Annotated in this window: 203 protein-coding genes, 1 pseudogene and 1 riboswitch (1 of these 205 cut by a window edge); of the genes and pseudogenes, 127 read left to right on the top strand and 77 right to left on the bottom strand. The window is 39.5% G+C overall.

Annotated features, from left to right (window positions below; all coding sequences use genetic code 11):
* The 3 genes in view from H9X96_RS12055 to H9X96_RS12045 are tightly spaced (at most 15 nt apart) and all read left to right on the top strand, a layout consistent with a single transcriptional unit that may run on beyond the window.
* Positions 1-1,900: the 3' portion of a SusC/RagA family TonB-linked outer membrane protein gene (locus tag H9X96_RS12055; RefSeq protein WP_187666519.1), read on the top strand. The gene continues 1,538 nt to the left of window position 1, outside the view; only the last 1,900 of its 3,438 coding nucleotides appear in the window; the start codon falls outside the window, past its left edge; it ends in the stop codon at positions 1,898-1,900.
* Positions 1,901-1,906: 6 nt separating this feature from the next.
* A complete protein-coding gene (locus tag H9X96_RS12050) occupies positions 1,907-3,307 on the top strand; it encodes a RagB/SusD family nutrient uptake outer membrane protein (protein WP_187666518.1) in 1,401 nt (466 codons plus the stop codon).
* 15 nt (positions 3,308-3,322) lie between these two features.
* Entirely contained in the window at positions 3,323-4,840 is a 1,518-nt protein-coding gene (locus H9X96_RS12045; RefSeq protein WP_187666517.1) for a TlpA disulfide reductase family protein, read from the top strand.
* Between the two features lie 48 nt (positions 4,841-4,888).
* Here the strand turns inward: H9X96_RS12045 and H9X96_RS12040 are convergent, their stop codons facing one another.
* The 6 genes from H9X96_RS12040 to H9X96_RS12015 form a co-directional block, all read right to left on the bottom strand.
* Entirely contained in the window at positions 4,889-5,203 is a 315-nt protein-coding gene (locus H9X96_RS12040; RefSeq protein ID WP_187666516.1) for a DUF6520 family protein, read from the bottom strand.
* Between the two features lie 514 nt (positions 5,204-5,717).
* On the bottom strand, positions 5,718-6,170 hold the full coding sequence (locus H9X96_RS12035) for a MauE/DoxX family redox-associated membrane protein (RefSeq protein WP_187666515.1): 453 nt from the start codon (positions 6,168-6,170) through the stop codon (positions 5,718-5,720).
* Between the two features lie 236 nt (positions 6,171-6,406).
* Positions 6,407-7,000 (bottom strand): Crp/Fnr family transcriptional regulator, encoded by a 594-nt coding sequence (locus H9X96_RS12030; RefSeq protein WP_187666514.1) that lies wholly within the window; start codon positions 6,998-7,000, stop codon positions 6,407-6,409.
* Between the two features lie 245 nt (positions 7,001-7,245).
* The gene (locus H9X96_RS12025; protein ID WP_222943895.1) at positions 7,246-8,133 is read right to left on the bottom strand and encodes a helix-turn-helix transcriptional regulator; all 888 of its coding nucleotides are present in this window, start codon (positions 8,131-8,133) and stop codon (positions 7,246-7,248) included.
* A 206-nt stretch (positions 8,134-8,339) separates the two neighbouring features.
* Positions 8,340-9,281: an AraC family transcriptional regulator gene (locus H9X96_RS12020; RefSeq protein ID WP_187666512.1), complete on the bottom strand. Its 942-nt coding sequence runs from the start codon at positions 9,279-9,281 to the stop codon at positions 8,340-8,342.
* 365 nt (positions 9,282-9,646) lie between these two features.
* Positions 9,647-10,051, bottom strand: coding sequence for a helix-turn-helix transcriptional regulator (locus H9X96_RS12015; protein ID WP_187666511.1), 405 nt, complete (start codon positions 10,049-10,051; stop codon positions 9,647-9,649).
* 704 nt (positions 10,052-10,755) lie between these two features.
* On the opposite strand from H9X96_RS12015, the gene H9X96_RS12010 reads away from it, so the two are divergent.
* The 20 genes from H9X96_RS12010 to H9X96_RS11915 all read left to right on the top strand — a co-directional run bounded on the left by H9X96_RS12010 (position 10,756) and on the right by H9X96_RS11915 (position 33,590).
* Entirely contained in the window at positions 10,756-12,048 is a 1,293-nt protein-coding gene (locus H9X96_RS12010) for a nucleotide sugar dehydrogenase (RefSeq protein WP_187666510.1), read from the top strand.
* A 5-nt stretch (positions 12,049-12,053) separates the two neighbouring features.
* Positions 12,054-13,502: a lipopolysaccharide biosynthesis protein gene (locus H9X96_RS12005; protein WP_187666706.1), complete on the top strand. Its 1,449-nt coding sequence runs from the start codon at positions 12,054-12,056 to the stop codon at positions 13,500-13,502.
* A 63-nt stretch (positions 13,503-13,565) separates the two neighbouring features.
* Positions 13,566-14,435 (top strand): glycosyltransferase, encoded by an 870-nt coding sequence (locus H9X96_RS12000; protein WP_187666509.1) that lies wholly within the window; start codon positions 13,566-13,568, stop codon positions 14,433-14,435.
* Positions 14,436-14,496: 61 nt separating this feature from the next.
* On the top strand, positions 14,497-15,594 hold the full coding sequence (locus H9X96_RS11995; RefSeq protein ID WP_187666508.1) for a glycosyltransferase: 1,098 nt from the start codon (positions 14,497-14,499) through the stop codon (positions 15,592-15,594).
* A gap of 24 nt (positions 15,595-15,618) precedes the next feature.
* Complete coding sequence (locus H9X96_RS11990) at positions 15,619-16,215, top strand: sugar transferase (protein ID WP_187666507.1); 597 nt, start codon at positions 15,619-15,621, stop codon at positions 16,213-16,215.
* 16 nt (positions 16,216-16,231) lie between these two features.
* Positions 16,232-17,476: a hypothetical protein gene (locus H9X96_RS11985; RefSeq protein WP_187666506.1), complete on the top strand. Its 1,245-nt coding sequence runs from the start codon at positions 16,232-16,234 to the stop codon at positions 17,474-17,476.
* 10 nt (positions 17,477-17,486) lie between these two features.
* Positions 17,487-18,164, top strand: coding sequence for a class I SAM-dependent methyltransferase (locus tag H9X96_RS11980; protein WP_187666505.1), 678 nt, complete (start codon positions 17,487-17,489; stop codon positions 18,162-18,164).
* Positions 18,165-18,180: 16 nt separating this feature from the next.
* A complete protein-coding gene (locus H9X96_RS11975; protein ID WP_187666504.1) occupies positions 18,181-19,278 on the top strand; it encodes a glycosyltransferase family 4 protein in 1,098 nt (365 codons plus the stop codon).
* An 88-nt stretch (positions 19,279-19,366) separates the two neighbouring features.
* Positions 19,367-20,260, top strand: coding sequence for a hypothetical protein (locus tag H9X96_RS11970; RefSeq protein WP_187666503.1), 894 nt, complete (start codon positions 19,367-19,369; stop codon positions 20,258-20,260).
* Positions 20,261-20,307: 47 nt separating this feature from the next.
* Complete coding sequence (locus H9X96_RS11965; protein ID WP_187666502.1) at positions 20,308-21,402, top strand: glycosyltransferase; 1,095 nt, start codon at positions 20,308-20,310, stop codon at positions 21,400-21,402.
* A gap of 39 nt (positions 21,403-21,441) precedes the next feature.
* A complete protein-coding gene (asnB, locus tag H9X96_RS11960) occupies positions 21,442-23,286 on the top strand; it encodes an asparagine synthase (glutamine-hydrolyzing) (RefSeq protein ID WP_187666501.1) in 1,845 nt (614 codons plus the stop codon).
* Positions 23,287-23,363: 77 nt separating this feature from the next.
* Positions 23,364-24,485, top strand: a complete 1,122-nt coding sequence (locus tag H9X96_RS11955; RefSeq protein ID WP_187666500.1) for an NAD-dependent epimerase — start codon at positions 23,364-23,366, stop codon at positions 24,483-24,485.
* A 230-nt stretch (positions 24,486-24,715) separates the two neighbouring features.
* On the top strand, positions 24,716-26,116 hold the full coding sequence (locus tag H9X96_RS11950; RefSeq protein ID WP_222943894.1) for a polysaccharide lyase family 1 protein: 1,401 nt from the start codon (positions 24,716-24,718) through the stop codon (positions 26,114-26,116).
* Between the two features lie 285 nt (positions 26,117-26,401).
* Positions 26,402-27,550, top strand: a complete 1,149-nt coding sequence (locus tag H9X96_RS11945; protein WP_187666499.1) for a glycosyltransferase family 4 protein — start codon at positions 26,402-26,404, stop codon at positions 27,548-27,550.
* A 38-nt stretch (positions 27,551-27,588) separates the two neighbouring features.
* Positions 27,589-28,626 carry a GNAT family N-acetyltransferase gene (locus H9X96_RS11940; protein ID WP_187666498.1) on the top strand — a complete coding sequence of 346 codons (1,038 nt, stop codon included), beginning with the start codon at positions 27,589-27,591 and terminating at the stop codon, positions 28,624-28,626.
* A gap of 53 nt (positions 28,627-28,679) precedes the next feature.
* Positions 28,680-29,483 carry a phytanoyl-CoA dioxygenase family protein gene (locus H9X96_RS11935; RefSeq protein ID WP_187666497.1) on the top strand — a complete coding sequence of 268 codons (804 nt, stop codon included), beginning with the start codon at positions 28,680-28,682 and terminating at the stop codon, positions 29,481-29,483.
* 47 nt (positions 29,484-29,530) lie between these two features.
* Positions 29,531-30,028, top strand: coding sequence for a GNAT family N-acetyltransferase (locus H9X96_RS11930; protein ID WP_187666496.1), 498 nt, complete (start codon positions 29,531-29,533; stop codon positions 30,026-30,028).
* A 40-nt stretch (positions 30,029-30,068) separates the two neighbouring features.
* Positions 30,069-31,133: a GNAT family N-acetyltransferase gene (locus H9X96_RS11925; RefSeq protein WP_187666495.1), complete on the top strand. Its 1,065-nt coding sequence runs from the start codon at positions 30,069-30,071 to the stop codon at positions 31,131-31,133.
* 11 nt (positions 31,134-31,144) lie between these two features.
* Positions 31,145-33,091 (top strand): nucleoside-diphosphate sugar epimerase/dehydratase, encoded by a 1,947-nt coding sequence (locus H9X96_RS11920; RefSeq protein WP_187666494.1) that lies wholly within the window; start codon positions 31,145-31,147, stop codon positions 33,089-33,091.
* Positions 33,092-33,200: 109 nt separating this feature from the next.
* Complete coding sequence (locus tag H9X96_RS11915) at positions 33,201-33,590, top strand: helix-turn-helix domain-containing protein (RefSeq protein ID WP_187666493.1); 390 nt, start codon at positions 33,201-33,203, stop codon at positions 33,588-33,590.
* A gap of 205 nt (positions 33,591-33,795) precedes the next feature.
* Here the strand turns inward: H9X96_RS11915 and H9X96_RS11910 are convergent, their stop codons facing one another.
* From H9X96_RS11910 to H9X96_RS11890, 5 genes are all read right to left on the bottom strand, one after another.
* Entirely contained in the window at positions 33,796-35,055 is a 1,260-nt protein-coding gene (locus tag H9X96_RS11910; RefSeq protein WP_187666492.1) for a DegT/DnrJ/EryC1/StrS aminotransferase family protein, read from the bottom strand.
* Between the two features lie 76 nt (positions 35,056-35,131).
* Complete coding sequence (locus H9X96_RS11905; RefSeq protein WP_187666491.1) at positions 35,132-36,301, bottom strand: DegT/DnrJ/EryC1/StrS aminotransferase family protein; 1,170 nt, start codon at positions 36,299-36,301, stop codon at positions 35,132-35,134.
* A gap of 112 nt (positions 36,302-36,413) precedes the next feature.
* Positions 36,414-36,947, bottom strand: coding sequence for a UpxY family transcription antiterminator (locus H9X96_RS11900; protein WP_187666490.1), 534 nt, complete (start codon positions 36,945-36,947; stop codon positions 36,414-36,416).
* Positions 36,948-37,064: 117 nt separating this feature from the next.
* A complete protein-coding gene (locus H9X96_RS11895; protein ID WP_187666489.1) occupies positions 37,065-39,383 on the bottom strand; it encodes a polysaccharide biosynthesis tyrosine autokinase in 2,319 nt (772 codons plus the stop codon).
* A gap of 25 nt (positions 39,384-39,408) precedes the next feature.
* The gene (locus tag H9X96_RS11890; RefSeq protein WP_187666488.1) at positions 39,409-40,161 is read right to left on the bottom strand and encodes a polysaccharide biosynthesis/export family protein; all 753 of its coding nucleotides are present in this window, start codon (positions 40,159-40,161) and stop codon (positions 39,409-39,411) included.
* A gap of 360 nt (positions 40,162-40,521) precedes the next feature.
* Here H9X96_RS11890 and H9X96_RS11885 point away from each other — a divergent pair, with 360 nt between their 5' ends.
* From H9X96_RS11885 to H9X96_RS11850, 8 genes are all read left to right on the top strand, one after another.
* A complete protein-coding gene (locus H9X96_RS11885; protein WP_255431093.1) occupies positions 40,522-41,439 on the top strand; it encodes a polyphosphate kinase 2 family protein in 918 nt (305 codons plus the stop codon).
* Between the two features lie 119 nt (positions 41,440-41,558).
* Positions 41,559-41,762, top strand: a riboswitch (cobalamin riboswitch).
* A 96-nt stretch (positions 41,763-41,858) separates the two neighbouring features.
* Positions 41,859-43,940 carry a TonB-dependent siderophore receptor gene (locus tag H9X96_RS11880; RefSeq protein WP_187666487.1) on the top strand — a complete coding sequence of 694 codons (2,082 nt, stop codon included), beginning with the start codon at positions 41,859-41,861 and terminating at the stop codon, positions 43,938-43,940.
* Positions 43,941-43,953: 13 nt separating this feature from the next.
* The gene (locus H9X96_RS11875) at positions 43,954-45,096 is read left to right on the top strand and encodes a YncE family protein (protein WP_187666486.1); all 1,143 of its coding nucleotides are present in this window, start codon (positions 43,954-43,956) and stop codon (positions 45,094-45,096) included.
* Positions 45,097-45,145: 49 nt separating this feature from the next.
* On the top strand, positions 45,146-46,258 hold the full coding sequence (locus H9X96_RS11870; RefSeq protein WP_187666485.1) for a YncE family protein: 1,113 nt from the start codon (positions 45,146-45,148) through the stop codon (positions 46,256-46,258).
* A 39-nt stretch (positions 46,259-46,297) separates the two neighbouring features.
* The gene (locus H9X96_RS11865) at positions 46,298-47,161 is read left to right on the top strand and encodes a cell surface protein (protein WP_187666484.1); all 864 of its coding nucleotides are present in this window, start codon (positions 46,298-46,300) and stop codon (positions 47,159-47,161) included.
* A gap of 45 nt (positions 47,162-47,206) precedes the next feature.
* The gene (locus H9X96_RS11860) at positions 47,207-48,280 is read left to right on the top strand and encodes a DUF5074 domain-containing protein (RefSeq protein WP_187666483.1); all 1,074 of its coding nucleotides are present in this window, start codon (positions 47,207-47,209) and stop codon (positions 48,278-48,280) included.
* A 69-nt stretch (positions 48,281-48,349) separates the two neighbouring features.
* Positions 48,350-48,922: a DUF6580 family putative transport protein gene (locus tag H9X96_RS11855; RefSeq protein ID WP_255431092.1), complete on the top strand. Its 573-nt coding sequence runs from the start codon at positions 48,350-48,352 to the stop codon at positions 48,920-48,922.
* 135 nt (positions 48,923-49,057) lie between these two features.
* The gene (locus H9X96_RS11850; RefSeq protein WP_187666481.1) at positions 49,058-49,741 is read left to right on the top strand and encodes a Sir2 family NAD-dependent protein deacetylase; all 684 of its coding nucleotides are present in this window, start codon (positions 49,058-49,060) and stop codon (positions 49,739-49,741) included.
* A 56-nt stretch (positions 49,742-49,797) separates the two neighbouring features.
* On the opposite strand, the gene H9X96_RS11845 is transcribed toward H9X96_RS11850, so the two are convergent.
* Together H9X96_RS11845 and H9X96_RS11840 are read right to left on the bottom strand one after the other, a co-directional pair.
* On the bottom strand, positions 49,798-50,670 hold the full coding sequence (locus H9X96_RS11845; RefSeq protein ID WP_187666480.1) for a hypothetical protein: 873 nt from the start codon (positions 50,668-50,670) through the stop codon (positions 49,798-49,800).
* A 202-nt stretch (positions 50,671-50,872) separates the two neighbouring features.
* The gene (locus H9X96_RS11840; protein ID WP_187666479.1) at positions 50,873-52,099 is read right to left on the bottom strand and encodes a multidrug effflux MFS transporter; all 1,227 of its coding nucleotides are present in this window, start codon (positions 52,097-52,099) and stop codon (positions 50,873-50,875) included.
* A 180-nt stretch (positions 52,100-52,279) separates the two neighbouring features.
* Between H9X96_RS11840 and H9X96_RS11835 the strand changes: the two genes are divergently transcribed.
* The 9 genes from H9X96_RS11835 to H9X96_RS11795 all read left to right on the top strand — a co-directional run bounded on the left by H9X96_RS11835 (position 52,280) and on the right by H9X96_RS11795 (position 59,732).
* Complete coding sequence (locus H9X96_RS11835) at positions 52,280-52,846, top strand: AraC family transcriptional regulator (RefSeq protein ID WP_187666478.1); 567 nt, start codon at positions 52,280-52,282, stop codon at positions 52,844-52,846.
* 64 nt (positions 52,847-52,910) lie between these two features.
* Positions 52,911-53,606: an HAD family hydrolase gene (locus tag H9X96_RS11830; protein ID WP_187666477.1), complete on the top strand. Its 696-nt coding sequence runs from the start codon at positions 52,911-52,913 to the stop codon at positions 53,604-53,606.
* Entirely contained in the window at positions 53,603-54,439 is an 837-nt protein-coding gene (locus tag H9X96_RS11825; protein WP_187666476.1) for a phosphoribosyltransferase family protein, read from the top strand. Before H9X96_RS11830 ends, H9X96_RS11825 begins: the two co-directional genes overlap by 4 nt.
* 496 nt (positions 54,440-54,935) lie before the next feature.
* Positions 54,936-55,490, top strand: coding sequence for a TerD family protein (locus H9X96_RS11820; protein ID WP_187666475.1), 555 nt, complete (start codon positions 54,936-54,938; stop codon positions 55,488-55,490).
* A 6-nt stretch (positions 55,491-55,496) separates the two neighbouring features.
* Positions 55,497-56,111: a TerD family protein gene (locus H9X96_RS11815; RefSeq protein ID WP_187666474.1), complete on the top strand. Its 615-nt coding sequence runs from the start codon at positions 55,497-55,499 to the stop codon at positions 56,109-56,111.
* Positions 56,112-56,143: 32 nt separating this feature from the next.
* Entirely contained in the window at positions 56,144-57,247 is a 1,104-nt protein-coding gene (locus H9X96_RS11810; protein WP_187666473.1) for a toxic anion resistance protein, read from the top strand.
* Between the two features lie 8 nt (positions 57,248-57,255).
* Positions 57,256-58,218 carry a hypothetical protein gene (locus tag H9X96_RS11805; protein ID WP_187666472.1) on the top strand — a complete coding sequence of 321 codons (963 nt, stop codon included), beginning with the start codon at positions 57,256-57,258 and terminating at the stop codon, positions 58,216-58,218.
* Positions 58,219-58,256: 38 nt separating this feature from the next.
* Positions 58,257-59,246 carry a TerC/Alx family metal homeostasis membrane protein gene (locus H9X96_RS11800; protein WP_187666471.1) on the top strand — a complete coding sequence of 330 codons (990 nt, stop codon included), beginning with the start codon at positions 58,257-58,259 and terminating at the stop codon, positions 59,244-59,246.
* Between the two features lie 123 nt (positions 59,247-59,369).
* The gene (locus H9X96_RS11795) at positions 59,370-59,732 is read left to right on the top strand and encodes a hypothetical protein (protein WP_187666470.1); all 363 of its coding nucleotides are present in this window, start codon (positions 59,370-59,372) and stop codon (positions 59,730-59,732) included.
* A 60-nt stretch (positions 59,733-59,792) separates the two neighbouring features.
* Here H9X96_RS11795 and H9X96_RS11790 read toward each other — a convergent pair whose 3' ends face one another.
* From H9X96_RS11790 to H9X96_RS11775, 4 genes are all read right to left on the bottom strand, one after another.
* Positions 59,793-61,121: an OmpA family protein gene (locus H9X96_RS11790; RefSeq protein ID WP_187666469.1), complete on the bottom strand. Its 1,329-nt coding sequence runs from the start codon at positions 61,119-61,121 to the stop codon at positions 59,793-59,795.
* A 201-nt stretch (positions 61,122-61,322) separates the two neighbouring features.
* On the bottom strand, positions 61,323-62,711 hold the full coding sequence (locus H9X96_RS11785; protein ID WP_187666468.1) for an MBL fold metallo-hydrolase: 1,389 nt from the start codon (positions 62,709-62,711) through the stop codon (positions 61,323-61,325).
* A gap of 36 nt (positions 62,712-62,747) precedes the next feature.
* A complete protein-coding gene (locus H9X96_RS11780) occupies positions 62,748-63,596 on the bottom strand; it encodes an SDR family oxidoreductase (RefSeq protein WP_187666467.1) in 849 nt (282 codons plus the stop codon).
* 74 nt (positions 63,597-63,670) lie between these two features.
* Positions 63,671-63,877 (bottom strand): cold-shock protein, encoded by a 207-nt coding sequence (locus H9X96_RS11775; protein WP_062548063.1) that lies wholly within the window; start codon positions 63,875-63,877, stop codon positions 63,671-63,673.
* A gap of 324 nt (positions 63,878-64,201) precedes the next feature.
* Between H9X96_RS11775 and H9X96_RS11770 the strand changes: the two genes are divergently transcribed.
* From H9X96_RS11770 to H9X96_RS11680, 19 genes are all read left to right on the top strand, one after another.
* Positions 64,202-64,411, top strand: coding sequence for a hypothetical protein (locus tag H9X96_RS11770; RefSeq protein WP_187666466.1), 210 nt, complete (start codon positions 64,202-64,204; stop codon positions 64,409-64,411).
* A gap of 301 nt (positions 64,412-64,712) precedes the next feature.
* The gene (locus H9X96_RS11765; protein WP_187666465.1) at positions 64,713-65,087 is read left to right on the top strand and encodes a hypothetical protein; all 375 of its coding nucleotides are present in this window, start codon (positions 64,713-64,715) and stop codon (positions 65,085-65,087) included.
* 90 nt (positions 65,088-65,177) lie between these two features.
* Complete coding sequence (locus H9X96_RS11760; RefSeq protein ID WP_255431091.1) at positions 65,178-65,681, top strand: two-component system response regulator; 504 nt, start codon at positions 65,178-65,180, stop codon at positions 65,679-65,681.
* Complete coding sequence (locus tag H9X96_RS11755; RefSeq protein WP_222943893.1) at positions 65,681-66,757, top strand: sugar transferase; 1,077 nt, start codon at positions 65,681-65,683, stop codon at positions 66,755-66,757. Before H9X96_RS11760 ends, H9X96_RS11755 begins: the two co-directional genes overlap by 1 nt.
* Before the next feature lie 72 nt (positions 66,758-66,829).
* Positions 66,830-67,510 carry a TolC family protein gene (locus tag H9X96_RS11750; RefSeq protein WP_187666464.1) on the top strand — a complete coding sequence of 227 codons (681 nt, stop codon included), beginning with the start codon at positions 66,830-66,832 and terminating at the stop codon, positions 67,508-67,510.
* Between the two features lie 20 nt (positions 67,511-67,530).
* Entirely contained in the window at positions 67,531-69,687 is a 2,157-nt protein-coding gene (locus H9X96_RS11745; protein ID WP_187666463.1) for a Wzz/FepE/Etk N-terminal domain-containing protein, read from the top strand.
* Positions 69,688-69,758: 71 nt separating this feature from the next.
* On the top strand, positions 69,759-71,186 hold the full coding sequence (locus H9X96_RS11740) for an O-antigen ligase (protein WP_187666462.1): 1,428 nt from the start codon (positions 69,759-69,761) through the stop codon (positions 71,184-71,186).
* A 116-nt stretch (positions 71,187-71,302) separates the two neighbouring features.
* The gene (locus H9X96_RS11735) at positions 71,303-71,917 is read left to right on the top strand and encodes a DapH/DapD/GlmU-related protein (protein ID WP_187666461.1); all 615 of its coding nucleotides are present in this window, start codon (positions 71,303-71,305) and stop codon (positions 71,915-71,917) included.
* A gap of 13 nt (positions 71,918-71,930) precedes the next feature.
* Complete coding sequence (locus H9X96_RS11730) at positions 71,931-73,127, top strand: glycosyltransferase (protein WP_187666460.1); 1,197 nt, start codon at positions 71,931-71,933, stop codon at positions 73,125-73,127.
* Positions 73,128-73,138: 11 nt separating this feature from the next.
* Positions 73,139-74,308 carry a glycosyltransferase family 2 protein gene (locus H9X96_RS11725; protein WP_187666459.1) on the top strand — a complete coding sequence of 390 codons (1,170 nt, stop codon included), beginning with the start codon at positions 73,139-73,141 and terminating at the stop codon, positions 74,306-74,308.
* A gap of 24 nt (positions 74,309-74,332) precedes the next feature.
* The gene (locus H9X96_RS11720; RefSeq protein WP_187666458.1) at positions 74,333-75,484 is read left to right on the top strand and encodes a glycosyltransferase family 1 protein; all 1,152 of its coding nucleotides are present in this window, start codon (positions 74,333-74,335) and stop codon (positions 75,482-75,484) included.
* A gap of 7 nt (positions 75,485-75,491) precedes the next feature.
* Complete coding sequence (locus tag H9X96_RS11715) at positions 75,492-76,295, top strand: glycosyltransferase family 2 protein (protein ID WP_187666457.1); 804 nt, start codon at positions 75,492-75,494, stop codon at positions 76,293-76,295.
* 293 nt (positions 76,296-76,588) lie between these two features.
* Complete coding sequence (locus H9X96_RS11710) at positions 76,589-76,735, top strand: hypothetical protein (protein ID WP_187666456.1); 147 nt, start codon at positions 76,589-76,591, stop codon at positions 76,733-76,735.
* A 21-nt stretch (positions 76,736-76,756) separates the two neighbouring features.
* Positions 76,757-78,169 carry a hypothetical protein gene (locus tag H9X96_RS11705; protein WP_187666455.1) on the top strand — a complete coding sequence of 471 codons (1,413 nt, stop codon included), beginning with the start codon at positions 76,757-76,759 and terminating at the stop codon, positions 78,167-78,169.
* A gap of 255 nt (positions 78,170-78,424) precedes the next feature.
* On the top strand, positions 78,425-79,777 hold the full coding sequence (locus tag H9X96_RS11700; protein WP_187666454.1) for a lipopolysaccharide biosynthesis protein: 1,353 nt from the start codon (positions 78,425-78,427) through the stop codon (positions 79,775-79,777).
* Between the two features lie 43 nt (positions 79,778-79,820).
* Complete coding sequence (locus H9X96_RS11695) at positions 79,821-80,693, top strand: glycosyltransferase family 8 protein (RefSeq protein WP_187666453.1); 873 nt, start codon at positions 79,821-79,823, stop codon at positions 80,691-80,693.
* 89 nt (positions 80,694-80,782) lie between these two features.
* Positions 80,783-81,358, top strand: a complete 576-nt coding sequence (locus H9X96_RS11690) for a gluconate 2-dehydrogenase subunit 3 family protein (RefSeq protein WP_187666452.1) — start codon at positions 80,783-80,785, stop codon at positions 81,356-81,358.
* 2 nt (positions 81,359-81,360) lie between these two features.
* Complete coding sequence (locus H9X96_RS11685) at positions 81,361-83,058, top strand: GMC oxidoreductase (RefSeq protein ID WP_187666451.1); 1,698 nt, start codon at positions 81,361-81,363, stop codon at positions 83,056-83,058.
* 185 nt (positions 83,059-83,243) lie between these two features.
* Entirely contained in the window at positions 83,244-84,095 is an 852-nt protein-coding gene (locus H9X96_RS11680) for a beta-1,6-N-acetylglucosaminyltransferase (protein ID WP_187666450.1), read from the top strand.
* A gap of 1 nt (position 84,096) precedes the next feature.
* Here H9X96_RS11680 and H9X96_RS11675 read toward each other — a convergent pair whose 3' ends face one another.
* Positions 84,097-85,701 carry a glycosyltransferase family 39 protein gene (locus H9X96_RS11675; RefSeq protein ID WP_187666449.1) on the bottom strand — a complete coding sequence of 535 codons (1,605 nt, stop codon included), beginning with the start codon at positions 85,699-85,701 and terminating at the stop codon, positions 84,097-84,099.
* A 66-nt stretch (positions 85,702-85,767) separates the two neighbouring features.
* On the opposite strand from H9X96_RS11675, the gene H9X96_RS11670 reads away from it, so the two are divergent.
* Genes H9X96_RS11670 through H9X96_RS11655 form a run of 4 tightly spaced genes read left to right on the top strand, consistent with a single transcriptional unit; the run spans position 85,768 to position 89,374 of the window.
* Positions 85,768-86,451: an HAD family hydrolase gene (locus tag H9X96_RS11670; protein ID WP_187666448.1), complete on the top strand. Its 684-nt coding sequence runs from the start codon at positions 85,768-85,770 to the stop codon at positions 86,449-86,451.
* A gap of 11 nt (positions 86,452-86,462) precedes the next feature.
* Entirely contained in the window at positions 86,463-87,461 is a 999-nt protein-coding gene (locus H9X96_RS11665) for a UbiA prenyltransferase family protein (RefSeq protein WP_187666447.1), read from the top strand.
* 38 nt (positions 87,462-87,499) lie between these two features.
* The gene (locus tag H9X96_RS11660) at positions 87,500-88,939 is read left to right on the top strand and encodes a GMC oxidoreductase (protein ID WP_187666446.1); all 1,440 of its coding nucleotides are present in this window, start codon (positions 87,500-87,502) and stop codon (positions 88,937-88,939) included.
* 3 nt (positions 88,940-88,942) lie between these two features.
* Positions 88,943-89,374, top strand: coding sequence for a hypothetical protein (locus H9X96_RS11655; protein ID WP_187666445.1), 432 nt, complete (start codon positions 88,943-88,945; stop codon positions 89,372-89,374).
* A gap of 11 nt (positions 89,375-89,385) precedes the next feature.
* Here H9X96_RS11655 and H9X96_RS11650 read toward each other — a convergent pair whose 3' ends face one another.
* From H9X96_RS11650 to H9X96_RS11640, 3 genes are read right to left on the bottom strand one after another with little or no spacing between them, the layout of a single operon-like run.
* Positions 89,386-90,372: a UbiA family prenyltransferase gene (locus tag H9X96_RS11650; protein ID WP_187666444.1), complete on the bottom strand. Its 987-nt coding sequence runs from the start codon at positions 90,370-90,372 to the stop codon at positions 89,386-89,388.
* A gap of 11 nt (positions 90,373-90,383) precedes the next feature.
* Positions 90,384-91,376, bottom strand: a complete 993-nt coding sequence (locus tag H9X96_RS11645; protein WP_187666443.1) for a glycosyltransferase family 2 protein — start codon at positions 91,374-91,376, stop codon at positions 90,384-90,386.
* Positions 91,366-92,490, bottom strand: a complete 1,125-nt coding sequence (locus H9X96_RS11640; protein ID WP_187666442.1) for a glycosyltransferase — start codon at positions 92,488-92,490, stop codon at positions 91,366-91,368. Before H9X96_RS11640 ends, H9X96_RS11645 begins: the two co-directional genes overlap by 11 nt.
* A 444-nt stretch (positions 92,491-92,934) precedes the next feature.
* On the opposite strand from H9X96_RS11640, the gene H9X96_RS11635 reads away from it, so the two are divergent.
* Positions 92,935-94,509, top strand: coding sequence for a hypothetical protein (locus tag H9X96_RS11635; protein ID WP_187666441.1), 1,575 nt, complete (start codon positions 92,935-92,937; stop codon positions 94,507-94,509).
* Positions 94,510-94,573: 64 nt separating this feature from the next.
* Here H9X96_RS11635 and H9X96_RS11630 read toward each other — a convergent pair whose 3' ends face one another.
* From H9X96_RS11630 to H9X96_RS11600, 7 genes are all read right to left on the bottom strand, one after another.
* Positions 94,574-95,599 carry a hypothetical protein gene (locus H9X96_RS11630; RefSeq protein WP_187666440.1) on the bottom strand — a complete coding sequence of 342 codons (1,026 nt, stop codon included), beginning with the start codon at positions 95,597-95,599 and terminating at the stop codon, positions 94,574-94,576.
* Positions 95,600-95,625: 26 nt separating this feature from the next.
* Positions 95,626-97,287: an ABC transporter ATP-binding protein gene (locus H9X96_RS11625; protein ID WP_255431090.1), complete on the bottom strand. Its 1,662-nt coding sequence runs from the start codon at positions 97,285-97,287 to the stop codon at positions 95,626-95,628.
* A 195-nt stretch (positions 97,288-97,482) separates the two neighbouring features.
* On the bottom strand, positions 97,483-98,295 hold the full coding sequence (locus H9X96_RS11620; RefSeq protein WP_187666438.1) for a methyltransferase, TIGR04325 family: 813 nt from the start codon (positions 98,293-98,295) through the stop codon (positions 97,483-97,485).
* Between the two features lie 11 nt (positions 98,296-98,306).
* On the bottom strand, positions 98,307-99,407 hold the full coding sequence (locus H9X96_RS11615; protein WP_222943892.1) for a DegT/DnrJ/EryC1/StrS aminotransferase family protein: 1,101 nt from the start codon (positions 99,405-99,407) through the stop codon (positions 98,307-98,309).
* The gene (locus tag H9X96_RS11610; protein WP_187666437.1) at positions 99,385-99,756 is read right to left on the bottom strand and encodes an FdtA/QdtA family cupin domain-containing protein; all 372 of its coding nucleotides are present in this window, start codon (positions 99,754-99,756) and stop codon (positions 99,385-99,387) included. Before H9X96_RS11610 ends, H9X96_RS11615 begins: the two co-directional genes overlap by 23 nt.
* On the bottom strand, positions 99,740-100,600 hold the full coding sequence (locus tag H9X96_RS11605) for a beta-1,6-N-acetylglucosaminyltransferase (protein ID WP_187666436.1): 861 nt from the start codon (positions 100,598-100,600) through the stop codon (positions 99,740-99,742). The genes H9X96_RS11610 and H9X96_RS11605 overlap by 17 nt, the downstream gene beginning before the upstream one ends.
* Positions 100,601-100,749: 149 nt before the next feature.
* Positions 100,750-101,274: a hypothetical protein gene (locus tag H9X96_RS11600; RefSeq protein WP_187666435.1), complete on the bottom strand. Its 525-nt coding sequence runs from the start codon at positions 101,272-101,274 to the stop codon at positions 100,750-100,752.
* A gap of 140 nt (positions 101,275-101,414) precedes the next feature.
* On the opposite strand from H9X96_RS11600, the gene H9X96_RS11595 reads away from it, so the two are divergent.
* Entirely contained in the window at positions 101,415-102,326 is a 912-nt protein-coding gene (locus H9X96_RS11595; RefSeq protein WP_187666434.1) for a glycosyltransferase family 2 protein, read from the top strand.
* A gap of 5 nt (positions 102,327-102,331) precedes the next feature.
* The gene (locus tag H9X96_RS11590) at positions 102,332-103,498 is read left to right on the top strand and encodes a glycosyltransferase family 2 protein (RefSeq protein WP_187666433.1); all 1,167 of its coding nucleotides are present in this window, start codon (positions 102,332-102,334) and stop codon (positions 103,496-103,498) included.
* 10 nt (positions 103,499-103,508) lie between these two features.
* Here H9X96_RS11590 and H9X96_RS11585 read toward each other — a convergent pair whose 3' ends face one another.
* The 4 genes from H9X96_RS11585 to H9X96_RS11570 all read right to left on the bottom strand — a co-directional run bounded on the left by H9X96_RS11585 (position 103,509) and on the right by H9X96_RS11570 (position 116,698).
* On the bottom strand, positions 103,509-104,234 hold the full coding sequence (locus H9X96_RS11585) for a 4'-phosphopantetheinyl transferase superfamily protein (RefSeq protein ID WP_187666432.1): 726 nt from the start codon (positions 104,232-104,234) through the stop codon (positions 103,509-103,511).
* Positions 104,231-109,459: a non-ribosomal peptide synthetase gene (locus H9X96_RS11580; RefSeq protein WP_187666431.1), complete on the bottom strand. Its 5,229-nt coding sequence runs from the start codon at positions 109,457-109,459 to the stop codon at positions 104,231-104,233. The genes H9X96_RS11585 and H9X96_RS11580 overlap by 4 nt, the downstream gene beginning before the upstream one ends.
* 12 nt (positions 109,460-109,471) lie before the next feature.
* Positions 109,472-116,116: a polyketide synthase gene (locus H9X96_RS11575; RefSeq protein ID WP_187666430.1), complete on the bottom strand. Its 6,645-nt coding sequence runs from the start codon at positions 116,114-116,116 to the stop codon at positions 109,472-109,474.
* A 396-nt stretch (positions 116,117-116,512) separates the two neighbouring features.
* Positions 116,513-116,698 carry a hypothetical protein gene (locus H9X96_RS11570; RefSeq protein WP_231635066.1) on the bottom strand — a complete coding sequence of 62 codons (186 nt, stop codon included), beginning with the start codon at positions 116,696-116,698 and terminating at the stop codon, positions 116,513-116,515.
* A gap of 413 nt (positions 116,699-117,111) precedes the next feature.
* Between H9X96_RS11570 and H9X96_RS11565 the strand changes: the two genes are divergently transcribed.
* Positions 117,112-117,336 (top strand): CDGSH iron-sulfur domain-containing protein, encoded by a 225-nt coding sequence (locus H9X96_RS11565; protein WP_187666429.1) that lies wholly within the window; start codon positions 117,112-117,114, stop codon positions 117,334-117,336.
* A gap of 136 nt (positions 117,337-117,472) precedes the next feature.
* On the opposite strand, the gene H9X96_RS11560 is transcribed toward H9X96_RS11565, so the two are convergent.
* The 3 genes from H9X96_RS11560 to H9X96_RS11550 form a co-directional block, all read right to left on the bottom strand.
* Positions 117,473-118,045, bottom strand: a complete 573-nt coding sequence (locus H9X96_RS11560) for a hypothetical protein (RefSeq protein WP_187666428.1) — start codon at positions 118,043-118,045, stop codon at positions 117,473-117,475.
* A gap of 457 nt (positions 118,046-118,502) precedes the next feature.
* Positions 118,503-118,754, bottom strand: a complete 252-nt coding sequence (locus tag H9X96_RS11555) for a hypothetical protein (RefSeq protein WP_187666427.1) — start codon at positions 118,752-118,754, stop codon at positions 118,503-118,505.
* A gap of 66 nt (positions 118,755-118,820) precedes the next feature.
* Entirely contained in the window at positions 118,821-120,989 is a 2,169-nt protein-coding gene (locus tag H9X96_RS11550; RefSeq protein ID WP_187666426.1) for a S46 family peptidase, read from the bottom strand.
* A 99-nt stretch (positions 120,990-121,088) separates the two neighbouring features.
* On the opposite strand from H9X96_RS11550, the gene H9X96_RS11545 reads away from it, so the two are divergent.
* The 13 genes from H9X96_RS11545 (at position 121,089) to H9X96_RS11485 (ending at position 133,077) form a co-directional block, all read left to right on the top strand.
* The gene (locus tag H9X96_RS11545) at positions 121,089-121,565 is read left to right on the top strand and encodes a GAF domain-containing protein (protein ID WP_187666425.1); all 477 of its coding nucleotides are present in this window, start codon (positions 121,089-121,091) and stop codon (positions 121,563-121,565) included.
* Positions 121,558-122,163: a DNA-3-methyladenine glycosylase gene (locus H9X96_RS11540; protein ID WP_187666424.1), complete on the top strand. Its 606-nt coding sequence runs from the start codon at positions 121,558-121,560 to the stop codon at positions 122,161-122,163. The genes H9X96_RS11545 and H9X96_RS11540 overlap by 8 nt, the downstream gene beginning before the upstream one ends.
* A gap of 37 nt (positions 122,164-122,200) precedes the next feature.
* Positions 122,201-123,490 (top strand): kynureninase, encoded by a 1,290-nt coding sequence (gene kynU / locus H9X96_RS11535; RefSeq protein ID WP_187666423.1) that lies wholly within the window; start codon positions 122,201-122,203, stop codon positions 123,488-123,490.
* Complete coding sequence (locus H9X96_RS11530; protein WP_187666422.1) at positions 123,487-124,347, top strand: bestrophin family protein; 861 nt, start codon at positions 123,487-123,489, stop codon at positions 124,345-124,347. Before kynU ends, H9X96_RS11530 begins: the two co-directional genes overlap by 4 nt.
* On the top strand, positions 124,348-125,247 hold the full coding sequence (locus tag H9X96_RS11525; protein ID WP_187666421.1) for a histone deacetylase: 900 nt from the start codon (positions 124,348-124,350) through the stop codon (positions 125,245-125,247).
* A gap of 2 nt (positions 125,248-125,249) precedes the next feature.
* Positions 125,250-127,109 carry a DNA topoisomerase III gene (topB, locus tag H9X96_RS11520; RefSeq protein WP_187666420.1) on the top strand — a complete coding sequence of 620 codons (1,860 nt, stop codon included), beginning with the start codon at positions 125,250-125,252 and terminating at the stop codon, positions 127,107-127,109.
* 12 nt (positions 127,110-127,121) lie between these two features.
* Positions 127,122-128,201, top strand: a complete 1,080-nt coding sequence (locus H9X96_RS11515) for an MBL fold metallo-hydrolase (RefSeq protein ID WP_255431089.1) — start codon at positions 127,122-127,124, stop codon at positions 128,199-128,201.
* Between the two features lie 73 nt (positions 128,202-128,274).
* On the top strand, positions 128,275-128,655 hold the full coding sequence (locus H9X96_RS11510; RefSeq protein ID WP_187666418.1) for a DUF1801 domain-containing protein: 381 nt from the start codon (positions 128,275-128,277) through the stop codon (positions 128,653-128,655).
* Entirely contained in the window at positions 128,643-129,485 is an 843-nt protein-coding gene (locus H9X96_RS11505) for a hypothetical protein (protein WP_187666417.1), read from the top strand. Before H9X96_RS11510 ends, H9X96_RS11505 begins: the two co-directional genes overlap by 13 nt.
* Positions 129,486-130,418, top strand: a complete 933-nt coding sequence (gene miaA / locus H9X96_RS11500; RefSeq protein WP_187666416.1) for a tRNA (adenosine(37)-N6)-dimethylallyltransferase MiaA — start codon at positions 129,486-129,488, stop codon at positions 130,416-130,418. It abuts the gene before it with no gap.
* 64 nt (positions 130,419-130,482) lie between these two features.
* Positions 130,483-130,986, top strand: coding sequence for a hypothetical protein (locus H9X96_RS11495; RefSeq protein ID WP_187666415.1), 504 nt, complete (start codon positions 130,483-130,485; stop codon positions 130,984-130,986).
* A gap of 133 nt (positions 130,987-131,119) precedes the next feature.
* Positions 131,120-131,665 carry a DUF3347 domain-containing protein gene (locus H9X96_RS11490; RefSeq protein ID WP_187666414.1) on the top strand — a complete coding sequence of 182 codons (546 nt, stop codon included), beginning with the start codon at positions 131,120-131,122 and terminating at the stop codon, positions 131,663-131,665.
* 125 nt (positions 131,666-131,790) lie between these two features.
* Complete coding sequence (locus H9X96_RS11485) at positions 131,791-133,077, top strand: citrate synthase (RefSeq protein WP_062548119.1); 1,287 nt, start codon at positions 131,791-131,793, stop codon at positions 133,075-133,077.
* A 66-nt stretch (positions 133,078-133,143) separates the two neighbouring features.
* On the opposite strand, the gene H9X96_RS11480 is transcribed toward H9X96_RS11485, so the two are convergent.
* From H9X96_RS11480 to H9X96_RS11460, 5 genes are all read right to left on the bottom strand, one after another.
* Entirely contained in the window at positions 133,144-134,172 is a 1,029-nt protein-coding gene (locus tag H9X96_RS11480; RefSeq protein ID WP_187666413.1) for a DUF3667 domain-containing protein, read from the bottom strand.
* A gap of 20 nt (positions 134,173-134,192) precedes the next feature.
* Positions 134,193-135,458, bottom strand: coding sequence for a nucleoside permease (locus H9X96_RS11475; RefSeq protein ID WP_187666412.1), 1,266 nt, complete (start codon positions 135,456-135,458; stop codon positions 134,193-134,195).
* A gap of 104 nt (positions 135,459-135,562) precedes the next feature.
* A complete protein-coding gene (locus H9X96_RS11470; RefSeq protein WP_062548122.1) occupies positions 135,563-136,177 on the bottom strand; it encodes a bifunctional nuclease family protein in 615 nt (204 codons plus the stop codon).
* A gap of 45 nt (positions 136,178-136,222) precedes the next feature.
* Positions 136,223-137,194, bottom strand: a complete 972-nt coding sequence (locus tag H9X96_RS11465) for an electron transfer flavoprotein subunit alpha/FixB family protein (protein WP_187666411.1) — start codon at positions 137,192-137,194, stop codon at positions 136,223-136,225.
* A gap of 42 nt (positions 137,195-137,236) precedes the next feature.
* Positions 137,237-137,974 carry an electron transfer flavoprotein subunit beta/FixA family protein gene (locus tag H9X96_RS11460; RefSeq protein ID WP_062548124.1) on the bottom strand — a complete coding sequence of 246 codons (738 nt, stop codon included), beginning with the start codon at positions 137,972-137,974 and terminating at the stop codon, positions 137,237-137,239.
* 45 nt (positions 137,975-138,019) lie between these two features.
* Between H9X96_RS11460 and H9X96_RS11455 the strand changes: the two genes are divergently transcribed.
* Both H9X96_RS11455 and chrA read left to right on the top strand, forming a co-directional pair.
* Positions 138,020-138,355 carry a lipopolysaccharide assembly protein LapB gene (locus tag H9X96_RS11455; RefSeq protein ID WP_187666410.1) on the top strand — a complete coding sequence of 112 codons (336 nt, stop codon included), beginning with the start codon at positions 138,020-138,022 and terminating at the stop codon, positions 138,353-138,355.
* An 11-nt stretch (positions 138,356-138,366) separates the two neighbouring features.
* Positions 138,367-139,566, top strand: coding sequence for a chromate efflux transporter (gene chrA, locus H9X96_RS11450; RefSeq protein WP_370576736.1), 1,200 nt, complete (start codon positions 138,367-138,369; stop codon positions 139,564-139,566).
* A 10-nt stretch (positions 139,567-139,576) separates the two neighbouring features.
* On the opposite strand, the gene dnaB is transcribed toward chrA, so the two are convergent.
* Positions 139,577-141,145 (bottom strand): replicative DNA helicase, encoded by a 1,569-nt coding sequence (gene dnaB, locus H9X96_RS11445; protein WP_187666408.1) that lies wholly within the window; start codon positions 141,143-141,145, stop codon positions 139,577-139,579.
* A 210-nt stretch (positions 141,146-141,355) separates the two neighbouring features.
* Between dnaB and rlmB the strand changes: the two genes are divergently transcribed.
* A complete protein-coding gene (gene rlmB / locus H9X96_RS11440; protein ID WP_187666407.1) occupies positions 141,356-142,126 on the top strand; it encodes a 23S rRNA (guanosine(2251)-2'-O)-methyltransferase RlmB in 771 nt (256 codons plus the stop codon).
* Positions 142,127-142,179: 53 nt separating this feature from the next.
* Here rlmB and H9X96_RS11435 read toward each other — a convergent pair whose 3' ends face one another.
* From H9X96_RS11435 to H9X96_RS11425, 3 genes are all read right to left on the bottom strand, one after another.
* A complete protein-coding gene (locus tag H9X96_RS11435) occupies positions 142,180-143,451 on the bottom strand; it encodes an Hsp70 family protein (protein WP_187666406.1) in 1,272 nt (423 codons plus the stop codon).
* A gap of 103 nt (positions 143,452-143,554) precedes the next feature.
* Entirely contained in the window at positions 143,555-144,646 is a 1,092-nt protein-coding gene (locus H9X96_RS11430) for a mannose-1-phosphate guanylyltransferase (RefSeq protein ID WP_187666405.1), read from the bottom strand.
* Between the two features lie 15 nt (positions 144,647-144,661).
* Positions 144,662-145,627, bottom strand: coding sequence for an SIS domain-containing protein (locus H9X96_RS11425; protein ID WP_187666404.1), 966 nt, complete (start codon positions 145,625-145,627; stop codon positions 144,662-144,664).
* 89 nt (positions 145,628-145,716) lie between these two features.
* Here H9X96_RS11425 and recQ point away from each other — a divergent pair, with 89 nt between their 5' ends.
* Both recQ and kdsA read left to right on the top strand, forming a co-directional pair.
* Complete coding sequence (gene recQ, locus H9X96_RS11420) at positions 145,717-147,906, top strand: DNA helicase RecQ (protein ID WP_062548132.1); 2,190 nt, start codon at positions 145,717-145,719, stop codon at positions 147,904-147,906.
* A gap of 33 nt (positions 147,907-147,939) precedes the next feature.
* A complete protein-coding gene (kdsA, locus tag H9X96_RS11415) occupies positions 147,940-148,755 on the top strand; it encodes a 3-deoxy-8-phosphooctulonate synthase (RefSeq protein ID WP_187666403.1) in 816 nt (271 codons plus the stop codon).
* 16 nt (positions 148,756-148,771) lie between these two features.
* Here kdsA and H9X96_RS11410 read toward each other — a convergent pair whose 3' ends face one another.
* Together H9X96_RS11410 and H9X96_RS11405 are read right to left on the bottom strand one after the other, a co-directional pair.
* Positions 148,772-150,670 carry an OmpA family protein gene (locus tag H9X96_RS11410; protein WP_255431088.1) on the bottom strand — a complete coding sequence of 633 codons (1,899 nt, stop codon included), beginning with the start codon at positions 150,668-150,670 and terminating at the stop codon, positions 148,772-148,774.
* Positions 150,671-150,724: 54 nt separating this feature from the next.
* Positions 150,725-151,348, bottom strand: a complete 624-nt coding sequence (locus tag H9X96_RS11405) for a 7-carboxy-7-deazaguanine synthase QueE (RefSeq protein ID WP_187666402.1) — start codon at positions 151,346-151,348, stop codon at positions 150,725-150,727.
* Positions 151,349-151,475: 127 nt separating this feature from the next.
* Between H9X96_RS11405 and H9X96_RS11400 the strand changes: the two genes are divergently transcribed.
* Positions 151,476-151,808 (top strand): Rieske (2Fe-2S) protein, encoded by a 333-nt coding sequence (locus H9X96_RS11400; protein WP_187666401.1) that lies wholly within the window; start codon positions 151,476-151,478, stop codon positions 151,806-151,808.
* A 27-nt stretch (positions 151,809-151,835) separates the two neighbouring features.
* Here H9X96_RS11400 and H9X96_RS11395 read toward each other — a convergent pair whose 3' ends face one another.
* From H9X96_RS11395 to H9X96_RS11370, 6 genes are all read right to left on the bottom strand, one after another.
* Positions 151,836-152,717 carry a bifunctional 5,10-methylenetetrahydrofolate dehydrogenase/5,10-methenyltetrahydrofolate cyclohydrolase gene (locus H9X96_RS11395; protein WP_187666400.1) on the bottom strand — a complete coding sequence of 294 codons (882 nt, stop codon included), beginning with the start codon at positions 152,715-152,717 and terminating at the stop codon, positions 151,836-151,838.
* Positions 152,718-152,741: 24 nt separating this feature from the next.
* On the bottom strand, positions 152,742-154,529 hold the full coding sequence (gene lepA / locus H9X96_RS11390) for a translation elongation factor 4 (protein ID WP_187666399.1): 1,788 nt from the start codon (positions 154,527-154,529) through the stop codon (positions 152,742-152,744).
* Positions 154,530-154,607: 78 nt separating this feature from the next.
* Positions 154,608-155,342, bottom strand: a complete 735-nt coding sequence (locus H9X96_RS11385; RefSeq protein WP_187666398.1) for a copper homeostasis protein CutC — start codon at positions 155,340-155,342, stop codon at positions 154,608-154,610.
* Positions 155,343-155,360: 18 nt separating this feature from the next.
* Positions 155,361-156,392 (bottom strand): N(4)-(beta-N-acetylglucosaminyl)-L-asparaginase, encoded by a 1,032-nt coding sequence (locus tag H9X96_RS11380; protein ID WP_187666397.1) that lies wholly within the window; start codon positions 156,390-156,392, stop codon positions 155,361-155,363.
* A 14-nt stretch (positions 156,393-156,406) separates the two neighbouring features.
* Positions 156,407-157,210, bottom strand: coding sequence for a nitrilase family protein (locus H9X96_RS11375; protein WP_187666396.1), 804 nt, complete (start codon positions 157,208-157,210; stop codon positions 156,407-156,409).
* A 24-nt stretch (positions 157,211-157,234) separates the two neighbouring features.
* A complete protein-coding gene (locus tag H9X96_RS11370; RefSeq protein ID WP_187666395.1) occupies positions 157,235-158,380 on the bottom strand; it encodes a methionine aminotransferase in 1,146 nt (381 codons plus the stop codon).
* A gap of 67 nt (positions 158,381-158,447) precedes the next feature.
* On the opposite strand from H9X96_RS11370, the gene H9X96_RS11365 reads away from it, so the two are divergent.
* Positions 158,448-159,215: a queuosine precursor transporter gene (locus H9X96_RS11365; RefSeq protein ID WP_187666394.1), complete on the top strand. Its 768-nt coding sequence runs from the start codon at positions 158,448-158,450 to the stop codon at positions 159,213-159,215.
* A gap of 21 nt (positions 159,216-159,236) precedes the next feature.
* Here the strand turns inward: H9X96_RS11365 and H9X96_RS11360 are convergent, their stop codons facing one another.
* From H9X96_RS11360 to H9X96_RS11345, 4 genes are all read right to left on the bottom strand, one after another.
* Complete coding sequence (locus H9X96_RS11360; RefSeq protein WP_187666393.1) at positions 159,237-159,686, bottom strand: RES family NAD+ phosphorylase; 450 nt, start codon at positions 159,684-159,686, stop codon at positions 159,237-159,239.
* Between the two features lie 3 nt (positions 159,687-159,689).
* Positions 159,690-160,154: an antitoxin Xre/MbcA/ParS toxin-binding domain-containing protein gene (locus H9X96_RS11355; protein WP_187666392.1), complete on the bottom strand. Its 465-nt coding sequence runs from the start codon at positions 160,152-160,154 to the stop codon at positions 159,690-159,692.
* A 141-nt stretch (positions 160,155-160,295) separates the two neighbouring features.
* Positions 160,296-160,676 carry a GreA/GreB family elongation factor gene (locus H9X96_RS11350; protein WP_187666391.1) on the bottom strand — a complete coding sequence of 127 codons (381 nt, stop codon included), beginning with the start codon at positions 160,674-160,676 and terminating at the stop codon, positions 160,296-160,298.
* Positions 160,677-160,895: 219 nt separating this feature from the next.
* The gene (locus H9X96_RS11345; protein ID WP_157262295.1) at positions 160,896-161,045 is read right to left on the bottom strand and encodes a hypothetical protein; all 150 of its coding nucleotides are present in this window, start codon (positions 161,043-161,045) and stop codon (positions 160,896-160,898) included.
* 376 nt (positions 161,046-161,421) lie between these two features.
* On the opposite strand from H9X96_RS11345, the gene H9X96_RS11340 reads away from it, so the two are divergent.
* On the top strand, positions 161,422-161,601 hold the full coding sequence (locus H9X96_RS11340) for a histone H1 (RefSeq protein WP_187666390.1): 180 nt from the start codon (positions 161,422-161,424) through the stop codon (positions 161,599-161,601).
* 65 nt (positions 161,602-161,666) lie between these two features.
* Entirely contained in the window at positions 161,667-162,659 is a 993-nt protein-coding gene (mgrA, locus tag H9X96_RS11335) for an L-glyceraldehyde 3-phosphate reductase (protein WP_187666389.1), read from the top strand.
* Between the two features lie 73 nt (positions 162,660-162,732).
* Here the strand turns inward: mgrA and H9X96_RS22900 are convergent, their stop codons facing one another.
* Together H9X96_RS22900 and H9X96_RS11330 are read right to left on the bottom strand one after the other, a co-directional pair.
* Positions 162,733-162,897: a hypothetical protein gene (locus tag H9X96_RS22900; protein ID WP_255431087.1), complete on the bottom strand. Its 165-nt coding sequence runs from the start codon at positions 162,895-162,897 to the stop codon at positions 162,733-162,735.
* 75 nt (positions 162,898-162,972) lie between these two features.
* Entirely contained in the window at positions 162,973-163,875 is a 903-nt protein-coding gene (locus H9X96_RS11330) for a histidine decarboxylase (protein ID WP_255431086.1), read from the bottom strand.
* Positions 163,876-164,037: 162 nt separating this feature from the next.
* On the opposite strand from H9X96_RS11330, the gene H9X96_RS11325 reads away from it, so the two are divergent.
* From H9X96_RS11325 to pncB, 4 genes are all read left to right on the top strand, one after another.
* Entirely contained in the window at positions 164,038-164,508 is a 471-nt protein-coding gene (locus tag H9X96_RS11325; protein WP_255431085.1) for an Lrp/AsnC family transcriptional regulator, read from the top strand.
* An 8-nt stretch (positions 164,509-164,516) separates the two neighbouring features.
* Complete coding sequence (locus H9X96_RS11320) at positions 164,517-165,170, top strand: YceH family protein (RefSeq protein WP_187666388.1); 654 nt, start codon at positions 164,517-164,519, stop codon at positions 165,168-165,170.
* Positions 165,171-165,270: 100 nt separating this feature from the next.
* Entirely contained in the window at positions 165,271-167,010 is a 1,740-nt protein-coding gene (locus H9X96_RS11315; protein WP_187666387.1) for a thiamine pyrophosphate-dependent enzyme, read from the top strand.
* 22 nt (positions 167,011-167,032) lie between these two features.
* Entirely contained in the window at positions 167,033-168,226 is a 1,194-nt protein-coding gene (gene pncB, locus H9X96_RS11310) for a nicotinate phosphoribosyltransferase (protein ID WP_187666386.1), read from the top strand.
* A gap of 105 nt (positions 168,227-168,331) precedes the next feature.
* On the opposite strand, the gene H9X96_RS11305 is transcribed toward pncB, so the two are convergent.
* Both H9X96_RS11305 and H9X96_RS11300 read right to left on the bottom strand, forming a co-directional pair.
* The gene (locus tag H9X96_RS11305) at positions 168,332-168,913 is read right to left on the bottom strand and encodes an alkylphosphonate utilization protein (protein ID WP_187666385.1); all 582 of its coding nucleotides are present in this window, start codon (positions 168,911-168,913) and stop codon (positions 168,332-168,334) included.
* Between the two features lie 89 nt (positions 168,914-169,002).
* Positions 169,003-169,710: an aspartate/glutamate racemase family protein gene (locus H9X96_RS11300; RefSeq protein WP_255431084.1), complete on the bottom strand. Its 708-nt coding sequence runs from the start codon at positions 169,708-169,710 to the stop codon at positions 169,003-169,005.
* Positions 169,711-169,807: 97 nt separating this feature from the next.
* Between H9X96_RS11300 and H9X96_RS11295 the strand changes: the two genes are divergently transcribed.
* The 5 genes from H9X96_RS11295 to H9X96_RS11275 all read left to right on the top strand — a co-directional run bounded on the left by H9X96_RS11295 (position 169,808) and on the right by H9X96_RS11275 (position 174,446).
* Positions 169,808-171,244, top strand: coding sequence for a PLP-dependent aminotransferase family protein (locus H9X96_RS11295; RefSeq protein ID WP_187666384.1), 1,437 nt, complete (start codon positions 169,808-169,810; stop codon positions 171,242-171,244).
* A 203-nt stretch (positions 171,245-171,447) separates the two neighbouring features.
* A complete protein-coding gene (locus tag H9X96_RS11290) occupies positions 171,448-172,332 on the top strand; it encodes a DMT family transporter (RefSeq protein WP_187666383.1) in 885 nt (294 codons plus the stop codon).
* A 77-nt stretch (positions 172,333-172,409) separates the two neighbouring features.
* A complete protein-coding gene (locus H9X96_RS11285) occupies positions 172,410-173,237 on the top strand; it encodes a glycoside hydrolase family 16 protein (protein WP_222943891.1) in 828 nt (275 codons plus the stop codon).
* A gap of 24 nt (positions 173,238-173,261) precedes the next feature.
* Positions 173,262-173,951: a DUF2461 domain-containing protein gene (locus tag H9X96_RS11280; RefSeq protein ID WP_187666382.1), complete on the top strand. Its 690-nt coding sequence runs from the start codon at positions 173,262-173,264 to the stop codon at positions 173,949-173,951.
* 144 nt (positions 173,952-174,095) lie between these two features.
* Positions 174,096-174,446 carry an MmcQ/YjbR family DNA-binding protein gene (locus H9X96_RS11275; protein ID WP_187666381.1) on the top strand — a complete coding sequence of 117 codons (351 nt, stop codon included), beginning with the start codon at positions 174,096-174,098 and terminating at the stop codon, positions 174,444-174,446.
* A 39-nt stretch (positions 174,447-174,485) separates the two neighbouring features.
* Here H9X96_RS11275 and H9X96_RS11270 read toward each other — a convergent pair whose 3' ends face one another.
* Positions 174,486-174,680, bottom strand: a complete 195-nt coding sequence (locus tag H9X96_RS11270) for a hypothetical protein (RefSeq protein ID WP_187666380.1) — start codon at positions 174,678-174,680, stop codon at positions 174,486-174,488.
* A gap of 323 nt (positions 174,681-175,003) precedes the next feature.
* Between H9X96_RS11270 and H9X96_RS11265 the strand changes: the two genes are divergently transcribed.
* Entirely contained in the window at positions 175,004-175,618 is a 615-nt protein-coding gene (locus tag H9X96_RS11265) for a hypothetical protein (protein ID WP_187666379.1), read from the top strand.
* On the opposite strand, the gene H9X96_RS11260 is transcribed toward H9X96_RS11265, so the two are convergent.
* Both H9X96_RS11260 and H9X96_RS11255 read right to left on the bottom strand, forming a co-directional pair.
* Positions 175,609-181,728 (bottom strand): MG2 domain-containing protein, encoded by a 6,120-nt coding sequence (locus tag H9X96_RS11260; protein WP_187666378.1) that lies wholly within the window; start codon positions 181,726-181,728, stop codon positions 175,609-175,611. The two genes, H9X96_RS11265 and H9X96_RS11260, sit on opposite strands and share 10 nt — an antisense overlap.
* A 50-nt stretch (positions 181,729-181,778) precedes the next feature.
* The gene (locus tag H9X96_RS11255; protein WP_187666377.1) at positions 181,779-182,543 is read right to left on the bottom strand and encodes a response regulator transcription factor; all 765 of its coding nucleotides are present in this window, start codon (positions 182,541-182,543) and stop codon (positions 181,779-181,781) included.
* Positions 182,544-182,638: 95 nt separating this feature from the next.
* Here H9X96_RS11255 and H9X96_RS11250 point away from each other — a divergent pair, with 95 nt between their 5' ends.
* The gene (locus H9X96_RS11250; protein WP_187666376.1) at positions 182,639-183,292 is read left to right on the top strand and encodes a DUF1349 domain-containing protein; all 654 of its coding nucleotides are present in this window, start codon (positions 182,639-182,641) and stop codon (positions 183,290-183,292) included.
* Between the two features lie 269 nt (positions 183,293-183,561).
* On the opposite strand, the gene H9X96_RS11245 is transcribed toward H9X96_RS11250, so the two are convergent.
* Positions 183,562-184,221: a serine hydrolase gene (locus tag H9X96_RS11245; RefSeq protein ID WP_187666375.1), complete on the bottom strand. Its 660-nt coding sequence runs from the start codon at positions 184,219-184,221 to the stop codon at positions 183,562-183,564.
* Between the two features lie 113 nt (positions 184,222-184,334).
* Between H9X96_RS11245 and H9X96_RS11240 the strand changes: the two genes are divergently transcribed.
* From H9X96_RS11240 to H9X96_RS11215, 6 genes are all read left to right on the top strand, one after another.
* Positions 184,335-184,811: a hypothetical protein gene (locus H9X96_RS11240; protein ID WP_187666374.1), complete on the top strand. Its 477-nt coding sequence runs from the start codon at positions 184,335-184,337 to the stop codon at positions 184,809-184,811.
* Positions 184,812-184,823: 12 nt separating this feature from the next.
* Positions 184,824-185,186 (top strand): GLPGLI family protein, encoded by a 363-nt coding sequence (locus tag H9X96_RS11235; protein ID WP_187666697.1) that lies wholly within the window; start codon positions 184,824-184,826, stop codon positions 185,184-185,186.
* Complete coding sequence (locus H9X96_RS11230) at positions 185,183-187,825, top strand: TonB-dependent receptor (RefSeq protein WP_187666373.1); 2,643 nt, start codon at positions 185,183-185,185, stop codon at positions 187,823-187,825. Before H9X96_RS11235 ends, H9X96_RS11230 begins: the two co-directional genes overlap by 4 nt.
* A 39-nt stretch (positions 187,826-187,864) precedes the next feature.
* A complete protein-coding gene (locus H9X96_RS11225; protein WP_222943890.1) occupies positions 187,865-188,251 on the top strand; it encodes a BlaI/MecI/CopY family transcriptional regulator in 387 nt (128 codons plus the stop codon).
* Positions 188,252-188,254: 3 nt separating this feature from the next.
* On the top strand, positions 188,255-189,499 hold the full coding sequence (locus H9X96_RS11220) for a M56 family metallopeptidase (protein WP_187666372.1): 1,245 nt from the start codon (positions 188,255-188,257) through the stop codon (positions 189,497-189,499).
* Between the two features lie 407 nt (positions 189,500-189,906).
* Positions 189,907-192,096, top strand: coding sequence for a catalase (locus H9X96_RS11215; protein ID WP_187666371.1), 2,190 nt, complete (start codon positions 189,907-189,909; stop codon positions 192,094-192,096).
* Positions 192,097-192,171: 75 nt separating this feature from the next.
* Here H9X96_RS11215 and H9X96_RS11210 read toward each other — a convergent pair whose 3' ends face one another.
* Complete coding sequence (locus H9X96_RS11210) at positions 192,172-192,660, bottom strand: ankyrin repeat domain-containing protein (protein WP_255431083.1); 489 nt, start codon at positions 192,658-192,660, stop codon at positions 192,172-192,174.
* Positions 192,661-192,762: 102 nt separating this feature from the next.
* Positions 192,763-193,227, bottom strand: coding sequence for a PA2169 family four-helix-bundle protein (locus tag H9X96_RS11205; protein WP_187666370.1), 465 nt, complete (start codon positions 193,225-193,227; stop codon positions 192,763-192,765).
* Positions 193,228-193,442: 215 nt separating this feature from the next.
* Here H9X96_RS11205 and H9X96_RS11200 point away from each other — a divergent pair, with 215 nt between their 5' ends.
* On the top strand, positions 193,443-194,402 hold the full coding sequence (locus H9X96_RS11200; RefSeq protein ID WP_187666369.1) for a YihY/virulence factor BrkB family protein: 960 nt from the start codon (positions 193,443-193,445) through the stop codon (positions 194,400-194,402).
* A 168-nt stretch (positions 194,403-194,570) separates the two neighbouring features.
* Entirely contained in the window at positions 194,571-195,230 is a 660-nt protein-coding gene (locus H9X96_RS11195; RefSeq protein ID WP_187666368.1) for a response regulator transcription factor, read from the top strand.
* Positions 195,231-195,238: 8 nt separating this feature from the next.
* On the opposite strand, the gene H9X96_RS11190 is transcribed toward H9X96_RS11195, so the two are convergent.
* Complete coding sequence (locus tag H9X96_RS11190) at positions 195,239-195,466, bottom strand: hypothetical protein (RefSeq protein WP_187666367.1); 228 nt, start codon at positions 195,464-195,466, stop codon at positions 195,239-195,241.
* Positions 195,467-195,589: 123 nt separating this feature from the next.
* A complete protein-coding gene (locus H9X96_RS11185; protein WP_187666366.1) occupies positions 195,590-196,018 on the bottom strand; it encodes a DUF1810 domain-containing protein in 429 nt (142 codons plus the stop codon).
* Positions 196,019-196,338: 320 nt separating this feature from the next.
* On the opposite strand from H9X96_RS11185, the gene H9X96_RS11180 reads away from it, so the two are divergent.
* From H9X96_RS11180 to H9X96_RS11170, 3 genes are all read left to right on the top strand, one after another.
* A complete protein-coding gene (locus tag H9X96_RS11180) occupies positions 196,339-196,989 on the top strand; it encodes a competence protein (protein ID WP_187666365.1) in 651 nt (216 codons plus the stop codon).
* A 74-nt stretch (positions 196,990-197,063) separates the two neighbouring features.
* Positions 197,064-197,519, top strand: a complete 456-nt coding sequence (locus H9X96_RS11175; protein WP_187666364.1) for a PA2169 family four-helix-bundle protein — start codon at positions 197,064-197,066, stop codon at positions 197,517-197,519.
* A gap of 45 nt (positions 197,520-197,564) precedes the next feature.
* On the top strand, positions 197,565-198,260 hold the full coding sequence (locus H9X96_RS11170) for a type 1 glutamine amidotransferase domain-containing protein (RefSeq protein WP_222943889.1): 696 nt from the start codon (positions 197,565-197,567) through the stop codon (positions 198,258-198,260).
* A gap of 88 nt (positions 198,261-198,348) precedes the next feature.
* Here H9X96_RS11170 and H9X96_RS11165 read toward each other — a convergent pair whose 3' ends face one another.
* Positions 198,349-199,650 carry a paraquat-inducible protein A gene (locus H9X96_RS11165; protein WP_187666363.1) on the bottom strand — a complete coding sequence of 434 codons (1,302 nt, stop codon included), beginning with the start codon at positions 199,648-199,650 and terminating at the stop codon, positions 198,349-198,351.
* On the bottom strand, positions 199,637-200,956 hold the full coding sequence (locus H9X96_RS11160; protein ID WP_255431082.1) for a paraquat-inducible protein A: 1,320 nt from the start codon (positions 200,954-200,956) through the stop codon (positions 199,637-199,639). The genes H9X96_RS11165 and H9X96_RS11160 overlap by 14 nt, the downstream gene beginning before the upstream one ends.
* A gap of 216 nt (positions 200,957-201,172) precedes the next feature.
* Here H9X96_RS11160 and H9X96_RS11155 point away from each other — a divergent pair, with 216 nt between their 5' ends.
* A complete protein-coding gene (locus H9X96_RS11155; protein ID WP_187666362.1) occupies positions 201,173-202,165 on the top strand; it encodes a 2-hydroxyacid dehydrogenase in 993 nt (330 codons plus the stop codon).
* Positions 202,166-202,289: 124 nt separating this feature from the next.
* On the opposite strand, the gene H9X96_RS11150 is transcribed toward H9X96_RS11155, so the two are convergent.
* Complete coding sequence (locus H9X96_RS11150) at positions 202,290-203,075, bottom strand: siderophore-interacting protein (RefSeq protein WP_187666361.1); 786 nt, start codon at positions 203,073-203,075, stop codon at positions 202,290-202,292.
* Positions 203,076-203,188: 113 nt separating this feature from the next.
* Between H9X96_RS11150 and H9X96_RS11145 the strand changes: the two genes are divergently transcribed.
* Together H9X96_RS11145 and H9X96_RS11140 are read left to right on the top strand one after the other, a co-directional pair.
* A complete protein-coding gene (locus tag H9X96_RS11145; RefSeq protein WP_187666360.1) occupies positions 203,189-204,028 on the top strand; it encodes an AraC family transcriptional regulator in 840 nt (279 codons plus the stop codon).
* A 102-nt stretch (positions 204,029-204,130) separates the two neighbouring features.
* A complete protein-coding gene (locus H9X96_RS11140; protein WP_187666359.1) occupies positions 204,131-204,823 on the top strand; it encodes a YafY family protein in 693 nt (230 codons plus the stop codon).
* Positions 204,824-204,826: 3 nt separating this feature from the next.
* Here H9X96_RS11140 and H9X96_RS11135 read toward each other — a convergent pair whose 3' ends face one another.
* The 3 genes from H9X96_RS11135 to H9X96_RS11125 all read right to left on the bottom strand — a co-directional run bounded on the left by H9X96_RS11135 (position 204,827) and on the right by H9X96_RS11125 (position 208,066).
* On the bottom strand, positions 204,827-206,110 hold the full coding sequence (locus tag H9X96_RS11135) for a M20 family metallopeptidase (protein ID WP_255431081.1): 1,284 nt from the start codon (positions 206,108-206,110) through the stop codon (positions 204,827-204,829).
* A 74-nt stretch (positions 206,111-206,184) separates the two neighbouring features.
* On the bottom strand, positions 206,185-206,850 hold the full coding sequence (locus H9X96_RS11130; protein WP_187666358.1) for a DJ-1/PfpI family protein: 666 nt from the start codon (positions 206,848-206,850) through the stop codon (positions 206,185-206,187).
* Positions 206,851-207,034: 184 nt separating this feature from the next.
* Positions 207,035-208,066, bottom strand: coding sequence for an AraC family transcriptional regulator (locus H9X96_RS11125; RefSeq protein WP_187666357.1), 1,032 nt, complete (start codon positions 208,064-208,066; stop codon positions 207,035-207,037).
* Between the two features lie 330 nt (positions 208,067-208,396).
* On the opposite strand from H9X96_RS11125, the gene H9X96_RS11120 reads away from it, so the two are divergent.
* The 3 genes and pseudogenes from H9X96_RS11120 to H9X96_RS11105 all read left to right on the top strand — a co-directional run bounded on the left by H9X96_RS11120 (position 208,397) and on the right by H9X96_RS11105 (position 215,543).
* Positions 208,397-209,377 (top strand): AraC family transcriptional regulator, encoded by a 981-nt coding sequence (locus tag H9X96_RS11120; protein WP_222943887.1) that lies wholly within the window; start codon positions 208,397-208,399, stop codon positions 209,375-209,377.
* Between the two features lie 129 nt (positions 209,378-209,506).
* Positions 209,507-211,903, top strand: a pseudogene (locus H9X96_RS22895) (TonB-dependent receptor domain-containing protein).
* A gap of 379 nt (positions 211,904-212,282) precedes the next feature.
* A complete protein-coding gene (locus tag H9X96_RS11105) occupies positions 212,283-215,543 on the top strand; it encodes a CheR family methyltransferase (RefSeq protein ID WP_187666354.1) in 3,261 nt (1,086 codons plus the stop codon).
* 218 nt (positions 215,544-215,761) lie between these two features.
* Here the strand turns inward: H9X96_RS11105 and H9X96_RS11100 are convergent, their stop codons facing one another.
* The 3 genes from H9X96_RS11100 to H9X96_RS11090 form a co-directional block, all read right to left on the bottom strand.
* Positions 215,762-216,151 (bottom strand): RidA family protein, encoded by a 390-nt coding sequence (locus H9X96_RS11100; RefSeq protein ID WP_187666353.1) that lies wholly within the window; start codon positions 216,149-216,151, stop codon positions 215,762-215,764.
* A 140-nt stretch (positions 216,152-216,291) separates the two neighbouring features.
* Positions 216,292-216,855, bottom strand: coding sequence for a Crp/Fnr family transcriptional regulator (locus H9X96_RS11095; protein ID WP_187666352.1), 564 nt, complete (start codon positions 216,853-216,855; stop codon positions 216,292-216,294).
* 1,180 nt (positions 216,856-218,035) lie between these two features.
* On the bottom strand, positions 218,036-218,173 hold the full coding sequence (locus H9X96_RS11090; protein WP_187666351.1) for a hypothetical protein: 138 nt from the start codon (positions 218,171-218,173) through the stop codon (positions 218,036-218,038).
* A gap of 587 nt (positions 218,174-218,760) precedes the next feature.
* Between H9X96_RS11090 and H9X96_RS11085 the strand changes: the two genes are divergently transcribed.
* The 10 genes from H9X96_RS11085 (at position 218,761) to H9X96_RS11040 (ending at position 230,233) form a co-directional block, all read left to right on the top strand.
* Positions 218,761-219,366 (top strand): DUF3575 domain-containing protein, encoded by a 606-nt coding sequence (locus H9X96_RS11085; RefSeq protein ID WP_187666350.1) that lies wholly within the window; start codon positions 218,761-218,763, stop codon positions 219,364-219,366.
* A 96-nt stretch (positions 219,367-219,462) separates the two neighbouring features.
* Complete coding sequence (locus tag H9X96_RS11080) at positions 219,463-220,791, top strand: Mfa1 family fimbria major subunit (protein WP_187666349.1); 1,329 nt, start codon at positions 219,463-219,465, stop codon at positions 220,789-220,791.
* Positions 220,792-220,915: 124 nt separating this feature from the next.
* Positions 220,916-221,812, top strand: a complete 897-nt coding sequence (locus H9X96_RS11075) for a FimB/Mfa2 family fimbrial subunit (protein WP_187666348.1) — start codon at positions 220,916-220,918, stop codon at positions 221,810-221,812.
* 24 nt (positions 221,813-221,836) lie between these two features.
* Positions 221,837-223,651: a BACON domain-containing protein gene (locus tag H9X96_RS11070; protein ID WP_370576733.1), complete on the top strand. Its 1,815-nt coding sequence runs from the start codon at positions 221,837-221,839 to the stop codon at positions 223,649-223,651.
* Positions 223,652-223,672: 21 nt separating this feature from the next.
* Complete coding sequence (locus H9X96_RS11065; RefSeq protein WP_187666346.1) at positions 223,673-225,142, top strand: FimB/Mfa2 family fimbrial subunit; 1,470 nt, start codon at positions 223,673-223,675, stop codon at positions 225,140-225,142.
* Positions 225,143-225,240: 98 nt separating this feature from the next.
* Positions 225,241-226,299, top strand: coding sequence for a clostripain-related cysteine peptidase (locus H9X96_RS11060; RefSeq protein WP_187666345.1), 1,059 nt, complete (start codon positions 225,241-225,243; stop codon positions 226,297-226,299).
* A gap of 11 nt (positions 226,300-226,310) precedes the next feature.
* Positions 226,311-227,237 (top strand): DUF5106 domain-containing protein, encoded by a 927-nt coding sequence (locus H9X96_RS11055; RefSeq protein ID WP_187666344.1) that lies wholly within the window; start codon positions 226,311-226,313, stop codon positions 227,235-227,237.
* Between the two features lie 57 nt (positions 227,238-227,294).
* Positions 227,295-228,221, top strand: a complete 927-nt coding sequence (bla, locus tag H9X96_RS11050; RefSeq protein ID WP_187666343.1) for a class A beta-lactamase, subclass A2 — start codon at positions 227,295-227,297, stop codon at positions 228,219-228,221.
* Between the two features lie 98 nt (positions 228,222-228,319).
* Complete coding sequence (locus H9X96_RS11045; RefSeq protein WP_255431080.1) at positions 228,320-229,267, top strand: AraC family transcriptional regulator; 948 nt, start codon at positions 228,320-228,322, stop codon at positions 229,265-229,267.
* 3 nt (positions 229,268-229,270) lie between these two features.
* Positions 229,271-230,233, top strand: a complete 963-nt coding sequence (locus H9X96_RS11040) for a helix-turn-helix transcriptional regulator (RefSeq protein ID WP_187666341.1) — start codon at positions 229,271-229,273, stop codon at positions 230,231-230,233.
* Positions 230,234-230,686 lie beyond the last annotated feature (453 nt).

Here is a 230,686-nt window from a genome sequence, read left to right as displayed (position 1 = left end):
GGTATTACGTGCATCCTATACGGATGTAGCTGGTAAGGGGCGATTATTAGATTGGAAATACAGGCCACTAGACGAACTTAGACTAAAGGCAAGTACGTATAACTCTGAATCAACAGAGATTCGTTTTAATACAGGTGCTCGTTATAAAATTTTAACACCTTTATCAATTTCAGCAAATTATCAATACTTTAAGTCTACTGGAGTAAATAAAATGATGGGCGATTTGAATTCATTTCGAGTAAGAAACGAAATCAATAAGTACACCCAAATTAATGAGGCTACAGGAGAAATAAAGTATCCATTTCCAATGGGGAATATTTATACGGAGAGCCATAACTTTATGAATACAAATTATGGCCGTATTCAACTGGATTTTCAAAAGCAATTTTTAACTAAACATTCAATAAGTGCAATCATTGGATATGAGATCCGCTCAGAAAATAGAGAAAGTAGTAGTATAGGATTGTATGGGTATGACCCTGAAACGAAAACAAGTATAGTTCGAGATAATCAAACCACCTTTCCCTATTTTTATAACTCGAGTAGTAACCGTTTTAATTCAAATCCAATTTCGCAGGACGGAACAATTAATAACTATATTTCATATTATTCCAATTTGACTTATTCTTATAATGACCGTTATATTCTTTCGGGGAGTTTTCGTAAAGATAGATCCAATTTGTTTGGCGTTAACGGGAATCAAAAAGGTGTGCCACTTTGGTCTACAGGTGTTGCATGGAATATAGATAATGAACCATTTTATCGTTTAGATTTTTTGCAACAATTGCAAGTTAAAGGGAGCTTTGGGTATAACGGCAATGTTAATAATTCTATTACCGCCTTTACAACAGCACTTACTTATTCGCCAAATCTTTACAATGCACCATATTTAGAGATCATAAATCCCCCAAATCCCTCATTACGCTGGGAACGTGTCCAAAATATAAATCTGGGCCTTTTCTTTGATCTAAAAAGAAGTGTTCTCAGTGGAAGTATAGAGTTTTATATTAAAAAAGGGAAGGACTTAATTGGGACTTCGCCAATAGCCCCACAAAGTGGTGTCCAAACTTATACTGGCAATGCTGCTAATACAAAAACAAGGGGAATGGATCTTCAACTAAATTCTAGAAATCTTGATAAGCTATTTAAATGGCATAGCAATTTTATACTGAATTTCTCAAAGGATAAAATAACCACTTATATGTTAAATAAAGGAACAAATACTGATGTGGTAAACAATACCGTGTTTATGAATCCGATTTTAGGTTATCCAATTAACTCAATCTTCAGTTATAAATCAGCAGGACTCGATCAGTTAGGAAATCCACAGGGCTATTTGAATTCAGAAATTAGTACTGATTACATAAAAATTGGGGAAGTTAATAATATTTCTGAGTTGGTATTTCATGGTTCTAGAGTCCCTACCTTTTTTGGGGGATTTAGAAATACTTTCACTTATAAAAGTATAGAACTTTCAATTAATGTTATATATAAAATGGGGTATTCTTTTAGAAGGAATTCAATATACTATAGTGCTTTGTTTGCAGGAAGCTATAAACAGCCTGAGTATGGGCAAAGATGGCAGAATCCAGGAGATGAGGGGTTTACGGATGTTCCTTCTTTAGTTTATCCAGCCAATAGTCGCCGTGATGAATTTTATAATAATTCTGAAGCTACAGTTGAAAAAGGTGATCATATTAGATTAAATGATATCAAAATGAGTTACTCCATGCCGAATAGAGTAATAAAAAAGATAGGGTTTAGGTCACTTGAGTTATATGCTTATGCAAGCAATTTAGGTATAATCTGGGTAGCTAATAAAAAAGACTTGGATCCTGATGTGATGGCAGGTTTTCCGATGCCAAAAAATATTTCCTTAGGTGTTAATGCTAATTTTTAATTTGTTATGAAAAATAAAAGAACGTGTAATGCTGTTTTTTTTGCATTTCTAGTAGTATTTATGGTGGGATGCAAGAAGAATTTTCTTGATGAGAAGCCTTCTTCAAAAATAGTCCTGCCTTCTACATTAGGTGATATTACGGGGCTTTTGGATAATCCGGCTTTTTATTCCTTTAGTTCACCTGCATTGGCGATTATTTCGTCTGATGAATTTGAATATAGGGACTATAATACTTGGAAGTCGCTCCCTACTGTAGCTGAAAGAAATACCTATATATGGGCGTCAGATTTATATGAAGACTTACCTAATTTAGATGATTGGTTTACTCCTTATAAATGTATATTTTATGCTAATAATGCCATTGCCGGATTAGAGAGAATTCCTTTGACTAGAGATAATACAGAAAAGCACAATTATTTGAAGGGATGGGCACATTTTAATAGAGCATATTTTTTTTATGTCCTTGCTTCAAATTTTTGTAAGAGTTATGACTCGCAAACAGCTGCAAATGATTTGGGAATACCATTAAAAGTTTCGCCTGCTATTGATGAAATAATGCAGCGCTCAAGTCTTCAGGAAACTTATGAACAAATTTTCCGGGATTTAAATGTTGCAAAGCAAATGTTAGAAAAACAGCGTATACCATCGGAGCAAAAGAATAGACCCTCCCTTGCAGCAGTTTATGCTCTAGAAGCTAGAATTTATTTAAATATGAGAGAGTACAGGAAAGCAGAATTTGCTTCGGATAATTGTCTGGCTCTGTATTCTAAGTTAATTGATTATAACAGTGTTAAACTTCCTAATACAACTCCATTCTCGAGAACTAATGTAGAAAACATATTTGTAACATGTACAACCTCAACTTTTTTAGGGATGGCAACAGGAAAAAATAATGGTAATATCAAAATTAAGGAATCACTGTTGAACTTATATGACTCTGAGGATTTAAGGGCTAAAATTTATTTTGTAGTTGCGAATGGTGGAGGATTAGTAATGAATAGAGGTTATTTCGGGGCAGGATCTTATCCTTTTACCGGACTTGCCACAGATGAGATTTATTTGATCAAGGCAGAATGTGTTGCGAGAAGAGGAGATTTTAATGGTAGTATGTCAGTCTTAAATAAACTTCTAATAAATAGATTCCCAACTTCAAAATTTATACCTAAGCAAGTGACTAGTCAGCAAGAAGCAATGGAAGTATTGCTCACTGAGCGTCGAAAAGAACTAATTTGGAGGGGGATCAGATGGGAAGATCTAAAGAGGTTAAACAAGGAAGGAGCTAATATAACACTAACTCGATTACTTAATGGGGTAACTTATTCGCTTTTGCCTAATGATCCGAAATATGTATTTCCAATACCTTCGGCTGAAATTGCATTTAGCGGCATCACTCAGAATTTACGATAACAAAATTTTATTAGGATGAACAAAATTATAATTATTTTTTTTGTGTTTTTTTTTTATAATCATTCAGCTTTTGCTGGAGATATTGAAGTATATAAGAATACTATTTTACATGTAAAATTAAATGATATAGATTTAAATTTGGGGGAGAATCCTGTGATTAAGATTCAAATTTCTGCTTATCCTTTCGCAGGCGTTGAATACAATAAAAGTAAGGAATTTGCTTATGAACAAATTGCTGTAAAACAGGGGAATATTTTTAACGTACCTTCTCTTTCTGATATCTTATACATGTATATCTATTATGAAGGTAGCAAAGCTCCTATTGGATTACACTATTGGATCGATAATATCTATATTATAAAAGCCGGAAGTAATTTAAATATTGATCTAAATAAAAATGATGTCAAGTTCTCGGGAGAAGGAGCTCTAATTCCAAATGTACAGAGTGAAATCATTCAACATAGTTATAAAGTAGTAACTTCAGATTTGAAATTGCTAAACGATAAAGCGTACCTCCGTTATCTTCAGAAACTAGATAAGAGTGGGGATTCGGCGCTAAAATTACAGCTTCGAGTAATTGAAAGCCATAGGCTCGCTTTAGGTGAGGATTTTGCTAAGGTACTTACCGCTAATTGCTATGGTTATCGCTATTATTCTCAGTTGAGAAGTTACGATTTGCAGTTGAGGCAGAATGAAGATTTTTTTAAAGTATTTAAGAAATACTATAATGAAAAAATTAAAATTCGTGTTCTGCCTAAATTTGCTAATAAAATCTTAGAAGCTTCTCCAATTTTTACAAATTATCTTATTGAAGAGTTTAATGTTATAGAGAGAATGGGGCATTATGAATACAGTCCAACGCTTTCTGATTCGTGTGTAAGAAAAATTTTGCAAAATATTAACACTAATTTTGATGGTGATTTAAGAGATAAATTATTAACAATATTTGCTTTACGTACCAACAAAAATGAAGCTGCTTTATGCTATTTTGATGAAATATTAAAAATAGTTAAATCAGAGAAATATAATACTCTTTTGGTAAGCAAAATAAAGGTTAAGGAGATTGGCGTTCCATTTAAAAACTTCAGCTTAGAAGACGAAACTGGTAAGCGTTTTACGTTGGATAGTTTTAAGAACCAAGTTGTCGTATTAGATTTTTGGTTTACAGGCTGTGAAAATTGTGCAATTTTAAATAAAGCAATGAAACCAATTATTAATTATTTTCATGGTAATACACAAATTCAATTTGTGAGCGTTTCCATTGATAGAAATAAGCAACAGTGGCTAAAGTCTGTTGAAATGGGTAATTATACACACGATACAGGAATAAATTTATATACGAATGGAGAAGGTGCTAATCATGACCTTATAAGGTATTATAATATTACTGGCTTTCCAACAGTATTTGTGATTAAAGATGGAATAATGTTTTCGGCCTTACCCCCAAGGCCCTCTCTGTTGGTTCAGAATGGTCAAGAATTTTCGGTAAATGGTGCTAGATTAATAGAGTTATTAGAAAAAGCAATAAATTAAAAATTATGTAGGAGCGAAAGTGCCCTACATAATTTGTACTAAATTTAGTTATGGATTGTATAAGCCTTTGCTTGAACCAGGAGCTACTTCTACTTTACCATCTAATAGAAACCTGGCCATCTGTGCATCAGTATAGCTTAGTTCGGTAACAATACTTTCTCCAGCCTCAGTAACTTGGAATGCACATGTTTTATCAGAGGTGTTTTCACAATCAACATTAGTATATGGAATCGTGATTTGATCGTATTGAGTTAATGAAGATCCTCCATAAACTGGGCGGTCCACCAACTCTTTAGCATTTGTAAATGCGCTTCCACCAACTGCAATTACCACTGCAAATAGTGCGAAAAATACTTTTTTCATAATTGTAAGAATTTAGTTATGTTTAAGTTTTGTTATATTTCTTTATACAGGCTACAACCTTACCTGTATCGCGCGCACGAGTGTTTTTATATTGTATAATGCTCTAAGCATGGTTTTTTGAAACTATTTTCAATCTGGCATATAGATGTCTTTTCCGGATGAATGTGGAATTGAATATCCTAACTGGTACCAAAGGTTAACGTCATAATTATATAAAGTGTCCGGAAGAAAACTTGGAGAATGACTTGGACTACCTGGATAACTATCTCGATAAATAATAGGTACTATATAATATGCACAGAGATCACTTCGACCATTAAAATTTGTGCAGTCTAGTCCTGTATAGAAACCATACATTTTAACATAGGTGTCATCAAATGTGTGAGCATAAAAATGGTTTAAAGTACTAAGTTTACTTGCACTAACATATGTTGCGCTTAGGAATGCAACTATCGCAACACATAAGCTGAAAATTATCTTTTTCATGATCCAAAAGATTTTGAAAAATTAGCTTTTATTTTCTCCTACTAAACATTAGGGCTATGCCTGCTAGCAAGATAAAGGCGATGTTAAACCAAATGTGCTGAACCCAGGTAAATGATTCAATTACCCCACCACATCCGCAGGTCCTAGGTCCTCCGTAGCTGATCATGTAGATTAAGTAACTTGTAAAAGCGATCATGATCAGTAGCGAGGAAACCAATCCATATCTTCTCGTTTTCGGGACAATTAGCAGCATACTAATCAGTATTTCAACTGCAGGAATTAGCCAAGCTAATATTGCAGAATAAGGCTTCAGTAATACCGAATGGCTCAATCCCCTTTGAAAAACAGCATAATCCTGCAGCTTACTACTCGCCGTATAAACAAACAGAATTATAAACGCATAGCAAATGCAATCCACAATAATCTGCTTAGTATTTTCAGATAAATACAATCTTGGTTGCTTTCTCAATGTTGTTTCCATATTTACAGTTTTTGAGCGTAGTTCATTAATTCTATTAATTTTCATTGTTGCAATTGGTATAGAGCTGATGTGCATGCGATAAATCATCTGTGCCATGGAACCTGCTTAAGTTTAGTGTGATCAGGACTTGGTAAGGTAGTGTTCGACTATTAGTGTTTTGTGATACCAAATGTAGGAGCTGCAGGATTGTGTTTTTGTTCCATTTGCAACAAACAGGTGTTACATAAGTAACAAAATCAGCTGTTTCTGTTTTGCTTGTATAAGGCGTATGCTGTACTCAGCCTGGATCTAGACATGTTTAAGTGCTGTGCAATACAATCCCTATTTATTCTGTTAATGATCGTTGGATTATGTTTTAGGAACAGCATAAGTCTCGCTTCTACGGATGATTTGAGTAGGTGCTGATAAAACTTGTTATAGGTTTCTCTTTCTATTTGCAAGCGTGTAAAGAGTGTGAATAGCTGTGGTGAATTATTTAATAAGTTTTTTAGGGGAAAATGATCTATAGAAATGACTTCACCATCTTCGAGCATTTGGATGTTTTCCATTCTGTCTTCACAGTTTACGAAACTTTTCACATCAAATATGATGTCTTCTTTTTTCCATAGACGTGTGATAAATGTTTTGTCGGTTTCATCATCATAATAAAAACTATGAGCTATTCCGCTATAAATATAATGCAGATGACCAGCGTCATAAGTTCCGCTTTCTTCCAGGTACTGATCTTTATTTACCTGCTTAATCCGACTATTTAAGATCATGTATTCCATACATTCCTGAGTTAAGGGGCCGACTAACAATTCCATTTTTGGAATTATTTCTTTGCTCATGATCTGTCTTAATCTTGTTTTGTTTAATTCGCTTCCAAGTACTTTCATCGCTGCAGATTAAAAAAATGACAACAAATACGGATAAGGAATAAGGTTTTGAGTGCATGGTTATTTGGAGAGATGTTCTGTAATTCCTTAATGAACATAAAGTTAGGGTTTGATTTTTTTTATTCAAACGGACTTTTCTGGCAAAACACATTGTTTTAGACCTATAGGTTGTGAAGGGAAAATCCACCTGCCCTCTGCTAAATATTGCACATTCTGATCTCATTAGGAGGGATTCCAAACTTCTTTTTAAATGCACGGCTAAAGTATTTAGAGTCTTCATAGCCAACATTTGCAGCAATTTCCTGGATGGTTTTTTGAGTAGTTAAAAGTAATTTTAAACTGTGGTGCATCCTTAACTCTATTACGTGTTGGTGTAAAGGCCTATTAAAAGCAAGCTTTGCCAGCCTGATCAGCATCGTGGTAGAAATCATAAAATGTTCAGCTAATTCCGCTTCATCACCAACAATTTTGCTTGCATAATTTTTTTTCACAAACTCAGCAATTTCTTTTGCTTTATTCTGCTGATATTTTATAGTGACCATTCCTTGTCCTAACTTCAGCAAATACCTGCTAATGCATTCATTCAGGAAAATATGCAGGTCTATTTCAATGTCCCTGTGATCTGATAAACTGCCTAATTTTTTAAGACTGTTGAATATCTGCTGGGTGATATTAACACTGGGCAACCTGAAATTCAGTAGATCATTGTTTTTGAAACTGTCAATGAATTCCTTTAACTCTTCTATCGTGTCATATTTTGAAATAAACCATTCTGGTTTTATACTGAGTGACAGCATCTGATGCTTCCCAGCCGTCATGCTTTGCTTATATTTCCCTGCCTTGAGGTAAAATAATATACAGGTATTACCCGGTATTTCAAAGATGCCCTTATTGTCGTCTTCATGAATTACAGAAGAATCATCCTGCATGGCTATCAAAAAAAATAAATCTCTGGTCACTTCAAAATCTACGACGAAATTGGTCTTCACATTATAGTCATACAATTGAATGTCAGCAAGGTGGTGATTGATGGATTGTACTAAGACCTCAGCATCATCCAGAATCATATAGCTGGCGTCTGCCAAATTTAAAGGGATCGAGCTCAAACCAAATCGTTGATCGAAGGGAGGATGAATTAATTTTTTTGGTTTGAAAAGTAATTTAACGTGAGAGCGCATAAATTTGTTTCTTTAATCAAATTTAAACCCTTTATCTCTACATAAAAATAGATAAAATTGACAATTTTCACCGGAGATGGTCAATTATAATGTATAAAAAGTATAAATAACCACTATTGGGAATGTTTTCGTTTTTTGTTTTGCTTTGGAGGATAACCGTAGTAGCTTTTAAAAACTTTGCTAAAATGAAATATGTTTTTGTACCCAACAGCCAATGCTACTTTTCCTACCGTAAGTGGTTCACTTTTTAGTAGCTTTTCTGCATTTGTCATTCTTTGTTTGGTAATAAACTTATATACGGTAAAGCCAAAAATCTTAGTGAATAGCCTGTTTAATGTTACACTGGTCATATTAAACATAGCTGCAATTTTTTTTGTATTCCCAATTTCTGGCTGAGCATAATTGGCGATCAAGTAGGCCATTATCTTATAGGCAATAGTGTTCGTATTCTCCAAGTCTTCAGATTCTTTTGTCTTTATCTGGTTTGAAGAGGCCAGTTGCTGTGCTTGAGTTAAATATTTATCCAATGACAGGTTGAGGAAGGATGCTCCATAATGTGGTGGTAAATCAGTAACTGGATAGTTTTCTAGAAAAAATTTCACCCGTTCTTCTTCAGGCAGACGAAGCATTTGGAGAATTTCTTCTGTGCCTTTCTTTTCTATGAATGTAACATGTTGGATCAGTTTACAGGTCTCTGGATACTGTTCCAGCTTCGTTATACCTGGCCTTTTAATTTCAAGAACAGTCACCTCTCCAACGGCCAGGAATTTAAAACGAACAGGAATGAGCTCGAAAAAGCTTTCCAGATCTGTAACAATATCTTTGGGGTAATAAATCTTTTCTACAATTTCTTCCCTATCCGAACCTGCCCTGATAGTTAAAATAAAACCGGCAATCAAGTACCATGCTTTACTGGCTATTTGTCCTGGTTTTAAAAATAAATAACCTAGTTTTCTATGTTTCTCGATCACTAATGGCTGTATTTCATTCCAAAATCCAGCCGACAGCGGAGTCATATTATTTAAGTCATTCAATAAACGAGCAATATTTTTCATATCGGAAAGATATTCGTTGCATTAAGAGCAAACAATTCGAAATTATTTATGTAAACTTAAAAAAATTAGATATGATTGGCAAATTTTTCAGAATATTATCTTTTTTTGTTTTTTTTACAAAGTTTATTTGCTTTTCTGTAATGGACAGCACTTTTTTAATTTGTTTTTAGGAAGGAGTAAAATGGATGATTTAGTTATAAATTAGAGATATTAGAGGTGATATCGCGCGTTTTTCGACTAGACAATAGCAGTGGAATACCTCAGTTCAAACCTGAATTTGAAATTCTGGAGATAGCAATAGCATGCTTAAAAAGTAAATTTATAGGAATAGAAAAATAATAATAACGTGGTTTGTTTTCTCTTAACTAATGACTGCTCAAATTTTCAGAGATTCCAGTCTTCAGATCGACTGAATTTGTTTTTGAATTCGGATAGCTGAGATCCAGTAGCAAATCATTGTATTGCTCCAGCAGATTAATGTATTTGTTAATCCAATAATCTACACTCTTCGCTCCATCTTTATTTTCTGTTGGAGTAATGCCGAAATCCGGAGATAAGTTCTGAGCATTAGCAAATTCCTCTGGAAATTCGTTGGTGAAATCATGATCTATGGCCTGGCCAATTTTGCAGATCGTCTCTAGATTTATCTGGCCATTTTCAAACCAGTTATAGATTGCTGTTCTGCTCACTTGAAGCTTTCTCGAAAGCTCACTGATTCCGATCTTTTTGCGTACTACACGTTCGATCACATCTCCTTTATTAGGTGTCATAATTTATTAAACATTTAAATTAAACAAAACCCTATATGAAAATATACAAGACCAGTGGGATTGCTGATCGTACAAATACCTATGAAAAAATTATACCAATTCAGTAAAATTTAAGTTGTTAGTCCAATTATTATTCACTGTTTTGAAAATAATTAATGAATTATTCATGTTGGGCCATTTTTATGAAGATAATTAGTGGTTGATTATTTTAGTGATTAGCTTTATCTTAGAGAAGATTTCAAGTATCCAATCATTGAGATTGTGTAAGTATGGGGAATTGTTTGTGCAGTGATTGTGTTCAGTTTTTATCAGAGTGTAAAGTAGATTGTATAATTTATACAATACATTGACAACTTTTACAATTGTAATGATTTCTCAAATAATATTGTCTAGCTTTAATCTGTGTAATCGCCTGTTTAAAAGGTGTTTTATATCCCACAGCTATTTTTCAAGATGAACATGCCTGAACAATAGCTGAAAAGTTTCTAAATAAGAGGGGGTGAGATTTCTTGGATATTTTAATTCAAAATCAGCTGCTGTAACTGATGTAGCGAAGCTATAAGTGATCCTGATGATTTGATTCCCGCATTTAACTTTATGACCATCACTTTTATCCTCCTCAATTTCCTAGGTCCGTTGTCGCTTTCTTAAAAGCATCAATTCCAAAATCATTTTCTGATTCATTCATTATTAAAACCATAAACATGCTAGATTCGCGTACTAAAATTGGTATCATCGGCCTCGGATATGTGGGGCTCCCCTTGGCAGTGGAATTTGCTAAGAAATATAAAGTATTAGGTTTTGATATAAATGAGGAGCGTATTTCCGAACTCAGGTCAGGATATGATCATACCCTTGAAATAGATACTGATTTACTGAATCAGGTACTTACCAAAACCTGTACTTCTGAAAAGGGCTTATTCTGTACTAATGACGCTGAACTTCTAAAAAACTGCAGTATTTTTATTGTTACTGTGCCTACGCCGGTAGATAAGAATAACCGACCCAATCTGATGCCTTTAATTAATGCAAGCATCACTGTTGGTGGCGTTCTTAAGGCAGGGGATATTGTCATTTATGAATCAACAGTTTATCCGGGCGTTACAGAAGATGAATGTGTACCCGTTTTGGCTAAAATCTCTGGGCTTAAGTTTAACATTGATTTTTATGCAGGCTACTCTCCAGAACGGATTAATCCTGGTGACAAAAAGCATACGGTAGCAAATATTCTTAAAATAACTTCGGGTTCCACCCCTGAGATTGCAGAGATCGTGGACCAATTGTATAAATCGATCATTACAGCAGGCACTCATAAAGCTTCCTGTATTAAAGTTGCCGAAGCAGCTAAAATTATTGAAAATGCACAGCGGGATATTAATATTGCTTTTGTTAATGAATTGGCGATGATTTTTAATCGTTTAGGCATCAACACCAATGAAGTATTAGATGCTGCCAGCACCAAATGGAACTTTTTAAATTTCAGACCAGGTCTTGTTGGGGGCCATTGCATTGGCGTAGATCCTTATTATCTGGCGCAGAAAGCCCAGGAAGCAGGATATCATCCAGAAATTATTTTGGCTGGAAGAAGGGTAAATGATGGGATGGGTGCCTACGTAGCCGATCAGTTGGTGAAACAAATGATTCAAAAAGATACCCATATTGTTGGCGCAAAAGTGCTGGTATTGGGCTTCACATTTAAAGAGAATTGTCCGGATGTAAGAAATACTAAAGTTATTGACATCATCAATAGGTTAAAAGAATACAATGTAGAGGTCACTGTTCATGATCCATGGGCAAATGTGGTGCATGCAAAACATGAATATGGTATTATATGTGAAAACGGGGAGTCTAAAACCAGAAAATACGATGGGATCCTAGTTGCGGTTGCCCATCAGGAGTTTAAAAGTATTGAGTTGGGCAGATTATGTAAAAAGAATACAGTAGTGTATGATATTAAATCTTTGCTCCCTAATGCATCAGTTGATTTCCGATTATAAAGGTGATGGATCTACAGGGGAAAACAGTTTATGGTGTTCTTTGGTCTGTGGGGCAGGAGCTAAGCTCAAAATTTATAGGCTTCATTATTACTGTAATCCTGGCCAGAATCCTTTCTCCTGCAGAATTTGGTTTGATCGCAATGCTGTCTATTTTTATCGTAATTGGTAACTCCTTATTGGATGGTGGACTAACTTCCTCCTTAATTAGAACAACAGAAGTCACGCAAAAGGATTGCTCTACAGTCTTTTATTTCAACCTGATTGGCAGTGTATTGGTATATGCGATCTTGTTTTTTTCCGCTCCCTTTATTGCCAGATTTTATGAACAGCCAGTGCTCAGTAATGTCGTTCGGGTATATGGGATCTCCTTAATCATAAATGCATTTTTTGGAATTCAGCAAACACTGCTGGTGAAAGAGATGAAGTTCAAGACAATGACAATGATTCAGATCCCATCAGTAATAGGTGGTGGGATAGTAGGCGTTTTTTTAGCGAAAATGGGATATGGAGCTTGGAGTCTGGTCTGGATGAGTCTCGTTACTTCATTGATATCTACTATACTCCATTGGTATTGTTCTTCCTGGCGACCAGTGCTGATATTTGATGCGGTCAGTTTTAAAAGCCATTTTAACTATGGGTATAAACTTACTTTATCTAGCATGATTGATAAGTTGTATCAGAATATCTATACCATTATTATAGGGAAATTCTATATTCCGGCCCAATTGGGGTTTTATTCCAGAGCCGATTCCATTAGTCAATTGCCAATAGGTATCATCTCATCGGCCGTTAATAAAGTCACTTTTCCAATGTTTGTAAACCTGTCACACGACAATGAGCAGTTGGTATATGTGTACCGGAAAGTAATGCTGCAAGTATTATTTTGGATGGCACCAACTTTAATTGCACTGTGTGTGGTGGCTGAACCCCTATTTCGATTAATGCTGACTGATAAATGGCTTTCGGCCGTCCCATATTTTCAGATTTTATGCGTTGCAGGTATCACTTATCCAATACATGCCTACAACTTGAATATTTTAAAGGTAAAAGGTCAGACTCATTTATTTTTGAGACTGGAGATGATAAAAAAAGTACTTTGTGTAATCGGCATTCTCTGCGTATTCCCTTTTGGAATTTATGGCTTGCTTTATTTTCAATTGTTTTTTAGTTTTTTCGGCTTGTACATCAATTCAATCTATACCGTCAGGTTTATCAACTATCCCTTTGTAAAGCAAATAGGAGATATTCTACCCACTTTATTCATTTCCGGGCTTGTCGGGATCACTTGCTTTTTTTTCGATAAGCTCCTTGTCGCTTCAAATTTTAATGATCTATTCAGAATTATAGTTTTAGGCCTCACTTATTTTGTGGCTTACTTTGCTGCGAGCTACCTCTTTAAATTATCTGCAATTATTGATTTTAAACAACTCGTCTTAAAAAGATTATATCAGTAAAAATATCCTTAACCGAAGTCTTCGAAAGGAAAATTAATGAACTGTTGGAATTAATCACAAAACATGGAAACAAATGATCAAGAAGTTATGGTTAGCGTGAGCTGCTTAACCTACAATCATGAGCAGTACATTGCTCAGGCAATTGAAGGGTTTCTAATGCAAAAAACAAAATTCAAATTTGAAGTTCTGGTCGGTGAGGATTGCTCAACTGACGGAACCAGGGAAATCGTAGAGTTCTATCAAAAAAACTATCCTGAAATCATTAAAATGGTCACTTCTGAAAAGAATGTAGGATTAAAAGATAATTTCAACAGAATCGTTAAACAGGCCAAAGGAAAATACATGGCGATGTGTGAAGGTGACGACTTCTGGACGGATCCTTATAAACTTCAAAAACAAATTGACTTTCTAGAGCATAATCCAGACTATATTATCTGCTGTCATTACTCGAAAATTATTGACCAGGATGGTGAAACACTTTATGTACATCCAAGCCCTGTAAGTCTGGAATTTGGTTATGAGGACATTTTACAAGGAAACAAAGATGAAACCTTTACCGCAACGCTGATCTATAGAACGAGCCTGGATGTCACTCACATGGGGAATCAGGACTGGTATCTTAAATGCCATGCACCGGATAAGTTCTTGAAATTATACGCTACAGCAGTTACCGGGAAGAAAATATATGTGATGCCGGAAGTGATGAGCTGCTATAGAAAACATGTTGGCGGAGTTTGGAGCATGGTAGATCCCCAGGTGATTAGAGGCAGGATGCTCAGCGACTTTAATGTCATCATCAAAAACTTTAAATATCCGACTTCACTTAAATGGAAACTGCTAAAAGTATATTCCAAGAATTATTTACGTCATGATATCAGGCATTTACAGCTGAATAATGCGATTAGCACCATAAAATATCTTTTACTTTATTAAATGAAAAATCAGACCAATACTGGATCCAGACCACAGTCTTACCGTAAATAATTGTTTTTAGATGAAAAAGCTCAAACTTTTTTTTGTAATTAATTCCTTGACTGCCGGTGGTGCAGAACGTGTGGTGACCAACCTGGCCAACTATTTTAATCAGGAAGGTTTTCCCGTTACCATGGTTTGTCTTAACTATAAAATACCTTTTTATACCGTAGATGAAGGGGTGAAGCTTGTATACCTGGCCAACAGGGCTAACAAAGACAACTTGTTTTATCGCTTTTGGTTTGCAGTGACGACTTTCTTTAAGCTGATCCGCCTATTGCTCAAAGAGAAACCTGGGTGTGTCATCTCCTTTATGACCTCAGCTAACCTTTGGGCGGGTTTAACCTGTAGTCTAACAGGTACTCCCTTTATCGTTTCTGAGCGTACCACACCAGACAATACCATTAACAAGTTTAATTTTTTATTGAAATGGATTTACTACCTGGTTTATAGTCAATCTAAAGCCATTGTAGTACCTGCAAAAGCCATGGAAGGCTGTTTGAAAAAAAATAAGTCTTTTCAAAAATTAAATAACTTTTATCTGATTAAAAATTATGTCAATGTTTTTCAGCAGCCAGGTTTGGAGCAGGTGCATTATAAAAAGTTTATTCTAGGCGTTGGTCGTCTTTCTTATGAAAAAGGCTTTGACCAGTTAATAGAGGCATATAGTCAAATCTATACTCCAGAAATTGATCTGGTTATTGCCGGCGACGGAGAGGAGCGTGATCTTCTGGTGGAGAAAATCAAAGGTCTTGGTCTATCGAATCAAGTGCGGTTGATCGGTTCTAAAGAGAATTTACAGGACTATTATCAGCAAGCAGAATTGTTTGTGCTTCCTTCAAGAAATGAAGGATATCCAAATGCCTTAATTGAGGCGATGAGCATGGGTTGCCCATGCATCGCCATGGATTGTGAATTTGGACCTGCTGAGATTATTGAAAATAGAAAAAATGGCATCCTGGTAGAAGATAAAAATATAAATATGCTGGCAGCCTCAATGTCGGAGGTTTTAAATGATTCGGTATTTAAAAACAGGCTATCCAAAGGCGGAAAACTAATCGGTAAAACAAACTCTCAAGCAGCCATTACCTCAAAATGGCAGGACTTAATATTGGGCTAAATATCTTTTCTAATCCATCTGGTTATGTACGTTAAAAGGTTATTTGATATCGTAGTTGCCTTTTTTGGGGTTTTATTTCTCCTGGTACCTTTTGTGATCGTTGCCATTTTAATTATCGCTGACTCAAAAGGAGGCGTTTTTTATAGGCAAACAAGAGTGGGAAGAGATAAGGTCAATTTTGAGTTGCTGAAGTTTAGAACCATGTATACCAATTCTGATCAGCTTGGTTTACTAACTGTTGGCGATCACGACAAGCGAATCACAAAAATTGGATATTGGTTACGGAAATATAAAATTGATGAATTACCCCAGTTACTGAACGTTTTAAAGGGAGATATGAGCTTCGTAGGGCCAAGGCCGGAGGTGAGTAAATATGTTGAGCTGTATGATTTACAGCAAGTAAGAGTGCTTTCTGTTAAGCCTGGCATTACCGATTGGGCATCCATCGAATTCTCTGAAGAAAATGAGCTGTTGGCTAAATCTGCCGATCCGGAAAGTTTCTATATCAATGAGGTCATCCCTTCTAAGATCATACAGAATTTAAGATATATCAATAAACATGACCTATGGGTCGACTTGACCATCATATTTCTGACGCTAAAAAAAATAATGATCAGGTAATCAAAACCAAAAGTATATGTTACTTAAAAAATTAATGATCACGTTTTTTATGACCTCGTATCTCTATACTTTGTCGTTCGGAATTTTCATGACTCAAATTTTCAGAATTCCTGCACCGCTTGTGTTTTGCCTGCCGCTGATCTTGTTTTTTAAAGAAGGAAAGCTTCCCTTCTTATATGGAAAGGAAGCGATGCTGTTCTTCTCTGCACTTTTTTTATATGATTTTATTGGAATGGCTGATCGTCTTGCCTTTTTTGCCAGTCTCATTGTCATTTCTTGCTGCATGCTTTATTTTAATTTTTTCGTGGGCGATAACAGACGCAGGTTTAACCTTTCCATGGCTATATTTTACATACTTCTTTTTTTCTCCGCAGTGATTATGGTCTTAAATCATTTTTTTCCAGCCAGGATAGATCAATTGAGAGGGACTTTACTGAATGATACGGTCATGCAAAGTCCTGCAGGTTTGGCACTAACACAGTTTAATTATGGTTATCAGCTGGCAGCCTTGGTCTCATTTTTATTTGTTTTTACGCATGTGTTTCGATTAAATATCTTGGTTAAGCTCCTCGCATTTATAACCTGCGTTACTTTCATCTATCTAGGAATGAACAGATCCGTGTTTGTCACCTTTTTAAGCTCTTCCTTCTTGTTTGTGGTTTGCTACTACCGGTATAAATCTATTTTCATCATCAGCGCTGCGGTATTAATTGGTTTCGTTTCTTATGCATTTATGATCAAAGAAAACTTCGGTGCTAAGAATAATATCATGGCTAAAAACGAGGGAAAGAATGCGAATTATTACAATCGGGTTGGGCTTTCAGAAGAGAATTTGAAGGTTTATGCCGATTATCCATATGGACTGATCTTTTATGGGAAAAATTGGGGAGAGGTGACTTATAGAAGTACAATTTTCACAAATGGACTGACCTCTCATAATGCTTACCTCATGTTTTTTACCTACTTAGGGCCTTTTTTAGGATTGGGATTACTGCTATTCCTTTACTACCCTATTGGGAAAATATTCTTTGGCGTACTGTCCAAGATAAAACTCAAGGAGAATGCCTTGTTAATAGGATTATGCTTTTCTTTTTTGGGCGTATCTATCAATGCATTTTCTCATAATGGTTGGTTGGTAAGTGCGGATGGACCTACTTTGTTTTTGTATTTCAGCATCCTGCATCTTGCTAAGATTCAAGCATCCGGGAATGCACCGGAACCCGCTGAAATTGTAATTGATCATCAATATGTTAACCTATAAAACTGTAATCGTGGAAGATAAAAAACTCAAGGACATTATAGACTGGGATATTGTAAACTGGGCTAAGGCGCTGGATTATTGGGAAAAAAATGCAGACTTAAAAAATAAAGGATATGATTGTCTGGAGTTGGGGACGGCAAATGGGGGGTTATCATTGTGGTTGTCACTCCATCAGAACAAGGTGCTTTGTACAGATCTGATGCCACCAAAAGAAAAGGCACGAAGTATTCATAAAAAATACAATTGTGATTCCAATATTGAATACGCGGCGATGGATGCCTTAAATATCCCTTTTAAAGATCATTTCGATGTGGTTGTTTTTAAATCAATTCTTGGTGGGATCAGCCAAAATGGTAAAGATGAAAACAAATTAAAGACCTTAAATGAAATACATAAAGCACTCAAACCAGGAGGGAAGCTATTGTTTGCGGAAAATTTGGAAGCTTCTCTATTTCACAAGATGTTAAGGAAGAAATATGGTACACCCGATTGGAACTATCTGCGATGGAATGAAATTGAAGAGATCTTTCAGTCTTATAAAAATGTTTCCTTCACTACAGTAGGTTTTCTGGGCTGTCTGGGTAGGAATGAACACCAAAGAAATATTCTTGGCCGGATAGACCACCAAATTGAAATGATGATTCCCCAGAAAATGCACTACATCATGATTGGTATCGCTGATAAATAGTAAATAAAGTTTACTCATGAATAAAATAGCACATCTTGTAGGAGATTTGGGAAGAGGAGGCGCGGAACGTTTTGTGGTTGATTTATGTAATGAACTCGCAGAAAAACGAGGAAATGAAGTGTATTTAATCTCTCTTTGTGACAATGATCCAGAAACCACATTTGTGAATGAAATCTCTGATAAAGTAAACTACGCTTCCTTCTATAAATCACCAGGATTTAGTATGGAAGTTCTTTTAGAATTGACCAACTGGCTGGTCGCAGAGAAAATGGATGTCGTTCATTCTCATTTAAACTCCTTAGAATATTTACTGCTTTATAGGCTTAAAAGAACAAAAACCAAGTTTTTTCACACCATACATTCTACTGCAGAGGCGGAATGTCCAGGACGCTTCCTGAAATTCTTGAGGAAGAACCTCTATAAAAGAAATTTAATCAGACCAATTGTCGTCTCCAAAGATGGAAGTGAATCTTTTCGTAAATACTATAAACTGGAGAATGAAATCATTATTGAAAATGGCCGGCCATTTCTAACCAGAACAGCTGAGTATCCAAGCTTGCTGAATAAATACAAAGGAGCGCCTAATACATTCCTTCTTGTTCATGTTGGCCGGATTATTAAGGTAAAAAACCAACGATTACTAATTGAAGCAGTGCAGCAGTTTAATGCAGCAGAGGAACAGAAATGCAGGCTGTTAATTGTCGGCGATGTTCGCGATGAGCCATTGTATCAAAAACTGCTGGAGCTCACAGCAGGGGATCATCACATAGAATTCCTTGGAGGAAAAGATAACATCGTGGATTACCTGAGTATCGCTGATTTCTTTTGCTTGTCAAGTTTTTACGAAGGGATGCCAATTTCTTTGATTGAAGCGCTGTCTGTGGGCTGTATCTCGATTTGTACCCCGGTAGGCGGTATTAAGAATATGATTGACCATCAGGTTACAGGCTTCTTAAGTAAGGACGAGGGGCTGGATAATTATTATCAGGCCATTCGGGAAGCCGTATTTTATGCTGATAAACCCAAAATAAGAGATAATAGTAAAAATATATTCAGGTCAACCTATCATATTGGCGCTTCTGAAAGAAAACATAGTCAGACCTATAACCCGTAGCGCTGAATTCAATATAAATCATACCCATCAAATCATTTAATTTTTTATAGCTGGCGATTCCTTTGATTCCGGCTTTATCCTGATAATTATGAATAACGTGATTGATAGATATTTTGGCGCCGATAAATGGAACATAGGAATGATCAGGCAGTCTCAGCGAGATTTAGTGCTTAGGAAAGGTTTTAGCAGAAAAGTGTTATGGCTTAAAGAAGATAAGGCAGATTATTCTGCAGATCCTTTTGTAGTCCATATCAAATCAAATCTTTATATCTATTATGAAGAGCTCAATTTTTGGAAAATAAAAGGTAAGATTTCCCAGATTAAGAATTTTGATTTTAGCTCTAAACAAAAGGTAACCGGATTTTTGCCCAAAGATATCCATTTTTCGTACCCTTATATTTTTGAAGATAAATCAGCATTTTACTGTATTCCGGAAACCGCTGATATTGGAGAAGTTAGCCTTTATCAAGTAAATCTTGAAAACCCTACGGAGATCTTAAAGAAAAAGGTTTTGTTGAGGGACGCGCGTTATGTAGACAGTTCTATTGTCAAATATGATGGTAAATACTGGTTGTTTACAAATATTGACGGCAAGTTAAATGAATTGTATATCTATTATTCGGAACATTTAGAGGGGGAGTTTCATCCTCATGCACAGAACCCAATTCCGGTAAACTTTAAAAGCTGCAGGGGAGCAGGGAGCTTGTTCATCGTTGATGATTTGCTGTATAGGCCAACGCAAAATCTGGAGATCCGTTATGGAGGCTCAATTGTCATCAACAAGATTACCGCGCTTACAACCAGTATTTTTGAGTCTGAAGAAGACTTTGAATTGTTTCCAGAAGCGCCTTACTTATCGGGAATGCATAACATCAGCTTCGCCAAAGATTTTATCGTGGTAGATGGGAAAAGAAGGAGGCATTCGCCAATCACTCCTGTACACCGGTTATTGAAAAAAATCTTCTATCAAAGATCATATTGATCCAGTTATCAAATACTAGAAAACGAGGAATTTAGCCATCAGGTCTTATGGAACAGCATGTTTTATTTATTACAACTGGCCTACGCAAAGGTGGTGCAGAAACGCAGCTGATTAAAATTGCGCGGTTTCTAAAAAATCAGCAGTACAAGGTGAGGGTCGTTTCCTTAAAACCTATAAATGATTTCAATATTGATTTTCAAAAAGAAGGCTTGGATGTGGTGTTCCTCAAAAGTTGGAATCGTCATCCTTTTTCGAATCTTTTAGGGCTATATAAATCAGTCAGGGAATTTAAGGCAGATGTGGTCATCGCGTTTATGTTTATCTCCATCATTTTTGCCCGTTTTCTAAAAATGTGGTTTGGTTTTTACCTGATCTCTTCTATAAGAACCCCTGTGATTGCCAATAAGTGGTACGCGCTCTTTAAGTTAACAGCAGATTGGGACGATGTAGTGGTGTATAACTCCTACAAATCGAAATCTAATTTTGAGCAAAATAAGCTGGTTAGAAAGACAGGCCTGGTGATCAATAATGCCATTTCGATTCCTGCACTTTCTCAGACAAGCGCTAGCCAGCGAACGAAGAAGCCTTTTGTCTGGATTTCAATGGCACATTTTGTTCCTGAAAAAGACTATATCACGCTATTTAAAGCGATATCCTTAATGAAAAATGAAAACTTTAGACTAGATGTTTTGGGTAATTTATTTGATCAGGATTGGCCTTTTGAAATGATTAAAGAACTGGATATAGCACACCATGTGAATCTGTTGGGATTAAAAACAGAGACCAGTACTTTTCTGGAGAAAGCAGATGGTTTTGTGCTTTCCTCCTTTTTAGAGGGCATGCCAAATGCGTTATTGGAAGCCATGGCTTATCAAAAACCTGTAATTGCTTCCGCCGTTGCTGGCATTGAAGAGTTACTTGTAAATGTGGATGGTGGTTTTCTTTTTAAACAAGGCGATGCTGTAGAACTTGCAGCAAAAATGAAGCGCATCATGCATATGCCAGTTCAGGAACGGGAGGCAATGGGGAAAAATGGAAGGCGACATATTGAGCAGTACTTTTCAGAAGAAAGAGTTTTGCAGGACTGGTTGTCATTAATCGGACAGGTTGCTGAAAACAAGACGGTTTCTTTATCACAATAACCAGCTACAAATTCAATTTAACGCTTAAAATCAGAAACCATGTGCGGAATATTTGGAACCTTAAATTTTAATTCCAGTAAAGACCAACAATATATTTACCGTGATTTGTTTCATCGCGGACCAGATGAGCAACGTCATGTTGAACAGGATAATTTGGAGTTATACCATACCCGACTGGCCATACAGGATCTGACTGACCAAGGTCAGCAGCCCATGAAATATGAAGGGCTCACCATTGTTTTTAATGGGGAGATTTATAATCACCTGGACATCAGAAAAAAATATGGCTTGCAAAGTTCTTCCAGCTCTGATACAAAAACCATTTTGATGTTATACAAACTCATTGGAATGAAAATGTTAGAGGAGTTCGATGGCATGTTTGCATTTGCTTTATATGATTCCATCAAAAAAAAGCTTTACCTGGCTAGAGATCGTGCAGGAAAGAAACCGCTGTATGTTTATGTTAAAGGACTGCAATGTGTTTTTTCTTCTGAACTGAATATCCTATCCAAAGTGGTGTGTCCTGAAATAGATTATGCTTCCATAGCGGATTACCTATATCTGGGTTATCATTATAGAAAAGCCACCCCTTATCAAGGGGTATCAGAGCTGGAGAATGGCTGTTATCTGGAGATAGATACCCATACCAATCTCAGTAAAAAAGTGAAATGGTTTGATATGGCCACGTACTACCAGAAAGAGAATAGATTGAGTTATCCTGATGCGATGGAAAGGTTAGACCATCACCTTCATTTGGCGATAAAAAGAAGGATTGATAGTTCAGACCTGGATGTCGGGGCATTTTTAAGCGGTGGGATTGATAGTGGATTGGTGACCTCAATAGCAGCCGAACATACCACAAATTTAAAGACGTTTACCGTTAAGGTAGAAGGCAGCTATGATGAATCTCATTTGGCGCAAAAAGTAGCTCAAAAATATTCGACCAACCATACGGTTGTGGACATCACATTTTCAGATTTACAAAAAGACATAGAAAAAATACTCATCAACCATGGTGAACCTAATTGTGATAATTCAGCGATTCCTAGTTACTACGTAGCAAAAGAAGCAAAAAAACACATCACAGTAGTATTAAATGGCGATGGAGCCGATGAATTGTTCGGTGGTTACCGCCGGTATGTGCCTTTCAAACATTATGATTTTTTTAACTCTGGTAAGGTAAGTACTACCGCGGCAAAAATGCTGACCAGCATTCTGCCAATTGCCAATGAAAAACAAAGTAGCTATAACTATCTGTATCGCTTATTAAAGTTAGCGGGTTATGATGATTTGCTTAAGGTGTATAATTCGGCATCCTGCGACCTGTTTGTTGGCTTTGAAGAGCAGTTTATTCATAAACCATTGATGAAAGAGCTCAGTGCAGACCTGATGAGCATCAATCAGATGCCGATCAGCTCCTTAAAAAAGATCATCCTTACGGATTTTCAATCCATGCTGTTCAGCCGATTACTTCCGAAAATGGATATTGCTACAATGGCCCATTCCCTCGAAGGAAGAAGTCCATTTCTGTCCAAAGAAATATTGGAATTTGCACCAGGCTTACAAGACCATTTTAAAATAAATAAGTTCAAGACTAAGCCGATTTTGAGAGACTTAGCGATCAGGTACCTGCCTGCAGATCTGATAAACCAACCTAAGCGTGGGTTTGAAATTCCACTTAAATCCTGGGTAAATGGCGAACTGAAGGCCATTATAAACGATTACCTGCTTGCTCCAGATGCGCTTTATGCAAAAATCATTAAGAAAAGTTTTATAGAAGATTTATTGAACTCGAAAGTTAAAATCTCCGATGAAAGAAGGGCGAAAATTCTCTTTTGCATTTTCGGACTGGAAGTTTGGTTCAAGGGCTGCTATCGCCAGTAGAATTCTCCAATTTCTCTTTTCATCCAGGAAAATACCTTTTGATTTAAAATCATATTTAAACACTTAACATAAACACTATGAAAATTTTAGTAACTGGTACAGCCGGATTTATAGGCTTTCATTTAGCAAAACGTTTATTGGAAAGAGGAGACGAAGTTGTTGGGGTAGACGTCATCAATGATTATTACGATATCAATTTAAAACATGCCCGTTTGAAGGAAAGTGGAATTTCTCCGGACCTTATTGTTTACGATCAGCCCATAGCAAGTACAAAATACGACAACTATGTATTTGTGAAATTGGACCTGAACGATAAGGATGGGCTAATGGAGCTCTTTAATACCCATCATTTTGATGCCGTATGCAATTTGGCAGCTCAAGCAGGGGTAAGATATAGTCTCACAAATCCATCAGCCTATGTGGATTCTAATATTAGTGGATTCTTGAATGTGCTGGAATGCTGCAGATTTGCCAATGTGGAACATCTCCTGTATGCGAGCTCCTCCAGTGTTTATGGTTTAAATGCAAATATGCCCTTTTCGGTTCATCATAATGTAGATCATCCCGTATCCTTATATGCTGCCTCTAAAAAATGTAATGAACTAATGGCGCATGCTTATAGCCACCTTTTTAATCTGCCAACTACTGCTTTACGATTTTTTACAGTTTATGGCCCTTGGGGCAGACCAGATATGGCTTTGTATATATTTACAAAAGCAATCATGGAAGGTAAGCCAATTGAGATTTTTAACAATGGGAATATGAGTAGGGATTTTACCTATATTGATGATATTGTAGAAGGAATTCTACGGTTAATTGATCAGCCAGCAAAAGCTAATGTAAACTGGGATGCAGCTCAGCCAGATCCTGCGAGTTCAAATGTGCCATTCCGTTTATTCAATATAGGTAGAGGAGCACCGGTAACGCTTTTAGATTTTGTGAAAGAAATAGAAGAAAATATCGGCATCTCCGCCATTAAACAGTTCTTACCTATGCAATCTGGAGATGTAGCCGCTACTTGGGCAGATATTACCCCGCTAGTGAATGAACTGGACTACAGACCAGCAACCTCAGTGAAAGAAGGCGTGCACAAATTTGTGGACTGGTACAAAATGTTCTATGGATACCATAAAGAGGCGAGGAGAAGGTCAAGAATCAGGCCATCAAATCAAATTCTTGTCTATGGAAATAAAGTATAGTATATTTTAAGGAAATAAAAGTCAGTAAAAAGTCATGAAATAAAAATGTGCAATAAGTGTAAAATGGCTTTACACCCTGTTTTACAGTTGTATAATCCTTCTCTGAATGCTGGAAACCGAACTTTTAAGCTACTGTTAAACCGCTATGTTGGATCTCATTGTAACTTTTGAGATACAATTTTTTTACAACCTCCCCGTTTAGGAGTTGTATTTAAAAATTAGAGCGTTTAATGGAAAGATTGAAAGAAAAATTAAAAAAAGTGTGTGTGTTAAGTTTATTGTTATCGACAATTTTAACGTTTAGTCAGTGTAAAAAGGAAGGGACGAGACCTGGGAATGCCGATACCCCCCTCACTAATGAAACCCCCGGTGTGTTAGATTCACAATTGGTGAGCGGATCAGCTTCAGGGCTGATGCAAGTAAATGTCTCCACCGGGACTTCAGACGGTGGTTTTGCTTTAAGGATTCCAATGGACGCTAAATTAACCAGCGATTCGAATGAGAAACCTACAGCTTCTACAGTAAGAGTTTTTGAAAATGGGGTAGAAATTGGCCCAGCTCACTCTTCACATGATGACATCAGAACTAAAGGAAAAGGGCGTTTCAGCCACAAATTAAATTTCCTGTATTTATCAGCTTCTGATAACTCAGATCCAAAAACAAACGGTAAAAAGTATACTTATACTGTAAATGGGCAGGGTGGAGCTATTTTAGAACCAACTCCGCCAACTACTGAGCAACCTACCGCTCCAGTTGCTGGAAATGAACCGATTGGTTATGCTTCAGTAAATGGTAAAACTACAGGTGGTGCCGGCGGACAAACCGTTACGGTAACTACTTTGGATGCACTTAAAAGCGCTTTAAGCTCAAAGTCTCCTTTGATTATCCAGGTATCAGGAACGATTACAGGTACAGGCTTACTTCAGGTAGAATCTAACAAAACGATTTTGGGCCTTAGCGGATCTAAGCTAATTGGTGCGGGTCTTTTGATCTACGGAAAGAACAATGTAATTGTTAGAAACATGACGATTAGTAAAGTGCGTACGTATTCTAATATTATCATTAAGGAAGGTGCTCATCATGTATGGGTAGACCATTGTGATCTGGGATCAGAGCTGGTAAGCGACTGGGATTATTATGATGGATTACTGGACGTTGGAACAGGTGCTGATTATGTGACTTTATCATGGAATAAATTACATGACAATCACAAAGCAATGCTGATCGGTTTTAGCTATACCCGTCCGGATGATGCCAACCACCTAAAAGTAACCGTACACCATAACTTGTTCTCTAACATTTCAGAACGTACTCCTGATGTGAGATACGGTAATGTTCACGTATTCAATAATTATATGTTGAATGCAGGTTATGTAGGATCACTAATGGGGGCAACGGTTAGAGTAGAAAATAACTATTTCAAAGGTTCTTCTCTTCCAATCAGAACAGAAATTAGCCCGGTTGCAGGTGTAATCAGTGGTTTAAGTACCAACATTTTTGAAAGCTCTGGAAGCAACAAAATTACTTCGGCTCCTTCAACATGGGTACCAACTTATGAGTATAAGTCAGCGCTGAATGCAGCAGCAGACGTACCAGCTGTTTTAACTAAAAGTGCCGGTGCAACTTTATAAGTTTTTTAAAAACTAAACAATACCATGCTCACCATTCAAGCTGCCTGCAATATAGGTAGCTTGAATGGTTTTTAATCCACATCTTCTTTTTTAAAGCGTATTCCAAATGGCTCCCGCCATTGATTTGAGCATTACTTTTTCGCCTCTTCGACTGTAATTGAGCTTCATTTCCTGACGCTCCCAAATGTATTTTATTTAGAATTTATGTTGCTCCAGATGAATAAATCTGGCCGCCATAATTCCTTCTATATAATAGATGCTGATGGCATTAAATCGCTATGTATTATGGACAATAACAGAAAAAATGTATTGATCGCCTGCGATTCTTCCCATACCTTATTGGAATTTCGTGGCAAACTTATCGAAGAGCTGGTAAAGGGGAATAATGTAGCTGTTTTTACACCTACGATCTCCAGACAGCAGGTTAGAGATAAGTTAGAAAGTCTGAATGTAAAGGTGTATGAGAACAACTTGAATGGGAGCAATGTCTCCGTCTTTGCTGATCTTAAATATATCATTCAGTTGTATAAATTGATCAAAGAAACGAAACCTGATGTGTTTTTTCCGTATACCTTTAAACCAGTGATATATGGAACAATGATAGCTAAAATATGTAAGATCGCCTGTATTACACCAATGCTAACAGGTTTAGGTTATAATTTTAGTCACGATGGAACAAAAAACCGGTTGGTTAGCGCCATCACTAAAATCTTACTTAAAATCAGCTTAAAAGGGAAGAAGGGAATTCGGATCATCTTTCAGAATAAAGATGATTATCATAAACTATTGGAGACCGGAATCATTAGTCAGCAACAAGAAGCATTTGTCGTAAATGGCTCTGGCGTCGACCTAAGTCATTATGAGTATACAGAACCCGATACTTCAAATATTAGCTTTCTGATGATCTCCAGATTGATCAATGCTAAAGGAGTTAACGAATATTATGAAGCTGCCAAAGCAATTCGCCACAAGTATCCTGAGGCCAAATTTAAACTGATTGGGTCTTTTGATAATAATATAGACTCCATCACCTTAGAGTTGTTCTCCAAAATTCTATTCGATGATACGATAGAATACATAGGAAGAGTGGACGATGTGAGGCCTTACATTAAAAATGCTTCTATTGTAGTATTGCCTTCCTACTACGGAGAGGGGGTGCCAAGATGCATCCTGGAAGGAATGGCAATGGGTAGAGCCATCATTACCTGTGATTCTGTCGGCTGTAGGGAAACCATACACAATTCCTCAATCGGTCGTAATGGCTTTTTAGTTCCTGTGAGGAATGTGTCGGCGCTGGCTTTAAAGATGGAATACTACATCAACAATACCACAGATATCATTTTGTACGGTCTGAATGGCAGGAGCTTTGCAAAAGAAAAGTTTGATGTGAATCTGGTAAATGCCGATATGCTTAGGATCATGAACGTTGGTTAAGGAGTAAATAATTTAGAATGTTATAATTAATCTTTATTATGTCATATCATTTGATCAGTATTCGACAATCAGCACAATGGATTGCTTGTGTGCAAGCTGCTGTGAACTATGATTTTTATCATACCTGGCATTATCATGCGCTAGAGAAAAATGGAGAGCCACTACTTTTTGTCTATGAGGAAGCTGATATTTTTATCGCACTTCCGCTGTTAAAAAGGGAAATTAATAATTCCGGCTTATTTGATTTAACCTCTGTGTATGGATATTCCGGTCCAATCTCCAACTTGAAATTTAAAGACATCAATGATCAATTTCTGGAGAACTTTAAACAGTCATTTTTAAACTTTATGAAAACGGAGCGATATATCTGTCTATTCTCCAGGTTAAATCCATTCATAGATCAAAAAGTTTTAATAGAAAAAATAGGCGGGCTATCGGACAATGGAAAAACAGTTTATATGGACCTGTCTATTCCTATTGAGGAACAGCGGGCAAATTATGAAAAAAGACTAGGTAGGCAAATCAGGCAGCTCAGAAAAATGCCCTACCATATCAAAGAAGCAAGTACGGATGAGGAAATCCGTTTATTTACAGCAATGTACACTGAAAATATGCTGAGGCTGGGCGCCGGAAAACGTTATTTCTATGGGGAAACTTATTTTAAGGAACTCCTCAGTGGTAATAAAGAGGAATGCAAGTTGATTGTAGTTTATCACGCTGAAGAAATGATTTGTGGCGCTGTAATTATGTGTGCTGGAAATGTTATTCGAAATCATCTTTCTGCAACCGCTAACGACTATGTTCATTATTCGCCCAGTAAATTGCTGACGGATGAAATTAGCGTCATCGGCCGACAACTTGGAAAGCAGTATTTTCACCTTGGTGGAGGTTTGGAAGGCAAGGAAGATTCCTTGTTTAAATTTAAATACTCTTTTTCCAGACTTTTACTGGAAGACAATACCTGGCGGTTTGTATCCGATCATCTGGTTTACAATGACCTGGTAAAGGAACGAAACGACAGTAGAAATATCAACTATTTCCCACTGTACCGAGTTCCTGCGCTATCCATCAAATGAGAGTTCTTTAAAATCGATAATTAACTAAAGTTTAACCTTTAAATCCATTTGCTTTGAAAAATAAATTTATTTATTCTGAAGCCACTTTGAGTGACTTTGAGAATGCAATTGACGAGTATGGCTGGGTCATCTATGAAGATGCTGCTAATGAGCGCATGATCAACACAATAATTAATGATCTAGAGCCAGCCTACTTGATGAGGAGAGAAATTCAGGTTCAGAATGGCATTGAGACAAATATGGAAGGCACATTGCATCATTTGTTGGAGAAAGACAATTTTAGTATACCATTCTTGTCTCAAAAGTATTGTGATAGAGAAATGAGGCATTTCCTGGATGGCAATTATATCGTAAATGGAATAAGTGGAGTGCTCAATTTTAAAAATTTTAAAGCCTATGTTCATAATATTCATCGTGACATCAGGAGCTTTACCGGAGAATTTAAAATTGCCATTCAAATGATTGTTTTACTGGACGATTATACGCTTGATAATGGGGCAACCTATTTCCTTTCTGGATCTCATCAGAAAGAGGACAAACCTGATGACACATTTTTCTATGAACAAGCAGACCGGGCAGTGGCAAAAAGAGGAAGCATTATTTTATTTGATTCGAACATATGGCATGCAGTGGGCATCAATAATACAGATGGCCCTAGACGAGCATTGACCCTAACTTTTACCAGACCATTCTTTAAGCCACAGTTTGACTTTCCAAGGTTTTTGGGATATGAATATGGGAAAGGTTTAAATGATCATTTAAAGCAAGTCATTGGATATAATGCCCGTATTTCTGCCAATTTACAGGAGTTCTATCAACCCCCACATTTGAGAATGTACCAACCTGGTCAAGGCTGATGATGTTCGTTTTAGTATTAATATATCATTTTTTAAAATAAAACAATATGAATAATCCTGTCTATTTAAGGCCCTTAGAGGTAGCGGATGCTAAAATTTCGTATCAATGGCGTAATGACCCAGAAATTTGGGTATATACAGAGTTTAAACCTGCTCAGCCAGGGATTACGATGGAAAAAGAAACGGAATGGCTCCGTCTTAAATTAGAGAAATCAAATGATAAACGCTTTGCCATCTGTATGAAAGAGACAGATCAATATATTGGTAATGTACAACTGATTGATTTAAATAATGGCCAAGCTGAATTTCATCTATTTATTGGGGAGCGTCAGTTCTGGGGAAAAGGAATTGGAAAAGCAGCTACCCAACTTATTCTCGAAGCTGCATTTTCTGAGATGAACCTGGAAAGCGTGTTTCTATTTGCACATGAAGACAATGCTGCCGGTCTTTCAATTTATAACAAACTCGGATTTGTTCCGGTAGGCAAACATCACAATCAGTTGAAAATGCTGTTGACGAAACAGACATTTACTCCCTTTAGCTAATCAGCTGGCCTATATTTTATTTTTTTAAATCTATACGACTATGAGGAAATTAATAACCCTTCTTGAGAGGGAGGAATGGACTGCTTATGTCAATGCCGCTGTAGAATATGATTTTTATCATACCTGGCGCTATCATTCTTTGGATCATAATGGCCATCCTTTTCTTTTTGTATATGAAGAAGATGAAAATTACATCGCTTTCCCATTGTTAAAAAGACATATATCGGATTCTCTATTTTCTGATCTAAGCTCTGTTTATGGATACACGGGCCCAATATCCAATCGGAAATTTGAAGATATGGAGGACAGCATGATGGATAACTTTAGAGTGTCATTCTTAGAATTCCTCCATGCTGAGCAAAATGTCTGTGTTTTTTCAAGACTTCATCCGTTTTTTAACCAACACCTGTTGTTTGATAAATTTGGAGGCATTCATGAAAATGGAAAGACAGTAGCAATTGATTTAACCATTTCTATTGAGGAACAGCGAAAGAAATATAGGAAAACCACGCTGAAAAACATCAAAAGATCATGGAAAGCGGGTTATTCAGTTAGAGAGAGTAGGGCCCAGGAAGACATCACGTTATTTTATGATTTGTATACCCGAAATATGGAAAGGGTGGAAGCCTCAGATTGCTATTTTTTTAGTAGAGAGTATTTCAATTGCCTGATTGATAGTGATGAATTTGATTGTCGCCTGTTATTGGTTTATGCTAAAGAAGAGGTGGTTTGTGGGATGATTGTGACCTTTACTCATGGTATTATTCAGGGACACCTGGTGGGAACAAAACTAGAATATTTAAAGGATTCTCCTGCAAAATTTTTAGTAGATGAAATTACCCTGATTGGTAGAAATGAAGGAATGAAATACCTGCACCTTGGAGGAGGAGTGGGCTTTAAGATGGACACTTTATTTAATTGGAAGGCGGGCTTTTCAGATCTGTTTCTGGAATATAAAAGTTGGCGTTATGTGTCTAATAGTCCTGTTTATCATGCGCTGGTAAGTAAGCGAGATATTGATGAGCATAAAAATATTGATTTTTTTCCGCTGTATCGGGCGGTGCTAAATAGTTTAACATTTGGTTGTCTTCAACTGGTTATCTAACACTTCATATTATGAAAATGCTCCTATTTCGTGACAAAATATATTCGCGCTGGTTGATCTTACTTATTGATCAAATTATCGTCGTATGGACATTGTTGATGTCCTTCCTATTGCTTCACAGATTTGAATATGTCGAGTTAGGTTATTCAAATTTTGTCATTTATACCGCTTTGTATAGCTTGATTTCAATTGCCGTATTTATGGTGATGCGCATCCATACTGGAATTATACGGTATTCTAATACGGAAGACATCATACGGATATTTATGGCAGTGCTGTTCACTAGTATTATTTTTACCATTACCAGTAATTTCTTTTTTGTGCCAGATTTTAAACGCTCTTCAAAATGGTTTCCGGAAATACTGATTATAAATTTCTTCGTGTCTTCATCTTTGCTGATTATGCTTAGGGTGGCAGTGAAAAATTTGTTCTTTTATATGAAAACAATAGCACCCAATGATAAAAAAGAGAACATACTCATATATGGCTCTGGAAGAGATTCTATTTTGGTGAAAAAAGCCTTGGAAGGAGGAAATACGAATGACTTAAATGTCTTCGCTTTTGTGGATGACAATGCCGATAAAATCAATAAACATATTGAGCAAAAAAATGTTTACCATTCTAAATCAATTGATGCTTTACAGCGTAAATTTAATATACAGAAGGTCCTTTTCGTTGGTGATGATTTGAATGTAAACGGGAAGAAAATGACAATTGATAAATGTATTGAACTAGGCATAAAAGTAGTTACGGTTCCGCAATCTGATAAATGGTTATATGGTAAACTGACACCGAATCAAATTAAAGATTTAAAAATCGAGGACTTATTGCACAGGGAGCCAATCGTACTGACGAAAAATAATATTTTAAGGGAAATGCAGGGGAAACGTATCCTGATCACAGGTGCTGCAGGCTCTATAGGTTCCGAAATTGTGCGTCAGATTGTAGGATTTAATCCAGAATTTGTGGTGTTATGTGATCAGGCTGAAACACCTCTTCATGATCTGCAATTAGAGATTGAGGATGATTTTAAAGGAGCAAAAACTCATATTGTCATGGCGAATATTCAAAATAGGTGTCGGATGAAATCAATTTTTGAAGCGTATCAACCTCAAATTGTTTTTCACGCGGCAGCTTATAAACATGTTCCTATGATGGAGAGTAATCCTTCTGAAGCTATTTTAACCAATGTAATGGGAACTAAAAATATTGCGGATTTGGCCATAGAATATGGCGTCGAAAAATTTGTAATGATCTCCACAGATAAAGCCGTGAGGCCAACTAATATTATGGGGGCCTCTAAACGCCTGGCCGAAATGTACATTCAATCCCTTAACAATGAAAAAAACTTAACCATATCAAATGAGAAATTAATTGCCCATCCAACAGAAACACGGACAAAATTTATTACTACTAGATTTGGCAATGTTCTGGGCTCTAATGGCTCTGTGATCCCAAGATTTAAAGCACAGATCGCGCGTGGAGGACCAGTAGCAGTCACGCATCCGGAAATCACCAGGTATTTCATGACTATTCCAGAATCCGTGCAACTGGTGCTGGAAGCTGCGGCTATGGGCAATGGGGGGGAGATCTATATCTTTGATATGGGAGAACCTGTTAAAATTGTAGACCTGGCTACAAACATGATTAAATTAGCCGGATTAATCCCCGACAAAGACATTAAAATAATATTTACCGGGTTAAGACCTGGAGAAAAATTATATGAAGAACTGTTGCTGGTGGAAGAACAAACCATTTCTACTTATCATCCAAAAATTAAAATATCAAAAATTATCAGCTATAGCATGTGCTATGTACAAAATGTAATTGAAGAACTATTACTGCTTAATAATTCTAATAACGATTTAGCAATGGTTAAAAAAATGAAGGAAATTATCCCAGATTTTAAGAGTAAAAATTCAAAATATGAAGATATAGACCATTATATGGTTGGCTGATAATTTGTTTTTATTTTTTAAAATTTCACTTGTTTTGTTGTCACAATTTTGTTATTTTTAATATAGATCTCATCCCTCTAATTCTAGTTAACATATTAAACTTATTTCTATGAATTTAAATGTAGGTCAAGTAATTGAACATGTTGTAAGAAAGGATCATATGGGGATCACTGAACTTTCTAGGAAATTACACGTGAGTAGACGAACCATATATAATTGGTTTGATCAAGAGTCTTTAAGTTTTGATGTGATTTGTAAAATTGGGAACGTCATTAATCATGACTTTTCTAAAGAATTTCCGGATGATTTTGCTCGTTTACAAGATGAGGCTAGAGAAAAGAAACTAGACCTGATGAGCAATGAAGAAAGTGCTACGGCGAACTACTCAACCGCCGTAAATTATTGGATGAACAAATACATCAAACTACTCGAAAAATACAACGAGCTGTTAAGTCAGAGCTTTCCGAAACAGTATAAAGAAATGAGATCAGATGAGTAATTACTACACCCCCAAAAAGATTTATCTTTAACAATTAGCCTTCGCTAGAACCCGAAAAAGGTGTCCAAATGTTTTGGATACCTTTTTTTATGTCTGGGCGATTAGCTAGTCTAAGCCTGGATAGGAACGCTGATCTTTGGGCAAAAAAAAAAGGATGTCTGACAGACATCCTTTTTAATAACGAACAAGGTCAATTACCAAAAAATCAACTGCGGTATGATTTGATCAGTGACCATTCCTGGTGTTTGTTATGCAGCATTTGTGATTGAACAGATTTAATCACGGCATCAATAATGTAGTCTGTATCTTCATCGGTTAATGTAGGGTAGATAGGTAAGGAGATTTCACAGGCATATTGTTTATAGCTATTTGGATAATTCACCATATTATATCCCGTTTTCTTAAAATAAGTTAGCATCGGCATTGGGATAAAATGAACGTTGACGATGACCCCGAAAGCAACGATATCTTCCATAATACGGTCTCTTTGAGCCTCTGTGATATGTTTAATGCGCATCGGAAAGATATGATAGGAAGATTCCCTGGAATAATCTTTTAATGTTGGTGGAATGAACCACTCATAATTACTTAAAATGCTGCAATACTTTTCTGCGATTTTTTTACGTTCAGGTAGGAGCAAGCGCTTGTACTGTTTAATTTGTGCTAAGCCTATAGCCGCACAGATATCAGGCATATTAATTTTTAATCCTTTATAGAGGATGTCATACTTCCAGTTGGCCCCTTTTGATTTCGCATAAGCATCTTTATTCTGGCCATTTAATGAAAAGATTTTGAGAAATTTATACTCTTCATTGTGGTCGAAATTACCGGGTAAGTTTAAGCAGGCGCAGCCTCCTTCAGCAGTGGTAATATTTTTTACAGCGTGAAAAGAAAAAATAGTAATGTCGCTGCTTACCGCTGCGGAGTGGCCCATATAAGTAGAACCAATAGAGTGTGCAGCGTCTGCAATCAAGAGGATTCTGCCAAGTTTTCGCTGCTCTTCTGAACTCGCTGTAAATAAGCTTCTGATCCTGGCGCTCCTGATTAATGATTTAATGCTATTGTAATCACAGGGTAAACCAGCAATGTCGACCGCAATAATAGCCTTTGTTCTAGAGGTAATCGCCATTTTTATGCGTTGTGGGTCTATGGTAAGGTCGTCAGCAATATCTACCATCACCGGCGTAGCCCCACAATGTAAAATACATAAAGCGGTTGCGCAATAAGAATATGCAGGTATAATGACTTCATCGCCTTCTTTTACACCAAACCATTTTAACATCATAACTGCACCAGAAGTCCAGGAGTTTACGCAGACAGCAGCTTTCGATCTGGTTAAGCGCATCACCTCCATTTCCAGTGCCATCACTTTTGGTCCGGAGGTAATCCAGCCGGACTTGAGCGTATCCATTACTTCATTAATTACATTTTGGTCAATAAACGGTGGTGAGAATGAAATGTTCATGATTTTAGGTTTAAGTTGATGAAAGCTTAGGATTGGTTTGTTAGTTAAATAGAGGAGCAAAGCTGCCCGATAGAAATCATTTGATCGCCCTTAAATCATTAATTTCTGTGGCGATTTTGTTGGTAACCAGCACGCCAAAATTATCTGTAGCAACTGGTACTGCATCGGCATAATTCTGAGTTCTCAAAATTACCCTGCAAATCATGTCCAGGTCAGGGAGTGTTAAAGTATGATACAGCGGTAGACAAACAATCCTGCGGGAAATATCCTCGCAAACAGGCATGCATACCGGATCCACATAGGGTAGGGTAGAGAGTGATGGGGAGAAATACCTTCTGCAGTATACTTTGGAAAGTTCGAGTTTTTCCATACACCGCTGCCTTAATTGTTCCGTGTCAAACAATACCGGGAAATAGGCGTAATTGTAATCTTTATCTTTATTTAGCTTTGGAAAACGACCTTTAATCTTCCCTAATTGCTGGTAATAATGAAGGGACAGGAGTTTTCTTCTTTCGAGGATCTCATCCACATACTTCAAATTACACAAGCCCATGGCCGCATGAAATTCGCAATTTTTACCATTTACGCCCAATCCTGCAAAAGTATCAGGACTGCTATGGCCAAAATTTCGGATGTACTGCATTTTATTCAGGAGTTCAGGATCACGTGTGAAAACGGCTCCCCCCTCGGTTGTATGGAATAGCTTCGTGGCATGAAAACTGGTCGCCGTGATGTCTCCATAGTCAAATACAGACCTATTTTTGTACTGTGTCCCAAAACAATGTGCTGCATCATAAATCACCTTTAATCCATGTTTGTCTGCTATCGCCTGAATGGCATCAATGTCGCATGGATTTCCATAAACATGTGTGGCCAGAATGGCGGAGGTCTGAGGGGTAATCGCAGCCTCAATTTTACTCGGATCTATGTTAAAGGTCTCACTGTCGATGTCCACATAAACCGGCTTGCAGCCCTCCCAAACTATACTGCTGGTGGTGGCAACATAAGAGAAAGGTGTGGTGATGATCTCACCTTTTAGCTCCAATGCTCTAATGGCTAGTTGTAGCGCAAAAGTGCCGTTACAGACGAAAAGCATGTGGTTTACGTTCAGATATTGTTTAAGCTTTAATTCAAGGTCATTTAGTAATGGCCCATTATTGGTGAGCCATTGACGTTCCCAGATGCTGTCAAGATATTCTTTGAATTCTTCTGTCTTTGGGAGAAATGGTTTAGTTACAGGAATCATAAGATTAATTTTAAAGGTGGAAATTTATTGCATAGCGCAGCGGCCATTTAGGAGGATCATAAATGGACATGAGGTTTCTTTGAAAAGAAAGTTCTTGGCGTATTTGTCTAACTTATATGGCTGTATTTAGCATGATATCGGCAATGGGAACACTACTCACCACAGCACAGTTCAGATGGTCCAGAACCATCAGGACGTGCTTACCCTGTACCTTAATCACGGTTCCTTCCTGATTGTAAAATATACCGTGTTTAATACGGATACGGTCACCAAGATTTATATCTTGTGAATTGATGATTTCACAAGCTACATCTCTATTCATCAGTTCCTCGATTTTTTCCATCACAATATCCCTGATTACCGCAGGTTTTCCCATATAATAAATGAAGTTTAAGACGCCTAAGGTTTGTCTTACTTTGTATTCTTCGCGTTCATTTACCCAAACAAATACATAGCCGCTAAACAAGGGTAAATCAACAATTTTCTTTCGGTCTGCCCATTGATTGGTCACGCTGCGAATTGGACAGTAGGATTTGATATCCTGCTGTTTTAGCAATCGATCCACTTTTTTCTCCCATCTCGGGCGGGTATAAACTACAAGCCAGTGCCTGCTCCAGTTGCTCCTGGATCCGAATTGATTTTCCATATCGAGAATATTTAATTGTGAAGGCAATAATTAGTACTGATATAAAAAGGGCAGAGCTTCGCTACATCACTTACATGATCGTGGTATTGAAACACTTAAATTAGGGGTGATTATGTATTAGTTTTTTGAGACCTGATCACCTAAACCGTAACCGTATCCAAAACCTCCATACCCATAGGTATTGCTGTTCTCAACTTTTGCATCATTAAACACCACCATAGGGTTAGTCAGTTTTTTATAATACAGAATATCCTTTAATATATTCAATTGCAGTTTGTCAGTATAATTGTAACGGATCAGGTAAATACTGAGATCGGTGTAGGCAGATAAACTAAAAGCGTCAGCAACTTGTCCAACAGGGGCGGTGTCTATGATCACATAGTCGAACCTGCTTTTCAGTTCTTCTATCAGTTTTCCAATCTTAGGATGCATCATCAGCTCCGCAGGGTTAGTGGTAATAGGACCACAATCCACCACAATTAAGTCATGGTATTTTCTTGAATTCATGAGCAGATCATCAATGCTCACATCGGGATTCAACAGGTAATCCGTGATGCCGATTTTTGAATTTAAATGGAGTTTCTGCAGCAGCTGAGGTTCACGCATATCGAATTCCAGTAACACCACCCGTTTATTTACAGAAGCTAAAGTCAGGCCCAGGTTGATAGAGAAGAAGGTTTTGCCTTCGGATTTCATACAGGAAGTAATCAGCATCACCTGATCAGGCATCCCATTGTTCATGAAGTTTAGGTTACTTCTGATGTACCTGAATAATTCAGTAATGGTTGACCTGCTATTGTGGTCTATCCTACTCGCCTCATTTTTGCTGACATGGTTTAATACGCCTAAAACAGGTACGCCAGTTAGCAGCTGTATGTCTTTTACATCTCTTACTTTATTATTGAGTAATGACCTGCCGTAGATAAATGCACCAGGGATAAGGAGCCCAGCAAAGCTGGCACATAGATATATCAGTTCCTTTTTTGGCGTTACAGGTACACTATTGTACGCTGGTTTATCAATGATTTGAGAAGTAGGAACCGTGGCGGATAAGGAGAGCGTTGTTTCCTCTCTTTTCTGTAATAGATACCTATACAATCCTGATTTTACACTTTGTTCTCTGGTTCTTTCCAATAGTCCACGCTCCACTGCAGGTACCGAACGGACCTTAGAATTAAATCTTGAGCTCATGGCCTGCTGACTGTTTCGTTCAATTTGTAAACCCCTTTTGATATTTTGCAGGTTTTCCTGGATGTTCGATTTTAGACTCAGCAATTGCGCGGTCAGGTTTTGTACCAAAGGATTACTTTCCTCAGAACTCCTCAGCATTTTCGCCCTTTCCTGCTGGGTCGCATTATATTTAGCCGTTAAGTCATTTAAAGTCGCATTGTTGATGTTTAATGCGCTAGGTACCACATTTAAGTTGTTGTTTTGAAGGTATTTTTCCAAGGAAGAAAGCACGTTGAGCTGGGTGTTTGTAGAAGATAGCATTTGTCCGTATTCTCCGGATTTAGTGACATTCAGGACCGCATCAGCATTCACATCAGTCACCATATTCTGCTGTTTGTAGTTTTCTACATCATGCTCCACACCAGTTAAATCCTGGCTCAGTGCATTCAGCCTTTTGTCAATAAATTTGATGGTATTCATGGCAATCAGGTTTTTCCTGATCACATCCTCCTCATTGTATTTTCTGATTAGTATCGTTAAAATATCAAGCCCTCTTTGGGGGATATTGTCCGTTAAACTGATGACTATCGTATTGGCATCTTTTACAATAGGCAGCACCACCAGGCCGGATAAACTATAGGATTCTGCCATTCGATGTAGGTTTTTGAATCTCAGAAGCACTGCTGCGGTAAAGTTTTTAAAAGCAGGACCTTTGCTGACGATAATTTTATAGCCAGATTGCTGTATTACACTGTCGTAAGGCAATGTATACTTGTTGTTATTGTCAGTTAAAATATACGCTTGATCACTATAAGGAGTTACTGTCGGTTTTTTAAGGTATCCATTAGCATTTACGGCAATAACGCTCACTTTTATCGGTACATTTTTTCCGTATAGCTCTTTGTCTTTTAAGGTGCCTTTAATAAAATAAGCAGTTTCTAAAGATAATGCTTTCAGCGTTTTATAAATTAGATCTCTGGAACGCAAAACTTCCATCTCATTGTCTGCTTTGCGATCGCTTCGGAACATATTTAGATCACTGAATGCACTTTCCTTAACTTGTCCTTCGCCTTTTTGATCGTCCTGAACCATTAAAGTACTGCTTACTTTGTATCTTGGACTAAGTGTTTGCAAGTATAGAAAACTAGCCCCAAGGCATATTAAGAATGCCAGAACAAAAGCATACCAATATTTTAAATACTGCTGTATTTTTTCCCTTAAATTCTCCAGCGCAGAGGGAGTTTGCTGATAAACGTTTGAGTTCATAATTTTATAATTAAAATAGAACAGATTATCTTAGTATAACAGTTAGTAATACAGCTGCTGCTGAAACGCAGGTAGATATGATAGGAAGTAAGGTGTTGTTTGAATTGACCTGTCTTTCTTTTGATTTGTCGGGCTCGACATAAACGATATCATTTTGTTTTAAATGGAAATACGGGGAGTTGTAGGTGTCCTTATCGTTCAAATTTAACCTGGTCATGTTGCGTACCCCATCTTCTTCCCGAATAACCAATACGTTTTCTCGTTTGCCAAAAACAGTCATGTCACCGGCCATCCCCAAGGCCTCTAATAAATTAATTTGTTCCCCAGGAACATTTAATGAAGCGGGATGATTTACCTCTCCAATTACCGTGATTTTGAAATTGACAAGCTGGAGATCCACATAGGGATCCTTGATCTGTTTCTTTAATACCTGGGTAATTAACGCCTGCGCTTCTTCCAGACTTAAACCTTCCACTTTTACTTCGCCAATCAGTGGCAGATTAATGTTTCCCGCATTGTTGATCCTGAAACCACCTTTGCTATTTATAGGCGTATTACTATTGTTGGCATTTGCACTCGCAAATAATACATTGTACTCTGTATTTAAGCTGGTTAGAGAAATACTCAGCTGGTCATTCTTTTGCAGCTTTAATTGTGCTGCACTTTGAATAAGATCATTGGAACCTTTGGGAAGGTTGCTGAAATAGACTAGATTTCTTTGTGGAGCACAACTGAAAAAAATCAGTGAAATGAACAAACTAAACGTTAAATTTTTCATTTTGATGGAGGTTAAATGATTTAACTACTTGATATCCCCGGAATTCTTAGAATAAAGTTAGATAAATAAAAAACCATAAAAAGAGTAGATGTTTAAGTTGTGTTTTAAATTGTGAACTTGCACACATTAGGTTTACGAAACTGCGCAAATTGAAGGATGAATTACACAAATTAGTGATAAAGCATAGATATGTTTTCACATATTTTTTTGTAGTTGCTGGGCAGCTGTAAATATGTATTTGTCTGGCCTTCTAAAAAAAGAAGGAGCACAGGGCTTAAAATGAAAATTATTGACCTTTAATTCGAATGTATATCTCGGTTTTAAATTTAAACACCATTTAATTTAAACATTCAGGATCGGATGAACGTTCTATCAAGTAAAGACAAATACTTGCCAATGAAAAAGGAGATCGAAAAATTCCGGGTCATGCCCGGTAAGAAATTTTCACTAAAAGATTATGATACAGCTTATACAGGTGATCTGGAAAAGGAAGCCGGAAAGGCAGAACTGGACCTGACGAAAGAAGAACTGAGTAAATTGCAGGAAACCCTGTATGCGGCAGATGCTCATTCGATTCTTATTTTATTCCAGGCGATGGATGCTGCAGGAAAAGATAGCGCGATCGCTCATGTGATGTCTGGATTAAATCCCCAAGGCTGTCAGGTGTATAGCTTTAAGACGCCAACCTCCGAAGAATATGACCATGACTTTCTATGGCGACACTATAAAGCCCTGCCAGAACGAGGTCGCATTGGTATTCACAACAGGTCACATTATGAAAATGTACTGGTTTGTAAAGTCCATCCTGAATATGTACTCCAGGAGAAGATTCCTGGATATGATACCGTAAAGAAAATAGATGATAAGTTTTGGAAAAGGAGATATGAAAGTATTAGAAATTTCGAAAAACACATCACCGATAATGGAACGGTAGTCATCAAGTTTTTTCTTTATGTCTCTAAAGATGAACAAAAAGAAAGATTTTTAGAGCGGATAGACAACCCTGCTAAAAATTGGAAGTTCTCCTCAGCTGACATTACTGAGCGGGAAAAATGGGGCGATTATATGGCGGCATACGAACAGGCAATTGAAGAAACAGCCACTGAAACAGCCCCTTGGTATGTCATCCCGGCGGATAAAAAGTGGTATGCAAGGCTATTGATTAGTCAGGTTTTGGAGCAGCATCTGAAAGACATGAACCTTAAGTTTCCGGTACTTGGTGAAGAAGAAATGGCAAAATTGGAAGAAATACAAAGGAGCTTACTACTCGGTGGCTAAAATCTCTTGCCTCGAAGAGGGCGAAATGCGCTAGGCCAGCTTCTAGTAAGCTCATTTTCCAGGTTTCCCATCAGTTATGATAACAATAACTAAAGTTTGTTCTTAGGTGGATAATTAAGTACATTTGCCACACTTTTGGTTCCCGGTAATTTTTATCGGGATTAAAAGGGAATACGGTGTGAATCCGTAACTGTCCCGCAGCTGTAAGCTCTATAACGGTATTCAAATCAAAGCCACTTTTCTAAACTCTATTTTAGAGTAGATTGGGAAGGCAGGATCACCGGGAGTAAGTCAGAAGACCTGCCATAAGTATAATATTTCATAGCTTTCGGGGATTGAAGCTTGGAGTGAGTGCTTGTTTACTGTATTTCATTTCCTTGATCTAACTGTTTGCTGTGGGTAAATAACTCACAACAAAAATGAGAAGAAACAAATTTGCCGGTCCAGGCATCAAAGCTTGTTTTTTTACTTTTCTAGCCTTTACAGGGCTCGGAGGAGTTGTGCCTTTAAATTTGCAGGCACAAACTCAGCCCGTTAAATCAGAAAATCGTCGGGATCAGTCAGGAAAACAAGATTCCCTGGAAAAAGTCAATGCTTTGAAAGAGGTACAGATTAAGACCATAAAACTCAGCAGGCGACAAACTTCTTCTACCCCTTTACAAATTCTTTCTGGTGCAGAGCTGGAAAAGCTCAACAGTCTTTCTGTTGCCGATGCGGTACGTTATTTCTCTGGCGTACAGCTGAAAGATTATGGCGGAATTGGCGGATTAAAAACCATAAATGTAAGAAGTATGGGAAGCAACCATACGGCCGTGTTTTATGATGGCGTACAATTGGGAAATGCACAAAACGGACAGGTCGATCTAGGTAAGTTTTCATTAGATAATATTGAAGAGATTGAACTGTACAATGGTCAGAAAAGCAGTATTCTTCAGTCGGCCAAAGGTTTTGCTTCGGCAAGTTCTTTATACCTGAAAGCCAGGCAGCCATATTTTGAACCGGGCAGAACTAACCGACTGAAAGCGGCCTTCAGAACAGGTTCATTTGGATTGGTAAATCCTTCTATATTGTGGCAAAGTAAACTGAGCGAGCATACGTACAGCACGGTGAGTGCAGAGTTAAAAAAAGCAAACGGGCGTTATAAATACCGCATTACAAACGGGGTGTATGATACTACAGCAGTTCGTACGGATGGGGATGTAGAAGCGATGCGACTGGAGCTTGGCTTAAACGGCATCTTGTCCGACAGTAGTAAATGGAACGTAAAGCTATATGGGTACAAAGAGAATCAGGGTTTACCTGGCGCCATCGTAGCCAACGTTTTTCACTTTGCACAACGCATGTGGAATCGTAATTTCTTTGCACAATCTGCTTATGAAAAGAACATCGGGAAATACAGTCTGGCCGCTTTAGTAAAATATTCAAATGATGATATGCGTTTCCTGAATCCGGATATTGTAAAAACTACAGGTTTTCTGGACAATACTTACCATCAGCAGGAATTCTACTTCTCTTTGGCGAATAAATTGAAAATCAATAAATTCTGGGATGTGCTCTGGTCTGCTGATTATCAGCTAAACGATATGAATGCCAATCTGGACCTCTTTGCTTATCCTACGAGATATACTTTGCTGAATGCTGTAGCTACTCAATTTCATTTCGAGCGGCTGGATATTCAAGCCAATCTATTGAGTACCCTGCTGAAGGATAAAGTGGAATCCGGTCCTGCAGCAGGAAGTAAAAATGAGCTGACACCCACGGTAATGGTATCCTGGCAGCCATTTAATCAAAAAGAATTCAGAATCCGATCCTTTTACAAGCGCATTTTCCGGATGCCTACCTTTAACGATCTTTATTACACTTTTTACCAATTTACGGTGCTTCGCCCGGAATATACCAAACAATATGACCTCGGTTTTACTTACATCAAAGGCTATGAAAACGCTGCGCTTACGCAGTTCTCTATTCAGGCGGATGCTTACTTTAACCAGGTAAAAGATAAGATTGTGGCCGTTCCGGGAACCTCACAGGCGATGTGGAGTATGAGAAATTTAGGAAAAGTTGAAATAAAAGGAATGGATGTCAATATTCAGTCTGCCTGGGAAATGGCTGATGTGCTCAACTTAAGTCTTGGGCTTACCTATACCTATCAGCAGGCAAAAGATGCTGATCCAAAATCAACCACTTACAAAAATCAGATTCCTTACGTCCCATTGCATAGCGGTACATTTTTAGCTGCTGCTGCCTACAAGAAATTTGCGCTGAATTATAGCTACCTCTATACAGGTGAACGTTATGACCAGAGCGCCAATATTCCTAAAAATTACGTACAGCCCTTTTATACCCATGATCTGGCCTTGCATTACCAAACGCAAATCCAGAAAAGGAAATTAAGGCTGACAGGGGAGGTAAACAACTTGCTGAATCAGGCTTATGCAGTCATCACAAATTATCCGATGCCGGGAAGATCTTACCGATTCAGTTTAACCTATGATTATTAAAAACATGAAGATAATGAAAACCAATAGAAGCGCTGCTTTGATCGTGTTCAGCTTACTGGGACTTTTTCTAAGTGCCTGCCGCAAGGATGTGCAGGTGATTCCAGAAGAGCAGGATCGTGTATTGCCAGCTGATCCTTCGCGCCAGCTCCAAGGTTTTTATCTGGTAAATGAAGGAAATATGGGCATGAATAAAGCCTCCTTAGACTATATGGATTTTTCTACCGGAATCTACAGAAGAAACATTTATAACCAGCAGAATCCCGCACAAATAAATGGGCTTGGAGATGTCGCTAATGACATTGCAATCTATGGATCTAAGCTGTATGTAGTGGTCAATGCTTCTAATAAAGTTGAAGTGATGGAGGCTAAAACTGGAAAGCGTATTAGACAGATTAACATCACGAATGCACGCTACATCACTTTTAGTGCTGGAAAAGCCTATGTAAGTGCTTACCTCGGAAAAATCGGCGTTCCTAACGCGCCAAATGGAGTGGTCATACAAATCGATACGACCTCACTTGCCGAAGAAAAACGTGTAGAGGTAGGCAGACAACCTGAAGAAATGGCCGTTGTTGGGCAAAAATTATACGTGGCCAATTCAGGTGGATATACTCCTTTAAACTATGATACCAGGGTTTCTGTCATTGATCTGAACTCCTTTACATTAGTCAAAAATATAGAAGTTGCCATCAATCTCCATCGCGTAAAAGCAGATCGATACGGAGATATTTATGTCACTTCCAGAGGGAATTACTTAGATATTCATTCCAAAATATTCGTCATCGATACCAAAACCGATGAAATAAAAACACGTTTTGATATTGGCGCAAGTAATCTGGCTATAGACGACGATATCGCCTATTTCTATGGCTCAGAATGGAGTAACCATACTGGGAAATTTAGCCTGAGCTATGGAATGCTGGATGTAAAAGAAGAGAAAATTTTGAGTAAAAAGTTCATCACAGATGGAACAGAAGCAAATATTATGATTCCTTACGGGATCGCAATAGATAAATACACGAAAGAAGTATTTGTAACGGATGCCCGGGATTATGTTTCGCCGGGAGTGCTGTATTGCTTTGATCCCTCAGGGAAAAAGAAATGGTCGGTGGTTACAGGCGATATCCCTGCCCATTTTGCCATGGTTTACAAATAAGAATCACCATTACCAATAAATTATAATTTATAACAAATAAAATCTAAACATGAATACATCAATTACCAAATCAGGAAGCGCATTTCTCTTCCTTGCCACAGCAGGCATACTATCATTAACTGCTTGTAAAAAAGATAAGTTACCTGAAATTCAACCTGTATCTCTGTCTACGGTTGGCGTATATGTGCTCAACGAGGGTAAATACAGTGCAGCAACAGGAGGTTCAGCGAGTTCTATAAGCTACTATGATGTGGTATCACAAAAGGTGGAGATCGATTATTTCAAGAAGCAAAACAATAAAGCACTTGGTGATAATGCGAACGACCTGAAGCAATATGGTAGTAAAATCTATTGTGTGATCACGGGGACAACGACTAGTGCCAAAGATTCTTACCTGGAAGTAATCAGCGAGTCGACCGGTAAATCATTGAAACGCATCGCTTTTTCAGATGAAAACGGAGGCTTTATGCCAAGAAATATCGTATTTGATAAAAACAAAGCCTACATCTCAGGCTATGATGGTAAAATTACGAGATTGGATACTGCGAGTTTAACAATCGATAGCAGATTACTTGTTGGTGGTGCATTAGAGCAATTGACCATCGCTAAAAACAAAATTTATGTGACCAATTCAGTACATCCATCATTCCCATCACCTACTAATTCTTCTGTGTCTGTAGTGGACATCGCCACCTTTGCTAAGTTGAAAGAAATCCCTACGGCCCTGAATCCAAGAGCAATTTCTGCAGCTGCTTCTGGTGATTTATTCGTGCTCACTTCGGGTAATTATCCCACTATCCCAGGTACAATCGACAGGTTGAGCAGTGCTTCAGATACGAGATTGAGCACTGGCAGTGATTTGGGAATTTCATTTTTAAACATCACCGGAACAACAGGTTTTGCAATGGGTTATGCTCCTTTTGTTAAATCTTTTGACACCAATACTGGTACATTGGGTGCTAACCTGATCAAGGATGCTACAGTGATCACAGGACCTAATGGAGCTACTTTAGATCCATTCGAAAAGACATTTTACATCGCCGATGCAAAAACGTTTACCGGTAATGGTGCAATGTTCTGTTTCGGAGCAGATGGAAAAGCTAAATTCAGTTTTGAAACGGGTATAGGGCCTAAATTGGCCGTATTCAAATATGGCTATTAACCATTTTTTCTAATAAATATCATCTAAAATCATCATATAATGAAAATTAAATACTACCTGGCTTTTATGGGAATGGCCGCTTTGGCATCTTGCTCAAAAGATTCAGCACCAACACCAGAAATTCCAGTTGTTCAGACGAGTTTTGTCTCTAAATTAATCGAATATCAGCCGGCTCCAGGCCAGTTCATCAATACCGACCTTGGAAATTTGAAAGGTGCCAATACGATCATCGGTAAAAAAGGAATGGTAAGTCTTGGTGCTTGGGGTGGATATATTGTGCTTGGCTTTGACCATGCCGTTATCAATCAGGTGGATAAAGACGATATCATTATTTATGGAAACCCATTTGAAAATTTCTCAGAACCAGGCATTGTTTGGGTCATGGAAGATACCAACGGCAACGGATTGGCGGATGATACCTGGTTTGAAGTTGCAGGCAGTGAGTTCAATAAAACCGGCTATCAGCGTAATTATTCAGTAACCTACACCAAGCCTGCAGCTGATACTGATCCAGTACCATGGCTGGATAGCGATGGCTTATCTGGGGTAGTAAAGACAAATACCTACCATAGGCAGGCTTATTTCCCTGATATGAAAGACAAAGATGGGAAAACGATGACTAGCTATACGATAAAAGGCTCCAAGTTGCCTTCAACGAATATAAATACGACCGTTCCTTCAATGATCACCAGTAAGCCTTTTGCCTGGGGTTACGCAGATAATTTGGTAGATGGAGATAAAATTGATATTGCAAATGCAATTGATCAAAATGGAAAAAAAGTGGTTTTGAAAGGAATCAATTTCATTAAAATCCAAACGGGCATTCAAGCAGACATGGGATGGTTGGGAGAACTATCCACTGAAGTTACCGGTGTAGAAGACATCAGCCTGATTAAAAAGTAATCATACCTTAAATATTAATAATACAATTCGACAAACTAAATGAAGATGACCAATTTTAAAAGATTAGCATTAGCAGCTGTTTTTTCCGTTGCGCTATTCTCGTGTAAGAAAGATGCAGCAACAGTGCCAGAGGTTTCTGGAAAGTATGAAAATGGCTTTTTTATCATCCATGAAGGATGGTTCGGTCATGGTACCGGTTCAGTATCATTTTATGATGCAGGGACAGGAACATTGAGAGATAGTATTTTCCAAAAAGAAAATCCAGGAAAAGGATTTGAGCCAGCGAGCTCTACAGTGCAATTTGGCACCGTTTTCAATAAAAACCTATATGTTGTGAGTAAAGCAAGAGGACCTGTAGTAGTGGCTGATGCAATCACGATGAAAGAAGTAGGCAGAATCCCTGGATCTACGGAATATGATTGGCGCGCATTTGTCGGTATTGATGAAAACAATGGTCTTTTAAGCAGCAGTGATGGTGTTTATTTAGTAAATCTAAAGACATTTAAGATTTCGGCTAAATTATTAGGTGCTACAGGGCAAATGGGCGATATGCTGAAAACAGATAAATATATCTATATCATTTCCCGAACAGAAGGTGCAGTCATTTACAATGCTTCCGATCTTAGCCTTCAAAAGAAAATTGCAGGTGTAACTATGGGTTTTGTGCAAACACCAGATGGAAAAGTATGGTTCACAGGTGGTAATAACCTTTATAAATCGGATCCTGTAACTTTGGAAACGGAAACTATAGCGTTGCCATTTACTACTTACAATACTTTTAATGCCTGGTTTTCTTCGCCGCTGGTTGCTTCTACCAAAGAAAATGCAGTGTTTATGATCAACATTTCCAGCGGATGGGGTGGTGGTAAAAACATTTACAAGTATATTTCTGGTGACAAAACTTCTTTAGATAAACCTTTTATTACAACTCCTGATCTGCAAAGTTTCTATAAAAAGAATCTGGGATATTATGCTAAAACCGATCAGATTGTAACGACTACCCTGTTGAGTGGATACGTGAGTAATTTCCTGAACATTTATGATGCAAAAACGGGAACGTTGACTAAAACAGTTCCTTTTAGCGGTTATTATTTTCCGGCGATGTTTGCCTTCCATTAAAGCTTGTGGTCATTGGCTTTTTTATGCCGTGGAAAAAATATAACTTTGTTTTATAATATACACATGAATATGTCTGAATCTAAATTCAACCCGCGTTCGATCATCCTGTTGGTGATGATCATCTTTGTAAGCATTATCCGTATTGCAGCACCTTTGTCTGGCGACTTTAAAGAGATCGCTAACTTTTCAGCTGTAGGAGCAATTGCCTTATTTGGCGGTGCATATTTCAATAGTAATGTTAAAGCATTTGCTTTTCCTATGCTGGTATTGGTACTGAGTGATATTTTTATTGCTAAGATGTCAGGATACGGATTTTTCTATGCAGGATGGTATTGGACTTACATTGCGATCATCGCGATGGTAGCAGTTGGTAAACTGATGATGAAAAAAATAAATGTAGGTACGTTTATGGCCTCTACTTTCATCGGCGTATTCCTTCATTGGATCCTGGCTGACATTGGTCCAATGTATGCACCGAGCATCTATCCAGCAACTTTAGCTGGTTACGGACAATGTTTAATCGCTGCTATTCCATTCGAATTGAATTTCCTTTACGGTACAGTAGTGTATGGAGCGGTTATGTTTGGTGCTTTTGAAGTGCTGAAAGCGAAATTCCCATCCTTAAGTTTAGCGAAAGCATAATCAACAAGGGTTAATTACAGTTGTAAAAGATAAGCAATCCCGGGATTGCTGCGGAGTATACTCCTCAGCATCCCGGGATTTTTTTTACCTGAATTTACCAGGGCTTGTCCCTAATTTATCACTAAATTCAACCTTATGAAGAAGAAATTAGTCGTATTAACGGGAGCGGGAATCAGTGCGGAAAGTGGATTGAAAACCTTTAGGGATACGGATGGCTTATGGGAAGGCTTTAATGTGTATGACGTCGCTACACCTGAAGCCTGGAGAAAAAATCCGGAAATGGTGCAGGACTTTTATAACCAACGCAGAAAACAGGTGTTGCTGGCGCAGCCTAATGATGCCCACAGGGCATTAGCCGAGCTGGAAGCAGCGTACGATGTCCACATCATCACTCAAAATATAGACGATTTACATGAAAGGGCTGGTTCTACAAAAGTGACCCATTTACATGGCGTCATTACGCGCTCACAATCCGATGGTAATCCTGATTTAACCTATCCAATTCATGGCTGGGAGTTAAAAATGGGGGAGTTTTGCGAGTTGGGAACACAGCTGCGGCCACATGTAGTTTGGTTTGGAGAATCGGTGCCTATGATTGAAGAGGCGGCTAGAATTTGTGCGGCGGCTGAAGTATTCGTATTAATAGGTACTTCATTGGCGGTATACCCGGCTGCCGGTCTGATTGATTTTGTTCCTGCACAAAGTCCAACCTACATTATCGACCCAAAAATACCACAGGTGAAAAACAGCCATCAAGTGATTAAAATCGAAAAGGGGGCTGTTGCAGGAATGAGGGACCTTGTGGAACTGTTAACTTAAGGAATTAGAAAAAGGTAATTCCCGCATTCCATCCATACCAACCTTTGTTGTTGCCACTAAAATTGTGGTGTTTGTTGGGCACTACCTGCTGCTTGTAATTTATTATAAAGGTTGGCATTTCCGGGTTTTAAAGCCACATTGGTTTGCACCAATTCATTACTAGAAACAGAGATCTTATAGTAACCATCCCCTACAAAATTGAGCAGACCCAAGCTGGTGCCTGTGGAGGAACCTGAAAAGTTTAAAAGTGCCAATTGAAAACCTGTGTTTTTCTTTGCAATATTGAACAATCCGGCGATCTGTATTCCTGATGATGTTCTGGAAGAAATATTCGCTAAACCAGCAATTCCCACACCTCTGGAGGTTCTGGAATTGATATTTATCATACCGGCCACTTGTAATGCCCTGACTTCACCTTTACTTAGGTTAAAAAGTCCGGCGATTTCAAAGTCATCTACTCCGGCGGTGTAACCTCCGATTACATTTAAGGAAACTTTATTGATCACTCTGGAGCTCATCCTTCCATGAGAGCTCAAGCCAGGAGTAAGGGAAGCCTGGAAAGGCGTATTCCCAAAAAAACTTGGGATATTCAGATTTTGAATTCTTTGTGTAGAAGAAATGAAAAGCCGACTGATGCCTAGCTCTTCAATTACCTTTTTAGCAATATTGATGAATCCGGCAAATTGAACGCCGTTCACATATCCTCTGGAAACATTGGCAAAGCCAGCAAAGGCTGCGCCCTTATTTTCACCGGAAGTATTCAGAAGTCCGGCAATTTGAGTTCCCTTAGCTTCATTGCGGACAATATTTGAAAGGCCCGCAAAACTGAATCCTTTCTCTACGGAGGAAATACCTGCCAATAAATGAAAAGAGTAATTGTTGGTGTCTAAAGGCGCATGTGTGCCATTGCTGCTTAAAGGATAGAGCAATGCGATGTGGATTTTTTCTGATGAATTGCTTTGCGCAAAACCGGCTGGGCTGGAAGAAAGGAGTAAGCCGCTAAGGGCGATGGGCAGATATCCTGGTCATAATAGTTTTAAAGTTTTGCTGTAGTTGGTAATCCTCATTTTTGTCTGATTTTGAAATGAGACAACACAAGGAGGACTTACCCCTACGACCTTTTAAAATAAATTAATGTACAAAAGCACCCGGCTCTTTACTTTCTGGAATCTGAACCTTAATATTTCTTCTGCCAATGATGAGAATCGTCAAGGCAATCAACGTAGTCCCGGTCATGATAGCTACCATAGGAACCGCTGATCGGATTTCAAACATGCTGACTCCGAATGAAGCCAAAGCGCCTAATCCCATCTGTACGGCACCCATTAAGGCCGATGCGCTTCCCGCATTTTTGCTGAATGGAGCAAGCGATAAAGCGGAGGTGTTGGGATTGGTAAAGCCCAGACAGGACAGGAATAAGAACAGTAAGATGACGGTTTCCATAAGGCCGAACCAATTGTAAATGCTGCCGATCAGAAAAAATATGACCACAAAAACCTGTATGCTCAATGCGGCGAAAATCACTTGTTCACTTTTGTGTTTTCTCAATAACTGCGTGTTTATCTGACTTGAACCAATTAATCCGGTAGCCAGCAAGGCGAAAATCCAGCCATAAGCTTCTTCCGACACTTTAAAAATATCGATGAAAACGAGTGGTGAGCCGGAGATATAGGCAAATAGCCCAGCAAAAGCCAATGCGCCGCTGAAGGCGTAAGTGTAAAACTGTGGATCTTTGATCACAGAAAGAAAGTTTTTGATAATCGGCACCGGCTTCAAGGAAAGACTAGTATCTGGTTTATAGCTATCTGGTAACCAAAGCCAGCTGGCCACTAGATTCAATACCCCTAAGGCCATCAAGATGATGAATACGGAATGCCATCCCCAGGCTACTGTGACATAGCCGCCCAAGGTAGGGGCAACCATTGGCGAAACACCCACTACGAGCATCAGTAAGGCGAAAACTTTGGCATTTTCTTTGACTGGAAAAAGGTCTCTCACCATCGCAATTGAAGCAACAGCTGCTGCGCAGCTGCCGATTGCCTGCATAAAGCGCAATGCGATTAAGGTGTCCAGACTGCTGGCGAATACGCAGCCAGCAGAAGCCAGGATATAGACGATCAGTCCGATGTACAAGGGTTTTTTTCTTCCAAAACGGTCTAATAATGGACCATATAGGAGCTGTCCGGCGGAGATTCCAATAAAATAGCTGGATAATGAAAGAGATATTTTAAGTACGGTAGTGTTTAGATCTTTTGCAATTGCTGGAAATCCAGGAAGGTACATGTCGATTGAAAAGGGGCCTAACGCGGTTAGGGAGCCTAATAATACAATCAGGAGGAAGTATTTTTGTTTTGTCATTAGCTGCTGCAAATATAGGAATTGTACTTTTGGGAACCGCCGAAATCTGCTATTTTATCCAAACCTCATCGAGGGCGTTTCGTTTTTTAATTATATAAGTTTTAAGCAGGATTTTGTAAGTTACAGGAAAGAAAATAGCTTATTTTTGTAAATGTTTTTTTAACTTCGGAGAGATAGATTATGGTGTTATATGTAAAAAATATGGTTTGCGACCGTTGCGTGATGATTGTTCGTCAGCAGTTGGAGCAGCTTCACTTCGAGGTTAAGGACATTACCTTGGGTAAGGTGCTGGTCGCTCCGGATCCAACTTCCGCTCAATTGCAGGACATTTCAGCGACTATGGAGCTGCTCGGTTTTGAATTGATGGACAAAGAAAAGGATCAGCTGGTGGAACAGGTTAAAAATAAGGTGATTGAGCTGGTTCATCATTCAGATTTAAACGAGGTTCATCAAAGCCTGATTTCCATCATTGCAGATCGTTTGGATAAGGATTATGCCTATCTGAGCCGATTGTTTTCTGACGTAGAAGGCCTCACGATTGAGAGATATATTATTCAGCAAAAAATAGAAAAAGTAAAGGAACTGCTGGAATATGGAGAGCTGAACCTGAATGAAATCTCTTATAAGATGGGCTATAGCAGCAGTGCGCATCTTTCTGCGCAATTTAAATCGGTAACCGGTTTAAGTCCTAGTAAATATAAATCCTCTAGTTTAAACAAAAGGAAACCCCTGGATAAAATCAAATAAGTCTGCCGATTTTTGTAACATTACCTTTCGAATCACATTCTAAACTGGAAATTTAAACACACAGATGCCTTTTTATAAACACTATTCATTTGATTTATGGCTAACATTGATCAAATCCAACCCGGCATTTAAAACGGAGCGGACAAAATATTTTCATGCCCATTATAATTCCAGAAAGAAAACGATGGAGGAGGTGGCCTTGGTTTTCAGACAGGTGGATTTAATGGTGAATGCCATCAATGAAAAGACCGGCAAAAATATTGATGCCGATGAAATGTACCTGATGGTGATCAGTATTATCAATGATTTCTCCACGGAATTTCAAGACGTAGACACAGTAGCATTATACATGGAAATGGAAAACTTGCTGTTGAATAATATGCCTTTACTTTATAACGAAACGTCTCTGACAGTACTAAGCGAATTGAAATCAACTGGGTTGAGTACGATAAATATTTTAAGTAATACCGGTTTTATCAAAGGAATAACACTTAGGAAAGTGCTAGGCCACTTGAAACTGGATGAATTCCTGGATTTTCAATTGTACTCAGATGAACTGCGTTTATCTAAACCTAATCCCGAGTTTTTTCAATTGATGCTGAATACCATTGATCGGGTAAAGCATCCTCAAATTGAGTTACATGAAATTATTCATGTCGGTGATAATCCTGTTGCCGATGTAAAAGGCGCACAGGCGATGGGTATTCACACCTTGCTGATCAATTCAAATGATTTATTAATTTCACACTTACGCTCATGATCCCATATACCTATTCGCTTCATAAAATAAACAATACCGTCGATTTCGGCTTTTCTGCGGATGATTACAGCAGGTTTAAGTTTGGTGATGATTTGGTTTCCAAAGCTTTTGGAAAAGATTTAGCCGAGGGCTTTATCAAATATTACCTGCAAGAAAATCTGATTACAGAGCAAATCGTAGTCATTTCCAGTCCTTATTGTTTCATTCCGACGGCAACTTTTGCCATGAAGAATGCATTTGTATCGCATTTGAACCGTTGGCTGGTAGCGCATGGCGGATTAGTGGTGCAGGAAGCAAAAGTACATCGAACCATCACTTATAAGGAAGATTACGGCGGACTAAGTGCGGAAGAAAGAATGAATCTGATTGGCAATGATTCTTTTCATATTGACAAAGATTTCTTAGCAGGCAAGACCCTGCTTTTTTTGGATGACATCAAAATTACCGGTAGTCATGAGCGTATGATTCTTAAAATGGTAAAGGAATATGGTCTGAAAAACGATATTCACATGCTTTACTTTGCGGAGTTAATCAATAAAGAAATCCATCCGAATGTAGAGAATTACCTGAACTATCATTTGGTGAAATCAATATTTGACCTGGATGAAATCATTAAAAGTGGGAATTTCGCCGTCAATACCAGGATTGTGAAATATCTCCTGAATAGCGATTTTGAAAGTTTCTCCATTTTTATAGAAAAACAAAGTCTGGAGTTTATGGAGCGTTTGTATGACTTGTCTTTAGGGAATAGTTACCATACGATTCCATCATACGAGGAGAATCTGAATCATTTGAAAAATTACCTGCATCAGCAGACTTTCAAAGTAATTTAGGTTTCTAAAATTAAAGTAGGAACTCTTGTGTGAAAATGCAGGAGTTTTTTGCGATTAATCAGGTGACCATGAATACGGAACGATGTGTTTGGAGGTGTAATTGTGATGCAGTTTAGTTTAGCTCTGGAAAGGTTCTAGCAGGGGGGTATCAGGGCCCAGGTAGGGCCTTGGTATAGGGCACTTGCCCTCCAGTCCCGATTTAAGGGGCAGCCAAAGCTGAAGTATTTCAGGCTGCAAGCTCCAGTCAACCTATACACTGTAGTAATGGATAAAACAATTGTCATAGGATCTTCAAATAGGCTGATCCGATAGGAGAAAAAACCTATTTTTTACATTAAAAAGCTAGTTTTTTCCCTTAAAAAATGATATTTTGCAGGTACTGATCATAGCCGTTGATTTTTAGAAATGGAATCTGTGAAACAGCAGGTTTATAAGGAAAAACAGGCGCTTGAAGCAGTATTGTTAGTTATTGATTATAATTTAAAATTGATGAAATATGGCAATTAATTTGCAAAAAGGACAAAGGGAGAGCATTGATGCTCCTAAATTTACGATCGGTCTGGGATGGGATACCAATAGTTCTACTACAGGTACTGCATTCGATTTAGACGCTTCGATTTTTATGTTAGATGATCAAAAGAAATTAGTTTCTGATCAAAACCTGATTTTTTATAACAATCTGGTTTCTCCTGACGGTTCAGTAGCGCATACTGGTGATAACTTAACCGGAGATGGCGATGGTGATGATGAGCAAATCAAAATAGATTTGACGAAAATAGACCCTAAAGTTAACGAGATCTGCGTAGTGGTCACTATCCATGATGCAGAAGCTAGAAAACAGAATTTTGGTCAGGTAAGAAATTCTTTTGTTCGTATTTTTGATGCTTCCAGCAACGAAGTGATCTTGAAATATGAATTGGAAGAAGATTTCTCCATTGAAACTGCAGTAGAATTCGGTAGAATTTACAAACGTGAAGGAAAATGGAAATTCGAAGCGGTAGGAATGGGTATGAAAGGTGGTTTACAGGATTATTTAAATAAATATCAATAAGAAATTATGGCAATTAATCTTCAAAAAGGACAGCGTATCAGTCTTGAAAAGAGCAACGGAAGCAAGCTTCAAAATATTTGTGTAGGAATTAACTGGGGTGCCATTGAGAAAAAAGGCATGTTTGGCTTCGGTAAAACAAAAGAAGCAGTAGATTTAGATGCAAGCTGTGCTTTGTATAATGATAAAAAGCAACTGGTAGATGTTGTTTACTTCGGGAGTTTAAAATCTAAAGATGGTGCAGTAAAACATAGCGGTGACGATTTGACCGGTGATATGGGAGGTGATGATGGCCTGGATAATGAGGTGATTACTTTAGATTTCTCCCAGCTGAATCCATCAGTAGAATATGTAGCATTCGTGTTGAACAGTTTTAGAGGTCATGATTTTGGAACCATTCCTTTCGCTTCTATTCGTATTTACGAAGGAAATCCGAAACAGGTAAGAGAAGTGTTTGCCACCTATGACATTGCAAATGGCGCAGGTTTTGCTGGTCATGTTTCTATGGTTTTAGGCGTATTCTATAAGCGAAACGGAGAATGGAAATTCAATGCGATCGGAGAGCCTACTAAAGATAAGAAATTAGAGGAAACAGTGAATACAGTAACACAAAGCTATCTATAGACGCTAAAGGTAAAGGAACATTTTATTGAATTATGGAAATAAACCCGAATAATACCCAAAGCCTGACTCCAGTTCCAGTAAAGCTGGATAAGGATGGAAATGTTGATCTGGCAACGATCAGCCCGGAAGAGGTGAAAAAATATAGTGAAATTAATAAATCACTGGTGCCTTCTGACGTGAATTCTATCTTGAATTATGGAGTAGAAGCGCAGAACTCTATGGAGAAATACAGTAATGATTTTTTATCATCTGTAAGAACCTATAATAGCGGTGATGTAGGCGGTTTGATTAATGAATTGCTGACTGAGCTGAATTATATTGATGTCACTGAATTGGAACAGAGTGGTTTTAAATCCTTCATTTCAAAGATTCCTTTTCTGAAGAATCTGGTAGTTGACGTTAAAAAACTCTTTCAAAAATATGATGTGGTGGTCAATAATATTGACAAAATCACTAATAAAATTAAGGCTGGCCGTTTAAATTCTATCAAGGACAACAGTTCATTGCAAACGATGTTTGATAACAATGTAGCTTATATCCACCAGATGGAAGAACTGATTATTTCAGGACAACTGAAGTATGAGGAGTTGAAATTGAAACTGGCGGAAATGGAAGGCAGATCTGCTGATTTTGAGGATTATGAGATCGCTGATTTAAGGGATTTCGTGACTAGGCTGGACAGGCGTTTGGCAGACATGAAAATTGTTCGCTTTATTATGTTGCAATCATTGGCTCAGATTCGTGTGGTGCAGAATAACAATACTTCTATCGCTGAAAAAGCACAGTCTATTGTATCTACGACCATTCCAGTATGGAAAAACCAGCTGACAATTGCTGTGGCTTTACAAAGGCAAAAAGCCAATGTAGAGATGCAGAAAAAGATTTCTGATACCACCAATACCATTCTGCAGAAGAACGCAGAAATGCTGAAACAGAATAGTATAGATGTGGCGAAGGAAAATGAAAAAACGGTAGTATCATTAGATACGCTGAAAATGACTACGCAATCGTTGATCGAAACCTTGAATGAGGTGAAGAAAATTCATGAAGAAGGAGAGAAGAGCAGAAGAGTGTTGGATGGGGAATTAAAAACTCTGGAATCTGAATTGAAGAAAAACGTGACGCGCGTTAATTAAAAAAATCGATGGATGACCGCCGTAATTATATTTTAAAGGAATCCCGCACAGAGATTAGCCGTTTACAGCTGCTCTCTGTGTTTTTTGAAGAGGAAGCGGTTTATAAAATATACCTGCGCAGCCAGGTGATACATCAGTTGTTTGAGCAGAATGAAGAATTGGATATTGATAAACTGGAGCTTTTTCATGTCCAGTTTACCTCTAGTGTCATTGAGCTGCTCAGAAAAATAAAGAAAAATAATGAGAAGAATGTCAGCCTGATCTATGATGAAATAGAGCTGAATAAGGAGCTGATCGAGCGAATGAGTAATGCTGTCTTTACGGATAAGAATTTTAAGCTAGACCAGCAGAAACAAGCCTTAAAGATCAATTTGTCTTTAAGGAAGCTCTTTGAAGTGCTGTCTGAATTGAGCACCGATTTTCCTTTTTCAAAAAACATCAATTCATTTAGCTCCAGGTATGCCAAAGACTTTTATTATAACATTACTACTGAACAGTTGAGTGAACTGATTCAATACGATCCTAAAAACGTGTATTTAAATATACAGGCAACGATCGAAAAGAAACTAATGGGTACCCTTTGTAAGTATGACTTTAAAACAGCATTTTTCTGCGGATTAAAGTCAGGCCAAATGATCATTGAGGTGTATAAGTTCCTGGAAGTAGATCGGTATTTTCTCTTTTTCCCAAACAGGAATCTTTTTCTGTTTTGTGATATGGAGGTGTTAAAGGATATCGACTGGACCAATAACTTATCAGAAAAGGAAAAGATGATTCAGGAGCTTTCTTTTAAGAATGACAAACTGGAAAGTAGTGCTGCGGCGCTAAAAACCTATATTCCCAAAGAAATTATTGACCTCCTGGAAGAGAATTATCTGAAAATTTCAGACATAGATTTCCTGGAACATTTAAATAATTTTGATGTACAGGCTAATATTTTAAAGGCAATGCTTAAAACAGATCTTTTTTAGCATTTTTAACACAGTAAATTTTAAAACAATAATTTAACATGGATAATAATTTGATTAATCATCCCGGTGTGATCATCGGGTTTGCGGTACTGGTCGTCGTGATGCTGCTGCTGGATTTAGGCGTTTTTAATAAAAAGGTACATGCCGTAACCAGCAAAGAAGCTGCAATATGGTCTGTAGTATGGATTACTTTATCTATGGCATTTAGCGGAGTGATTTATTTGACCTCTGGATTTGAGAAGTTTACCCAATTTCAATCGGCATACTGGATTGAGAAGGCATTGTCGGTCGATAACCTTTTTGTATTTATCCTGGTATTCGGGTTTTTTAAAGTGCCTAAAGAATTACACCATAAGGTGCTATTCTGGGGTATCATTGGGGCATTGCTGTTCCGTGCGATCTTCATCTTTGCAGGTGTAGGACTAATTAACTTAACCTATTTACCTGAAATGAGGGTGTTTGGTGAGCTGATCCGCATCAATGTAGTCTTATTAATCTTTGGTCTGTTCTTGGTTTACGCAGGTATTAAATCATGGGTTTCAGAGGACGATGATGACGAAGAAAAAGACTTTAGTAAAAGTGCTGGTGCACGTTTAATCTACAAATTCTTTAAAGTATCTAAAGAATTTGACGGTGCCAAGTTTTTCACTGTTGAAAACGGAATTAAAATGGCGACTCCATTATTGGTAGTGGTTGCGGTAATTGAATTTACAGATTTACTTTTCGCAGTAGATTCGATCCCTGCGATTTTTGCAATTGCCCCTGATGATCCATTAATTCTATATACCTCTAACATTTTTGCCATCCTGGGTTTAAGGGCCCTATATTTCCTATTGGCTAATTTCATCCACATGTTCAGCCTGCTGAAATATGGATTGGCCATCATCTTAGCCTTTATCGGGGTGAAGATGGTAATTGCACCGTTCTATCATATTTCTTCACCACTATCATTGTCTATTGTAGGTGGTGTATTGATACTGTCGGTGATTGCTTCCATTATTTTTGTGCCAAAAGAGAAAGCGGCATAAGCTCATCAGCTGATGAAGAGAAAAAGGCCTGGGTTTTAAAAACTCAGGCCTTTTCTTGTTTATGGATTTCTATATTTGGAAGTGGAATAAGCGTTAAATACAGGCACATTAAACCTAGCAATTATGCAATATAATTTAAACATTAAGCTGAACACAGACTTCTTCGATTGGTATGCTGCTGATTGGAAAAAGGCAGTGCTTTCACAGCTGGAAGCAAATAAGGAAGCCCTGGAATTGATGCTTCAGGGGTATCATACGAAAGAAAAGCTACGTCAGGTTAGTTTCATAACTGATAGCCTTAAACTGGAAGAAGCGGGGAAGGGGAATCTGATCGCGGAATATCAGCTGGAAGAATACAATATTTGCAGTGCTATTGATCGCAGCGATATGGATAGAATGACACTGACCTTTATCATTGATAAAATTACGTTAACGATGAAAGTATCTGGTATATATATTCCAGAACGTGAACCCGATTCCTTTTAAATTGAGCATAAAAAAAACCGGCAATTGCTTGCCGGTCTTCATTCTTATGAATTGATTAAACTAGTACAATGTAAATTCAACTCTACGGTTTTCCTGACGACCTGCAGCAGTTTTATTGCTTGCAATTGGTTGGTTTGGACCGTAACCTACTGCTTCGATACGTGAAGCATTAGCACCTTGTGATACTAAATAAGCTTTTACTGCTTCAGCTCTATCTTTCGATAAACGTAAGTTTAAAGCCATAGAACCAGTATTATCTGTGTGACCAGCTAATTTAAGGCTAAAGTTTTTCTCTACTAATAATGCTGCAACACGGTTTAAAGTAGTGTAAGATTTAGAGCGGATAGTTGCTTTTCCTAAATCAAATTCTAAGTTTTTAATCGCCTCAGATACTACCTTACGGTCAGCTTCTGTAATGATTACTTTCTCTCTGATGATTGCTGGTTTTGCAACTAATGGACATCCTGAGCCATCAACAACTGTTCCTGCTGGAGTACCAGGGCATTTGTCAAATTTGTTTGCTACACCATCTCCATCATCATCTCCCATTTCTTTAGCATAAGTCTCTCTATCTCTTTCTGCTTTTTGTTCAGCTGTAGACAATGCATTTCTTAATGCTGCACTCTCTTCTGCGCTTTCGTTACGTAAGTTAGCTAATGAGCTGTAGTTTTGTAATTGTGGTTTTGATTTGCTGCCTAAAGCAAATTCGATACCCGCATGTCCGTAAGAGAATTTATCAAATTTACCAGTGTTTAAACCGTCAAATTCGGCAGTTTTGGTAAAGTTTACATCATAACCGAAGTCTAAGTTAATACCTTTAGCTACCCCTAATTTGAAACCTGCACCAACAGGAATAAAATATCCGTCTTTGTAATGGTTTTGTACTGTGGTTGTACCGTTAGAGTTTTCGGCACCTGAAGACATATAACCCACACCACCTTTAACGTAAGGGATCAATACTGCATTTTCATTGTTAATGCTGATATTAGCCAGGTTGTAAACTGCGGTTAAAGCTGCAGACCATTCCAGGTGAGTCTCGAAAGTAGTGTTGCTGCCAAAATATTGAGGTGTTCCTAGTGGATTAAACTGTCCTGAGCCCTTTACTTTACCTGCAAGGAAATCTGCTTGTAAGCCTAAAGCCGGAAGGATTTGTTTTTTAATGTATCCACCATAACCCAAAGCTTCTCTAGCAGTATTGTAATCTCTAGTGCTGCCATTAAAAATAGTGTTTGAGCTAAGTACACCAGCATGACCACCAATTGACCAGGTGCGGAATTCTTTTTTTCCAAAACGGCCAGTAGCATCAGGAGTGGTATCTTGTGCGAATAATTGCGATGAAGCGCCCAATAGGGTCACTACCATTGCGGCTTTTGTAATGTTGGATTTCATATTCTTTTTCAATTAGATATTTGCGTTCTTCAATTGTTGAACTACAATCCCCCTTGAAATAATCTTGCCAAACACCTTTTAGTGCTCAAATAAGTAAGAATATGTTAATAATGAGCTAGTTATTGTTTTTTTTAAAGATGGCTGAATTTCCATGAATAGGCATCATCGCTTTAAAATTGTGTATAGTATTTTAGACAGTTATTATAAATCGAAGACTTCTCCTAGCGCCGGAATACTGACTTTATAGTTGATTTCCTGCAAGGCTTCTGCTAGATTTTGGGTGCTTTTATCCTCCCCATGAACCAGAAACACCTGTTTTAATAACGCAGGATCTTGCTGTTTTACCGTATTCACCAAATCCTGGTGATCCCCATGTCCGCTCAAAAGATCTGTTTTTTGAATCCCGGCATATACCATTAAGTCCCGGTTCCTCAGTCTTACGATAGAATCTCCACGAAGTAAACGGTGGCCTAATGTACCTTTTGAACAATAGCCAATGAATAAGATGGTGCAATAATAGTTTTGTATATTGTAATATAGGTGGTCTTGTATCCTTCCACCTTCCAACATCCCTGCCGAAGAAATGATAATACAAGGCTCATGGTAATTGGAAATAGAAATACTTTCACGTTTATCATGTACATAGGATAGTCCTTCGAATTCAAACTCGTCTCCTTTTTCTCTGTAAAATTCCTGAGCCTCTTGATTCAGTAAATCATGATGCTTGCGATAAATAGCGGTTGCAGACTCTGCCAAAGGACTATCTACAAATATTTTTACATAAGGAAGTAAACCTTTACTGAAGATTTGATTTAAGGCAAATACAAGCGCCTGTGTTCTGCCGATACTAAAGGCTGGAATGATCAGGCGTCCCGGTGATTTGATGCAGGATTCCTGAATGGTATTGATCAGCTTCTGCTCCAGGCTCATGTCTTTGCTGTGGAGCCTGCCGCCATAAGTAGATTCGGAAACCAGGTAGTCTACCTGTGGGATGGGTTCAGGATCGGCCAATATAGGATAGTTACTGCGGCCAATATCACCTGTAAACGCGATTTTTTTAGTAATCCCCTGATCTTCTATAGTCAAAACAACTGCTGCTGCGCCAAGCAGGTGACCTACAGGTATAAATTCCAGACTGACCTCCGGATTGATGCGGAATGTTTTATGGAAATTTAGAGTCACAAATCGGTCAACCGTATCCATGACGTGTTTATGCAGGTAAAGTGGCTGCGGGCCTGGTCCTCTTTTTCTGCGACCTTTACTCGGCTTGCTCTGTTTACTTAGAAAAATGTTTACAGAATCAAGTAAAAGCAGCTCCGTGAGGTCGGCAGTAGGTGGAGTACATAAAATCTGGCCTTCAAAGCCCATCCTGATTAGGGTAGGGAGATTTCCGGAATGGTCAATATGAGCATGGGTAAGGATGACCACGTCTATAGTGGCAGGATCGAATGGAAAGTATTGGTTTTCTTCCTGATAAGTCTCTTTCTCATAGTCCAGACCACAATCTACCAATATTTTGTAATCTTCTAATTCCAGCAGATGCATGCTCCCTGTTACCTGTCTTGCTGCTCCCCAAATGGTCAATTTCATATTTCCGGTATTCCTTAAATGCAGCAATATATCAATTTAAAATTTATTGCGATCCATCCATTCCGAAAAATCAGCGATGCGGTATTCGTACTGGAAGGCTGCATTGGAAGTCTCGCCGGAGACAATTTTCCAATTTAGCAGTTCATCAATGAAGGCCGGTAAAGGTAACTGAGCCTGTTCGGCAGCTTTAACATAAAACACTTGTTTGCTGGGATGGTCAGGACTGCATACATTGTAGATCTGACCAAAGGCCGCTTGTTCAATCAGGGCCAGCGTGAATTCTACACAGTCTTCCTGATGCACCAGATTTACCGGTGATCTTCCGTTGGGAATGTCTTGCTTTCCGGCAAAGAACCTTCCTGGATTTCTTCCCGGACCGATTAATCCTGCAAAACGGAGGATGGTGGTGGTAAAGGAAGGATGGGCACTTAACCATTGTTCTGTCTCCAGCATGGCTTTCCCGGAAGCAGTATCTGGCATTGTCGGACTTGAGCTGGTCATTTCCTGATTAGATTCCCCATAAACAGCTGTGGAGCTGATGAAAATCACCTGTGGTACTTTTTGAGCCTCTGCGAATGCCGCTATCTTTTTTATTTTCCCTAAAAAGAAGGCTTGTTCGGAGCTGCTTCTTTTAGGAGGAATGGCGATTAGCAGGAGTTCTGTTTGAAAGAACTCAGGATTGCTTTCTATCTCATCTTCCTGGAAATTAAGTAAAAAAGGCTGGATAGACAGGGAGGAGAGGAGTGCTAGTTTCTCCACACTGGTGCTGGAACCTTTTACCAGGTAGCCGGTAGACACGAGACGTTTAGCGAGCGCTAATCCATACCAGCCACAGCCAAGAATGCTGACTGTCGGTTTTTTTATAGTTGTTGAGTTGGTTTGCATAGGAATGCCTTTGGATTAAAATAAAAAAGGGGTAATGCCTGAGCATCCCCCTCTTTATACAATGAATGTAAAGACTAAAGAACGGTTACGTTTGAAGCCTCAGGACCTTTTTTGCCTTCATTCAATTCGAATTCTACGCTGTCTCCTTCATTCAGTTCTCTGAATGAATCTCCTGCAATCGCAGAAAAATGTACGAAAATATCTTTTCCTCCATCTTCTGGAGTTATAAATCCAAACCCTTTTGCAGAATTAAACCATTTAACTTTTCCTGTTGTACGCATATTATTATATATATATTTCGAGGTGAAAATAATGAATTGAATATTAATATCAAAATCTTAAAGTAAGGGTGGAGTATATTTTAAACATAGGAAATTTTATTTTGTTAAAACCTATCTTAGAGTGACTTGTTAATTTATCCGGGCTATGATCAACGAATAATAGGCTCTCATTTTGGTTCATCAGCCAGGCTTTGGTATGGTTACGATGTGATTTAGCCTCTTAATGTAAGCTTAGTATTCTTTGATATAGTCTGGAAAGCAGTTCCGGATAGTTAAATTCCGGGGGTAATTAATGGTGTAAACTCAACAATCATACCTATAATAATGATGAATCACAGGAAAAATCAGCTTCGCAGCAGACTTTATCAGGAAAAAAATAACCTAGGATTGGACGCAGATGGCTCTTCTGAGGATTTTTCATTCAATGGTTATTTGAATAGCGACCATGAAAGAGTAACCGGGAATCCGGATGGGGAAAATGACCTGAAATACCCCAACCTCCCTGTGGAACGGAGTTCTTTAATGGACAAATAAAACGGCTTAGGCGACGAGGTATTTATTGCTCCAAAAAGGTTCTCTAATAGCTAAATTAGCGGTGTAACACCTATTTTTATGGTTAAAATAGTTGTAGAAAAATGCCCACAATGGGGCGTTTATTGGGAAAATAAAACTCCTTTAATCTAAGGTTTCTCAAATCATAAATAATGTTTTTAATATAGAAAATGGGCCTCTATAAGCTTGGGCTTGAGTTTATGAGTTTATTTTGGCCTTCATTTTTCGAAAATACAGGCTTGGCCTGGTTTTTTCCTTTAATATTTTGTTAAATTATAGGAAAATGCGCGTTTTATCTCCCTTATTGTTATTAGTCGCCATTGCTTTTTTAGGCAGCTGTAAGAAAGACAATTCTTTAGATAGTCTTGATCATGTGATTCTAAAGCGCGAAGGGCTTTTGAGAGTCGAATGCAGTAAATGTGAGGTGACGTATCAGGTCAATAACAAGGATTTTAAAGTGGGGATTGATGAGGGGAGTAATGATATGCCCTTTTTTTACTCCGGTGATTTTGCTTTGGTCACAGAAGTCCTTTCCAAAGAAGAACAAAAAATAAGGGTTCTAGTGGTCGATTCCTTTGGTCGGGTAGTTTCCAATGAATTGAATAAATGGTCTGCTGGTGAACGCAGGAGGAAGACATTTGAGATAAATATAAAATAAATGAGCTGGTAGGAAATATGGAATGAAATAATTTCTGCTTTTTTTTAAATCAAAGAAAGTTTAATTAAAGGTTTAACTAGAAAAAGCATTATGTTTACAGATATAATCAGTAACAACAATAGTAAAACCAGGTCACCTGAAACAGATCATTCTCCATACTTGGATAAGTTTTTGTTGTGGAGTTCTGGCAAGACGCACACTAAAGAATACATGGAAAGTAAAACCGGTCACAGAAAAAGCATATTAATTGTAGATGACGAACTTAGTATTCTCAAGCTGTTGAGTTTCATTTTGGCTGCAGATTATGATTTAATCATTAAAAAGAGTGGGATTGAAGCCATTGCCTGGTTAGAAGAAGGTAATGATCCGGATCTGATTATCTCTGATTTGATGATGCCTTATTTTGATGGAAGTTCTTTAATTAGAAACCTTAAGATCAGTGGCTTCTATAGAAATACACCGGTAATCTTATTGTCTGGCGCCGAGGATCTTGCTGAAAAAGTAAAGAATATGCCGTTTAAAATAGACAGTTATTTAGAAAAACCTTTTAATCCGGCAACATTAAAAACGCAAATTGCTCAACTTATCGCATAATGAACACGTCTACAATTAATCGTCCTCAAATTAATGCTAAAATTGTGCATTTCGGAAAACTCCTTAAGAGTGTGATTTCCGAGGAATTTGATGCCAATGTAGAGCAAATGGATGATCCTGAAGACTTTAAAAGGTATCTGGATCAACAGTCTTTGTTAACCTTACCTGATATCATTCTAATTGAAGTGGATGACAATAAAAACTGCTTTGATCAAATTAGAGAAATTAAGAAAAATCCTTTACTTCAGGGATTGATCATTGTGCTGCTCGGCATCAAAGAAGATAAGAAATGGAGGCAACAAGCTTTGGAGCTGAAGGTGAATGATTATTATACCTATCCGTTTCCCTTAGAAGATTTTTGTGAAAGACTTAATTTTTTAGTTAAATTTAAGTTAATCAAACCTAAGTTAATGGAACTTGCTCAAACGGTAGAGGTGGAATACCAAACTCCCTTCGCAAAACGTGCCTTTGATGTGATGGCATCAGGTATGGCATTATTATTCTTATTTCCATTGTTCATCGTTGTTGCCATCTTAATCAAATTAGAATCCAAAGGTCCTGTGATTTACAAGAGTAAAAGGGTAGGCGCTGGATATCGCATTTTTGATTTTTATAAATTCCGCTCGATGAGAAGCGATGCAGATAAGATGCTGGATTCTATTGCTAACCTGAACCAATATGCCAATGAATCGGATAGCAAAAACGGTAAAGCGGCTTTTGTAAAGTTTAAAGACGATCCAAGAATCACGAAACTCGGTGCATTTTTAAGGAAAACGAGCATCGATGAGCTGCCACAGCTGATTAACGTTTTTATCGGTGATATGTCGCTGGTAGGCAATCGTCCACTGCCTTTATATGAAGCAGAACAACTGACCACCAATGAATGGTCTACGAGGTTCCTGGGCCCTGCAGGATTGACCGGTTTATGGCAAATCAGTAAAAGAGGGAAGAAAGATATGTCAGAAACAGAACGAAAAGAGTTAGATAATTTTTACGCAGACAATTATTCGATCTTACTGGACCTTAAAATTATATTAAAAACGATTCCTGCATTGATTCAAAAAGAAGAGGTATAGTCTCCACGCATAATCTTAATTACAAACAAAAATATAAACGCTTAAATCAAATTCTCTTAACCACACTAAATCATGAAAAATCTATTTAAAATGGCATTAATTTTATTAATGTTTATAAGCTTAGATACTTACGCTCAGGAATCAATTATCGGCGATATTAAATATGCTGATTTGGAGAAATACATTGCATTAGCAAAACAGAATTATCCAAGAAGAAAAGCACTGAATGAGACAGTAACCAAAGCAAAAGCTGAATTGCCAATCACTGCATTGTCTTACCTGGATATATTCAATGCATCCTATTTTTACAGACCAGAAAAGAAATCTGTTATTGACCCGATAAATCCGTACAATGTGAATGGATTCCAATTCGGAATTAATGTGAACCTTGGTGCTTTCTTACAAAAACCATTCACTGCTAAAAAAGCAAAATCTGATCTGAAGATTGCTCAATATCAGGCAGATGAATATGAACTTTCACTAGCTGTTGAAGTAAAAAGAAGATATTATGCGTATATTCAACAAATAAGCCAGCTAAAAATTTATAGTCAAAGTGTTCAGGATAACAAGAATGTTGCTGATAATCAATTGTATAAGTTTGAAAAAGGTGAAATTACGTTAGATACCTATAATCAATCAAGAATTAACTTGACGAATGCAAATACGGCAAAAATTCAAGCAGAAGTAAACTTGCTTAACGCTAAAGATTCATTGGAAGAAATTATTGGTGTCAAACTTTCCGAAGTTAAATAGATAAATATTACCCTCTGATAATGGATATAAAAGCATTTTTAAAAGTTCTTAATAAATACAAATGGTTGTTGATTCTGGTGCCTATCATGGCAGCAGTCATTACTTTCTTTCTGGTAAAAAATCTACCTAAAGAATACAGCTCTGAGGCCCAGATTGCTACAGGACTAGTGGATCAATCTAAACAAGTGGTTGCAGGTGGTCCTCAGAATTCGGATTATTTTAAAATAAGTCAGCAGTTCTCTAATATTATTGAAAGAATGAAAATGAGGAGGATTATGAGTATTCTTTCTTATCGTCTCATTCTTCATGACCTTGAAAATCCGAAAGATTCGTTTAAGCCTTATAGCCCAAAATTGGATTCTCTTGATAATAGCCAGCGCCAGGAGCTGATACAGATCTTTAATGAAAAGCTGCAGCAAAAAAGCGTGGTGACCATTGTTGACAATAAGGGGAAATTTAAGCTGTATGATATCCTTTCTTCAATGGGCTACAACAAAGAAGACCTTGAAAAGAAACTGAGCATTTACAGACCTGACAACAGTGATTTTATCAACGTTAGTTATACTTCTGAAAATCCTAAGCTTTCTGCTTTTGTCGTGAATACCCTAGCCATAGAATTTATTAATAATTATGGAAGGGATGTAAATGTAAATCAGAATAATTCCATTCAGCTATTGGACTCTTTGTTGAAAAAGAAAGAAGGTACAATGAATGACAAGAATGCTGCGTTAAAGGAATTTAAGATGAAGAATGGGGTGTTAAACCTCGACAAGCAATCTGAAATTGTCTATACGCAGATTTCTGCAAATGAGGAGCGTAAGGCCCAGGCAATTAGAGAGATTCAAGCCAATCTAATGGCTATTGCCGATATTGATGCCAAACTGAACGGGCGATCAGGTGATAGTTTTTCCCAAGGAAACTCTACAGTTGACAATAGGGCTATTGTGAATCTTAAAAATCAGTTGAAAGAGGCAAATGACGCGTATATAGACGGTAATTTTAAGGTAAGCGACAAAAAAAGGATAGATTCTCTTTCCAGACTAATTGATCGTTTGAGCTCGAGAATTTCTGACGGTGATGTGACCAACCCTATAGCCTCCAGGCAAGGTCTGATTCAACAAAAACTGGCTTTGCAAACTGCTGTAAGTCAGGCAAAAGGTAGCATCAAATCTATTGACAATGAATTGGCGATGCTGAAAGCCAAGTACAACAGCATGGTTCCATTTGATGCTGGTATTCAGAATTATGAACGTGATGCTGAATTGGCAACAAAAGATTATATGGCTTCTTTAGACTCGTATAATCAAACCCGTACAGAACAAAATATCGCATTAAAACTGCAGTTAGCTCAAGTTGGACTGGAAGGACCTCCATTGCCTTCAAAAGGGATTATTTATATTGGTCTGGCAGGAATTGCGAGTTTTTTCATCTGTTTCGTTGCCGTTTTGATCATTTTTCTATTAGATAATACCATACGTGATTCCAGACAACTGGAAGCTGCAACAAATTCAAGAGTGCTGGGTAGTTTAAATTATATGCATGATGCAGACCTTAGTATGAGGAATGTGTGGAATGATAATAGGAACAATCCAGAATATACGGCCTATCGCGATCTATTGAGATCGCTGCGATTTGAGATTTCTAATGCATTTGAAAGTGATGATACTAAGATTTTAGGGGTAACCAGTTTAAATGATAAAGAAGGTAAATCCTTTATTGCGAGTAGCCTGGCTTATTCTTTTGCCATGATTGGAAAAAAGGTATTGCTGATCGGTGGAGAAACGGAGGTCGTAAAATCAAACTCTAAAGAACTTTCTTTAAGTCAGGATTTTGAAACATTCCTGGTAAAAAGACAAATTCAGACAGAAGATCTGATCACTGTGTTGAATAAAAATGACAACAATTCGTCCTTACTTGAAATGCAGAATGCTAAAAATCTGCGTGCAGGTTTTGAAGTACTCAGAAATGAGTTTGATGTGATTATTATTGATGTAAATAGCCTTCGTGATATTAATATCGCTAAAGAATGGTTGTTGTTTACAGAAAAAAACATTGCAGTATTTGAATCTGGAAAACCATTAGAAGACAGAGATAGAGAGCTGATTGATTATATTAAAGGCCAGCCGGGTTTTCTAGGTTGGGTTTTAAATAAGATTCAATTAAAGAAAATTAAATAGCGTTTAAACATCAGCGGTCTAATTTATAAAAAACAGACCGCTGATCTTAACTGAAAATACCCCCGATCACAATGATCCGATTTATATCATCCTTATCACCAGCGTGGCGGACAGTGATTATTTCTTTACTAGGTTTGTTGCTCTCCGTTGTGGTGAGTGTGCTGACCTTTGCATCCCCTTTAGCCCCAGTGATATTAATCGTAGGGGCATTGGTCGTTATGTTCATTATTTTTCTATTTCAAGATCCTGCTGTTGGCCTTACTGCTTTAACTGTTTATTGCTTCTTATTTGGAATTCTCGCGAGAGAGATTGGTGGCTTACCGTATGGTATTGGAATCGAGATATTTTTGCTGCTGACTTGGTTGGCAGTGATAATTTTGAATAATAGGTACGATTGGAAAATTCTGAATAATAACTTAACCAAATTGATTTTAGCCTGGTTTCTGATCAGCTTCATGGAGATTATTAACCCAGCAGGTGCAAGTGTAAGGGGCTGGCTTCAGGAAATAAGAAGCTCTGGACTTTTTCCAATTTTGATTACCCCATTGGTTTTTTTAATTTATAATTCTAAACAGAAGCTGAGCCTATTCCTGATCTTAATCTTGTCCTTGTCTTTATTAGCGACTATAAATGGGCTGAAGCAGCAATACATCGGTCTTTCTCCAGGAGAACAGCAGTTTTTAACTGACGGAGGGGAGGTGACTCACGTGCTATGGGGCAGGCTAAGGATATTTTCATTCTATAGTGATGCCGGACAGTTCGGTGCTTCTCAGGCTTCCTTCGCATTGATGGCGATGGTATTGGCTTTAGGTCCTTATAAGTGGTGGAAGCGTCTGATTCTTCTTATTGCCGCTGGCTTGTCTTTCTATGGTATGCTGATCTCTGGAACAAGGGGAGCGCTTTTTGCGCTGTTAGTTGGTGCTTTTTTCGCTATATTTTTAACAAAAAACATCAAAGTCCTGGTTATAGGTGGCGCATTGGCACTGTCGTTCTTTTTCGTCCTAAAATACACTTATATTGGCAATGGTAATTACCAGATTTATCGCTTAAGAACCGCGTTAGACCCTCAGGAAGCATCTTTGAATGTCCGTTTTAACAATCAAAAGATTATTGGAGAATACCTGAAAACTCATCCATTTGGAGGAGGATTAGGCGTAATTGGAACCTGGGGTAAGGAGTATAATAAAGATAAATTCCTCTCCACAGTCGAACCTGATAGTTATTGGGTGAAAGTTTGGGCGATGTATGGCATCGTCGGTTTCACAGCCTGGTTTTGTATCATGATGTATATTTTTGGACAGGGTTGTGGTATGATATGGAATATAAGAAATGAAGGGTTAAGATATAAAGCAATAGCTATGATGGCTACCTGTACAGGAATCTTTTTTTGTAGTTATGGAAATGAAGTAATCAATTCAATGCCTTCGTCGTTGGTGGTTGCTGTTTTTCTTGCTTTTATTTACCTATGTCCAAATTTTGACGATAAACCAGAAAGCTAATGCCATTTGAAATTTTTCTAATTCCTGGTCTGCTCTGCTTTGCAATTGCCTTTTTTCTGGAAATTAGAAAGAAGAAGTAGACATAGACAATATCAAACCTAGAACTATTAATTAAAATGTCTTTAATCAATAAAATCAAAGAAAATCCGAAGCTGAAGAAGATCGCACATCGGTTATTGATCCCTGCAAATGACCATAGGCCTAGATTATGGGTGAGGTTGTTTCTTAATCCTTTTAAACATAAAAGGGGCAAAGGTAGTGTTGTGCGCTTTAACAGTAGGATGGATGTTTTTCCTTTCAATAATTTTGAGTTAGGGACAAGATCCGTAATTGAAGACTTTGTAACCATCAACAATGGAGTTGGAGATGTGATTATAGGAGCGCATACGATGATCGGAATTGGAAGCGTAGTGATCGGGCCAGTAAAAATAGGTGATCATGTGATGCTTGCTCAGAATATTGTGGTTTCCGGTCTGAATCATGGCTATGAGGATGTAAATATTCCTCCAAGTCTGCAAAAAGAAATACGTAAACAAATTACAATAGGTGATGAGGTATGGATTGGTGCAAATAGTGTGATCACTGCTGGTGTAACTATTGGTAAACATTCCGTTATTGGTGCAGGTAGCGTCGTTACGAAAGATATACCTGAGTTTTGTGTAGCTGTTGGAAATCCTGCAAAAGTGGTCAAAAAATATAGTGCCACTGATAAAGCTTGGAATAAATTATAACTTTAATTATCAAATGATCAGTAGAGATATCATCATTATAGGCCAGCAGGCATGGGATACCGATATAGGTAGTAATTGTAAGAATATTGCACTTGAGCTTTCCAAAAATAACAGGGTCTTGTATGTGAACTCTCCTCTGGATAGAATTACACTGTATAAGAATCGTGCAGATCCAAAAGTTCAGCAGCGTATTGATGTGATTAAAGGCAAGCAGTCTGGTTTAGTAAAGATTCAGGAAAATTTATGGAACCTATATCCAGATTGTCTGGTAGAGTCTATCAATTGGATTAAAAATGAAAAAGTTTTTAATTTTCTGAATAAACGGAACAATGTCAAATTTGCGGATGCGATTGTTAAAGGGATTAAAGGGCTCGATTTTAAGGATTATCTGTTGTTTAATGACAATGAGATTTTTAAAGGGTTTTATTTGAACACACTGTTGAGTCCTTTTTTAAGTATTTATTATTCCAGAGATTACATGCTGGCAGTAGACTATTGGAAACGACATGGGGAACGTTTAGAGCCACTTCTAATTGCCAGTAACGATATTTGCATGGCAAACTCTGTTTATCTTGCAGACTATTGTAAGCAGTATAATTTGAATTCTTACGATATTGGTCAGGGTTGCGATTTGGAGATTTTCAAAGATGACCTTAGTGCAGAAAAGCCATTGGAACTGAGCAATATACATACCCCAATCATTGGTTATGTAGGTGCCTTGCAAAGTATCAGGCTCGATATGGAGTTGATTGCACACCTTGCCAATCAGCGAAAAGACTGGACGATTGTACTGGTTGGTCCAGAGGATGATGAATTTAAAAATAGTGTGCTGCATCAGCTGCCCAATGTGGTATTTACAGGGATCAAACCAATGGAATCTTTACCTTTATATATGCAGTATTTTGATGTATGCATCAATCCGCAATTGGTTAATCAGGTCACTATTGGAAATTATCCCCGTAAGGTAGATGAATACCTGGCCATGGGTAAACCAACAGTGGCCACGGAAACGCGTGCGATGGATATCTTCAAAGAGCATGTTTATCTTGCACAATCTAAAGAAGATTATGTGAGCTGTATAGAAAAAGCATTGACAGAGGATTCTTTAGCGCTGCAGGAAGATCGGAAGTCTTTTGCTGCCAGCCATAGCTGGGAAAACTGTATTCTTAAAATGTATGCGGCAATTGAAATGACTATTAATAAAAAATAAAACCGACATACATGAACCTATTGTATTTTCTTCTCGTATTGTTACAGGTCTTATTTGGACTGCACTTTTTTATGCCTTTGATTTTATCAATAGCAGGTAAATTCAGAAAGCAGCCTCAGCCTTCAGTTCATGCTTTACCTGCTGATTATGCGGTAATCGTGACTGCTTATCAGCAGGTCAATTTAATCCCACTGGTGGTTGATTCTATCCTTAAATCTGATTATTCGAACTATATCATTTATGTGGTGGCCGATAATTGTGACATTAGCGAATTGAGTTTTGAAGACCCAAGAGTAGTGTTATTACGACCACCAGAGGTAATGGCCTCCAATACGAAATCGCATTTTTATGCGATTTATAATTTTAGACGTGATCATGAACGACTGACGATTATAGATAGTGACAACCTGGTTCATCCAAATTATTTCAATGCCTTAAATGCAGTCTTTGATCAGGGCTATCAAGCGGTCCAAGGTGTGCGCGCAGCTAAGAACCTAGATTCAACCTACGCCTGCTTAGATGAAGCTGGTGATATTTATTACCGTTTGGTAGATCGTAAATTAATGTTTGAAGCGGGATCTTCCGCTGCATTGTCAGGGTCTGGAATGGCATTTACCTTGTCGCTCTACCGTTCCTGCCTGGAACATATTGAAATTTCAGGGGCAGGTTTTGATAAAATCCTGCAGTATGAGATCTTAAATAGAGGAGATAGAATCGCCTTTGCAGCGCAGGCAATTGTATACGATGAGAAAACGGCAAAAACGGATCAGCTGGTGAACCAACGCTCCAGGTGGATAAATACTTGGTTTAAATACCTTTATTTAGGCGCTAAATTGCTGTTGAAATCAATTTGCAACTTAAATTGGAATCAATTTTTATTTAGCATCCTATTGTTGAGACCACCGTTATTTATGCTGCTGATTGTTTCCTTCCTTTTCTTTCTAACGGATTTGTTCCTGATGCCTTTATTTGCAATTTATTGGATCTTTGCTGCACTGACCTTTTTCACCTTTGTATTTAAGGCTTTATCGCACTTCAAAGCCGACGATAAGATTTATCATTCTCTAAAGAATGCTCCGAAGTTTATCTATTTTCAAATACTTGCGTTATTGAAAGTGCGAAAAGCGAATGAAATATCTGTTGCTACAGAACATTATTACGAAGAAAAAATAAATAAGTAAACTGCTGCTATTAATCGAAAACTAATGAAAGACAAACTCCGTATAGGTATAGAAGTACAACGTATTTTCAGAGAAAAGAAGCATGGTATGGAAGTGGTTGCATTGGAGCTCATTCGTGAAATTCAAAAAATCGATCAGCATAACGAATATATTCTTTATGCAAGGAAGGATGTGGACGAGAAATGTTTGTCAGAAACGGCTAATTTTAAGATAAAATCACTTCCAGCGAGTTCTTATTTTACCTGGGAACAGTTTACCCTTCCTGCGGAGGTAAAAAAGGATAAATTGGATTTTTTACATTCTACATGTAATACCTCTGCATTGCGCTTGCCGGTTCCAATGATGCTCACCTTACATGATATCATCTACTTGGAAAAAACTGATTTTAAGGGAACTGCTTATCAGAATTTTGGTAACTTATATCGAAGATTTGTTGTTCCAAAAATTGTAGATAAGAGTAAATTGATCATTACGGTTTCGAACTTTGAGAGAAACGTGATTTTAAACAAACTCAATTTGCCTGAACAAAAGGTGAAGGTCATTTATAATGCTGTGAGTCCGAAATTCAATACTAATTATGCAGCTGAACGATTAGCAGAATTTAGAGATGCCCATCAACTGCCTTTGGATTTTATACTTTTTTTAGGGAATACAGCCCCTAAGAAGAATACGCTGAATGTAATTAAAGCTTATGCAGCTTATAAGGCCGAAGTACCTGATGGCTTACCAATGGTGATTCTTGATTATGACAAAAGCCTGGTTTTTGAATTGCTGGCAAAACTAGGTGAGCAGCATTTGGAAAAAGATTTCTTATTTCCAGGATACATCGCCTCAGAAGAAATGCCTTTATTGTATAATATCAGCAGACTTTTCCTTTACCCTTCATTAAGGGAGAGTTTTGGCCTTCCACTATTAGAGGCCATGGCCTGTGGTGTGCCTGTAATTACTTCTAATACTTCTTCTATGCCTGAAGTTGCTGCTGGTGCGGCATTATTTGTTGATCCCTTGGATTATCGTCAAATAAAAGATCAAATGATCATCATCTTAAACGATTCAGAATTAGCGGCGAAGTTGAAAGAAAAAGGACTGAGAAGGGCCGCCGAGTTCACATGGAAAGCTGCAGCAACACAACTGCTGGCACTTTATAATACATTTAATCAATTACCAAAAGGATAAAAAGTATATGCCAATCAGACCCTTGAGAATTCCTGCTTACCTGGAAGCACAGCAATATGATGGGCAATGGTTCCTGGATCATGTTGCCGAAATCCGAGAAGGAATTAAACGTCTTCATTCCGATCAGGCGGTTGTAACTGTAAGCATTCCCGCATATAATGAGGAGGCTTCTATTCTAAAAACATTGTGGTCGCTGTCTAGGACAATTACCAATCAAAAGGTAGAAATACTGGTGGTGAATAATAATTCTACAGATCGTACACAGGAGTTGATTGAACTTAGTGGTGCAAACTGGTTAATAGAAAAGCAGCAAGGAGTAACCCATGCAAGGAATTCTGGGCTGCAGGCAGCAAAAGGAAAAATCATCCTGAATGCTGATGCAGACTCATTTTATAGTCCGTATTGGGTAGATTTACTTTCTTTGCCGCTAAAAGATCCGTCTGTAGCCTGTACTTATGGCCGTTTTGCTTTTGTATCAGATCGTCCTGCTCATCGATTTCCCTATTTTCTATACGAAACTGCCGGGGACTTTTTCAAAGCCATAAAACGAAGAAGTAATGACGAAGCGATGTATGTATATGGCTGCAGTTCAGGGTATAGAAAGGAGCAAGGCTTACAGGTTGATGGTTATCATCATCCACCTGAGACCAACGAAGATGGGTATCTGGCACTGAAATTAAGAAGTAAATTTGGAAAACTGCATAAGATCACAGCTAACCGTGCACTGGTTTGGACTTCAGATAGAAGGTTAATGGAACAAGGCGGACTGTTTAAAGCTTTTTTAGCCAGGACAAAATTTTTATTAGGATGATATTAAATTCATTTTTGTAGTCGCTTATGTTGCGCGTATTTGCTATTTTATTGATCCAAACTTGAGGTGACTTTTGCGCAATAGATTCTTTGGCATTATTTTATTTCCACAATTTCATGTAACCAGCAATGATTTTATATAACCAATTAATGTTGTGGAGTATATTCCTCAATATTATCTTTTTGTAAATAATTTAACCTATGGGTTACTGTTTTCAGAGAGATCCCAATATTTTAAAGACTTGTTTGTCATATATAAGTCATAAAATATTTTAATTTCATACCCCTAAAGTGATGAAAAACGAGGAAAATATTCCCCAATTAGTTGCTTTGGCGGTTTTTTCAGAAAAGCCTAATTTGGCAGCGGTACAAGCCCGTGCTTTTATATGTAGATTATTTGTTACAATTGCTCCTATTAGACAAAGTAAAAGTAATTTTTAATTTATGGTAAACGCCTTAAAAATGAATTTAGCCTTATGTGCATTGGTTGTTTTGTGCGCATGTAAAAAGAACCCGGAAATAGGTACAGACGTCACAAAGCCAGAAACTGAAATTCCAACTATTCCAACGCCTCCAAAAGACTCCGTAGTTGTCCCTGGTAATTCAAGGATAATTGAAGTTGGAACAGGTTCTGGAAACCTATCGATCGATGGAAAAACATTGGACATCACAGGCAACACGGTTATTAAAATTAAAGGAGGCTCTTATAATGATATTCAAATTTCAAATATTAGTGTCCTAAATGCAACGGTGTTCATTTTAAATAGTGGTTTGGTAGAATTAGCAGGGAACAAACAAATGACCTTGTCAAATCTTAAAAACGTAACGATTTCTGGTGATGGGACTCCTGGAATAGATAAAGGCTTTGTTTTTAGAGATAAAACAGATGGCGGAACTTTTATTCAGCTTAAAAATGACATCAACGATTTTACATTAAGATATGCTTCTTTCAATAATGTCAATTCATATAATGCGATTCAGTACGATTCTCAAAAAAATTATGATGGCTCGGAAGCTTCTTATGCCCAGAATTTGAAATTCCTTCATATTGATGGCGAGAATATGGGAACACTGATTAGATTCAGAGGTGTGGTGGAGAATGGCAGGATCGTCGGATTAGTTAAAAATGTAGAAATTGCTTACTTGAACTATAAGAATTCAAAAGATGTAGGTAGTGTAGTATCTCTTGAGAACGCGGAAGACTATGATATTCATCACAATAGTATTCAGGATATCAACCAGAATAACAATAACCACAATGGAATATTTTATGTTCAGGGTAATGGTAAATTCTATAATAATCAAATTAGAAACCACCAGGGAAATGCAATCAGGGCCTGGGCTTACAGCATTGGTACTACACCTAAGGAGATCTTAATCTTTAATAATATTGTAATTAATTCTAGAATGTACAGCGCTTTTGAATTGCAGGCTTTTCCTTATAATATGTTACCGGGGAAAACTACTTATTCAAATGCTAAAGTATTCAATAACACTTGTGGAAACCTAATACCCAAAGAAGGGTTCCCAGCTGAGATTCTGGATCTTTATGGTTTGCAAGGCGGTAAGACCGATATCTTTAATAATTTAGGGTATAAGTTTACTCTAGTTGGGCAAAATAACACCAACTTTATTTTTAATGATATGGGGCCTATTCCACCGAATTCCTTTAATAATAAATATTTTAATAGTTATTCGGCAGCAGGAATAGTAGATGATAGCAAATTGATGCTGAATGGGAATTCAGCAGCAAAAAATGCTGGAGCACCTTTAACTGGACAGAACCTGCAGATTTCTTCCACTCCAGCAATTAATTTCGATATTTATAACAACCCTAGGTCTTTATCAAGGCCATCAATAGGTGCAGTTGAATAAATAACAGTTACTGTTAGCTTCTTTATGAACTGAAAGAAATCTCTTTAATCAGAATATTGGTTAAGGAGATTTTTTTTACTCATTTCTTCTGTCTGTTTGGTCTGTTTATTGTAAAGTGGGGGAGGATGATCTTTTGAAAGAGTATTATCGTTATATAGGTTTAATATGCATTTAAGTATTTGTTCTCCTTAAGAATGATAATTTTTATATCTTTCGTTATCATTTGCTGATTTCATAGTTGATAACCTGTTGTACATGCTCGAATTCTTAAAAAAACTGCTCTCTATATTCAAAAATATGCATTTTCAATCTTTGCTCGGAAATGCAGTGATGGCAGGTTTTGGGATGATTACCCTGGCAATTCTCTATCGGGGACTTTCAGTGAATGATCTTGGTGTTTATATTTTTTTTCTGGCGGCAATAGGCCTGATTGATACCTTAAGAGCCGGATTCTTAACCATCACCTTTGTTAAGTTTTATAGTGGAACCGAAAAGAAAAGAGCAGAAGTAGTTGCTGGATCCTCATGGGTAATCGGACTCCTAATTACTTTGCTGCTGGTTTTGCTGAACATTCCGGCATATTTTATTGCGGATCATGTGAGTAATGAGGGTTTAGCGGTATTTCTTAGATATTTCTCCCTGATTTCGGTTATTACATTGCCTTCATTTATGGCCAATTGTGTGGTCCAGGCAGATAAACGTTTTGATCGTTTACTCTGGCTTAGGATCATGACCCAGGGCAGTTTTACTTTGATCGTCTTTATACTTGCCTTACTTGGGAAATTAAGTTTGAATTCGGTCCTTGCAGGTTATTGCTTTTCCTTCTTGTTTTCAGGTGTGTTTGTGCTTTTCTTAAAGTGGACAATGATCAGATCGGTAGTCCATGCAGATCGTCCAACTGTTCTTGAATTGTTTCATTTTGGAAAGTATAGTATGGGTACCAATATTGGATCCAACCTTTTTGGTGTAACCAACACTTTCATCATCAATTTTTTTATCGGTCCAGCCGCACTGGCGATGTACAACCTTGGGGGAAAGCTGATTCAGCTCATTGAAATCCCTCTTTCTAGTTTTGCTGCAAGCGGGATGCCGATTCTTTCCCTGCATTACAATAGAAATGAGAAGGAAGAGATGATGTATACCCTTAAAAAATTAATTGGGATGATCACGATCGCTTTAATTCCGATAGTGGTATTTGCCCTCATTTTTGCAGAACCAATTATTAGTTTAATTGCAGGAAAAGAATACGTCAATAATCAGGCGCCAAATCTCTTCCGGATGTTTATGGTAATTGCATTGCTCTATCCAGCAGATCGTTTCTTTGCATTGGCATTGGACGTGATCCACCAGCCTAAAGTGAACTTTTATAAAATTATTGTCATGCTGATTGTGAATGTTATCACTGTTTTTATTGGGATGTCGATCTATCATTCCATCTATACTATAGCTATAGCTTCAGTATTTCCAACCCTAATTGCGATCATCATGACCTATTATCCGCTCTATAGATATGCTAAATTTAGTTTTTGGGGTATTTTTGTGATTGGCTATAAAGAAATAGTTGTATTTTTAAAACAAGTTAATCGTACATTTTTAACCCGAGGTTAATGGTATTTTGTTTCAAATATCATAATATATATAAATCATAATAATGAGTAAGAAAATCTCTATAATATTAGCTTGTGATAACCATTATGTGGTGCTATTAGCCGCACTTTTGAAATCCATCGAAATGAACCATCATACTGAGGAGTTGGTTGATGTTTATTTAGTGGATGACCAGATATCTAAGTTGAGTAAGCAAAAGCTAATGGCTTCATTGACCTTGGACAAGATGAATATCATCTGGTTAAAAATGGAGGAAATTATCCCTGAAGATGTGACTTTGCCACTGGTCAATAATACCTATCCATTAAATACTTATATCAGACTGCTGATTCCGTATTTTATTCCTAAAGAGCTGAACCGAATTATCTTCCTTGATGTAGATATGATTATGCTGGACGACATCAGTAATTTATGGAAAATGGATATCGGTGACAAAGTTATTGGAGCAGTCAATGATGGGCCTGATGTAAAAACCATTGCTGAAGGGATCGAAAACTATAGTGAACTGGGCTTAGATCCAAATCAGAAATATTTTAATGCGGGTATGCAGGTGATCAATATTGACAAATGGAGAGCATTGGATGTTACTCAGAAGACATTTGACGCCATCAATAACAATAAAAAATATGCAGGCTTAGGAGATCAATATGGTTTGAACATTGCATTAATTGGAAACTGGTTTGAGATAGATGGAAAGTGGAATTGTTTTTCTGTTTGTACGGATCCACGCCCAAGTTTAATTCATTATTTTCACCGTAAGCCGATTTATAAAACCTACGCTTATAATTATAAAGACGAGTTTTTCTACTACCTGAATAAAACAAAGTTTAGTGACTTCCAACCTATCGGAGAAACGACTAGGTATTTGAAGAAAATTAATAATATGTTGGAGAAAATTAAATTGTTTTTTAAATAGAAGGGCTTTTTTCAATAGGATCCATTGATAGTTTTTAAATCTTTAATGCCGTATGCTGGATATGAATGATTAATTTTAGATAGAACTTAGTGAACAGAAGGAGTTATTTTAAGCGCATTTTGGTGCTTGGAGCCCTGGGGGGGGCATCGTTTTCTATCTTTAAATGGAAGGAACTGACACGTCAGGTCGATCCGGTTTTATTGTGGAGCAAGAAGGATCTGGTCGCGGAATTGTCCGAGATCATTATTCCTGAAACAGATACCCCAGGAGCAAAGTCGGCTAATGTTGCAGACTATATTATTAAGGTTTTGATCCATTGTATGGACATTAAAAAACAAAATAAGTTTTGTTCAGGTCTGGAGCTTGTGGAGTCGCATTCCATGCGTAAATATGGGAGATCATTTTTGAATTGCTCTGATCAGGAAAAGCAAACTGTTTTTGAATATATTGCCAACCATTCCGGATTTTCCTACCGGATCTTAAATAGGATAAATAAGAAAATTTTTGGAGAATCATTTTACATCACACTGAAAGATTTAACGATTGAAGGATATTGTATGTCGAAACCAGGCGCAACGCAGGGCTTGGTGTATGACTATATTCCGGGTAATTTCGAAGCCTGTATTAAACTAAAACCAAATCAAAAATCCTGGGCGACAAAATAGCTATGTATAACAGCAACAAAACAAAGGAATTGAATACTTATGATGCGATCGTCATTGGTTCTGGAATAAGTGGCGGATGGGCAGCAATGGAGCTTTGTAAAAAAGGGTTTAAAACCTTACTGCTGGAAAGAGGAAGGAATGTGGAGCATATTGTAGATTACCCCACCGCAAATCTTAATCCCTGGGATTTTAAATACGGACTTAACAATACTTTAAAGGACCGGGAAACTGATCCGGTTCAAAGCAATACTTATAATCCTTCGACAAAACATTTTTTTGTGAGTGATGCTGAGCATCCTTATCTACAGGAACAGCCTTTTGACTGGGTGAGAGGGTATCAGGTAGGAGGTCGGTCATTGGTGTGGGGTAGGCAATGTTATCGCATGAGTGACCTTGATTTTGAGGCCAACCTGAAGGATGGTATTACAGTTGACTGGCCAATTAGATACAAGGATTTGGCACCGTGGTATAGTTATGTGGAATCTTTTATTGGCGTAAGCGGACAGCAGGAAAATTTAGCCCATTTGCCGGATGGTGAGTTTTTACCAGCAATGGAATTGAATTATATTGAAAAACACCTCGGAGATTCCATAAAAAAAAATGAACATAATCGTTTATTAACCATCGCAAGGGTTGCTAATTTAACCCGGGGATGGGATCATCGAGGTCCTTGTCAGAATCGGAATTTGTGTGAACGCGGATGTCCTTTTGGCGGCTATTTTAGTAGCAATAGTTCTACTATTCCCGCTGCAGTGGCTACTGGTAATTTAACCCTGAGGCCTTTCTCCATCGTAACGGAAATCCTTTATGATGAACAGCGTCAAATGGCAAAAGGAGTAAGAGTAATCGATACACTCAGTAATGAAGTTTATGAGTTTTATGCTAAAATACTTTTTATAAATGCCTCCACTATCGCTACAGCAAGCCTATTGTTGAACTCGGTATCTTCCCGTTTTCCTAATGGTTTTGGGAACGACAGTGAGCAGATAGGTCATAATTTAATGGATCACCACTCTTCCGCAGGTGCTTATGGGATTCATGACCAGTTTAAAGATTATTATTATAAAGGACGAAGACCTTGTGGATTCTTAATTCCGCGTTATAGAAATCTTAAAGATGGTGAAAATCTTAACTTTAAGAGAGGATATAATATTCAGGGCCATGGAGAAAGGATGGAGTGGCAGGACCTTTCCTATAATCTGAATGGATTTGGAAAGGATTTTAAAAAGCAACTCTCTACACCTGGCGACTGGACAGTCTGGATGGCGGGTTGGGGAGAGTGTTTGCCTTATTTTGAGAATCAAATTACACTAGACAAAATTCAAAAGGATAAATGGGGACTGCCTTTGGTTAAAATCGATTTTTCATTTGCTGAGAATGAAAATAAAATGATGATGGACATACAGCAAACCTCTGCAGAAATGTTGGAAGGTGCTGGATTTAAAGATGTCGAGGTTTTCAATTATAAAAAGTCTGGCGGGAGCACTGTCCACGAGATGGGAACCGCACGTATGGGACATGATCCCAAGACTTCTGTGTTAAATAAATTCAATCAGATGCACAATGCAAAGAATGTTTTTATAACGGATGGGAGCGCAATGACTTCCTCAGGTTGTCAAAATCCTTCTTTAACTTATATGGCACTTACAGCAAGGGCCTGTGAATTTGCTTATCAGCAGCTGAAAAATGGTAAATTGTAATTATGGCTTGTAATTTGACTATAAATCAGTTGTTTAATGGAAGTAAGTTTGTGATGGCCAAAGTACCTAAAATGCTATTTAACCTATTGAGGGCCGGGGAAACTAAAAATTCCCTTCAAATTTTAATTAATGATAAAGTGATGGAGCCTTTATTTAATGGTCATATGTATTTAATTTAACTGGTGATGCGCGTAGCTAATATTATAATTGCACATAAAAATCCACTGCAGCTTGAGCGTTTAATTAGGAAAATGCAGCATGAAAATTTCGATTTTTACATCCATATTGACAAAAAAATCGAGATAGAAAGCTTTCTGTTTTTAAAAGAGATCAAAGGGGTATACTTTATAAGAAACAGAGTGGTTTGTAACTGGGGAGGTCATAGCACGCTAAAAGCAATGTTAAACTCCTTAAAAGAAACACAGGCGAACGAAACCAGTTATGGTTTTTATAACTTAATGAGTGCTCAGGATTACCCAATAAGGAAAAATCAGGAATTCTATGACTTTCTTTTAGTGCATCAGAAAAATTCTTTTATTTTTTATGAATCAGAAGAATCTGGCTGGTGGAAAATGGCTATCCAGCGATATCAGCACTATCACCTCACCGACTTTAACTTTTTTGGGAGTTACTTTTTGGAGCGAATGATGAATAAAGTGCTGCCAATCAGGAAGTTTCCTATGTCGTTAAAGCTATATGGAGGTCGGAAGGCTAGCTGGTGGACATTAAATTATGAATCTGCCAGTTACTTATCTAATTTTTTCAACCAGGAAAGCAAGCTTGATAAGTTCTTGAAGTTTTGCTGGGGAACCGATGAATTTGTGATTCCAACCATTTTACTCAACTCTCCTTTCAAAGAGCAGATGATCAATGACAATTTGCGTTATATCGATTTTCCGGAAGGAAAAGCAAATCCCAGGATTTTAGAGATGGAAGATTTGCCATTGATGAAAGATTCAAATATGTTTTTTGCCAGGAAATTCGATATGCCAATGAGTGAAGAAGTTTTGCGCAGAATAGATGAGCAGACGGAATAATTTATTGATGAACTTCGAATAAATAGACACTGACATCTTTCGTCACATATTTCTTTAAGGGTTTACCAAATTTATTAAACATATCTAGCAGATGATCCATGGGTTTTATGGGGTCTTTGTAGTACCAATAAGGTTCATCAATGCCGTCTCCGATGTCGGTTTGGAATTGAGTGTTAAAAATTAACCACACTCTCTTGCTTCCGTTGAACTGTTTAAAATCATCACTTAATAATTGTTCGTAATTGCTGTAGCTATTCGCCTGTTTTCGGTGATCGATTCCTTCTATGGCATTAAATTTAAAGAGCTGCATTATTTTGTACACCTTGTACCCTGGTAAGTTGTTCCAATAGATATACACGGCATCACCATCCTGGTACCGCTGATTTATGAATTGTAATGCCTCACGTTGATAGGATTTCTTATGGACATAAAATTGCGCTGGTTGAAAAATAAAGATTGCCGATTGTACTATTGCTGGTAAGATGACCACAAATGATAAAATGATAACTGCGTTTTTCGATTTAATCCGAGCAGTTCCGCATTCAAATCCTTTGGCAATAAACAGTATGAAAACTGGTGAAATAAACACCCAAAACCTTTCCGTGAGTGGGTAGAGTTCCAGTCCTGAGGCGATTAAGGTAAGTAAGCAGGGTGTCAGCAGCACCCAGGCTACTGTTTTATTTTCTTTTAAAAAGGAGTATATCCCATAAATCAACAATAGGATGGGTATGATGAATATTTTCATTAATGGATTAAAATTCCATATTAAGCCTAATGGATAGTCCATTAGCCGGTAAAGATTTAGCCAAAACCAATTTAATTCCGATATAGAAGTAGGGGGAAAGGGCATGAAATTTTCATAAGATCTGAACCAATAAGCAATCCATTCCGACTGTGCATGTTTATAGGTGAAAAGTAGGTAGTTGAGAGAAAAACTAACTAGCCATAGGCCAAATGGAAGAATGCTGATCGTAAAGAGCTTCCATTTTTTAAGCAGCAGATAGGAGAAGCTCATACTGATGGCTATTCCTCCCAGCAGGAAAATGGCAGAATAAGAAAACCATAAGATCAGCGCGCCGCTTAGCCCCCAAATGAGTAAGTCTTTATATTTTCTCGCTGCCTGGTACTGGATAAAAAGGTATAGTACGGCAACCGTTGCCAACAGTTCTGTAGCATATTGTTTAATTTCAACACTATGGTAAACCAACGCCGGTGAAAAGCAAAGTATGCCGATTGCCATTATTGCTGCTGGCTTTTTCAGAAAATAATTAGCGACCGGAACAAATAAGAATAAAGCTGCCATTCCCGAAATTAATGGAATCAACCGTAAGGCCTTCTCGTTAGGTCCAAAGATATTTACGGTAAATTTTACCAATAAGAGAAAGCCAACCGGTGCTTTTTGCTGATAATCGAGAGGATTAGTCAGGAGTTGTATGGCATCCATCCTTAAAAAACTACTGGATAAATACACTTCATCCATCCATAAAGAACGATTGTAGAAAAAATGAAATAGTCTAATGAGGATTCCAATGATTAAAAAAATAACCAATAGCAGGTTCCATTGTTTCCTTTTATCTAAGAAAGAGCTGTAGATTATTGAGTTCATTTATAGTTAATAACGTTCGAAATATCGATTTTTTTAATAATTTTACCACTAAATAGAGATAAATAATTGAAAGACATACCATGGGACACAATCGAATTAGTGATCTTCGACGTGGACGGCACACTTTATGATCAGGCTAAGTTAAGAAAGAAAATGCTTTTGGCGTTAATTGGGCATTATATCATTAGGCCATGGAAATATTATGACTTATTAATTTTATATCATTTTAGGAAAGAAAGAGAAAAGCATGCCGGATACAAGTCTGGGAATTTAGAGGAGGCACAATATGAGTGGTGCCTAAACAAGGTAAATTCATCAGTAGGGGAGGTTAAAAGGGTCGTCGCGGATTGGATTTTTAATCTCCCGAATCTATACCTTTCCAACTGTAAATATCCAGGTGTAACAGCTTTTTTCGAGGAGCTGGAAAAGAAGAAGATTGCAACTGCAGTTTATTCTGATTATGATGCAGAGCAAAAGTTGCAGCATTTGAATTTACAGGTAGATTTAGTGGCAAGCTCTACCCAGACAAAAATTAATGCATTGAAACCTTTGCCTGATGGCTTGAACTTTATCTTATCGGAATTGAAAATTCAGGATAAGCAAAAATGTCTTTTTATAGGTGATCGATTGGAGCTTGATGGTGCTTGTGCTAATGCTGCAGGGATTCCATTTCTATTGGTCAACAAACAAAAATACGGCGATTCTTTTTATGAAGCATTATACGCCAGCCTTACAAAATCAAGATTATAACTGTTGCATATATGATAAACGAACAAACGAGGAAAGCGGCAACTTTACAGGATTATATCGCGATTGCGAGGCCAGATAATTGGGTGAAGAATTTGTTTATGGTTCCCGGGATGCTTTTTGCATTGTCTGTTTTTCATACTCCTTTTGAAGCAGCATTGCTGTTTAAAATCGTGATTGGAATTATCAGCATCTGCTTAGTGGCATCGGCTAATTATGTAATTAATGAATACCTGGATGCGGGTTTCGATCAGTTTCATCCTTTAAAGAAGAAAAGATCCTCCGTAGTCACTACCATCAACCCAATTATTGTATACCTCGAGTATGGAGTGCTGGCCCTTATCGGATTGATGCTGGCCTATGCGGTCTCCTTAAAATTCTTATCTACAGCAGCGGTTTTGTTATTTATGGGGGTGATTTATAATGTAAAGCCATTTAGGAGCAAAGACCGTGTATTCTTGGATGTATTGAGCGAATCTGTCAATAATCCAATTAGGTTTGCGGCAGGTTGGTTTATTTTTAGTCCGGCTTTAGGAGTACCCGACAGTAAGTGGGATTTAGATTGGATCAATACCTTTCCACCGATTAGTATTATTATTGCCTACTGGATGGGTGGTGCATTTCTAATGGCCACAAAACGTTTCGCAGAATACAGACTCATCGGCAATGCGGAAATTGCTGGCCAGTATAGAAGGTCGTTTCGCCACTATACGGAGAACAGCCTATTGGTATCCATGTTTTTTTACGGCATTACCTGTGCTTTTTTTATGGGGATATTCCTGATTAAAGATCGTATTGAACTGCTATTCAGCTTCCCATTTTTTGCACTGCTGTTTTCATGGTATCTCCGTATTGGTTTGCTCAATGATTCTCCGGTTCAGGGTTCAGAAAAGTTATATACCAGAAAATGGTTTATGCTGTACCTTGTTTTATTTACTACATTGTTATGTATTTTGATGTTTGTTGACATTCCATGGTTACACTGGTTCTTGAAAAATGCTAATAATTACTAATTTGAATCCTCAATTATTTAGCTTTTATTTTATTCTAAATGAAAAATAGCCATTATGATTTAATCGTAGTTGGAACTGGTTTTGCATCCAGTTTCTTCTTAAAGAAATACTTATCTAAGGTTAAATCCGATCAGAAAGTGTTGGTTTTAGAGCGCGGACATTTTTACCCTCATGCAGAAAGACTAAAAGTAAAGAAAGGGGAGCATTCAGATTTTCAAAAGTATGAAGCGCCTTGGGAAGAAGCGATTGTCAATATGAATACCAAGAAAAGATGGCCTTTCACAACGGGTTATGGCGGCTGTTCTAACTGTTGGTGGGGCTGTACCCCCAGGTTCATGCCTTCAGATTTCAAGATGAAGAGTCTTTTTGGGATTGGAGAAGACTGGCCGGTAGATTACGATGACCTCGATCCCTATTATTATGAAGCCGAGGAGCTGATGTCTATTTCGGGTCCGGAGGGAACTCCTTTTCCCCGTAAAGGTAAATATCCTTTACCCCCGCATGAGTTTAGTATCGTCGACAAGATTTTACATAAAACCTATGGCAATCAATACATCAGTCAGCCTACAGCAAGGGCGAGCAGGGCTGCAAATGGCAGAAACCGCTGCATGACCTCCAGTACCTGCGACATTTGTCCTGTAAATGCCAAATTTACGTTGGAAAATGCAAATTTGGGTGTTTATGAAGATAAACGGGTAGAGTTAGTGTATGGCGCGCAGGTTTATAGTTTGGAAGTTCAGAATGATGTGGTTAACAAGGTCCTATATCAATTAGATGGGAAAGAATACCAGGCCTCTGGAGAGGTCGTTGCATTAGGCGCCAATCCTTTTTTTAATACGAACATTCTGTTAAATGCCGGAGACAAAAATCCCTTAACTGGAAGAGGATTTGGTGAGCAACTTGGTATGCAAGTCTTGATTTACCTGGATGGAATGAAAAATGTTGGGGGAAGTACCTGGGTGAATGCCAATGGCTATATGCTTTATGATGGAGCACATAGGAAAGACTTTGCCGCCTGCTTAATGGAAGTGAATAATGCACCCTATTATATCCGTATGGAGCGTGGGAAATGGCTGAATATTGCCAGCTTCCGCTTGTTATTTGAAGACTTGCCACTCTATAATAACTACATCACCACTTCTGCTAATAAACTGATTCCTGAAGTCCATTTTACGGAGCGTTCTTCGTATACCATGAAAGCAATTGATAATATGAAGAAAACTCTTCCTGGAATTTTATCCTGCTTACCGGTAGAAAAATTAAAATACCTGGAGCCCTTTCCAAATGAGGGACATATTATCGGTGGAACAAGAATGAGCAAAGATCCTAAGCTGGGTGTGGTGGATCAGCATTTAATCCATCATCAATATAGAAACCTATTTGTACTCGGCGCAGGAGGCTTTACTACATTTAGTGCTTCAAATCCAACATTAACCTTATCTGCATTATCTTTGTATGCAGCAGACCAAGCCTTTTAAGTTATGAAGCGCAGGAAATTTTTATTGTTAACAGGCCTGGCCTCAGGAAGCATACTTATTCCTCCTACTTTGTATTTTGTGTCTCCAGGAGTAAAACAGTTTGCGGCCTTACTCATCGAACGTGAATTTAAATATTTGAAGCTGGAACCTGGAAGTGTAGCTCATTATGTGGATGATTATTTTGCCGCTGGAGGAAATCATATCATGACCAATTTAAGATGGAAAACAATGTACTACCTCAACATGAATTGGGAAGATTCAAATCTGATTTTTGAATTGATCAGGACATTTTTGCTGTCGAGTGATTTTTTTATCCATAAGACTGATGAAACCAGGATAGTTCGATATATAGGGCTCTATAATCCCTACAAAAGCCCAGTTCCAAATCCATTTTCTTATTTACTTTATCCACCTGATGAAATTGGAGAGCCATGATCTGGACTTTGCTATTTTGATAGTAAAGACTTAAAATCTTTAATTGCGGTGAGGGTTTTTTGAGGGAAAAGTACCAGATGAGCGAGTAATATCATCCAGGCATAGGGTTGTACAAAGGCTGCGGTAATCAATAGTGCAAGGGGGAAAAATACCTGATAAAAATCGGCCATTAAGATGTGGAAAGGCTGGTTTTCTGGAGAAATAATGAGGACAGGGATATACTGCAGGCGTGTTGAACGGATCACTGCAAGCAAAACATAAAGGATCAAAAATAACACAGGTAGGAGTAGCTGCAGCGAAAACAGCATGGTTGCGATTGCTGCAAGTTCTATACAGAAAATGGTGATTTCTTTATTTCTGAAACGATCAGGTAAGATGTTTACTGCATAAGTATTTAAATCTGCCTGAATGTCGTTTTTCCGATCATAGAACTGGTGCCAGAGGATTCCCCTGGAGCCATAACACAAAGCCCAGACACCGGTACTCCAAAACCAAAGCCAGTCTATAGATTGCCCGGTCGCATAACTAATGCTACTCACCATTAAGAGACTCGTAAAAATATGGGAGCCAGAAGCATCAGCCAGGACACCCCAAATCTTCCTGTTTTTTAACCTGACCGGACGGAAAGAATAAAGGCTGAAACTGATCCATGGGATCAGGTATAAAAAGATAGATAAACGATCGGGATACAAAAAATAACCGCATACCAGACCTGCCAATAAGCATATGGTGGGAAAAATCCATCGGATTTCAGGACGTATGCCCACCATTCTATTGGCTTTTCCACTGGCTAGGTCGGCTTCAATATCCGTCAAATCATTGATGATACTTACATAAACAGCACCAATCACCAGAGCAAATAGTAAGAATAGCAATTGGGGGATAGCCATCAAAAAAACACCTTCGGTTTTTAATGCGGTAGCATAACCAATAGCTAGTAATGGCGGTAATTTATATTCCCACCATTCTACAGACCTGATTATTTTAAAAAACCTCAATAGCTGCGCTTTTAGGGGGTTAGATTATTTTGTTTATTAAACTTCTCCGTTAAATTTTTCACTTTACTGGCAAATCCCTTCATCATCACAGTGGGGATGGTTCTCAGGGTAAAAGGAATATCAATTGCAAATGAGCGTTTCAATAAGCGGAAAGAATGGGGGATGTTGAATTCCCGAATTAGGTTATGTTTGGACAATTCCACCAGACTCGCCATATACCTTCTTTGTAGGATTTTGAGTTCATCTTTGTGAAGCATGTCCTTAAACTTATCTATTTTAATTTTTAAATCAGCAATATATAGGAATTCCAGAATCTCGCTCCATTTTCTACCGTCAAAAATGTTGATCTCGTCCACACGTTTTCTCCATAAGCGATCCAGCGTATATGCGGCTTTACATTTCTTTGTCAGGATCATTTCCAGGTACATACACCAATCATCTCCAATGTTAATTTGCTCATCCCAGCCTGAAACAATCGAAGATTTACGGATAACCACAGCGGAGGAAGGGGAAGGGCAGGCCTTAAGGAATAGATTTCTTAATTCTTTGTTACCGAGATCTGACCAATGGTTTTTGATGTGCTGATGATATGGCTTTAAAAACGGGTCACCGGATAAAAAATCCCAGCTGTCTCCAACTTTTACATCCTGATCCCAGTTTGCGAAAACGAAATCAAGATGGTCTGATTCCAGTTTTTCCACACATCTTTCCAGGAAATTTGGATACCAGAGGTCATCTGAATCCAAAGAAGCCAGAATTGGGCCTTTTGCATTTTTTAAGCCTTTATTTCTTGCTGCGGCTTGTCCGCCGTTTTTCTGCCAATGATATTCTACCTCTGGGTATTTTTTGACAAGCTCAGCGGTGTCATCTGTCGATCCGTCGTCAATAACAATTACCTGAACATTTTTATAAGTTTGATTGAGGGCACTTTCAATAGCATCAGAGAGCTTATCTGCTCTATTAAATGTGGGGATAACAATCGAAACTAATGGGTTATAACTCATCTAGCAGGAAGTTTAGTTGATTCGCGAAATCCGTTTCCGGAGAAATTGGGAGGTGATTTGTTATATGTAATGAAGCTGCTTTTCCTATTTCTGGCCATTGATCGCGCAGTTCCCATGCGCGTTCCATAGCAGATTCAAAATCTTTTTCTGTGGCTTCTGCTATGAAACCATTTATACTGTCGTTAATGATATCGGCATTGCCACCGGCATTACTGACAATAACAGTACGTCCAACGGACATGGCCTCAATCATTGACAATGGAAGTCCTTCACTTCTCGAAGGCAATAACAGGGCGTGATAATTTCTCCATAAGTTATCTATATCCTCATGAAAACCATTGAACTCAACATTGTCGAGTGCTAAAAGCTGCGCCATTTCTTTAATGCCTTGTTCATCTAGTCCAGATCCGATAAAAGAAAGCATAATGGGTCTTTCCCTCCACTTCTTTTTATTCATGATCCTTATTAAAATATCCTGGGCCTTATCAATGACAAATAGACGGGCTACACAAGCCAGCTTATATCCATTAACGGTATCCGGATGTGGTAAGATATGAACCTTGGTTTTTATGGGATTAAAAACAACAGTGCTGTTGTTTAAGCGCAATCCAAATTGTTCTTCAGTTAAAGTCTTATTATGATTGGAAACAAAAAAGCATTGTTTTGCATGAAGCAGCGTTTGCTTCATATAGTCGCGGTCAGTAGGATAGGGCCAATAAAAATCAACTGCCTTCTGCGCAATAATTACATATGGTATGTTCAGCAGGTGACATTCATAAGCGTAAATCAGACCATCAAAATTGATTCCCTGCGCAACGATCACCAGTTCTGGAGGCTGTTTCTTCAACTGATCCCTGAACCGATCTAAACCTGCATTTTGTCTATAATTTTTGATGGTCGCTCTTTTAATCAGCTGTCCGATTTTTCTTTTGAATTGTTGGGCTAAAGAAAGGTCAGGCTCCAGCTCTATCAAATTGACTTGCTGCTCGATCAGTTTAACAAACTCGGGATGCGATCTGTTGATACGATTTTTATATAACCTCAGACGGGTACCTTTTTTTAACATAGGGATACTTTTTGCCCAAAGTTCTTCACTTCCGCCCCAGTCGTCCATACAGCAGGTGATTATAGCTATTTCTTGATGATTTTTATTCTTCAATTTTTTCAAATTGCCTGTGATTTGGCGGGTTCAATATCAAACGAAGATTTCCTTTACATTTTCGACATGATATCCGCCGCGTCTTCAGGCTAAAGATAGCGTTCCTTTCTTAATAACAGACTCTTTTTACGTTTTTTAAGCACCGTATATTTGCTGGAAAAGGACTCCGTGTATGAAATTGGGTAGTTCGAGAGATGAGCAAATCTAAAAAAAGCAGCAGTTATTTAAAGGTTTCGTTATAAATTCTACAACTATTTGTTTTCTTAATCAATACTTTTTATGATGTTGTTCCTGATATTTTTTAGAATAAATAATTTACCTACAGCTTAGGATTTAACTTATTTAACTATGTAGGCATAATTTTAGCTACTTGTAGTATATTAGAGTAAACAAATTTGTATGAGAAAAACTTACCTATTAATCAGTAGCGTATTATTAATCTTCCTAAGCTCCCTGGCAGGTTGTACGCAAGATATAAAATCGCCTGGAGAAATAAAACCGCTCAGAAATAAGCAGGTTAAGATCAAGGATATGTTTGGCATAAATGGTTTCGAATGGGACTTTTATGAGAGTCACAATAATTTTGATTCCGCGAAATATAACCTGATTCGCAACTTCAGTGGTTTTAGGCATTTCCTGGATTGGGAACGTATAGAGCCGCAGAAAGGCGTTTATAGATTTAACCATAAACCAGAAGGTGGCTGGAGTTACGATGAGATTTATGAGAACTGTTATCGTGACAGTATAACTGTACTGGTTGATTTGCAGGTGACCCCAAGCTGGCTGATCAGCACTTATCCTGAGCATCAAAGACAAAGAGACCTAAGTCCAGTTCCATACGGTGCAAAAAGAGATTCCCCTAAATCTTATATCGACATTGCCAGAGCAGGTTTTCAGCTTGCCGCAAGATATGGACGCAATAAAAATGTTGATCACAAACTCATTCTCGTTCCGAAAGAAGGAGCTGCCCCAGTGGTTGGTCTTGGCTATGTGAAATATATGGAAAGCAGTAATGAACCTGATAAGTGGTGGAGAGGAAAAGATGCGCAGCAGAGTCCTGAAGAATTTGCAGCACAATTATCTGCATTTTATGATGGTCACAAAGGAACGCTTGGTCCAGGTATTGGTGTAAAAGCAGCTGACCCTACGATGATGGTCGTGATGGGAGGCATTGCAAAACCAAATGTGGAATTTGTGAAAGGAATGGTAGAATGGTGCAGGAAACATAGAGGACTTAAAAAAGATGGTCAGGTAGATTTATGCTTCGATATAGTCAACTACCATATGTACTCCAATGATTATACCGGATGGTTTGCCAAGTTCAGAAGCAAGGGCAGAGGTGTTGCACCAGAAACCAACGACATGACAGAGATCGCCAATTCCTTTACCAATTATACAGCAGCAGAGCTGGGTGATATACCGGTATGGTCTACAGAAACTGGTTACGACTTAAGTTCAAGAAGTGCGCAGCGTGCGGTTGCAGTAGGCAGTAAGTCTAAAGAAATTACTCAGGCCGACTGGATTTTGAGATTGGCCTTATTATACGCGAGGGTAGGCTTGGAAAAGGTTTTCTTTTATCAGCTTTATGATAACAATGAACCTGGAAATGACGACGGTGGTCCTTTTGGTTTTTCTGGCTTAGTGGATAAAAATAAACGCAGACCTGCTGCGGATTACATTCATCAGGTGACTAAATTGATGGGTGATTACTATTACCTGAATACGATCAATAAAGACCCAATAGTGGACGTGTACCAATACGGAAAGAAGAGAATGTATGTTTTGGTTGTTCCAGACGAGTCTGATCGTAAAGAGAAGTATACATTGGATTTGGGTGCTGCTAAAAAAGCACTCATTTATACACTTCAACCTGGGAAGGATGCCATGTCTGTAAAAGAAGTGACCGTTCCTGGCGGTGTTTTAGAGATAGCAGTTTCGGAAACGCCAACTTTTGTGGAAGCTAAACCTCAATAGTTCTTTTTTGATCACATTAAAGCCTAATAATTTAATTAGCTCTGAACAGAGGATAGTTAAATTATTAGGCTTTTTGCTGTAATTGATGTTGGTAAGTAGCCAGCGCCTCCAGGCAAAATCCTGTGGTCATCTCTTCAGACCCATAGCACAGCCTTTTTTTAGGGCCACCATAATAAACTGCCCATCTTGGCCAGCAGCCAGATGGTTTTTGCTGCTGAATTAAATATTGTACAGCGGCTTCCATCTCGGATGTATTTATTCCGCATTGAAGTAGCGCGGTGATGCTTAATGCGGTATCTAATATACTTTCGCCGAAAGATCCATTTGATTTTGAGGTTTTTAAGATGCGCTGAACGATTTTATCTACCGCAGGTTTCATTTGATCTATGCCGGCTTTGTAGGTTCTAGAGAAAAAGTAATAAATAGTGAAAGGATTGCGGTACCAAAGATCGCAGTCTCCTTCTTTTTCCTGATCGATGATATCCAGCATATAATTGATAATCGGAGCAGTTTCCGGGCGATAACCAAAATAAAATAATGCGTTTGCGTTTACGGCAGCGTCAATATCATATCTTCCAGCCTCAGTGTTTCTCCAAAATAGGAAAGTTGAGATCGGATGTTTAAAAGCCCTTAAATTGAGCATCCAAAAGTCCTTAATGGGCACCAGACTTGGGCGAAGGGTAAACCAAGTGTAAAATAGTCCTGAAGCATGCCTGTTAGCCAGAATAATTGCCTCATTCTGAGGATCAACTTTCCCTAAAGCTTGCAGTACCTTTGAAGCGCATGCCGTGCTGTCTACATCTGGCGGACAAATGGGAAACAGTGGGTTTAGGATGGTGAAATTGTTCCATACTCCGCCCCGCATTTTTTGATACTGTAAAAATGCAGCGCCCATATCCAGCATCTCTTTCACTTTAGGATCTTGCTTCAACTGGAGGAGTGAGTACATAATCAGGGATGTAGGAAAAACATTGCTGTGAGGGATACATTGCTTCATTTCATCCTCATCAGAGATGTAACAGCAAAATTCCCCGTGGGGATATTGATGATCGTAAAGATAGTTGATCCCTTTTAAAATAGCTTGATCCATAATCGCTGATGAGTTTAATCTGTTATTTACACCTGATTTTGCGCTGAATTTTTATTAAACAGTTTAAAATAATGACCTTGCAATGCCATCAATTCTTCATTAGTTCCAGATTCTACTATTTTTCCATTGGAAAGCATATAGATATAATCAGCGTGTTTCACTGCAGATTGTCTGTGGCTGATGACAATAGCAGAGCGGTTTCCAATTCTTTCCCGAAAGGAGTCGAACAATGTTTTTTCTGCGTTTGCGTCCAGCGCGCTGGTGGCCTCATCCAGAATGATAAAGCGAGCCTTACTATAAAATGCTCTTGCAATGGCTAATTTCTGCCATTGACCAATGCTCACCTCATGTCCATCCTCAAAAATTCTACCCATAATGGTTTGATAACGGTCAGGGAAAGTATCAATAAACAAGTCCGCTCCAGAATTCTTTGCGGCCTCCTCAATTTCCTCTTCCCGGCGTTGACCGTCAATATCGCCAAATCGGATATTATCCGCGGCAGAAACATTATATTTTCCAAAGTCTTGAAATACGGCACAAATTTGCTTTCTAAATTCTCTGCTTTGAAAATTACGGATGTCGATTCCATTTAAAGTGATCTCACCAGAGCTCGGGTCATACAACCTGCACATCAGCTTAATTAAAGTCGATTTTCCAGCACCATTCATACCTACCACAGCCACAATTTTACCTGCGGGCATTTTGATATTGATGTCACTTAGGGTAGGGCGTTTCGCATGAGGATAAGTAAAACTCATGTTCTTGATTTCCAGGTTGATTAACGAGTCTTCGGGTATGGGTAATGGGTTTGGTACTTCAGGTAAGCTGCTCTTCAAGTCGAACAATTCAAAAATACTTTTTACAAAAATGTTATTCTGGTAGAGTGTCGATATGCTCGTAGACAGGCCCTGCAGGACGTTAAAAGCCTGAGGAAAGGCCACAAGAAATAAGGTAATATCACCCACACTGGTGCGGCCATGAATACTGCCTATAGCGATATAAGCGATACAGGAAAAAAAACCAATTGCGGCAATGGTAGAGGTAATTAATTCTTTATAAGTTCGCCTTTTACTGATTTTTAGTCTTCCCGATAAGAGGTCTAAGCGAATGCTGGTATGTATTTTTCTAAGGTAATCTCCTAGTCCAAAACTTCTGATTTCTTTAGCATGGGTATCTGCAGTTAATAAAGTGCTCATATAACCAGATTTTCGTTCCAAAGCAGTCTGGGCAATTCGGAGCGCATTCTGACTATCTGCAAAATTAATCCTCACCCATAATGTAGGAATGATAAAAAGGGCCAAAATGGGGAATAACCTCCAGTCGATGGCCACTAACATAGAAGCGATAACAACCAGGCTCATGGCATTTTTCGCAATGTCAACAATGCTGAAAACGATCATGTTGGGGCGGTCGCTTCCCATATCTCTGGCCCGTTTTAAAATGTCAAAATACTCGGGACTCTCATAAAAGGAAAGGTCCAGGCCGATTGCACTTTCATGAATTTTACTATCGATATATTCGGCCACTTCCCCCGATTGTTTTTCGGTAATATAGACTGAAATTGCTTTAATTGCAGCATAAGAAATTGCAGATAATGCAGCAAGCGACAGGTATTTAATGACTTCCGATTCATTCTGGACATTGCTGATTCCATATTTAGAAACCGTGTCAATTAATTTCTTCAACATATATAAGGAAGAAAAAAACAAGGCACTTTCTATAACAATGAAAGCAATAGATACCGCTGTCCATGTTTTTGATGCCGACCAAATCAATTTTAATATCCTTAAAAGATTCAGGTTCGTGCTTAAGTTATGGAGTTTAGTTAAAAATGATTTCATCATTGGATGAGGACTGGCAAAGTATAATAGTGATTAGCTTCTTTATTTTTTGATCTCCCAAAAGGACCCTTCGTATCGGAAAGGTTTCAACTGAAGGTAATATTTTTCTGCTGCAGAAATGAATTCATACTTTTTTTCATAGTTTTTCTCAAGCAAGGATTCCACGCGATTTCGATCTGGAAAATGGCATGGATAAGAGGCTTCAATACCATAAAATACAGGTGGAACATGCTGAATCGTCACTCGATCAGCTGGTTTGTCATTATAAGCGATAAAATCCAGCAGCACGTGAGGAATGCCGGTGCTCCTCACTTCTTCCAGCAATTGATAAGGATCTTCAAGGTATTGAAGGACATTGCAGATTAAGAACAGCTGGACCGTGTTTTCTGCTAAACATTCTTTTATGGTACTATAGAACGTGATGTGATCATTTTCAAATTCTTTCTTTCCCGCTTCCACAAATTTCGGCTGTTCTATGATACACCATTTCAACTTTTTCAAATGCTTTAAAAAAGGATAGTTTTGATAAAATGTGGTGCCTAATGAACCACCAAAGTCAATTAACGTAAGTTTATTATCATTTTTAGAGGCAATGTATAATAAACTGCTGAGCAATGAATAGTTCATCTGAACCTTATCATAAGCAATGCCATCCCGCTCATAAGGGATTTCACCATTCTTTACCTTTAAAGTACTCTCTTTAATTTTGTTTAAAATATCCGCCTCATCATAGCCCTGGCATTTATTTTTTGCCTCTTCATAGCTTTTATAATTACCCTTCCAGCCGTGTTTAAAGCTATACCATTTCAGGCTATGGGCAATAGGAGGGATTAATTCTTTGACGAGGTAAAACATGGTTGATACCCTTAAGAGTTGAATTTATTTATCATCTTTACCACCTGATGAATGTCTTCTTTGGTATGCGCAAAGGAACAGGGTAAACTCAGTGTGGTTTGGTGTATGTTACTGGAAATGGGATAGTCTAATTTTGCCAGATGACCTTTTAATGCAGCCTGATCTTGTGGTGCTACAGGGTAATGTATCTCTGTTGCAATGCCATGATCTAGTAAATACTGTTTTAACCGATCTCTTTCCGGATGTAAAATATTGAAAATATGGTAGACATGGTGAAAATCAGGATCAATTCTCGGTTTAATAAAATCATCCTTTAAATCATTGAAATAGACCTCTGCCAAAGCACGTTTATGATTGTTGATCTGATCAAGATAGGGAAGTTTAACCCTTAAGAAGGAAGCTTGCAACTCGTCTAATCTGGAATTATAGCCTACAACGCTGTTATGATATTTTTTTTCAGAACCATAATTCCGAAGTTGTTTGAGCTGCTGATGATCTGCTGCCGATTTACAAATTACTGCACCAGCATCGCCTAAAGTACCTAAATTCTTGGTGGGATAAAAACTAAATGCTCCAAAATCCCCAAATGTACCTGCCAGTTTGTTCTTGTATTTCGCACCATGGGCCTGGGCACAGTCTTCAATAATTTTAAGCCCATGCTGAGCAGCAATTTCCATAATTGGATCCATCTCACAGCACTGTCCATAAAGATGGACTACCATGATGGCCGCCGTTTTTGAGGTAATCGCGGGACCAATTAAAGCAGGATCAATATTATACGTCCTTGGATCTGGCTCTACCAATATTGGCGTTAAGCCACAATGTAAGATAGATAAAATAGTTGCTATATAGGTGTTGGAGGGCACAATGACCTCATCTCCAGGATTAAATTTGCAGCATTTTAAGGAGAGGATCAATGCATCCAATCCATTTGCTACCCCAGCAACATGTTTTTCCTGGTGGTATCTGGCAAATTCTTCTTCAAACAGGGACACTTCATCACCTAATATATACCAGCCTTTATCTAAAAATAGGTCGAATTTCTCGCGCAGTTTTCCTTCAAATGGTTTATTTAAAGTTTTTAAATTCTCATACGGTATCATACGGCTCATAAATATAGTCTTTAGGATCAAATGCTGTGGAAGCCAATACCAATAAAATGGCATCCGAAGAAAAGTCATGCATTACATGCCAATCTTCTGGTAATAAAAATAAGCACTTTTCAGGACTATCAAGATCGAAAATTTCAGTTTTTGTACCGTTATTATTTGTGATTTTACAAGAACCTTTGATGCAAATAGCTGCCTGGTGGGTCGCGTGATGTCTGTGGCCTCCTCTGTCGGTATTGTCAACAGAATAAATGTAAAAAAGCCGTTTAATTTCAAATGGAACTACTTGATCTAAAACCGTAAGTACTCCTCTGGAATCTTTGAATGTTTGAATGTTAACTATGTGTGCCATCTGTTAATAGGTTGTTATCAATTAAATTTAGAATCTCAGGTTTGTTGATCATATCAAATTTTCTTGCAAAAAGCATTTTTGTGATTTTTAAATGCTCAAAATCTGTTTCATCCAATATTTTTGGATTAGCTCCTCCGGCAGACCAATCAATGTATCTGTAATTATTATTGACAACTTTATCTTTATGTTTTGAATTGAGAATAATGGTTTGAAAAACAAATTCATCACTTGCCCAGCAAAATGAAAAAAATTGTCTCAGTTTTTTGTCTTGTTCTACTTTATTTACCACATACATCGCTATTTCTGGACTTAACATCCAAAACATTGATTTTCCATAAGGATGTAATTTATGCGGTAACTTTCTGCGTGGCATTATTTTATTGATCAGCTGCTCTAACCTATGTTTGCCCAGGAAATTATAACTGGACAGGAAGTAATTTTCCATACGAATTAAACCCTCTTTCCAATCATTCTTGATATCTCGGTAACTCAAAAACTCCTTGCCAATATTCTTCTTGAAAAAATCATGAATATATGCCGGCGATTTAAGCGGGTAATCCTGACCACTTAAAAAATTAATAAATTCATATCGGGTTCCTGTACCCACAATTTCTTTGATACATTCAAAAGTTGCAATAACAGTGCTGAATCCAGCCCATTTTACATCTACACGATTATTTATAAAAAAAACGTTAGGTAATGATTTTAAAAATAAATGAGGATTGATGTCGAATTTTTTATCTACATGGATGTAGAAGTCAAAATCAGGATGATACATATTCCTGATCATTCTTTCAGTCTGCTGAGGATTGGTATAGGTGAGGATCAGATGAGCGATACGCATGTTTAAGTAAATAATTTTCAGTGAAAATATGATGCCAATATTTTAAATTTTTATAGGATACTGACTTGTGCCTAAAATATTACAATTCTAAATCTGACAATAAATCAGAAATAGCGCATAAACTCAATGATATAGGAGTAAGTATTGCGCTAAGATAGTATTGGTTTAGCTAAAGGGTCATCAGAATGACTAAAATCACCGCGCTGCATTCTGGAAATTAAGAAAGGGAGAATAAGGGCCTCATTTTGTCTGAGTAATTGCCATATTTTTTTTCTAAGGACTAAATCAAATGTTTTATTTCCGTAGGGTAAATCAACCTGTTTTCTGGTTAGATTGATGGGTTTATTGTATAAAACGGCAACACGATTCTTTTTATAAAGAACTTTTAAAGTCTGAGTGGGTAGTTTGTATTTAAAAATACGCTTAGGTACATCATGATTTAAACAATCATAAACCATGGTATGAGGAAGAAGAATGTATAATCCCGGAGCCAGCTGGTAGTTAGGATCCAATACCTGATCGATGGGCTGCGTAATCGGGTGTAGTGATACAGTACTTTGCTGTGTTTCTTTAAATGTTGAAGGAACAGCTTTGGAAATGATAAAAGTAAGTAATACCATCACCAGGCATATCATTGCCCTGCTTATAAAACGTATGGTGATCCTATTTTTCATTCCCTGCTTATATCGGCATTGTCTATATAATTTATAACATTCATTAGCTTGGGGAGATTCATTAAAGCTGGCACATTTATAGCTCTTTTGCAAATTATTTCGTTAAAAAATGACCAATCTAAATCCTACTTTTACAGCAGATGAAACTGACCTCTATAATTTCTGTTAATTTTAATCAACCCGAGGTAACTCTAGCGTTCTTACAATCAGTCAAGAATAATACCATTGGTCTGCCTATCGAACTAATTTTAGTAGACAATGGAAGCAAGGAAGACCATGGAGCCGCTTTTTTAGCCGCTTATCCCAACCTTAAATACCTGCGTTCTGAACAGAATCTTGGCTTCGCCGGAGGGAATAATATAGGCATTAACATAGCTACAGGCGACTTTTTACTGTTATTGAATAACGATACCGAAATCAGTGAAAACCTGATCACCGTGTTAACTGAAGCCATGGATCAAAATCAGGAAATTGGAATAATTTCTCCACTCATCCTTTATTATGACCAACCGGAAACCATCCAGTATGCGGGATTTACGGAGATGAATTACCTCACTGCGAGGAATAAAGGGATCGGTAATATGGAAATCAACCGAGGCCAATATGAGCAGGATAGTCGGGAAACTGCTTTTTGCCATGGTGCGGCGATGATGTGCAGGAGGGCAGACCTGACCAATATAGGACTGATGGCAGAGAACTATTTCTTATATTATGAAGAATTAGATTGGTGTGAGCAGTTTAAGCGGGCAGGTAAGAAAATCTGGTTTACCGGCCAGACTAAAATCTACCATAAAGAGTCGATGAGTGTGGGCAAAGAAAGCAGCATTAAAACCTATTTTATGACCCGGAACAGAATGCTTTTCATCCGTAGGAATACCAGCTGGTTCAATACGCTGCTTTTTAGTTGTTTTTATATCGGCATTGCCTGCCCCAAACAAATCCTGACTTACCTGAAAAAAGGAAGAACAGACCTTGTAAAATGGGTGTTTAAAGGCATATTGTGGAACTTCAGCCATTCCAAAACAAGTAATAAATTAGGCTTTAAAATATAATATTGATGATCATACTTTTCTGGATCAGCATTTTTCTGATCGTATATACCTTTGTAGGCTATGGCTTTGTGCTTTACTTCCTGCTGAAGCTTAAAAACCTCTTTGTAAAACCCTTTTCTTTTAAATCTAACGTGGAATTACCTACAGTCAGCTTGTTGGTAGCCGCTTATAATGAAGAGGAGCTGATTGGGGAGAAAATCAAAAATACCCTTGCACTAAACTATCCTAAGGATAAAATACAGTTCATTTTTACCACTGACGGCTCTTCAGATAGTACTCCGGATCAGGTGCGCCAGTTTCCGGAGGTCACCTTACTGCACATCGATGCCAGGGAAGGGAAAATGGCGGCAATTAAAAGGGCCATTCCGTTTATCAAAGGAGAAATCGCTGTGTTTACGGATGCCAATACTTTTCTGAATAAAGACGCGATCCTGGAACTGGTAAAACACTACCAGAATCCAAAAGTAGGAGCGGTAGCCGGGGAAAAAAGAATCCTCGTGCCGGAAACGGCAGATGCCAGCTCTGCAGGGGAAGGTTTTTACTGGAAATATGAGTCGCTATTGAAAAAATGGGATTATGCTTTGTATTCTGGAGTAGGCGCCGCAGGGGAGCTGTTTAGTATTCGTACCGCATTGTACCAACCTGTAGAATCAGATACCATTATTGACGACCACATGATCGCCATGCGCATTGCCGAAAAGGGATACATCATTGCCTACGAGCCCAACGCATACGCCTTGGAAACTGCTTCAGCGGATGTAAAAGAAGAATTAAAGCGTAAAATAAGAATTGCTGCTGGGGGTATGCAGTCCATCTTAAGATTGAAGAAATCTGCAAACCCTTTTCATAACCCAATCTTTACTTTTCAATATTTGAGCCACAGGGTATTGCGGTGGACCATCACTCCATTTCTGCTCATCTTGGCTTTTGTTTTAAATGGAATTATTGCAGTACAAACTAATGAATTGTTTTATCAGGTATTATTTGGCCTGCAGGTGCTTTTTTACCTTTTAAGTCTCGTCGGACTTTATTTTGAAAATAGAAACATCAGGATCAAAGCCTTATTCATCCCTTATTATTTCTGTGTGATGAATTATGCGGTGATCGCAGGCATCATCCGGTATTTTAAAAAGAACCAAAGCGCTGCCTGGGAGAAATCTAAAAGAAAATAAAGCAGATAAATTAAAAATAGTTAAGGCCATTCACTAAATCCCAGAACTTAATCTGCTGCTGATCCATCGGAATGGCAGTGCTGAGTAAATGGGTTTCTGCTGCAAAAAAACTTTCTACCATGTAATTAATCCCATTTCTAAAAACGGGACTACTTTGGGTAGGAACCTCCTGGAGTTGTTCTACAATGCCTTCACCAGTGGCCTTTACAAGGGCCTCTTTTCGGGTCCAGAGCAGGTAAAAGGTCAGGATAGGTAATGCAGAACTTTCCACCATGACTTGCTCTTCTGCACTGAAACAAAGATTGGTTACTTCTTTATATTGGAAATAGGGATCTACATACTCGATGTCCACACCGATAGAAGTCTCACTCAGCGCGATAGTAATTAAATCTTTGGAATGACTCACATTGAAAAATAAACCATCAACTCCAGGCTTTTTATTCTCTTTCAAATGAAAAACAATCGAAGCCGCAGGAATACCCATGAAATGACCCAGCAGCTTCCTTAAAAAGTACTTACGGACAGTATAATTTTCCCTGCTCTGCTGATGAAGAAATCTGGCTCCTTTAGCCAGTTCTTCAGGAGTCAGGAGCTCTTTTGGGTCTATTTTTTTAAAATACTCGCTTGCCCTGATTTTGAAAATATGTATACCATCTTTGATAGATAGCACTTGTCCATCATAAGGAAGCCATTCAATCGGCCCGTTTATCAAGACATCACTACTTGGTTCCATCATATTTTATTTAATGCATCCTGTAAAATCCTCGCAAATGCTTCATTGTTTGGGGGATATAAAAACGTCTCATGATCACCTGGAACATCATGACGTTCTATGCCCTTATTGGCATATTTTGCCCAGCCAAGAGAATGGTTGTCATCCAGGTAATACAACCTTTTCTTTACGGTAAACAAACTGATTTTTACATTTTCCTTCACCATCGTATAGTGGTTATGCGCCTGATCATAATTGCTGTAAATCTCTTTTTCATATGGACTGAAGTGCAACGTATAATCTTCACCTAATGGTACGTTTGTATCACTCATCCGCCGCTTAATTATTTGTAACTGATAACGCATCGTTTCTCCTGGATGACGGAAAAAGGAACCTATGATAAAAGGAATTTTAAAAAATTGTCTCTTAATCTTGTTCAATAATTTAACAGATTTAGGAACGGAGCTTCCTACATCTCCGGCATAAGTATCGAGGATCCCTAAAAAGGCCACTTCTTTACCCATTTTTGTCAGCTGCTTAGCCATTTCATAAACGATAAAGCCGCCCAAAGAATAACCAGATAAGTAATACGGCCCTTTTGGATGTACTTTTATAATTTCCGACACGTACACTGCTGCAATCTCTTCAATACTATTAAAAAGTGGGGTTTTCCGATTTAATCCCAATGCCTGCAAGCCATAAAGTGGCTGGTCTTCATCCAGGTATTTACTCATAGATTGGAATACCAGTACATTTAATCCACCTCCATGAACCATAAACAATGGATTTTTGGTGCCGGAAGTTTTAATGGGTACCAAGGCATCCCATTGTACTTCATGCTCATCTGGATGCAGCTTTTTGGCCAGCTTTTGGATGTTTGCATTTTCAAAAAGAGTGGCTAATGGCAATCTTTTTCCAGTTTCCTTTTCAATTGCAGCCATTACTTTTACCGCGAGTAAAGAGTGACCGCCAAGCTCGAAAAAGTCGGAAGTAGTATCCATATATTCCAGACCTAGCACCGCCGACCAGATATCGAAAATCAGCTGTTCATTCTTATTTTGAGGCAATTCCCTCGATTGCCATTGGTTTTCTGACTTTGGCTGAGGCTTAGGAAGTGCTTTTTTGTCAATCTTATGATTAGGCGTGAGCGGGAAAGACTTTAAAGCAATGAAATCATTCGGAATCATATAATCCGGAAGATCAGAACCCAAAATTTCCTTCCATTCTGCGATCGTTTTTTTAGAAAGAAAAAGCTCATTTGTGGAAATCGGAGTCTTCGCGAAATCTGAGGGCTGAGCAGTCGAAAATTGTGCTGCCATCGGATTTTCAGGTATCAGTAAGGAATTTCCCTCTTTAATAAATACGACATCATAACAGCCATCTGTGCCATCCGAACTCCAGCGGATGTGGGTATTATAACCCAATCTGGAACCTAATTCCCAAAATTCATCAGGATAAACACCTTGTTGTACTTCTGCCAGCTGCTGCTTAATTTCGCCCACTAAGGCTGTTGCCGGGGCTGATTTCATCCACTCCAGTAGTACATAATCCTTAGCCGTCCGGGCATTAAATACCCCGTTTATGGCCATTACATCAGTGCTTTCTTTTTCCAATAAGGCAGCCACAGCAGTTATATCCTTAATTTCTTCCCAATTCAATATTAGGGAAGGAGTGATAGATTTATGATTGGAATTCACATAAATCCACACGTCATAATGATATTTAGTGGTCTCATTTAAAGATAATCCCCTTCTTAATTGTACGTCTACACCAGAAATTTCCGGCAGCATTTTCGGCAATAAATAGAAAAATGCAGGGTCTGCTACAAACTCATCCTCGATTCTTACCCGGTTGCTCACCACCTCTTGAAAATCAGGAAGCGAAGTGCTGTCTTTGGCGTTGGCCAGATAATCCATCGCATGATACATGCTGAGGCTGTTTTTGCCTTGCATATCTCCAATAAACAAACAACCGCCTTTTTTTAAGCGCTCTACTGCAGAGCCGATCACTTTGAGAAAGTAATTGGCATCCGGGAAATATTGGGCCACACTGTGGATCAGGATCAGGTCGAAGGAGGAGCCATTCATCCCAGTAAAATCGTCCGCGGCATTAGCCCTTGTAGTCACATGCGGCCATTTTTCAGGATGTGCATCCAGTTTTTGCTGTAGTTTCCCGATCGCTGTTTCCGCATAATCTGTGGCTAGATAAGAAGTTGCAAAAGGAGCCAATTCAAACATCAGCTGGCCACCGCCACTGCCAATTTCTAAAATGTCTCTTGCTTTTAGCGCCTTAATTCTTTCCGCCGAAACTTCCAGCCACTCTGCTGCCTGTTCTACGAGGCTATCACTATTTTTCCATTGTTCCAGTAAAATACCATCAATCTTTTGTTCCGATTCCGCTTTTCCTGCTGATGATTGTGCAGCCATATCGTAAATGGTATCCCATCGGTCTTTCCATGAAGGCGTTGTATGGTTAGCTTTCAGATCTTCTGGAACCACGTAAGCAACCAGTCTTGGTTCAGCAATTTGATCGGCTCTCGCCAATACCACCGCCTGTTTTACACCTTCCAGCTCATTCAGACAATTTTCAATTTCTCCAAGTTCTATCCGGTGACCTCGGATTTTTACCTGTTGATCAGACCTGCCCAGACAGATGATTTCTCCATCTGCTGTAAACTTCCCAAGATCGCCTGTTTTGTAAAGTCTGCCGTCCGCCTTTCCGCTAAAGGTATCTTTAATGAATTTTTCGGCGGTTAGCTCTGGCTGATTCAGGTAGCCAGCGGCCAATCCTGCACCACCAATTAAAATTTCCCCGATATTTCCCGGAGGAACCAATTGTCCGGTTTCATTTGCCAGGTAGACACTGGTGTTTTGAATGGGCCTGCCAATACTGATCAGCTCATCTTCTTTTTTAATCTCTTTTACAGTTGACCATATCGTCGTTTCTGTAGGTCCATACATATTCCACAAGGACGAACAGCGTAATAGCAACGCGGTAGCCAGGTCTTTAGGAAGTCCTTCTCCACCACACAATACTTTTAAATGAATCGGACTTGTCCAGCCTGATTCTATCATCATTCTCCAGGTAGAAGGGGTGGCCTGCATGATGGTAATGCGGTGTTCCTGAATCAGGTCCAGCAATAAACGCCCATCTCTGGCACTTTCTGTGTCACATAACACCAATTCAGCTCCGGTAATCAGCGGCAGGTACAATTCCAGACCAGCAATGTCAAAAGAAATTGTAGTGATGGCCAGCAAGCGATCAGAAGGACTCATCCCCGGAACGGATTGCATACTGAGCAGGAAATTAACGAGGTTGGAATGCATGATTTTTACCCCCTTAGGTTTTCCTGTGGATCCAGACGTATATAAGATATAGGCCAGGTCAGTACCAGAAAGCGGAACTGCCGAACCTTTCATCGGGCAATGCGCTAAGGAAGGCCAAAGGTCTTCTATCACTAATTCTTCTGCTTTAGACTCATATTTGCCTTGATGAGCTTTGGAGACCAATAGAATTTTAGCTTTGGAGTCCTCCAGCATATAGACAATACGATCATGCGGGAAATCCGGGTCTAAGGGCAGATAAACGCCGCCAACCTGAAGGATCGCCAATAAGCCAACCACCATTTCTATAGAACGGTCGCTAGCAATCGCAACAATGTCACCGGTTTTAATTCCTTTATCCTGTAAATAGGAAGCAAACTGATGGACAGAATCCATCATCTCCCGATAGGTCAATTGGTCTTTTCTAAAAATAATGGCTTTTTGATCCGCGAACTTTAAAGCAGCCGCTTCCACCAATTGAAGCAAATTTGCATGACTGTCGAAATCAACATCGGTCTGGTTCCATTGTTTCAATTGATCCAGCCATTGTTCCGAATTGGACAGGCTATGCGCTTGTATGGTTTTGGTAGGATCTGCGATAAAGGTTTTCAGCAGCTTTTCAAAATCTCGAGCCATCTGCTCCATTGTGGCAGCAGTAAAAAGCTGGGTATTATAGGTCCACTCTAATGTAAGTCCGTGTTTAGAGCTGGTGGCATTCAAAAATAGCTCAAAAGTCTCATAAGCTCTTGGATTAGAAATCAGCTCATAACTCAACTGCTCAAAGGACACAGAATTGTCCATGCCCATGTCGATATTGAAAACTACCGGAACCAATGGAACCCTGGAAGGATCTCTTTTTATGTTCAGCGCTTTTACCAGTTGCCCAAAAGTGAACTTCTGATGGTCATAAGCATCAAAGAAAGCTTTTTTTCTGTTCTTTAAATAACTGCCGAATGATACATTCGGATCTATCGTTGTTTTTAAAGGAAGGAGGTTCACACAATGGCCAACCAATCCGAATTTCTCTGTTGCCGCTTGTCCGGCAGCAGGAAGACCGACTACCAGTTGCTGTTGATGGGTTTGCAGGTATAAGAATACCTCAAAGGCACTCAGCAGGGTATTTACCAAACTGGCCCCTGATGATGCGCCCATCTTTTTCAGTGCTGCTACCATTTCCTTAGAAAGATGCAGGTCAAACCGCGATGCGGCATAGGTTCTAAGTGCTGGCCTGGGGAAATCCGTAGGCAAATCCAATACAGGAACGTTATCGCGATACAGATCCAGCCAGTAATTCAGGGTTTCCTGATATTCTGAACTTTGCTCAAAGGCCATCATTTCAGAAGCATAATCGCTGATTTGAGGGGCAGGGCTAAGGTTCAGAACTTTACCCGCTACCTTAGCATTGTAAATTTTACTCAAGTCTTCCAGGAATACACCGGTAGACCAGCCATCACTAATGATGTGGTGTTTAACAATAGTAAAAAAATGATGGGTGTCGCTAAGTTGATTTAAAAACAATCGTAGTAAAGGGCCTTCCTGTAAGTCGAAAATGCGCTGCATTTCCTGTTCAATAAAGCCATTCAATACCGCCTTCTGGTCTTTTTCTTGGGTAAGCTCAACCACACTGAGCGCAATAGGCATTGTTTTATAAATGATCAGTGTTTCTCCATTCGGACTCACGGTAGCACGTAAGGCCTCATGTCTATCGACCACTTCTTGTAATGCAGCAGTAAAATGATCCAGCTGAAATGTACCCTCAAGATCTAAAGAAACAGATTCATTATAAGCCAGATTTGCTGCTGCTTCCCCAATCATGCAGGAAAGCCAGATCTCTTTTTGTGGCTCATTCGTGAATACTATCTTTTCGATCTCCTTCTTTTCTTCAAAGGGGTCAAAATCAACTGGTATTAAAGTATATAAAGACATTAAATTTCTTGTTTAATTTACCTGAAGATATTTCCCTGGATTCTTTTCATCCTCAACAAACCAAGCTGGGTTACCTTCTTTATCTTTCCCCAATCTGGCATTTGGTACTGGCGGATTATTAAATATATCCATTTTTGCCGGTATTTTTTCTGTTTCTGCAGGATGGCTATACACCGGGATGAAACCAGCGTTTTTTAGCTCCATTAAACTGTCCTCAAAATTGTTAATGATTTTGTCAATGTCATCCTGGCTATGAGCAGTGGTCAGGAAGCAGGAGAATCCTTCCAATATATGGATTCCTTTTAAACGCATTAGCGTAAAAAACAACTCCGTATACACATAGTCTTCTAAAAACTTAACCCGCCATAGAGAACCAAACTGCGCGATAAACATCGGAACATCCAGTTTTTTGATGATGGCATTTAAAGTATCCGCAATGTATTTTGTTTTATCATTTAAGCCAGATTGCAATCCAGGACCTTGTTCCTTCATATACTTTAAGGAAGCCTTAGCAGTAGCCAATGCCAATGGATGACGAACAAAAGTACCCGCAAAATAGGTCACCCCAATTTCAGGAACAGAGTCATCACCATATTGCCAGAAACCACCATCCAAGGCATCCATAAACTTTCTTTTTCCTGCGATGATCCCAATTGAAATCCCAGCTCCTGCTACTTTGCCATAAGTGCCCAGATCAGCTTTGATGTCAAAGAGTCCTTGTGTACCTCGAGGGTGGAAACGAAAGCCGGAAATCACCTCATCAAAAATTAAAGCCGTCCCAGCCTCTTCAGTCAGGGTTCTCAATGCTTTCAAAAAGGCAATCGGCTGAAATTCTGGTCTGCGGCTCTGCACAGGTTCTACCAATACAGCAGCAAGCTCATGCGCCCGTTCCTTGATAATTTTTAAGGACTCGTCTGTTCCGTAATCCAAAATCAGCATATTTTGTACAGCTTCCGGCATAATACCTGGTGCCGCAGGGAAAGATTTTAATTTCTTGCTGCCTCTTACAATCACTTCATCCACAATTCCATGGTAAGATCCAGTGAAAGCAACAATTAAGGAACGACCAGTTACCGTACGTGCAATTCGCATAGCCCCTAAAACGGCTTCTGAACCCGTATTACAAAGTGCAGAACGGTCGAAATCAGTAAACTCACAAATCAGTTTACTTACTTCTCCGGCAAGCTCATGCTGAGGACCAATTTCATAACCTTTTTCAATCTGATCCAGCAGTGCATTTTTAATGACCTCAGGCTGATAACCCAGCATATTTGAACCGAATCCATTAAGTGCATCGATGTATTCGTTTCCATCCAGATCCCAGAATTTACTGCCTTTGGATTTATTGATAACAATGGAATAAACAAGTTCTTTAGTCGCCGGCTTAAATCCAGAAACTACCCTTGGATCGGCCATGTGCGACCTGTTCTCCTGGGTATAGTACTTACTGGATTTCGTTTTCTGCGTATAACAGGCGGTCAGATCATTCAAGTAGGCTTGCTGTGCGGGAGTTAAGGCTGCAGACTGTTTTTCAATTTTCGGGCTGGCACCAAAAGGCTTTTTAATTTCTACCAGCTCTTCTGGTGTTAGGTCTGGAGTTTTTCCATTCAACAGTGTAGTCGCTTCCTGAGGTGGTACAGGAGGAGTCACCATCATCGATACACTGTTTTGTACAATAGGACTCGGACTGCCTTGCAATAAAGCGACCTGTCTGGCCAATAATTGGATTTGCTGACTGATCAAATCGATCGTAGCAGTGGAATTCTGCGTATGATAGCCCACATGGTTCCCATTTGAGGAGGTAGGAGCCCATGAAGTCACCGCCCCAGCTGCAGGAGCTGCTGAGGAAATAGTGGCAGAAGTTTCAGGCGGCAATTGCTGGTCAAGATAATTAGCCAGTAATTCCAGATTACTAAACTCTTCATTTAACTGGCGAAAAGTAATCGGTACCTGGAAACTTTTCTTTAAGGCAATCGCAATCTGAGTTAACAACAGGGAATCTAATCCCATTTCTATAAAACTCATCTCCGCAGAAGCGTCCTGCATATCTATTCCCGAAGTGTTCTCCAGAATGTCTTTGATCTGACTAATTAAGGATTGCTTTCTCATTACTACTGTAGTTTGTTGGTTTGATGAAATTTGGCTTTCTTCTACTGGCTTGGTAGTAAAAGGAGTATTAAAGGCTGTTGAAACTGGTGACTCTACCCAGTATTTTGTTTTATTAAACGCATAGGTAGGCAGGTCAACTAGTCTGATGCGTTTTTCTTCTTTATAAAATGCCCTCCAATCGGGTTGGTATCCATTTAGCCAAAGCTGGCCAAATGCCTTTAACAAGCTGTGGTAGGCTGATTCCTGGTCTTTTGGGATTTCCAGGGAACTAATGATCAGGTTGTTTTTTCCTTCTGGCTGCTGACGTAAAAATGTGGCGGTGGCATTCCCTGGTCCCATTTCAATAAATGCTTTTCCAGGATTTTCTACCAGCAGCTCTGCAGCAGCATCGCCAAATAGGACAGTTGAACGAAGATGGTTTGCCCAATAAGTAGGGTCTGTAGCCTCCTGATCTGTTATTTTTCTCCCTTTTACCGTCGAATAAATCGGTATTAGTGGTGCATTGAACTTCAATTGCAGCAGCTCTTTTGTGAATGGCTCCAGCACAGGATCCATCATATAAGAATGGAAAGCATGACTGGTATGCAGTAATCTGTTGGCAATTTCCTTTTCATTTAATAGTGCACTAAATGCCGCAATAGCATCATCCGGCCCAGCTAATACACAAAGGTCTGGGGAATTGATGGCCGCAATAGCGATTTCCGCTGTAAGTAAAGGTCTTAACGTCTCTGCTTTTTCACGTACAGAAAGCATACTTCCGCCAGGAAGTTCACTCATCAGCCGCCCTCGCGTGGCGATGATGTTCAAGGCGTCGGGTAAGTTGAGGATGCCGGCAAAATGGGCCGCTGCAAATTCCCCAATACTATGGCCTATGAAAGCGGAAGGCAAAACACCCCAGCTCATCCATAATTTACCCAAAGCATAGCCGATCATAAAAAGGGCAGGCTGACTATACTTCGTGTTTTTCAACCGCTCTTCTGCTGTCGGATTGATTTCCGGAGGATAAATGATGTCCAATAGGCTTTCCTGTAATTTAGGCATCAAAAGCGCATTACATTCTTCCATCGCCATGCGAAACACAGGCTCATGGTCATACAATGCTCTTCCCATGCCCGGGAATTGGGCACCTTGTCCGGGGAAAGTAAAGACCGTTTCTCTGATGATTCCAGGATTTTTCTTGGTTTGTCCAGGCGCTGGGCTATTGCCTAATTCTATTTTTAGGGATTCCAGATCTGCAGCCAGTACAAATCTTCGGAATGGAAATGATTTTCTATGTTGATTTAAGGTATAAGCAATATCTGGAAGTGGTAAATCATGGCCATTGGCCAGGTATGCGGCAAGTTTTTCTCCGTATTGAGTTAAGCTCTGTTCATTTTTAGCAGACCAGCTGATCAGCTGTAATGGGCGAGAAGGGCCAGAAGCCGAGCTTGCCGAAATCTGATTAGAATGTGATTCCAGAATGACGTGTACATTGGTGCCTCCAACCCCAAAAGAGCTGACGCCTGCAAGGCGATGTTTGCCTTCCCAATCCGTTAATTGTGTATTTACGATAAAAGGGCTGTTCTCAAAATCTATATTTGGATTTGCATGCTCATAATTGATACTGGCTGGAATCTGTTGGTGATGAAGGGCCAGACTGGCTTTAATCAACCCAGTAACACCTGCCGCACAGGTCAGGTGGCCGAAATTGCTTTTTACGGATCCAATCGCACAGTATTGTTTCTTTTTCTGCGCTCCAAAAGCCAGGCTTAGTCCTTCAATCTCTATCGGATCACCTAGGGGCGTAGCCGTTCCATGACTTTCGATATAGCTGATTTGTGCAGGATCTACACCCGCATCATCAATGGCCATTCTAATGGCATTAGCTTGTCCTTCCGCACTTGGTGCAGTGAAACTCCCTTTACCTCCACCATCGTTACTAATTCCTACCCCTTTTATTATAGCATAAATCTGATCTCCATCTCTTAAAGCTGCGGCTTTGTTTTTCAACAAAACTACACCTGCACCATCGCTAAAAACGGTGCCTTCTGCTGCGGCATCGAATGGGCGGCAATGGCCATCATTGCTCAGCATCGCACCTTCTTCATAAAGATGACCCACATTTACTGGTGCATTAATGGTGGCACCGCCGGCAAGTGCCATTTCGCATTGTCCGCTTCTAATACTCTGTACCGCTTGTGCAACGGCGAGTAGGGAAGTAGAACAGGCGGATTGAACATTTACTGCCGGGCCCTTTAGATTGAAGGTGTAAGCTGTCCTCGTGGCCACGTAATCTTTATCATTGACGGTCACGACTTGAAACCTGCCTACATTGTCGATGAGATCTGGATTGGGCAATACATTATTGGCATAATAGGTATTTACACGGACACCGGCAAAAACACCGGTTGGCCCTTCGTAATTGCCACTGGCATAGCCGGTTTTTTCCAATACCTGCCAGGCGATTTCTAAAAATATACGCTGCTGAGGATCCATCAGTTCAGCAAGCTTCGGTGTAATGCCAAAAAAAGCGGCATCAAAACCCCGTACTTCTTTGACAATTCCTCTTGCTTTTACATAATCCGGATGGTTCCTAACTGCTGCAGGTATACTCGGATCGAGTTCTTCTTCCGTGAAAAAGGTGGTGCTTTCTTTTCCTGCTTTCAGGAGTTCCCAAAGTTCGTTTACACTATCGGCACCTGGAAAGCGCCCGCTCATGCCAATTACAGCAATATCGCGATCCTCATTGGCTTCAACACTGTTCTTCTTAAAAGTGTTTAGATTTTCTTTGCCATCGAGAAAGGCGGCAAGGTCTTTTATAATTGGGAATTGATATAGTCTGGTGATCGCTAAATGTAAACCATGACGGGTTTTTAATAGCGCAATGGATTTTTGGGCGAGCAGAGAATTACCTCCAAGCTCAAAAAAGTTGTCTTCAATACCTACTCTGCCCAGGCCAAGAATTTCCTTCCAAATCTCCGAAAGCTGATTTTCTCTCTCATAACTCGGAGCTTCGTATGGATTGGTCAATAGGCTGGTCACATCTGGATCAGGTAAAGCGGCTTTATCCACCTTTCCATTTGGGCTAAAAGGAAGGGCCTCCAGCTGTACGATCAGCTGTGGCACCATATAATTAGGTAATCTGCTTTCTAAATAGCTGATCAAGGTTTTCTTGTCGTAGTCTTCATGAACCACCACATAAGCAACCAGTCTTTTATCGCCAAGTTGGTTTTCTTTCGCTAAAATTACACCTTGTTTGATGCCTGGGGCGGTTTGCAATATGCTTTCAATCTCTCCCAGCTCAATCCTATAGCCTCTGATTTTTACCTGATCGTCAATACGACCCAGGTATTCAATCTCCCCATCCGCATTTTTTTTGCCAAGATCGCCGGTCAGGTACAAACGTGCTCCAGGCTCATTAGAAATGAAATCCTTTACAAAACGTTCTGCTGTGAGTTCCGGTCGGTTTAAATAGCCACGTGCCAAACCAGATCCGCCAATATAGATTTCTCCGGGTTCATCGGTTGCGGCCTCCTGGAATTCATTATTGAGTACATATACTTTTGCATCACTGAAAGGCTTGCCTATAGGGATGGTATGCTTATACGCGGTGTTTTTATTTATTAGGTGCAGCAGCTTTCCGATGGTAGTCTCTGTAGGACCATAATGGTTTACAATGCGGCAGCTGCCTGACAATGGGCTGTTGATTTCGTTGACCATGCTGGCACTCAATGCCTCGCCGCCGAATATCAATAACTGTTTAGGCATTAAATCAACACCATCCAAGGCCAGTGATTTCCAGTGGGAAGGTACAATCTTCAAACAGTCAATTGCCTGATCCTTGAAATAGGGATGGATATATTCGGGGTTGTTAAAGTTTTCTTTACTAAAAAGGTGCAAGGTGCCGCCAATGGCTAAAGCACTAAATATCACGGTATTTCCAAGGTCGGTTGCCATAGTCGCACCTACCGCATAGTTTTTACAGTCAGTTAAGGGCAGATGACCTGCTAAACCTAATATATAATCAGTTAAAGAATGATGTTCAATTAATACCCCTTTAGGAACTCCTGTAGAGCCTGAAGTGTAAATTACGTAGGCAATCTGATCTGCTGAAACAGCGATTCCAACAGCATCTTTTGAAAATTCAGCCGTAATGCTCCATTCCTCATCCACTAGTACAATTGGTAATCCTGAGGCTGCAGATAGGAAAGGCGGGGACATTAAATCCGTAATCACCATTGCCGCATGACTGTCCTGAACCATATATTTCATACGGGCCACCGGGAATTCTGCATCCACGGGTACATAAGCAGCTCCAGCTTTGAAAATGCCTAAAATACTGATGAGCATATTTAATGGGCTATTTAGGCAGATCGGAATGAGACTTTCTTTGACAATGCCTTTGCCTGTTAGATAATGGGCAAGGCGATTGGAAAGCTGATCCAGTTCCTGATAACTTAGTGCATGATCTTCAAATACGACTGCAAGATGATGGGGCGTTTTTTTGACCTGTTCAGAAAATAAGTCCAGGATGGTATTTCTATCCGTAAAATGGGAGAGGCTATTCATATTGATTGACGTTTAATCTCTTTTATATTTAGTTGTTCAGCAAAAAACAGGCTTATTTTTTTAAAATGAATAAGATCGATGGAAATTATAAATTCTGCCATGATCAAAAGTACTAAAATAGCCGGTTTATTTTTAAGCAAATAAACACCTTAGGAGTAAGCAGCGAAAGTAACTACGTGTATGCTAGTCAATAGCAAGGCCTGATTTGCCGTTAATATGGCCTCCTTTTAGGAAAAGGAATGAAATACAGGGGCGCATTTTTTTTTGTAAAAAAAGAAAAAAATTCTCTCTTCTTAAACGGGAAAGGGTATTAACGTGGATTAATGCCGGTTATTGTGGCATAGTGTACCCAATAGGGTACAAAAAAAGCCGCTAAACAGCAGCTCTCTTATTTTTTTATTTCTTTTCTGGTCCTTTTTCTGGTGCCTTTTCCGGTGGAGTAGATACAATCTCTCCGAATTCATTCACATAAGCCATCATGCTTTCTAGATCACCACCAGTAGAATTTTGTTGACGCTCTTGTTTGCGATGTTCTTTATCTTCTTTTTTCTTCTGCCTGTTTTTTTCTAGTTGCTTCTTCATGAAGGTAGCCTGAGATTTAGCCATAAATTCAATGTATTAGTTAAAAAATAACCTTCTCCTCTGGTTTTACCTATTCTTTAATGCCTGATTAACTGAGTCCCCTATGGATCAATAATGGCTAGAATGTAATTTAATTCTCGGGAGGCAACGGATCAGCAACCTGGAGAAATTGAAACCTAATCAATTGAATTGATTAGTGGGTAAGTAGAAAGAGAATAGTTGTAATGATATCCCGTTTCATGCAAATATAAACAATTTTAATTTCATAATCAATTCTCTGGACGGTAAAATGATGGTTCTTAAAAAAAAGCTGGTGTTTAAACGTCTTTTAGTGCTTAACGTGAATGAATCTAAATTGCATTCTATGGCCTTGTTTGAGCTTTCAATTTCTATTTTTGTCAAAAAAATAAAAGATGTCAAAAACAAAACTAACCATAAATAACAATGGGTCTGTAAAGATCGAAGGAGACTTTGAAATTGTAGATATGCAGGGAAATGAATACAATTTGCAAGGTAGAACAGCCTTGTCGATCTGTCGTTGTGGATTATCAGCTAATAAACCTTTCTGTGATGGCGCTCACCGCGGTCATTTTGAACATGAAGCGGTGGCATTCGCACTTCCTCCAAAAAAGGTATAAGCCAGAAAGCGATACAAGAATTGTAAAAGAGGGTGTTCAATTAGTTTTGGACACCCTTTCTTTGTAGGAGTCAGTTCTATTGGACATTCTAGCAGATTCGTTTAGTAACTAGGGTGTGAAAAAGCGGCTAAATCTATTATTTGCTAAGCGTTAAGGTATAGCTTGCACTGATTTTTGCCTTAATAGTATCAGTGATCGATTTCCTAGGTTTAATAATCATCATATAGGTCAGGTTTCCATCGTTCAGATAATCTTTTAACAGTTGATTGTTCATGACCTGACCAAGATTGAAGTTAGTAGAAATAGGATCAATCGAAGAGGTGTTGATGAATTTGGCCAGACTGTCGGTCTTGATATTGCTCACTAAACTCACCCTTACGGATCCGATATTGCTGAAATTGTTTCTCAAACTTACGCTATCCTTAACCTTGGGTACATAGGTGAAGCTAAAATTGGAAAGCCTGGCGGTTTCGATGTCGTTTACGCTGAAGTTTTCTCCTCCAAGGTTGGCAATTGCAGCCTGGATATTTACCGTGGTTGGAAGATCTTTGATAACAGCAGAGTCTCTGTTCACCACCATAGGGGGGATGCTAATGAGTATGCTGTCGGGCTTAATAATGACATCCCGATGGATGCTTTCCGAAACTTTATTGCAAGCTGAAAATGCCAGAAGAATAGTAAGCGCTATTAAATATAAGTTCGTTTTCATAAAAGCAAAAGTACGTATTAACCCTCAGATTTATGAACTCTGTTTTGGAAGATGTTGTGCTGGTAAGGAGGCTTAGAATCCAGGTAGATCCTGCGATAGATAAAGTCTGAAAGTAAGAGATGATTTTTTGCTAAACCGCTTTTTTTAGCTTGAAAATAGGAGAGGTGTTTTGCTTTTTTATACGCTTAATTTTGTACCTTGTGATGACCACTGGTAGTTGCTATTTCTGTTGCTAAAGCTCAAAACCTCCCTAATATTTGGCTAAAATAAGCACCCATATAATGTTTTGTTTGTTGTTTTAACTTATTGGTTTTCAGTGCTATTAATTCTGTTTAGCTAATCTTTAATTGAATATTAGATAAGTTTTGAGTGTTGTTTTGGTGTTGTTTTGCAGAATTTAATTCTGTTTGTTTGTTAAATCATCTGTTTTGCAGTGTGTTAAGCCTATTTAGGTGAGTTAATATTGCTGACGTTGGTAAGCTGACGAAAAATCGGTTCTCATCTCCTTAAACCTGGCTACAACGGTTGCAATAAATGCTTCGTCCAGGATCTGGAAAATCTCATTTGCGCCTCCTCCTGTAAGGTCTAATTCAGATAACTTATAGCTCTGCTCCAGCCCCCCCTGCTCGAACTTTATGATGTATTTCTGGTTCATATTGAACAAGGTGATTTTGCATTCTGGGTGTGGTAGTTCTGCGATTACTCTCATGTGATCATTTGTGAAAAGAGCCGTCTTTACGGGAATGAAAGACGGCCCTTTGGTGTAATATTTAGATTAAAGTTTAACGCCCATTTCCTTGATCAGGTAATCGGCTTTGTCGATTTTTGAGGCCACCCATAATACGTAACGAATGTCTACGCCAATAGATCGGCTATAGCTTTCATTCCAGGCGTAATCGTTAATAGTGGCACCATAAGCACGGTCAAAGTTGACGCCAATCAACTCACCTTTGGCATTCATAATTGGTGAACCTGAGTTCCCGCCTGTGGTATCCATATTGTATAAGAAGGCTACAGGAACATCTTTCAGGTCTTTTTTAGCGTAAGGGCCGAAGTCTTTAGTGTCCCATAATGCTTTAATTTGTGCAGGATAACCAAAATCTGGGTTTCCAGTGGTTCCTTTTTCCAAAATACCTTTAACGGTGGTGTAAGGTCTCATATAAGAAGCGTCTGCTGCCCAATATCCTCTTACGTATCCGTAAGTAAGACGTAGGGTGCTGTTGGCGTCCGGGATGAAATCTTTCTTCATGAATTTCTCTTTTACATTCACATAATCACCCATTAACTTGTTTAAAAGGCCATCTCTGCGGTCTTTTTCAGGTTTCAGTTCCGTGATTTGCTTGGCGATGTCTTGTTCAAAGAGCAACAAGCCGTCATTGTAATCGGCAATTGATTTCGGCGACTTTAACAAGGTGTTCATTACGTAAGATTCGTCTTTAAGCTTGCTCAGGCCAATACTGTTCTCTATAAATTGGTCAATAACGGCATTGCTATTCGTTCCTTTGCTGGTGATTTTATTCACTGCAGTTACCTTTTGGTTAGGGTTAAAGGCTGCGGCATCACTCAGCATTCTTTTGAAGATCTTTTTGTCAACATCCAGGTCGTAAGCTTCGTAATTTGCAGCTAAACTCTGTTTAAGCCTATTGATGTTCTGGTCAAAGAAAGCTTGTTTTTGAGCTGCTGGCTGTGCATCAAGGGCTGCTTTGAAGCTATTGACGTTTCTCGATACACTCAATAAACTAGTCGAATTGTAGATTTGTGAGAACCATAAGTCTCTTTGTGCATCCCCATTGATAATCTTATATAGATGGTCAATGTCGCTCATTAAACTGCCATATTTTGCTTTCACATCTACATTGCTGTTGATGAATTGAGCCAATGCAGCATCTTCCTGCTTCTTTTGTCCAATCAGGTCAATGCCTTTTAAACCTTGAAGTTTACCTCTGTAGTTTTTCAATACATTGGCGTTTCTTTTGATTCTGGTGGCCAGTTTAATCTCCGTAGTTTTATCTTTCTTGCCTGCATTCTCCATGGTGGTATTCTGGAAATCGTACAATTCAGAAGTGTATGGCAATACAAATTGCTGCTGATATTGAATAAATTCAGCCGGGCGATGGCGGAAAGTTCTTCCTGGGTAACCTAAAATGAATACGAAATCTTCCTCGTTAGTTCCATTTGGATTTACTTTAAGGAATTTCTTAGGGCTGTAAGGCACGTTGTCTTTCGAGTATTTAGCAGGAGAACCGTCCTTAGCTACATACGCGCGCATGAAAGAGAAGTCTCCGGTGTGGCGAGGCCATACCCAGTTGTCTGTCTCTCCTCCAAATTCGCCAATCTGACGGTTTGGAACGTATACCAATCTTACGTCTAGTATGGTCTTGTAACGGAAAAGAACATAGGTTTTTCCGATAAACATTTCCGAGACTTCCGCTTTGATGCTTGGGTCTTTTTTTTCGGCTTCCAATGCAATGTTTTTCATTGCATTGTTGATGATCTGTAGTCTCGATGCAGGGTCTTCTACTTGTGCTGCAGCACCTAAAACTTTATCTGAAACATCCTCATAGCTATCAGTAATTCTGCAAGTTAATCCTTTTGCTTCAATTTCTTCTTCATGTGATTTGGCCACGAATCCGTTGGTCAGGTAATCGTGTTCCGGTGTACTGGCCAATTGTACCGCACTGAAGGCACAATGGTGATTGGTGATGATCAGTCCTTCGCCAGAAACAAAGGATCCGGTGCATCCGCCTACGTTTACTAAGGCGTCTACAAGGCTGGTGCCATTAGGGTTGTAAATTTCATTTTGATCTATCTTTAAGCCTGCTTTCTTTAGGTCAAGCTTGTGAATCTCGCTTAAAGGAAACATCCCTTCATCCCAGGGTTTGTAGCCCGATTGGATCACGCCAAAGGCGAGCAGGGAAGTGATTAATAAGATTTTTTTATTCATTTCGATGGTGTATGTGATTATAAAACCACAAACTTAGATAAAATATGGCAAACAAAAGGATCGGGCTTTTGTATCTTTGGGTATTCAATAGATCCAGATATGGCAGAAGATTTAAAAATTATAACCACTACAGATAAGGCGGAACAATACCGCTCCCTAATTCCTCAGATAGCGGCATTGATCACCGGAGAGACCGATCAGATCGCGAATTTAGCGAACATTGCTGCAGCACTAAAAGAGCAGTTTAACTGGTTCTGGGTAGGTTTCTATCTGGTTAAACAAGATCAGTTGGTTTTAGGGCCATTTCAGGGACCTGTTGCCTGTACCCGCATTCAAAAGGGAAAAGGTGTTTGTGGTGCTTCCTGGGCACAAAAAGAAACTTTGATTGTGCCGGATGTGGATGCTTTTCCTGGGCATATTGCCTGCGCTTCGGCCTCCAGATCAGAGATCGTTTTACCCTTGTTTAATGGGGGAGAAGTGATTGGGGTTTTAGATGTAGATAGTGAACATCTTGCTCATTTCGATGAAGTTGATGGGAAGTACTTAAAGGAAATTATTAATTTACTGCATGGCTAAATTACCATTCTCTTTTTACCAGCATGACGATGTGAATGCATTGGCTATCGCGCTATTGGGTAAGCAGCTGTTTACTTTTGTAGATGGACAGCTAACCGCGGGTATTATCGTAGAAACCGAAGCTTATAAAGGGATACAGGATAAAGCTTCCCATGCTTATGGTGGTCGGTTTACAGACCGTACAAAGGTGATGTATGAGCCAGGAGGTGTGTCGTATGTGTACCTTTGTTATGGGATTCATCATCTGTTTAATGTGGTTACCGCGGCTAAAGGCACGCCGCATGCGGTGTTGGTGCGTGGATTGGAGCCGGTGATTGGGATTGATGTGATGCTGGAAAGAAGAGGGATGGAAGCGTTGAGGCCAAATCTGACTGCAGGGCCTGGAGCACTGGCGAAAGCAATGGGAATAGACCGCCGCTTGAATGGATTAGCGTTGAACGGCTCGGAAATCTGGATAGAAGAGGCGCCAGAAGATTGGCTGTCGGGAACGGTCGTGGCAAGCCACAGAATAGGTGTGGGTTATGCCGATGATCATGCGCTTTTGCCCTGGAGGTATTACCTGAAAGGGAATAAATATGTAAGTAAACCTCGTACCTGATTAAATTTTCTGCCCATTTTTATTGATATTTGAGACAATGAATTTTGACTATACTTTAGCGTTTGCGAAAGCGCAGGATCAAGCCGACCCACTGGCCGATCTTAGAAACGATTTTCTTTTTCCTAAACAGCATGGAAAGCCATTTATATACTTGTGTGGTAATTCTTTAGGCCTTCAACCGAAAGCCGCTCGCGAAGTGATGGAACAGCAAATGACCAACTGGGAAAACCTTGCGGTAGAAGGTTGGTTTGAAGGGGAAGAGCCCTGGATGTTTTACCATAAAAAGCTGAAATCATTGATGGCACCAATCGTAGGTGCCGGTCCTCAGGAGGTTTGTCCGATGAATACACTGACGGTCAATCTTCACCTCCTGATGGTGAGTTTTTATAAGCCTCAGCCAGGAAGATTTAAGATCATCATGGAGGCTGGAGCCTTTCCTTCCGATCAGTATGCGATTGAAAGTCAGGTTTGTTTTCATGGCTTCGACCCTAAAGAAGCGATTATTGAAGTCGCCCCAAGAGCAGGTGAGTATACGTTGCGCACAGCAGATATAGTGACACAAATTGAAGCAGCCGGTTCAGAAATTGCCTTGGTGCTGTTTGGTGGTGTCAACTACTTTACCGGCCAATGGTTCGATATGGAAGCGATCACTAAAGCAGGTCATAAGGCTGGCGCATTGGTGGGCTTCGATCTGGCTCATGCGGCAGGAAATGTGCCTTTAAAATTGCACGACTGGGGCATTGATTTTGCTTGTTGGTGTTCCTATAAATACCAGAACTCAGGGCCGGGTGGCATCAGTGGGATTTTTGTTCATGAGAAACATTTTGCCGACAAATCCTTGAATCGCTTTGCGGGCTGGTGGGGCTACCAGGAAGTCGAACGCTTTAAAATGGAAAAAGGCTTTATACCTGAGGCCGGAGCGGATGGATGGCAGGTCAGCTGTACCCAGGTAATGCCTATGGCTTTGTATCATGCTTCCCTGAAAATCTTTGAGAAAGCGGGTTTTATGCAAGCATTGCGGACTAAAAGTGAAGCTTTAACAGGGTATCTTATTTATATTGTAAATGAAGTGAATAAGAGTTTAGGCGAGGAGCAGTTTAAAGTGATTACGCCAGTTGAATCTGCGGATCGTGGTGCACAGGTGTCGATCATCGCCAAAGACAAAGGAAAAGAAATATTTCAGCAATTGGTGGCGCACAATGTGCTTGGCGATTGGCGTGAACCGAATGTAATTCGCCTGAGTCCGGTACCATTGTACAACTCCTTTGAGGACGTTTTTAATACAGGAGCGTTGATGCTCAAAATTAGTAAAGAGATACTCGTATGATAAATTATAATCCAAAAGATTGGATCAGTTTTATATTTCACCTGGACCAGGCAGATGTGTTCAGAAAGCTATGGGCCTTAATGGTCAGTGTAGCAATATTTTCTGCCGGTATCGCATTTTTAGAACTGAATTATCTGAAACTTTCAGAAACACAATACGTGAAAAACATAGGCATGATGCACAGTTTGCTGGGCTTTGTGATTTCCATGTTATTGGTGTTTAGAACAAACACCTCTTATGACAGGTGGTGGGAAGGCCGTAGGTTATTAGGCGCGTTGACGAATGTGAGCCGCAATTTTGCGATCAAAATCAAGTCCTTGAAATTGAGTAGGGAAGATGAAGAATTCTTCGAATATGGGATTCCTAAATTTGCCTTTGCGCTAAAGGAACACCTGCGCGAAAAGCAGTATTTTGGGAAGAATAGCCTGCTGATCGAAGTGGATGCTGGAAAGCATATCCCAATCCAGATTGCAACCAGTATTTCTACCCGTGTGTATGATTTACAGGTAGCTGGAAAGATCAGTCAGGAGCAGCTGATTATACTTAATGCAGATCTTGAGAAGTTTATGGATATTTGTGGTGGCTGTGAGCGAATTAGAAAAACACCAATCCCATATTCTTATAGCGCTTTTATCAAGAAATTTATCTTCGTTTATGTGATCACTTTGCCCATCGGATGGGTGTTCAGTTTAGGATATTATGTGGTGCCAATTGTACCCTTTATCCTCTATGTTCTGGCCGGTTTAGAGCTGATTGCAGAAGAGATTGAGGATCCTTTTGGAGAGGATGCAAATGACCTTCCTGTGGATGACATCTGCAACAATATTGAGAAGCATGTAGGGGAGATTTTAAGCTAGATGGGGAGGATTGCCTGGCACCCTTTGTTTGCCCATCCTTTACCTGATGGCCATCGTTTTCCCATGCTGAAATACGAGCTGATCCCTGAACAGTTGCTCCATGAAGGAGTCATCACCAGAGCACAGCTATTTGAGCCCTCGGCAGCAAAGGAAGCGTCGGTACTGCTGGCACATGATCCTGCATATTGGGCACAATTACGGGACCTGAGCCTGCCGGCAAGGGAGCAGCGAAGAATTGGTTTCCCTTTAAATGCGCAATTGCTGGAAAGAGAGCTGCGGATTGCACAGGGAACAATAGATGGCGCCATTTTCGCTCAGTCAGATGGGATCGCCTTTAATGTGGCTGGTGGCACCCATCACGCCGGAAGCAATTGGGGAGAAGGATTTTGTTTGCTGAATGATCAGGCGATTGCCGCGCATTATTTGTTAAGTAAAGGCTTGTCACAGCGGATCTTAATCATAGATTTGGATGTGCATCAGGGAAATGGTACTGCAGAGATTTTTGAGAAGGAAGATCGGGTATTCACTTTTTCCATGCACGGCGATAAGAATTTTCCATTTAGAAAGGAGGTTTCTAACCTCGATATCCCTTTGGAAGATGGTTTAAAGGACGATCAGTTTCTAGCTAAGCTGGAGGCCGCACTGTCGGAACTGCTGAAACATCAGCCTGATTTCGTATTTTACCTATCTGGCGTGGACGTACTGGAAACGGATAAGCTGGGCAAACTGGCTTTATCAAAAGAAGGCTGCAAGGCCCGCGATAAAATGGTATTTACTTTTTGCAAAGACCACAGCCTGCCGGTACAGGTGAGCATGGGCGGGGGATATTCCCCGAACATCAAAGACATTGTGGAAGCACATTGTCATACTTTTAAAATTGGTTTAGATATTTTTGAATAATTATGAAGATTGTAATTGCAGAAAAACCCTCCGTAGGGCGTGAGTTAGCTAAAGTCTTCGGTGCTACGACAAAAAAAGATGGTTACATTGAAGGAAAAGGGTATTCATTTACCTGGGCCTTTGGTCATTTACTTCAATTGGCGCCACCGCAGGAATATGGTTTTATTGGCTGGAGAAGACAGCACCTGCCGATGCTGCCCAAGAAGTTTAAACTGGCGATCCGCAAAATCAAAACCAAAGATGGTTTGGTGGAGGATCCTGGGGTACGAAAACAATTGGATACGATCAAAATGCTGTTCGATGAGGCTACAGAGATCATTGTCGCAACGGATGCCGGGCGGGAAGGAGAATTGATTTTCCGTTACATCTACTATTTCCTGAAATGTAAAAAACCTTTCAAAAGACTCTGGATTTCTTCGCAGACTGATGAAGCCATCAAAGAAGGATTTAGAAACCTGAAACCAGGAACGGACTACGACACGCTGTTCAATTCAGCACATTGCAGGTCAGAATCAGATTGGCTGGTGGGTATGAACGCGACCCAGGCTTTGAGTATTTCCGCAGGAAACCGCTCTGTATTGTCGCTGGGACGGGTGCAAACCCCAACTTTGGCCATGATCTGTTCCCGTTATCTGGAGATCAAAAACTTTGTACCCCAAACGTATTACCAACTGGCGATACAGCTGGATAAAGATGGACAGCTCTTTAGAGCGATGTCTATTGCCAATTTCAGCAAGAAAGAAGAAGCGCAGGAACTGTTTGATAAAATCGAGGATGTGGCTTCCGGTTTCCCAAATGGTGGGAAGATCCTCAGTGTAGAAGCGAAACCAAGAAAAGAACCACCTCCGCTATTACACGATTTAAGTAGTTTACAGCAGGAAGGAAATAAAAAGAAGGGATTTACTGCTGATCAAACTTTGAGTTTGTTACAGGGCTTGTATGAGAGTAAATTGATCACTTATCCCCGTACAGGGAGCAGGTTCATCGGTGATGATGTATTTGCTGGGGTGCCTTCGCTGATTGAAAAGCTGAAAGACCATAAAGATTTTGGTAAGCAAGCCGAGTTTCTGAGTACGGCCAAGCTGAGTAAACGCAGTGTCAATGCGAAGAAAGTAACGGATCACCATGCCATTCTGCCTACCGGGGAATCTCCTTATCAGCTGACCGGCGATAAACAAGCCATTTATGACATGGTGGTTGGCCGTATGCTGGAAGCATTCCATCAGGAATGTGTGAAAGAGATCACCAAAATAACGGTGGAGTCCGGTTCTGTATTTATCGCTAATGGTACCGTGATCCGTTCTGCGGGATGGAGATCCGTATTTAATGAGTCTGATGAAGAGAAAAAAGATGAGGAAAATCCTGCATTGCCAAAAGTGAAGGCCGGAGAGCTGCTGCCAGTAGTGAACAAAGCCTTCATGGAGAAACAAACCAAGCCTAAACCGATGTACAATGAAGCTTCTCTTTTGAAAGCTTTAGAAACGTCAGGCAAGGATATTGAAGATGAAGAATTACGCTATGCGATGAAAGATAGTGGTTTGGGGACTCCCGCTACAAGAGCGGCGATTATCGAGACCCTGATCAATAGAGAATATATCATCCGTGAAAAGAGAAATTTAGTGCCTACGCCTAAAGGACTTGCCGTATATGATGTGGTGAAGGACCAGAAAATTGCACAGGCAGAATTGACAGGACAATGGGAAAAGCGGCTCGAAGAAATCCGTTCCGGAGCTTCTGTGGCTGATTTTAAAGCAGAAATTACCGAGTATACGAAGGAAATTACCAATGAGATGTTACTTGCAGGAAATGGATTGGCAGCTAAATTGGCCCCGCCAGCAGCAGTTCCGGAAGCTGGGGTTTAAATGAAGAAGTTTATGTATGTTTTTTTAGTGCTGGTCATTGTCATCAGTATTTTTACTTTTTGGGTGATCAGTTTACCCGTGTTTGGAAATTTACCAGAAGGAGCAAGGCTGGAGAAGATCAAAGCTTTGCCAAATTATAAAGATGGAGGCCTGGAGAATTTATCCCCTACCTCCATGAAACCAGATCATGTGAGCTACCTGGATATGGTGATCGCCATGATCAAGGGGAATGATAATTCCAGTCCTAAAAAGGCGCTTCCAAACGTAAAGCCGGATTTTGCTCAGGTGGAAGGGGTTAAAGTCATTTGGTTTGGCCATTCTTCTTACCTGCTCCAGGCAAATGGATTGAACATTTTGGTGGATCCGGTGTTTTCTGCACGTACTTCTCCCTTCTCATTTTTAGGCAATAAAAATTATGACGGAACGGATTTTGTAAAGACGGAAGATTTTCCTGATTTAGATGTGGTATTGATTACGCACGATCATTATGACCATATGGATTATCAAACGATTTTGCGCTTAAAACATAAAACGAAACATTTTGTGACTTCTTTAGGCGTAGGCGCTCATTTAGAACGTTGGGGTGTTCCTGCCGCTAAAATTACAGAACTGGCTTGGGGAGAAGCGAAAGCAGTGGATGGACTGAAGTTCTTGGCCAAACCTGCCAGACATTTTACCGGCAGACTTTTCAAAAGAAACCAGACGGCATGGTCTGCTTTTATCCTGCAAACACCGGCGTATAAGCTTTACTTAGGCGGCGATTCCGGTTATGATACCCATTTCAAGCAGGACGGAGAGAAATATGGTCCTTTTGACCTCGCCATTCTGGAATGCGGACAGTATAATGTAAACTGGCCATTGATCCACATGTTTCCAGAGCAAACTGTTCAGGCGGCAGTAGATTTAAAGGCTAAGGCCTTGCTTCCTGTGCATTGGGGCAAGTTTACACTGGCGTTGCACGATTGGAATGAACCGATCATGAGGGCAGTAAAAAAGGCAGAAGAACTGAACTTGAAAATTACCACTCCAATGTTAGGCGAAGCCATTGTGTTGGATCAGGAATATCCTGTGAAAAGATGGTACCTGGATTAGGTTACGCTAAACAATATTTGATAAATTCATGTTATGGTGGTAGTGTTTATATTCACCTGTAAAACCGATATCCATGAAAACTGATTTTGTAGAAATTTTCCAAACCATCAGAGCCGCCATGCAACCCTATGAAGCGATGGGATTCAACGACCGCGTGAATAGTGAAACTGCTTATGAATTATGGAGTGAAAAAGAAGTAGTCATTGATGGTAAGAAGCGGTTGGGTTGGTTTTTTGCCAGTGTAGTTATTATGAAAAATTATGTCGGCTTTTATTTTATGCCGATATATTTGGAACCGGAAATGAAAACTGCTTTTGATCCGAAATTATTAAAGCATTTAAAAGGGAAGTCTTGCTTCCACATCAAAAAACTGGATTTTGACCTGCTTTCTATGATAGAAAGCGCGATGGGGGAAGGATTCAAATTATATAAAGAAAAGGGTTGGGTAGATTAAGGCCGGTTTGGCAATTAGATTTTATTAAGACATTAACCGATAAGGGCATCGCTTTTACCGAAGAAGAGGGGAATGAGCTGGTCTTTCTGGACCAGCAGCAAGTAGCCATACATTTAGTTTCCTTAAGAGACCCGGGGGCTCCTGCTGATTTTATCGCGCTGCAAGCAAAGGAACAGCAGCAAAATCGCTATGTAGTTCATTTATGGGAAGACATCTGGCAGAGCAGACGGGAACAGGTATTGGCAAGAATCGCTTCTATTCTGGGACTCAACAAAAAACTGCATGGCCGAAAAGGCAAAATTGTGGCCATTAATCAGGTGCAGGCAGATGAGTTTTTATGGCAGCATCATTTGCAGGGCTCTGCAAAAACGAAGTATAAGTTCGGATTAATGATCGGGGGGGAACTGGCAGCCGTTGCTTTATTTAGTGCGGCAAGGCCGATGAAAAGCATTGGCCCGGATTACCGTTCTTATGAACTGGTACGTTTCGCCAGCCAGATGGGCTTTACCGTAACCGGAGGTTTCAGTAAATTACTCCAGCATTTTATCAATTTGTTGCAGCCAAATGACCTGATGAGTTATGCCGATAGAGACTGGTCGTTGGGTAATGCCTATGAGACTTCTGGTTTTAAACTGGTCAATACGACGGAACCTTTAGAGATGTGGCTGGATTTAACGGACTACAGCCGGAAAACTTTGCTTCGCTTGCCTGCAGGGCTGTTCGTATCATTGAAGTCGATGGACGCAGCTGCACAGCATCAATTTTTGATAGAAAATAATTATCTTCCTGTATTCAACACAGGCAATTTAAAATATATCTTATACTTGTAAATGGATCATCACCCACTCCTGGTCATACTCGGGCCTACCGCCTCAGGCAAAACAAAACTTGCAGTAAAATTGGCCTCCGCACTTCATGGGGAAATCATTAGCGCAGATAGCAGACAGGTATTCAAAAATATGGATATCGGTACCGGAAAGGATCTGCAGGAGTATAAGATCAATGGAAAGGATATTCCTTACCACCTAATCAATATTAAAGAAGCAGGAACGCTGTACAACGTAAACGAGTTTAAAGAAGATTTTTATCGGACTTTTGAAACGCTGACTTCCAAAAATGTCTTGCCAATCCTATGCGGTGGTACAGGAATGTATGTGCACAGCATTCTACTGGAACAGGAATATACCGCCATCCCATTGAATGAAGGTTTAAGAGCGCAGCTATTGCTTAAAGATATTGCTGAACTGAGAGCCCTGCTTAGCAATTATCCAAAGGAGTGGGTGGCCCATGCCGATCTTTCTTCTCATAAAAGACTGATTCGTGTTTTGGAGATCGCAGAATATTTACAACACCAAGAGTTTATTCCAGTAAAAAGACCATTTATCACGCCTTTTATTGTCGGATTGCAAACGGAGGTGAGCCTGCGCAGAGAAAAAATCCTGACCAGAATGGAAGCCAGATTTAAAGCGGGAATGATTGAAGAGGTGAAAATGCTCTTGGAAATGGGAGTAACGCCCGAAACTTTAATTTTTTACGGATTGGAATATAAATTTATCATTGCTTATCTGGATGGGGAATTGGATTATGAAACATTGAAAACCCGGTTAGGTACGGCAATATGCCAGTTTTCAAAGCGTCAGATGACTTTTTTCAGGAAGATGGAAAAGGATGGTTTGAAGATTCACTGGTTTGATGCCGCTCAAAATGAAGCAGATTTATATGGTCAGGTCATGACTGCTTATCAGCAGGATTTATCTTTTTAAACTGTAAATTTTTTCTAGTGGCATGCATTTTGTATTTGACCTAGTATATCAACGAAATTACAAAATGAAAAAATCTACCACCTTTATAGCCTCGGCAGCAGCTGTCATGGCTTTATTATTTAGTACGAATGTAAATGCGCAGAAACTTGGTGTAGGTGTTAATCTTGGTGTTCCAACCACAGATGGTTATGGCTTTGCCATAGGTGCTGATGCAAGAATGCAATTTGATGTTTCAAAACAAGTCTCTATTCCTGTAACGACAGGGTACACTCATTTTACTGGTAAAACCATCAATGGTGTTGAAATTTCTGATTATGGATATATCCCAGTTAAAGCCGGTGTCAAAGTGTTTTTTGATGAGAGTGGCTCTGGCTTGTATGGATTAGGAGAAGTAGGTGCCGCGTTCGGCGTGACCAAAAATTCTGGCACTTCATTTCTTTATTCTCCTGCAATAGGTTATGCCTGGAGCAGTGGTTTAGATCTGGGTGTAAAATATGAAGGCTTACCAAAGAGCGGTTTAAATACCGGACAGGTAGCTTTACGTATTGCTTATGGCTTTAAATTATAGGTCTGAAAAAGACTTAATTACACTAAGCCCCTGTTTTTTTCAGGGGCTTTTTTATTTATTTAAATATAAAACTGTAATTTAACCAAAAAACAGAATATCATAGCTCTGTTATTCATAAAAACTAAAACAATATATGAAAAGATACTTCGCTGTAGCAGCAATTATGGTGGCTACATCTTGTACCAGCAACACGAACCAGAAAGTGGCTTTAAGTGCTACTGATTCTACGACTGCTGTAGTAGCTGATGCCTCAACGCCGCTGAGCATAAAATTGAAGGATGCCAATGTTCAGTCTATTTACAATGGCTACATTGCTTTAAAAGACGCTTTGGTTAATGCTAAGTTTGAAGAGGCCAAAACAGCCGCCGCCACCTTAAAAACAAGCTTAGCCAGTCAGAAAGGGTGTGAAAGTACTGCAGTAACCGCAGATAAAATCGCTGGAGCTAAAGATATCGCTGCACAAAGAAAAGACTTTACTTCTTTAAGTACAGACCTGATTGCCTTGTTCAAACATGCGGATGTGGAAGCAGGTACCATTTATGTACAGCACTGTCCAATGGCCAATAAAGGTGATGGCGGTGACTGGTTGTCTTCAGAGAAGAAAGTTCAGAATCCATATTATGGAGATGAAATGATGGAGTGCGGCAGTGTAGTCGAGGAAATTAAATCAGCGAAGTAATTTCTCGGATTCTTACTTACCCTTGACTCACATTTAATAATTATTTAACAGTTTTGTTAGCGCTGATCAAATGCTATTCAATATGGAATAGCTAATTTTGTTTATTATAAATTTAAGATATATATATGTCAGATATTGCAGAAATTAAGATTGACGGAAAAGTCTATGAATTTCCCGTTATTACCGGTACCGAAGGGGAGAAGTCTATAGATATTTCTAAACTTAGAGATTTAACCGGTCACATTACCTTAGACTTTGGTTACAAAAACACCGGATCCACTAAAAGTGCAATTACCTTTTTAGACGGAGAAAAAGGGATTTTAAAATACCGTGGTTATTCGATCGAAGAACTGGCGGAAAAATCTACCTTCTTAGAAGTAGCATACCTGCTTATATATGGCGATTTACCTACCACTGAGCAATTAACTGATTTTCAGGTTTCGATCAGCCGTCATACGCTGATTCATGAAGATATGAAGAAGTTTTTAGACGGTTACCCTTCTAAATCTCACCCGATGGCGCAACTGGCTTCATTGGTGTGCTCTTTGTCTACTTTCTACCCAGAGTCATTAAATGCAAACTCTTCGCCAGAAACCATGGATCTGACCATGATTAAATTACTGGCTAAGTTCCCAACGATTGTATCTTTCATTTATAAAAAATCTTTAGGTCACCCACTGATCTATCCAAAAAACAAATACGACTACGTTAGCAATTTCTTAAACATGATCTTCGGTCAGCGTACAGAAGAAATTGATATTGATCCAGTAGTAGTAAGTGCGATGAATACCTTATTGATCTTACATGCGGATCATGAGCAGAACTGTTCTGCTTCGACCGTAAGAATGGTAGGTTCATCAGACTGTAACCTTTACGCTTCTGTTTCTGCAGGAATCGCTGCCTTATGGGGTCCGCTTCATGGTGGTGCCAACCAGGCAGTAATTGAAATGCTGGAACGCATTAAGGAAGATGGTGGTGATACTGAAAAATGGATCAACAAAGCAAAAGATAAAAACGATCCTTTCCGTATGATGGGCTTCGGACACAGAGTATATAAAAACTTTGATCCAAGAGCAAAAATCATTAAGAAAGCTTGTGATGATATTCTAGAAAAATTAGGCATCAACGATCCGGTATTGGAGATTGCTAAGAAACTGGAAGAAGCTGCATTGAGCGATCCTTACTTTGTAGAACGTAAGCTTTATCCTAACGTAGATTTCTATTCTGGAATCATTTACAGAGCGCTAGGCTTCCCTACAGATATGTTCACGGTATTGTTTGCCTTAGGACGTTTACCAGGATGGATTGCACAATGGAAAGAAATGCATGAGAATAAAGAACCGATTGGTCGCCCACGTCAGGTGTATGTTGGTCATACCAACAGAGAATTTGTGCCTTTAGACAAGCGCTAATCCTGCTTTAATCCTCATAAAAAAACCGCTTCTACATAGAAGCGGTTTTTTTATGAGGTTGCTTTTTTATATCATGACTGTTGATACACCAATTCCTATGAGTACGGTAATGGTTAGCAATATGGTGTAACAGATGAGCAATAAGAAATACCTTAATAAGGTTCCCCCCACATTACCTTTATAAAACGTTCTTAAGGACTGATAAATATACCAGGCGATATAGAACAAGCAGAGGGTAAAAGTAATGCTGCTAATGTCATAAATATGGCCAACAGCCCAGGTAATGAAGGTACTGATCAGTACTGCTAAAAATATCGCGGAGTGTATATGAAAAGAGTAGATCAGGTGTTCAAAATAATATTTTTTCTTATCAATGTAAACCAGTTTTAACAGCAATGCGAAAAGCGGGAGTAAGATGAACATCAATTTTGGAATGTTGTGTAAAAGATTTTCTTCTACTTTCTTATTGGCATCCTCAGAATGATTGAGCATGATCGCTTTTTTATTGAAGTACTTTTCTATAAATCCGTCTCGCTTATTTTCCGGTAAGGCCAGCTGTCTTTTTTCATAGGCTGCTACGGTACTGTCCCTAACTGCATCCAGCTGTATGATATTTGTTGCATGAACAGAATCACTTTTTTGTCTTTCCTCCTGTACCTTTTCGTTAATCTTACCTAAAATATCAAAATTACCAGCTTTAGTTTTTACTTCCGTTTGCTGAGCTTTGTCTACACTGTCTTTGGACAGACTTCGTGTTTGTCTTTTCTGTTCGGTTTTCTTCTTTTCATTGCCAGATAAAGTAACCAAAAAGAAAACAATGCTAATGAAGATATACAGCTTAATCGGGTGTAAATAGGAAGCCCTTTTACCTGCTACATACTTTTGTGTCAATAGGCCTGGCTGCAGCAACAAAGGTTTAATCGTGCCAAAAAACTTGGATTCGAAATGAAAGTAATCGGAAACGGCATGCACTACCATGTGTAGTGCATCTTCCTTAACAACGATATTTTCTTGTCCGCAGTAGGAACAAAAATGAGATTCTACCTGATGACCGCAGTTTAAGCAGTCTTTTTCTTTACGATATTTACCAGACATAGGAGAGAGGTTGTGCTGTTTTAGTGGTTCATTGCATTAATCGCATTTAACTCCGCCTTATTGTGCTTGTATTTGAAGATGAAAGGGAAGGTGATGGCCAATACTAGTGTATAAGCTGCAAATGTCAGCCAGATGCCCTGCCAGTCTTTACTCTGGTTTGCTCCTGTAAAGAAATGCTCAATGATCATTCCACTGGTGAAACTTCCAAATAAAGCACCAAAACCGTTCACCATCATCATGAATAAACCTTGTGCACTTCCTCTGATTTTCTCATCAATCTGGGTCTCTACAAATAAAGATCCGGAGATGTTGAAGAAGTCGAATGCCATACCGTAAACAATACAAGACATAATGATCATCCACAATCCGCCAGCAGGGTCTCCAAAGGCGAAAAGACCGAATCTCAATACCCAGGCCAGCATACTGAACAGCATCACGTATTTAATACCAAACTTTCTTAAGAAGAAGGGGATGGCCAAAATAAATAAGGTTTCAGAGATCTGTGAAATCGACATGATGATTGCAGGATATTTTACCGCCAGTAGGTTGCTGAATTCAGGAACTTCTTTGAAATCATGCAGATAAGTATCTCCATAGGCATTCGTCAGCTGTAATGCTGCACCTAAAAACATAGAGAAAAGAAAGAATACCGCAAATTTCTTCTGTTTGAACAAGGTGAAAGCCCTTAATCCTAAGGCATCTACAAAAGATTTACTTTCTATTTTGTTAGACAATGGTGGGCATTTTGGTAAGGTGAAGGCATAAATACCCAAAGCCAAAGAAACGCCTGAGGCGATGTAAAACTGGTTGGATGAAGCTTCATTTCCAGTTAAACTCACTACCCATAAGGCAGCGATAAAACCAATAGTTCCCCAGATTCTAATTGGGGGATAGTCTTTTACGACATCTTGTTTGGCATTCTTTAAAGCAGAATAAGCCACGGTAATCGATAAAGACAGCGTGGGCATATAGAAGATCATGTTGAGCAGAATCACCCAGAAAAATGTGCTGGGATTGGTCACCATTGGAAGGCAAAACAGCACACATGCCCCAAGAATGTGAAATGTTCCGTATAACTTCTCCGCATTGACAAAACGATCTGAAATAATTCCGGCAAGCGCAGGCATGAAAATAGAAGAAATCCCCATGGTGGAAAAGATAATTCCGAATTCTGCACCTGACCATCCTTTATTCTGGAACCAATACACGCCAATAGTAATAAGCCATGAACCCCAGATAAAGAATTGTAAAAAATTCATCAGAGTTAAGCGTAACTTAACATTCATAATAATAATTTAGTTGTTTTTTGAATTAATACTTCAAGATAGAACTATTTTGAATAGATCGTCTAAATTGAGGTAAGATATTTAAAATAATAAGTAATAGGGGGTTATGCGGAATTTCTTCTGTTTAATTCATCACGTATCCTTGCTGCTTTCTCATACGCTTCTTCGGCAATGGCCTCCTGAAGTTTCTGGTTTAATTCTTCTGTGCTGAGTGATTTATAATTGGAGCCAGGGATGGAAGGGCTCATGTCTTCAGAACTCTGTTCCTTTGAGATGTTATCCATGTTTTCTAAGAATAGGAAGTCATTGCCTTCAATGACAATACCCGCTGAAGAAAGGATAAATTCGTAAGTGTAGATGGTGGCATTGAAGCGAACCGCTAATGCAATGGCATCAGATGTTCTGGCGTCAATTTCCTGGATGGTTTCGCCATCCGTGCAAATCAATTTAGCAAAGAATACACCTTCTACCAGGTTGTAAATCAATACCTCTGTAATTTGTACATGATAAGTCTGTGCAAAAGTCTTGAACAGGTCGTGAGTAAGCGGTCTGCTTGGGACCATCTTCTCAATTTCTATGGCAATAGCTTGTGCTTCAAACGCACCGATGATGATCGGTAAGCGTCTTCTGCCATTTACTTCACCAAGAACCAGGGCATAAGCACCTGATTGGGTTTGGCTGTAAGACAAACCGATAATTTCGAGTTTTACTTTTTTCATCTTAAGTAATACCCGGCCAAAACAACGTTTCAGCCGGATATTTATTTAGCCTTTATGTGCTTTTAATGCTTCTATTAATTGAGGAACAACTTCAAAGGCATCGCCAACGATACCGTAATCCGCAACTTTGAAGAAAGGAGCTTCTGGATCTTTGTTGATCACTACGATTACTTTTGAAGAACTTACGCCTGCTAAATGCTGGATCGCTCCAGAAATACCAATGGCGATATATAAATTCGGACTGATGGCAATACCAGTTTGTCCAACGTGTTCAGAGTGAGGTCTCCAGTCTGCATCTGAGACTGGTTTAGAGCAGGCTGTAGCCGCGCCAAGCAGTCCGGCAAGCTCTTCGATCATTCCCCAGTTTTCAGGGCCTTTAAGGCCTCGTCCTGCGGAAACGACCAATTCAGCATCTGGCAAAGATATTTTATCAGTTGCTCTAACGATTTCTTTAACGATGGCCGCTAAGTCGGTCGCTTTCACTTCCGGAGCAAAATTTTCAATAGCTGCATCAACAGCTGATTCTTTTACGCCAAAAGCATTCGGGTTTAAAGCGATTACTTTAATCGCTGAAGTCAGCGCTGTAATGGCAAATGCTTTTCCTGAGAAGGCATTTTTCTTTACTGAAAACAAAGCACCATCAATTTTAGGTAATTCTACCGCACCCTCTACTAATCCTGCTTCCAATTTCACTGCAACGCGTGGTGCTAAACCTTTTCCAGAGAAAGAGTTCGACAATACCACTATATCTGCACCCTCTTTTTTAGCGGCTTCCGCGATCACCGAAGCATAAGCCTGGTTTACGAAGTTCTTTAATTGGTCGTTGGCTACATTTAAAACTTTAGAAGCGCCGTATTTACCCAGCTCTTTCAATTCGCTTTCTCCAACATTACCAATAGATATCGCGGTTAAATTACTTCCTTGTGTATCTGCAATGGCTTTCGCATAAGCTACTGCTTCAAAAACAGATTTCTTAAACTTACCATCGACTTGTTCTACATATACTAAAACTGACATAAGATCTTTATTAAATAATTTTAAAAATGAGAATAGAACGGATTAGATCACTTTAGCTTCTGTATGTAAAAGCTCGATTAACTGTGCTGCAGACTCTGCAGGGATCAGTTTCACGGCGCCGCGTGGGGCAGGAGTCTCAAACTTAGTGACTTTGCTGATCTGCGCGATTTCTTTAGCTTCCACAACTTGCAGTGGCTTAGATCTTGCAGACATAATGCCTCTCATGTTTGGAATGGTTGGAACTGCAGTACCTTCTGCACAACTCGCAATAAACTTGCCAGTTACAGAAACTACTTCTTTTCCACCTTCAATTTCACGTTCTATCGTGGCAGTCGTTCCATCAAAGTCTAACTTTTTGATGATGGAGATCGAAGGAATATCTAAAAATTCGCCCACCATTGCAGCAACTTGTGATCCATTGTAGTCAATAGATTCACGTCCGCAAAGGATCATGTCGAAGTCTGTCGTTTTTGCATACTCCGCGATTTGGTACGCAGTGAAGTAAGCATCTCTAGGTTCAGCGTTGATTCTGACAGCATCATCTGCTCCGATAGCAAGTGCTTTTCTTATGGTTGGGTCTGTGGTGCTTTCTCCAACATTGATTACGGTAACGGTTCCTTTACCACCCTCACACAACTCAATTGCTTTAGATAAGGCAATTTCATCATACGGATTTACAATAAATTGTACGCCTGATGTATTGAATTGTGTATTATCGTTAGTAAAAGTTATTTTTGTCGTTGTGTCGGGCACATTACTGATACAAACTAATATTTTCATAAAATTGTCTTTTTGCAAATCTAATTAAAAAAGCAGGGATTTAAAATGCAAAGTACCCGATTAGCAAAGTTATTGGAGTTTTTATCCAATGATCCTCATGATCCATTCGTTCTGTACGCTTTAGCTACTGAATACAACAATTCAAATGACGTAGAAAGGGCATTTGAATATTACTTAAAACTGACCGGTGATCACCCGGATTATGTAGGTACTTATTATCATCTGGGTAAGCTTTATGAAAAACAGGGCCAAAAAGATACGGCGCTGGAGGTTTATCAGAAAGGCATGGTCGCCGCCAGAAATAAACGGGATATGCACGCTTTTTCTGAATTGCAGGGTGCCTATAATTCTGCTGCAGGCCTTGATTACGAAGACGATTAGCCCCGGAGATGATGAACAAAAGACAACTGTTGTTTATCAGAGACGTTTTCCTTTTCACGTTTACTGCTTTTGGCGGTGCACAGGCACACCTGGCACTATTGCTTAAATATTTTGTAAAAGACGTCAGGTACATTACGGAAGAGGAGCTGCTGGAACTAAATGCACTATCACAGGTATTGCCTGGTCCGGCTTCCACTCAAACCCTGGTCGGGATTGGGTATAAAGTAGGGGGGCTAAAACTGGCTATACTTACTTTTCTCATCTGGATCATTCCCTCAGCAGCGCTGATGACCTTTGCTGCCATCAGTTTTGGTAAATGGGGACAGCAGCAGAAGTTCAACGAAATATTGGAATACATCCAGCCCATTGCTTTGGGGATTGTGGCTTTTGGTGCTTACAATTTAGCAAAAAGAGTCTTGGTTTCACAGCTGACTATCTTTCTGGCTGTCGCTGCGGTGGTCGGAACCATGGTGTTGAGGAATGCATATGTATTTCCAATTGCCATTTTAATCGGCGGGATGATTTCCTCTGCCATTGGTACGCCTAAAGAGGAAAGCGAACTGAGGGTGCGCCTGTTTTCTAACATCAACCCGAAAAAACTGATCTACTTCATTGGGGTATTGCTTATTTTAGCTTCTTTGGGTGCGATTATCAACCGTACCTCTCTTTTTAGTCTTCCGATCAGGTTATTCGAGAATTTTTATCGGAACGGGATTTTCATTTTTGGTGGCGGACAAGTTTTAGTCCCGCTGATGTTTACCGAGTTTGTAGAAATGAAACATTACCTGACGGGAACGGATTTTCTTTCCGGATTTGCTTTACAGCAGGCTTTACCAGGTCCGACGTTTTCATTTACCAGTTATGTAGGTGCACTGAGTATGAAAACTTTTGGTTTTGGATTAACGGGTCAGATATTGGGAGGTTTTGTCGCCGTGATGGGCATCAACCTGCCGGGTTTGATTTTAGTCCTATTTATTGTGCCATTCTGGGAAGATCTGAAAAAGATTTCCCGAATCAAGTATTCTATGGTGGGGATCAATGCCGTGAGTGTGGGCTTTATCATTGCCGCGTTTATGCTACTCGTGCAGCCAATGGGATTAAACCTGATGGCAATAGGAGTGATGGTCTCTACTTTTCTGGTACTGAACTTCACAAAAATAAGCCCGCCAATTATTGTATTGGCAGGCATATTATTAGGTTATTTCATTTAAAATCTATCGTTTAAAAAGGAGCGTCATCGTCATGCATATCGTCCATTCTGGAAGGCTTGATGATGACGTTTCCTGTAGGGCGATCAAAATCCTGTGAAGGAGCCATGCCTGCACTGGTGCTGTCCATAGAGAAGGAAGTAGGTGCCGCAAAATTGTCTTCCAAATCTGTAAATTTAACGTATTTACCGATGAAGCGCAATGGAACAATACCGGTTTCACCGTTACGGTGTTTCGCGATAATTACCTCTCCAATACCTGCTTGTGAGCGTCCTTGTTCATCTTCTGTAATACCATAATATTCCGGTCTGTATAAGAAGAGCACCATATCCGCATCCTGCTCAATGGAACCAGATTCACGTAAATCCGATAGCATCGGGCGTTTACCGTTCTGACCAGGTCTGCTCTCTACTGCACGACTCAGCTGAGAAAGTGCCAGTACCGGAACGTTTAGTTCTTTAGCCACAGATTTCAGGGCCCTTGAGATACTACCAATCTCCTGCTCCCTGTTTCCACCACCGCCTTCACCTTTACCATGCATCAGCTGCAAGTAATCGATGATGATCAGCTGTAAGTCGTATTGTGATTTTAACCTTCTGCATTTCGCTCTGAACTCAAAGATATTCAGGGCAGGGGTATCGTCAATTAATAAGGGTGCTTCTGTTAAGGTACCAATTTTGCTGTGGAGCTGCTGCCATTCCCATTCTGCCAGGTTTCCTTTTCTGATTTTCTCCTGCTCGATTTCCGTTTCTCCGGAAATCAAACGATTCACCAACTGAACTGAGGACATCTCCAGGGAGAATACCACTACCGGACGTTTGAAATCTACTGCCGCATTTCTGGCGCAGGTCAGTACGAAGGCCGTCTTTCCCATCGCCGGACGTGCCGCGATGATCACTAAATCTGAAGGCTGCCATCCACCGGTAATCCGGTCTAAGTCGGTAAAGCCGGAAGGTACACCCGTTAAACCATCGCTTTTTCCGCGAAGCGCTTCTAATGTGGCTAAAGATTGTTTGACAATCTCATCCATTTTCTGTGTATCCCTGCGCAGGTTATTCTGTGCAATGTCAAACAGGTTTTTCTCTGCATGATCCAGCAGGTCGAAAATATCAGTGGTGTCTTCGTAAGCATTTTGAATGATCTCAGAAGAGATCCTGATCAGTTCTCTTTGAATATATTTTTGAGAAATAATCCTCGAATGGTATTCAATATTGGCTGCAGAAGCAACTCTGTTGGTTAAATTGGTGATGTAGTAAGCACCGCCTACCATCTCCAGTAAACCCAGGTTCCTCAATTCTGCAGTAACAGTTAAAATATCTACCGGTTTTGATTTCTGGAATAATAAGGCAATGGCTTCGAAGATCTTTTTATGCGCTTCCGCGTAAAATACTTCTGGTTTTAAGATGTCAATTACAGTAGATAGGGCATCTTTTTCTAGCATTAAAGCACCTAGAACAGCTTCTTCAAGGTCTAATGCCTGAGGTGGTATCTTTCCCATGGTATTCATGGAATTGCTGATTCTGGCCTTTCTGGCAGTGAAGGTAGCTTTATCTTGTCCCTGATTTCCGTTGTCGTTACTCATGGGCACAAAAATATGGAAAAATTAGGGCCTTTGCTTAATTCTTTTATGAACATTTAAAAAGAGGAATTACTGGTTTTGAAGCTATAGATTTCAAGAAGGCTTGGTTTTGTTAACCGAACTGTGTGGAAAACAGCGGCTTAGCGCCTTCCGAAAATTGGTTTCCTTTAATCGCATTATTTCAGCTATTTTTGCGCTTCAATTTTAAGAAAGATGGAACATTCGAGGAGACCTGCGAGAGCTAAAGAAAATAATGAATTCGTATTTGGCATACGAGCTGTAATAGAAGCTATTAAAGCTGGTAAAGATATTGAAAGTATTTATATTCAGCGTGGATTAGGCGGCGATCTGATCGTGGAGCTGAAAGGACATTTGAAAGATGTAGATGCGCCAGTTCATAATGTTCCAGTAGAAAAGCTGAACAGAATGACGCTAAAGAACCACCAAGGGGTGATCGCGGTAATTTCGGCCATTACTTTCCAGAAAATTGAAGACATTATCCCTGCGGTTTATGAGAAAGGTGAAGTGCCATTGGTATTGATCCTGGATGGTATTACTGATGTACGTAACATGGGGGCGATCGCCAGAACAGCGGCTTGTGCCGGTGCACATGCGATTATTGTACCGACTAAAAACTCAGCGCAGATTAATGCGGATGCGATTAAAACTTCGGCAGGAGCATTATTCAGCATTCCGGTATGCAGACACCCGAATCTTCATAAAGTAGCTTTATACTTGCAGGATTGTGGTTTGCAGATTGTAGCTTGTACAGAAAAAACGAATGATTTGATTTATGCACCTGATTATACTGCACCTACAGCGATTGTAATGGGAGCAGAGGATGAAGGAATTTCAAATGACATCATGAGAATGGCAAATCACCTGGCTAAAATCCCGATGATTGGAGAGATCAGCTCATTGAATGTATCTGTTTCGGCAGGTGTAATCCTTTACGAAGCGATCAGACAGCGTCAGACCCTATAATTTTAAGAATTTATATTGCTATTTTGGGAGCCTGCAAAACAGGCTCCTTTTTTTTAGGCTTCCTCGAACAAGTATCCGCTGTAGGCCAATCCTTTGGCTACGCTGATAAAGTTGTCGCCCGAGTTGACTGGTACGCCTGGAAATCTGCTGTTAAACAAATCTTTTACCGCGGATACCATTGAGGTTCCCCCGGTTAGGAATAAACTGTCGATCTCTGCTGGATTGATCTTGTTTTTCGTTAAAAACTCTTCCAGATACAGACTGATCTTTCTTAAATCCTTCTGAATAATTTTGTTGTATTGCTCCAGTGTCACCTCCTGATCAATATCGATTTCCATATTGTGGTACACAAAAGTAGCCTCTTCCTTTTTCGATAAACTAACTTTTGTTTTTTCAATCGATTGGAATACGGAATAACCCAGGTTATGATCTGTTAAGGTGATCAGGTTTTTGAATTTAGGATCCTGTTTAGAGTAATGGTAATAAGTTTGGATGTCGTTCCTCACTTTGATGCCATTAAAGAAGTTCATTTGCTCCCAGGAACAGATATTGCTGAAATAGGAGTTAGGAACGGTAAGCATTTTACCTGGTGCGGCTTCGTAAAGGGTATCTTTACCAAAATGAGGCGTGCCCTGATCCCACATGAAAGAGGAATCAAAACTATCTCCGCCAATGTAAATACCACCGGTAGCAAGAATGTCATTCTTACGGTCTTTACTGCCTACTTTTTCAGGATCTAGTTCCAGATAGGTGAAATCGGTTGTTCCACCGCCAAGATCGGCCACCAGTACTTTCTCTTTCTTAGTAATGGACTGCTCATAAGCAAAAGCCGCCCCAATAGGCTCAAATTGAAAACGGAAGTCGGTAAATCCGGCATTCTCTGCCGCTTTGTTTAAGCGTTTTTGAGCAAGCGCATCTTTTGCTGAACTCTCATCATCAAAGAAAACCGGTCGGCCAATGATGGCTTTCTGACAATCATGCCCGATGATCTTATCGGCTTTAGCTTTCAGGTCCTTTAAAATCAGCGTCACCAGGTCTGATGCATTGTATTTTTTAGTGAATACGCGGGTTTCAATGAAACTACTTCTCGGCAGTATTCTTTTAACCGACTTCATGAAACGCCCTTTCATACCATCATTGATATAGGCATTTATCGCATCTTCTCCCACATAATAAGTGATGGAATCTGTTTCAGTAGCTTCATCTTTGAAGTATAGAATGGAAGGAACAGTAATGGTAGCGATGATTTCTTTTTTTTCATCGTCATAGATGGATAGGGCAGAATTGGTAGTTCCAAAGTCAATTCCGTATAAGTACTTAGTCATTGTAATGAGAAATTTGGGGCAAGAAAAAATGATAAAAACAATACATCCGGATTTCGACTGACGCCAGAATCCGGATGTAACATGAAAAAAGCTAAACGCTTGTTTATATATACTTTGTGCCGAATTTTGATTTTACATCGGCAACTATCTGTTTAATATTTTGTTCTTCTGTTCTTGGGCATATCATCAAAGTATTGTTCGATTCTACCACAATATAGTCATGAAGGCCTTGAAGGATTACCAATTTGTCTTTTGGTACATTCACCATGCAGTTTGAAGAATCAAACATCATCACTTTTTCTGCTGGAATAACGGCATTGCCTACGTAATCGTGTTCTGCAATTTCATAAATGGAAGCCCAGGTACCCAGGTCTGACCAGCCAAAGTCCGCAGGAAGGACGTATACATTGTCGGCTTTCTCCATAATGCCAAAATCTATAGAGATATTGGTACACTGCTGATAGGCGTCGCTGATGAAGTTGGCTTCTCTCTCGGTATTGTAGATCGGATTTCCCTGAAGGAAGATCTCATGCATGTCCGGAAGGTGTTTGGCGAAAGCTTTAGTGATCGACTTTGCCGACCAGATGAAGATCCCTGCGTTCCATAAGAAATCACCGCTCTGAATAAATGATTTTGCGAGGTCCAGGTTGGGCTTTTCCGTGAAGATCTTCACCTTGTGGATCTGATCATCAGTAGCAAGGGTGTTTTCTACATATTGGATATAACCATATCCGGTGTCCGGTCTGCTAGGTTTGATGCCCAAAGTGATCAGACAATCGTTTTCTGATGCTGCTTTTAGTGATTGTTCAATTGCGGCGATAAAGGCGTCCTGATTGGTAATGGTATGGTCTGAGGGTGCAACAACAATTGTGGCATCAGGATTCAGGTTAAGAATTTTCATGGAGCCATAAGAAACGCATGGCGCCGTATTTCTCATGATCGGTTCGGCAAGGATTTGATTGACTGCTAGATCTGGTAATTGTTCTTTGACAATATCTGTATAGATCTCATTGGTCACTACAAAAATATTCTCTGGTGGACAGACTTTTAAAAAACGCTCATATGTGCTTTGAATCAGTGTTTTTCCGATTCCGAAGAAGTCGATAAACTGCTTTGGAAATTCTGTTCTGCTTACTGGCCAAAATCTACTGCCAACGCCACCGGCCATTATTAATGCGTAATTATTTTTATTCATGCTAAATCGAAAGTATTAAATTATGCCTTCCTGAAGAAGGTCATGTAAATGAATCATCCCAAAGTACGTTCCGCCATCTGTGACTAATAATTGAGTGATGTTATTTTCCTTAATCATTTCCAGTGCATTGATGGCTAAAAGATCTTTTTCAATAGTTTTAGGATGAGGATTCATGAGATCGCTTGCTTTAATGTCGGCTAAATTAGTATGTTTTTCTAACATTCTCCTGATATCTCCGTCAGTAATGATCCCTAAAATCGTATCCGCCTCAATAACAACCACCGCACCTAAACGGTTTTGACTAATTTCAATAATGACATCTTTTACGGAAGCCGATGCTGGGATGCTGGGTTTCTGGTTTTTAACCGCAATATCGCCGGATTTTAAATACAGTCTTTTTCCCAAAGCACCTCCAGGATGGTACCTGCCAAAATCTTCTTCATTGAAATTTCTTGCATTCAGCAGACAAATCGCCAGGGCGTCACCCATTGCCAATTGCGCGGTAGTGCTGGTGGTCGGGGCGAGGTTATGCGGACAAGCTTCTTTTGTTACGGCGGTATTCAGGATCAGGTCTGCCTGCGCGGCAAGATCTGAATTGAGCTGCCCCACCATTCCGATCATCAGATTGCCAGATTGCTTCAGTAAGGGCGCAAGGACTTTGATCTCTGGTGTGTTTCCACTTTTGGAAATACAGATCACAATGTCGTCTTTCTGGATCATTCCAAGGTCGCCATGCACCGCATCTGCAGCATGCATAAAACTGGATGGAGTGCCCGTAGAATTGAAAGTTGCCACTATTTTTTGCGCAATAATCGCGCTTTTGCCGATTCCAGTCACGATAACACGGCCCTTACATTGCAGAATATGGTCGATAATCTGGCAAAAATCATCATTTATATGGTCAATTAGCCCCAAAATGGATTGTGCTTCCAGATGTAACGTGTTGACTGCGTCCTCGATAATCGCTTTTTTACTTTTCAAACAGAATTTATTAGTATATTGATGCTTTGAATTAGTGCAAAATTATGTTATTTTGAAGTAAATATAGCACTGAATATTTTATACGCGTAATGGATGTGAAAAAGTCGTTGTTTGATAACTTGCAAACCTTTTTTGGTTTTGATAATTTTAAAGGTGACCAGGAGTCTATCATCACCAATGTTCTCGAAGGAAAGAATACGTTTGTGATTATGCCTACAGGTGGAGGGAAGTCCATATGTTACCAGTTACCTGCGCTTATGAGCGAAGGAACTGCAATTGTTATATCGCCCCTGATTGCCCTGATGAAAAATCAGGTAGATCAGCTGAGGGCATTTGGTGGAAGCGACAGCATTGCACACTTTTTAAACTCTTCTTTGAATAAGGCGGAAATTACACAGGTTAAAAGTGATCTGCTGAGCGGACAAACCAAATTGCTGTACGTGGCCCCGGAATCATTATCTAAACCAGATAATATCGAATTCTTAAAGCTCATCAAGATTTCTTTTGTAGCTGTGGATGAAGCCCACTGTATTTCCGAATGGGGACATGATTTTCGTCCTGAATACCGAAAAATCAGACAGGTCATCAGCGGACTGGGAGAAGATATCCCAATTATCGCTTTAACAGCAACAGCAACTCCTAAAGTACAGCAGGATATCATTAAGAATTTACAGATGTCTGATGCTACCTTGTTTAAATCTTCTTTTAACAGGCCGAACTTATTTTATGAGATCCGCCCGAAAAGAGATGTCATCAAGGAAATGATCAGGTACATCAAGTACAATACCGGAAAATCCGGAATCATTTACTGTCTGAGCCGTAAAAAGGTAGAAGAGGTGGCGGAAGCGCTCAACCTGAATGGCATTAAGGCCCTGCCTTATCATGCCGGTCTGGAGCCTAAAGTACGTGCAGATACACAGGATAAGTTCCTGATGGAAGATGTAGAGGTGATTGTTGCCACCATCGCTTTTGGGATGGGAATCGACAAGCCTGATGTACGTTTCGTGATCCACCATGATATTCCTAAGAGTATGGAAGGCTATTATCAGGAAACTGGTAGAGCCGGAAGAGATGGCGGCGAAGGCGTATGTATTGCTTTTTATGCGCAGAAAGATGTAGATAAACTGGCGAAATTCATGAAGGATAAGCCGGTGTCTGAACGTGAAATCGGAACACAGATCCTGAAAGAAGTGATCGACTATGCCGAATCAGGCGTTTGCCGTAGAAAACAGATCCTCCATTATTTTGGAGAAAACTTCAATGAAACAGGCTGTAATTGTATGTGCGACAATTGTAAAAAGCCTAAGAAACTTTTTGAAGCAGAAGATAACCTGTTGGTTTTATTGAAATTGATCCAGCGTATCGGCGAGAAATTCGACGATGCACATATCCTGAACATCTTTACCGGATCGGAAACCGCTCAAACCATCGCTTACGAGCATGGCAAAATTCCTGAATTCGGCTTAGGAATGGTAGAAGGAGAAAATTATTGGAAGTCCTTAATCCGCCAGTCGGTATTGAACAACTTCCTTTCTAAAGATATTGACAATTATGGCCTTTTAAGGCTAACCAATAATGGTAGAGACTTTATCGAGAATCCATACAGCCTTAAATTTGTACTCAATGAGCCGATAGAAAGTGCGGCTGATGACGATGAAGATGATGTGAAACATGGATCCGGAACTTTAGATACCCAGCTGCTGCAGCTGCTGAAGGATCTGAGAAAGAAAATCGCCAAGCAAAAGAATGTACCGCCATTCGTGGTATTCCAGGATCCTTCACTGGAAGAAATGTGTACGCATTATCCGATTGCGATGGATGAGCTGAAACAGATCTCGGGAGTAGGGAATGGAAAGGCCATGAAGTTCGGTTCACCATTCATTGAGCTGATTAAAAAATATGTGGAGGACAATGATATTGAACGCCCGATCGACTTGATCATTAAGACTCAGGCCAATAAATCGCAGCTGAAAGTATCTATTATTCAAAATGTAGACAGACAAATCAGTTTAGAAGATATTGCTAAATCTAAAGGCATCACTTACTTCGACATCTTGAAAGAGATTGAAGCGATCGTGAACTCCGGAACAAAGCTAAACCTGAATTATTTTGTAGATGAATTGATTGATGAAGACCGTCAGGATGAAGTATTCGATTACTTCCAGTCTGCGGAAAATGACTCCATTGATGAAGCGCTTAAAGAATTAGGCGAAGCCGATTATTCCCGTGAAGAAATTCAATTGATGCGCATCAAGTTCATGTCTGAATTAGGTAATTAACATTCTGAATTAGGTAATTATTACAAATAAACAATGATCAATTTTCCCATAGATAATTTAAAACACCAGGAATCAGGAAACTTCTTTCTAATGGCAGGACCATGTGCCATTGAGGGGGAAGAGATCGCTATGCGCATCGCAGAGAAGATCATCACGATTACTGATAAGTTAGAGATTCCCTTCATTTTTAAAGGTTCCTACCGTAAAGCCAACCGTTCTAAAGGCGGTTCTTTCACCGGAATCGGAGATGAGAAAGCGCTGAAGATTTTAGAAAAAATAGGTAAGACTTTTAATGTGCCTACGGTAACCGACATTCATGAAAGTGCAGAAGCGGCAATGGCTGCGGCCTATGTGGATGTATTGCAGATCCCAGCTTTTCTTTGTCGCCAAACTGATCTGCTGATCGCTGCTGCGAAAACAGGTAAGGTAGTTAACGTAAAGAAAGGTCAGTTTTTATCTGCAGGCTCGATGAAATTCGCTGTAGAAAAGATCATAGAATCAGGAAATATTAAAGTAATGCTGACAGATCGTGGCAACACTTTCGGTTACCAGGACCTGATTGTTGATTACCGTGGATTACCGGAAATGCAAAGCTTCGGCGTGCCTGTGGTAATGGATTGTACGCATTCTTTACAGCAGCCAAACCAAAGTTCCGGCGTAACCGGTGGCAAGCCTGAGCTGATTGAAACGATCGCTAAAGCTGCAATTGCAGTCGGCGCAGATGGATTATTCATTGAAACACATCCTGATCCTGCAAATGCAAAATCAGATGGTGCAAACATGTTACACCTGGATTTACTGGAAGATTTACTGGTAAAACTAGTAAGAATTAGAAAAGCGGTTATTTAACCGCTTTTTTTATGCCTTAGATTTTAGTAATCAGGAAGGACGTTCTTCTGTTTTGTTTGCGCTTCGCTTCCGTATCATTCCCCGCAATAGGTTTGTTTTCACCATAGCCTTTAAAGCTCAGTCTGGAAGGATCAATTTTTTGAGCGATCAGTTCGTCATATACGGCTTTGGCACGATTTAAAGAGAGCTTTTCGTTCTGGAGCTCATTCCCAACATTGTCTGTGTGCCCCTGAATTTCTATTTCCAGGTGGAGATTGCTTTTCAATAAGGCAGTTAAGGTATGTAACTCGGTCAGAGATGATGGCAATAAATGATATTCATCGGTGTTAAAAAATATGTTCTTCATTACGAGATTATTGCCCACTTTTAAACGCTCCAGGTTAATCTCCAGCAGGAAAGGCTGCGTCCTGCTTCCAGTACCCAGCTCGTAGTTTTCCGAATAGAAAAGGTAGCCATCTGCACTGGCATTGAAGGCGTAATTTGCCCCTAGAGGCATGACCGCTAGGAATTCGCCATTCTCTTTATCCGTATAATCGTTGTATGCGGTATTTTTGCTGAGCAGATTGACCACCTCTACTTTTGCATCCATAAATTTTCTGCTTTCTTTATCACGGACTACGCCCTTTACGTAAGTAACAGGCATGGGCTGCTTATCCAATGGCAGTTTAAACTGGTATATGTCCATATCGCCATAACCATCTTTTAGATTGGAAGAGAAAAAGGCCATGCTGCCATTCGGACTCACGATCATTCCGTTTTCTTCATTAAAGGTATTGATCGGATAGCCCATGTTCATTGGCGTACTCCAATGGCCATTGTCCTGCATACGACTGATAAAAATGTCTTTATTGCCCATTCCTGGCCAGCCATCTGAAGAAAAGTAAAGTGTCTTTCCATCTGCATGTAAGAAGGGGGTATTTTCATCATAAGGGGTGTTGATTTCTGGGCCAAGATTAGTGGGAGCAGACCATTCACCTTCTCCATTGAGGTTAGATTTCCAGATGTCGTAACCGCCAATTCCACCAGGTCTGTTGCTCACAAAGTAAAGCGTGTTGCCATCCGGACTAATGGCTGGCTGGGATTCCCAATAAGCGCTGTTTACGGGAGCGCCAAGGTTAAATGGCTCGCCCCAGTTGTTTCCTTCTTTATGACTTACGTAAATGTCGCATCGGCCCAGGCCATTTGGACGGTTACAGCCGGTAAAGAACAAATACAATCCGTCTGGGGAAATGGATTGTGCTCCTTCATTAAATTGAGCAGTATTGATGTTGCTGCTTAAGGGCAAGGCATTAGCCCATTCATTATTTGCCTTTTTGGAGATGAAGAAATCTTCGTTTCCATCGATATTTCTACTGAAAATAAGCGTCTCATCGTCGGCAGTAATGGCTGGGAAGTAATCCCGGTATGCCGTATTGATTTTAGGACCAAGGTTGATGGGTTCGTATTGCTGAGGTGTCTTTATGGCCTCAATGGCAAAGGCACAGTCCTTCTGGTATTTCTTTGCCCTGGCGATAAAAGCAGCGTCATTCCCTGTGTATTTAGTGACGAATAAATTGAGGTGTTTTAAGGCATTTTGATAATCACCGATATAAAGTTCAGATTCTCCCAATCCATAATAGATTCGTGGTTCTGAATTTGGGTTCAGCTCAAGGGCTTTCCGATAATAAGCAGCAGCCTCGTGGTATGATTTAATCCTTCTGTTCAGCTCTGCAAGCTGCTGAATGGCGTTTTGAAAGGAGGGATCGGACTGAACAGCTTCCTTGAGTGCTGAAATAGCTTCAGGATATAGGTTGTCATTTATGAGACCTTGTGCTTTGTCAAAGCTGGCCATCGCTTTCTTGATGGTAGAAGTCTGGGCTTGAGCACCAAGAACCATCAGGAAAGACAAAAAAAGAGCAACAGATATTTTTTTCAAAACGCTATTGTTAATGGTGTAAAATTAAATATAGCGAAAAATCTGTATGTGCGATTAAGGAATATTTAAATATTTATGCGTTTGTAAAGAAATTTCCCATTTAGGGTTTGCCATCACGTAATCAATAATCAATGGCGTAATTTCCTTTGATTTAGACCATTCTGGCTGTAAATATAATTTGCAGGTATCAGAAACCGTTGCGGCATATTGTTCAGCCCATTCAAAATCACTCTTGTTGAACACAATCACCTTTAATTCATTGGCGAACGGGGTGATGTCTGGACGAGGGGCTTTAAATTTCTTTGGAGAAAGACAAATCCAGTCCCAGGTACCTGAAAGGGGATATGCTCCGGAAGTTTCAATAAAGGTCAGGATATTCTTTTGCTTTAATTTTTGAGTTAAATAATCCAGATTATAAATCAACGGCTCACCACCGGTAATCACTACTGCTTTACCTGGAAAAGTATCTGCTTTGGCCACAATATCGTCTGCTGAAGTCAGTGGATGTAATTCCGCATCCCAGCTTTCTTTCACATCACACCAGTGGCAACCTACATCGCAACCTCCCAAACGAATAAAATAAGCCGCTTTTCCTGTGTTAAATCCTTCGCCCTGTATGGTGTAAAACTCTTCCATTAATGGAAGTAATGTGCCGTCTGCTGGTATATTGTGTGCCATATATTATTTGGCAAAGGTAAATAAAATATTTACGGGAAATGGGATTATATGTATATTGAGCCGATTTATATGACCAATCTATGAAAAAGGAAGGTTCATTTCTAATCATTTATCTTAAATAAGCGCTATGCTGAAGTGGTATAAATTGGAAGGCAGCTTCCCGAATCATGATTTCGTGGAACAGATTAAGCTGAATGGGAAAAAACTATGCCTGGTGAGACATCAGAACCGGACTTTCGTGGTTCAAAACAGCTGTCCGCATGCAGGAGGGATTCTGAGCGGTGGAACATGTAAAAATGGCTACCTGATTTGTCCGATACACCGATGGGAATACAACCTGGAAACTGGACGAGGAGCAGAGGGACAGGGGGATTATATCGATACCTACCCGGTAGACACAAGGGAAGATGGAATTTATGTTGGCTTAAAAGAAAGTTGGATAAAAAAGCTCTTTAGTTGAGTTACTAAAGAGCTTTTTATATATTATTTAAGAATAGATTTCTTTCTTTGCAGAGGCCAATGTGTTTTTCAACAAGCCTACAATGGTCATCAGACCTACACCTCCAGGAACTGGAGTGATCCATGAAGCTTTAGGAGCTACGTTTTCAAAGTCTACATCACCGTATAATTTATAACCGGATTTGGTTTCTGTAGAAGTTTCTCTATTGATGCCCACATCAATGATGATCGCACCTGGCTTCACCATATCCGCAGTGACAAAGTTCTTTTTACCAATTGCAGCAACGATAATGTCAGCCTGTAAAGTCAGCTCTTTCAAGTTAGCTGTTCTGCTGTGTGTTAAAGTTACCGTACAGTTTCCTGGGTTGGCATTGCGGGCCATCAGGATACTCATCGGACTGCCTACAATGTTACTTCTACCCACTACCACACAATGTTTTCCGATAGTGTCGATTTCGTAAGCCTGAAGCATTAACATAATGCCATAAGGAGTGGCAGGGATGAAACAAGGAAGGTTCCTCATCATACGTCCCAGATTTACCGGATGAAATCCGTCTACATCTTTACGGTAATCAATAGTTTCAGTTACTTTTTCAGGATCAATATGCTTAGGAAGGGGTAATTGAACAATCAGTCCATCTACGCCGGCATCCTGATTAATCTCTTCAATTTTTTGCAGCAATTCCGCTTCTGTGACAGAATTGTCGTATCTGATGAGCGAAGATTGAAAACCTACCTTCTCACAGTTTTTCATTTTGCTGGCAACATAGGTTTCACTGCCACCATCATTACCCACCAATATGGCTACTAAATGTGGTTTTCTGCCACTTTCAGCCAAGAAAGAGGCGGCTTCGGCTGCGATTTCCAGTTTAATTTTTTCTGATGCGAATTTTCCGTCAAGTAACTGCATGTAATCCTTATATGAGGTTAATTATTAATCTAATTTAAGTACGGCCATGAAAGCAGATTGTGGAATTTCCACATTACCTACCTGGCGCATACGTTTCTTTCCAGCTTTTTGTTTTTCAAGTAACTTACGTTTACGTGAAATATCACCACCATAACATTTAGCCGTCACATCTTTACGAAGCGCACTTAGTGTTTCTCTGGCAATCACTTTTGCGCCAATAGAAGCCTGGATTTTAATTTCAAACTGCTGACGAGGGATTAGTTCTCTCAGTTTTTCACAGATTTTCTTTCCGAAATCATAAGCATTGCTGCGGTGAATTAAGGAAGATAGTGCATCCACAGGCTCTTCGTTTAATAACATATCTAATCTAACCAGGTCCGATTTACGGTAACCGATCTGATGATAATCGAATGAAGCATAACCTTTAGAAATCGTTTTTAGCTTATCATAAAAGTCGAAAACAATCTCACCCATAGGCATCTCAAAAACAAGCTCTACACGGTCTGAAGTTAAGTACGACTGATTGATGATCGTTCCTCTTTTCTGAATACAAAGTGACATTACCGGACCCACGAAGTCAGCTTTGGTAATGATATTTGCTTTAATAAAAGGTTCTTCTACCGCATCTAGTTTACTTGGGTCTGGTAAATCTGAAGGATTATTAACCGAAATTACCTCACCTTTAGTAGTCTTAGCGATGTAAGATACATTGGGTACAGTAGTGATCACTGTCATGTTGAACTCACGCTCTAAACGCTCCTGGATGATCTCCATGTGCAGCATGCCTAAAAATCCGCAACGGAAACCAAAGCCTAATGCTGCAGAACTTTCAGGTTCGAAAACGATAGAGGCATCATTCAGCTGCAATTTATGCATGGCTTCACGTAGTTCCTCAAATTCATCTGTATCTACCGGATAAATACCAGCAAAAACCATTGGTTTAACCTCTTCAAAACCTTGAATTGAATCTGGTGAGGGTCTATCTACGGTCGTGATGGTATCTCCAACCTTTACCTCGCGTGCTTCCTTAATTCCAGAGATGATATAACCTACATCACCGGTTTTAACCACACTGCGTGGCGACATATCCAGTTTAAGGATACCCACTTCATCGGCTAAATATTGTTTGCCTGTATTGATAAATTTAACTTTATCGCCTTTTTTTATCTGACCATTCACTACTTTATAATAGGCAATGATTCCTCTGAATGGATTGAAAACAGAATCAAAGATCAATGCTTGAAGAGGCGCTTCAGGATCACCAACTGGTGCCGGAACACGGTCTACAATAGCTTGAATTATGTCAGGGATACCCATTCCAGTTTTACCTGAAGCAGGGATGATGTCCTCACGTTTACAGCCGATTAAGTCAATAATCTGATCTTTTACTTCCTCAGGCATCGCCCCAGGTAAATCCATTTTATTTAAAATAGGGATAATTTCAAGATCGTGCTCTAGCGCAAGGTATAAGTTTGAAATGGTCTGTGCCTGAATTCCCTGAGATGCATCTACAATAAGTAAAGCACCTTCACAGGCCGCGATGGAACGGGAAACCTCATAAGAGAAATCGACGTGTCCAGGTGTATCAATCAGGTTGAAATTGTATTCAATATCACCAACCTTGTAATTCATCTGAATGGCGTGACTTTTTATCGTGATCCCACGTTCACGTTCTAGATCCATATTATCCAGCAATTGAGCTTGCGCCTCACGTTGGGTAATGGTTCCAGTATATTCTAACAGACGGTCAGCTAGCGTGCTTTTCCCGTGATCAATATGTGCAATTATGCAAAAATTACGTATGTGCTTCATCAGTGGCGCAAATATAGGATTTTGAGTCGATTAATTTATCGTAAATTAATCATAGTATATTGTAATGAATCAGCAATACTAGGAATTGGCCAGTTGGATCAGGTTTTTTACGGTCTGGGCATTTGTCAGGTCGTAGCTGAATTCATCTTCACTGGTGCCCATACTTAAGTTTGGGTTTCTGAATTCCATCTCGCTTTTTACTGCATGTTTGGCAGAAGCATGGAACTCTTGAGCACCGGTGATGCGGATGATTTCGGCAATGTTAGCTGTCTTTACACCTGCACCAGGCATGATACTAATTCTTCCTGCGGCTTGTTTGATTAAGGCTTTGATTTGTTCAGCACCTGCTAAAGCCGAAGCTGCAGCACCTGAGGTCAGCACCCTTTCAAAGCCCAGTTCGATCAGGTCTTCTAAGCCTTGTTCCAGGTCATTGCACATGTCAAAGGCCCGGTGGAAGGTGACTTTCATAGGCTTGGCTAGTTCGATTAACTCCGCACAGCGTGTTTTATCGATGCTGCCATCCGCATGGAGAATACCGATGACCACCCCATCGCAATTTAATGATTTACAGATTTTAATATCCTCTTTCATGATGCTGAATTCTAAATCAGAATACAAGAAATCTCCACCTCTGGGGCGGATGATCGGATACACTAAAATGTGTAGTAATTCTTTCGCCAGTTTGAGCTGTGCGTAACTGGGAGTGGTACCTCCCTCGGGCAAATTGTCGCAAAATTCTACCCTCACTGCGCCTCCTTCCTGTGCTGCCAAAGCAGAAGAAAGGGAGTTGGCACATACTTCCATTTGAATCATCTGGTGCTTAATTTCGGGTTAGTAATAGCTTTTTCCAGGAATTAATAAATCGGTTTTGTTCTGGTCACAAACCGCATAGCTGAAGCCTTGCTGAATCGCATATGCTCCGTATTCTCCTTTTTTATTCAAAGCAAGGAATCCAACCTGAATATTTTTGGCAATTTCTGGTTTCTTTTTAATGATCCTCATGACTGCCTCTTTACAAGCTGCTTCAGGGGTATAGCCTTGTCGCATGAGTTCTACCACTAAAAAGCTGCCTACATTACGGATCACTTCTTCACCAACGCCGGTAGAAGTAGCGCCGCCAACTTCATTGTCTACGAATAAACCAGCACCAATGATTGGACTGTCGCCCACACGTCCATGTAGTTTATAAGCCATTCCACTGGTGGTACAAGCACCCGAAATGTTTCCTTTGGCATCTAAAGCAAGCATGCCAATGGTATCATGGTTATACTGATTTCCTGGTAATCGGGTAGGAGCAGCTTTGTCGTATAGTTTATTTTCTATGTTCATCACCGGTGCATACTTTGCCGTTTTCAGCCATTCTTTCCATGCTTTTTCACTTTCTTTCGTCAGCAGGTTCTCTTTTTTGAATCCGTTTTCTAAAGCAAACTGAAGAGCACCATCACCTACAAGCATTACATGCGGCGTTTTTTCCATCACCATTCTGGCTACAGAAATGGGATGCATAATATGTTCTAATCCAGCAACGGCACCGCAGTTGCCTAAATCATCCATAATACAGGCATCGAGGGTCACATGACCGTCTCTGTCCGGCAAACCACCATAGCCTACGGATTGGTTTTTTGGATCAGCTTCAGGGACATGTACTCCTTGTTCTACCGCATCCAGGGCTCGTCCGCCTGCAGATAATACCTTCCATGCCGCCTGATTTGCAGCAATACCAAAATCCCAGGTAGAGATGACAATGGGTTTTCCTGGTGCAATAGACGAGCTTGGGATCATTGCAGCAGCGCTGGTTTTATCAATGGCTAATAAGGAGGCAGAAAGCGCAGATGCTTTAATGAATTTTCTACGGTTAAACATGTTTGGTATAGCAGTTAAATAATTTGAAAGTGATCGGCGTCTTTTAAGAATGGGAAAGCCCTGCGGGTTTTCGCCAATTCTTCGTAGCCGATACTAAAGGTATAAAGATCTTCGTCTTCAGGTTTATAATAAATGGTTTTACCCATTGGATCAATACATTGGGAATGTCCGCTATGGTATACTTCTTTGCCATCATGCCCCACGCGATTGGCTGCAATCACATAACTCTGGTTTTCGATGGCACGGGCAGGAATCAGGGCGTTCCAATGAACGGCACGTTTGTCAGGCCAGCTGGCGATCAGCAATAGAATATCATATTCTTCATTCTGATTACGCAGCCATACCGGAAAGCGAAGGTCATAACAGATCGCAAGGCGGATTTTCCAGCCTTTTAATTTCACGATGACCTTGTCTTTACCTGGTGAGTAGTTTTTATCTTCTTCACCCAGACCAAATAAATGTCTTTTATCGTAATGACTATAGCCGCCATCCGGAAGCATCCAGATCAGTCGGTTATAATAATGACTATCTTCGTTGATGATCAAACTGCCGGTGACTACGCATTCATATTTTTGTGCAATATCCTTCATCCATTGCATGGTTTTACCATTCATTTCTTCAGCGAGTGCTGGAGCATTCATGCTAAAACCGGTGTTAAACATCTCTGGGAGTACAATCAGGTCTGTTTTTTCTTTAACACCCGAGGACAATCTTAGGGATAGATTCTGCAGGTTTTTGTCAACATTCTCCCAAAATAAATAGGCCTGGAAAATCGTGATTTTCAGGTTTTTAATACTTAGGTAATCTGGACTTTCCATTATTGTAATTTAAAGGGATGTAAATTATAATTTAACTAGTCTTTCAACGGCTTTTTCCAATGTTTCTTGTTTCTTCGCAAAACAAAACCTTAAAACATGGTGATCCGTATTCCTAATGTAGAAGGCTGAAACCGGAATGGAGGCAACTCCATATTCTTTGATTAACCTTTCGGCCATAGCAACATCTTTCTCGTCGCTGAGGTGCTCATAGCTAACGCATTGGAAATAAGAACCATCGCAAGGTAATAATTTAAACTTAGTTTCGGCAAGGAGCGAACGAAACAAATCACGCTTCTGCTGGAAGAAAGCAGATAAGCCAAGGTATGATTGCGGATCTTTTAGGTAGCGCGCAATACCCACCTGCATGGGCGTATTCACACTAAATACATTGAACTGATGTATTTTTCTGAACTCCTTCATCATTTGTTCAGGAGCCAAGCAGTACCCTAATTTCCAGCCAGTGGTATGCAGTAATTTGCCAAACGAGGCCACAATGAAGCTTCTTTCGCGGAGTTCCGGATATAAAGCCACACTATGGTGTGTTTTGCCGTCGAAAATGATATGTTCATAAACCTCATCACTTAAAATCATGATATCGGTGTTTTTTGTTAATTTGATGAGCGCTTTGATGTCTTTTTCTGATAAAACACAGCCTGTTGGGTTCTGTGGGCTATTCAAAATGATCATTTTGGTATTGGCGGAGAATAGTTTTTTCACCATTTCCCAGTCGATCTCATATTGAGGAGGGGCAAGCTCATAAGGTTTAACCAGGCCGCCTAACAACTTTATCGTAGGGGCATAAGCATCATAAGCAGGCTCAAAAATGATCACCTCATCACCCGGATGAATGTAAGCGCTTAACGCGGTGAATATAGCTTGAGTGCCTCCTGCAGTAATGTTGATCTCCGTTTCCGGATGATAATGAGCACCGTAACGCAGGTTCATTTTTTCAGCGATCACCTCACGTAGGGCTGCTAAGCCCGTCATCGGTGCATACTGATTAAAGCCCTGGCGCATGGCCTCAGCTACATATTCGATGAGTTTCGGATCACATTCATAATCAGGAAATCCCTGAGAAAGATTAATGGCCTGATGTTCTTCTGCTAATTTGGACATGACCGAAAAGATGTTCGTTCCTATGCCAGGTAGTTTTGATTGTGTAGCTATCATGTGGCAGCGAAAATAGAAATAATATTTATCGTCTTATATCAGATTTATTTAATAATTTCATCTTGCTATGACTTTTAAAACAAAAGAAAGCAGATTATTGCTCATTCTAGGCTCCTTTTTTGTGGCCAACGCGATCCTTTCAGAATTTATAGGGGTAAAAATATTTTCAGTGGAGGGAACACTGGGCATCAAGCAGTTTGATATCAATTTGCTGGGCGTTCCAAACCTCTCTTTGAACATGTCGGCAGGGGTGCTCACCTGGCCTTTGATTTTTATCATGACAGACATCATCAACGAGTATTTTGGCGTTCGACAGGTACGGTTTTTATCGGTATTGGCAGCAATTCTAATCTCTTATGCCTTTTTTGTAGTCGCAGCAGCGATGCGGCTTTCACCTTCCGATTTCTGGGTGAATCAAACCATCGATGGTCATCCGCTCAATATGAACCATGCCTTTGCTGGTATATTCGGACAAGGGATGTGGATCATTGTGGGTTCCGTGATCGCCTTTTTAGTCGGGCAGATCGCAGATGTATTTATCTTTCATAAGATCAAAAAAGTAACCGGAGAACGTGCTTTATGGCTTCGTGCCACAGGTTCTACAGTAATTTCTCAATTCATAGATAGTTTTGTGGTCATCTTTATTGCTTTTTACCTGAATCCTCAGTACCACTGGAGCTGGCAAATGGTGGCTGCAATCGGCCTGGTGAATTATACCTATAAATTTATAGTGGCGATCTTAATGACGCCATTGCTGTATGTCGTGCATGATGTGATTGACCGTTACCTGGGCAAGGACCTTTCGCAGCGAATGATCAAAATGGCAGGAAGATAGTACCAATTACAATCCGCTGGTTTACAGCTTAATTCTCCTGTCGAACACAAAAGGCTCAGACTTCAGTAGTTTGATGAACTTGAAATCCGTATGGTTAGGGTTGAGGAGAAAGTTTGACTCAGCTGATATAATGGAAGAGGGGACTTTCAATAAAGCTGTTTTCTCTTTCCTGGCCCAATTTCCCCCTAATTCCTGTGTATAAGACATGTTTTCAAAAGAAAACCAATTTTGTGGCAAGGACTTTAAAGGAATGCTGGCAATCGGAAGGTCATCCGGAATTTCAATCGTCATGACCTGGAAAGCACTGTTTAGCCCAAGTTGACTCCGGTGTACCACATTTTCCAGACAAGCCAGAGAACGTGATTCCGCCGTGTAAATTATGGAAACATCATTGGGATTCCACCTTGCTGCACGACCTGAAGCGAACAATGAGCCAGCATAATTACTCAAACAAATGCGAAATACCTGCATAAATTAGGCAAGATCTCCATGAGCGATTCTAATGAGCTCTTCTTCAATGAGGCTGATGCCCGTAAAAGTGTCCATTAAATCAAAGGGAATTTGGTGGCCAAGCCCATAAGAAGGGGTGTTGAGCCATTGGTGAAAGGTCTTTGCCGAGCCAAAGATTTCTATTCCTTTTTCAAAAAGAGAAAAAGACTTTAAAAGTTTCTCGCTGAGGGAAGGATCTAATTTGGAAGCATTAGAAGCGTAGTTCTGGATGGTTTTAACATTGGTTTTAAAGGTATCCTGGAATTCTTCTCTGGTAAAACCTGAAAGGCTTAAAAAATCCAGCGCAGCTTTGGCTGATAGGCCTGATTTTGAACTCATGAGCAAGCTGATAGAATCGTTGTAAAGTGGCTGATAAGGAGCGATTAATGCAGCTTCTGCAACGACCGATAGTGTTGTTTTTTCTTTGTAAAGTTTTGAAGTGTTTGCCATAACCATGAATTTTACTCAATTCGAATGTACGGAATTTTTTCCGGTATTTCTGGAATATTTTCCACAAAAAAAACCGCAATCCTTGTTTTGATGACCTTTCAGGTAAAAAAGAGGAATGCGGTTTTTGATCAGCTGCGGGAATTAGCTCATCCTTTTAACTTCCAGGATTTTAAACTCCTGAATACCGTCGGGCATTTCCCAGTTGATAATGTCGCCTGTTCTATAGCCAAATAATGCAATGCTGATCGGAGCAAAAACAGATACTTTCTGCACTTTGATATTCGCCTCTTCCGGCATCACGATCTTAAAGGTAAATTCTTTACCGGTTTTTGTGTTGGCAATTCTAGCTTCAGATTTCAAACATACCACGTCCTCAGGAAGATCCTGATCCGCGTAGATCGTTGCTTCTTTGATCTCTTTTCTTAGTTTTTCTTTATTATACGGACTCATGTTTGATTTGTCCAGATGATCTTTTAATAGTTTTAAATCGCTTTTTGAAAGTGATAATGTTTTTGTTTCCATGTTTAAATGTCTTAATGTAATAATTGATGATTAATTCCTTAATAAGATACAGGGAGGCAAACTGATATTGACGAATATATCACACCTTAGAAAGTGTAATTGCTGAATATAAAAAAGAAAATAAACAATCGCTTGCTATTTCCTTAAAATATAAAATAACGAAAATGATCAGAAGAAAAATGCCCCTGAACCGAAGAGTAGAATGAAATGATTCGGGGCTTAGTTAATAAAGTCTTTACTGCTGATTTGATAAGTAAAGCCGAAGGGATAGTTTTCCCTGAAGAACCTTTTAAACAGCGCATAGGCTTGCAGCTGACTCTTATTATAAGTCATTAAGGTTGCCTGATGTATGCCTGTTCTTTGTTTCATTGTCGCTAATCTCGTTAGGTTTTTTATTAAATCAAAGGAAAAAGGGATTTATCTTAGTATGAAGGCCTTTAATTGACATTGGTGTTATGGTTCTCGCTGGTTTTGTTGGAAAATATCGTAATAATCCTGACTGATATTCCTATGCCTGGAGCTATAATAAATGACCAGATATTCAGCCGCTGCACCGTCGAAATTCAGCGTTGCAATACGTTTTTTGAACTGTTGATAAGGGTTGTAATTTCAATAAATCCGCCATTGTACGCGCCAATAAGGCAGAAAAAAACAAGATTTAACATAAAAAACGTAATAGAATGGAAGTTATGTACGTTTATTTCCAAAATAATATATATTTGGCCACAAATTAAATATTTAAAACATGGAAAAATTTTCAAAAGTTAAAGAATTATTAGCTTCTATTGAAGCTGACGCTGAGAAGTTTTATAATGCAGGAAACAGTGCTGCAGGAACTAGAGTACGTAAAGCTATGCAGGATTTAAAAGTTCTTGCTCAGGAAATTCGTTCTGAAGTAACAGAGAAAAAAAACAGCGATAAATAATATCGATTAATTCGAAAAGCAGCGGCACCATCAACCGTGCTGCTGCTATTTTACCTCCCACCATTATGCCATATACTGCCGCCCCTAACAGATATACTCAAATGCAATACCGCAGATGCGGAAACAGTGGACTGAAGCTGCCTGCCATTTCTCTTGGTTTATGGCATAACTTCGGACATGTGGATCAGCTGGAAAATTGCAGTGAGATCTTGAAACTGGCTTTCGACAATGGAATTACCCATTTTGACCTTGCTAATAATTACGGTCCGCCTCCAGGATCTGCAGAGGAAAATTTCGGTCGCTTGCTGAAAAGAGATTTCGAAGGATACAGAGATGAAATGATCATTTCTTCTAAGGCAGGATATACGATGTGGGACGGTCCTTATGGAGATTGGGGTTCAAAAAAATACCTGGTATCTAGCCTGGATCAAAGTCTGAAAAGAATGGAACTGGAATATGTAGATATCTTCTACCATCACCGTCCGGATCCGGAAACGCCACTAGAGGAAACGATGGCAGCATTAGATCTGATCGTGCGTCAGGGAAAAGCATTGTATGTCGGGATCTCTAATTACCGGGCAGAAGAAGCTGCTGAGGCGATGAAAATCTTAAAGCGTTTGGGTACACCATGTCTGATTCATCAACCTAAATACTCTATGTATGAACGTTGGGTAGAGGGTGATTTGCTGGATTTGCTAGGCAACCAAGGTGTGGGGTGTATTCCTTTTTCACCACTCGCTCAGGGCATGCTGACCAACAAATACCTGAAAGGGATTCCTGAAGATTCTCGTGCAGCAAAGTCGCATGGCGCCTTGCAGCAAGATCAATTGACCCCTGAAAGAGTGCAACAATTGAATGAACTGAATATACTCGCACAAAGCCGCGGACAAAAGCTCGCACAAATGGCCTTGTCGTGGATTTTAAAAGATAACCGCATTACCTCTGTATTGGTGGGCGCCAGTAAACCTGAGCAGCTTGCGGATTCTTTAAAATGTTTGAACAATCTTGATTTCAGCACAGAAGAACTGCAAAAAATTGAGCAGATTTTATCCTCGTAGGGTTGAAATACCGGTATAAATCATAAAAAGAAGCTGTCTTAAATTAATAATTCAAAACAGCCGCTTTAGTTTTTTATACGGTTAATGCTGCAGTCAATTCTATTTCCGCTTTTAAATCCTGTACGAAATGGTCAATCTGTGCCTTGGTTACTCCAGGCATACAGATGACATGACTATTGCCATCTTCGGTAGCAATCTGCCATTTTTGTCTCAATGCGATAGAGGGCGCTGGGAACACTACTGTTAATGCAGATGGATTGGTCCAAGCCGGTACACCAATATTATTTAAGCTTTTTACCGTATAGGATGCAGTTTACAGACACTCCAAAGCGCGCTGCTTTAGTCCTTCTTTACCCAGTTTTTTAAGCGCATACCAGATAAAAATGGGGCTGTGGCCATTCCTGCTGCCTGTAATCGTAGTATCTACGGTGCCGATATATGGGATCGCTTTTCCAATCCTGTCTTTATAATTCTTTTTGACCAATACCAATCCGCAAGGGATAGGAGAGCCGATAAATTTATGTCCGCTGATGGCCATACTGTCAGTTCCATGGTTAAAATCAAAACCTGGTTTTAAATCCAGTAAAGCACTGTAGGTACCAGCCAAAGCAGCGTCACAATGAATATAATGATTTTTAATCGCTTGTCTGCGGAGGATTTGCTGAATTCGCTGTAAATCATCTTTTGCTTCCATCATCGTGGTGCCAATATTGGCCAGAATGATCACCGGCTGATCTCTGTGCATTTGTACCATCGCATTCAAATCTTCGTAATCCATTTCTCCATTTTTCTGAGTTCTGATCACGATACTTCTTAAGTTGAGCAGCTGTATGTTCTTTTGAACACTATAATGCGTAGCTTCAGAGTAATAAACGATGCCATTAGGGTAAAGCTCCCTGGCCACGTAAAGGCCATATAAATTTCCTTCAGAGCCACCATTGGTGACATAACCCCACCAATTATTTGCTGGCGCATGGAACAATTCAGCGAAAAACTCCAACACTTCCAGCTCCAGAGAACGCGAATTCAGATCGTAGGTAGATTCTACCCATGGATCGCCCACATTGTTTAAAGGCAGTTTTAAAAGTGGATATAATTCTGAATAGTCAAAATCTTGTGCGATTGGGTAACCGATGAAGTGCTTGGCACGCGCTTCAGCGAGTTTCATATAGGAGCTTAAACGCTCGTTATCTTTAGTGTTTAATGGAGTCTTCATGGGGTAGTAATGATATTTGGTATTTAATCCTTCAAAATTAGACAAGTACCATATTATTTCCTTTGATTATCTGATGTTCAATGAAAAATTCTGTTATGAATACATTTTAAAGGAAAAACCACCATATTTGTAGCTTGCTGCATCCTATTTCAGCAAAATACTATGATGGAGAAATTAGATAAGCTCGACACCAGGATATTAAACATCCTGCAAAAGGATGCTTCTTTAAGTACAAAAGATATTGCAGGGGAAATCGGCCTCAGTGTTTCCCCAACTCATGAGCGCATCAAACGCCTAAAAGCAGAAGGATATATAGAGAAATATGTAGCGCTGGTGAACAGGGAAAAGTTAGGAAAACATTTGCTGGTGCTTTGCACGGTAACTTTAAAAGAGCAATCCATCGCTACCTTAAAAAATTTCGAAGAATCAGTGGTGCGGTTTAAGGAAGTGCTGGAAGTACTATGTATTGCTGGCGGACAAGATTATTTGCTTAAGATCGTAGTGGAGGATGTAGATGATTATCATACTTTTGTGGTCACTCATTTATCCTCGCTTTCCAACATTTCTACGTTAAGCAGTAGTTTTGTGTTAAAAGAGATCAAAAGAGAAACGGCATTCCACCTTAATTTCTAACTTTAGGCATGGAATCTACACAAACTTTGCCCGAATTAAACGCAGAAGAGCTTCGTGTGCTAGGCGTTTTAATGGAGAAATCTAAAACTACCCCTGAATATTACCCAATGACCATCAACAGTCTGACGGCTGCCTGTAATCAAAAGACCTCTAGGAAACCTGTGGTTCAGTATGACGAACAGACCGTAGTACTGGCATTGGATACCCTCAAAAGAAAAGGACTGATTTCTACAGCCACCGGTGGATCAAGTCGCAGCATTAAATACAAACATAATTTCGCGATTGTATTCCCGGTAACGCCACAAGAGGTCGCTATTCTTTGTCTATTGATGCTGAGAGGCCCTCAAACACCGGGAGAACTAAATACCAATTCCGGCAGACTCTATGAATTCGAATCTTTAGAAGAGGTGCAATCTGTATTGGAGCGTTTAACGGATGCAACGCCTCCTTATGTAATTCAATTGCCGAGAAAAGCAGGGCAAAAGGAAATGCGTTATGCACATTTACTTTCCGGTACCCCTGATTTAAATGCAGAAGAACTGGCAGAAGAAGCGCCTCAGAGAGCGAACTCAGATCTGGAAAACCGGGTGCTGAAACTCGAAACAGAATTGGAAGAATTGAAAACTGCTTTTGCGCAGTTGATGAAAGAACTGATGGGCTAAAATCGGATTCTGCTAAAACTATCAACAAAACTTGGTGTTATCCTTTTATAGCATCCATTTCTGGTGATCTGCGATGTTATTTTCCTAAAAACATCATACTATGTCAAAAAAAGTAGCAGAACAATTGGTGGAAATGCTTGTTGAAGCAGGTATTAAGCGCATTTATGCCGTAACCGGCGATAGTTTAAATGAGTTAAATGATGCGGTAAGGCGCAATGATCACATCCGCTGGATCCATGTAAGACATGAAGAAGCAGGGGCATATGCTGCCGCTGCGGAAGCAGAATTGCATGGCCTTGCGTGTTGTGCGGGCAGCAGCGGGCCTGGTCATGTGCATTTGATCAACGGTCTATATGATGCCCATCGTGCAGGTGCCTCAGTATTGGCAATAGCCTCCACCTGCCCAACTACAGAATTCGGTTCCGGCTATTTTCAGGAAACCAATACCACTAAGCTTTTTGATGATTGCAGTCATTATAATCAAATTGCTACCACTCCGGCTCAGTTACCGAGAATGACGCAGGCTGCTTTGCAGCATGCATTTCACCATAAAGGGGTAGCCGTGCTCGGTTTGCCTGGCGATGTGAGCAGCATGGACGCAGTAGAAAATATGTCTTCAGATAAAACCTATTTTTCTAAAGCTACAATTTGCCCTGCAGAAGAGGAGCTATTGGCACTTTCCCGGCTGATCAATAAACATAAAAAAATCGCCATATTTTGCGGAATCGGAGCCGTTGAAGCTCATGATGAGGTCGTTAAACTTGCGGCAATACTAAAAGCTCCGGTAGGTTATTCTTTCAGAGGGAAAATGGGGATACAATACGATAACCCTTATGAAGTAGGGATGACCGGCCTTCTTGGTCTGCCTTCTGCCTACCATAGTATGCACGAGAGTGACCTGGTGATTCTATTGGGTACAGATTTTCCTTACGTACCCTTTATCCCACAGGATAAAATTTTAGTACAAATCGACAGTAAACCAGAACGACTGGGTAGAAGGGCAAAGCTCGATATGGGGCTTCATGGGGATATCAAAACCAGTTTGAATGCGCTATTTCCATTATTAGATGCAAATACAGACGATAGTTTTCTGGATGCACAATTGAAAGTCTATGAAAAAGTAAAAGAACATTTGAATACTTATGTCGAGGACAAAGGGGAGAAGGATGCCATTCATCCGGAAGCCGTTGCTTTTGAAATTAATAAACTGGCTGCCCAGGATGCTATTTTTACGGTGGATACAGGGATGTGCTGCGTTTGGGGTTCCAGATATATTAATGCGACGGGAAAACGTACGATGTTAGGCTCGTTTAACCATGGTTCTATGGCAAATGCGATGCCTCACGCCATTGGAGCGGCACTATCTAGTCCAGAACGCCAAGTCATAGCGATGTGCGGCGATGGCGGACTGTCGATGATGTTAGGTGATTTAGCGACGATTAAACAATATAACCTACCCATTAAACTGATCGTGTTCAATAACCGGTCTCTGGGGATGGTAAAACTAGAAATGGAAGTGGCAGGACTGCCGGATTCGGAAACAGATATGCTGAACCCGGATTTCGCATTGGTAGCTGCCGCAATGGGCATTAAAGGCATGACCATTGATGATCCAAGCCGATTGGAAGAGGGGATGAAAGCCGCATTTATGCACGATGGACCGGTATTGGTCAATGTGATGACGGATCCGAATGCAATGGCGATGCCGCCAAAGATCGAGTTTAAAATGATGAAAGGAATGGCACTCACGATGACGAAACTGATGTTGGGCGGTAAGTTTGACGAAGTACTGGATACCGTGAAATCCAATTACAAACATTTAAAAAGTATCATAGATTAAAGCTTAAATTTGTATCCGATTTATGATCCAAATACACCCAACTACCGTCCTTACCTCTATCCTTGACAATGATTTTTATAAAATCACTATGCAGCAAGGGGTAATTCGTCTGTTTCCGGCAGCAAAAGCAAGATATAAGTTCATCAACCGTGGCAAACATTCTTTTCCCGAAGGATTTGCACAGGCTTTAAGAGCTGCTGTAGATCAGATGGCCTTGCTGAAACTGACAAAAGAGGAGAAGCATTTCCTGCAGGTCACCTGTCCTTATCTTGATCCGGTATACCTGGATTTTCTGGAAGGCTATCGTTATCAGCCGGAAGAAGTACAAATTGAGCAGCTTGGAGATCAACTGGAAGTGAGGGTAGAAGGATGGTGGTATCGAACGATATTATGGGAAGTTCCCTTAATGTCATTGATCTGCGAATTGTATTATGTGCTGAATGGCTCGCATAGGATCAGCAATGAAGAAGTGATACAGCTGACGGCACAAAAAATAGAAAAATATAAAGCCCTTGGGGTAACCGTAGCTGAATTTGGGACACGAAGAAGGTATTCTTATCAGGTGCATCGATCAGCTTTACAAGCTTTAAACGAATTTGGCAGTGGATCATTTATTGGAACCAGCAATGTGCACATGGCGATGATCTATCAGACCAAACCAATTGGAACGCATGCCCATGAATGGTTTATGTTTCATGCCGCCAAGTATGGGTTTAAAATGGCAAATGCCATGGGATTGGAAAACTGGGTGAACGTGTACCGTGGAGATTTAGGGATTGCCCTTTCTGATACCTATACTACAGAAGTATTTTTTAGCCAGTTCGACAAGATGTTCTCCAAGTTGTTTGATGGTGTCAGACACGATAGCGGAGATCCTTTGCTGTTTGCAGATAAAGTGATCAATCATTATCAAAAAATGGGGATTGACCCTAGATCCAAGACGATTATATTTTCTGATGGTCTTAATTATGATAAAGTGGAAAGAATCGCAGCGTATTGCCAGGGGAAAATAGGGATGTCATTTGGAATAGGTACAAATTTAACGAATGATGCCGGACCAGCAGCCATGAATATAGTGATCAAGATGACAGAAGCACAGCCTAAAGACGGGGAGTGGACAGAGGTTGTGAAGTTGTCTGATGAACATGGGAAATATACCGGTACAGAAAGAATGATTAATCTCGCCAAAACGATATTGCAGATTGAAGATTTGTAACGATGAATACAGCCTTTATCACTTTTTAAACCAACCTTATATTAAAACAAAAAGCGCGCTGCAGTTCATTTTTGCAGCGCGTTTTTTGTTGGAGGTTAAAAAAGGTTAAGCTCCTTGTTTTCTAGTATATTTGGTAAGGATAACAATCACTTGTCCTTCTATTTTTCCTTCAATCTGATCCGTATTGTTTTCTACCAGGCGGATATTTTTTACTACCGTGCCCATTTTAGCGTTTAAAGTCGAACCTTTTACATCTAAAGATTTTGTCAGTACAATAGAATCACCTGCTTGAAGCAAGGCACCATTGCAATCTTTATGAAATTCCGCAACGGCATCATTATCAAGGTCGGCGGCTTTAGCCCAAGCCAAACGGTCTTCGTCAAGATACATCATATCTAGATTGTCCATTGCCCAGCTTTCATTGCTTAAGCGGTTCAGTAAGCGCCATGAAACTACTTGTACTCCAGGAACTTCAGACCACATGCTGCTACTTAGACACTGCCAGTGTTTGCTATCTAATTCCTCTCTTTTCTCAATTTGAGCCAAACATTTATCACAAATCAAGATACAGTTGTCTGCAGTATTCGCTGTTTGAGGAGGTACTTCGTATACCTTAAGCGTTTCCGCAGATTGGCATAGTTCACATTTGTTTTCGCTTCTACTCAGTAATTGTTCTTCCAGTTTCATTGTCTTTTTGTTAAAAATATTATTGTAATTGACTCAAAGTGGCGAAGATAATTAATTTAGACGGCAAACTGGCTTAGGGATCACTAATGTTAGGTATTAAGTGCAAAATCTACAGCTGCCTGCGCATGGATCTTCGTGGTATCGAAAACAGGAACAGTAAGATCATCCGCTTTGATCAATAGCGGGATTTCGGTACAGCCCAGTATGATACCCTCAGCCCCCTGATCAATCAACTCTTGAATAATCACCAGATATTGTTTCTTAGTCTCTGGGTTTAAAATACCACTTCCCAACTCATATCTTAGGGTCTCTTCTATATAATCTCTAGTCTCCTGACTTTCTGGAATGATGGGCTCAATTCCGTTTGCGATCAGTTTGTCCTTATAAAACCCCAATTCCATGGTATAAGTGGTTCCAATAAGTCCTACCTTTTTCAAACCTTCCTGATGAATTGCAGCAGCTACAGCACTGGTAATGTCGATCAGTGGCAGCTGGATATTTTCAGCAATGCGATCGGCAACAATATGTGCAGTATTGGCACAGAGCACAATTGCTGCAGCACCAGCTTTTTTCAGCTCCTCAGCAGCCTCAAGCAGTAGTTCGTAGGTGGATTCCCAATCATAATCGGCATTGTACCTTTGGAAATTGTCGAAATTTACAGAGCTAATTAGACATTCCGCAAAGTTTAGCCCGCCAAGTTGCGTATTAATGCCTTCATTCAGGTAGCGGTAATAATCAACCGTAGACGTCCAGCTGATCCCGCCTACCAGTCCTACTTTTTTCATCTTACTTTTCATTGCTAACGTTTAAAATTAGTATTGATTTATTTTCATAAAAGTAGATAGCTTTGCTGAACTGTAACAGATACAGAAATTGACTATTTAACTATAACAGATGAAGACTTTTCAATATCTAAGCCTTGCTGCAGAGCTGGAAAATAGAATTAACCAAGGGATTTACCCAATTGGAGATAAGCTGTCCTCTTTGCGCTTATTGAGTTCAGGTTTTAAGGTTAGCATTGGTACGATGTTAAAAGCTTTGAACCTACTAATCGATAAAGGGCTGGTTTTAGGTAGAGAACGCTTCGGTTACGTGGTTTTAAGGAAGGCAGAGGCCGAAATTCCTCTGGCAAAAAGCGTCCAGAAAGCTGAGGAGCTGGATAGGAGGCCTTTAAAGCTCATGGAGCCCTTGAGTACGATGAGCTTGCAGTCTCCGTTAGCATTGCCGGAACAAAAACGAGTCTCGTTTTTCAATGCCGTATTGGACATTCAACTGCTGCCCTTAAACGCCATCAGGAGGAGTCTTCAGCAGGCCTCCAGAGACTTGACTGGGGCACATTTGCTGTATGAACAGCCTAATGGAAACCCATTATTAAGGAAAGAAATCGCAAAGCGATCCTTTCGCTGGCAAGGGGCTCTCAGTGCCGAGGAGGTAGTCATCACCAATGGTACTCTGGAAGCGGTAGGTCTATGTCTGCGTGCGGTAACAAAGAAAGGCGATTTGGTGGTGGTTCAAACACCCTTTTATTATGGGGTCCTACAGATGATCACTGCTTTAGGTTTGCAAATCATAGAATTGCCAGGCGATACTTTAACGGGAATTGATGTGCAGGAATTGGAAAGAATAGCCATAAAGCATCGGGTAGCAGCCTGTGTGTTGATTTCAAATTTCAACAATCCCAACGGAGCGATCATGCCAGATCAGAAAAAAAGAGGTTTGGCTGCATTTGCAGCGCGCATGGAAATTCCAGTGATCGATGATGACATCTATGGAGACCTTTATTTCGATGCTGATAGGCCTTCAAATATTAAAACCTTCGACCAGGAAGGCTGGGTGATGCTCTGCAGTTCTTTCTCTAAGTCGGTGGCTCCGGGTTACCGAATCGGTTGGTGCGCAGCAGGAAGGTTTACCCAAAAGGTGATTAAGCTGAAGGCCTTAACCAATGTTGCTACGGCAACTGTAGTGCAGTTGTCTCTACTGCAGCTATTAAGTACCGGAGCTTATGATCGTCATCTGAGGAAACTAAGACCTGTTTTACACCGCCTGATGCTGCTGACGGTGCAAGGTATCGAAAAGTATTTTCCGGAGGGAACGCGATTGAGCAGACCTACTGGTGGATTGGTGCTTTGGCTGGAGCTCCCGGAAGGGGTAAATGCGGTTAAATTGCAGCAGCGAGCCTCCGCGAAAAACATTCACATTGCCCCAGGTCCCATGTTTTCCAGTAGAGGGGATTATACCAATTATATCAGAATTAGTTACAGTAACATCTGGACTGAAAAGGTTGAAACTGCATTGAGAAAGCTTGGGGAACTGGTTAAAGCTGAATTATAATCTACTAAATATACCTTTTATTGGGTTCAACTCATCTTTTTGGCAGCAGCTGGGTAGCGAAATGGCCACTTTTAGACAGTCTGGTTGCCCAACAGGAGAATTTTATCTGCAAAATTTAACCTTGGATATGTTGTATATTTGCGAGAATTTTCTGTAAATCCAGCTTAAAATAGGCCAGCAGAAATCTTAAAGCGATTGAAAAAATGAAGGTTAAAGGGTATCTGCTGGCTGCTATTTCGGCCATTTCTTACGGACTAATTCCGTTATTTATTTTGCCTGTAAAAGCGAGTCATTTTTCGTTGGATACAACCCTTTTTTACCGGTTTTTTATTGCGGCAATGTTTATTTTAGGCTATTTGATTTATAAGAAAGAGCGGTTGAGGGTAAACAGATCGGAGTTTATGATTTTGGTATTGCTTGGGCTTTTCTATGCGCTCTCCGCAGAATTTCTGTTTATGGGCTATGATTATTTGTCGCCAGGAATTGCATCCACAATCTTATTCGTTTATCCGGTGATTGTTGCACTGATCATGACGTTTTTCTTTAAAGAGAAAATTACGGTCCTCACAATACTTTCGTTGGTGATCACCATTGCCGGAATTATTGCCTTGAGTGCCAAAGATGGTGCTTTGGACATCAATTTACCTGGATTGCTGATCACCCTGGGGAGTGCTACTTTTTATGCCTTGTACATGGTGGTGGTGAACAAAGCCAAAATCAATGCTTCCGGATTTAAGATTACTTTTTACTCCCTGCTATTTTCTGCGGTTTTTTACTTTGGTAAGGTGCTGATCTTTAAGGAGTCACTACTGATACCTAGCGTGGAGTTATTTTTTAACTTTACCGCATTCGCGTTCGTGACTACCGTACTTTCTATGTCGGCCCTGGTGTATGCGATAAAAAGTATTGGATCAACGCCGACTTCAATTTTAGGTGCACTAGAACCAGTGATGGCTGTAGCCGTGAGTGTGGTTTTATTTCATGAAATCCTGACTTCCAGTTTAATGATCGGAATTGCACTGATTCTAACTGGTGTTATGATCAATATTATATCGGAAAGTGTAAAGGAAAAGGCAGTTGCTTCCTAATTTTAGTTTAGGGTGAATCAGTTTTTAATTAGATATTTAGGCTGATTACTTAAAATTAACACCTGAACTGACTGACGATGAATAGATATTTACTGGTAATGAGCTGCATTGCTGTTTTTATGGCCTCCTGTAAAGTTTTACCTTATCAAAAAACAGAAAATTATATTTATTTGCAAAAGCCTAAAAATGGAAAACCAAATTGGAAACTGGTTTGGGAAGATAATTTCAACGGATCGGTGATGGATACGGCCAAATGGAGCAAAATCCCGAAAGGAACTGCCGATTGGAATAAACACATGAGCAGCGACCCGGCCTGTTATGCCCAGTATGGTGGGAAGTTATATTTAAGAGGAATTAAAAACCCTGATACTTCAGCGGATGCAAGACCTTTCCTTACCGGTGGATTGTTTACTAAAGGAAAATTCGCCTATCAATATGGCAAAATAGAAATTCATGCCAAGTTGGAGTGTGCAGCAGGCGCCTGGCCGGCAATGTGGATGCTGGCCGAGAAAAATAAATATGGAAAGTACCCTAATAATGGGGAAATAGACATCATGGAACACCTGAACTCAGATTCCATCATTTATCAGACTACGCATTCTTACTATACGCTCAATCTGAAACTAAAGGAAAACCCTCCGCATGGGGGCACCGCCAAGATAAACATTCATACTTACAATACTTTCGGGTTAATATGGGATCAGGATAAATTGGTCTTTACTTTAAACGGAGTAGAAACCTTCAGGTATCCCCGTGTTGCTGGTGCGGACCCTAGTCAGTGGCCCTATGATCAGCCTTTCTATGTCATGATTGATCAGCAGCTAGGTGGCAGCTGGGTTGGAAAAGTAAAGTCGGAAGATTTACCTGTTCAAATGATTGTGGACTGGGTTAAAGTGTATCAATAAAATAAGATGTGAAATTAAATCAATATGAAAATTAAAAGCCAATTAGCTCTATCCAACCTTACTTTTTTAAACAAGCTGAAGAACCACAATGACAGGGATTGGTTCAATGCCCATAAAGAAGAATTTCTGCAAGAGCAGGAGATGGTGACCGCTTTTGCGGAAGCGCTACTTCAAGATCTGAATACGCATGATGTGATTGAAACCCCTTCAGGAGCAAAAAGTGTGTATCGGATTTATAGAGATACCCGCTTCTCCAAAGACAAAACACCTTATAAAACCCATTGGAGCGGCAGTTTTAAGCGTTCCGGCAAACACCGTAGGGGCGGTTATTATTTCCACATTGAACCGGGCAATACTTTTATTGGCGGTGGTTTTTGGGGTCCTAATGCGAATGACCTAAAACTCATCAGGGAAGACTTTTCTTTTGATGCTGCGCCGATGAGAAAGATATTAAACGATATGGCTTTCATTTCCAACTTCAAAACGCTGCAGGGAGAACAATTGAAAACCAGCCCAAAAGGATTTGATGCCAATGATGAAGCGATTGATCTGTTACGTTACAAGCAGTTTTTAGTACTGAGGAAGTTTTCTGATGAAGAAGTATGGAGTCCGGGTTTTCTAAAAGAGGCTGGGGAAACCTTTAAAAATATGCGTCCATTCCTTGATTATATGTCTGAAGTGCTAAGCACCGACATCAATGGTCTGGACGGATAATACTAATTTAAGGAGGCAATGCTGCGGTTTTCATTTTGCCCTTAGCATGTATCATCAATCAATAAATCATCCACAGTATTTTTCAGCAGTAGTCTAATAAAATAGGCTACTAAATGTGTACAATATTTATATTTGATATTCAATATGAACATAGAAGAATTACGGGATTATTGCCTGCAAAAGCCGGCAGCCACAGAAGATTTTCCTTTTGGAGAAGATACTTTGGTTTTTAAAGTAGGGGAGAAGATCTTTTTGCTCTGCAGTTTGTCTACCGGCAATCGATTTAATGCCAAATGTGATCCGGAAAAGGCCATCGAATGGCGGGAGCATTATGAAGAAGTCCAGCCTGGTTACCACATGAATAAAAAGCATTGGAATACAGTTTTTATGGATGGTAGATTGACAATGCGACAGCTCCAGGAGTTGATAGACGATTCCTATGATTTAGTGCTGAATAGCTTACCAAAGAAAATACAGGAAGAAATCAGGGCCTAAGCGAAGTTGGCAACTGGCCATGAGGGGCATCAGCTGATCTTAGAAATCAGCTGAGCCTAGTATTAATTTCATAATTAAGCTCTTGTATTGGACAGATTTATCGCCATCAACTGTGGTATTGGTATTGCCAAAAATATCATTCACTGATTTGATATCTAACAGTTTTCTTCCATTTTCATCGACCACACTTTTCTTTTCATTTCCAAAAATATCAGTCTCCGTTTTTACCGACATTTTTGGAGATCCGCTTCCGTCGTTGATGGTGATGGTCTCATTTCCGAAAATGTCGTTTGTTTTTTTAACCGAACAGATTTCATTTACATTTGAACCGCTTACATGTTTGGTCTCATTTCCAAAGATATCGGTAGTCGTTTTTATGGTAGTGGTAGACCGTTCTTTTTCGTCGAAAATCTCTACGTTATCGTTCCCGAAAATATCTTTAGATTTTTTAATAGACTGAATCTTTTCTCCATTACGACCGGTGATGGTTTTTATTTTGTTGCCAAAATATCGGTGGAATTCGTGATGGTGGCAATGCCCCTTAAGGTTCGATCTTTTTGGGTTTCGACGGTGTCGCCAAAGATATTTACAGTTTTCGAAATGCTGTAGGTCTGCGCATTCGCGCTGAGGGTTCCTATTGTGAAAAACAGGAAGGTGAATCGTTTAATTTTCCTATAGATAGTTCATTTGTGTGTCTCAATAAGGTACAAAGATTATTAGAAAATTTTGCTATTGCTTCGGTAGATTTTAGACTGAGTGAAAAGGATAGGGCTTATGCGCGGCCAGATATACCACTATTGCAAAGACCAATTTTGAGCCTGCTGGGCTATCATTTTGAGAAGAAAGAAGAGCAGCTCACTTTGAGGTATTATAAAGTCAATGAAAATGGTATCCATATTATTATCACATGGCTACCAGCCATAAAGTTAGGGCACGCAAGCAGAAAATCAATGGTGAACTGTCTATCTCTGCTGAGCTATTTATTTCTAAGCTCAATGGCTCAGGTTCCGGCGTTCAGGATCAATTTTGATTTAGAAGACTGCGACAATATTTTGCGTGTAGAAGATGGCAATATCCAAATCAATAAGATCATATCTAGTTTAAAAAAATTAAGCATTCCTGTGAAGAAATGCCCTTTTACTGGGGTTGTAAATAAATGCAGCTATTGCTGAGCCGCTTTCGATCGGATCATGATAGAGTTGCTGTAAGCGGTAATTCCGGGGTGATATAAACACTGTAATACTGCGGCACCATTTCTAAAAGTTCCTTCCTGGCTAACGATGACTTCATAACTGAACTCTGATCTGCCAGATGGTAAAAAGTCAATAAACAATTGTTGTCCGCTGTCTCTGATGGCTTTATAATAAGGGATACCAGCTTCATATTGCTGTCCGCTGCTGTTGTTCAATGGTTCAAAAGCCCCTGCACGCTTGTCGTCAATTTGCAGAAAACGCAGGGGCTTTTCTGTTTCTACAGTAAGCAGGACTTTGATTTTATCCCCAACTTTTACTTCCTGAGCAGGGGCGAGTTCCAGCCATTTATCCAGCTTAGCATTAAAGGTGTAAAGACTTTTAACCAGTTTCAGCGCCGGGTTAGGGGCATCCGTATTTGCGGATGCACTAAAATAATACCAGGTTAAACCACCTGCAGCAGGATGATTTGCGGAGATCTGGATTGTTGATGATTTTTTCGATAAGGCGATAAATTGATTGCTTTTCCCGCTCATCATGTCATTGGAAACACTGATCTCTTGATCTTCAACTTTAGCGGTTACTATATCGGCAGCTGCACTGATGTTCAGTTCCGGGGTAGCCTGAATCATTTCAATCGCCGCGGCAGTACCTGTGGTACTGCTCCAGCTATAGTCCTTTCTGGCAGTTAGCATCCATTTAACCAGGCCATGTCTGACTGATTTATTCCCGGCAAAAGCTTCGTATAGCATGGCGATGGTTTCTTCTTTCGAATGGTTTAAATTCTCTCCGCTCGAAAGTTCTTTCCAGCGCAGTCCATAATGTTCATCGCTGATGGCGCGTTCCAGGATGTTCTTTCGCTGAGACTCAATTTTGGCAGTAAGTTGATCAGTTTTAATCGCGTATTTTGAGGCGGCAGTAATCCATAATGCCTGAGTGTATATGGACGCTTTATCTAAGGTTTCAAAATGATTTCCGATCGATTCCTGAATTTTAGTATAAACTGGCTGCTCAATGATATATTGACTTTTCCAATAGGAGCGGGCATCAGCGTAATCCAGACGGGAGTCCGCGTTGTTATTTAGAAATTGAAGATCAGCATAAGTAATCATTTTCTTTAGAAATGCTTCCTGCTCCTGCGGTTTTGGAGCGATCCAGCCTGCTTTTTGCAGCTTCGCAAATCCACGGATCAGGTAATTGGTAATCCAGTTGTTACTCAGGCCACCTTCAAACCAGGGTACTCCGCCATCGTAATTCTGCATTTTATATAATTTCTCCAGGAGGCTGAGCATTTTGGATTTGCTGGCCAGTGTATCTAAAGTTTGATAAAGCTGTTTTTGCTGTTTAGCAGCATGGTTTGCCAGGTTTAGCCAAGGCATACTGTTTTCGGTCAGTTCATCAGGAAGCAGGGACGACCTGCTGCTATCTGTGGCTAATACCTGACCTGCTTTAAGGAAAGACGCGGCAATTGCAGCATCTGTTTTCATCAGTTTTCCTGCGGTTACATAGGCAAACAATTTGTTGAAAGTCTGTTCAGCGCAATCATAAGGATAATTGACCAGGTAGGGCAGGGCATTGATGACTGCCGCTTGAGGCTTAGGATCAATGTAGATACCCAGCCCATATAATTCCACATCGGAAGGAAACACCGGTGTATTAATAACGCTGTCTTTAGTTGAAAAAACGAGCGGCAACTGTTCACGTACAAAAATCTTTTTTGGGAGAATAGGCAGGGTGTGTTCTTCTGCATCAGCAATTCCGGGGCCAGTGGCGGTGGTCAAAATTTTTAAAGGGTTCAGTTGATCTTCTGGTATTTTAAAATTGAAACCATCGCTGCTGGTTTGTTGTCCCGGCAGATAGATCATTTTAGACGACTGCCCTTTTAAAAGCCGCAAGGTGAGGTCTTCGCCTGTTACTGCATCTTCAATTCTGCAGCTCAGTTTCACATTCATGGCGATGCTGTCCAAATTGCTGACCCTGCTTTTCAAAACCAGCTCATCTCCCTGGTATAATAACCTGGGCATATTGGGCTGTACCATTAAATTTAACCGGGTATTGAGTTTACGTTCTGCATAAGCAAATAAACCTTTTTGAGTATGGGCAAGCATTTTCCAGTTCCATGCGGTGGCAGTTTGAGGCATGGTGAAACTGAAGGTGTACAGGCCATTTTTATCAGCATATATGGCCGGATAAAAGAAGGCCGTTTCCTTAAAATCTTTACGGATCACCGCTTTTGGTTCTTCTATGGTCTTTGGTAATATGATTTTCCCATTTGTGCTGATGATGATGACCCCTCCAGCTGCATTGGAACCGTATAGGGCAGTAGCTTCCGCGCCTTTTAATACCATCATCTGAATGGTCCCAGGGTCAAATTTATCTAGGGAACCGGTGTAAGGAACACCATCTACAATCATCAGGACCTGATTTTGAATCGCCTGCTGGCTTAATCCGCGAATTTGGACAGAACCATTCATTTGCATGCCGTATCCTTTCATCACCACTTCATCCAGTCGATTGCTTTCCTGAGATTCACCTTCAATACTCAGGCCTGGAACTCTGCCCTGGAAGAGGTTGCTGCTGCGGTAATAGTCATCGTTGATGAAGTCGTCATTGCGGAGCTGCATAAGATCGAAGTTACTTCGCTGTATATTCGTTACATTGTAGCTCCAGGATCTGCTAAAATAACCATTGAAATAACTGTTAAAGGGGCTGCCCCAATTGTGGGATTCCAATTTGTCCAGCGAAGCATCATATAAGACGGTCATGAGTTGTGCCGCAATATTTTCCTTTGCTGTTTTAATGGAAATGCTGAATGTTTCTTTGGCGCCCGGAGTCATTACTTTCTTATACTTTTCTATAATAATCTCTGGCTGTTCTTTTAAAGTTGGTTGTAAATAGATGGAATGCTCATTTTTATACAAATGGTTATTCAGCACATAAGCACTGGTGAAAAGGAGATTTTCTACCGCGTCTTTAGGCATTTTAATCGCGTAGACCTGTAATCCTTTGTTTTGATACTGGCTATGGTAAAGGGTTTTTATAGCGAGTCCTTTATTTGTTTTTGCATAATACTTCAGGCAATAAGTGACATAAGCATGGCCTACAGCTGCGGTGTAGGAACTGAGCGTATCTCCAGCATTTACGGAATTATAAGGGAGGTAATTGAAATCTTTTAGTTGACCAGGAACTGTTCTTTCCTGACTATCAAAAACCTGAAATGTTCGGGTTGATTGCCCGCTGAGCTGTCCGGATTTCTGAGTGCTGGCTATGATTTCATAGCTGCCAGTTGTGAACAACTCTTTATGGAGTACATACTTCGCTGCGCTGTCTATGACCATCTCTTGCGTCAACAACAACTGTTTTTCCTGTTTTATTTGTTCGTAGAGGTTTAGGTTAGGGAACCAATTCTTTAGGTTTTCTTTTGAGTATAACCATTGGTCTACTTTCTTAGGGTTCAAGGTATCCAGTACTTGTTCCAGCTTATAAATACTTAAATTGATCCGATCAGGTTTGTAACTACTGACCGTTGATTTAGCTAGGATCGAAAGTGTTGGAAGCTGCTTTCTGTCGTAGTAGTTTTCTGTAGGGATATCGATTTTTACCGGCCAGGAAGAAAGAAAATACTGGTCTTGAAACTGGATGCTTTCGCCGCTAGATTCCGTTGCTATGGCGTTCAGCTGATAGCTTAAGCATTGCTCGTTGTCGCGGGATTTCAAGGATTCAGGATCAATAGCGTCTTTTACCCGAATCACCAGTTCACCCTGTGTATCGGTATAGCCAATGCTATCGAGTAATCTTGTTTTTTTACGGTTGGAACGACCATATTTGAAATCATCTTTCTCCAGTTGATAGCTAATCATTACATTTTTCAGATCTGCTCCACTGAGTGATTTTACTTTTAGCTTCAATTCGAAGGTTTCACCAGGTATGGTTCCTTCTTTCGGTTTTTCCATGGTCATTTCCAGGGTAGGACGTTTATATTCCTCTACTCTGAAGTCTCCACTTTCGGCATCAACATGATTACTGCTGATCTCCCATCTTCCCGGCAATGCATCTTTAGCCAGGAGGAAGGATCCGGAGAAACTACCATACGCATCTGGATTGAGCTTTATGGTATCGATTGTTTTACGGTTAGGGTTCTTTAATATTAACTGGGGTTTGTTGAGCAACAGCCATTTTTTGAAAGTTGGGTTGGTCGCTTCGCTGAAAACTACCGGTGTTCCTGTCGCAGCGTCTCTTGTCGATAAAATGACCTTGTAGAATACCTGTTGACCAGGTCTGTAAATACTTCTGTCTGTATAAATATGGAGCTTTGCTTCCTCGTCATAAAAGTCCTCCAGATCCTCATACTCCGCCTCATGGTAAACTCCTTTTGGCAATTGATCTGCATCAGCTGTAAATTGGTGAAGGAGGGTGTCTTTGCCTAAAATTAACACAATATTGTCGGCACTTTTTTTTCCACTGAATATAAAACCCTGTGCATCAGAAAGGAAGTTTTGTTTGCTGAGCTGCTCCGGGATTACTTTTTTATTTTTCTCTTTCAGGTAATAACTGGCACTCGCTTTTACGTCTTTAAGCGGAGCGCCGGTCTTTCTGTGGAGTACCATGAAACGATCGCCGGTATTTACTGCGGCAAGGTTGGAAACCAGGAGCTTCAGGTCTTCAATAGAAGTGTTGGATTGATCATCCTTGATCTCCTTTACAGAAAATAGCAGGTAATAGGATCCGATTGGTAAAGCTTCCAGTTTTAAATAAGTACTATGTTTATCATAATCTCCTGCTAAATAGGGGAGCGTAAAGCTGGAATCCCGGAAGGCTGGCTTGCGGAGCAGCAGGGCTAACCGTTTCATTTTGTCGGTTGGCAGTAGTTCTTCTACGCCGATTTTTACGATCCTGTAAAATAGCTTTTGCGCGTTTCTGTATCTTGTGGTAATTAGAATAGGTTGCCCAGGTATTTGTCGATCCTCGGTCTGAAATCTTAATTCCTGCGCTTTGATTTTTCTCAGCATGGTTTCCAGACCGTTCCTGTAGCTTGGGAATTGATTTAAAAGGAGCTGATGTTGTTCGTGCAAATTGACAGCAAGTGCAAGCTGTCCTTTATATTTATCTTGAAATTGAACCCCATACCTACTTCCTTCTCTAAAATATAGCAGAAACAAATGGTAGGCAGCGGCGGCAGTTGTAATTTGAGATTTATCTTTTAAGCCCTCCTGCAGGTAGTTCTTCCAGGCTTTCCTGACCATTTCATGTTCCTGGTACTGTGTATACATCAGGTATTTCAACAGCAGCTGAATGTATTGTAATTTCTCTGGACTAGCTATGTGCTGATCCATCCAGCGCAGGTAAGACTCCAATAGTTTTGAACCAGATTTATCCATGGCATTGAGTACCATGATTTGACTCCCGAATTTGGCGGAACTTGCAGTAATTAATTCTTTTACCTGATCGGCTGTTAAAGGAAGTATGTTATTTTTACCAAACTCATAAGAAATTCTTTCGGAATGCGCAATATCTGCCAGATCAGCCTTGAATGGCAGCTGATCTGCAGTGGAGGAAAGCCAATTGAGGTCTTCAGTTGCTTTTTGTGGTATTTTGCCTGGTTTTAAGACGGCATCGAAATGCGATCTGATCAGACTGTCTCTTTCCTGCTGGGTCAGTATTCTGTAGTTATAGGCCTCGATGATTGGTGGGAAGCGAAAAGTCTTGAACTTCAGGTTTTTAAATTGACTCAGTTTTAAGCGTCTGGCCTGTAAAAGATGCATGACGTTTTTAAGGAGATCTGAACTGGCGGGATCTGTTAACAGACTGTCGATGAATGCGCTGTTTTTGAAATAAAGACTATCTTCTGTTTTTAGGTCTTTGATGAGCATTTGATAGTAGGCATACCTTGCAAATGCAATTTCATTCCCTTTTAACTGGGCCTCAAATTTTGCTTTATTGACCTTTGCCAATGTTTCTTGTAGGTTTCTGCTGGTCTTAATGGAGTTTTCAATATCGGTCCAATTGCTGCTGGGTAAAACTTGAGCGGCGGCATTTGAGGCCGTCATCGTCAAGACCAATAGTAAGGCTACTAGCGAAGAGAGGTAATTCATGGAATATAGTTGAGCGTAATAAACGTGTTGAATATAGGGATTTATTTTCCTTATATCAGGTTCATTCTTTCTGCAATTCTACAGGCTTCCAGAGAATTGTTTACTCTTAGCTTTTCTAATATATTCTGACGGTGTCTATTGACGGTATGGATACTTATAGACAATAGGTCGGCTACTTCTTTACTCATCTTGCCTTTCCTAATGAGCTTTAAAATTTCTTTTTCACGACTGGATAAGAGCTGATTGACCGCCTGTTCGTCAGGTTTTATGCTGAGGCCAGTAGCGGAATTTAGGATGAAAGCATAGGGTGCTGCTGCGGTAGAGGTATCAGTAGAAAGATGATATAGGCAAAGTGCCAGCCACAGACTGCCGTTTACCATACTGGAGACATAAAACATGCGGTGCTCTACAAATGTGTAATCCCCCGTTTTGTTCTCCATTCGGATCTTACTTTTTACCTGATAGTCGGATCGTTCTTCAATAGGCAGATTTTTGATGATATTGAAAAACTGCAGTTCAAGCAGGTGTTTCTCAAAGAGGTCGTCTGGATGGATTTTATTGAAAATAGCTTCTTCCCATATCGAGTTGATCTCTTCTGAACTTTCATTCTCACCCAGGCCGAGGGCCTGAGCTGCCTTGCCTTTATAGATGTAACTTTTATTGGCATTCATATCACTCAATACCGCTATCGAGTTTTCTATCCTGGAATACATCAGGGCCATAAATTGGTATTGGCTCAGGCTGGTCGGCTGATCGTGCTCTGCTCCAAAAGACTGGGTCAAAAGCTGCTCATTTAACTTATGGATGATGTTCATTTCAATATGGTTATAATTCAGTATTGGAGTGGTATTTATGGTGTTTTACCTTTGGAAGGTAAATGTAAAGTATGGTTATTAACTTAAAACAACAAATGAAGAAAATTATTTTAAGTCTCATTGGATTCGCGATGGCACAAACAGGATCTGCACAAAGTCTGGAAAAGATGCAGTGGTTTAATGAGCCTCAAAAATGGGAAATTAAAAACAATGCCTTAACGATGTCTGTGACTCCTCAAAGTGATTACTGGAGGATTTCCCATTACGGTTTTACCGTTGATGATGCACCATTTTATTACAGCATCTTTGGCGGAGAGTTTGAAACCAAGGTGAAGATCACTGGAAACTATAAAGCGCGTTTTGACCAAATGGGATTGATGCTGCGTGTAGACCATGAAAATTACATCAAAGCGGGGATTGAATTTGTAGATGGTAAGTACAATTTAAGCACAGTAGTGACACACAAAACAAGTGATTGGAGTGTCACCACATTGGATAAAGTTCCTGAATTTGTATGGATAAAGGCGGTAAGAAGACTGGATGCGGTAGAAGTATTTTATTCTTTTGATGATAAAACCTATATCATGATGCGCAATGCCCATCTGCAGGATAATGTGCCGGTAATGGTTGGATTTATGGCCGCTAGCCCGGATGGAAATGGATTCAATGCGAAGTTTGAAAACTTTAGTGTTCAGCAATTGCCTGATCAGCGAAGATTGGAATGGCTGAAGAAAAATGCCAATCCATAGTCATGATCATTCCTCCCTTAATCTCCTCATAGATTAGGAAACTAGGGGAGGAATTGAACCACACTGATGTTTTCTCGGATTCAGGAAACATCAGTGTTTATAGTTTGGCAAGATATATTTGGCCATGATTTCAAAGGCTTGTTTTCCTTTATAAGATCCGTAATTAGTTTGCGTAAAAACTACGGTCAGGTTTAGTTCCTCGATGATGAAAACGAATTGTCCGCCGTTACCTGAGGCAAATAACAAATCCGCTTGCAGCCCATTCGTTTTTATCCTTTCCCGGTACCAGTAATAGCCGTAAAAAGTAGGCTGGGGATACCCGCTTTACTTCTGCTGGATTTCATATTTGAAAAATCAGGGATGGCAATGTCACAAAGGGTAGACTCCACAATCCATTTCTTCGATATCACTTGCTTACGATTGTAAATCCCTTTATCCTTGACCAATTGTCCTAGTTTTATGAGGTCTACGGAGCGGATATAAAAAGAGCCGCCGGTCATGGCATTTCCACTTGGATCCAGCGTCCATCTGTACTTGGAAATACCTAGAGGTTTAAATAAATATTTATCGGCAAAATCCATCACAGACATTCCTGTTGCTTTGCTGATGACTCCGCTAAGAATTACTGGATCCATAGAGGTATAAGACCATTCTATTCCAGGCTTATTTTTCATAGGCAGTTCTAAAGCATACTTTACCCAATTTTTGCTCCATTCCATTCCTTCTTCGCAATCTTTTGTGCCGTTGAATTCTTCACAGTCCACACCAGATTTCATTTCCAGTAGGTTTTTTAAGGTCATTAGTTTTTTGTTCGGATCGCTTTTTAGGAAGGGGTATTCCGGAAAAAACTCATAGACTTTTTGGTTTACATCTGAGTTAGAAAATCCAGTAAATTGCTTTTTGTCGGTAATGAAAAAAACTATTCTCATTAAGGAAAATAAAACAGTAACCATATTTGTCTATGTTTTTAGACAAATATGCGCTTTGCTCTTGTTTGTCTAAAAACATAGACGTAGTTTAGCTTTCCTAAACTGGATTAAATATGAAGCAATTATTAGTCACCCTCTGTATTTGCACACTGAGTATTTGCAGTGCTGCACAGGAAAAAAAGGGCAAAAACACCATTGATCAAGCATCTTTAAGGTGTTATTACGCCTTTATCAAAAAGAAACCGACTGACCTTAAACCTTATCGCGTGGATACGATGGTATTGGATATCGGATCCGAGCTTTCCAGATTTTACGATCCCGCAAGGTTGGGCCGCGATTCCCTGGTTGCTGCAAAAATGAAAAATACCGACGCTTCTATTATAAAAAGCATCAGCATTTTTAAGGGGGAGAGCAGTAAAGATTTGTCAGGTATGGTTGGGACCGTCAGTTCTAGTTCTGCTGAAGGGGAAAGTTTTCAAGTCTTTAAAATCAAAAAATCCAATCAATTGAAAGTCCTGGATTACGTAGGTATGGGACAACGGTTTTTATACGTGGATTCATTAGATAAAATGAGCTGGAAGGTCTCGTAGGACACGGCTACAATTGCATCTTATCTGTGTCAGAAGGCTAGTCTTAGCTTCAGGGGAAGAGATTACATCGCCTGGTTTACAACCGATGTGCCCGTAAATGATGGCCCATGGAAGTTTAGCGGCTTGCCTGGATTGATCGTTAAAATTGAAGATACTAAAGCTTTGTTTTCTTTTCAGCTGGTTGGATTGAAGCAGCTGTCAATGCCGCAATTGATTCAGCTGGATGAAAAGAGCAGTTTGAAATGTACCAGAGCAGAATTTGAAAAGCAGAAATTGAAGCAAGGTCGTGGCATGCAGATTAACTTCAATGCGGGGGATATGATGATTGCTGAAATACCTGGAGAGGTGGATTATACCCCAATTGAAACCGAATGATCAGGGCATTGATGCTGATGTTTCTGGCCTGGTTAGCCATTGATGTGAAAGGGCAGACGATCATTCAAGGGCAAATTAGCAATAAAAATGATGGAAAGGCTTTGATTGGAATCAGTGTAACGGTAAAAGAAAAAAATGGCCTGGCAGTATTTGCGTTTACTTCTACAGATCTTAAAGGACGTTATCTTTTGAATTTCAGCAGTAAATCAGATAGTTTGTTGATTATCGTTTCCGGATTGAACATCCAAAAGCAATCTATTCTACTTAGGAATACGAGTCAGGTTAGAAATTTTGGTGTGATTCCCGAAGCCATCAAGTTGAAGGAGATCAAAGTAACTCCACCTAGAATCCGTCGGCTGAATGATACTTTAAATTACCTGACTGATGCTTTCATCGATCAAAATGACCGTACCATCGGCGATGCCCTAAAAAAAATGCCAGGGATTCAGGTAAAAGAAGATGGTTCCATTTTGTACAATAACAAACCGATCAGTAAATTTTATATTGAGGGTAAGGACCTCCTGCAGGGACGTTATGGGATTGCCACAAATAATGTTGCCGCTAAGGATGTGGCTATGGTACAGGTGCTGGAAAACCACCAACCCATCAAAGTACTCAAGGATAAGGAATTTAAAGAGGAGGCTGCGATTAATTTGAAGCTGAAAGATAGCGCAAAAGGTATATTAACGGCAAATGCACAGCTGGGAGCCGGTGCTGCGCCAATACTGTACCATCATGAGCTATCAGCGATGTATTTTGATAAGAATAAGCAGCACCTGGACACTTACAAAGGGAACAACACTGGGAGTGAGGTGTCCAAGGCACTCCAGTCCTTTTATGCCAGTGATAAAACGATGAAAGAAGGGAGTTCTTTAAACCTGCAGTCGCCGGGACTGCCAGAAATCAGTCAGAAGCACTATTTGTTTAATAGGGCAAATATGGGGACTGTGAACCAGTTATGGGCAACAAAAAACGACTTGCAGCTGACCGCTAATTTGAGTTATCTTAATGATCGTCAGGATCGTGAAAGTTCTTCCCGTTCTGTGTATTATTTACCTGCCGATAGCCTGCTTATTGTGGAAGAAACATTAGCGGCAACCGAACAGATTAACTATCTGGAAGGAACACTGCAGCTGAATGACAATAAAGACAAGTATTACCTGGACAATACATTGAAATTTACAGGGAAATGGAATCAGGCGGAAGGGAAGGTCTTCAATTCTGAGCAGCTGTTCCAGGAATTACAGAAGCCCACATTTCGTCTGACGAATACCTTCATTACGCTGAAGAATTATGCTCGGGCAACATGGCGCTTTTATGCTTACCAGGGATATGAAAGTAATCCACAGGTGTTGAAGATTAAACCTTTGTTGTACCCTGAATTGTTTGAAAATAGTGCCGCGTATCACTTCATGCGGCAGTCGCTCGATCAGGAAAGTTTTCGTAGCCTAAACAAGGTAACTTATAGCGTAAATGCTAAGGCCTTTAAACAGGATTATTCAATTGGTTTTAATGCGAATTTAAAGCAATTCAGGTCTGCGCTACAGGGTTTGAATGAAGGAGGCAGCTTAAGTATAATGGTAGATTCATTGCGCAATGATTTGAGCTGGAATACTTATGAAGTATTTGTAAGTCCTGATTATACCTATTCAAAAAACAAGCTGCGCGCTACACTTCAGCTTCCATTGGTCTATAATTACTTAGATCGCAATGACAGGCTAAGCGGATGGAGTAATGCTACAAAACGAGTATTCTTTAACCCGTCGTTTTCCCTGAGGTATGAATTGAGCTTGCTTTGGAATATGACATTTCGGGCGAACTATGGAAATGAATTGGGGGATCTGGAAAATGGATTTACAGGTTATGTACTGCAATCTTACCGAAGTTTGCTGAGGAATGAAGGCGCATTGCCAGAAAAAAAAAGTCAGAGTTACCTTGTTGATTTGGCCTATCGGCATCCTGTTCATGAAGTGTTTCTTAACTTGAGTGTCAGCTATTTCAAAAAAAGAGCGAGCTTGATGTATGGTTACGATTATGAAGGGATCAGAAGCTTGAAGAGAACATATGAACTTCCAAATGTTAATAATGGATATTTATGGTCTGTAATCTTTAGTAAAGGGATAGAGGCCATTGCTGCTACAATCAGGCTTGAAATGGAATACAGCCATTCCAATGCTTCACAAATTAGTCAGGGACTGATTTTCTATTTTCAAAATGATCAATATAGTATCAAGCCAGCTATCGTCAGTAAAATAGAAAAATGGGCGAGCCTATCTTATGCTTATCAATATTCGAAAAGTTTCAATAAAATCGTTCAAGGTGATGATCATTTCAAGCCCATTAGCAGGAGTATTCAAAGGGGGCAGCTGAGTTTTTTCCCGTCAAAAAGCTGGACAGTTAACCTGGCCATGGAGCACTTTTATAACAACTCACTTTCCGGGGCCAGTAAGTCGATGAAGTTTGCTGATTTGGCTACAAAATATACCTATAAGCGTGTGGAATTTAATCTGGAATATAACAACGTGTTTAATGTGAAGGAGTATGCCTCTGCGGTATATAATGAACTGAGTACATATTATACGACTTATAACCTAAGGCCTGCACAAGTACTGCTGAAGGTTCGATTCAAGATCAAATAATTGTTTGCTGGTCTATAAAAATAGTCGTAAGTTTATTAAATGGAAAAAGGAGTGCAATTGACGAGAGCAGAAGAGCAGATCATGCAGGCATTGTGGACCCTGAATGAAGGTACAGTGCAGGAAATCCGTGATCAACTGGAAGATCCAAAGCCTGCAAGGACTACTGTGTCTACCGTATTGACCATATTAGAGAACAAGGGCTTTGTTTCCCATAATAGTTTAGGTAGAACGAACGTGTATACGCCTTTAGTGGCTAAAGAAGCCTATTCAAAATCTCAACTGTCAGGTTTACTAAGAAATTACTTCAACAACTCATTTGCAGCGATGACCTCATTCTTTGCGAAGGAAAACAATTATACCATTGAAGAACTCGATCTGCTCATTAGAGATACAAAAGATCAATTGAAAAAAGAAGAAGAAAAATAATTGATGATGGAACAGTTGGCGATATATCTTTTAAAATCTACGGTATGCATCACCGGATTTTTAGCAGTGTACTGGTGTTTTCTAAAAAACGAGACCTTTTACCGTTTTAACAGATATTTCTTGCTGACGGGCTTGGTAACGGCAGCTTTGCTGCCATTTTACACTTATACTTTTAAGGTAAATACAGTTACTGTCGCGGCTGTTTTACCCGCTTCAAACCAAACCGATGTTGTCGAAACGACTACTGGATTACCCCTGATTTACGTGTTTTTAATTGTCGTTTATGCTTTGGGAATTGTGTTTTTAGGGCTTCGTTATTTTATAGGTTTAAACAAGCTGAAAAGTCTGATTCGTAAATATGGATTTACGGAAATGAAGGGCTATAGGTTAGTCAAAACCAACGATTTGAAGGCGTCATTTTCAGTTTTCAATTATATCCTTGTAAATGGTTCTGCTGAAACCTCGGAAATAGAAAAGAAACTGATTTTTGAGCATGAGCTGGCACATGTAAAGCAATTTCATTGGCTGGACCTGTTGCTATCTCAATTGCTTTGCATTTTTCAATGGTTCAATCCATTGATATGGGTGTATACCTATTGCATCAAGCAGAATCATGAATTTCTTGCAGATACTGCGGTGCTGGCAAAGGGGAATCCGGTAGGATTATACCGTGCTGCATTGCTGAACCATAGCTTGGGAACCCCGGTATTCGCTTTGTCAAGTTCTTTTGCACATTATGATAAATTGAAGCGTGTTAAAATGATGACAAAAGCTGCTTCTGCTGCGACAAAAAAGCTGATCGTTCTGGTGTTACTTCCACTGCTTGCGGTTTTTCTATGGGCCTTTGCAAAACCTATATTTGTAGCGGATCCGGGAGGGAAAGCTTCAGAAATTATAGCTCCAGTGCTACGAGCTGCAGAAGTAACCGCTCCAAGGCTTTCAAAGCATGATGCGGGGCCAGAAATTTTAGCCAATACTGCCGCGGCAAACCGGCAAAAGAAGCGGACTGCTACAGTTAAAGGTGAGGCAAAGGAAGTCAACATGAAGCCTAAACAATCGGCTCCCACTGCTGCTGCATCAGCTGTTCTGGTTTACCTGGATGGTCAGGAAATTCATTATGACATCAACCAGATTAAATCGGAGACGATTGAATCTATAGATGTTTTGAAGGGTACTTCAGCCACTGATGTTTATGGCGAACGTGGTAAAAATGGGGTAGTCCTGATTACTTCTAAGAAACAACTATAGCCTGTTGGTATAGGTAATGTGCTTTACTTCTTGGCATTCTTGCCGAATTTCAATAGGAGGAGGTCACTATGAAATTACTGTAATTAAAAGTAAATTGTTAAATATCATGAAAGGTATGGTTTCAATTATATCGGGCAGGGGTATCCCCCTTGGGACGAAGTGTCCAGAATTTATCAAATCACATTATAGATCATTTAAAGGTATAATAATTAGGATGGACATTAATATAGAAGAAGCGATAGGAAGAATAATCAGCTGAAAAACCCCTTGTATTTAAGAAAAAGGAAAGCCTTGAAGATTTATGATTATCAAGGCTTTTCTTTTTAGATCCCTCCTGAAACAATTTTTGACGTCATCAGTTCTATGGTAAAGCCTAATAAAACACATCTTCATTCAATTAAAAACCTATGGCAAAGCAAAAATCACAGGCAAAACCGGGAAATCAACCGGAAAACGAAAAGATAAAGCATTTAAAGCCGCATTCGGCGGATGCTTCCGGAGAGTTCATGACAACCGATCATGGTGTCCGAATTAATGATGATCAGAATTCACTGAAAGTAGGGGAGCGGGGAGCAACCTTATTGGAAGATTTTATCTTAAGGGAGAAAATCACTCATTTTGATCATGAGCGAATTCCTGAGCGTATTGTACATGCAAGAGGTTCAGGAGCGCATGGAGTATTTAAACTGTATGAATCCCAATCTGCTTTCACCAAAGCACATTTCTTAAAAGATACCACAACCGAGACACCTGTTTTTGTTCGTTTTTCTACAGTTGCCGGATCCCGTGGATCAACGGATTTGGCGCGGGACGTAAGAGGATTTGCTGTTAAGTTTTATACGCAGCAGGGTAACTTTGATTTGGTAGGAAATAATATGCCTGTTTTCTTTATTCAGGATGCGATGAAATTTCCGGATCTAATTCATGCAGTAAAGCCAGAGCCAGACCATGAAATGCCCCAGGCCGCTTCGGCACATGACACTTTCTGGGACTTTATTTCTTTAATGCCTGAATCCGCACACATGATCATGTGGGCAATGAGCGACCGGGCAATTCCAAGAAGCTTAAGAATGATGGAGGGATTTGGCGTACATACTTTCAGATTCATTAATGAAAAAGGAGCGGGTTGTTTCGTTAAGTTTCACTGGAAACCTTTATTGGGTGTTCATTCCGTAGCATGGGATGAAGCTCAAAATATCTCCGGTAAGGACTCAGATTTTCATAGAAGAGATTTATGGGAAGCCATTGAAAGCGGTGCTTTTCCGGAATGGGAACTGGGCGTACAAATTGTTCCAGAGGCAGATGAGTTCAAGTTTGAATTTGATCTGTTAGATCCAACTAAACTCATCCCCGAGGAATTGGTGCCGGTACAGCGTATTGGGAAAATGACCTTAAACCGCAACCCGGATAACTTCTTTGCGGAAACTGAACAGGTGGCTTTTCATGTAGGGCATATTGTTCCAGGAATTGATTTTACCAATGATCCATTAATGCAGGGCAGACTGTTTTCTTATACAGACACCCAGTTGATTAGACTTGGAGGACCTAATTTCCATGAGATTCCAATTAACAGACCTATCGTTCCCGTACATAATAATCAGCGCGATGGATTTATGCGGCAAACGATTAACAAGGGGAAAACGAGTTATGGCCCGAATGCGCTGGGAAACAATGATCCGCAGCAGGCTAAGGCTGCCGATGGAGGTTTTACTTCTTATCAGGAACGTATAGATGCTAAAAAAGTAAGAGCAAGAAGTAAAAGCTTCTTTGACCATTTTAGCCAGGCGACCTTGTTTTTTAATAGTCAATCTGAGCCTGAGAAGAACCACATTACAGATGCTTTAAGTTTTGAACTTGGAAAAGTAAAAACAGTAGCGATAAGGGAAAGAATGGTGGGTATTCTAACCAGAATTAATCAGAAACTTGCAGCAGATGTTGCAATAGCACTTGGACTGGAAGTGCCTAAAGGACCTCAGGAACCTATCAATCATAGTGTTCCTGCTGATGGAAAACAGGCTGATTTTGAACCAATTTCGGTAAAAAGTACCCTGGAAAAGTCTGAGGCATTGAGTATGGCTAATACTATTAAAGATACGATTAAGACGAGAAAAGTGGCTTTTCTTGTAGCCGATGGGCTGGATTCAAAATCATTGGATACCGTTAAGAAAGCATTGCTTGCGGCAGGTGGAGTGGTAGAAATTATTGCGCCAAAACTGGGTGCAGTCAAAGGTTCGGATGGGACTAAATTTCCTGTAGATCAGAGTTTTTTAACTGCTGCCTCTGTGCTTTATGATGCAGTTTATGTACCAGGTGGAAAGGAGAGTACTGAAACGCTTAAAGGGGAGGCGAATGCGATTCACTTTTTGAATGAGGCTTTCAAACATTGTAAAGCGATTGCAGTGGATCAGCAAGCTGTAAAATTACTGGAGTTGACCTATTTATCAGGAAAACTGCCTAAAGATGCTAAAGATCAAACGGTAATTCAGGAAGGTATTGTGCTGGAAACAGATCCTGCATTACTGGCCAAACAATTTATATTGGCCATCTCACAGCATCGTTTTTGGAATAGGGAGAAACCAAGAAAGGTTCCTGCATAATTAAATTAAAATGAAAAATGCCCGGCAATTATGACCGGGCATTTCTTTTATCATTAAGTTTATGATCAAGTGTCTCTAATACTGTTCTATTATTCTAAGTGCTTCTTCATTTCCCTGCTGTGCAGCATGATCCAATACCGACAAACCACGGATATCCAGAATGGTTTTATCGGCGCCCTCGCTCAATAATAACTTTAAGACGTCATTTCTACCAAACATAGCAGCAAACATTAAGGCAGTTCCACCATTGCCATGCTGCAGGTTGAGGTCTGCACCATGATGAATCAGCAGCTCAGCGATGCTAAGGTATCCTTTAAAGGATACCCCCATTAGCGCAGTATTGCCTCCTTGATCTTGTGAATTGAGTGCTGCACCATGTTCAATCAATAACTTTGCAGCCTCATATTGATTGTTGTAGCAGGAAATAATAAGTGGGGTATATCCTTTCTCATCGCTTGCATTAAGGTCGGCTTCTAGTCGGATTAATTCTTGTAGTACTTCAATGTTTCCAATTCGGGAAGCATGAATGGTAGTTTGAGGATTATGAATCATGTGTGTAAGCATTATTAACTAGGCATTGCAAGTCTTTATAAAAGAGGTTGTCATCAAGGAATACAAAGCCGGAAATTACGCTTTCCAGCTTTGTAGGTTGATCATATTAATAAATTAGCTGGTGATTTTTGCAGCATCTCTCAGCGCTTTAATGGCATCGTGCGCGGCTTTAATATCCTGTGCTTGTCTGCTCACTGTTTCTAATGCTTCGCCAGTCAGTTCACCTTTTTCCAAGGCCAAAGTATATGCCGCTTTAATGGCATCTTCACCACGCTCAGCTTCAGAAAGAATACTTGCACGATCGCTACCACCAAATAGAGATTTTACATCTATCCAGGCCCTATGTAAGGTACCAGCAACGCTATTGCCCGTTTCTACCTCTTCTCCATAGCCTGCGACAATAGCGGTAAGCTCCTGGCTGAATTTCCTGCTCTGGCTGCTATACTGTTGAAAGATGGCTTTTAAATCTATATTCTCATCTTTAATATCAGCAATTGCTTTTTCAAATCCTGCTATACGGTCATTGTTGATTTCTGTCAGATCGTTTAATACCGAAATTGATTTTTCTGTTACATTCATAGTAGTAGTTTTTTGTTGAACTCCTAGAACATTCCGTAAACCAATGTGGTTTTAAAAATATAAATTTTATTAATTCACAGAAAGCTGCAGTGCTGATGCTCGCCTGATAGGGGGGATGATGATGATGGAATTAAGGTAAATGAAAACATATTTGCTTTTGAACGAGTTTATAGTTGGAATTGATACCGCAATAAAATGCCAGATTTAACAAAATTATGAAAGCAACGAAAAATGAAAAAGAAAACTTTAAAGGGGTTTGGAATATATTAAAAGCGACCTTTAACGGGTTTAACGATCATAAAGTGACAAAATTGAGTGGTTCATTGGCATATTATACGGTCTTTTCCATGGCTCCTCTTCTAGTTGTAGTGATTTCTCTATGTGGTATATTTCTCGGACAGGAAGCTGCTCAAGGTGAAATCTATTCACAATTGGCTGGTTTTATGGGTAAAGAGACTGCTTTACAATTACAGCAAATCGTTGCAAACGCAGCCATAGGGGAGAAAGATACACTGGCCTTTACCATAGGATTAGTGACGCTTTTAATTGGAGCAACTACTGTTTTTGCTGATATACAAGATTCCATAAATACCATTTGGGGGCTAAAAGCTAAACCCAAACGAGGCTGGCTAAAAATGCTGCAAAACAGGTTTCTTTCCTTTTCTGTCATCATCAGCCTTGGCTTTATCTTACTGGTATCTTTAGCGATTACTACTATTTTAGATGGGTTTAATGCACGTCTTCAAGCGCGGTTTTCTGAGGTCTCTGTAATTGTTTTTTATATATTAAACCAATTACTTACCCTGGCGGTCATCTCCCTTATTTTTGGTGTGATTTTTAGAGTGCTTCCAGATGCCAGGATTAAATGGAAGGATGTATTATTTGGCTCTGTGGTGACTGCAATTCTGTTTATGCTGGGGAAATTTGGAATTTCACTTTACATCGGACAGAGCGATGTAGGCAGTACTTATGGAGCTGCTGGTTCATTGGTCATTCTACTGCTATGGACCTATTATTCAGCGATTATTTTGTTTGTTGGTGCTGAATTTACAAAAGCCTATGCAGTTGCTTATGGCTCAGAAATACATCCCTCTCCATATGCAGTCACCACTAAGGAAATTGAAATAGAAACTGGGCAAAATTCTATTCAGGAAAATGCAGAAATTCCTAAATAAATACCTGATCATTAAGCATATTGAATGTCTTAGTGTCAAAGCGAGTAAAACTGGCTAATTACTGATAAAACAAACATATTCCTGGGCTGTTATTTAAAATAGTCTTGAAAGATCAGGCAAAAATAACCATCAAAAAAAAGCAATATTTAAATTTAATAGGATTTATTTATGATACAGGTCATTCTAGTTGAGGATCATAATGTGGTAAGAAATGGTATAAGATTACTATTGGATACTGATAGTGATATAAATATTGCTTTTGAAGCCGCTCAGGGTAAGCAAGTCTTGGATTATTTAAATTCAGGAGGCTATGCAGATATGATTTTGACTGATATTAATATGCCGGAGATGGATGGTATATCTTTATTAAAAGAGGTTAAAAGAACTCATCCAACTGTTAAAATCTTAATGCTTTCCATGCATGATCATGAATTGTATATTCAAAAAGCTTTTCAGAAAGGGGCATCAGGCTATTTACTGAAGAGTGTAAGCACGAATGAACTAATTTTCGCAATTAAACACATCAATAATGGGGGTAAATATCTAGGGACTGAGTTGACCATGAATCTTTTAGAGAGGAAGCCTTTAACTGGCCGCAGCTTTGTAGAAAAGGAGGAACTGAAAGTTGAATTTTCAATAAGGGAAGCTGAGGTTCTGCAACTTATAGCTGAAGGAATGACAAATCTCGAGATGGCCGATAAATTGTTCGTTAGTAAAAGAACAATAGAGGGCTATAGACAAGCAATGATTGAAAAAAGTGGGGTTAGAAATACAGCCGCATTAATTAGGTATGCCCTTTTAAATGGCATCTTAAAATCAAGCTCCTAAGCAGGAATTTAATGCCATTGGTTTTTATGGGTCATTCTCATGTGCTGAAGGAACATGCGTTCCCTATGCTTTCTTTTAGCCGCTTTTTTGGAGCGCTGGACGATATTCCAGAACAACAATGAAATCATGATCAATCCTATTCCATAAGCAACCTCAGGGTTTTTAAGGACTACTCCTACAAAATAGCACGTGCCAAAAACGAAGAAAGTAAGCATGATATAAATCCCAATTTTCATAATGTAAAGGTATTAAGAATTCATCTGCATTGCTCAGAATTTATCCACATTTTAGGACGAGGTGCTAAGCTGATGTCCTTCAGTTTGTTGTGTCAGCGAGGTGGAATTTTTGAATTGAAAATATCAGCCTTGCAGGTTGATGATTTTTATGGTAATGTGATCCTTTAATCCGTTATAGAATTTTTGAAGCACTTTTTCGAAGATAGGATCAGTGTCTGAAACAGCTGAAAATAAGGTCATGCAGGATTTTAACTTTAAATCATCAGGACTGTCAAAAATCCGATGGGCATCATTGGTCTCCAATTGAAGGAGCGTCTGACATAATAATATTAGTCTCGGACCTAAAACTCGATGATTTAGATATTCAGCGGCCTCTGCTAAGTCTGCAATTGCATATTGTTTATTGGTTTCAGTATAACCAAGTCCCTGGATTTGTGGGAAAATGTACCACATCCAATGACTTTGTTTTTTTCCCGCTTTTAATTCATTTAGTGCAGTTTGATAGGCTGATTTTTGAGCGGTAAGGAATCTTTCAAGGTTGTGTGACTTCATATTGGTAGCGTTAAAAAAAGGCATCTGGAAATGGTTTACCTAATGTAGTAGTTTATTCATCATAAGAAAAGTATAAGTGTATAAATATTAGCTGGCTGTAAAATTCTGAGTCCACCACCTCGGCATCCGGGTTCAGCTTTGTCCGGTGCATATTTCCCCAATCCGACATGGCCCTCAGCATGGGCTTCATACTTAAACCGTCCGCGTTGAACGTTACACTGAAGGATTCATGAAACTGGTGAATAATTAAACTCTTTTTTAAGATTTGTCTACTAATATTTTTAGTTTATATTTGTGGTTCTGAAGTTTAAGCTATTTTTATGAGTTTTAATGCATTGCATTGTTCTGAAGAAAACATACTCCGTCAACCAATCAGTTGTTATGGGGAAACGCCCTGGCATAAGAACTGGAAAAAGGCTTTTCCTGCTTCTTTTCAGGAAGTCTGCTTTTGGGATGAGCTGACCAGACAGCACCATCGGGCCGACGTATACACCGCTTGTGGTACTGCGATAGAATTTCAAAATTCACCAATCGCTATAGAGGAACTGGAAAGCAGAGAATCTTTTTACCCTAAACTGGTATGGGTTTTGAATGGAAGAAAATTTAAAGGCTTTCGTATCTTGAAGCACTTGCCAGATGTAGATGATCCGAGTCTTGCTGCGTTTGAATTTTGCCACAGTGACCACCTTTCAATGATCAGGAAATCTGAGCTTTTTAATGGGATGCCAAAACCTAAAATATTAAACTTCCATCATCCGGAACTGAAAAAAATCCCATTAACCAGTCACTATTACTCTTTTTGCTGGAAGCATCCGCATCGCGTATGGTACCAGGCAAAATGTCCAATTATAGTCGACCTGGGGGGGCATTTTCTTTATCAGCTTAAACAGCGCACACAGTTGTCCGGAAATTATTCATATCTCCACATGATTCCCCGAAAGAACTTTATCTCTACATACTGGCAGGTCTAAGGGCTTTTAATCGCTGGGTACTCAAAACTTTACCGGATACGGCTTGTTGTTGAAAGACAAAAAGCGATATACCTATGGAAACAAATAAAGAGATCATTAGCGACCTGAAAGGATTGGTCAACATCGTAAACGATGGAAAAGAAGGTTATGAATCTGCAAGTGAGGCTACTTATAGCAAGGAGTTAAAAGCGGTGTTTTTAAAATATGCTGCCCAGCGTGCTGCTTTTGCGGTTGAACTAAAAAACCACATCGCCCAGCATGGAGGAAATTCGGATAATGAAGAAGGCGGGATTTTAGGCGTTTTGCACCGTACCTGGATAGACATCAAACAGGCAATCAGCAGCAAAGAGGATACTGCTATTCTTGAAGCAATTGAGACAGGAGAAAATGCGGCGCTTGAAAAGTATGATAAAGTGCTGGAAGATGATACGGCTCATGCAGATCATATCGCGCTATTGCAAAGACAGCGAACCGGAATCCTGGAAGCTTTAAAAGAGATGGAGACCTACCACCAGCGCCTGCTGCGATAAGGTCATTATACTGGATTTAATTTTTTACTGTCCTAAATTATTTTTATGAAACGAATACTGATGATCTTGACTTCCCATCAGCTGATGGAAAATACCGATAGTAAAACAGGCGTATGGCTTGGAGAATTTACTGATCCTTATTATGAGTTTATTGATCAGGGTTACCAGGTGACGCTAGCCAGCCCTTCAGGTGGGAAACCTCCTGTAGATGGCATGAGTGAATTAACAGAAAATATTACAGGTGCTAACCGTAGGTTTTTGGATGATGAATCGGCGCAGGAGGCATTTGAGCATACTCATAAGCTTGCAGAATTGGCTGCGGCTGATTTTGATGCCGTGTTTTTTCCAGGAGGTCATGGTCCGTTATGGGATCTGGCCACTAATGAACTTAGCGGAAAACTCATTCTGGAGTTTTTTCAAGCGAATAAGCCTGTGGCTGCAGTCTGCCACGGCCCGGCAGCTTTAATTAAGGCAGCAGAACTCGTACCGGGTTTATTATCGGGCAAGCGACTCACTGGTTTTACCAATGCCGAAGAAACATTAGTAGGCCGGTCGGATAATATTCCGTATAAGCTGCAGGATAAACTGGTTGCCCTTGGTGCTGATTTTAAATCTGCCTTAGTCCCATTTTTCTCTCATGTAGAAACCGATGGGCTGTTGATTACCGGGCAGAATCCTCTATCAGCAGGGCCGACTGCAAAGGCTTTAATTGAGCTTTTGCAGCAGGATATTAAGAATTAATCAATAGAGGTAATACGCTATAAAAAGCCAGGCTTAGAATTGCGATCTAAGCCTGGCTTTTCTGTAGATAAGTGTTTTGATCCGGGGATTATTTTTCTATCGGTTTAATGCGCTTTAAAATCAAAGATAACAGGGATACGTAAACTACGTAGGCGACAAATATATAATAGCCTGGCTGCAAAGAGGTATTATTTTGTGTGACCGTAGAAAGCAGCTCTTCCTGTATATTTAAACTAGAGAGCTGACTCTGCAAGATCCCATTTAAGCCAATATAAGTCATCGCAATGCCAACCACCATCACATCCGCCATATCCCATTTGCCTAAATCTAAAGCTAAGAATCTAACCAGTTTATGATCAGCGTATTTTTCCCTTCCCCAGATCAGTACGCCTTTACCCACCATCCGCAATACCGGTAGAATGATCACGAAAAGCATGATGAGGATCCCAACCAGTACGGAATCAGGTTTAGGCTGCTGAACTAAGGACGCAATCACTCCAGTGATACTTTTGCTCTGGAAAAATAATACCTGGTTGTTAAAAGCTAGCTTTTCACTAAGCAGTGTAAAATTTAGCGATTGAATGCGTGCGTCAACTTCTATGATGGAAGCTGTGATACCGACCAGCAAGAGCACAAATGCAAACAGCAAAGAGAGAATATATAGTGTAGTATGCAGGCTTACTTGTCTCTTGAGAAACAGCCAGAGGCTTAAGGCCAGCAATAAACAGCCAATCATCGCATAAGTGTACTTATACAGCAATGTTTGATTGCTGCTCAACTTTGAATGGATCGTTTTCTCAAAGTCTGGGGTATTATTGACGTGGTACTTTTTATAAATATGCCTTTTCACGGTAACGCTGGCGGGCTCCGTATTGTCGAAAGTTTCTTTTTCCAGCTGGTCGACTTTACTGCTGATGATGCTTTTTATCCTTTTCTTACTTGCAGGCTTATTGATTTTCTCTACGATTGTAGCAGCGAAAGTGGGCACTTCAGCCTTGATTTCTTCCGGGTCAACGATGGCGTTGAATGCCAGTTTTTTGAGTTTGCCGCCAATGCTCTTCTGTGGTTTATTGACCTCAGCTACTGCCTGATCTACAAGACCGTTCAATTGCTTTGCTACCTTTTTCTGAAGGTCCTTTTTCTGGAGGGAAGTCATGTTAAATTCGTTGACCTTCTGATCAACTACAGCAGCCATTTTCTCGCGCCACTGGTCTACGGATAGGATGCCAAAGGTGATGTTGTTGGCTACGCTGTAATCTGTTTTGATCTCCTGCTGCTGATTAGAAAGTACAGATACGTGGTAACCAAACCAAGCCTCCGCGCAAAGCAGCAAACTCAAGCCGGCAATAAGCAGTGATTTGGACAAGACTGTTTTTCTAGTGATTTTCATGCGGAGAAATGAATTTTAGTATGGTCGACAAAATAAGCCCGTATAATACAAAGCTGATGAATATGATAAATCCAGGCTGGAGTGCAGTATTGTTGGTCGTAATGACATTTAAATCGTCACTTTTTATATTTAAGCTCTTCAATTGGCTATCTAACAGCCCATTCAGGCCGATGTAAACCATCAGGATGGCAATGACGATCACATCTGCCATGCTCCACTTACCCGATTGAAAAGCGAAATATCTGATGATCCTGTTTTTGGCAATCTTCTTTTTGCTGAGGAGGTGAATGCCGGTCGCACTCAGTTTCATGACGGGGAAGAGGATGCTAAAAATCAAAATCAGAACGCCAACCAATATCGCATCTGCAGCGGGCTGCGCCATCAATACGCGGACTACATCTAGAATACTCTTGCTCTGAAAAAATAATACCTGATTCTCAAATACAACATGTTCCCCCAGCACCACAAAATCCACCGCTTTGATCCTTGCATCTACCTCAATCATAGAGGCGGTTAATCCTATAAAAAGTAGAATAAATGCAAATAGCAAGGACATGATGAAGAGAGTGGCATATAGATCAGCCCGTTTTCTTAAGATCCACCATAACGATAAAACGATAGCGATACAGCCCAGCATTGCAAAGGAGTAATTGTAGGTGGCAGTCCTGATCTTCGAAAGGGAAGAAATCAGTTTCTTGTTTAATTCTTCATTAGAGGAAGCCCCGTATTTTTTGTAGATTTTTTCAGTTGCAGCCTTCGTAGCGGCTACAGTGCTGTCCAGAAATTCCGCTCTTTCCAATGCATCAAACTTGGACATCGCCACTTTGCTGAGCTTTTTTTTATTCCTGGGGTTATAAACCTTAGCAATGATTTCCTCTGATAAACCAGGTGCCTTTTTTCTGAAGTTATCTGTGTGGACAAAACTCTTTACTAAAAACTTCTTAATCTTTCCATCAATGGTTTTTTTCGGCTTATTAATCAGCGCCTCGGCCTTATCGATAAGTGCAATTATGATTTGCTCGACCTCCTTCTGGAGCGCTTTCTTTTGTTTTGGGCTGAGGGTAAAATCACGGATTTGATGACTAACAATCCCTGCTACCTTATCCCGCCATTGTTCCACAGAGAACAATCCTGAGCTGATGTTATTGATATTGGAGTAATCTTCTTTAATTTGTTCCTGCTGCTCTGAAAGCTGGTGTAAATGGTAACCAAAGTATCCTTCCGCACTTAATAAAATTGCAAGGCCGAAAATCAGCAAAAGCTTAGAAAAGGCGGGCTTCTTTCTGGAAATAGGAGGTTCATGCATCGGCTTCGAAATGGACTTGTTTCAATAGTTATTTTATTTCTTCTGATGAACAACGCCGGATTAACATTTGTTTTAAATCCATTTAAATGATTTGAAATAATAAAAAGAAATTGGGCAATTATAAACTGGTTAATAAATAGTAAAATATATAAATATTCTTATCTTCAGCAGATAGCATTAGAAATGCTGAAAAATTCTTTATAACACCTCAGATTTATGAAAATTGCAGTTTTTAGTACAAACCAATATGACGAAGATTTTTTAAACCAGTACAATACCGGACATCAAATCACTTTTTTTAAAGTGTCCCTTTCCGAAGAATCTGCAGTTTTAGCGGCTGGATTTGAAGTCATTTGCATCTTCGTTAATGATGTTTTGAACAAAGTTATCCTTGATAAATTGCAGCAATCCGGTCTAAAGTTAGTGGTGCTGCGCTGTGCAGGATTCAATAATGTGGATGTCCAGTACGCGGAAGAATTGCAGATTCCGGTTTTGCGTGTTCCAGCTTATTCTCCGGAAGCAGTTGCTGAACATGCCATGGCTTTGATTTTAACGCTCAACCGAAAAACACATAAGGCCTATAACCGGGTTAGAGAAGGTAATTTCTCCCTGGAAAAGCTAATGGGTATAAATCTAAATCTGCGTAAAGTTGCCGTTATTGGCACAGGAAATATTGGACAAGCTTTTTGTCGGATTTTAAAGGGATTTGGCTGTGAGATCAAAGCTCATGATCCTTTCCCATCGCAGGAGATGCAGCAATTAGGGGTAAAATATGGTTCCCTGGAAGAAACATTGGATGGTGCTGATATCATTTCATTGCATTGTCCGCTGACTGCCGATACGCACTATTTAATTAACGAACAGCGCCTCAAATCTATTAAACCTAGTGCGATGCTGATCAATACCAGTAGGGGTGGACTAGTTGACACCAAATCCGTTATTCTAGCCTTAAAATCGGGTGTGATCGGTTCGCTTGGTCTGGATGTTTATGAGCAGGAATCGGATTTCTTTTTTCATGATTTTTCTGAATCGATCATTGCGGATGAACAGCTGAGTCAATTGATTTCTTTTCCAAATGTACTGATCACCGGTCACCAGGGATTTTTGACGCAGGAGGCCCTGACAGAAATCGCCAAAGTAACCTTTGGTAACATTGATGCTTTTCAAAGCGGGGCACCATTGGTAAATCGTATTGAAATGCTTCGCTAAGTAGGTAAATCAGGAAGATTTCAGTACAAATTGCTATAGAAAATGATCATTGCAGGATAATTGTTAGGAAAGATATGCGAAATGAGCGTTAATCCAGGATTGGATAACATTCTCGTTCTCTGGCCTACTCATGCGCTGATTGGCCCAGTTTCCAATAGGAGTAAGCCTTCCATTCATTCCTGCTCAGCGCTGGTAGAGTTTTTAGGAAATCCTGAATTTCAGTGATAGCCCTCGACTCGGCGGCAGCAAAAATGAACCTGGTTCCCTGACTAGGGATCTTTGCCCAACGAAATAGCTCAGGAAGAGCAGAGCCGATACCTGGTGTTGCGTTGAATAACCAAACCACATTTACGCCCGCCGGGTGTTTAAGTTCTATCATATCTTCTGCTCCCCGAACCTCTATCAGAGCCTCGCCAATGGCATTTTCCTGCATAGATTCCAGCAGTACACTAATAACAGGCAGAGCGGTATGGTCTCCAGCAAAAAGATACCAGTCAGCAGGCTGAAAGATCTTTTTATCCTTTTTTTTCATCATTACGCCTAGCTGGTCACCTATTTCAGATGAAATCGCCCAGGCAGAAGCAGGCCCCTCCTCACCATGGGCAACAAACTCAATGGTCATTTCCTGTTTTTCCAGATCTAGGTTTCTCAAAGTGTAAGTTCTCATCACTGTTACTGCAGTTTCATCTTGTGGTACTCCAGTTATTGGAAAAATAACCTTTTTAGATCCTTTGACTGGAACCAGCAGTTTATTGTTGTCGCCAATCTCAGCATTTTTGAAGTTTTTCAGGTCCTCACCCTCCAAAACCACACTGATGTAATGTGGACTGAGAAAAGTTTTTGATTTTATAGTGAGTATGCCCCTCATCATTTCATGTTTCATCTTTTCTTGCTTTATATCGTCATTCATCTTAGGGCAAAGTTAGGAGGAGCTACAGTTATAGATTTGTACATTTCTCATAAACATTGGTACATTTCAGAGAATCCTATGGTTTAAGATGTTGTTATTTATACCTTTAATCCATGAGGTCTTTAAGGCAATTTAGTGCAGTAAATGTGCAGCGCGTTACCTTCAGCGAAGGTGTAGAACAGGAGCTTGTCAATGATTTTTACGAGTTCCTCTATATTTGTTCGGGGACTGGCAAATTAAAAAAGGGTGGACAGGAGGTCAGCTTTGAAAAGGGCGATATCTTTTTTATCAACCGCATGAAGCAATATCGTATTTCGGCTAACACTGAAATAGAATTGATTACAAGCCGCTTTACAGAAGCAGGAAAACGTGTGTTAAGGGGGCTGATCGATCAAAGTAGCAATGTCATCGTTTCCCTGTCGAAAGCAAAGTCTCCGCTAAATCTAAAAGTGCGACTGGAAAATAATGACCGCGCACTTGCCGAAAAGATAGTTTTCCTGATGCTGGATATGAACGAACATCCTGAAAAAAATGAGAATCTATTTTATTTTCAACTGCTGAGCCTTGTCGCTATCATTGAACGTAACCTCTCGTTTGGGGAAAATAAAAACCTGAAGCAATCAGGCCTGAAGATGATTGATAAAATATTAAAGCATATCCATAAAAATATAAAAGATCCTAAAATGCTAGCCCTTCCTTTTATGGCGGAAACTTTTCGAATGCCATTACATCAGCTGCCCATTTATTTTAAACAAGAAATAGGCATTTCAATTAAAGGATATATAGGTCGTGAGAGATTAACAGCAACAGCCTATTTGCTGACCCATACTACGGATACCATTTCTCAAATCTGCCGCTCATTTGGCTATTCGGATGAAAGTCATTTTTATAAACGCTTCAAAAAGCAATATGGCCTGAGCCCATCCGACTACCGGCAGAAGGCATCTCGATGAAATAAATGATGTTTATATAAATGGTATGTGTATAATTGCAGCCCTTAAATTAAGGATAGCAAATTGCTGAAAAACTGATGGTCGACTTGAATAAATTAAATAATGATTGATAACGATACGAAAAGACTTTCACGTCTAACCGCAATTTTGACTCAATTACAAACGCGGCATACATTGACGGCAACTGAACTTGCCAAAAAGTTTTCAGTAAGTACTAGAACCATATATAGAGATATAAGAGCGCTGGAACAGGCAGGTGTTCCTGTTTTAACGGAGGAGGGGAAAGGTTATCGATTAATGGAAGGTTATAGAGTGCCGCCAGTCATGTTTACCGAAAAACAGGCAAACGCTTTAATTCTCGCCGAGCAACTGGTACTTAAAAATAAAGACACCTCATTTGTAAATGATTATATCGAGGCTGTAGAGAAAATTAAAGCAGTATTGGGTTATAAAGTTAAAGATAAAGCGATGTTACTTACAGAGCGAACTCGTTTTGAACTCAATGTAAAAAGCGCGAAAAGCAGTAATAACCTATCTGATCTTCAGCTTGCCTTAACCAACTTTCTAATCATTAAAATTGAATATATAAATGAAGCTGGAAGTATCTCTGATCGATTAATTGAGCCCTTTGCTCTAGTCAGCACAACAGAAAATTGGTTGTTGATTGCATGGTGCCGCTTAAGAGATGAATTTAGGTATTTTCGTATAGACCGAATCCGAAAGCTGGAAGTCCTCGATGAGAAATTCAGTCCGCATCAGATGACCTTGCAGCAATATTTTGATAAATACTATTAATATTTATTTCCGATTCAATCTTTCCATAATAAGGGAGGAGAAGCTTTTTACGCCAATTTTTATGCTTTCTTCATCAACCATAAAATTAGCTGCATGATTCATTGCAACCAATCCTTTTTCTAAATTTGATCCACCTAGAAAAAAATATACGCCCGGTACTTTTTGTTGAAAATAGGCAAAATCATCATTAAAAAAAGGAACCTGTCCATAACTGCGGACAATTGAATGGTCGCCATAAATTCCTTGTAAGATCTTCATTGATTTTTTTGTTAAATTTTCATCATTGTATATTGTGGGGTTGCCCTGAATAAACGAAACTGAAACTAATTGCGCTGTGTAATTTTCTTTTTTGATGACTTGCTCGATTGCAGGTATTATTTTTTCAAGCTGCGCTTGATTCGTTTCATATAAATAGGTGTCTAAAAACAGTTCTTCATTTTTTGAAGATATCATGAAATTTTTATCCATAATGAGGTAATCATTAAAGATGGTATTTGGCTGCATTAATCCATCTCTGTGGTCACTCATATTTTGCACTTCCCAAGGTTTACTATCGTTCTTTGCGCGTGATAAAGATTGATATATTTTGCCGGCAAGTGCTTTGGCTTCTTCATTCGTTACGCTATTCTTAAGTTTAATTCTGACGCGCTTTTGGTAGGCAAACATTTCATTAGGTTTAACCATAATTTGTCCAACCGGTAAAGCCGTTACATGTAGTGCATAAATTTCAGAAGGATCAAATTTAGAAACTAAACCATTGTCAATCATGTTTTTTGCTCCGGCAAAAGTTTCTTCTTCTGGCTGAAATAGGAGATATACGGTTCCCTTTAGTGATTCTTTATGTTTTGCAAGGATTTCGGCTATTCCCAGTCCAATTGCTAAATGCACATCATGGCCGCAACCGTGCTGCACACCTGGTACTTTAGACTTGAAACTCAGCTGCTCAGGGAAGTCACTTGGCAAGGCATCCATGTCAGCTCGCCATGCAATTTTTCTTGTTCCTTTTTTGCCTCCTTTTATAATCCCTACAACACTGTGCGCGTAAATAGTGGTATCAACCTCAATTCCTAAATTCAGTAAATAGTCTTTTATGACTTGCTGACTACGTTTTTCTTTGCCTGCCAGTTCAGGGTGGGTATGAAAATCCCTTCTGATCTTTACCAATTTATCATAAATTTTGTCGGTTTCCATACCAATCAATTTGTGATCTAGGACATTGATCTTATTTGTCTGTCCGAAGCTCAATAGACCAAGCATGGTAAAGATGATGGATAGGGTAGTTTTCATGTGATATATTCTACCATGTAGGACAACACCAAATGTTTTAATGTTACACCCTTTTATCCAGCCCACCATATTTTTCAAGGATGTTTAAGAAAGATGTCAGTCTTACTCCAGTTCAGTATAGAGAACAGTTTTTGAATATTCCATAGCTCTATTCTCAAATTTACCTGTATAGCGAGTAGGTGTTGTTTTTTATCCAGAAAACTTACGCTTTCGTCTTTTAAAAAAGCCATTCCTGCTGTCCCATGACATATAGCTGAAACCACCCCATTTTTATTGTAGATTTTTCTTGAAATCTCTTGGATTGCAGTATCCTCTGTTACGCCAGACATTGGAGGACCACCAGTATAAAAAATGGCTTGGTAATTTTCGGCAGTAATTTCACTGGGCTTCATCGTATGCTCCAATTTATCCATAAAGCAACCGTCGTATAAATACCTTTTTTGAAGGCTGTTCGAAGTATTGATATGATCAATGGAAATTGCTCCACCTTTTGGGCTGATGAAATCAACGGTGTATCCCGCCTTTTTAAATATATCGTATGGAACGGTGATCTCCTCAAAGTGGTTGGATGCAGCTATCTTTTTGTTTCCATAAAAATCCCGGTTTGAAGTGACAAATAAGATCCTTTTCTGTATAGGGTTGCTTGTGGAATATAAACCTAAAAAACCAAGTAATAAGACTATGATCTGGTTCATATTATCGAAAATTTCAAGGGTTATTATTACGTTTTTTGCAGCCAAAATCACTCTTAGTATCGCTTACTTGAGTATTTACATTTAGACATGGAGGATGAAGGCCAATAGATAAAAATACTGTTCTCATTTTTAAGTTTTTAACTGTTGAATAATGAGGGCAATTTCTATGATATTCGGCTTTTATTGGCTGTGATTTATAGATTAGGAGTTTGATTCTATAATATTGAACTTATTTTGAGTATGATTTCTGGTATTCTGCCGGCGTTAGACCTGTTATTTTTTTGAATGCAGTAAAGAAGGTCGATTTTGAGCTAAAACCACTATCGTAACCCAAGCTTTCGATGGTAAAGTTTTTCTCGGTTTCCAGTAGTTTCTTTGCTTTTTCAACTCTGTAGCTACTAATGAGGTTTGAGAAAGATTTGCCAAGGATTTCATTTAGATACTGAGAGAGTAGGTGCTTAGATACTTTCAGTTCTTTTGCGGCTTCTTCCAGCGTGAAATTTGGATTTAGAAATAGTTCTTTTTCAATGATGATAGGTAGTTTTTGACCAATGAGCTCTAGTGTTTTTTTGTCAATCTCCTTATTTTTATATTTCTCTTTTTCTTGAAAGAACGTGATTCCATTACTATTCCTGAAGATTAAAAGCAGCACATTTACATACAAAATAAATGTAAATGACAAGGCCCCGGCTATATAAGAAGTGTATGGAGAGGTAGTGTAGGCGAGCCAAATCAAGGTAACCCCCAAATAGATGCTCATTACCCATACATCTATTTTACGTAAATTTTCTTTGTCTTTAATTTTCTGGAAAACAGGCTGAATGCTTTTGAAAGACAAAATGATATAAATTAACCACTGGATAGAGATGGCTTTTATAATCCAGGTGCTCCAGATTGCACGATGGTCAACATAAGGATAAAAAAAACCTAAAATTGTGAGGACTCCCAAATAGGGGAACACATGTCTGGTCCAATTTGATTTTTCACCTTCCGCATAGGTCTTTAGGTATAAAAAAAGAAATGGACCAATCAGAACGCAGGCTGAAAGTCCGATTTGAATAAAAATATTAGATAAATGAGGATTGAAATAGAAGAAGACGGATTTAAGGATTCTGATGCTTAAAACAAGTAATAACAAAGATAAAAAGTAGTTTGTGAAGATTTTCTTTTTAGCATTTATGGCAAAGTATATGGAGAGCAGGAGACCATTAAAAGCTCCTAAGGCACTAAAGAAGAAAAGAAACTGACCTGAATCTGTCATTATTTGATGAAGTTAAATAGTTGTTGATGCATTATCCATCGGTGAAAACCGAAAAAAACATTGTTGAAGTTAGTTATTTTATATAAAATAATTAAGCAGCAACTTCATGATGCCGCTAATTTTGAAAAATTTTAAACCCTGAGCCGCATTTCATCAGCGGACTTAAAAAATAATAAACATGAAAATGCCCTGTTAAGAAGAAAACGAATAAAAAAGGTACATTTGAATGACCACCACTATAGCCCATATATGAACGTCGGTAAGGAACTCTTGTTTTTTTTTAGTGCTCTAGGAGCTTTTAATGGGCTTATTCTAAGCTTATACTTTTTTTTGTTTACCAGGAAAAAATACCTGAGCAGTTATTTTCTCGGCGCACTGCTGTTAGTCTTGAGTGTTCGGATTGGAAAATCAGTTTTTGTCTATTTTGATGGTCATCTGCCTAAGATTTATCTGCAGATTGGTCTTTCCGCCTGCTTTTTTATAGGTCCTTTCCTTTATTGTTTTCTGAAGTCCGCGGTAATGGGATTGGAGCGAATTCCTGAATCCTGGAAATGGATGATGGCTTCGTTATTTCTACTGGTATTGATCACTGGTATAGGCTATCCTTATGAAAATTATTCATGGCTATGGAACCAATACCTTAGCAAGATTATTTATTTACAATGGTTTATTTATATCGTCATTTCGACCTTTGTGATAAAAGGAATACTGAAAAAAATATTCAGCAAAGTCCAGCAGCTGAATCCAGCTGAAAACTGGCTGCTCATGATCTTCTTCGGGAATGTAGTGATCTTCATTACCTTTTTTCTAAGCCTGATCCGGGCACCATTCATGTCCTATATCAGCGGTTCAATTGGTTTTTCCCTGATATTGTACCTGATTATTTCGGTGCTTTTGTATAGAAAGAAAACCGACGACCTGTTTTTGCTCAGTCCGAATAAATATTCGGGTAAAAAAGTCAATGATGACGAGGTTGGAATTCTGCTAGGGAAACTGGAAAAAGTCATGAGACAACAAGCGATGTACAGAAATCCTGATTTAAAATTAAGTGACTTATCAAAAGGGGTAAATGTAAGCAGTCACCAATTGTCACAGTTTTTAAATGATAATCTGGGAAAGAACTTTACAACTTTTGTCAATGAATTCAGGATCAATGAAGCCTGCAGTATCATCTCAACAGATCACCGGCTAACCTTGGAATCTATAGGTTATGAAGTTGGGTTTAACTCAAAGTCTACTTTTTTCGCCGCATTTAAGAAACTGAAAGGAACTACGCCCTTCAGTTATCAGCAGCATACATTACAAAAGTAATGGCCGGTATTTGAACCTGATTCTTCGTATTAATTTATAAATCTGTACTCCTGATTCCTGTTTCTGGAACCTGATCGAGGTTTTTACTGTTGATTTTTGTGAAAAAGAAAAACTAAATCTAATTCGCAAATGAAAATCCTGCTGATCACATTCCTCGGTATATCGACTTTATTCTTCCAGTCCCAAAAATTAAAAGCCCAAAATATCCAGCGCATCTCCGCCAGGATAACTGATTCCAATCATGAGCCACTCATGGGGAACGTATTAATTTACGCTGTTGCGGATCCTGCTTTTAGAAAGGGTATTAGCTTTCTGAACGGTAGTTTCGAAATGTCAGACATCAATCAAAAAGAAGTGACTTTGAAATTAACCTCCCTGCTCTTTGCCGATACGCTCATCCAGGTAAAGTATAACGGAACGACAACTATTGATTTAGGAACTATTGTGATTAAACAGCGTAACATTCAGTTGAATGAAGTTCGGGTCAGTGCTCAGGTGCCTCTGACGCGGCATTTGACGAATGGTAACCTTGAGGTGAAGGTGGCCAATACCATACTTGCGAATAGCAGTTCCTTAACTGAAATTCTAAGCAGGGCTCCAAATGTGATCATTAGTGATGGACAGATTTCTGTAGCCGGTAAAGGCGAGGCTACGATTTATTTGAATGGCAGACTCATCACTGCGGAACGCATGGCTTCTATTCCGGCTTCGCAGGCAGAAAAGATTGAGATCATTTCCAATCCCTCTTCAAAATATGATGCAGAAGGAAAAGCGGTCATAAATATCATTACCAAAACTAATGCCGGAGAAGGGTTTCTTGCTAATGTTAGTCAGTTGGTTACCGTGTCTGAATTTGCAGGTCTGAATACGAATACCATGTTTGACTTCAATTACAATAAAGAAAAACTTTCTGTAGTAGGTAATTATGGCTTGTTTCAAGGAGAGGACAAGGAGCGGCTGTATACCACCAGGACCCGGCCCTCGGAAGAAGATTTTTTGCGATCTGAGTTAACCACAAACTGGAACCGTAAACTTCATCATCTCTCTAATTATGGGCTCGGTGCTCAATATAGTATCAATAAAGACAAGAGTCTTTCTCTGGGGTATAATGGGAATTTAGAAAAACAGGGGGGAAGCCAGGACAGTAAGAACAACATTACCACCAATGAAGGAACACGCTTTTATAGCAGCGATATCAAGAAAAATGAATATCGGCTAAATCACTCCTTTACTTTTAATTACAACCAATCTATAGATACGCTGGGCTCGGTGTTTTTTGTCGGAAGTCAGTATTCAGATTATCATGCCGACATCAATGACCTCATTGATGAGCAAAGTTTGATCGATGGAACAGCTGCTTTCAGGGTTTTAAAAAATGATGTTCAGCATAGGATCATGATTTCCAGTACGCAGGCGGATTATACCAAAGTGTTCAATGACAGGGAAAAACTGGAGCTTGGGCTTAAATTCAGCTATGTGAATACGAACTCTGGTACTGGTTTTCTGATTGCAGATGACGGGGGAGATTTTAGACCAGATGAAAACTTATCCAGTGATTTTGAATATAGAGAGAAAATACCGGCTGCCTATCTCAATTACAGTGGAGTTTTAATGGGTAAGATTAACTTCGGATTAGGCCTAAGGGGAGAATGGACCAATTACACATTAAATACGAGTGTAGGCGGGAGGCAAGAGATCCGTGATGATTATGTTAATCTTTTTCCAAGCCTAATGCTCAGCAGGACTATTTCTGATCAGCTTAAATTGAGTGCTTCCTACGTTTCGAGGATCACCAGGCCGAGGTATCAGGCTTTAAATCCATTTGTCATTTATTAGGACCCTTTTACGACCATTGAAGGAAATCCCAACCTTATTCCGGAGAAAGTGCATTCTTTTGAATTAGGTGCATATTATCGGAAAGTTGACCTGAGGATTGGTTATAACTATTTGGATGACCCGCTTAGTTCCGCCGCTTTAAGGGGTATTACGCCAGATAGTTATGTCTTAAAGGGGCTTAACCTGGAAAAGAGTCATGCTTATTTCGCTGCACTTTCTGTCTCGACAGGTCTGGGTTTCTGGACGGCTATAAACACAGTAAATCTGAGCTATACCAAAATGATAGATGATCAGTTTTCCTTTGTATCTCTGCCGCCAAGGCCGCAATGGTATTTTTACTCTAGCAACACTTTTAACGTGAAAAATTTGTTTAAGGTACAACTGTTGGCTTGGTATCTTGGAGAACGGTCTTCAGGATTGTATCAAAACAGAAGCAGGTCTTTAGTGACAATAGGCATTGATAAAGAGTTTTTTAAAGATGCACTGAAGTTGAAGTTTTTGGCAAATGATGTCTTTCATAAAACAAATAACTCGGGAGATTATAGCGTTGGGCATACTGATATATTTTTCGACAGGTCATTTAACAACAACTATTTCCGGCTGGTGGCTGCTTATAGTTTCGGTAAACTGAAAAACAGCATGTATAAAAATAAGCCAACAGGGCAGGCTGAAAATAGCAGGGCAAATTAATAGAAACTTAAAACACTAATGAAAAGTAAACTCAAAAAGTCAGAGTGGTGCAACCATCTGTGGTATCGATATTAACAGCAAAGAGGGGGAGGAGGAGATCAAAAAGTCACTTAAGCACATTATCGAATGGGCTTATTGTTAATATGACAGATATAACTTTATTTTTGTTCATAAATCGTATTAGAAAGGTTAATTGTCATAAAGCCTCATCAATGCAAATCCGGTTAAAATGAGGGAACCATCTTCCATCACATTTTTGCTTAATTATTTAAATTTTTTACTATCTAAGTACTTGAAAATAAATAAATTATTACGTTAGAATATCTTTATCTTTAATGGACGCTCTTCCATTCTGTAATCACTAAATTATCGTTAGCTTATGACTAAAATTGTCGATCAGCAATATATTATAGCTATCGGAGCATCGGCCGGAGGCTTGGAAGCTATATCCGTGTTCTTTGATCATACCCCACTGGATTCCGTATCCTATATCCTGATACAGCATCTTTCTGCTGATTTTAAGAGTCAGATGGTGCAGATCCTGGCCCAGCATAGTAAACTGCAAGTGATTGAGGCGATTGACAATGTAGAGATTAAGCCAAATACGGTTTACCTCATTCCGAGTGCGAAGTTTATGTCAATAGAAAAAGGCAGACTGATTCTTTTGGACAAAAAATACCAGCCACGCCCGCACATGACAATTGATTACTTTTTCAGTTCTCTGGCGAAAGAACGCGGAAACAAAGCCATTGGTGTCATTTTATCCGGCACAGGAGATGATGGTTCAAAAGGAATAGAAGCCATTAAAAATGCCGGTGGGATGACACTAGTTCAGGATCCAATTACTGCAAGCTTTAGTGGTATGCCGGTGGCGGCCATTTCGACCGGTTGTGCGGATAGGATCATTTCACCCAAAGCCATGCCGCAGCTCATTGATGAATATGTTATGGATGGCTTTCTGGATCAGTTAACTGGCGAAATTTCGGCGCCTAACGATGGGGAAGTGATCGGAAAAATATTAACGCTAATCAAGGACAGCCTACCATTGGATTTTAGTGATTATAAGCGGCCGACAATTATCAGGCGGATTAAAAGACGGATGGAGCATCATCATCTGAACGAGATTGGTCAGTATTACAAATTACTAAAAGGCAATACCTCAGAGATCACTTTACTCGCCAATGAGTTCCTGATCAGCGTAACCTCCTTTTTTCGTGACCAGGAGGCATTTCAAATCATTGAAGAAACCGTTATCCCGGCCATCATCAAAAATAACAATACCGAAGTATTGAAAATATGGGTAGCTGGCTGTGCTACCGGAGAGGAGGCTTATTCTATAGCGATATTGATCAAAGAATATTTAAATAAATATCCCAAAAATATAGAGGTCAAAATCTTTGCTTCGGACATCAGTAAAGCGGCGCTGGATATCGCTTCAAAAGGCATTTATCCCGAAAGTATTGTTAAAAGCGTATCCAAGGATAGACTTCAGCAATTTTTCACCAAAGAAGGTACAAGTTATAAAATCAAACACGAAGTTCGAAAGATGCTTATCTTTGCTCAGCATAACCTGACCAATAATGCGCCATATTGTAATATGGATCTGATCAGCTGCCGAAACCTGTTGATATATCTGAATGTGACTTTACAGCAAAAGGTATTTGCCCTGCTGCATTTTGGATTAAAAGAGGGTGGTTATCTCTTTTTGGGACCGAGCGAGAGCGGTTCTGTTATTATGGATGGCTTCAACGAGGTCAACAGCAAATGGAACATCCTAAAAAGTTATAAAACAGGTCGTTCGATCAGTTCTGATACCTTTTCATCCCATAGGATCGGGGAATTCCAGGAGAAAACAGAAGCAACCAAAAAGCAAGTCACGCAGGTATCAAAAAGTGAACTTGCCTACCAGGTCAATTCAGCCTTGTTAAGGGAAAGAGCTTTTAACGGTGTTTGTACGGATGAAAACCTGCATGTTGTTCAGTCATTTGGGGATACCGAATCTTATTTGAAAAACATTAATTTTAACTATAATCTAATTGATCTTTTACCGGATCATATTTGCACACTCTTTAAGGCTACTGCCTGGAAATCGCTAAAGTTGAATGAAAGGTTTGTGCTCAATGGGCTTAGTATAAGCGGTACCGGCAAGGATGAAAACAAACTGATCGATATTGTCATCAGCCCTTTTTATATTGTCGGATCGGAAGAAAGACTGCTTTTGGTCTTGTTTACAGAAAGTCATGCGGGTACCAAAGAGGGGAATGTAATCCACATTGAAGATATCAACGAAGTGATGCGTGAGCATATCATCAGCCTGGAACAGGAGGTGGCACAGCTTAGACATACCGTAACTGTAGCGCATGAGCTTATTGGCTCTTCCAATGAAAATATGCAGTCTTTTAATGAAGAACTGCAGTCTGCCAACGAGGAAATGCAATCTGCTAATGAAGAAATGCAAAGTACCAATGAAGAACTTCAATCGGTAAACGAGGAACTGCAAACGGTCAACAGGAACCATGAACTGACCATTGATGAATTGACGGACCTGAATGACGACCTGAATAATTACTTCAGGAGTAATATAAATGGTCAGTTATTTGTTGACAGGGACTTGTTGCTGAAAAGATATTCGCCGGGAGCAGTGGAGCACATTAACATTCGAGAAAGTGATATTGGTCGGCCACTTAGCAATATAACAACCAATATCAAATTTGAAACTTTGATCGATGATATCAAAAGGGTCATCCAGAATGAGGAACACATTACGCGGGAAGCAGAAGCACCGAATGGAAAGGTCTATCAGGTGATGACCATGCCTTACCTGAAGAAGAACAGCAAAAAAGCCGATGGAGCTGTTATCAGTTTTTATGACATCAGCGAACTGAAGAAATTATTGCGGGAGCTGGACATTAGCAATAAAAATCTGGACATCAGTAACCACAGCCTTGATGAAAGTAATCAAAGTTTACTGAGAATTAATGCTGACCTTAACAACTTTGTTTTTGGTGCTTCCCACGACCTCAATGCGCCAATATTGAACATTGAAATGTTGCTGGAGATACTTAATGAAAAGCTCGATACCCAAGACTCCGAGGTCATGGAATTATCAGAGATGATGTATAAAGCGGTTACCAATTTTAAATCCATACTTAGCGATCTGGCCAGGATTGGTCACTTGGAATCAGAAGATGATGAGGGGGCTGAGGAAAGCTTTCCGGATTTATTTGACGAGATAAAGGAGGTCATGTCGGAACATATTAAGGTTTCTAAAGCCATTATTCATACCGATTTTCGTGAAAATAGGGTACGGTTTGCTAAAAAGAACTTGAGAAGCGTGATGCTGAACCTTCTCACAAATGCGATCAAGTTCAGCCATCCTGATCGTTTGCCAGAGATTAGTATCAAAACTGAAAGAATAGGCCAATTTATCCTGTTGACGATAACTGATAATGGCATTGGCATCAACAAGGACGAGGTTGATCATATCTTCAAAAAATATAAGCGATTAAGCATGGTAACACATGGTACCGGTATCGGATTGTACCTTATCCGTAAGATCGTCAATGCTTCTGGCGGCAAAATCGAAGTGGAGTGCGCAATAGGTAAAGGCTGTGCTTTTAAGATTTTTTTTAAAATGTAAAACAGCGAATTTTGGTTTTATCTTCAAGCCTTTCGTTTGCAATATTGGTGTCTTACTTGTAGAGCGGAGCCGAGTTAATTCCATTATAGTTGGAATATATAATCCGGAAAGGGGAAAGTTTTAACACAAAGGCAACCTTGTGTTAAAACTTTCCCCCTTTCTTTTTTGTGTTTAGGACCCTATTGATCCTTCACCCATTCCTTGCAATTTAGGAAGGGTTATCTTACCACTGTAGCTTCCAGCTCCACTGTTAGCGTTTCAAAAAGACCTTTTACCTCTAACAAAGTCATCGCCAGTTTGATGCTGTTTTTGGCGATCCACTCCTGAAGGATAGGGAACTGGGGCCAAAAATCTGCTGTGGAGGTGGTGTAGATAGTTAAGCGCACAATATTTTTGCAGTCGTAACCAGCCTCGCGAATGACTTGTTCCATATTTTGTATGGCTCCAGTCAATTGTGTTTTCATGTCGGCAGTACTTGGTTGTCCATCAGGGCTAATAGCTGTTTGTCCTGAAACGTAGAGTGTACCTTGTATTTGTGTGACTTCTACCGCTTGCACAAAACTGAGTTGATCTTGCCATTTCCAGGGATTAGTGATTTGCTTTTCCATTCTTTTTGGGTTTTTTCTGTAGCCATGGAGTGTCCATGGCTTGATTAATTAATGATCCAAAGTTGCATGGAATGCAGGGATTTTGAAGATGACATTACTCACGATTATGGTGTGAGGTTTGTCACACCGGGGCCTTTGTCCTAACGGGAAAATCTGCTCAGGGTTTCTCTGGACACGCCCAGATAGGCAGCAATCAGTGATTTTGGGACGCGCTGAAATAAAGAAGGATATCGTTTAAGCAATTGCTCATACCGTTCTTTTGCATTAGAGGTAATCAGCGACAATATGCGTCGCTGCGCTCCAAGAAAACCAAAACTCGATTTCTCGAGGAAGAAACGTTCCATCTTTTGAAGACCATCACATAGCTTCCGATAATTTTCGAAGCTAAGGCCAAGCACCTCAGTGTCTTCCAGACATTCCAACGATAGAGTTGCTTCAGTCTGCGTGTAAAAGGCATAATAATCACTTTCCCACCAATCTTCCATTGCAAAGGAAATGATGTGTTCTTTTCCCGAATCATCTGTATGAACTAATTTTAAAAGCCCCGATACTACAAAATAAGAATATTTCACCTGATCGCCCTTCTGGATAATAAACTGATGTTTCTTAAACTTCTTGACCATAAAATGAGTCGATATAAAGGCAAATTCTTCATCACTGAGTGGCACTACTTTTTCTATATGTTCTCTAAGTTTTTCCTGCATCAAATGCCTTCTATTTTTCTAACAGCCTGCCTAAAACCATTGCCTCTTGCCAAAATAAAAACAATAAACTCAATAGCAAGCAGTACCATAAGATATCCGTTTGCTTTCGAGGTTTAAGCCAAAACAAAAATACAAAAAAAACAGAAGTGCTAATGAAGTACCTCAAAATCGACCTAAAGATCTGGGCAAAAGAAGCCGGATAATGATCAGGAATAATGTCATGAGGATTAGTAAGAGGCTTTCTGTAGTTTTTTCTCAATTGCAAGATGATTGCGAGGAAGAGTGCAAGTAGGATGGCAAGCTGGAATCCCTTAAAAATGCTGGTTTCCTTTTTGGTACTTACACTTTTTAACGTGGTCAAGCTCGAATAGGCAAACTCCTTTATACCGATGGTTTCTCGTTTATCAAAATCTTTTTGGTACTCATATTTCCAGTTGGATCATTAAAGGTAAAGACGGAATCATCTATCCAGTTTTTAAACTGACCATCAATAGTTGAATGCCTAAAAAGCTCTACCTTTCCGTGAAGCTTTCTCTAATCTCGCAAGCAATCTACTTTTACTGTTTCGACACCCAAATTTCGATCTCGATTTTAAGTTCTGGAAGACCTAATGCTGTAATTTAAGCATCTAAGCCAATTTAACCAGAGAAGATAAATAAAACCGAATTTCTAGGAACGATGGTTACGTGCGAATATTTCCCCACGGGGGCCGGCACTCCTTTGGGAAATAGTAAGCGTTAACCTTTGATATATCTGCAAAATTATGTGAAGCAAATTTTGCAGAATTGTAAAAAACCGACAAGTATCTTGAAAGCGGATAATTCCTGAGAAAAGTTTAGGTGAAAGACCCACGTATTGTTTTATGATTCTTTCCAAAGAACGTTCCGACATATTTGTTGCTATGTTGATCTTCGTGTAAGCCCTGGCCACTTTGCAATAACCTAGAGGCAAATTCAGTTGATCTGGATCCTTTATTGTACAGATAGTGATGTTTTCTACGCTTAGTTGTTTGCGTAGCCTAAGTTTTTTTTGAATTTCAGACCTGTACTTACCTGTTTGATCCATTCCCTTGCCATCAAATCATGCCCAGGGACTGTTAGGTGAATACTGTCCCATATCCAGTATAAATCTGGCGTTAATCCAGTTTATTTTTGGCAGGATTAAATCCATCAGGATCAAATCAAATGATTTTAATAAGGCCAGTTTTTTTTCCCATCTCTCCATCATGTGCCAGGGTAACCTGAAAACCAAGTTCGGTCAATCCTTTTTGGATCAGCTCAGTTACCCTTCGTTCATCTTCTATTACCAGAATCCCCATACTGAAATTTTGATGGTGCAAACTTCAGTATTATTTGTCTGAATTTTATGTATTTGGTTTTTAAAAATTTCTAAACCAATCCTTTCCTTGTTGTTCGCTGGTCTCCCGCTGAAGTTATTTATGGTAGGACCATTTTTAATAACAGGTTAGATGCTGAGTAAACAAAACCCTTTAGCAAACACCCGCGTGGCTCTGGAAGGATATTTTGGTAAAACTGCTAATATAGAGGGCCTCACAAAACTATTTTGTCTTAATCTGATAGTTTAATGGCCTAACGTGGCCTGCCTGGGAACTCGTTAGCCGTAATTTTGCTGCGTGAAATATTTTAGAGAGAAGTTATGAAAATGAACAAATATATCATCATCAACGAAAGACCTGTATTATTTTCTACTGATATCATTCATGCCGATATGGTGTCTGAGCAAGTAAAGATCGATAGTGCAGGATTTTTCATTCTTTGTAAGAATGAAAAAAATCAAAAGATAGAAGTCGTATGTATGAAAGTACATCGCTATCTGTATCAAGTCGCCCAGAGGTCGATCAACAACTCATCTTGGATTATCTGGGACTGAACAAATAAAAATGCAATGAAAAAAAAGCGATTATATACAGTTTTATTAATACTATTCATTTGTGGTAGCTGCTCAATGGCGCAGGAGAAGGCTTTGTCCAAAGCGCATCATGTGGTAATCAAGACAAATCTTGCAGGCATTACTTTGTGGAACCTTAATCTAGCAGGTGAGCTAAATTTGAATCCTGTTGAATCAGTTTACCCACTTACATTACATGTACCGGTATCCTATAATCCATTTAGCTATGGTCATGATGCCAAATTAAAACATATTGCCATACAGCCTGAATTAAGGCTTTGGAAGGGAGCAGCTTTTAGCAAATTCTTTATCGGGCTACATGCACACTACGCTTACTATAACGCAGGCGGTATATCGAATATTAACAAAAGAATCAAAGAAAACCGGTATCAGGGCAATCTGTTTGGAATGGGTGCATCTGGAGGATATAAATACATGATCAACGATAAAATTGGGATCGAATCTGTTTTGGGGCTGGGTTATGCGGTTGTGAATCATGATATATATGATTGCCAGCACTGCGGTTCCAAGAAAGGAGAAGAAACCAAGATTTTATTTGTTCCCACAAAATTTGCCATCTCATTAGTATACAGGATTAAGTAATCAGAAAAGTTAATGGAAATAGATTGAAATGACGCTGAATATAGTCATAAGGGTCTTTCTATATAAATTTTAAAAACAGTAAAAAAAAACGAGAAAATGAAAAGGATTCTTAAAAATTGTGCCTTTACGGCTTTAGCTGCCTTAACACTGGCGGCTTGTAAAAAAGATCAAAAAAGTGAAGTTAACTTTAAGGAAACTAACGGAAAAGACGCCAGACTTCAGTTAATGGTGTCAGCACCCAAATCTGTATTTACTTATGCAGCAGGGGATGCGAATGCTACGGATGCAGAGATGAAAATTAATACCCTGGACGTATTTGTGTATGATGATGGAGCGCCGTTTACGCTTACTTCATACACACATATTGATGGTAATGATATTTATGAAGCTGATGGAAAAACGATCAAAGCGCAATCTATTGAAGTGAAAACTGGAGCTAAACAAGTTTTTGTCGGCGTCAATCTTGCGCAGGAGATTGTAAACAAACTAAAGTCAAACTACGCCAACATGAATACCGCTCTGAATGTCGATATGGCTACACTGGTAAATGGCGACGGTTCTGTTGCCATGTTTAATGAAAGCATTAACCGGATTTCAGTTTCAGAGGATCAGGCCGCTAATAAAATAACGGTACCCGTTAGCCGATTAGTTGCAAAAACAAGTGTCAAGTCTGGGCAGTCGCTAATGCTTTCTAATATATCAGGCGGTAATTTATCTGAACTAAATTATACCATTGGACAGGCAAATACGAAGCAAATTGTCGCTCCGCTCGTCAACTTTAAAGATGCGAACTGGATTGCAGCAGACCACACGGGTTCTGATTTAAGGCTGGTTGATATTTCAACTTTTATACCGCTAAATGTAGCTTCAGCTACTGTTGGAAGTCAAAATGTGATGTATGCTCCTGAAAATACGTCTAAAGAACACCAATACAATCAGGTAACTTACCTTAGTGTGAGAGGCAAGTTTACCCCATCTGTGTTGACTGGTACTAAGCCCATTGAAGCCAATGGAACATTTTATGCCGTATTTACCAATTATGGGGTTTATTATTTTGGATCCTTACAGGAAGCGCAGCAGCATGCTGATGAAAATGGCGGTGCAGCGCCAATTACTTACAGTAACGGATATTGCTACTATCGTTTATATTTAAATCCAGAAGGAAGCGTAATGGGTGAAGGCAAATATGATTTGCTTAGAAATGTATACTACAATGCTACTGTGACTAAAATTAATGGCTTGGGAACACCTGGTGAAAACCAGATCAATGGCGATACCGGTACACCTGGCAATCCTGGAAGCCCTTTAATCTCACCAGATCCAATATTGCCAACAGATCCAATCACACCGTCTAAAAAAGTGAATATAGAAGCGACAATAACGATTGTGCCTTGGACTATGCATGTTGCTGATTACGAAATTTAAAATACTTGGCAATCTATTTAAAGGTGAGGGAGCCGATTTCTGGATTCTAGAAATCGGCTCCCTTTCCTAAAATAAGCAGAATTAATTAGCCTCACATTTAAAAATTACATATACCATTTTGATTATGAGAAGGACATGTGCATTTGCAATGATACTGGCTCTTATGGTTTTAACCCAAGCATGCATAAAAGAGAAGCTGGAGGATTGCGAACTTAAGGTAGCCCTGCATTTTACGCAGGCGGATAGCTGTAGCAATCAGCCGATTTACCGCAAGACTGGTTATCTTAATGTTTTCGCCTTCAATCAGAAAGGGATTTTGTCAGGCCGTTTTTCTAACGCCGGAATTTCTTTTGGCTCGGACGAGCATATTGTGTTAAATCTGAAAAGTGGGGATTATACCCTCGTAGCAGTCTCTGGATTAACAGAGCAGCTTTTTGCGAGCCAGAGACTTGTAAATGGACAGACCCATATTAGCGAATTTTATATACCCTCATATATTGGGAAAGATGGTGAAAAAGAAACAGAAAACAGCCCATTTTTTATTGGGGTAGCGCAACAGGTTAATCTATCGCAAAGCAAGCCGTATTCAGTTGCTATGAAGTTAATCAGCAAACCGATTAATTTAGTTTTAAATGGTAGACCTGCTAATCGCAGTTACCAGGCAAGAATAAGCTTTAATGCTACGCTTTATAGCTTAAAGAATGATTTCACATTCCGTTTTGCACAGGACCATTTTACGATGGCAAACCTTCACGCGGATGCGCTTAAACACAATGTCTATCATGCAAATACGGGTATGCTGTGGCCGGGCAAAAATCAGGACTCCAGGTTAATAATTCGCGACTTATTGGAAGGTGTGGATATTTTTAATGTTGACATCACAAGCCTGTTGGCCAGATTTAACCATGTTGATTTTCAATGTGAACCTGAAATTAACATCGAAATAAATGGCTCCATAACGCCTGACATTGAAATTGTTATAAATGGCTGGAAAGTACAATATTCAGAAATGGAGCTGTAGTTTAAAAATATAAAACTGACAGAAATGAAAAAGTATCTACATGTGCTTACACTAATAGGGAGTTTGATAATTGTAAGTTGCCGTAAGGAAACAGAACAAATGGGAAATTTGCAGGATGGCGCAATCAATCAAAGCGTCAAGTTAATGTTGAGTTTGCCCAAATCTGTTCAACCCAACACCTACACTGTCACTGCAGATGAGGAGAATAGGATTGAATCGATAGATTTGCTTGCCTTTAAAGTACTAAATGGCCAAGAACTTTTTTCATACCATGTCAAAGGAATGATGTTAGCAACAGATGGGGTGAATGGAAAGGTTACTTTCTATGCAGATCTTCTTAAAAGCAAAGAAGAATATCGATTTGTAATCATCTGCAATGCCAGGGCGGAGCTGGAACGAGCACTAGATTCATTTATCGAAGGTAAGCCGAAAGACGACATGTTGCCTAGCCTAATTAAGTTAAATACCCAAAAATGGAAGTCAGAAAATACCAGCAATTTCAAACCTTTCCCAATGTGGGGGGAAGCTGAGGTTGTAAAAGGTATAGATGCCCTGACCAGTAATATCAACTTCAACGTAATACGCAGTCTGGCTGCCATAGATGTAGTCTTGGGGCTGTCTGCCAGCCTTGATTTCGAAATGACCTCCGTGGGTGTATTTAACGCTAATAATTGTGGACAGATTGTCCCTTTCCCATCGCATTACAATGTGCAGCAAGAAGCCGTTTCCCAGGAGAGCTTGCCAGATTTGGCACAGTATTTACCCGTTCAGGATTATGAATCTTCGAAATCCTTCAAGGCATTAAAAAATGAGATTTACTTGTTTGAGAGCAAAGCAGCCCAGAGTGCTTTTGCCGCTGAGGCAACAGGACTTGTAATTGGTGGAAAATATCAGGGTATTGATCCTGTAACTTATTACAGAATCGATATTGTTGACGCAAATGGTAAGCCAATCCCCTTGCTGCGCAATCATCGTTACACTTTAAATATTGTCAAGGTCAATGGAAGGGGAGTTGCCAGTAAGGAATTGGCATGGAATACCAAACCTGTAAATATAAAGGTGAGCATAACACAATGGTCAGAGGGTAATTTGGGGGATGTAGATATTCCGGAGAGTTATGAATTGAAGGTTGGACAGGAGTTCTTTCAGGACGATGGAGGAAGGAAACGGGTTAATATTAATCTCAATGCAACCCATTCTCGCGGATGGACAGTAAGTTCTAGCGCCAATTGGATAAGCCCTGTTCTTCGCAGTGGTCCTGCAGGAACGGAACAAAAGTTTTCGTTTAATTTGTCCGGCAATTACTCAGGTGTATCAAGAACAGGTACGTTGACTTTTAAATCTGGAATATTGAGTAAAACCCTTAGGATTACGCAAGCTGTGCCAAACTTCGTAGACAATTTACCGGGCCTTGATATCTATGTGGCCAAGACGGACCTTAGGGGTAACTACAACTGGTACAGGGCAGTAAACGTAGAGGAGGGGTCGATATCCACACTAGATCCCCTGGAAATACAGGTAGACCCAGCTCGTACTGGCAGCTGCAAGCAAGTGTATGGTGAAGGTTGGCGTTTGCCAACCTATGATGAATTAACCCGCCTTCTCCCATACCAATATGATAAACGAAACGCTATTGAGCGAGCTCTTCGTGGGGCTGGAGCGACTATTTTTGACCAGCAATATTTTTACTGGACGGGAACAACTTATGTTACTGGTCAATCTGGTGCCCGTGCACTTATCATTAACGCTAACCCTAATGCGAGCACCTTAAGTACTGTTAGTTTAAAAACAGCTGCAAATTATCTGGCAAGGTGCGTTAAAAGTATCCCATTGGAATAACAATAATTAATTCACAGTATAATGAAAATATTCAGCTATAACTTCCCAGGAATATCACTGCAGCATTGTTTAAAAATCGGATATGCAGTCGTTTTTATGGTGTGTAGTGCTGGAATGATATCCTGCCGCAAACAAGAGCCATTTTCTTTAAATGCATTAGAACGGGCCAGTAAAACCGTAGGTTTTAATGTGCAGCTTCCAGGACATAACCCGGCTGTTAATACATATGCGATTAACGACAACGAAGAGAATGCCGTAAAAATGGTAGATATACTTGCGTTTAAGATCGTTAATAAAGGCCTTGCAAATGAATATGAAACCTTCGCTTATAGCGTATCAGGTACAGATATTTCAACGCCAGATGCCGCGAATACTGCCGGGAAAAGTTTCAGAGCTGCCCTTAGAATAGATAATGACAACTATTATAGGTTTGTAGTGCTGGCCAATGTCCATGAGGAGCTTAGTAAAGTAATAATAAACGAAGGAGAGCGAAAAGAAGCAGTTCTGACTAAACTGACGTTTTCAAAAAGCGGGGCCTGGAATGCCAGCTCGGTATTGAGTTATGATGCTTTTCCAATGTGGGGCGAAACGGAATGTGCCGTGATCAGCGGTAGTACAACATCTTTAAACAGCATTGCACTAGTGAGAAGTCTGGCCCGTATAGATGTTGTGCTATCGAAGACAGCAATATCCAATTTTCAGATCACTACAGTTAGTTTAGCTAACAGTTATTCTCAAGGTCTGATTGCACCGGTGCCCTACAACTTTGACGGAAATGTGGTCCGTTCAGAAAGCATCCCACCCGAAGCGCAGCGAAATAATGGTCTCCTTACTTATCAGGTACTTTCTCCGGGTAAAAGCCTGCAACAGGAAATCTATGCGCTCGAAAGTCCGAAAAGTTCATTGCTGCCAAACCAAACTGAGGGTACAGAACTAATTATTGGTGGTAGATATCAGGGGAGTGATGTCGATACTTATTACAGGGTTGCTTTTATAGATGGTTCAGGCAACGCCTTACCCTTATTACGCAATTATAAGTATACCGTGAATATTACCGCTGTAGGCGGAGCTGGCTATGCCAGTATCTCCGATGCTCAAAGTAACATTCCTATCAATATGGAGGTTGACCTGAAACAATTGGACGATGGGGGACTAAATGTGATCAGCACGGATGGTCAGTACATATTGGCCTTGGGTACAGATCAGGTGGAAGTTGGTGCGGCAAAAGGCCAGGTTATCAGGGTAAGGATTTCCTCGGTAGGCGCTTCATGGTTTGCATACAGTGATCCAAAAGATGCAAATTGGATAGATTTGAATAGAGAAGTGGATCCTATCGATGGTAAAAGTAATTTACTAATCAATATAATTGCCACTAACCTCGGCCTATCAGGACCCCGTACAGGAAAAATCACCGTCAGACTAGGTGACGCAAATGCCACAATTGGCAGGATCAGTAAAACAATCACTGTAACCCAACGTGATACAAATTAGCTGTTTTGCCTGAAATCTTATTATATGTTATGAAAACGAGATACTATTTATTATACAGCTTGCTGTTAATTTTTGTTTCCTGTAAAAAGACTGATAACTTGGGAACGCTCAATTCAACGGTTTATTCTAAAAATAACCGCACATTGCTGGTTTACATGGGAGGGAACAATAATTTGAGCAAGGAAACTTACGATAAAATCGAGGCGCTTAAAAAATCATACGTATCGAGTATGGGACGGTTATTGATTTTACAAGCAGCAAAAGGGGGTAGCCCAAAGCTAATGGAAATTGGCTTAGACAGTAACGGACATTCAGAATTAAAAATCCTCAAAACTTACCCTAGTGGAAACGCTGCAAGCAAAGCCGTGTTTAAAGAAGCATTACAGGATGTTGTAAAAGAGGCCTATGCTGATTCTTATGGACTTGTGCTTTTTTCGCATGCTTCCGGTTGGCTACCCGAGCGTACGCTGATCAGGCCTCGCACTATTTTACAAGATGGTGATCAAGATATGGAGCTAACGGACTTTGCAGCAGCTATACCTGATCATTTTTTTGATTTCATGATTTTTGAAAGTTGTTTTATGGCGGGTATAGAGGTAGCCTATGAGCTTAAAGATAAAACAGACTATATTGTGGCCTCATCTGCCGAGATACTTTCTCCCGGTTTTATAGATGTTTACCCGAAGATGTTGCCCTGCCTTTATAAGCCGGCCGCAGATTTGACATCCTTCGCACAGCTGTATTTTAATCATTATAACCAGAAAGAGGGGGAGTTGCGTGCGGCTACAATTGCTGTTATCGATACTAAAACATTACCTGCTCTTGCGGAATGGGTTAGGCAGAATGTAGATTATAATTTTCCGCCCGGGGATTTAAAGGATCTACAGCATTTTGATAGATACCAAACCCATCGCCTGTTTTTCGATTTTGAAGATTATTACCGCCGCTTATCGCCACCCGCAAGCCACAAAGAATTAACAACCCTATTGCAAAATACAGTTAAATACAAAGCTGCAACGCCCCGGTTTCTAATGGCTTATAATGGTTTCGCCATAGATCAATTCAGTGGCTTAACCAGCTATATCCCGCAAAAAGATTTTGAATACCTAAACGTAGCGTATAAGAAATTGAAATGGACTTTAGCTGTGAATCCTTAAAGATTTTTTTTATGAAAAATTTGATATTTCTTTCCTTATTTATACCTTATTTACTCACATCCTGCAATTTCTCCAATTCCAGGCAGGCAAACCGGCAAGAGAAAGCGTTATCCGGTAGCCAGGGAGCGACCATTTATGATCCAATACACCACTATTGGGATAACCTGAATGTACGTGATACCGCAACACTTTTCAGGAAGGAAGGGGGAGAGCAACTACTTGTGGATTATCTGTTTTTACTAAACAAAACATCAGCAGAATCGGCTCCTGGAGGTTTAAACACTTTGCTGAATAAAATCTTAGGCAACCAGGTTCTATTCGATCATTTCATTGGTCTTATTGAAAAATATCTTTATCACCCTGATTCACCGTTTAGGAACGAAGCGGAGTATATCTCCGTGTTGGAATACTGTATAAAAGATGAACGTTTAGGTCCACAATATAAGATCAGGCCACAATATCAGCTGAGCTTGTTATATAAAAACAGAGTGGGGCATGCTGCAGAAGATTTCAACTACATCACCCCTTCGGTTTTTAAAGGTAGTTTGTATAAGATAAACGCTCCGCTTACGTTGCTGCTTTTTTATGATCCAGACTGTGAAAACTGTAGGGAAATCATACGACAACTCTCCAGTAGTAAAATACTGAAATCGATGCAGCGTCGGAAAGAATTGCAGATATTGGCTATTTACACTGCAAACGACCTTAGACTTTGGAAGGATCACGCCTCTTCAACACCTGCAGAATGGATAATTGGCAGAGACATGCAGCAAATACAGAAACAAAAAAAATACGATTTACGTGCATTTCCGACTTTTTACCTGCTGGATAGAGATAAAAAAGTATTGCTGAAAGATCCCTATATGGATGTGGTTATGGATACTTTGGTTTCGATCTCAAATAAAACAATGTTAAATCATCGATCAGGATCGATGTAATATGTATATATGAAATGTATTAACGTTCCGAGTCTGGTCGGGATTATCGTATGCTTAATGTTTATCTCACTAAACAGCCTTGGACAGCAAGATAGAGCGGATTTAAAAAAAACAATCAAAACTATTGCATCAAGACATCCCGCAAAAATAGGTTTTGCGGTCATTGATCTCCAGAGTGGGGATACTATCGATTTTAATGGAAAAGCCCATTTTCCAATGCAGAGTGCATATAAATTTCATCTGGCCTTAGCTGTACTAAAACAGGTAGATGAAGGTAAGTTGAAGCTTGATCAGCAAATTTTTGTAACCGCTAAAGATCTTTTACCCAATCCCTGGAGCCCCATGAGAGAAAAATACCCTCATGGGAATGTATCGATTACACTTGCTGAAATATTGTCTTACAGTGTTTCACAAAGTGATAATAATGGTTGTGACATGCTGTTCAGGCTGATTGGCGGGTCCTCAGCAGTACACCAGTTTATCCACAGCGTCGGCATACAAGATGTAGCTAGGGTAGCCACAGAAGAGGAGATGCACATGAATCAAAAAATTCAATTTAAGAACTGGAGTACATCTTTTTCTGCAGTTCAATTGCTAAAGTTATTTTACGACAATAAAATGCTTTCTAAATCTTCCGGTGATCTTCTTTTGGATATTATGATGAAAACCATTTCTGGGCCAAACAAAATTAAGGGATTGCTACCTAAAGTAACGATAGTGGCATATAAAATGGATAGCTCTGGTACAAATTCAGCGGGAGTCACAGTTGCAAGCAACGACATTGGTATTGTTTCTTTGCCAGATGGAAAAAACTTTGCCATTGCTGTTTTTGTCTCGATGACTAACGAAGAAGAAAAAGTTACAGATCAGATCATTCCAGAGTTTACTAAGGGGGCCTGGAATTATTTTTTGAAGGAAGATACTTTATCTTTTCAGCGTAATGTTATAAACCAGCAGAGTGATTCAATCGATCTCTTACTATGATGCCTTCACACACCTATAACCTTTCTACAATTCCTGATCTTCAGATTTTTCTTTAAATTAGTCTTATGAGAGAGGTCATACAGCATCATAGTGTAGATTTGTCATGGACGAAAGATTTGTCAGTCCAGCTAAACGGCTATCTGGATGGAAACTTCATCTGCATTCCCGAAGAATTACAGTCCGGAACCTGTTATGCCATAAAGGTAAATGAATATATTTCGGTATATGTTAAAGAGGTCACCTATAACACCTCTTTCGTTTTTCGTTACAGAAATAAAACTAGCGATTTTGTAACCTTGCACTATGATTTTACCGAAGGGAATGCCGCAATTATTTTCAATGAAGAGTTAAAATCAGTGGGTCGCTGGGCATATAATGAAGCTATGGTCGACAGTTGTATGGATATAGATTATGAAGTAAAAGAAGGTAGCAAAGTTTTTAGCATCACAATTTTTATTTTAAAAGACGAGATTAAACGTCAGCTTTCATTTCTTCCGCAGTTTGACGAGGTATTAGGCGCTCTATTTGATCCGGAGGAAAATACGTTTATACGTTTTAGTAGGGGAAGCAACAAATCCTGGTGGATAGCAGATGAATTGCGTAATGCCGATCAGCAGGATCCGTTATATGAAACACTTCTTAAGGGTATCGTGTATTCCTTGCTAAGTGAGTATATGGATGGTATACTTAACCAGGAAACGTTGATTCAAAAAGTAACAAAAGAAGATTTGGTTGGAATTATCGAATCTCAGTCTTTTTTAATTTCGGAACTGAGAAGGCCCTTTCCGGGAATAAAAGAGTTATCCACCCGCGCCTGTATGTCAGAAACAAAATATAAGATATTATTCAAAAAAATCACCGGTAATACAGCAAACTCCTTCTTTTTGGAAAATAAATTATTTCATGCGCGGGAAATGCTCGAGACCGGTTTACACAGCATAAGTGAAATAGCCGATCATTTTAGCTTTACCACCGCTTCGCATTTTACCGATCAATTTAAGGGGCTCTATAATGTATCTCCTAAAGATTATCTGAATCATATTTAACTAATGAAAGACGGAACTCTACACCTTAGACATAGGTTTGAATTAACGCCTGAATGGCAGCAGGATATTATAGACGGTCTGGGAAATAAGCTCATCGACAATAAATACCTAATTCATGATGGTCGTGTAGCCACTGGCTTTTCTTTATTTTTACAAGTAATGCCTGGCCTGTCTGTACTACTGATGGATGTAATTTATCATATCGATGTTGCGTTTACCAAGATGCCCAGTGTTGAATCCCTTTACTTGATGTATTTTGATTTGAACGAAGGATTCAGTACACGGATTGTAGAGGGTGAGGGGCAAAAAGTACGCTACAGCTCAAATATTGGGATGGGATTTATAGATTCTGATACGCAGACGACCCTAATACCTTTACCAGGGGAAAGATATTACAGCCTTCGTATTTTTGCCAGTAAACAACTAGTCAACTCCATCGTGGGGGAGGTCACACTTTTTTTTAATGCCCATGTCGATAGTGCTAGCCGTTTAATTCTCAATGAACTGAAAAACCGTCCTTTCAATACACCTTCTTATGAATTGTTATTAAAAGGGGTTGCCCTGCGTGTACTGACCATTACGTTAAACAGGGTGAGAGAACTGGAAACTTCAGATCATAAGTTGTCGAATAAAGATTTTACGGGAGTTCTGGAGACAGTTAATCATCTAACGGGTGATTTGCTGATGGAATTTCCAGGTTTAGAGGCTTTAGCGGAGATGGCAGGGATGTCTATTTCAAAGTATAAAATCCTTTTTTCCAAAATTATGAAAAACAGTCCGCAAAGATTTTTCACAAACGCGAAGCTTTCACTGGCAAAGAACTTGTTGCAGAATGGCTCCTTTGCTTCCATAAAAGACATAGCCCTTGAACTTGGATACGAAAAGCCTGGACATTTTGCTTCTGTTTACAAAAAAAACTTTGGGCACCTTCCAAGCGATGTTTTTGTTAAGAAAATAAGTGTTTAGATCATTCTGAATGCATGGCTGGATAAATCCGGAAGGATTGACCCTGTCTAACCAAAAATAGATTTGTGATAAAGTTTTACTTGTCAATTGAGTAGTAATTTGGCTTAAAGGGGGCAACCATATTGGATTTTCCGTACACAGTTTAATCATCAGAAATATTGATAATCCATTTCTTGAGTGTCACTTTCCTTAATTTTCGTTTCGCTCTGTTTTTGTTCCCTTTGTCTACTGCTTTTGTAGTCAAATTTGCTCTTTCTTTTCGTAATTTTATCAACCTACCAAGCTCATCGTAGGCTGTCATCTTAGTCGTTAGTTACGCGATTCTCGGATCAAGCGGAATTCTTGGGGGGAAGGAAGTTTAAGCATAGATTTTAGAAAGTCTGAACAGAAAGAATTTGACATCTCTTACGCCCCTGGAAGTAGCCCTGAAAGCTTTCACTTTTGCATTGAAAG

The organism is Pedobacter sp. N36a (genome assembly GCF_014472395.1).
GTDB lineage: Bacteria > Bacteroidota > Bacteroidia > Sphingobacteriales > Sphingobacteriaceae > Pedobacter.
The sequence above is the reverse complement of the archived record's forward strand: the minus strand, read 5'-3'. Positions and strand labels throughout refer to the sequence as shown.

What these genes read in the sequence shown, in the direction of transcription:
- H9X96_RS11305 (WP_187666385.1), bottom strand. Translation starts at nt 168,913, where the DNA reads ATGAAACTGGAAGAACAATTACTGAGTAGAAGCGAAAACAAATGTGAA.
- H9X96_RS11705 (WP_187666455.1), top strand. Translation starts at nt 76,757, where the DNA reads ATGAATTTAGCCTTATGTGCATTGGTTGTTTTGTGCGCATGTAAAAAG.
- H9X96_RS11480 (WP_187666413.1), bottom strand. Translation starts at nt 134,172, where the DNA reads ATGTCTGGTAAATATCGTAAAGAAAAAGACTGCTTAAACTGCGGTCAT.
- H9X96_RS11855 (WP_255431092.1), top strand. Translation starts at nt 48,350, where the DNA reads ATGTCTGAATCTAAATTCAACCCGCGTTCGATCATCCTGTTGGTGATG.
- H9X96_RS11625 (WP_255431090.1), bottom strand. Translation starts at nt 97,287, where the DNA reads ATGTTGAAGAAATTAATTGACACGGTTTCTAAATATGGAATCAGCAAT.
- H9X96_RS11955 (WP_187666500.1), top strand. Translation starts at nt 23,364, where the DNA reads ATGAAAATTTTAGTAACTGGTACAGCCGGATTTATAGGCTTTCATTTA.
- H9X96_RS11665 (WP_187666447.1), top strand. Translation starts at nt 86,463, where the DNA reads ATGATAAACGAACAAACGAGGAAAGCGGCAACTTTACAGGATTATATC.
- H9X96_RS11660 (WP_187666446.1), top strand. Translation starts at nt 87,500, where the DNA reads ATGAAAAATAGCCATTATGATTTAATCGTAGTTGGAACTGGTTTTGCA.
- H9X96_RS11150 (WP_187666361.1), bottom strand. Translation starts at nt 203,075, where the DNA reads ATGAATGACGATATAAAGCAAGAAAAGATGAAACATGAAATGATGAGG.
- H9X96_RS11820 (WP_187666475.1), top strand. Translation starts at nt 54,936, where the DNA reads ATGGCAATTAATTTGCAAAAAGGACAAAGGGAGAGCATTGATGCTCCT.
- H9X96_RS11895 (WP_187666489.1), bottom strand. Translation starts at nt 39,383, where the DNA reads ATGAACTCAAACGTTTATCAGCAAACTCCCTCTGCGCTGGAGAATTTA.
- H9X96_RS11605 (WP_187666436.1), bottom strand. Translation starts at nt 100,600, where the DNA reads ATGCGTATCGCTCATCTGATCCTCACCTATACCAATCCTCAGCAGACT.
- H9X96_RS11325 (WP_255431085.1), top strand. Translation starts at nt 164,038, where the DNA reads ATGATGGAGAAATTAGATAAGCTCGACACCAGGATATTAAACATCCTG.
- pncB (WP_187666386.1), top strand. Translation starts at nt 167,033, where the DNA reads ATGATCCAAATACACCCAACTACCGTCCTTACCTCTATCCTTGACAAT.
- H9X96_RS11575 (WP_187666430.1), bottom strand. Translation starts at nt 116,116, where the DNA reads ATGAATAGCCTCTCCCATTTTACGGATAGAAATACCATCCTGGACTTA.
- H9X96_RS11770 (WP_187666466.1), top strand. Translation starts at nt 64,202, where the DNA reads ATGATGAATCACAGGAAAAATCAGCTTCGCAGCAGACTTTATCAGGAA.
- H9X96_RS11610 (WP_187666437.1), bottom strand. Translation starts at nt 99,756, where the DNA reads ATGGCACACATAGTTAACATTCAAACATTCAAAGATTCCAGAGGAGTA.
- H9X96_RS11435 (WP_187666406.1), bottom strand. Translation starts at nt 143,451, where the DNA reads ATGACTAAGTACTTATACGGAATTGACTTTGGAACTACCAATTCTGCC.
- H9X96_RS11920 (WP_187666494.1), top strand. Translation starts at nt 31,145, where the DNA reads ATGAAAATGCTCCTATTTCGTGACAAAATATATTCGCGCTGGTTGATC.
- H9X96_RS11055 (WP_187666344.1), top strand. Translation starts at nt 226,311, where the DNA reads ATGAAAAATTTGATATTTCTTTCCTTATTTATACCTTATTTACTCACA.
- recQ (WP_062548132.1), top strand. Translation starts at nt 145,717, where the DNA reads ATGGATGTGAAAAAGTCGTTGTTTGATAACTTGCAAACCTTTTTTGGT.
- H9X96_RS11630 (WP_187666440.1), bottom strand. Translation starts at nt 95,599, where the DNA reads ATGGATCAAGCTATTTTAAAAGGGATCAACTATCTTTACGATCATCAA.
- H9X96_RS11485 (WP_062548119.1), top strand. Translation starts at nt 131,791, where the DNA reads ATGTCAGATATTGCAGAAATTAAGATTGACGGAAAAGTCTATGAATTT.
- rlmB (WP_187666407.1), top strand. Translation starts at nt 141,356, where the DNA reads ATGGAACATTCGAGGAGACCTGCGAGAGCTAAAGAAAATAATGAATTC.
- H9X96_RS11540 (WP_187666424.1), top strand. Translation starts at nt 121,558, where the DNA reads ATGGCTAAATTACCATTCTCTTTTTACCAGCATGACGATGTGAATGCA.
- H9X96_RS11095 (WP_187666352.1), bottom strand. Translation starts at nt 216,855, where the DNA reads ATGCAGGAAAAACTTAGAGAACATATAGAAAAAGTAGTGCCACTCAGT.
- H9X96_RS12040 (WP_187666516.1), bottom strand. Translation starts at nt 5,203, where the DNA reads ATGAAAAAAGTATTTTTCGCACTATTTGCAGTGGTAATTGCAGTTGGT.
- H9X96_RS11260 (WP_187666378.1), bottom strand. Translation starts at nt 181,728, where the DNA reads ATGAATTACCTCTCTTCGCTAGTAGCCTTACTATTGGTCTTGACGATG.
- H9X96_RS12045 (WP_187666517.1), top strand. Translation starts at nt 3,323, where the DNA reads ATGAACAAAATTATAATTATTTTTTTTGTGTTTTTTTTTTATAATCAT.
- H9X96_RS11375 (WP_187666396.1), bottom strand. Translation starts at nt 157,210, where the DNA reads ATGGAAAGTCCAGATTACCTAAGTATTAAAAACCTGAAAATCACGATT.
- H9X96_RS11865 (WP_187666484.1), top strand. Translation starts at nt 46,298, where the DNA reads ATGAAAATTAAATACTACCTGGCTTTTATGGGAATGGCCGCTTTGGCA.
- H9X96_RS11780 (WP_187666467.1), bottom strand. Translation starts at nt 63,596, where the DNA reads ATGCAAACCAACTCAACAACTATAAAAAAACCGACAGTCAGCATTCTT.
- lepA (WP_187666399.1), bottom strand. Translation starts at nt 154,529, where the DNA reads ATGAAGCACATACGTAATTTTTGCATAATTGCACATATTGATCACGGG.
- H9X96_RS11155 (WP_187666362.1), top strand. Translation starts at nt 201,173, where the DNA reads ATGAAAATTGCAGTTTTTAGTACAAACCAATATGACGAAGATTTTTTA.
- H9X96_RS11495 (WP_187666415.1), top strand. Translation starts at nt 130,483, where the DNA reads ATGAAAAAATCTACCACCTTTATAGCCTCGGCAGCAGCTGTCATGGCT.
- H9X96_RS11945 (WP_187666499.1), top strand. Translation starts at nt 26,402, where the DNA reads ATGGACAATAACAGAAAAAATGTATTGATCGCCTGCGATTCTTCCCAT.
- H9X96_RS11880 (WP_187666487.1), top strand. Translation starts at nt 41,859, where the DNA reads ATGAGAAGAAACAAATTTGCCGGTCCAGGCATCAAAGCTTGTTTTTTT.
- H9X96_RS11985 (WP_187666506.1), top strand. Translation starts at nt 16,232, where the DNA reads ATGTTACTTAAAAAATTAATGATCACGTTTTTTATGACCTCGTATCTC.
- H9X96_RS11805 (WP_187666472.1), top strand. Translation starts at nt 57,256, where the DNA reads ATGGATGACCGCCGTAATTATATTTTAAAGGAATCCCGCACAGAGATT.
- H9X96_RS11875 (WP_187666486.1), top strand. Translation starts at nt 43,954, where the DNA reads ATGAAAACCAATAGAAGCGCTGCTTTGATCGTGTTCAGCTTACTGGGA.
- H9X96_RS11860 (WP_187666483.1), top strand. Translation starts at nt 47,207, where the DNA reads ATGACCAATTTTAAAAGATTAGCATTAGCAGCTGTTTTTTCCGTTGCG.
- H9X96_RS11125 (WP_187666357.1), bottom strand. Translation starts at nt 208,066, where the DNA reads ATGACAGATTCAGGTCAGTTTCTTTTCTTCTTTAGTGCCTTAGGAGCT.
- miaA (WP_187666416.1), top strand. Translation starts at nt 129,486, where the DNA reads ATGGATCATCACCCACTCCTGGTCATACTCGGGCCTACCGCCTCAGGC.
- H9X96_RS11190 (WP_187666367.1), bottom strand. Translation starts at nt 195,466, where the DNA reads ATGAAAATTGGGATTTATATCATGCTTACTTTCTTCGTTTTTGGCACG.
- H9X96_RS11205 (WP_187666370.1), bottom strand. Translation starts at nt 193,227, where the DNA reads ATGAATGTAACAGAAAAATCAATTTCGGTATTAAACGATCTGACAGAA.
- H9X96_RS11810 (WP_187666473.1), top strand. Translation starts at nt 56,144, where the DNA reads ATGGAAATAAACCCGAATAATACCCAAAGCCTGACTCCAGTTCCAGTA.
- H9X96_RS11165 (WP_187666363.1), bottom strand. Translation starts at nt 199,650, where the DNA reads ATGAAAATCACTAGAAAAACAGTCTTGTCCAAATCACTGCTTATTGCC.
- H9X96_RS11995 (WP_187666508.1), top strand. Translation starts at nt 14,497, where the DNA reads ATGAAAAAGCTCAAACTTTTTTTTGTAATTAATTCCTTGACTGCCGGT.
- H9X96_RS11715 (WP_187666457.1), top strand. Translation starts at nt 75,492, where the DNA reads ATGCCAATCAGACCCTTGAGAATTCCTGCTTACCTGGAAGCACAGCAA.
- H9X96_RS11340 (WP_187666390.1), top strand. Translation starts at nt 161,422, where the DNA reads ATGGAAAAATTTTCAAAAGTTAAAGAATTATTAGCTTCTATTGAAGCT.
- H9X96_RS12020 (WP_187666512.1), bottom strand. Translation starts at nt 9,281, where the DNA reads ATGAAAAATATTGCTCGTTTATTGAATGACTTAAATAATATGACTCCG.
- H9X96_RS11370 (WP_187666395.1), bottom strand. Translation starts at nt 158,380, where the DNA reads ATGATAGCTACACAATCAAAACTACCTGGCATAGGAACGAACATCTTT.
- H9X96_RS11100 (WP_187666353.1), bottom strand. Translation starts at nt 216,151, where the DNA reads ATGGAAAAGCAAATCACTAATCCCTGGAAATGGCAAGATCAACTCAGT.
- H9X96_RS11585 (WP_187666432.1), bottom strand. Translation starts at nt 104,234, where the DNA reads ATGATGGAACCAAGTAGTGATGTCTTGATAAACGGGCCGATTGAATGG.
- H9X96_RS11640 (WP_187666442.1), bottom strand. Translation starts at nt 92,490, where the DNA reads ATGGACGACTGGGGCGGAAGTGAAGAACTTTGGGCAAAAAGTATCCCT.
- H9X96_RS11975 (WP_187666504.1), top strand. Translation starts at nt 18,181, where the DNA reads ATGAATAAAATAGCACATCTTGTAGGAGATTTGGGAAGAGGAGGCGCG.
- H9X96_RS11645 (WP_187666443.1), bottom strand. Translation starts at nt 91,376, where the DNA reads ATGAGTTATAACCCATTAGTTTCGATTGTTATCCCCACATTTAATAGA.
- H9X96_RS11145 (WP_187666360.1), top strand. Translation starts at nt 203,189, where the DNA reads ATGAGGTCTTTAAGGCAATTTAGTGCAGTAAATGTGCAGCGCGTTACC.
- H9X96_RS11970 (WP_187666503.1), top strand. Translation starts at nt 19,367, where the DNA reads ATGAATAACGTGATTGATAGATATTTTGGCGCCGATAAATGGAACATA.
- H9X96_RS11835 (WP_187666478.1), top strand. Translation starts at nt 52,280, where the DNA reads ATGGTGTTATATGTAAAAAATATGGTTTGCGACCGTTGCGTGATGATT.
- H9X96_RS12010 (WP_187666510.1), top strand. Translation starts at nt 10,756, where the DNA reads ATGCTAGATTCGCGTACTAAAATTGGTATCATCGGCCTCGGATATGTG.
- H9X96_RS11700 (WP_187666454.1), top strand. Translation starts at nt 78,425, where the DNA reads ATGCTCGAATTCTTAAAAAAACTGCTCTCTATATTCAAAAATATGCAT.
- H9X96_RS11510 (WP_187666418.1), top strand. Translation starts at nt 128,275, where the DNA reads ATGAAAACTGATTTTGTAGAAATTTTCCAAACCATCAGAGCCGCCATG.
- H9X96_RS11065 (WP_187666346.1), top strand. Translation starts at nt 223,673, where the DNA reads ATGAAAATATTCAGCTATAACTTCCCAGGAATATCACTGCAGCATTGT.
- H9X96_RS11475 (WP_187666412.1), bottom strand. Translation starts at nt 135,458, where the DNA reads ATGAATGTTAAGTTACGCTTAACTCTGATGAATTTTTTACAATTCTTT.
- H9X96_RS11560 (WP_187666428.1), bottom strand. Translation starts at nt 118,045, where the DNA reads ATGAAAACGAACTTATATTTAATAGCGCTTACTATTCTTCTGGCATTT.
- H9X96_RS11135 (WP_255431081.1), bottom strand. Translation starts at nt 206,110, where the DNA reads ATGAAAACTACCCTATCCATCATCTTTACCATGCTTGGTCTATTGAGC.
- H9X96_RS11330 (WP_255431086.1), bottom strand. Translation starts at nt 163,875, where the DNA reads ATGAAGACTCCATTAAACACTAAAGATAACGAGCGTTTAAGCTCCTAT.
- mgrA (WP_187666389.1), top strand. Translation starts at nt 161,667, where the DNA reads ATGCCATATACTGCCGCCCCTAACAGATATACTCAAATGCAATACCGC.
- H9X96_RS11395 (WP_187666400.1), bottom strand. Translation starts at nt 152,717, where the DNA reads ATGCAGTTACTTGACGGAAAATTCGCATCAGAAAAAATTAAACTGGAA.
- H9X96_RS11830 (WP_187666477.1), top strand. Translation starts at nt 52,911, where the DNA reads ATGCCTTTTTATAAACACTATTCATTTGATTTATGGCTAACATTGATC.
- H9X96_RS11525 (WP_187666421.1), top strand. Translation starts at nt 124,348, where the DNA reads ATGGGGAGGATTGCCTGGCACCCTTTGTTTGCCCATCCTTTACCTGAT.
- H9X96_RS11930 (WP_187666496.1), top strand. Translation starts at nt 29,531, where the DNA reads ATGAATAATCCTGTCTATTTAAGGCCCTTAGAGGTAGCGGATGCTAAA.
- H9X96_RS11285 (WP_222943891.1), top strand. Translation starts at nt 172,410, where the DNA reads ATGAATAGATATTTACTGGTAATGAGCTGCATTGCTGTTTTTATGGCC.
- H9X96_RS11685 (WP_187666451.1), top strand. Translation starts at nt 81,361, where the DNA reads ATGTATAACAGCAACAAAACAAAGGAATTGAATACTTATGATGCGATC.
- H9X96_RS11915 (WP_187666493.1), top strand. Translation starts at nt 33,201, where the DNA reads ATGAATTTAAATGTAGGTCAAGTAATTGAACATGTTGTAAGAAAGGAT.
- H9X96_RS11270 (WP_187666380.1), bottom strand. Translation starts at nt 174,680, where the DNA reads ATGTCGGTAAAAACGGAGACTGATATTTTTGGAAATGAAAAGAAAAGT.
- H9X96_RS11950 (WP_222943894.1), top strand. Translation starts at nt 24,716, where the DNA reads ATGGAAAGATTGAAAGAAAAATTAAAAAAAGTGTGTGTGTTAAGTTTA.
- H9X96_RS11680 (WP_187666450.1), top strand. Translation starts at nt 83,244, where the DNA reads ATGCGCGTAGCTAATATTATAATTGCACATAAAAATCCACTGCAGCTT.
- H9X96_RS11925 (WP_187666495.1), top strand. Translation starts at nt 30,069, where the DNA reads ATGAGGAAATTAATAACCCTTCTTGAGAGGGAGGAATGGACTGCTTAT.
- asnB (WP_187666501.1), top strand. Translation starts at nt 21,442, where the DNA reads ATGTGCGGAATATTTGGAACCTTAAATTTTAATTCCAGTAAAGACCAA.
- H9X96_RS12000 (WP_187666509.1), top strand. Translation starts at nt 13,566, where the DNA reads ATGGAAACAAATGATCAAGAAGTTATGGTTAGCGTGAGCTGCTTAACC.
- H9X96_RS11590 (WP_187666433.1), top strand. Translation starts at nt 102,332, where the DNA reads ATGATCATACTTTTCTGGATCAGCATTTTTCTGATCGTATATACCTTT.
- H9X96_RS11430 (WP_187666405.1), bottom strand. Translation starts at nt 144,646, where the DNA reads ATGAATAAAAATAATTACGCATTAATAATGGCCGGTGGCGTTGGCAGT.
- H9X96_RS11885 (WP_255431093.1), top strand. Translation starts at nt 40,522, where the DNA reads ATGAACGTTCTATCAAGTAAAGACAAATACTTGCCAATGAAAAAGGAG.
- H9X96_RS11380 (WP_187666397.1), bottom strand. Translation starts at nt 156,392, where the DNA reads ATGTTTAACCGTAGAAAATTCATTAAAGCATCTGCGCTTTCTGCCTCC.
- H9X96_RS11320 (WP_187666388.1), top strand. Translation starts at nt 164,517, where the DNA reads ATGGAATCTACACAAACTTTGCCCGAATTAAACGCAGAAGAGCTTCGT.
- H9X96_RS11080 (WP_187666349.1), top strand. Translation starts at nt 219,463, where the DNA reads ATGAAAAGGATTCTTAAAAATTGTGCCTTTACGGCTTTAGCTGCCTTA.
- H9X96_RS11225 (WP_222943890.1), top strand. Translation starts at nt 187,865, where the DNA reads ATGGAAAAAGGAGTGCAATTGACGAGAGCAGAAGAGCAGATCATGCAG.
- H9X96_RS11720 (WP_187666458.1), top strand. Translation starts at nt 74,333, where the DNA reads ATGAAAGACAAACTCCGTATAGGTATAGAAGTACAACGTATTTTCAGA.
- H9X96_RS11215 (WP_187666371.1), top strand. Translation starts at nt 189,907, where the DNA reads ATGGCAAAGCAAAAATCACAGGCAAAACCGGGAAATCAACCGGAAAAC.
- topB (WP_187666420.1), top strand. Translation starts at nt 125,250, where the DNA reads ATGAAGATTGTAATTGCAGAAAAACCCTCCGTAGGGCGTGAGTTAGCT.
- H9X96_RS11180 (WP_187666365.1), top strand. Translation starts at nt 196,339, where the DNA reads ATGAGTTTTAATGCATTGCATTGTTCTGAAGAAAACATACTCCGTCAA.
- H9X96_RS11530 (WP_187666422.1), top strand. Translation starts at nt 123,487, where the DNA reads ATGATAAATTATAATCCAAAAGATTGGATCAGTTTTATATTTCACCTG.
- H9X96_RS11085 (WP_187666350.1), top strand. Translation starts at nt 218,761, where the DNA reads ATGAAAAAAAAGCGATTATATACAGTTTTATTAATACTATTCATTTGT.
- H9X96_RS11755 (WP_222943893.1), top strand. Translation starts at nt 65,681, where the DNA reads ATGAACACGTCTACAATTAATCGTCCTCAAATTAATGCTAAAATTGTG.
- H9X96_RS11280 (WP_187666382.1), top strand. Translation starts at nt 173,262, where the DNA reads ATGAAAATTAAAAGCCAATTAGCTCTATCCAACCTTACTTTTTTAAAC.
- H9X96_RS11195 (WP_187666368.1), top strand. Translation starts at nt 194,571, where the DNA reads ATGATACAGGTCATTCTAGTTGAGGATCATAATGTGGTAAGAAATGGT.
- H9X96_RS11255 (WP_187666377.1), bottom strand. Translation starts at nt 182,543, where the DNA reads ATGAACATCATCCATAAGTTAAATGAGCAGCTTTTGACCCAGTCTTTT.
- H9X96_RS11675 (WP_187666449.1), bottom strand. Translation starts at nt 85,701, where the DNA reads ATGAACTCAATAATCTACAGCTCTTTCTTAGATAAAAGGAAACAATGG.
- H9X96_RS11275 (WP_187666381.1), top strand. Translation starts at nt 174,096, where the DNA reads ATGAACATAGAAGAATTACGGGATTATTGCCTGCAAAAGCCGGCAGCC.
- H9X96_RS11730 (WP_187666460.1), top strand. Translation starts at nt 71,931, where the DNA reads ATGATCAGTAGAGATATCATCATTATAGGCCAGCAGGCATGGGATACC.
- H9X96_RS12030 (WP_187666514.1), bottom strand. Translation starts at nt 7,000, where the DNA reads ATGAGCAAAGAAATAATTCCAAAAATGGAATTGTTAGTCGGCCCCTTA.
- H9X96_RS11160 (WP_255431082.1), bottom strand. Translation starts at nt 200,956, where the DNA reads ATGCATGAACCTCCTATTTCCAGAAAGAAGCCCGCCTTTTCTAAGCTT.
- bla (WP_187666343.1), top strand. Translation starts at nt 227,295, where the DNA reads ATGTTTATCTCACTAAACAGCCTTGGACAGCAAGATAGAGCGGATTTA.
- H9X96_RS11825 (WP_187666476.1), top strand. Translation starts at nt 53,603, where the DNA reads ATGATCCCATATACCTATTCGCTTCATAAAATAAACAATACCGTCGAT.
- dnaB (WP_187666408.1), bottom strand. Translation starts at nt 141,145, where the DNA reads ATGAGTAACGACAACGGAAATCAGGGACAAGATAAAGCTACCTTCACT.
- H9X96_RS11740 (WP_187666462.1), top strand. Translation starts at nt 69,759, where the DNA reads ATGATCCGATTTATATCATCCTTATCACCAGCGTGGCGGACAGTGATT.
- H9X96_RS11990 (WP_187666507.1), top strand. Translation starts at nt 15,619, where the DNA reads ATGTACGTTAAAAGGTTATTTGATATCGTAGTTGCCTTTTTTGGGGTT.
- H9X96_RS11315 (WP_187666387.1), top strand. Translation starts at nt 165,271, where the DNA reads ATGTCAAAAAAAGTAGCAGAACAATTGGTGGAAATGCTTGTTGAAGCA.
- H9X96_RS11790 (WP_187666469.1), bottom strand. Translation starts at nt 61,121, where the DNA reads ATGAAATCCAACATTACAAAAGCCGCAATGGTAGTGACCCTATTGGGC.
- H9X96_RS11710 (WP_187666456.1), top strand. Translation starts at nt 76,589, where the DNA reads ATGAAAAACGAGGAAAATATTCCCCAATTAGTTGCTTTGGCGGTTTTT.
- H9X96_RS11785 (WP_187666468.1), bottom strand. Translation starts at nt 62,711, where the DNA reads ATGAAATTGACCATTTGGGGAGCAGCAAGACAGGTAACAGGGAGCATG.
- H9X96_RS11635 (WP_187666441.1), top strand. Translation starts at nt 92,935, where the DNA reads ATGAGAAAAACTTACCTATTAATCAGTAGCGTATTATTAATCTTCCTA.
- H9X96_RS11070 (WP_370576733.1), top strand. Translation starts at nt 221,837, where the DNA reads ATGAAAAAGTATCTACATGTGCTTACACTAATAGGGAGTTTGATAATT.
- H9X96_RS11595 (WP_187666434.1), top strand. Translation starts at nt 101,415, where the DNA reads ATGAAACTGACCTCTATAATTTCTGTTAATTTTAATCAACCCGAGGTA.
- H9X96_RS11725 (WP_187666459.1), top strand. Translation starts at nt 73,139, where the DNA reads ATGAACCTATTGTATTTTCTTCTCGTATTGTTACAGGTCTTATTTGGA.
- H9X96_RS11140 (WP_187666359.1), top strand. Translation starts at nt 204,131, where the DNA reads ATGATTGATAACGATACGAAAAGACTTTCACGTCTAACCGCAATTTTG.
- H9X96_RS11615 (WP_222943892.1), bottom strand. Translation starts at nt 99,407, where the DNA reads ATGAGCCGTATGATACCGTATGAGAATTTAAAAACTTTAAATAAACCA.
- H9X96_RS11365 (WP_187666394.1), top strand. Translation starts at nt 158,448, where the DNA reads ATGACTTTTAAAACAAAAGAAAGCAGATTATTGCTCATTCTAGGCTCC.
- H9X96_RS11905 (WP_187666491.1), bottom strand. Translation starts at nt 36,301, where the DNA reads ATGATTCCTGTAACTAAACCATTTCTCCCAAAGACAGAAGAATTCAAA.
- H9X96_RS11545 (WP_187666425.1), top strand. Translation starts at nt 121,089, where the DNA reads ATGGCAGAAGATTTAAAAATTATAACCACTACAGATAAGGCGGAACAA.
- H9X96_RS11695 (WP_187666453.1), top strand. Translation starts at nt 79,821, where the DNA reads ATGAGTAAGAAAATCTCTATAATATTAGCTTGTGATAACCATTATGTG.
- H9X96_RS11775 (WP_062548063.1), bottom strand. Translation starts at nt 63,877, where the DNA reads ATGCGTACAACAGGAAAAGTTAAATGGTTTAATTCTGCAAAAGGGTTT.
- H9X96_RS11360 (WP_187666393.1), bottom strand. Translation starts at nt 159,686, where the DNA reads ATGCAGGTATTTCGCATTTGTTTGAGTAATTATGCTGGCTCATTGTTC.
- H9X96_RS11090 (WP_187666351.1), bottom strand. Translation starts at nt 218,173, where the DNA reads ATGGGGATTCTGGTAATAGAAGATGAACGAAGGGTAACTGAGCTGATC.
- H9X96_RS12005 (WP_187666706.1), top strand. Translation starts at nt 12,054, where the DNA reads ATGGATCTACAGGGGAAAACAGTTTATGGTGTTCTTTGGTCTGTGGGG.
- H9X96_RS11040 (WP_187666341.1), top strand. Translation starts at nt 229,271, where the DNA reads ATGAAAGACGGAACTCTACACCTTAGACATAGGTTTGAATTAACGCCT.
- H9X96_RS11620 (WP_187666438.1), bottom strand. Translation starts at nt 98,295, where the DNA reads ATGTTTTACCTCGTCAAAGAATTAATCCCTCCTATTGCCCATAGCCTG.
- H9X96_RS11570 (WP_231635066.1), bottom strand. Translation starts at nt 116,698, where the DNA reads ATGAAGAAGCAACTAGAAAAAAACAGGCAGAAGAAAAAAGAAGATAAA.
- H9X96_RS11170 (WP_222943889.1), top strand. Translation starts at nt 197,565, where the DNA reads ATGAAACGAATACTGATGATCTTGACTTCCCATCAGCTGATGGAAAAT.
- H9X96_RS11965 (WP_187666502.1), top strand. Translation starts at nt 20,308, where the DNA reads ATGGAACAGCATGTTTTATTTATTACAACTGGCCTACGCAAAGGTGGT.
- H9X96_RS11600 (WP_187666435.1), bottom strand. Translation starts at nt 101,274, where the DNA reads ATGAAAAATAGGATCACCATACGTTTTATAAGCAGGGCAATGATATGC.
- H9X96_RS11350 (WP_187666391.1), bottom strand. Translation starts at nt 160,676, where the DNA reads ATGGAAACAAAAACATTATCACTTTCAAAAAGCGATTTAAAACTATTA.
- kynU (WP_187666423.1), top strand. Translation starts at nt 122,201, where the DNA reads ATGAATTTTGACTATACTTTAGCGTTTGCGAAAGCGCAGGATCAAGCC.
- kdsA (WP_187666403.1), top strand. Translation starts at nt 147,940, where the DNA reads ATGATCAATTTTCCCATAGATAATTTAAAACACCAGGAATCAGGAAAC.
- H9X96_RS11490 (WP_187666414.1), top strand. Translation starts at nt 131,120, where the DNA reads ATGAAAAGATACTTCGCTGTAGCAGCAATTATGGTGGCTACATCTTGT.
- H9X96_RS11745 (WP_187666463.1), top strand. Translation starts at nt 67,531, where the DNA reads ATGGATATAAAAGCATTTTTAAAAGTTCTTAATAAATACAAATGGTTG.
- H9X96_RS11555 (WP_187666427.1), bottom strand. Translation starts at nt 118,754, where the DNA reads ATGAGAGTAATCGCAGAACTACCACACCCAGAATGCAAAATCACCTTG.
- H9X96_RS11550 (WP_187666426.1), bottom strand. Translation starts at nt 120,989, where the DNA reads ATGAATAAAAAAATCTTATTAATCACTTCCCTGCTCGCCTTTGGCGTG.
- H9X96_RS11910 (WP_187666492.1), bottom strand. Translation starts at nt 35,055, where the DNA reads ATGAACATTTCATTCTCACCACCGTTTATTGACCAAAATGTAATTAAT.
- H9X96_RS11300 (WP_255431084.1), bottom strand. Translation starts at nt 169,710, where the DNA reads ATGAAAAGTAAGATGAAAAAAGTAGGACTGGTAGGCGGGATCAGCTGG.
- H9X96_RS11405 (WP_187666402.1), bottom strand. Translation starts at nt 151,348, where the DNA reads ATGGCACACAATATACCAGCAGACGGCACATTACTTCCATTAATGGAA.
- H9X96_RS11850 (WP_187666481.1), top strand. Translation starts at nt 49,058, where the DNA reads ATGAAGAAGAAATTAGTCGTATTAACGGGAGCGGGAATCAGTGCGGAA.
- H9X96_RS11655 (WP_187666445.1), top strand. Translation starts at nt 88,943, where the DNA reads ATGAAGCGCAGGAAATTTTTATTGTTAACAGGCCTGGCCTCAGGAAGC.
- H9X96_RS11750 (WP_187666464.1), top strand. Translation starts at nt 66,830, where the DNA reads ATGAAAAATCTATTTAAAATGGCATTAATTTTATTAATGTTTATAAGC.
- H9X96_RS11765 (WP_187666465.1), top strand. Translation starts at nt 64,713, where the DNA reads ATGCGCGTTTTATCTCCCTTATTGTTATTAGTCGCCATTGCTTTTTTA.
- H9X96_RS11175 (WP_187666364.1), top strand. Translation starts at nt 197,064, where the DNA reads ATGGAAACAAATAAAGAGATCATTAGCGACCTGAAAGGATTGGTCAAC.
- H9X96_RS11200 (WP_187666369.1), top strand. Translation starts at nt 193,443, where the DNA reads ATGAAAGCAACGAAAAATGAAAAAGAAAACTTTAAAGGGGTTTGGAAT.
- H9X96_RS11515 (WP_255431089.1), top strand. Translation starts at nt 127,122, where the DNA reads ATGTATGTTTTTTTAGTGCTGGTCATTGTCATCAGTATTTTTACTTTT.
- H9X96_RS11940 (WP_187666498.1), top strand. Translation starts at nt 27,589, where the DNA reads ATGTCATATCATTTGATCAGTATTCGACAATCAGCACAATGGATTGCT.
- H9X96_RS11900 (WP_187666490.1), bottom strand. Translation starts at nt 36,947, where the DNA reads ATGGAAAATCAATTCGGATCCAGGAGCAACTGGAGCAGGCACTGGCTT.
- H9X96_RS11815 (WP_187666474.1), top strand. Translation starts at nt 55,497, where the DNA reads ATGGCAATTAATCTTCAAAAAGGACAGCGTATCAGTCTTGAAAAGAGC.
- chrA (WP_370576736.1), top strand. Translation starts at nt 138,367, where the DNA reads ATGAACAAAAGACAACTGTTGTTTATCAGAGACGTTTTCCTTTTCACG.
- H9X96_RS11735 (WP_187666461.1), top strand. Translation starts at nt 71,303, where the DNA reads ATGTCTTTAATCAATAAAATCAAAGAAAATCCGAAGCTGAAGAAGATC.
- H9X96_RS11760 (WP_255431091.1), top strand. Translation starts at nt 65,178, where the DNA reads ATGTTTACAGATATAATCAGTAACAACAATAGTAAAACCAGGTCACCT.
- H9X96_RS11465 (WP_187666411.1), bottom strand. Translation starts at nt 137,194, where the DNA reads ATGTCAGTTTTAGTATATGTAGAACAAGTCGATGGTAAGTTTAAGAAA.
- H9X96_RS12050 (WP_187666518.1), top strand. Translation starts at nt 1,907, where the DNA reads ATGAAAAATAAAAGAACGTGTAATGCTGTTTTTTTTGCATTTCTAGTA.
- H9X96_RS11220 (WP_187666372.1), top strand. Translation starts at nt 188,255, where the DNA reads ATGATGGAACAGTTGGCGATATATCTTTTAAAATCTACGGTATGCATC.
- H9X96_RS11840 (WP_187666479.1), bottom strand. Translation starts at nt 52,099, where the DNA reads ATGACAAAACAAAAATACTTCCTCCTGATTGTATTATTAGGCTCCCTA.
- H9X96_RS11250 (WP_187666376.1), top strand. Translation starts at nt 182,639, where the DNA reads ATGAAGAAAATTATTTTAAGTCTCATTGGATTCGCGATGGCACAAACA.
- H9X96_RS11290 (WP_187666383.1), top strand. Translation starts at nt 171,448, where the DNA reads ATGAAGGTTAAAGGGTATCTGCTGGCTGCTATTTCGGCCATTTCTTAC.
- H9X96_RS11455 (WP_187666410.1), top strand. Translation starts at nt 138,020, where the DNA reads ATGCAAAGTACCCGATTAGCAAAGTTATTGGAGTTTTTATCCAATGAT.
- H9X96_RS11185 (WP_187666366.1), bottom strand. Translation starts at nt 196,018, where the DNA reads ATGAAGTCACACAACCTTGAAAGATTCCTTACCGCTCAAAAATCAGCC.
- H9X96_RS11345 (WP_157262295.1), bottom strand. Translation starts at nt 161,045, where the DNA reads ATGAAACAAAGAACAGGCATACATCAGGCAACCTTAATGACTTATAAT.
- H9X96_RS11245 (WP_187666375.1), bottom strand. Translation starts at nt 184,221, where the DNA reads ATGAGAATAGTTTTTTTCATTACCGACAAAAAGCAATTTACTGGATTT.
- H9X96_RS11295 (WP_187666384.1), top strand. Translation starts at nt 169,808, where the DNA reads ATGAAGACTTTTCAATATCTAAGCCTTGCTGCAGAGCTGGAAAATAGA.
- H9X96_RS11105 (WP_187666354.1), top strand. Translation starts at nt 212,283, where the DNA reads ATGACTAAAATTGTCGATCAGCAATATATTATAGCTATCGGAGCATCG.
- H9X96_RS11800 (WP_187666471.1), top strand. Translation starts at nt 58,257, where the DNA reads ATGGATAATAATTTGATTAATCATCCCGGTGTGATCATCGGGTTTGCG.
- H9X96_RS11795 (WP_187666470.1), top strand. Translation starts at nt 59,370, where the DNA reads ATGCAATATAATTTAAACATTAAGCTGAACACAGACTTCTTCGATTGG.
- H9X96_RS11230 (WP_187666373.1), top strand. Translation starts at nt 185,183, where the DNA reads ATGATCAGGGCATTGATGCTGATGTTTCTGGCCTGGTTAGCCATTGAT.
- H9X96_RS11075 (WP_187666348.1), top strand. Translation starts at nt 220,916, where the DNA reads ATGAGAAGGACATGTGCATTTGCAATGATACTGGCTCTTATGGTTTTA.
- H9X96_RS11240 (WP_187666374.1), top strand. Translation starts at nt 184,335, where the DNA reads ATGAAGCAATTATTAGTCACCCTCTGTATTTGCACACTGAGTATTTGC.
- H9X96_RS11400 (WP_187666401.1), top strand. Translation starts at nt 151,476, where the DNA reads ATGCTGAAGTGGTATAAATTGGAAGGCAGCTTCCCGAATCATGATTTC.
- H9X96_RS12015 (WP_187666511.1), bottom strand. Translation starts at nt 10,051, where the DNA reads ATGACACCTAATAAAGGAGATGTGATCGAACGTGTAGTACGCAAAAAG.
- H9X96_RS11355 (WP_187666392.1), bottom strand. Translation starts at nt 160,154, where the DNA reads ATGGCAAACACTTCAAAACTTTACAAAGAAAAAACAACACTATCGGTC.
- H9X96_RS11210 (WP_255431083.1), bottom strand. Translation starts at nt 192,660, where the DNA reads ATGCTTACACACATGATTCATAATCCTCAAACTACCATTCATGCTTCC.
- H9X96_RS11890 (WP_187666488.1), bottom strand. Translation starts at nt 40,161, where the DNA reads ATGAAAAATTTAACGTTTAGTTTGTTCATTTCACTGATTTTTTTCAGT.
- H9X96_RS11580 (WP_187666431.1), bottom strand. Translation starts at nt 109,459, where the DNA reads ATGTCTTTATATACTTTAATACCAGTTGATTTTGACCCCTTTGAAGAA.
- H9X96_RS11385 (WP_187666398.1), bottom strand. Translation starts at nt 155,342, where the DNA reads ATGATTCAAATGGAAGTATGTGCCAACTCCCTTTCTTCTGCTTTGGCA.
- H9X96_RS11460 (WP_062548124.1), bottom strand. Translation starts at nt 137,974, where the DNA reads ATGAAAATATTAGTTTGTATCAGTAATGTGCCCGACACAACGACAAAA.
- H9X96_RS12035 (WP_187666515.1), bottom strand. Translation starts at nt 6,170, where the DNA reads ATGGAAACAACATTGAGAAAGCAACCAAGATTGTATTTATCTGAAAAT.
- H9X96_RS11565 (WP_187666429.1), top strand. Translation starts at nt 117,112, where the DNA reads ATGTCAAAAACAAAACTAACCATAAATAACAATGGGTCTGTAAAGATC.
- H9X96_RS11870 (WP_187666485.1), top strand. Translation starts at nt 45,146, where the DNA reads ATGAATACATCAATTACCAAATCAGGAAGCGCATTTCTCTTCCTTGCC.
- H9X96_RS11470 (WP_062548122.1), bottom strand. Translation starts at nt 136,177, where the DNA reads ATGAAAAAAGTAAAACTCGAAATTATCGGTTTGTCTTACAGCCAAACC.